The organism is Micromonospora violae (assembly GCF_004217135.1).
Classification (GTDB): domain Bacteria; phylum Actinomycetota; class Actinomycetes; order Mycobacteriales; family Micromonosporaceae; genus Micromonospora; species Micromonospora violae.
In genome coordinates this window covers 804,572-1,033,439 of sequence record NZ_SHKK01000001.1, presented here as the reverse complement: position 1 = coordinate 1,033,439, position 228,868 = coordinate 804,572, and the positions used below count along the sequence as shown (strand labels likewise).

214 protein-coding genes, 2 rRNA genes and 1 riboswitch (2 of these 217 cut by a window edge) are annotated in these 228,868 nt (G+C 72.0%); of the genes, 66 read left to right on the top strand and 150 right to left on the bottom strand.

The annotated features are described in order from the left end of the window. The 3 genes from EV382_RS04615 to tyrS form a co-directional block, all read right to left on the bottom strand. Positions 1-2,832, bottom strand: a 23S ribosomal RNA gene (locus tag EV382_RS04615); it reaches 278 nt to the left of the window's first position. A gap of 382 nt (positions 2,833-3,214) precedes the next feature. Continuing rightward, positions 3,215-4,729, bottom strand: a 16S ribosomal RNA gene (locus tag EV382_RS04610). The 16S and 23S rRNA genes sit together here, the layout of an rRNA operon. A gap of 645 nt (positions 4,730-5,374) precedes the next feature. Beyond that, positions 5,375-6,667 (bottom strand): tyrosine--tRNA ligase, encoded by a 1,293-nt coding sequence (gene tyrS, locus EV382_RS04605; protein WP_130408444.1) that lies wholly within the window; start codon positions 6,665-6,667, stop codon positions 5,375-5,377. A gap of 106 nt (positions 6,668-6,773) precedes the next feature. Between tyrS and EV382_RS04600 the strand changes: the two genes are divergently transcribed. Then, entirely contained in the window at positions 6,774-7,157 is a 384-nt protein-coding gene (locus EV382_RS04600; RefSeq protein ID WP_208758561.1) for a PaaI family thioesterase, read from the top strand. A gap of 12 nt (positions 7,158-7,169) precedes the next feature. On the opposite strand, the gene EV382_RS04595 is transcribed toward EV382_RS04600, so the two are convergent. The 3 genes from EV382_RS04595 to EV382_RS04585 form a co-directional block, all read right to left on the bottom strand. Continuing rightward, a complete protein-coding gene (locus EV382_RS04595) occupies positions 7,170-8,507 on the bottom strand; it encodes a hemolysin family protein (RefSeq protein ID WP_130400386.1) in 1,338 nt (445 codons plus the stop codon). 154 nt (positions 8,508-8,661) lie between these two features. Continuing rightward, complete coding sequence (locus tag EV382_RS04590) at positions 8,662-9,303, bottom strand: hypothetical protein (protein ID WP_130400385.1); 642 nt, start codon at positions 9,301-9,303, stop codon at positions 8,662-8,664. A gap of 9 nt (positions 9,304-9,312) precedes the next feature. After that, positions 9,313-9,813 (bottom strand): GNAT family N-acetyltransferase, encoded by a 501-nt coding sequence (locus EV382_RS04585; protein WP_130400384.1) that lies wholly within the window; start codon positions 9,811-9,813, stop codon positions 9,313-9,315. A gap of 167 nt (positions 9,814-9,980) precedes the next feature. Between EV382_RS04585 and EV382_RS04580 the strand changes: the two genes are divergently transcribed. The 3 genes from EV382_RS04580 to EV382_RS04570 all read left to right on the top strand — a co-directional run bounded on the left by EV382_RS04580 (position 9,981) and on the right by EV382_RS04570 (position 14,552). Continuing rightward, positions 9,981-12,587: a cation-translocating P-type ATPase gene (locus tag EV382_RS04580; protein ID WP_425271969.1), complete on the top strand. Its 2,607-nt coding sequence runs from the start codon at positions 9,981-9,983 to the stop codon at positions 12,585-12,587. Positions 12,588-12,640: 53 nt separating this feature from the next. Further along, positions 12,641-13,531, top strand: a complete 891-nt coding sequence (locus EV382_RS04575; protein ID WP_130400382.1) for a universal stress protein — start codon at positions 12,641-12,643, stop codon at positions 13,529-13,531. A gap of 148 nt (positions 13,532-13,679) precedes the next feature. Then, complete coding sequence (locus EV382_RS04570; RefSeq protein ID WP_130400381.1) at positions 13,680-14,552, top strand: universal stress protein; 873 nt, start codon at positions 13,680-13,682, stop codon at positions 14,550-14,552. Here the strand turns inward: EV382_RS04570 and EV382_RS04565 are convergent. The 3 genes from EV382_RS04565 to EV382_RS04555 form a co-directional block, all read right to left on the bottom strand. Beyond that, positions 14,545-15,180: an FMN reductase gene (locus EV382_RS04565; RefSeq protein ID WP_130400380.1), complete on the bottom strand. Its 636-nt coding sequence runs from the start codon at positions 15,178-15,180 to the stop codon at positions 14,545-14,547. The genes EV382_RS04570 and EV382_RS04565 overlap by 8 nt on opposite strands. Beyond that, the gene (locus tag EV382_RS04560; RefSeq protein ID WP_130400379.1) at positions 15,177-16,319 is read right to left on the bottom strand and encodes an LLM class flavin-dependent oxidoreductase; all 1,143 of its coding nucleotides are present in this window, start codon (positions 16,317-16,319) and stop codon (positions 15,177-15,179) included. The genes EV382_RS04565 and EV382_RS04560 overlap by 4 nt, the downstream gene beginning before the upstream one ends. A gap of 143 nt (positions 16,320-16,462) precedes the next feature. Beyond that, positions 16,463-16,783 (bottom strand): dihydrofolate reductase family protein, encoded by a 321-nt coding sequence (locus tag EV382_RS04555; RefSeq protein WP_130400378.1) that lies wholly within the window; start codon positions 16,781-16,783, stop codon positions 16,463-16,465. On the opposite strand from EV382_RS04555, the gene EV382_RS04550 reads away from it, so the two are divergent. Continuing rightward, positions 16,775-17,371: a TetR/AcrR family transcriptional regulator gene (locus EV382_RS04550; RefSeq protein WP_130400377.1), complete on the top strand. Its 597-nt coding sequence runs from the start codon at positions 16,775-16,777 to the stop codon at positions 17,369-17,371. The genes EV382_RS04555 and EV382_RS04550 overlap by 9 nt on opposite strands. A 99-nt stretch (positions 17,372-17,470) precedes the next feature. Here the strand turns inward: EV382_RS04550 and EV382_RS04545 are convergent, their stop codons facing one another. The 3 genes from EV382_RS04545 to EV382_RS04535 form a co-directional block, all read right to left on the bottom strand. Next, positions 17,471-17,746 (bottom strand): ubiquitin-like small modifier protein 1, encoded by a 276-nt coding sequence (locus EV382_RS04545; RefSeq protein WP_130400376.1) that lies wholly within the window; start codon positions 17,744-17,746, stop codon positions 17,471-17,473. Positions 17,747-17,748: 2 nt separating this feature from the next. Next, positions 17,749-18,834 carry a WD40/YVTN/BNR-like repeat-containing protein gene (locus EV382_RS04540; RefSeq protein ID WP_130400375.1) on the bottom strand — a complete coding sequence of 362 codons (1,086 nt, stop codon included), beginning with the start codon at positions 18,832-18,834 and terminating at the stop codon, positions 17,749-17,751. An 88-nt stretch (positions 18,835-18,922) separates the two neighbouring features. After that, entirely contained in the window at positions 18,923-19,564 is a 642-nt protein-coding gene (locus tag EV382_RS04535; protein WP_130400374.1) for a DNA-3-methyladenine glycosylase, read from the bottom strand. 133 nt (positions 19,565-19,697) lie between these two features. On the opposite strand from EV382_RS04535, the gene EV382_RS04530 reads away from it, so the two are divergent. Both EV382_RS04530 and EV382_RS04525 read left to right on the top strand, forming a co-directional pair. Then, on the top strand, positions 19,698-20,123 hold the full coding sequence (locus tag EV382_RS04530; RefSeq protein ID WP_130400373.1) for a DNA-binding protein: 426 nt from the start codon (positions 19,698-19,700) through the stop codon (positions 20,121-20,123). Between the two features lie 92 nt (positions 20,124-20,215). Continuing rightward, positions 20,216-20,569, top strand: coding sequence for an MmcQ/YjbR family DNA-binding protein (locus EV382_RS04525; RefSeq protein WP_130400372.1), 354 nt, complete (start codon positions 20,216-20,218; stop codon positions 20,567-20,569). A gap of 43 nt (positions 20,570-20,612) precedes the next feature. On the opposite strand, the gene argH is transcribed toward EV382_RS04525, so the two are convergent. From argH to EV382_RS04445, 17 genes are all read right to left on the bottom strand, one after another. Further along, positions 20,613-22,076: an argininosuccinate lyase gene (gene argH / locus EV382_RS04520; protein ID WP_130400371.1), complete on the bottom strand. Its 1,464-nt coding sequence runs from the start codon at positions 22,074-22,076 to the stop codon at positions 20,613-20,615. Positions 22,077-22,152: 76 nt separating this feature from the next. Further along, positions 22,153-22,668 carry an arginine repressor gene (locus tag EV382_RS04515; protein WP_130400370.1) on the bottom strand — a complete coding sequence of 172 codons (516 nt, stop codon included), beginning with the start codon at positions 22,666-22,668 and terminating at the stop codon, positions 22,153-22,155. Continuing rightward, positions 22,665-23,663: an ornithine carbamoyltransferase gene (argF, locus tag EV382_RS04510; RefSeq protein ID WP_130400369.1), complete on the bottom strand. Its 999-nt coding sequence runs from the start codon at positions 23,661-23,663 to the stop codon at positions 22,665-22,667. The genes EV382_RS04515 and argF overlap by 4 nt, the downstream gene beginning before the upstream one ends. Beyond that, the gene (locus EV382_RS04505) at positions 23,660-24,937 is read right to left on the bottom strand and encodes an acetylornithine transaminase (RefSeq protein WP_130400368.1); all 1,278 of its coding nucleotides are present in this window, start codon (positions 24,935-24,937) and stop codon (positions 23,660-23,662) included. The genes argF and EV382_RS04505 overlap by 4 nt, the downstream gene beginning before the upstream one ends. Further along, the gene (gene argB / locus EV382_RS04500; protein ID WP_130400367.1) at positions 24,934-25,839 is read right to left on the bottom strand and encodes an acetylglutamate kinase; all 906 of its coding nucleotides are present in this window, start codon (positions 25,837-25,839) and stop codon (positions 24,934-24,936) included. The genes EV382_RS04505 and argB overlap by 4 nt, the downstream gene beginning before the upstream one ends. After that, positions 25,836-27,008, bottom strand: coding sequence for a bifunctional glutamate N-acetyltransferase/amino-acid acetyltransferase ArgJ (gene argJ, locus EV382_RS04495; RefSeq protein ID WP_130400366.1), 1,173 nt, complete (start codon positions 27,006-27,008; stop codon positions 25,836-25,838). Before argJ ends, argB begins: the two co-directional genes overlap by 4 nt. Further along, positions 27,005-28,006, bottom strand: coding sequence for an N-acetyl-gamma-glutamyl-phosphate reductase (gene argC / locus EV382_RS04490; RefSeq protein WP_130400365.1), 1,002 nt, complete (start codon positions 28,004-28,006; stop codon positions 27,005-27,007). The genes argJ and argC overlap by 4 nt, the downstream gene beginning before the upstream one ends. 193 nt (positions 28,007-28,199) lie before the next feature. After that, entirely contained in the window at positions 28,200-30,746 is a 2,547-nt protein-coding gene (gene pheT, locus EV382_RS04485) for a phenylalanine--tRNA ligase subunit beta (RefSeq protein WP_130400364.1), read from the bottom strand. A 40-nt stretch (positions 30,747-30,786) separates the two neighbouring features. Continuing rightward, positions 30,787-31,854: a phenylalanine--tRNA ligase subunit alpha gene (gene pheS / locus EV382_RS04480; protein WP_030335722.1), complete on the bottom strand. Its 1,068-nt coding sequence runs from the start codon at positions 31,852-31,854 to the stop codon at positions 30,787-30,789. A 218-nt stretch (positions 31,855-32,072) separates the two neighbouring features. Continuing rightward, positions 32,073-32,870, bottom strand: a complete 798-nt coding sequence (locus EV382_RS04475; protein ID WP_130400363.1) for a TrmH family RNA methyltransferase — start codon at positions 32,868-32,870, stop codon at positions 32,073-32,075. Between the two features lie 83 nt (positions 32,871-32,953). After that, a complete protein-coding gene (gene rplT, locus EV382_RS04470) occupies positions 32,954-33,346 on the bottom strand; it encodes a 50S ribosomal protein L20 (RefSeq protein ID WP_130400362.1) in 393 nt (130 codons plus the stop codon). 32 nt (positions 33,347-33,378) lie between these two features. Beyond that, positions 33,379-33,573, bottom strand: a complete 195-nt coding sequence (gene rpmI / locus EV382_RS04465; RefSeq protein WP_007458415.1) for a 50S ribosomal protein L35 — start codon at positions 33,571-33,573, stop codon at positions 33,379-33,381. 20 nt (positions 33,574-33,593) lie between these two features. Then, positions 33,594-34,241 carry a translation initiation factor IF-3 gene (gene infC / locus EV382_RS04460; protein ID WP_030335715.1) on the bottom strand — a complete coding sequence of 216 codons (648 nt, stop codon included), beginning with the start codon at positions 34,239-34,241 and terminating at the stop codon, positions 33,594-33,596. A 405-nt stretch (positions 34,242-34,646) separates the two neighbouring features. Then, a complete protein-coding gene (locus tag EV382_RS04455; protein WP_165435709.1) occupies positions 34,647-35,120 on the bottom strand; it encodes a PH domain-containing protein in 474 nt (157 codons plus the stop codon). Positions 35,121-35,188: 68 nt separating this feature from the next. After that, a complete protein-coding gene (locus tag EV382_RS32560; RefSeq protein ID WP_165435708.1) occupies positions 35,189-35,377 on the bottom strand; it encodes a hypothetical protein in 189 nt (62 codons plus the stop codon). Between the two features lie 133 nt (positions 35,378-35,510). Beyond that, positions 35,511-36,356: an ATP phosphoribosyltransferase gene (hisG, locus tag EV382_RS04450; protein WP_130400361.1), complete on the bottom strand. Its 846-nt coding sequence runs from the start codon at positions 36,354-36,356 to the stop codon at positions 35,511-35,513. A gap of 48 nt (positions 36,357-36,404) precedes the next feature. Then, the gene (locus EV382_RS04445) at positions 36,405-36,668 is read right to left on the bottom strand and encodes a phosphoribosyl-ATP diphosphatase (RefSeq protein ID WP_030335709.1); all 264 of its coding nucleotides are present in this window, start codon (positions 36,666-36,668) and stop codon (positions 36,405-36,407) included. A gap of 133 nt (positions 36,669-36,801) precedes the next feature. Between EV382_RS04445 and EV382_RS04440 the strand changes: the two genes are divergently transcribed. From EV382_RS04440 to EV382_RS04430, 3 genes are read left to right on the top strand one after another with little or no spacing between them, the layout of a single operon-like run. Continuing rightward, entirely contained in the window at positions 36,802-37,665 is an 864-nt protein-coding gene (locus EV382_RS04440; protein ID WP_130400360.1) for an ABC transporter substrate-binding protein, read from the top strand. Further along, positions 37,662-38,507, top strand: coding sequence for an amino acid ABC transporter permease (locus tag EV382_RS04435; RefSeq protein ID WP_130400359.1), 846 nt, complete (start codon positions 37,662-37,664; stop codon positions 38,505-38,507). The genes EV382_RS04440 and EV382_RS04435 overlap by 4 nt, the downstream gene beginning before the upstream one ends. 2 nt (positions 38,508-38,509) lie before the next feature. After that, positions 38,510-39,253 (top strand): amino acid ABC transporter ATP-binding protein, encoded by a 744-nt coding sequence (locus EV382_RS04430; protein ID WP_130400358.1) that lies wholly within the window; start codon positions 38,510-38,512, stop codon positions 39,251-39,253. A gap of 57 nt (positions 39,254-39,310) precedes the next feature. Here the strand turns inward: EV382_RS04430 and ribH are convergent, their stop codons facing one another. The 7 genes from ribH to rpe all read right to left on the bottom strand — a co-directional run bounded on the left by ribH (position 39,311) and on the right by rpe (position 45,515). Next, a complete protein-coding gene (gene ribH / locus EV382_RS04425) occupies positions 39,311-39,811 on the bottom strand; it encodes a 6,7-dimethyl-8-ribityllumazine synthase (protein ID WP_130408438.1) in 501 nt (166 codons plus the stop codon). A 2-nt stretch (positions 39,812-39,813) separates the two neighbouring features. Then, positions 39,814-41,079 carry a bifunctional 3,4-dihydroxy-2-butanone-4-phosphate synthase/GTP cyclohydrolase II gene (locus EV382_RS04420; protein WP_130400357.1) on the bottom strand — a complete coding sequence of 422 codons (1,266 nt, stop codon included), beginning with the start codon at positions 41,077-41,079 and terminating at the stop codon, positions 39,814-39,816. Further along, positions 41,076-41,759 (bottom strand): nicotinamide riboside transporter PnuC, encoded by a 684-nt coding sequence (gene pnuC / locus EV382_RS04415; RefSeq protein ID WP_130400356.1) that lies wholly within the window; start codon positions 41,757-41,759, stop codon positions 41,076-41,078. Before pnuC ends, EV382_RS04420 begins: the two co-directional genes overlap by 4 nt. Next, entirely contained in the window at positions 41,759-42,397 is a 639-nt protein-coding gene (locus EV382_RS04410) for a riboflavin synthase (RefSeq protein ID WP_130400355.1), read from the bottom strand. Before EV382_RS04410 ends, pnuC begins: the two co-directional genes overlap by 1 nt. 1 nt (position 42,398) lies before the next feature. Beyond that, the gene (gene ribD, locus EV382_RS04405; protein ID WP_130400354.1) at positions 42,399-43,460 is read right to left on the bottom strand and encodes a bifunctional diaminohydroxyphosphoribosylaminopyrimidine deaminase/5-amino-6-(5-phosphoribosylamino)uracil reductase RibD; all 1,062 of its coding nucleotides are present in this window, start codon (positions 43,458-43,460) and stop codon (positions 42,399-42,401) included. A gap of 167 nt (positions 43,461-43,627) precedes the next feature. Next, a riboswitch (FMN riboswitch) is annotated at positions 43,628-43,798 on the bottom strand. A 78-nt stretch (positions 43,799-43,876) separates the two neighbouring features. Then, on the bottom strand, positions 43,877-44,833 hold the full coding sequence (locus EV382_RS04400; RefSeq protein ID WP_130400353.1) for a response regulator: 957 nt from the start codon (positions 44,831-44,833) through the stop codon (positions 43,877-43,879). Between the two features lies 1 nt (position 44,834). Beyond that, a complete protein-coding gene (gene rpe / locus EV382_RS04395; protein ID WP_130400352.1) occupies positions 44,835-45,515 on the bottom strand; it encodes a ribulose-phosphate 3-epimerase in 681 nt (226 codons plus the stop codon). 254 nt (positions 45,516-45,769) lie between these two features. Between rpe and EV382_RS04390 the strand changes: the two genes are divergently transcribed. Next, entirely contained in the window at positions 45,770-46,660 is an 891-nt protein-coding gene (locus tag EV382_RS04390) for a septum formation family protein (RefSeq protein ID WP_130400351.1), read from the top strand. A gap of 82 nt (positions 46,661-46,742) precedes the next feature. Continuing rightward, positions 46,743-47,633: a septum formation family protein gene (locus EV382_RS04385; protein WP_130400350.1), complete on the top strand. Its 891-nt coding sequence runs from the start codon at positions 46,743-46,745 to the stop codon at positions 47,631-47,633. Between the two features lie 43 nt (positions 47,634-47,676). Here EV382_RS04385 and EV382_RS04380 read toward each other — a convergent pair whose 3' ends face one another. From EV382_RS04380 to pyrR, 18 genes are all read right to left on the bottom strand, one after another. Beyond that, positions 47,677-49,155, bottom strand: coding sequence for an RsmB/NOP family class I SAM-dependent RNA methyltransferase (locus EV382_RS04380; RefSeq protein WP_244236904.1), 1,479 nt, complete (start codon positions 49,153-49,155; stop codon positions 47,677-47,679). After that, on the bottom strand, positions 49,110-50,036 hold the full coding sequence (gene fmt / locus EV382_RS04375) for a methionyl-tRNA formyltransferase (RefSeq protein WP_130400348.1): 927 nt from the start codon (positions 50,034-50,036) through the stop codon (positions 49,110-49,112). The genes EV382_RS04380 and fmt overlap by 46 nt, the downstream gene beginning before the upstream one ends. A gap of 5 nt (positions 50,037-50,041) precedes the next feature. Continuing rightward, positions 50,042-50,599 (bottom strand): peptide deformylase, encoded by a 558-nt coding sequence (gene def, locus EV382_RS04370; protein WP_130400347.1) that lies wholly within the window; start codon positions 50,597-50,599, stop codon positions 50,042-50,044. A 297-nt stretch (positions 50,600-50,896) separates the two neighbouring features. Beyond that, entirely contained in the window at positions 50,897-51,880 is a 984-nt protein-coding gene (locus EV382_RS04365; protein WP_130400346.1) for an AAA family ATPase, read from the bottom strand. Positions 51,881-52,136: 256 nt separating this feature from the next. After that, positions 52,137-54,119: a primosomal protein N' gene (locus EV382_RS04360; RefSeq protein ID WP_130408436.1), complete on the bottom strand. Its 1,983-nt coding sequence runs from the start codon at positions 54,117-54,119 to the stop codon at positions 52,137-52,139. Then, entirely contained in the window at positions 54,116-55,309 is a 1,194-nt protein-coding gene (metK, locus tag EV382_RS04355) for a methionine adenosyltransferase (protein ID WP_130400345.1), read from the bottom strand. Before metK ends, EV382_RS04360 begins: the two co-directional genes overlap by 4 nt. A gap of 87 nt (positions 55,310-55,396) precedes the next feature. Further along, positions 55,397-56,605: a bifunctional phosphopantothenoylcysteine decarboxylase/phosphopantothenate--cysteine ligase CoaBC gene (coaBC, locus tag EV382_RS04350; protein ID WP_130400344.1), complete on the bottom strand. Its 1,209-nt coding sequence runs from the start codon at positions 56,603-56,605 to the stop codon at positions 55,397-55,399. Between the two features lie 14 nt (positions 56,606-56,619). Next, entirely contained in the window at positions 56,620-56,883 is a 264-nt protein-coding gene (gene rpoZ / locus EV382_RS04345; RefSeq protein ID WP_030335666.1) for a DNA-directed RNA polymerase subunit omega, read from the bottom strand. Between the two features lie 64 nt (positions 56,884-56,947). Beyond that, on the bottom strand, positions 56,948-57,481 hold the full coding sequence (locus tag EV382_RS04340) for a nucleoside/nucleotide kinase family protein (RefSeq protein ID WP_130400343.1): 534 nt from the start codon (positions 57,479-57,481) through the stop codon (positions 56,948-56,950). Positions 57,482-57,506: 25 nt separating this feature from the next. After that, positions 57,507-57,824 (bottom strand): integration host factor, actinobacterial type, encoded by a 318-nt coding sequence (mihF, locus tag EV382_RS04335; RefSeq protein ID WP_030335662.1) that lies wholly within the window; start codon positions 57,822-57,824, stop codon positions 57,507-57,509. A 178-nt stretch (positions 57,825-58,002) separates the two neighbouring features. Then, entirely contained in the window at positions 58,003-58,839 is an 837-nt protein-coding gene (gene pyrF, locus EV382_RS04330; RefSeq protein ID WP_130400342.1) for an orotidine-5'-phosphate decarboxylase, read from the bottom strand. 74 nt (positions 58,840-58,913) lie between these two features. Next, positions 58,914-60,188 (bottom strand): adenosylmethionine--8-amino-7-oxononanoate transaminase, encoded by a 1,275-nt coding sequence (locus EV382_RS04325; protein WP_130400341.1) that lies wholly within the window; start codon positions 60,186-60,188, stop codon positions 58,914-58,916. Between the two features lie 539 nt (positions 60,189-60,727). Continuing rightward, a complete protein-coding gene (locus EV382_RS04320) occupies positions 60,728-61,774 on the bottom strand; it encodes a quinone-dependent dihydroorotate dehydrogenase (RefSeq protein WP_130400340.1) in 1,047 nt (348 codons plus the stop codon). Then, on the bottom strand, positions 61,771-65,118 hold the full coding sequence (gene carB / locus EV382_RS04315; protein WP_130400339.1) for a carbamoyl-phosphate synthase large subunit: 3,348 nt from the start codon (positions 65,116-65,118) through the stop codon (positions 61,771-61,773). Before carB ends, EV382_RS04320 begins: the two co-directional genes overlap by 4 nt. Then, positions 65,111-66,274, bottom strand: coding sequence for a glutamine-hydrolyzing carbamoyl-phosphate synthase small subunit (carA, locus tag EV382_RS04310; RefSeq protein WP_130400338.1), 1,164 nt, complete (start codon positions 66,272-66,274; stop codon positions 65,111-65,113). Before carA ends, carB begins: the two co-directional genes overlap by 8 nt. A gap of 58 nt (positions 66,275-66,332) precedes the next feature. Further along, positions 66,333-67,610: a dihydroorotase gene (locus EV382_RS04305; RefSeq protein WP_130400337.1), complete on the bottom strand. Its 1,278-nt coding sequence runs from the start codon at positions 67,608-67,610 to the stop codon at positions 66,333-66,335. Further along, positions 67,607-68,533, bottom strand: coding sequence for an aspartate carbamoyltransferase catalytic subunit (locus EV382_RS04300; protein ID WP_030335650.1), 927 nt, complete (start codon positions 68,531-68,533; stop codon positions 67,607-67,609). Before EV382_RS04300 ends, EV382_RS04305 begins: the two co-directional genes overlap by 4 nt. Beyond that, positions 68,530-69,114 (bottom strand): bifunctional pyr operon transcriptional regulator/uracil phosphoribosyltransferase PyrR, encoded by a 585-nt coding sequence (gene pyrR, locus EV382_RS04295; RefSeq protein ID WP_130400336.1) that lies wholly within the window; start codon positions 69,112-69,114, stop codon positions 68,530-68,532. The genes EV382_RS04300 and pyrR overlap by 4 nt, the downstream gene beginning before the upstream one ends. Before the next feature lie 288 nt (positions 69,115-69,402). On the opposite strand from pyrR, the gene bldD reads away from it, so the two are divergent. Further along, entirely contained in the window at positions 69,403-69,891 is a 489-nt protein-coding gene (gene bldD, locus EV382_RS04290) for a transcriptional regulator BldD (protein WP_007458348.1), read from the top strand. A 91-nt stretch (positions 69,892-69,982) separates the two neighbouring features. On the opposite strand, the gene nusB is transcribed toward bldD, so the two are convergent. The 5 genes from nusB to EV382_RS04265 form a co-directional block, all read right to left on the bottom strand. Next, the gene (gene nusB, locus EV382_RS04285) at positions 69,983-70,393 is read right to left on the bottom strand and encodes a transcription antitermination factor NusB (protein WP_208641306.1); all 411 of its coding nucleotides are present in this window, start codon (positions 70,391-70,393) and stop codon (positions 69,983-69,985) included. 23 nt (positions 70,394-70,416) lie between these two features. After that, positions 70,417-70,974, bottom strand: coding sequence for an elongation factor P (gene efp / locus EV382_RS04280; protein WP_130400335.1), 558 nt, complete (start codon positions 70,972-70,974; stop codon positions 70,417-70,419). 86 nt (positions 70,975-71,060) lie between these two features. After that, positions 71,061-71,486: a type II 3-dehydroquinate dehydratase gene (gene aroQ / locus EV382_RS04275; RefSeq protein WP_130400334.1), complete on the bottom strand. Its 426-nt coding sequence runs from the start codon at positions 71,484-71,486 to the stop codon at positions 71,061-71,063. 56 nt (positions 71,487-71,542) lie between these two features. Then, positions 71,543-72,622, bottom strand: a complete 1,080-nt coding sequence (aroB, locus tag EV382_RS04270) for a 3-dehydroquinate synthase (protein WP_130400333.1) — start codon at positions 72,620-72,622, stop codon at positions 71,543-71,545. 10 nt (positions 72,623-72,632) lie between these two features. Continuing rightward, the gene (locus EV382_RS04265; RefSeq protein WP_130400332.1) at positions 72,633-73,631 is read right to left on the bottom strand and encodes a helix-turn-helix transcriptional regulator; all 999 of its coding nucleotides are present in this window, start codon (positions 73,629-73,631) and stop codon (positions 72,633-72,635) included. Positions 73,632-73,710: 79 nt separating this feature from the next. Here EV382_RS04265 and EV382_RS04260 point away from each other — a divergent pair, with 79 nt between their 5' ends. After that, positions 73,711-74,439 (top strand): alpha/beta fold hydrolase, encoded by a 729-nt coding sequence (locus EV382_RS04260; RefSeq protein WP_130400331.1) that lies wholly within the window; start codon positions 73,711-73,713, stop codon positions 74,437-74,439. Positions 74,440-74,614: 175 nt separating this feature from the next. On the opposite strand, the gene EV382_RS04255 is transcribed toward EV382_RS04260, so the two are convergent. The 22 genes from EV382_RS04255 to EV382_RS04150 form a co-directional block, all read right to left on the bottom strand. Next, entirely contained in the window at positions 74,615-75,118 is a 504-nt protein-coding gene (locus tag EV382_RS04255) for a shikimate kinase (RefSeq protein ID WP_130400330.1), read from the bottom strand. Next, the gene (aroC, locus tag EV382_RS04250) at positions 75,118-76,296 is read right to left on the bottom strand and encodes a chorismate synthase (protein WP_130400329.1); all 1,179 of its coding nucleotides are present in this window, start codon (positions 76,294-76,296) and stop codon (positions 75,118-75,120) included. The genes EV382_RS04255 and aroC overlap by 1 nt, the downstream gene beginning before the upstream one ends. Before the next feature lie 94 nt (positions 76,297-76,390). Continuing rightward, on the bottom strand, positions 76,391-77,314 hold the full coding sequence (locus EV382_RS04245) for a glycosyltransferase family 2 protein (RefSeq protein WP_130400328.1): 924 nt from the start codon (positions 77,312-77,314) through the stop codon (positions 76,391-76,393). Next, on the bottom strand, positions 77,311-77,985 hold the full coding sequence (locus tag EV382_RS04240) for a glycosyltransferase (protein ID WP_130400327.1): 675 nt from the start codon (positions 77,983-77,985) through the stop codon (positions 77,311-77,313). The genes EV382_RS04245 and EV382_RS04240 overlap by 4 nt, the downstream gene beginning before the upstream one ends. Beyond that, a complete protein-coding gene (locus tag EV382_RS04235; RefSeq protein WP_130400326.1) occupies positions 77,982-78,461 on the bottom strand; it encodes a glycosyltransferase family 28 protein in 480 nt (159 codons plus the stop codon). The genes EV382_RS04240 and EV382_RS04235 overlap by 4 nt, the downstream gene beginning before the upstream one ends. A gap of 215 nt (positions 78,462-78,676) precedes the next feature. Beyond that, complete coding sequence (locus EV382_RS04230; RefSeq protein ID WP_130400325.1) at positions 78,677-79,939, bottom strand: hypothetical protein; 1,263 nt, start codon at positions 79,937-79,939, stop codon at positions 78,677-78,679. After that, on the bottom strand, positions 79,936-80,838 hold the full coding sequence (locus tag EV382_RS04225) for a sulfotransferase domain-containing protein (protein WP_130408433.1): 903 nt from the start codon (positions 80,836-80,838) through the stop codon (positions 79,936-79,938). The genes EV382_RS04230 and EV382_RS04225 overlap by 4 nt, the downstream gene beginning before the upstream one ends. Positions 80,839-80,846: 8 nt before the next feature. Beyond that, positions 80,847-82,481 (bottom strand): lipopolysaccharide biosynthesis protein, encoded by a 1,635-nt coding sequence (locus tag EV382_RS04220; RefSeq protein WP_130400324.1) that lies wholly within the window; start codon positions 82,479-82,481, stop codon positions 80,847-80,849. Then, positions 82,478-83,770, bottom strand: a complete 1,293-nt coding sequence (locus tag EV382_RS04215; RefSeq protein WP_425271968.1) for an O-antigen ligase family protein — start codon at positions 83,768-83,770, stop codon at positions 82,478-82,480. The genes EV382_RS04220 and EV382_RS04215 overlap by 4 nt, the downstream gene beginning before the upstream one ends. A gap of 68 nt (positions 83,771-83,838) precedes the next feature. Further along, positions 83,839-85,437: a lipopolysaccharide biosynthesis protein gene (locus tag EV382_RS04210; protein WP_130400323.1), complete on the bottom strand. Its 1,599-nt coding sequence runs from the start codon at positions 85,435-85,437 to the stop codon at positions 83,839-83,841. Next, on the bottom strand, positions 85,430-85,948 hold the full coding sequence (locus EV382_RS04205) for an acyltransferase (RefSeq protein WP_208758559.1): 519 nt from the start codon (positions 85,946-85,948) through the stop codon (positions 85,430-85,432). The genes EV382_RS04210 and EV382_RS04205 overlap by 8 nt, the downstream gene beginning before the upstream one ends. A 128-nt stretch (positions 85,949-86,076) precedes the next feature. Beyond that, a complete protein-coding gene (locus EV382_RS04200; RefSeq protein ID WP_130400322.1) occupies positions 86,077-88,014 on the bottom strand; it encodes a delta-60 repeat domain-containing protein in 1,938 nt (645 codons plus the stop codon). Between the two features lie 219 nt (positions 88,015-88,233). Continuing rightward, the gene (locus EV382_RS04195; protein ID WP_130400321.1) at positions 88,234-89,940 is read right to left on the bottom strand and encodes a glycoside hydrolase; all 1,707 of its coding nucleotides are present in this window, start codon (positions 89,938-89,940) and stop codon (positions 88,234-88,236) included. A gap of 117 nt (positions 89,941-90,057) precedes the next feature. Continuing rightward, positions 90,058-90,885: a shikimate dehydrogenase gene (locus EV382_RS04190; protein ID WP_130408427.1), complete on the bottom strand. Its 828-nt coding sequence runs from the start codon at positions 90,883-90,885 to the stop codon at positions 90,058-90,060. Between the two features lie 127 nt (positions 90,886-91,012). Next, positions 91,013-92,209, bottom strand: coding sequence for an endolytic transglycosylase MltG (mltG, locus tag EV382_RS04185; RefSeq protein ID WP_130400320.1), 1,197 nt, complete (start codon positions 92,207-92,209; stop codon positions 91,013-91,015). Further along, positions 92,209-92,667, bottom strand: coding sequence for a Holliday junction resolvase RuvX (gene ruvX / locus EV382_RS04180; protein WP_124857577.1), 459 nt, complete (start codon positions 92,665-92,667; stop codon positions 92,209-92,211). Before ruvX ends, mltG begins: the two co-directional genes overlap by 1 nt. Before the next feature lie 72 nt (positions 92,668-92,739). Continuing rightward, positions 92,740-95,418, bottom strand: coding sequence for an alanine--tRNA ligase (gene alaS / locus EV382_RS04175; protein ID WP_130400319.1), 2,679 nt, complete (start codon positions 95,416-95,418; stop codon positions 92,740-92,742). Then, positions 95,415-95,720 (bottom strand): hypothetical protein, encoded by a 306-nt coding sequence (locus tag EV382_RS04170; protein ID WP_130400318.1) that lies wholly within the window; start codon positions 95,718-95,720, stop codon positions 95,415-95,417. Before EV382_RS04170 ends, alaS begins: the two co-directional genes overlap by 4 nt. A gap of 29 nt (positions 95,721-95,749) precedes the next feature. Continuing rightward, positions 95,750-96,214, bottom strand: coding sequence for a DUF948 domain-containing protein (locus tag EV382_RS04165; protein ID WP_130400317.1), 465 nt, complete (start codon positions 96,212-96,214; stop codon positions 95,750-95,752). Between the two features lie 149 nt (positions 96,215-96,363). Continuing rightward, positions 96,364-97,059: a hypothetical protein gene (locus EV382_RS04160; protein WP_130408425.1), complete on the bottom strand. Its 696-nt coding sequence runs from the start codon at positions 97,057-97,059 to the stop codon at positions 96,364-96,366. A 2,339-nt stretch (positions 97,060-99,398) separates the two neighbouring features. Then, positions 99,399-100,937 (bottom strand): replication-associated recombination protein A, encoded by a 1,539-nt coding sequence (locus tag EV382_RS04155; protein ID WP_130400316.1) that lies wholly within the window; start codon positions 100,935-100,937, stop codon positions 99,399-99,401. 74 nt (positions 100,938-101,011) lie between these two features. Then, positions 101,012-101,224 carry a hypothetical protein gene (locus EV382_RS04150; protein WP_124855015.1) on the bottom strand — a complete coding sequence of 71 codons (213 nt, stop codon included), beginning with the start codon at positions 101,222-101,224 and terminating at the stop codon, positions 101,012-101,014. 140 nt (positions 101,225-101,364) lie between these two features. Between EV382_RS04150 and EV382_RS04145 the strand changes: the two genes are divergently transcribed. Further along, entirely contained in the window at positions 101,365-102,105 is a 741-nt protein-coding gene (locus EV382_RS04145) for a GNAT family N-acetyltransferase (RefSeq protein ID WP_130400315.1), read from the top strand. A gap of 34 nt (positions 102,106-102,139) precedes the next feature. On the opposite strand, the gene EV382_RS04140 is transcribed toward EV382_RS04145, so the two are convergent. The 5 genes from EV382_RS04140 to EV382_RS33750 form a co-directional block, all read right to left on the bottom strand. Beyond that, a complete protein-coding gene (locus tag EV382_RS04140) occupies positions 102,140-103,426 on the bottom strand; it encodes an MFS transporter (protein WP_130400314.1) in 1,287 nt (428 codons plus the stop codon). Further along, positions 103,423-104,028, bottom strand: a complete 606-nt coding sequence (locus EV382_RS04135; protein WP_130400313.1) for an ArsR/SmtB family transcription factor — start codon at positions 104,026-104,028, stop codon at positions 103,423-103,425. The genes EV382_RS04140 and EV382_RS04135 overlap by 4 nt, the downstream gene beginning before the upstream one ends. Before the next feature lie 64 nt (positions 104,029-104,092). Beyond that, the gene (locus EV382_RS04130) at positions 104,093-104,764 is read right to left on the bottom strand and encodes a sugar nucleotide-binding protein (protein WP_425271863.1); all 672 of its coding nucleotides are present in this window, start codon (positions 104,762-104,764) and stop codon (positions 104,093-104,095) included. 94 nt (positions 104,765-104,858) lie between these two features. Beyond that, entirely contained in the window at positions 104,859-106,664 is a 1,806-nt protein-coding gene (aspS, locus tag EV382_RS04125) for an aspartate--tRNA ligase (protein WP_130400312.1), read from the bottom strand. A gap of 124 nt (positions 106,665-106,788) precedes the next feature. Next, positions 106,789-107,460: a hypothetical protein gene (locus tag EV382_RS33750; RefSeq protein WP_130400311.1), complete on the bottom strand. Its 672-nt coding sequence runs from the start codon at positions 107,458-107,460 to the stop codon at positions 106,789-106,791. Positions 107,461-107,833: 373 nt separating this feature from the next. On the opposite strand from EV382_RS33750, the gene EV382_RS04115 reads away from it, so the two are divergent. After that, positions 107,834-108,520, top strand: coding sequence for a hypothetical protein (locus tag EV382_RS04115; RefSeq protein ID WP_130400310.1), 687 nt, complete (start codon positions 107,834-107,836; stop codon positions 108,518-108,520). 67 nt (positions 108,521-108,587) lie between these two features. Beyond that, entirely contained in the window at positions 108,588-109,301 is a 714-nt protein-coding gene (locus EV382_RS04110) for a DUF998 domain-containing protein (RefSeq protein WP_130400309.1), read from the top strand. Positions 109,302-109,364: 63 nt separating this feature from the next. Here the strand turns inward: EV382_RS04110 and EV382_RS04105 are convergent, their stop codons facing one another. Further along, the gene (locus EV382_RS04105) at positions 109,365-110,411 is read right to left on the bottom strand and encodes a S1 family peptidase (protein ID WP_130400308.1); all 1,047 of its coding nucleotides are present in this window, start codon (positions 110,409-110,411) and stop codon (positions 109,365-109,367) included. Positions 110,412-110,732: 321 nt separating this feature from the next. Further along, positions 110,733-111,209, bottom strand: coding sequence for a winged helix-turn-helix transcriptional regulator (locus tag EV382_RS04100; RefSeq protein ID WP_130400307.1), 477 nt, complete (start codon positions 111,207-111,209; stop codon positions 110,733-110,735). Between the two features lie 55 nt (positions 111,210-111,264). Between EV382_RS04100 and EV382_RS04095 the strand changes: the two genes are divergently transcribed. Further along, complete coding sequence (locus EV382_RS04095) at positions 111,265-111,771, top strand: PaaI family thioesterase (protein WP_130400306.1); 507 nt, start codon at positions 111,265-111,267, stop codon at positions 111,769-111,771. 178 nt (positions 111,772-111,949) lie between these two features. Here the strand turns inward: EV382_RS04095 and EV382_RS04090 are convergent, their stop codons facing one another. The 3 genes from EV382_RS04090 to EV382_RS04080 all read right to left on the bottom strand — a co-directional run bounded on the left by EV382_RS04090 (position 111,950) and on the right by EV382_RS04080 (position 115,074). Next, positions 111,950-112,891 (bottom strand): acyl-ACP desaturase, encoded by a 942-nt coding sequence (locus tag EV382_RS04090; protein WP_208758304.1) that lies wholly within the window; start codon positions 112,889-112,891, stop codon positions 111,950-111,952. A gap of 71 nt (positions 112,892-112,962) precedes the next feature. After that, positions 112,963-114,291 carry a histidine--tRNA ligase gene (gene hisS, locus EV382_RS04085; RefSeq protein ID WP_130400305.1) on the bottom strand — a complete coding sequence of 443 codons (1,329 nt, stop codon included), beginning with the start codon at positions 114,289-114,291 and terminating at the stop codon, positions 112,963-112,965. Between the two features lie 72 nt (positions 114,292-114,363). After that, complete coding sequence (locus EV382_RS04080) at positions 114,364-115,074, bottom strand: MBL fold metallo-hydrolase (RefSeq protein ID WP_130400304.1); 711 nt, start codon at positions 115,072-115,074, stop codon at positions 114,364-114,366. Positions 115,075-115,344: 270 nt separating this feature from the next. Between EV382_RS04080 and EV382_RS04075 the strand changes: the two genes are divergently transcribed. Further along, positions 115,345-116,229 (top strand): peptidylprolyl isomerase, encoded by an 885-nt coding sequence (locus EV382_RS04075; protein WP_130400303.1) that lies wholly within the window; start codon positions 115,345-115,347, stop codon positions 116,227-116,229. A 59-nt stretch (positions 116,230-116,288) separates the two neighbouring features. Then, the gene (locus EV382_RS04070) at positions 116,289-117,128 is read left to right on the top strand and encodes a peptidylprolyl isomerase (RefSeq protein ID WP_130400302.1); all 840 of its coding nucleotides are present in this window, start codon (positions 116,289-116,291) and stop codon (positions 117,126-117,128) included. Positions 117,129-117,197: 69 nt separating this feature from the next. On the opposite strand, the gene EV382_RS04065 is transcribed toward EV382_RS04070, so the two are convergent. From EV382_RS04065 to ruvC, 8 genes are all read right to left on the bottom strand, one after another. After that, entirely contained in the window at positions 117,198-119,714 is a 2,517-nt protein-coding gene (locus EV382_RS04065) for a RelA/SpoT family protein (RefSeq protein WP_130400301.1), read from the bottom strand. A gap of 196 nt (positions 119,715-119,910) precedes the next feature. Further along, positions 119,911-120,477 (bottom strand): adenine phosphoribosyltransferase, encoded by a 567-nt coding sequence (locus tag EV382_RS04060; RefSeq protein ID WP_130400300.1) that lies wholly within the window; start codon positions 120,475-120,477, stop codon positions 119,911-119,913. A gap of 78 nt (positions 120,478-120,555) precedes the next feature. Then, a complete protein-coding gene (gene secF / locus EV382_RS04055) occupies positions 120,556-121,740 on the bottom strand; it encodes a protein translocase subunit SecF (RefSeq protein ID WP_130400299.1) in 1,185 nt (394 codons plus the stop codon). Between the two features lies 1 nt (position 121,741). Then, on the bottom strand, positions 121,742-123,652 hold the full coding sequence (secD, locus tag EV382_RS04050; protein ID WP_208758303.1) for a protein translocase subunit SecD: 1,911 nt from the start codon (positions 123,650-123,652) through the stop codon (positions 121,742-121,744). Between the two features lie 277 nt (positions 123,653-123,929). Then, complete coding sequence (yajC, locus tag EV382_RS04045; protein ID WP_130400298.1) at positions 123,930-124,286, bottom strand: preprotein translocase subunit YajC; 357 nt, start codon at positions 124,284-124,286, stop codon at positions 123,930-123,932. 122 nt (positions 124,287-124,408) lie between these two features. Continuing rightward, positions 124,409-125,476 carry a Holliday junction branch migration DNA helicase RuvB gene (gene ruvB, locus EV382_RS04040; protein ID WP_130400297.1) on the bottom strand — a complete coding sequence of 356 codons (1,068 nt, stop codon included), beginning with the start codon at positions 125,474-125,476 and terminating at the stop codon, positions 124,409-124,411. Positions 125,477-125,534: 58 nt separating this feature from the next. Then, positions 125,535-126,137: a Holliday junction branch migration protein RuvA gene (gene ruvA, locus EV382_RS04035; protein WP_130400296.1), complete on the bottom strand. Its 603-nt coding sequence runs from the start codon at positions 126,135-126,137 to the stop codon at positions 125,535-125,537. Further along, complete coding sequence (gene ruvC, locus EV382_RS04030; RefSeq protein WP_053657691.1) at positions 126,134-126,661, bottom strand: crossover junction endodeoxyribonuclease RuvC; 528 nt, start codon at positions 126,659-126,661, stop codon at positions 126,134-126,136. The genes ruvA and ruvC overlap by 4 nt, the downstream gene beginning before the upstream one ends. 272 nt (positions 126,662-126,933) lie before the next feature. On the opposite strand from ruvC, the gene EV382_RS04025 reads away from it, so the two are divergent. Next, positions 126,934-127,716, top strand: coding sequence for a 3-hydroxybutyrate dehydrogenase (locus EV382_RS04025; protein WP_130400295.1), 783 nt, complete (start codon positions 126,934-126,936; stop codon positions 127,714-127,716). A gap of 14 nt (positions 127,717-127,730) precedes the next feature. Beyond that, positions 127,731-129,650, top strand: a complete 1,920-nt coding sequence (locus EV382_RS04020; RefSeq protein ID WP_130400294.1) for a helix-turn-helix domain-containing protein — start codon at positions 127,731-127,733, stop codon at positions 129,648-129,650. Between the two features lie 52 nt (positions 129,651-129,702). On the opposite strand, the gene EV382_RS04015 is transcribed toward EV382_RS04020, so the two are convergent. After that, complete coding sequence (locus EV382_RS04015; RefSeq protein ID WP_130400293.1) at positions 129,703-130,311, bottom strand: TetR/AcrR family transcriptional regulator; 609 nt, start codon at positions 130,309-130,311, stop codon at positions 129,703-129,705. 11 nt (positions 130,312-130,322) lie between these two features. Beyond that, positions 130,323-131,891 (bottom strand): MFS transporter, encoded by a 1,569-nt coding sequence (locus EV382_RS04010; protein ID WP_130400292.1) that lies wholly within the window; start codon positions 131,889-131,891, stop codon positions 130,323-130,325. A gap of 345 nt (positions 131,892-132,236) precedes the next feature. Between EV382_RS04010 and EV382_RS04005 the strand changes: the two genes are divergently transcribed. After that, entirely contained in the window at positions 132,237-133,094 is an 858-nt protein-coding gene (locus EV382_RS04005) for an SPFH domain-containing protein (protein ID WP_130400291.1), read from the top strand. Positions 133,095-133,177: 83 nt separating this feature from the next. Here EV382_RS04005 and EV382_RS04000 read toward each other — a convergent pair whose 3' ends face one another. The 6 genes from EV382_RS04000 to EV382_RS03975 form a co-directional block, all read right to left on the bottom strand. Further along, the gene (locus tag EV382_RS04000; protein ID WP_130400290.1) at positions 133,178-134,554 is read right to left on the bottom strand and encodes a permease prefix domain 1-containing protein; all 1,377 of its coding nucleotides are present in this window, start codon (positions 134,552-134,554) and stop codon (positions 133,178-133,180) included. Further along, on the bottom strand, positions 134,551-134,916 hold the full coding sequence (locus EV382_RS03995; protein ID WP_130400289.1) for a PadR family transcriptional regulator: 366 nt from the start codon (positions 134,914-134,916) through the stop codon (positions 134,551-134,553). The genes EV382_RS04000 and EV382_RS03995 overlap by 4 nt, the downstream gene beginning before the upstream one ends. A gap of 268 nt (positions 134,917-135,184) precedes the next feature. Then, positions 135,185-135,424 carry a hypothetical protein gene (locus EV382_RS32555; RefSeq protein ID WP_165435682.1) on the bottom strand — a complete coding sequence of 80 codons (240 nt, stop codon included), beginning with the start codon at positions 135,422-135,424 and terminating at the stop codon, positions 135,185-135,187. Between the two features lie 5 nt (positions 135,425-135,429). Then, complete coding sequence (locus EV382_RS03985; protein WP_244236529.1) at positions 135,430-136,572, bottom strand: alcohol dehydrogenase catalytic domain-containing protein; 1,143 nt, start codon at positions 136,570-136,572, stop codon at positions 135,430-135,432. Next, on the bottom strand, positions 136,569-138,023 hold the full coding sequence (locus tag EV382_RS03980) for an aldehyde dehydrogenase family protein (protein WP_130400287.1): 1,455 nt from the start codon (positions 138,021-138,023) through the stop codon (positions 136,569-136,571). Before EV382_RS03980 ends, EV382_RS03985 begins: the two co-directional genes overlap by 4 nt. A gap of 73 nt (positions 138,024-138,096) precedes the next feature. After that, positions 138,097-138,753 (bottom strand): TetR/AcrR family transcriptional regulator, encoded by a 657-nt coding sequence (locus tag EV382_RS03975; protein ID WP_130400286.1) that lies wholly within the window; start codon positions 138,751-138,753, stop codon positions 138,097-138,099. A 199-nt stretch (positions 138,754-138,952) separates the two neighbouring features. Here EV382_RS03975 and EV382_RS03970 point away from each other — a divergent pair, with 199 nt between their 5' ends. Next, entirely contained in the window at positions 138,953-140,125 is a 1,173-nt protein-coding gene (locus EV382_RS03970; RefSeq protein ID WP_130400285.1) for an acyl-CoA dehydrogenase family protein, read from the top strand. Positions 140,126-140,131: 6 nt separating this feature from the next. On the opposite strand, the gene EV382_RS03965 is transcribed toward EV382_RS03970, so the two are convergent. The 5 genes from EV382_RS03965 to EV382_RS03945 all read right to left on the bottom strand — a co-directional run bounded on the left by EV382_RS03965 (position 140,132) and on the right by EV382_RS03945 (position 147,577). Beyond that, positions 140,132-141,169, bottom strand: a complete 1,038-nt coding sequence (locus EV382_RS03965; RefSeq protein ID WP_130400284.1) for an aminotransferase class V-fold PLP-dependent enzyme — start codon at positions 141,167-141,169, stop codon at positions 140,132-140,134. A 61-nt stretch (positions 141,170-141,230) separates the two neighbouring features. Next, positions 141,231-141,476, bottom strand: coding sequence for a sigma factor-like helix-turn-helix DNA-binding protein (locus EV382_RS03960; protein ID WP_130400283.1), 246 nt, complete (start codon positions 141,474-141,476; stop codon positions 141,231-141,233). Between the two features lie 61 nt (positions 141,477-141,537). Continuing rightward, complete coding sequence (locus EV382_RS03955) at positions 141,538-143,700, bottom strand: FUSC family protein (RefSeq protein ID WP_130400282.1); 2,163 nt, start codon at positions 143,698-143,700, stop codon at positions 141,538-141,540. Positions 143,701-143,787: 87 nt separating this feature from the next. Then, a complete protein-coding gene (locus tag EV382_RS03950; protein ID WP_208758302.1) occupies positions 143,788-145,200 on the bottom strand; it encodes an FAD-dependent oxidoreductase in 1,413 nt (470 codons plus the stop codon). 73 nt (positions 145,201-145,273) lie between these two features. Next, positions 145,274-147,577, bottom strand: coding sequence for a protein kinase domain-containing protein (locus EV382_RS03945; protein ID WP_165435707.1), 2,304 nt, complete (start codon positions 147,575-147,577; stop codon positions 145,274-145,276). Between the two features lie 256 nt (positions 147,578-147,833). Here EV382_RS03945 and EV382_RS03940 point away from each other — a divergent pair, with 256 nt between their 5' ends. Both EV382_RS03940 and abc-f read left to right on the top strand, forming a co-directional pair. Then, positions 147,834-148,367: a hypothetical protein gene (locus tag EV382_RS03940; RefSeq protein WP_130400281.1), complete on the top strand. Its 534-nt coding sequence runs from the start codon at positions 147,834-147,836 to the stop codon at positions 148,365-148,367. Between the two features lie 431 nt (positions 148,368-148,798). Further along, entirely contained in the window at positions 148,799-150,436 is a 1,638-nt protein-coding gene (abc-f, locus tag EV382_RS03930; protein WP_130400279.1) for a ribosomal protection-like ABC-F family protein, read from the top strand. Positions 150,437-150,587: 151 nt separating this feature from the next. Here the strand turns inward: abc-f and dnaE are convergent, their stop codons facing one another. Then, entirely contained in the window at positions 150,588-154,118 is a 3,531-nt protein-coding gene (dnaE, locus tag EV382_RS03925) for a DNA polymerase III subunit alpha (RefSeq protein ID WP_130400278.1), read from the bottom strand. A 132-nt stretch (positions 154,119-154,250) separates the two neighbouring features. On the opposite strand from dnaE, the gene EV382_RS03920 reads away from it, so the two are divergent. From EV382_RS03920 to EV382_RS03910, 3 genes are all read left to right on the top strand, one after another. Then, on the top strand, positions 154,251-154,871 hold the full coding sequence (locus EV382_RS03920) for an L-threonylcarbamoyladenylate synthase (RefSeq protein ID WP_130400277.1): 621 nt from the start codon (positions 154,251-154,253) through the stop codon (positions 154,869-154,871). An 85-nt stretch (positions 154,872-154,956) separates the two neighbouring features. Further along, entirely contained in the window at positions 154,957-155,496 is a 540-nt protein-coding gene (locus EV382_RS03915; protein WP_130400276.1) for an RNA polymerase sigma factor, read from the top strand. After that, positions 155,493-156,032, top strand: coding sequence for a hypothetical protein (locus EV382_RS03910; protein WP_130400275.1), 540 nt, complete (start codon positions 155,493-155,495; stop codon positions 156,030-156,032). The genes EV382_RS03915 and EV382_RS03910 overlap by 4 nt, the downstream gene beginning before the upstream one ends. Positions 156,033-156,077: 45 nt before the next feature. Here EV382_RS03910 and EV382_RS03905 read toward each other — a convergent pair whose 3' ends face one another. Next, complete coding sequence (locus EV382_RS03905; RefSeq protein ID WP_130400274.1) at positions 156,078-157,487, bottom strand: serine/threonine-protein kinase; 1,410 nt, start codon at positions 157,485-157,487, stop codon at positions 156,078-156,080. A gap of 121 nt (positions 157,488-157,608) precedes the next feature. On the opposite strand from EV382_RS03905, the gene EV382_RS03900 reads away from it, so the two are divergent. The 8 genes from EV382_RS03900 (at position 157,609) to EV382_RS03865 (ending at position 165,788) form a co-directional block, all read left to right on the top strand. Further along, a complete protein-coding gene (locus tag EV382_RS03900; RefSeq protein ID WP_130400273.1) occupies positions 157,609-158,205 on the top strand; it encodes a hypothetical protein in 597 nt (198 codons plus the stop codon). A 129-nt stretch (positions 158,206-158,334) separates the two neighbouring features. Beyond that, positions 158,335-158,676, top strand: a complete 342-nt coding sequence (locus tag EV382_RS03895; RefSeq protein ID WP_130400272.1) for a PadR family transcriptional regulator — start codon at positions 158,335-158,337, stop codon at positions 158,674-158,676. Further along, complete coding sequence (locus tag EV382_RS03890) at positions 158,673-159,620, top strand: permease prefix domain 1-containing protein (protein WP_130400271.1); 948 nt, start codon at positions 158,673-158,675, stop codon at positions 159,618-159,620. Before EV382_RS03895 ends, EV382_RS03890 begins: the two co-directional genes overlap by 4 nt. A gap of 116 nt (positions 159,621-159,736) precedes the next feature. Then, a complete protein-coding gene (locus EV382_RS03885) occupies positions 159,737-161,074 on the top strand; it encodes a sensor histidine kinase (RefSeq protein WP_130408412.1) in 1,338 nt (445 codons plus the stop codon). Continuing rightward, complete coding sequence (locus EV382_RS03880) at positions 161,071-161,787, top strand: response regulator (protein ID WP_244236528.1); 717 nt, start codon at positions 161,071-161,073, stop codon at positions 161,785-161,787. Before EV382_RS03885 ends, EV382_RS03880 begins: the two co-directional genes overlap by 4 nt. 81 nt (positions 161,788-161,868) lie before the next feature. Continuing rightward, entirely contained in the window at positions 161,869-162,762 is an 894-nt protein-coding gene (locus EV382_RS03875) for an ABC transporter ATP-binding protein (protein WP_130400270.1), read from the top strand. Next, entirely contained in the window at positions 162,759-163,820 is a 1,062-nt protein-coding gene (locus EV382_RS03870; protein WP_130400269.1) for an ABC transporter permease, read from the top strand. The genes EV382_RS03875 and EV382_RS03870 overlap by 4 nt, the downstream gene beginning before the upstream one ends. Before the next feature lie 177 nt (positions 163,821-163,997). Then, positions 163,998-165,788, top strand: coding sequence for a carbohydrate binding domain-containing protein (locus tag EV382_RS03865; protein ID WP_130400268.1), 1,791 nt, complete (start codon positions 163,998-164,000; stop codon positions 165,786-165,788). A 60-nt stretch (positions 165,789-165,848) separates the two neighbouring features. Here EV382_RS03865 and EV382_RS03860 read toward each other — a convergent pair whose 3' ends face one another. After that, positions 165,849-166,880 carry a helix-turn-helix domain-containing protein gene (locus EV382_RS03860; RefSeq protein ID WP_130400267.1) on the bottom strand — a complete coding sequence of 344 codons (1,032 nt, stop codon included), beginning with the start codon at positions 166,878-166,880 and terminating at the stop codon, positions 165,849-165,851. Between the two features lie 253 nt (positions 166,881-167,133). Between EV382_RS03860 and EV382_RS03855 the strand changes: the two genes are divergently transcribed. After that, positions 167,134-168,138 (top strand): helix-turn-helix domain-containing protein, encoded by a 1,005-nt coding sequence (locus EV382_RS03855; RefSeq protein ID WP_130400266.1) that lies wholly within the window; start codon positions 167,134-167,136, stop codon positions 168,136-168,138. A gap of 198 nt (positions 168,139-168,336) precedes the next feature. On the opposite strand, the gene EV382_RS03850 is transcribed toward EV382_RS03855, so the two are convergent. The 7 genes from EV382_RS03850 to pgsA form a co-directional block, all read right to left on the bottom strand. Further along, complete coding sequence (locus EV382_RS03850; RefSeq protein WP_130400265.1) at positions 168,337-169,089, bottom strand: YebC/PmpR family DNA-binding transcriptional regulator; 753 nt, start codon at positions 169,087-169,089, stop codon at positions 168,337-168,339. 266 nt (positions 169,090-169,355) lie between these two features. Next, positions 169,356-169,961 (bottom strand): pyridoxal 5'-phosphate synthase glutaminase subunit PdxT, encoded by a 606-nt coding sequence (pdxT, locus tag EV382_RS03845; RefSeq protein WP_130400264.1) that lies wholly within the window; start codon positions 169,959-169,961, stop codon positions 169,356-169,358. Positions 169,962-170,008: 47 nt separating this feature from the next. After that, on the bottom strand, positions 170,009-170,926 hold the full coding sequence (gene pdxS, locus EV382_RS03840; RefSeq protein ID WP_124771630.1) for a pyridoxal 5'-phosphate synthase lyase subunit PdxS: 918 nt from the start codon (positions 170,924-170,926) through the stop codon (positions 170,009-170,011). A gap of 161 nt (positions 170,927-171,087) precedes the next feature. Next, positions 171,088-171,591 (bottom strand): hypothetical protein, encoded by a 504-nt coding sequence (locus tag EV382_RS03835; RefSeq protein ID WP_130400263.1) that lies wholly within the window; start codon positions 171,589-171,591, stop codon positions 171,088-171,090. An 82-nt stretch (positions 171,592-171,673) separates the two neighbouring features. After that, entirely contained in the window at positions 171,674-172,834 is a 1,161-nt protein-coding gene (locus EV382_RS03830; protein ID WP_130400262.1) for a glycosyltransferase family 4 protein, read from the bottom strand. Between the two features lie 16 nt (positions 172,835-172,850). Further along, on the bottom strand, positions 172,851-173,783 hold the full coding sequence (locus tag EV382_RS03825; RefSeq protein ID WP_130408408.1) for a phosphatidylinositol mannoside acyltransferase: 933 nt from the start codon (positions 173,781-173,783) through the stop codon (positions 172,851-172,853). A gap of 31 nt (positions 173,784-173,814) precedes the next feature. Next, entirely contained in the window at positions 173,815-174,444 is a 630-nt protein-coding gene (pgsA, locus tag EV382_RS03820; RefSeq protein ID WP_130400261.1) for a phosphatidylinositol phosphate synthase, read from the bottom strand. Between the two features lie 249 nt (positions 174,445-174,693). Here pgsA and EV382_RS03815 point away from each other — a divergent pair, with 249 nt between their 5' ends. Continuing rightward, positions 174,694-176,850, top strand: coding sequence for an elongation factor G-like protein EF-G2 (locus EV382_RS03815; RefSeq protein WP_130400260.1), 2,157 nt, complete (start codon positions 174,694-174,696; stop codon positions 176,848-176,850). A 201-nt stretch (positions 176,851-177,051) separates the two neighbouring features. Here the strand turns inward: EV382_RS03815 and EV382_RS03810 are convergent, their stop codons facing one another. Beyond that, on the bottom strand, positions 177,052-178,110 hold the full coding sequence (locus tag EV382_RS03810; RefSeq protein ID WP_130400259.1) for an aldo/keto reductase: 1,059 nt from the start codon (positions 178,108-178,110) through the stop codon (positions 177,052-177,054). A gap of 98 nt (positions 178,111-178,208) precedes the next feature. Here EV382_RS03810 and EV382_RS03805 point away from each other — a divergent pair, with 98 nt between their 5' ends. Beyond that, entirely contained in the window at positions 178,209-178,691 is a 483-nt protein-coding gene (locus EV382_RS03805) for a hypothetical protein (RefSeq protein ID WP_244236527.1), read from the top strand. A gap of 81 nt (positions 178,692-178,772) precedes the next feature. Here EV382_RS03805 and EV382_RS03800 read toward each other — a convergent pair whose 3' ends face one another. Both EV382_RS03800 and thrS read right to left on the bottom strand, forming a co-directional pair. Beyond that, a complete protein-coding gene (locus EV382_RS03800) occupies positions 178,773-179,285 on the bottom strand; it encodes an HIT family protein (protein ID WP_208758557.1) in 513 nt (170 codons plus the stop codon). 164 nt (positions 179,286-179,449) lie between these two features. Further along, positions 179,450-181,456, bottom strand: a complete 2,007-nt coding sequence (gene thrS / locus EV382_RS03795; protein ID WP_130400256.1) for a threonine--tRNA ligase — start codon at positions 181,454-181,456, stop codon at positions 179,450-179,452. A 189-nt stretch (positions 181,457-181,645) separates the two neighbouring features. On the opposite strand from thrS, the gene EV382_RS33745 reads away from it, so the two are divergent. Continuing rightward, on the top strand, positions 181,646-182,743 hold the full coding sequence (locus EV382_RS33745) for a DUF1775 domain-containing protein (protein WP_130400255.1): 1,098 nt from the start codon (positions 181,646-181,648) through the stop codon (positions 182,741-182,743). Between the two features lie 322 nt (positions 182,744-183,065). Here the strand turns inward: EV382_RS33745 and EV382_RS03785 are convergent, their stop codons facing one another. Continuing rightward, positions 183,066-183,986, bottom strand: coding sequence for an ADP-ribosylglycohydrolase family protein (locus EV382_RS03785; RefSeq protein ID WP_130400254.1), 921 nt, complete (start codon positions 183,984-183,986; stop codon positions 183,066-183,068). Between the two features lie 73 nt (positions 183,987-184,059). Here EV382_RS03785 and EV382_RS03780 point away from each other — a divergent pair, with 73 nt between their 5' ends. Together EV382_RS03780 and EV382_RS03775 are read left to right on the top strand one after the other, a co-directional pair. Then, positions 184,060-184,749, top strand: coding sequence for a response regulator transcription factor (locus EV382_RS03780; protein ID WP_130400253.1), 690 nt, complete (start codon positions 184,060-184,062; stop codon positions 184,747-184,749). A gap of 29 nt (positions 184,750-184,778) precedes the next feature. After that, positions 184,779-186,182, top strand: a complete 1,404-nt coding sequence (locus tag EV382_RS03775; protein WP_208758301.1) for a HAMP domain-containing sensor histidine kinase — start codon at positions 184,779-184,781, stop codon at positions 186,180-186,182. 247 nt (positions 186,183-186,429) lie between these two features. Here EV382_RS03775 and EV382_RS03770 read toward each other — a convergent pair whose 3' ends face one another. Together EV382_RS03770 and EV382_RS03765 are read right to left on the bottom strand one after the other, a co-directional pair. Further along, positions 186,430-187,452, bottom strand: a complete 1,023-nt coding sequence (locus EV382_RS03770) for an adenosine deaminase (RefSeq protein ID WP_130400252.1) — start codon at positions 187,450-187,452, stop codon at positions 186,430-186,432. After that, on the bottom strand, positions 187,449-188,243 hold the full coding sequence (locus EV382_RS03765; protein ID WP_130400251.1) for a trans-aconitate 2-methyltransferase: 795 nt from the start codon (positions 188,241-188,243) through the stop codon (positions 187,449-187,451). Before EV382_RS03765 ends, EV382_RS03770 begins: the two co-directional genes overlap by 4 nt. A gap of 82 nt (positions 188,244-188,325) precedes the next feature. On the opposite strand from EV382_RS03765, the gene EV382_RS03760 reads away from it, so the two are divergent. After that, positions 188,326-189,309 carry an aldo/keto reductase gene (locus EV382_RS03760; RefSeq protein WP_130400250.1) on the top strand — a complete coding sequence of 328 codons (984 nt, stop codon included), beginning with the start codon at positions 188,326-188,328 and terminating at the stop codon, positions 189,307-189,309. 88 nt (positions 189,310-189,397) lie between these two features. Then, positions 189,398-189,589 (top strand): hypothetical protein, encoded by a 192-nt coding sequence (locus EV382_RS03755; protein WP_030338231.1) that lies wholly within the window; start codon positions 189,398-189,400, stop codon positions 189,587-189,589. Between the two features lie 134 nt (positions 189,590-189,723). On the opposite strand, the gene EV382_RS03750 is transcribed toward EV382_RS03755, so the two are convergent. The 7 genes from EV382_RS03750 to EV382_RS03720 all read right to left on the bottom strand — a co-directional run bounded on the left by EV382_RS03750 (position 189,724) and on the right by EV382_RS03720 (position 194,209). Beyond that, entirely contained in the window at positions 189,724-189,927 is a 204-nt protein-coding gene (locus tag EV382_RS03750) for a cold-shock protein (RefSeq protein WP_030338233.1), read from the bottom strand. A gap of 288 nt (positions 189,928-190,215) precedes the next feature. Then, positions 190,216-190,488, bottom strand: a complete 273-nt coding sequence (locus tag EV382_RS03745) for a DUF4235 domain-containing protein (RefSeq protein WP_130400249.1) — start codon at positions 190,486-190,488, stop codon at positions 190,216-190,218. Continuing rightward, positions 190,485-190,859: a DUF3618 domain-containing protein gene (locus EV382_RS03740; RefSeq protein ID WP_130400248.1), complete on the bottom strand. Its 375-nt coding sequence runs from the start codon at positions 190,857-190,859 to the stop codon at positions 190,485-190,487. Before EV382_RS03740 ends, EV382_RS03745 begins: the two co-directional genes overlap by 4 nt. Further along, positions 190,856-191,290, bottom strand: a complete 435-nt coding sequence (locus EV382_RS03735) for a phage holin family protein (protein WP_030338239.1) — start codon at positions 191,288-191,290, stop codon at positions 190,856-190,858. Before EV382_RS03735 ends, EV382_RS03740 begins: the two co-directional genes overlap by 4 nt. 395 nt (positions 191,291-191,685) lie before the next feature. Beyond that, complete coding sequence (locus EV382_RS03730) at positions 191,686-192,876, bottom strand: mechanosensitive ion channel family protein (protein ID WP_130400247.1); 1,191 nt, start codon at positions 192,874-192,876, stop codon at positions 191,686-191,688. Between the two features lie 86 nt (positions 192,877-192,962). Then, the gene (locus EV382_RS03725; protein ID WP_130400246.1) at positions 192,963-193,784 is read right to left on the bottom strand and encodes a DUF1206 domain-containing protein; all 822 of its coding nucleotides are present in this window, start codon (positions 193,782-193,784) and stop codon (positions 192,963-192,965) included. Between the two features lie 59 nt (positions 193,785-193,843). Beyond that, positions 193,844-194,209, bottom strand: coding sequence for a hypothetical protein (locus EV382_RS03720; RefSeq protein WP_130400245.1), 366 nt, complete (start codon positions 194,207-194,209; stop codon positions 193,844-193,846). A gap of 82 nt (positions 194,210-194,291) precedes the next feature. On the opposite strand from EV382_RS03720, the gene EV382_RS03715 reads away from it, so the two are divergent. Continuing rightward, positions 194,292-195,518 carry a cysteine desulfurase-like protein gene (locus tag EV382_RS03715; protein ID WP_130400244.1) on the top strand — a complete coding sequence of 409 codons (1,227 nt, stop codon included), beginning with the start codon at positions 194,292-194,294 and terminating at the stop codon, positions 195,516-195,518. Next, positions 195,515-195,802: a GNAT family N-acetyltransferase gene (locus tag EV382_RS03710; protein WP_130400243.1), complete on the top strand. Its 288-nt coding sequence runs from the start codon at positions 195,515-195,517 to the stop codon at positions 195,800-195,802. The genes EV382_RS03715 and EV382_RS03710 overlap by 4 nt, the downstream gene beginning before the upstream one ends. 10 nt (positions 195,803-195,812) lie before the next feature. On the opposite strand, the gene EV382_RS03705 is transcribed toward EV382_RS03710, so the two are convergent. Continuing rightward, a complete protein-coding gene (locus tag EV382_RS03705) occupies positions 195,813-197,300 on the bottom strand; it encodes a glycoside hydrolase family 3 protein (protein WP_130400242.1) in 1,488 nt (495 codons plus the stop codon). A 218-nt stretch (positions 197,301-197,518) separates the two neighbouring features. Between EV382_RS03705 and EV382_RS33740 the strand changes: the two genes are divergently transcribed. The 4 genes from EV382_RS33740 to EV382_RS03690 all read left to right on the top strand — a co-directional run bounded on the left by EV382_RS33740 (position 197,519) and on the right by EV382_RS03690 (position 200,978). Further along, a complete protein-coding gene (locus EV382_RS33740) occupies positions 197,519-197,644 on the top strand; it encodes a hypothetical protein (RefSeq protein WP_279636438.1) in 126 nt (41 codons plus the stop codon). 86 nt (positions 197,645-197,730) lie between these two features. Continuing rightward, positions 197,731-198,681 (top strand): TIGR03557 family F420-dependent LLM class oxidoreductase, encoded by a 951-nt coding sequence (locus tag EV382_RS03700; protein ID WP_130400241.1) that lies wholly within the window; start codon positions 197,731-197,733, stop codon positions 198,679-198,681. 73 nt (positions 198,682-198,754) lie between these two features. Further along, the gene (locus tag EV382_RS03695; protein ID WP_130400240.1) at positions 198,755-200,386 is read left to right on the top strand and encodes a RecQ family ATP-dependent DNA helicase; all 1,632 of its coding nucleotides are present in this window, start codon (positions 198,755-198,757) and stop codon (positions 200,384-200,386) included. Positions 200,387-200,474: 88 nt separating this feature from the next. Further along, positions 200,475-200,978 (top strand): hypothetical protein, encoded by a 504-nt coding sequence (locus tag EV382_RS03690; protein ID WP_130400239.1) that lies wholly within the window; start codon positions 200,475-200,477, stop codon positions 200,976-200,978. On the opposite strand, the gene EV382_RS03685 is transcribed toward EV382_RS03690, so the two are convergent. Beyond that, positions 200,968-202,557, bottom strand: a complete 1,590-nt coding sequence (locus EV382_RS03685; RefSeq protein WP_130400238.1) for an MFS transporter — start codon at positions 202,555-202,557, stop codon at positions 200,968-200,970. The genes EV382_RS03690 and EV382_RS03685 overlap by 11 nt on opposite strands. 82 nt (positions 202,558-202,639) lie before the next feature. Here EV382_RS03685 and EV382_RS03680 point away from each other — a divergent pair, with 82 nt between their 5' ends. Then, positions 202,640-203,401, top strand: a complete 762-nt coding sequence (locus EV382_RS03680; protein WP_130400237.1) for a TetR/AcrR family transcriptional regulator — start codon at positions 202,640-202,642, stop codon at positions 203,399-203,401. A gap of 9 nt (positions 203,402-203,410) precedes the next feature. After that, positions 203,411-204,445 (top strand): AraC-like ligand-binding domain-containing protein, encoded by a 1,035-nt coding sequence (locus EV382_RS03675; protein WP_130400236.1) that lies wholly within the window; start codon positions 203,411-203,413, stop codon positions 204,443-204,445. 155 nt (positions 204,446-204,600) lie between these two features. On the opposite strand, the gene EV382_RS03670 is transcribed toward EV382_RS03675, so the two are convergent. From EV382_RS03670 to EV382_RS03635, 8 genes are read right to left on the bottom strand one after another with little or no spacing between them, the layout of a single operon-like run. Continuing rightward, positions 204,601-205,584, bottom strand: coding sequence for a DNA topoisomerase IB (locus tag EV382_RS03670; RefSeq protein WP_130400235.1), 984 nt, complete (start codon positions 205,582-205,584; stop codon positions 204,601-204,603). Further along, positions 205,568-206,521 (bottom strand): glycosyltransferase family 9 protein, encoded by a 954-nt coding sequence (locus tag EV382_RS03665; protein ID WP_130400234.1) that lies wholly within the window; start codon positions 206,519-206,521, stop codon positions 205,568-205,570. The genes EV382_RS03670 and EV382_RS03665 overlap by 17 nt, the downstream gene beginning before the upstream one ends. After that, positions 206,518-207,219: an SDR family oxidoreductase gene (locus tag EV382_RS03660; protein ID WP_130400233.1), complete on the bottom strand. Its 702-nt coding sequence runs from the start codon at positions 207,217-207,219 to the stop codon at positions 206,518-206,520. Before EV382_RS03660 ends, EV382_RS03665 begins: the two co-directional genes overlap by 4 nt. Continuing rightward, positions 207,216-208,667: a PfkB family carbohydrate kinase gene (locus EV382_RS03655; RefSeq protein WP_130400232.1), complete on the bottom strand. Its 1,452-nt coding sequence runs from the start codon at positions 208,665-208,667 to the stop codon at positions 207,216-207,218. The genes EV382_RS03660 and EV382_RS03655 overlap by 4 nt, the downstream gene beginning before the upstream one ends. 16 nt (positions 208,668-208,683) lie before the next feature. Then, positions 208,684-209,391 (bottom strand): D-sedoheptulose-7-phosphate isomerase, encoded by a 708-nt coding sequence (locus EV382_RS03650; RefSeq protein ID WP_130408404.1) that lies wholly within the window; start codon positions 209,389-209,391, stop codon positions 208,684-208,686. Continuing rightward, positions 209,388-210,605: a glycosyltransferase gene (locus EV382_RS03645; RefSeq protein WP_130400231.1), complete on the bottom strand. Its 1,218-nt coding sequence runs from the start codon at positions 210,603-210,605 to the stop codon at positions 209,388-209,390. Before EV382_RS03645 ends, EV382_RS03650 begins: the two co-directional genes overlap by 4 nt. Beyond that, entirely contained in the window at positions 210,590-211,564 is a 975-nt protein-coding gene (locus EV382_RS03640) for a glycosyltransferase (RefSeq protein WP_130400230.1), read from the bottom strand. The genes EV382_RS03645 and EV382_RS03640 overlap by 16 nt, the downstream gene beginning before the upstream one ends. Continuing rightward, positions 211,561-213,237, bottom strand: coding sequence for an HAD-IIIA family hydrolase (locus EV382_RS03635; RefSeq protein ID WP_130400229.1), 1,677 nt, complete (start codon positions 213,235-213,237; stop codon positions 211,561-211,563). The genes EV382_RS03640 and EV382_RS03635 overlap by 4 nt, the downstream gene beginning before the upstream one ends. A 156-nt stretch (positions 213,238-213,393) precedes the next feature. Between EV382_RS03635 and EV382_RS03630 the strand changes: the two genes are divergently transcribed. The 3 genes from EV382_RS03630 to EV382_RS03620 all read left to right on the top strand — a co-directional run bounded on the left by EV382_RS03630 (position 213,394) and on the right by EV382_RS03620 (position 215,755). Further along, a complete protein-coding gene (locus EV382_RS03630) occupies positions 213,394-213,834 on the top strand; it encodes an SRPBCC family protein (RefSeq protein WP_130400228.1) in 441 nt (146 codons plus the stop codon). Positions 213,835-213,836: 2 nt separating this feature from the next. Then, complete coding sequence (locus EV382_RS03625) at positions 213,837-214,838, top strand: SDR family oxidoreductase (RefSeq protein ID WP_130400227.1); 1,002 nt, start codon at positions 213,837-213,839, stop codon at positions 214,836-214,838. 149 nt (positions 214,839-214,987) lie between these two features. Next, positions 214,988-215,755 carry a polyprenol monophosphomannose synthase gene (locus tag EV382_RS03620; RefSeq protein WP_130400226.1) on the top strand — a complete coding sequence of 256 codons (768 nt, stop codon included), beginning with the start codon at positions 214,988-214,990 and terminating at the stop codon, positions 215,753-215,755. Positions 215,756-215,969: 214 nt separating this feature from the next. Here EV382_RS03620 and EV382_RS03615 read toward each other — a convergent pair whose 3' ends face one another. Further along, the gene (locus EV382_RS03615) at positions 215,970-217,577 is read right to left on the bottom strand and encodes a phytoene desaturase family protein (RefSeq protein ID WP_130400225.1); all 1,608 of its coding nucleotides are present in this window, start codon (positions 217,575-217,577) and stop codon (positions 215,970-215,972) included. A gap of 72 nt (positions 217,578-217,649) precedes the next feature. Here EV382_RS03615 and EV382_RS03610 point away from each other — a divergent pair, with 72 nt between their 5' ends. Further along, positions 217,650-219,083, top strand: coding sequence for an aldehyde dehydrogenase family protein (locus tag EV382_RS03610; RefSeq protein WP_130400224.1), 1,434 nt, complete (start codon positions 217,650-217,652; stop codon positions 219,081-219,083). A gap of 71 nt (positions 219,084-219,154) precedes the next feature. On the opposite strand, the gene EV382_RS03605 is transcribed toward EV382_RS03610, so the two are convergent. Then, the gene (locus EV382_RS03605) at positions 219,155-219,556 is read right to left on the bottom strand and encodes a ChaB family protein (RefSeq protein ID WP_130400223.1); all 402 of its coding nucleotides are present in this window, start codon (positions 219,554-219,556) and stop codon (positions 219,155-219,157) included. 176 nt (positions 219,557-219,732) lie between these two features. Between EV382_RS03605 and EV382_RS03600 the strand changes: the two genes are divergently transcribed. From EV382_RS03600 to EV382_RS03585, 4 genes are all read left to right on the top strand, one after another. Beyond that, on the top strand, positions 219,733-220,722 hold the full coding sequence (locus tag EV382_RS03600; protein WP_130400222.1) for a YihY/virulence factor BrkB family protein: 990 nt from the start codon (positions 219,733-219,735) through the stop codon (positions 220,720-220,722). A 102-nt stretch (positions 220,723-220,824) separates the two neighbouring features. Beyond that, on the top strand, positions 220,825-221,241 hold the full coding sequence (locus tag EV382_RS03595; protein ID WP_130400221.1) for a DUF2795 domain-containing protein: 417 nt from the start codon (positions 220,825-220,827) through the stop codon (positions 221,239-221,241). 52 nt (positions 221,242-221,293) lie between these two features. After that, positions 221,294-221,761 carry an SRPBCC family protein gene (locus EV382_RS03590; RefSeq protein ID WP_130400220.1) on the top strand — a complete coding sequence of 156 codons (468 nt, stop codon included), beginning with the start codon at positions 221,294-221,296 and terminating at the stop codon, positions 221,759-221,761. Between the two features lie 91 nt (positions 221,762-221,852). Then, complete coding sequence (locus EV382_RS03585; RefSeq protein ID WP_130400219.1) at positions 221,853-222,113, top strand: hypothetical protein; 261 nt, start codon at positions 221,853-221,855, stop codon at positions 222,111-222,113. Here the strand turns inward: EV382_RS03585 and EV382_RS03580 are convergent. After that, positions 222,071-223,390, bottom strand: coding sequence for an MFS transporter (locus EV382_RS03580; RefSeq protein WP_130400218.1), 1,320 nt, complete (start codon positions 223,388-223,390; stop codon positions 222,071-222,073). The two genes, EV382_RS03585 and EV382_RS03580, sit on opposite strands and share 43 nt — an antisense overlap. 157 nt (positions 223,391-223,547) lie before the next feature. Between EV382_RS03580 and EV382_RS03575 the strand changes: the two genes are divergently transcribed. After that, complete coding sequence (locus EV382_RS03575) at positions 223,548-223,757, top strand: hypothetical protein (RefSeq protein WP_130400217.1); 210 nt, start codon at positions 223,548-223,550, stop codon at positions 223,755-223,757. Here the strand turns inward: EV382_RS03575 and EV382_RS03570 are convergent. Next, positions 223,754-224,203: a hypothetical protein gene (locus EV382_RS03570; protein WP_130400216.1), complete on the bottom strand. Its 450-nt coding sequence runs from the start codon at positions 224,201-224,203 to the stop codon at positions 223,754-223,756. The genes EV382_RS03575 and EV382_RS03570 overlap by 4 nt on opposite strands. A 163-nt stretch (positions 224,204-224,366) precedes the next feature. Here EV382_RS03570 and EV382_RS03565 point away from each other — a divergent pair, with 163 nt between their 5' ends. Next, a complete protein-coding gene (locus EV382_RS03565) occupies positions 224,367-224,720 on the top strand; it encodes a DUF6401 family natural product biosynthesis protein (protein WP_130400215.1) in 354 nt (117 codons plus the stop codon). A gap of 68 nt (positions 224,721-224,788) precedes the next feature. Here the strand turns inward: EV382_RS03565 and EV382_RS03560 are convergent, their stop codons facing one another. Next, positions 224,789-225,598, bottom strand: a complete 810-nt coding sequence (locus EV382_RS03560; RefSeq protein WP_130400214.1) for a mechanosensitive ion channel family protein — start codon at positions 225,596-225,598, stop codon at positions 224,789-224,791. Between the two features lie 198 nt (positions 225,599-225,796). On the opposite strand from EV382_RS03560, the gene EV382_RS03555 reads away from it, so the two are divergent. The 3 genes from EV382_RS03555 to EV382_RS03545 all read left to right on the top strand — a co-directional run. Further along, positions 225,797-227,929, top strand: a complete 2,133-nt coding sequence (locus tag EV382_RS03555) for an ATP-binding SpoIIE family protein phosphatase (RefSeq protein WP_130400213.1) — start codon at positions 225,797-225,799, stop codon at positions 227,927-227,929. A 26-nt stretch (positions 227,930-227,955) separates the two neighbouring features. Next, positions 227,956-228,633: an HAD family hydrolase gene (locus tag EV382_RS03550; protein ID WP_130400212.1), complete on the top strand. Its 678-nt coding sequence runs from the start codon at positions 227,956-227,958 to the stop codon at positions 228,631-228,633. Between the two features lie 106 nt (positions 228,634-228,739). Beyond that, positions 228,740-228,868, top strand: the 5' portion of a protein-coding gene (locus tag EV382_RS03545; protein WP_130400211.1) for a cation:proton antiporter. 1,167 nt of this gene lie beyond the right edge of the window; the window shows 129 of its 1,296 coding nt (coding positions 1-129); the start codon lies at positions 228,740-228,742; its stop codon lies beyond the right edge, outside the window.

The following is a 228,868-nucleotide window of genomic DNA, read 5'->3' as shown; positions in this document are numbered from 1 at the left end:
GCACGGCGGATAGGGACCGAACTGTCTCACGACGTTCTAAACCCAGCTCGCGTACCGCTTTAATGGGCGAACAGCCCAACCCTTGGGACCTGCTACAGCCCCAGGATGCGACGAGCCGACATCGAGGTGCCAAACCATCCCGTCGATATGGACTCTTGGGGAAGATCAGCCTGTTATCCCCGGGGTACCTTTTATCCGTTGAGCGACACCGCTTCCACTCGCAAGTGCCGGATCACTAGTCCCGACTTTCGTCCCTGCTCGACCTGTCAGTCTCACAGTCAAGCTCCCTTGTGTACTTGCACTCAACACCTGATTGCCAACCAGGCTGAGGGAACCTTTGGGCGCCTCCGTTACCTTTTAGGAGGCAACCGCCCCAGTTAAACTACCCACCAGACACTGTCCCTGAACCGGATAACGGTCCGAAGTTAGATACCCAAATCAACCAGAGTGGTATTTCAAGATTGCCTCCACCCATACTGGCGTATGGACTTCACCGGCTCCCACCTATCCTACACAAGCTAATTCGAGTACCAATGTCAAGCTATAGTAAAGGTCCCGGGGTCTTTCCGTCCTGCCGCGCGTAACGAGCATCTTTACTCGTACTGCAATTTCGCCGGGCCTGTGGTTGAGACAGTGGGGAAGTCGTTACGCCATTCGTGCAGGTCGGAACTTACCCGACAAGGAATTTCGCTACCTTAGGATGGTTATAGTTACCACCGCCGTTTACTGGCGCTTAAGTTCTCCGCTTCGCCCCGAAGAGCTAACAGGTCCCCTTAACGTTCCAGCACCGGGCAGGCGTCAGTCCATATACATCGAATTACTTCTTCGCATGGACCTGTGTTTTTAGTAAACAGTCGCTTCCCCCTGCTCTCTGCGGCCATACAACGCTCCACCCGCGCGGGGCTTCACGTCTCCGGCCCCCCTTCTCCCTAAGTTACGGGGGCAATTTGCCGAGTTCCTTAACCACAGTTCGCCCGATCGCCTCGGTATTCTCTACCTGACCACCTGTGTCGGTTTGGGGTACGGGCCGCTAAGAACTCGCTAGAGGCTTTTCTCGGCAGCATAGGATCACTGACTTCACCTGAATCGGCTCGGCATCACGTCTCAGCCTTCATGTGGTGCGGATTTGCCTACACCACGGCCTACACGCTTACCCCGGCACAACCACCGGCCGGGCTCAGCTACCTTCCTGCGTCACCCCATCGCTTGACTACTACCCGCCAGGTTCCCACGCTCCCCACCCTCAACCCGAAGGTCTTGGATGGTTTGGGTGGTTAGCACAACGAGGTTCATCAGGGACGCTCTTTCGCGGGTACGGGAATATCAACCCGTTGTCCATCGACTACGCCTCTCGGCCTCGCCTTAGGTCCCGACTCACCCAGGGCGGATTAGCCTGGCCCTGGAACCCTTGGTCATCCGGCGGAAGGGTTTCTCACCCTTCTTTCGCTACTCATGCCTGCATTCTCACTCGTGCCGCGTCCACAACTGGGTCACCCCGCTGCTTCACTCGCGGCACGACGCTCCCCTACCCATCCACACACCTGCACAAGGAATCACGTCCAAGCGAGGATAAAATGTGAATGCCACAGCTTCGGCGGTGTGCTTGAGCCCCGCTACATTGTCGGCGCGGAACCACTTGACCAGTGAGCTATTACGCACTCTTTAAAGGGTGGCTGCTTCTAAGCCAACCTCCTGGTTGTCTATGCGACCCCACATCCTTTTCCACTTAGCACACGCTTAGGGGCCTTAGCTGGTGATCTGGGCTGTTTCCCTCTCGACTACGAAGCTTATCCCCCGCAGTCTCACTGCCGCGCTCTCACTTACCGGCATTCGGAGTTTGGCTGATTTCGGTAAGCTTGTGGGCCCCCTAGACCATCCAGTGCTCTACCTCCGGCAAGAAACACGCGACGCTGCACCTAAATGCATTTCGGGGAGAACCAGCTATCACGGAGTTTGATTGGCCTTTCACCCCTAACCACAGGTCATCCCCCAATTTTTCAACATTGGTGGGTTCGGCCCTCCACGCGGTCTTACCCGCGCTTCAGCCTGCCCATGGCTAGATCACTCCGCTTCGGGTCTAGGACACGCGACTGAATCGCCCTATTCAGACTCGCTTTCGCTACGGCTCCCCCACACGGGTTAACCTCGCCACATGCCACTAACTCGCAGGCTCATTCTTCAAAAGGCACGCCGTCACCCCGCAAGGCTCCGACGGATTGTAGGCGAACGGTTTCAGGTACTATTTCACTCCCCTCCCGGGGTACTTTTCACCATTCCCTCACGGTACTCGTCCGCTATCGGTCACCAGGAAGTATTTAGGCTTACCAGGTGGTCCTGGCAGATTCACGGCAGATTTCAGGGGTCCGCCGCTACTCGGGAACACCCACAGAAGGTCAGCAACTTTCACCTACCGGACTCTCACCGTCTACGGTCAGCCATTCCAGACTGTTCGACTAGCCACTGACTTTGTAACTTCTCGAGTGCATGTCAGTACACTCAGCAGGGTCCCACAACCCCGACCACGCAACCCCTGACAGGTATCACACGCAGCCGGTTTAGCCTCAATCCGCTTTCGCTCGCCACTACTCACGGAATCACTAAATTGTTTTCTCTTCCTACGGGTACTGAGATGTTTCACTTCCCCGCGTTCCCTCCACACACCCTATGTGTTCAGGTGTGGGTGACACCACATGACTGGTGCCAGGTTTCCCCATTCGGACACCCTGGGATCACAGCTTGGTTGACAGCTCCCCCAGGCCTATCGCGGCCTCCCACGTCCTTCATCGGCTCCTGGTGCCAAGGCATCCACCGTTCGCCCTTGACAACTTGACCACAAAGATGCTCGCGTCCACTGTGCAATTCTCAACAAACGACCAACCCACAACCCCAACAGCCCCACACCAAAACCCGGCCCTCTCAGACCAGCGGTATGTGGAGCCAGGCCATGCCTGGCAACCTCACGAACCCACAGGCTCGCTACGGCTCCGAAAGAAACAACCACTGGTTGTTCTTTCAGGACCCAACAGGGTGCTTACATTCTTTCTCAGCCGCACCAGAACCGATCCGTTCCCACCACCCCAAGGGGCGGCTGTACTAAGCGATCCCGGCCGTTGCCGAGGAAAAACTTGCCAGTGTCTCCGCCATCTGAGCACCCCACCACCACATTCGGGCAGCGCGGGCTCCTTACCGACTTTCGTCGGAAGGTGCTCCTTAGAAAGGAGGTGATCCAGCCGCACCTTCCGGTACGGCTACCTTGTTACGACTTCGTCCCAATCGCCAGCCCCACCTTCGACGGCTCCCTCCACAAGGGTTGGGCCACCGGCTTCGGGTGTTGCCGACTTTCGTGACGTGACGGGCGGTGTGTACAAGGCCCGGGAACGTATTCACCGCAGCGTTGCTGATCTGCGATTACTAGCGACTCCGACTTCACGGGGTCGAGTTGCAGACCCCGATCCGAACTGAGACCGGCTTTTTGGGATTCGCTCCACCTCACGGTATCGCAGCCCATTGTACCGGCCATTGTAGCATGCGTGAAGCCCTGGACATAAGGGGCATGATGACTTGACGTCATCCCCACCTTCCTCCGAGTTGACCCCGGCAGTCTTCGATGAGTCCCCGCCATAACGCGCTGGCAACATCGAACGAGGGTTGCGCTCGTTGCGGGACTTAACCCAACATCTCACGACACGAGCTGACGACAGCCATGCACCACCTGTGACCGCCCCCGAAGGACCCCCCATCTCTGGAGGTTTTGCGGCCATGTCAAACCCAGGTAAGGTTCTTCGCGTTGCATCGAATTAATCCGCATGCTCCGCCGCTTGTGCGGGCCCCCGTCAATTCCTTTGAGTTTTAGCCTTGCGGCCGTACTCCCCAGGCGGGGCGCTTAATGCGTTAGCTGCGGCACAGGGAACCGGAGAGGCCCCCCACACCTAGCGCCCAACGTTTACAGCGTGGACTACCAGGGTATCTAATCCTGTTCGCTCCCCACGCTTTCGCTCCTCAGCGTCAGTATCGGCCCAGAGACCCGCCTTCGCCACCGGTGTTCCTCCTGATATCTGCGCATTTCACCGCTACACCAGGAATTCCAGTCTCCCCTACCGAACTCTAGCCTGCCCGTATCGACCGCAGGCTTGGGGTTGAGCCCCAAGTTTTCACGGTCGACGCGACAAGCCGCCTACGAGCTCTTTACGCCCAATAAATCCGGACAACGCTCGCACCCTACGTCTTACCGCGGCTGCTGGCACGTAGTTGGCCGGTGCTTCTTCTGCAGGTACCGTCACTCTCGCTTCGTCCCTGCTGAAAGAGGTTTACAACCCGAAGGCCGTCATCCCTCACGCGGCGTCGCTGCATCAGGCTTCCGCCCATTGTGCAATATTCCCCACTGCTGCCTCCCGTAGGAGTCTGGGCCGTGTCTCAGTCCCAGTGTGGCCGGTCGCCCTCTCAGGCCGGCTACCCGTCGTCGCCTTGGTAGGCCATCACCCCACCAACAAGCTGATAGGCCGCGAGCCCATCCCAAGCCGAAAAACTTTCCACCACCAGCCATGCGACCAGCAGTAATATTCGGTATTAGCCCCCGTTTCCGAGGGTTATCCCAAAGCTTGGGGCAGGTTGCTCACGTGTTACTCACCCGTTCGCCGCTCGAGTACCCCGAAGGGCCTTTCCGCTCGACTTGCATGTGTTAAGCACGCCGCCAGCGTTCGTCCTGAGCCAGGATCAAACTCTCCAACAAAAAATTGGAAAACAATCCTGACAACAAACAAATTGTTGCCAAAGGAATCCCAACCAGCCAAACCGAAGCCTGACCAGTCCGGGGTATAAATCATAATTGGCACTGGCTTTACAAGCACCCTGTTGAGTTCTCAAAGAACAACCACACACCGATCAAAGCACCACACACAGCGGCACCCATCCCGGGGCTTTTCCGAACCGCGCCCCCGGCGCTTTCAGCGCCAGGCACTTTTACTACGTTACCCGCTCGTTTCCGCCGTGTCAAACCGGTATTTCGCGGTTCGCCATGCTTCACCCGATTAATGCGGGCACCATGTCTCGACCGGCTTGCGCCGCAGTCGTCATGGGTTCCAGCAGGCCGGCCGTCGCGATTTCCCGCGACCCGCCCGGTGCCCTGCCGGCTCGTAACCATACCCGGTCGGTTTCGCCGCGCCAAATCCGCCTCGCGGCGTTTCTGGTGGCACCTCCCGGTTGGGGCTCCGGTGGGCATGCCCACCCGACCCCCAGGCCGTTGGGCCGGCGCTCCGGCCGTTTCAGGCTTTCGCCTGTTTCGTCCGTTCCGCGCTGGCAGAGAGAAAGTTACGCGTCCGGCGGGATGATCGTCAAATCCGCCGGACGCGTCGCCCGTCACACCGTCGACAGACGGCTATTCGCCCAGCTCAACGCCCGCGAACGACCGCTTGCCCCGACGTAGCACCAGGTATCGCCCATGCAGCAGATCGGCCGGCGACACCTTGGCGTCCACCTCGGTCACCCGGTTGTTGTTGACGTAGGCGCCACCCTCGGCGATGACTCGCCGGGCCTCCTTGAGGCCGTTCACCAGCCCGGAGTCCCGCAGCAGACCTGCCACATCCGGCAATTCGCCGGTGAGGCGTACGAGGCCGGCCTCGGTCAGGGCCGCGCGCAGGGTCTCCGGTGCCAACTCGTCCAGTGAACCGCGACCGAAGAGCGCCTGGCTGGCGGCGATCGCCTGTCGGGTCTCGTCGGCGCCGTGCACGAGGGTGGTCAACTCCTCGGCGAGCGCCCGCTGCGCCAACCGGGCCGCCGGCCGTTCGGCGGTCGCCTTCGCCAGCTCCTCCAACTCGTCGCGGGTGCGGAAGCTGAAGTACCGCAGGTAGCGGTCCACCTCGCCGTCCTCGACGTTGAGCCAGAACTGGTAGAACGCGTACGGGCTGGTCATCGTGGGGTCGAGCCAGACCGCGCCGCCCTCGGTCTTGCCGAACTTCGTGCCGTCGGACTTGGTGACCAGCGGCGTGGTGAACGCCTGCACCGGCCCGGCCCCCCGTCGGCGGACGTAGTCGACGCCGGCGGTGATGTTGCCCCACTGGTCGGAACCGCCGAACTGGAGCTGACAGCCGTGGCGGCGGTGCAGCTCGAAGAAGTCGTTCGACTGCAACAGCTGGTAGCTGAACTCGGTGAAGCTGATGCCGGTCTCCAAGCGGGCCCGCACCACCTCCCGCGCCAGCATCTTGTTCACCGGGAAGTGCTTGCCCACGTCGCGCAGGAACTCGACCACCGACATCTCGCCGGTCCAGTCCAGGTTGTTGACCAGCTGCGCCGCGTTCTCACCCGTGTACGACACGAAGGGCGCGAGCTGGTCGCGGATCCCCTCGACCCAGCCGGCGATCACCTCAGGTGGGTTGAGCGTGCGCTCGGCGGTCTCCTTCGGGTCGCCGATCTGGCCGGTCGCCCCGCCGACGAGCAGCAACGGGCGGTGGCCGGCGAGTTGCAGCCGGCGGGCCATGGTGACCTGCATGAGGTGGCCGACGTGCAGGCTCGGCGCGGTCGGGTCGAAGCCCACGTAATAGGTGGCGGCGCTCCCGCCGTCGAGCAGCTCGCGCAGCTCATCGAGGCCGGTCGAGTCCTGGATGAGGCCACGCCAGAGCAGGTCATCGGTCAGGGAGGCCCGCCCGGTGGGCGGGAGGCTGCTGTCGGTCACGGTCACCGATTCTCCCCCATCGCCCACGTCGACCCGTACCGGGTTTCGTCCAACCCGCCACGGTTAGGCTTGCGCCCTGTTGATCGAGGAGGAGTTCTCCGTGGAGATGCCGGACGTGACGGGTGGGCTCGTCGCCCTGCTCGGTCTGAAGTTCGAGGAGGCGAGCGCCGATCGGGTGGTCGTCAGTTGGCAGGTCCGGCCGGAGCTGCACCAGCCGTACGGCATCCAGCACGGCGGCGTGTACTGCGCGGCCGTGGAGACCGCCGCCAGCATCGGCGGCGCGCTGTGGCTGGCCGACCGGGGCAGGGTCGTGGGGGTGTCGAACCAGACCGACTTCCTGCGGGCCGTCCGCGAGGGCGAGTTGCGGGCGGTGGGCACTCCTGTGCACCGGGGCCGTAGCCAGCAGCTCTGGCAGGTGGAGATCACCGACGCCGACGAGCGGTTGGTCGCCCGTGGGCAGGTCCGTCTGCAGAACCTCGCCAACGACTGAGCGCCCCGGCCCTCAGCTGCGCGCCTCGTCCAGCACCGGCTCGGCGTCGGTGGCAGCGTCGGTGTCGGTGTCAGCCTCGTCGGGCACGCGGCTCAGGCGTACCTCGGTGATGGCCCGGTGGTCGATGCCGGCCACGACCAGCACCCAGCCGTCCAGCGTGACGTCCTCGCCGGCGACGGTGGGGATGTGCCCGAGCCGGGCCAGCACCAGCCCGGCGACGGTGGTGTAGTCGCCCGCCGGGCGCGACGGCAGCTCCACGCCGACGTCGGGGAGGTCGTGCACCGGGAAGGTGCCCGGCAGCAGCAGCGCGCCGTCCGGGTCGCGGCGCACCGAATAGCCGTCCCGGTCGGTCTCGTCGTAGATCTCGCCGACGATCTCCTCCAGGATGTCCTCCAGCGTCACGATGCCGTCGACGGCGCCGCGCTCGTCCACGACGAGCGCGATGTGCTGACGCTCGGCCTTGAACTGACGCAGCGCGTCCACGACCGGTAGCGAGTCGGGCAGCAGCATCGGCGGTCGGGCGATCTCGTCCACCGGGCGGTCGTCGGGCACGCCCACCAGGTCACGAAGGTGGATCACTCCGGCCGTGTCGTCCAGGCCCCCGTGGCGCACCACCGGCGCACGGGAGTGCCCGGTGGCGGCCAGCACGAGCCGCGCGGCCTCCGCGGTGGTCCCGCTGTCGAGCGTGAAGACCTGCAAGCGGGGTACGAGGACAGCCCGCAACCGCCGGTCGGCGATCTCCACGGCACCCGCGATGATGGTGCGCTGCTCCTTGGTGAAGCCGTGGTTACCGGCGACGATGTCGCGCAGCTCGTCCGGGCCGATCTCCTCCGGCTCGTGCTTCGGGTTGAGCCCGACCAGGCGCACGACCAGGTCGCTGGTGGCGCCGAGCGCCCAGACGGCCGGGCGGGTGAGGCTGGCGAGCAGGTCGAGCGGGCGGGCCACCAGCAGCGCCCACCGCTCGGCGGCCTGCATGGCGATTCGCTTGGGCGCCAGCTCGCCGAAGACCAGGGTGACGAAGGTCAGCGCGAGGGTGACCGCCACGATCGCCACCGTCTCGGCGGCGCCGCCGAACACCCCGAGCAGCGGCACGAGGGGTTTGGCCAGCGAGACCGCCGCGGCGGCGGAGGCCAGGAAACCGGCGAGGGTGATGCCGATCTGGATGGTGGCCAGGAAGCGGTTCGGGTCCTTGGCGAGTCGGGCCAGCACCCGCCCGCCTCGACTGGTGCGTTCCAACCGTTGGATCTGGCTGTCCCGCAGTGACACCAGCGCCATCTCGCTGCCGGCGAAGAGCGCGTTGATCACGACCAGGATTCCGACCAGGGCCAGTTGGCTCCCGTAGCTCTGCACGCCCGGTTCGCTCCCTCTCCGGTGGTGACGCCGGTCGGTCCGCGCGGCGCCCGCCGGTCGGTGAACCGCCCGGCGTAGGCGTTGTCTGTGCCCCGTCCGGCCCTGGCCGAATCCTGCCCGGGTGACGCAAACGCCGAGTGGGCGTCGAGGTTGGCTAGGCCGTGGCGCTGGTCGGTGACGCCGGCAGGTCGAGGACGTACGAGTCGCCCTCGGGGCGGAAGCCGAGCCGGTGGTAGTAGGGGGCGACCATCCGGGGCGGGCTGACCACCCGGTGGAAGCCGCGTTCGGTGAACAGGTGGCTGCGCCGGTAGACGAACTCGCCAGGGGTGAAGTCACGGAACTTCGGGGTCACGTAGTCCAGGTCGATCTGGGCGACGCCGGGTGTCTCGGCGTGCGACAGCACCACCCCCACCACCTCGTCGGCCGTGACCACGAGGAACGCCGAGCACCCGGACGCGTCCGGGTCCCAGCGGAAGCCAGGGTTGAACCGGTTGATGTCGGCGGCGTGCACCCGCAGCGTGTGCGCGAGGAACTGGTCGCCGACGCCGACCTCCACCACCTGGTACGTCTTCTCGTCGTGTCGGGTGGCGAGCATCCCGCGCAGGTACCAGATGTTGATCGCCGCGAGCACGACGTTGAGCCCGACCCCGGGCCAGACCTCGATCGCGGCGTTGTAGCCGATCAGCACGAAGCAGCCGATGAGGTTGAGCGCGCGCAGCCGCAGGATGCGCGACTGCAGCAGCGACCAGACCAGCACCGCGGAGCCGGCCCAGCCGACGAGATCCAACCAGTTCACTCCGCGAGACTAGTGCCCGCCCAGGTCAGAGGCATCGGCGGGCAGCTCCAGCAGCCACTCCTCGACGTCTTCGCCGCGACCGTTGGCGTACCCCGAGTCGTCGCCGACCACCACGAAGCCGCACTTGCGCAGCACCGCGAGGGAGGCGGCGTTGTCCTTGGCGGCGCGGGCGTGCACCGGCCGGGGCAGCTCGCGCAGCAGGGCGGTCAGGGCCGCCGTGGCGTGACCGCGGCCCCAGCGCGTCGGGTCGATCCAGTAACTGACCTCGGTCTGGTCGCCGACCGGGAAGGCGCTCACGTAGCCGACCACGTCGCCGTCGACCTCGATGGTGCGGACCAGGTTCGCCGGGTTGGTCAGCACCCGGATCCAGTGCTGGGCGAACTCACGGCGGTCGGTCGGGTCCTTGGGGCCGAACGCGGCCATCCGGTTGGCCTCCGGGTCCTGCTGGTGCCGGAAGAACTCGACGAGGTCATCCTCACGGACCGGGCGCAGCCACAGCTCAGAAGTCACCGGACGAGGGTACGCAACCGCGGGCCGCCGCGGCTCGCTGACGGGTCTTTGGTCCCGGGCCCCACAGGTGCAACGCCTCTGTCCGCTGTGATCGGGCAGCGGGATGGTGGGACGCGACGGCGGCCAGTGGCGCGCCGCGCGGGACGGGGAGGTCACTGGTGACAACGATCGGCGGACGAGACGGGATCCTGGTGGACCCCGTTGATGTGGACGTGTCGGTGGGGCTCGACGCGGCCGAGGCAGCCGCCCGTCTGCGCGCCACCGGCCCCAACACTGTCGCTCCGCCACCACGCCAGCCGGTGACCGCACGGATCCTGCACCAGCTCACCGACCCGTTGGTGGCATTGCTGCTCGCCGCGGCGGCCGTCACCGCGGCGCTCGGCGACTACCCGGACACCGCGGTGATCTTCCTGGTCGTCCTGGTGAACACCGTGATTGGCGTGGTGCAGGAGGTACGCGCCGACCGCGCCATCGCCGCGCTGGACCAACTCGCCGCGCCCACCGCACGGGTGGTCCGCGAGGGACGGGAACTGGTGGTGCCCGCCGCCGACCTCGTACGGGGTGACCTGGTCCGGGTCGAGGCGGGCGACGTCGTCCCGGCCGACCTGTCAGTGATCGAGGCGAGCCGGCTGCACCTGGACGAGTCCGCACTGACCGGCGAGTCGGTGACGGTCGCACGTACCGCCGGTGAGGAGGCGTTGGCCGGGACGGTCGTCACCATCGGCCGGGCGACCGGCACCGTGGTGCGCACGGGAGCCGCGAGCGCTCTCGGTCGGATCAGCGCCCTGGTCGCGGGCACCCGGCCGACCAGCACTCCGCTGCAACGCCGACTCTCCGCCCTGGGTCGGGTGCTCGGGCTGGTCGCGGTGGCCCTGTCCGGATTGGTCTTCGTCATCGGGGTGGTCGGCGGGCGGCCCGTTGTCGACATGGCGATCACAGCGGTGAGCCTGGTGGTCGCCGCGGTGCCCGAGTCGCTCCCGGCCGTGGTGACGCTGGCCCTGGCACTGGGCGCGCGTCGGATGGCTGCCGCGCACGCCATCCCCCGTCAACTGCACGCGGTCGAGACTCTCGGCTCGGTCACGGTGATCGCTTCCGACAAGACCGGCACCCTCACCGAGGGGCGGATGGCGGTGCAGCAGGCCGTCACGGGCGACGGCACCCGCTTCGGCGTCACCGGCAGCGGGTACGCCCCGACCGGCACCGTGCACCGGGACGGGGAGGCGGTGGCCGTACCGGACGGGCTGCGCCAACTGGCGCGGGCCGGGCTGCTCTGCAACGACGCCGCGCTGTCGCCGCCGGACGACGAGCGACCCGAGTGGGGCGCCGTGGGTGACCCGCTCGAAGCGGCGCTCGTCGCCTTCGCCGCCCGCTGTGGCCTCGACCCGCAGGCCACCCGCACGGCCTGGCCCCGGGTCGCCGATCACCCCTTTGACCAGGCGCAACGCCGGATGGTCACCGTGCACCGCTCCTACGACCAGCGCTACCTGGTGGTCTGCAAGGGCGCCCCGGAGAGTCTCCTCGGCGCACCGCTGCTCGACGCCACCGAGGAGGAGATCGCCGAATTGACGAGCACCGCCCACCGGTTGGCCACCGAAGGGTTGCGGGTGCTCGCCGTCGCCGCCGCCCTGGTGGAGACCGTGCCCGACCCCGCCTCCCCCACCGGGTTGCGGCCGATGGGACTGGTCGCCGTGGGCGACCCGCTGCGCGAGGGCGCCCTGCGGGTCGCGGACAGCTTCGACCTCGCCGGGGTACGGCTGCTGCTGATCACCGGGGACCACCCGGCCACGGCCACCGCGATCGGTGGTCGTCTCGGCCTCTGGCGCGCCGGCGACCCCCTCGCCAACGGCGACGACGACCAGACGCCGCACCCGGACACCCGGATCTTCGCCCGGACCCAGCCGGAGCAGAAGCTCGACATCATCGCCGGTCTGCAGGCCCGCGGCGAGGTGGTGGCGATGACCGGCGACGGGGTCAACGACGCGCCAGCGCTGCGCCGCGCCGACATCGGGGTGGCCATGGGAGGCGGCACCGAGGTCGCTCGGCAGGCCGCCGACCTGGTGCTCGTCGACGACGACCTGAGCACCGTGGCCAACGCGATCGGCGAGGGCCGGCGCATCTACGACAACATCCGCAGGTTCCTGCGGTACGCCCTCTCCGGTGGGGTGGCGGAGATCCTGGTGATGCTGATCGGTCCGCTGTTCGGTCTGCCCGTACCGCTGCTGCCCGCCCAGATCCTCTGGATCAACCTGCTGACCCACGGGGTCCCCGGGGTGGCACTCGGCGCGGAGCCGGCCGAACCCGGGACGCTGCGCCGAGCACCTCGCTCACCGCAGGAATCGGTGCTCGGCGCCGGGCTCGGTCGCGACGTCCTGCTCACCGGCGCGCTGATCGCCGCCGTCGTGCTCGGCGCCGGGGTGTTCGCCGCTTACCGGGACCTGCCCTGGCAGTCGGTGGTCTTCGTGGTGCTCGGGCTCGCCCAACTCGGTGTGGCACTGGCCGTCCGGGCACCCCGGCCGGCGGGCACCCGAAGCGGAAACCCCGGCCTGCTCGTCGCGGTCGCGGTGTCGGCGCTGCTGCAGGTCGGTGGGGTACTACTCGCTCCGCTGCGGGACCTGCTCGGCACCGAACCGCTGGCACCGAGCGTGCTGCTGGCCTGCGCGGCGGTCAGCGTACTGCCGGGGCTGGTGCTGCGGCTGACCCGATCGTCGGCCACCGACGCCGACCGAGGCGATGACGGGACCAACGGCCCCCGCCCCCTTGCCGTCCGCCCCTGACCGTCGGGCCGGCACCCGACGAGGATGAAGACGGACGAACGAAGGAGGACGTGATGACCAGCAGATCCGGTGCCCCCGTGGTGGTGGCCGTGGACGGTTCGACATCCGCACTGGAGGCGGTGCGGGTCGCCGCCCGGGAAGCCGTGACGCGAGCCCGCCCGCTGCGGGTGGTGCACGCGTTCATCTGGCCGCTCTACGACGTGTCGCTCGCGCCGGCACCGGGCGCTCCCCTGCACGCCGGGCTTCGCCAACAGGCCGAGCAGGTGGTCGCCGAGGCCGTGACCGAGGCCGGCAAGGTCACGCCGGACGTCGCCGTCACCGGCGCGGTGGTCGACGGTGCGGCCACGCCGGTGCTCCTGGCCGAGGCCCGGGACGCGGCGCTGCTGGTGCTCGGAAGCCGGGGCCTGGGCGGTTTCGGCGGACTGCTGATGGGTTCGGTCGCGGTGCAGGTCTCCGCCCACGCCGACTGCCCGGTGCTCGTCGTCAAGGGTGAGGCCCGTGCCGACGGGCCGGTCCTGGTCGGGGTGGACGGCTCGCCCCGGTCCGACCAGGCGCTGGGTTTCGCCTTCGACGAGGCCTCGTTGCGGGGCACCGAGCTGCTCGCCGTGCACGCCTGGATCATCCCGGTCCCGCCGAGCGACCTCCTGCCGGTGGCGTACGACGTGGAAGCGCTCGCCGCCGAGGAGGAGCGGATGCTCGCCGAGGCCCTCGCCGGCTGGTGCGAGCGGTACCCGGACGTGCCGGTGCGGCGCCGCGTCACGTACGGCGGGCCGGCGAAGGTCCTCGTCGAGGAGTCGGCCGCCGCGCAGCTCACCGTGGTCGGGGCACGCGGTCGGGGCGCGCTGGCCGGCATGCTGCTCGGCTCGGTGAGCCACGCGGTGCTGCATCACGCACACAGCCCGGTGGTGGTCGTCCGGCGTCGCCGCGAGACTCAGCAGGGCTGACACCCGGTGGCCCGGCGGCGCGCACCAGTGCTCCGGCCCGGCTCAGAGTGCTCCGACGCCGGCGGCGGCGGTCGGCCCGGGCCGGCGCGTTCGACGCCACGGCGGCCGGGCAACGCCGACAATGACCTGACCGACCCAGGGAGCGCCGATGAACCGACCTGTCGTGGTGGGCGTGGACGGATCGCCGTCCAGCCTCGTCGCCGCCGAACACGCGGCGCGCGCCGCGCTGCTGCGGTCCCGACCGCTGCTCCTGGTGCACGGTTACCTGCATCCGCTCGGGTACGGCGTGCCGATCAACCCGTACGACGTCGGGGTGCCGGTGCCCTCCGACGAGGCGCAGAAGATGTTGGAGCATACGGCGGCCGAGCTGACCGGGCGGTGGCCGGGCCTCGCCGTCGAGGTGCGTCAGGTCGCCGGCGGCCCGGGCGCCACCCTGGTCGAGGAGTCCCGTCGGGCGGAGTTGGTCGTGGTGGGCAGCCGTGGTCGGGGCGGGTTCGCCGGGCTGCTCCTCGGCTCGGTCGGGGCGCAGGTGGCCGCGCACGCGCACTGCCCCGTGCTGGTGGTCCGCCCGGAAGAGCAGCCGATCCCGGTGGACGGGCCGGTGCTGGTCGGCGTCGACGGGTCCGAGTCGTCCCGGGTCGCCGTGGGCCTCGGCGCTGACGAGGCGGCGCGGCGGGACGTACCGCTGGTGCTGGTGCACGTCGGCCCGGCGGACGGGGCCCGGGCGGTGCCGGAGGAGATCGAGGAGTCGCAGGCCGCGTACCAGGCCGAGGCGGTGCGGCTCCTGGCCGACGCCTCGACCGTGGTGCGCGCCGCGCATCCCGACCTGGTGGTGCGGGAGCATCCGGTCCGGGCGGCCGGCGCGGCCGAGGGGCTCATCGAGGCCAGCGGCACGGCGTCGCTGCTGGTCGTGGGCACCCGGGGCCGGGCCGGGTTCGCCGGTCTGCTGCTCGGGTCGGTCAGCCAGGCGGCGATCCAGCACGCACCCTGTCCGGTGCTGGTCGCCCACCCGGTCAGCTGACCGGCGTGTCGTCACCTCGGTCGAGCAGTTGCAGGAAATCGGTGGTGAGGGCGAACGGGTCGGCCGGGCCGGTGGCCGGTGGCCGGTGCTCGATCTGGTCGGCCAGCTCACCGGCGGCGCGCCGGATCCGGCCGCGCAACGCGCCGTCGGCGGTGCCGTCGGACCAGTCCTCCGGTGCGGCGAAGACCGCGGTCGGGACCACCACCGACCGAAGGTAGGCGAACATCGGGCGGACGGCGTGCTCCAGAGCGAGGGAGTGCCGGGCGGTGCCGCCGGTGGCACCGATCAGCACCGGCCGGTCGATCAGCGACTCGGAATCCAACACGTCGAAGAAGGACTTGAACAGCCCGTTGTACGAGGCGCTGAAGATCGGGGTGACGGCGATGATCCCGTCCGCCCCGGTCACCGTGTCGATGACCTCGCGCAGCGCTGCCGGCGCGAACCCGGTGAGCATGTTGTTGACCACGTCGTGGGCGTACTCCCGCAGGTCGACGACGTGCAGCTCCACCTCGTGGCCGCGCCGGACCAACTCGTCGCGGGTGGCCGCGGCGAGTTGGTCGGCGAGCAGCCGGGTCGACGAGGGCTGGCTCAGCCCCGCCGAGACCACGGCCAGGGTGCGCCGGGTCATCGGGTCGCCCCCTCCGGTGCCTTGCCCGTCACGTCGTCGACGGCGTGCACGGTGCTGTCCTTCGCGCCGCCCGCCGCGGCGACCAGCGAGGTGTGCGTCGGCGCTGCCGGCACGTGCGCCGGACGCAGCGCGGCGAACTCCTTGCGCAGCACCGGCACGACCTCCTCGCCGAGCAGGTCGAGCTGCTCCAGCACGGTCTTCAGCGGCAACCCCGCGTGGTCCATCAGGAACAGCTGCCGCTGGTAGTCACCGACGTACTCCCGGAAGCCGAGCGTGCGGTCGATGACCTGCTGCGGGCTGCCCACGGTCAGCGGGGTCTCCCGGGTGAACTCCTCCAGCGACGGCCCGTGCCCGTAGACCGGGGCGTTGTCGAAGTAGGGCCGGAACTCCCGGACCGCGTCCTGCGAGTTGCGGCGCATGAACACCTGCCCACCGAGGCCGACGATGGCCTGGTCGGCCGAGCCGTGGCCGTAGTGCGCGTACCGCTGGCGGTAGAGCCCGATCATCCGCTGGGTGTGCTCCTTGGGCCAGAAGATGTGGTTGGCGAAGAAGCCGTCGCCGTAGTAGGCGGCCTGCTCGGCGATCTCCGGGCTGCGGATCGAGCCGTGCCAGACGAACGGGGGCACTCCGTCGAGCGGGCGCGGTGTCGAGGTGAACGACTGCAACGGGGTGCGGTACTTGCCCTTCCAGTCGACCACGTCCTCGCGCCACAGCCGGCGCAGCAGGTCGTAGTTCTCGATGGCCAGGGGGATGCCGGCGCGGATGTCCTTGCCGAACCACGGGTAGACCGGGCCGGTGTTGCCGCGACCCATCATGAGGTCCACCCGGCCGCCGGACAGGTGCTGGAGCATCGCGTAGTCCTCGGCGATCTTCACCGGGTCGTTGGTGGTGATCAGCGTGGTGGCGGTGGACAGCAGCAGCCGCTCGGTGCGGGCCGCGATGTAGCCGAGCATCGTGGTCGGCGACGACGGCACGAACGGCGGGTTGTGGTGCTCGCCGGTGGCGAAGACGTCCAGGCCGACCTCCTCGGCCTTCAACGCGATCGCGACCATCGCCTTGATCCGCTCATGCTCGGTCGGCTCCCGACCGGTGGTCGGGTCGACCGTGACATCGCCGACGGTGAAGATTCCGAACTGCATGACCAGCTCCCTGCGGCTAGAACCGGGTCATTCCTGTCGCCCGGACGCACCTCACAACTTATTTGACGACGCAACTATTCCGCCAGTGGCGGGCCCGCCGGTGGCCCCGGTCACTCGCGGCCGAGCCGGGGAGACACCCCGGCTCACGTCCGGATGTACGTGCTGATGGCAACGCCGGACTCGAAGGTCCGAGTGCTGGCGACGGTGAAGCGGGCCGGATTGAAGGGCCCGTCGAACATCGAGATGCCGGCACCGACAACCAGCGGGTACCGCTTGACCACCAGCTCGTCGATCTCCGGCAGCAACTGGCGGGCCAGGTGCCCACCACCGCAGAGCCAGATGTCCTGCCCGTCCTCCTGCTTGAGCTTCCGGACGATTAAAGCACTTCGCATGAAGTGGTCTGAACGTAGTACTACACTTGGAGTAGTGTCAACCTGAGCATGCCTGGAGGTCTCATGCGTCAGAACCCGGCCCGGCGTACGGCGCTGCTCGACGCCGCCATCGAGGTGCTCGCCCGCGAGGGGTCACGGGGGCTGACCTTCCGGGCCGTCGACGCGGCGGCGTCGGTGCCCACCGGCACGACGTCGAACTACTTCACCAACCGGGACGATCTGCTCGGCCAGGTGACCCAGCGGACCCGGGAACGCCTGGCCCCGGTGGACGCGGAGGTGAGCGTGACCATGCAGGCGCCGCCGACCCGCGCCCTGGTCACCCAGTTGATGCGGGAGCTGTACGGCCGGCTTCAGCGGGATCGGAGCAGCTACCTGGCCATGCTGGAGCTGCGCCTGGAGGCCACTCGACGCCCAGAGCTCCAGACGGCGCTCACCGAGGTGTTCAGCGCGAACCTCCAGGACAGCATCCGGTTCCACCTCGACGCCGCGCTGCCCGGCGACCAGACCACAGTGCTGCTGCTCTATCTCGCCATGAGCGGCCTGCTCATCGACGACCTCACCCTGCCCGAGGTGCTCGCGCCGTTTCCGCGCGACGAAATGATCGCCGACCTGGTCGACCGGATCCTCCCACCCGAGACGCCGACCACCGGCAGGTCGTAGGACGACGACCACCGCCCGGCGCGGCCCGGCACCCGACCGTCGGCCGCAAGCCTGCCGAACCCGGTTGGGCAGCCGACGTCCTCGACGCGGCGGATCGGCTCAGCCGCCCGCCACCGACGGCAACACCTGCACCTCCGCACCGTCGGTGACCGGGGTGGCCAGCCCGCCGGAGTGCCGGCAGTCTTCCCCGTCGACGAACACGTTGACGTAGCGGCGCAGTTCGCCGCGCTCGTCGCGGATGCGCCGGGCCAGCCGGGGATGCGCGACGGCCATCTCGTCGAGGACCGCCCGCAGCGTCCCGGTGGCGGTGACGCTCACGCGACTCGCACCCCCGGCCTCGCCGCGCAGCGGGCCGGGCAGCAGCACGGTGACCATGCTCAGACCTGCGCGGCGCGAACGCAGAGCACGTCGGGCAGGTGCGCCGCGACCGACGACCAGGAGTCACCCTCGTCGCGGCTGGCGAAGACCGAGCCGGAACGCGTGCCGAAGTAGACCCCGCCGGGGCTGGCGTCATCGGCGCACATCGCGTCGCGCAGCACCGCCGGATAGAACGGCCCCTCGGGCAGGCCGACCGAGAGCGGCTCCCACTTGCCGCCGGCGTCGGCGGAACGGAACACCCGGCAGCGGTGGTCGGTCGGGAACCGCTCGCCGTCGGCCACCAACGGGAAGGTCCACACCATGCCGCCGCGCCCCGGGTGGGCGACCATCGGGAAGCCGAAGTCGCTGGGCAGCCCGTCGGCGATCGAGGACCAGGTGCGGCCGTCGTCGTCGGAGCGGTAGACACCGTGGTGGTTCTGCGCGTAGAGCCGCTCGGGGTTGGCGGCGTCCCGGGCGACCTTGTGCACGCACTGGCCGAACTCCGGCCACTCGTCGGGCATGAAGTAGGCGCGGATGCCGGTGTTGCCCGGCGCCCAACTCGCCCCCGCGTCCTCCGAGCGGTAGACCCCACCGGTGGACATGGCGACCAGCAGCCGAGCCGGGTCACGCGGGTGGGGCAGCACGGTGTGCACGGCCTGACCACCGAAGCCGGCCTCCCACTGCGGGCGGTGCGGGTGGTCCCAGAGGGAACGGACCAGCTCGAAGCTGCGACCGCCGTCGGTCGACTTGAACAACGCGGAGGGCTCGGTGCCGGCCCAGACCACGTCCGGCTCGTCGGGGCCCGCCGGCATCAGCTGCCAGACCCGCCCGAGGGAGACGCCGGTGTCGGCCGGGAACGCCACCGGCGCCTGGTCGGGCTCGTCCCAGGAAGCGCCGAGGTCGTCGCTGGTGGCGACGCTGGGACCGAAGTGTGAGCTGGTCATGCCGGCCAGCAGCCGCGGGGTCGAGCGACGGGTGTCGACCGCGACCGCGTAGACACCGGTCATCGGAAAGTGCGGACCGGTGATCTCCCAACTGCGCCGGTCGTCGGTGCTGGTGGCGAGAAACAGGCCCTTGGCTGTGCCGATCGCGAGCAGTGTTGCCATGATGTCCTCCGAACCGTCGGTGAGCAGGTCCGGTGATTATGGCCACACCCTCCGACAGTCTCCGCCGCCCACACGCCGGACGGCGGCCTCAGCGCCGGACGCGGGGCACGTGCCGGCGGTACGCGCTGACCGTGGGATCGCCGTCGAGCCAGAACCGCCAGGGCAGATCGTGCGCGCCGGTCACGCCGACCCGGGGACCGGCCAGCACCGTCTCCGGCGGCACCGGACGGGCCGGCGGTCGCAGGCGGACCGGACCATCGCCGAGCAGGTACGCCCCGTACGCCTCGCGGTCGATGCCGAGCGCGGAGCAGAGCCGGGCGGGCCCGCGGGCGAGGTCCACGTCCCGCCGGACGGCCGGCCGGCGCTCCCGTGCCGTGGCCAGCCCATCGACCACCTCACCGGCGCGCAGCAGCACGGCGGCGGCCTCACCGTCCACCCCGGTGACCACGTTCATGCACCAGTGCATCCCGTAGGTGAAGTAGACGTAGGCGTGGCCGGCGGGGCCGAACATCACGGCGTTGCGCGGCGTACGGCCGCGATGGGCGTGCGAGGCGGAATCGCCGCCGCTGCCCGCGTACGCCTCGACCTCGGTGATCCGGGCGGTGACCCCGCCGGCGTGCAGTCGGCAGCCCAGCAACCCGCGCGCCGCCGGCAGCAGTGGACCGGCGAGCAGGTCCGCCAGCGCCGTCAGGTCGGCGTCGGTGGTGCGGTCACCGGAGGTCAGAGCCATGTCCCCGACGGTACCCACCCCGCGAATCGATCGTGTGGGCGCCGGCTCGCCCGAGCACACCGGACCGCCGACCGGACCGCCGGGACTTAAACAATCTGTTGACAACGACACGTTGATGGGGTGTGCTCGGGGTATGACGACCGAGGACATCTTCACCGCGCCGGACCCGGGCCGGGCGCGATCCCACCGGACGTACGAGGCGTTGCAGCGCATCAGCGAGCGGCACGCCGGCACCGACACCCAGCGGAGCCGGTGGGCCCACCCGTACGTGCTGGACCCGTGGGAGGCGGTCGCCCTGGTCACCGCCCTGGCCGCCGGCGGAGCCGAGCGCGAACCCGCGGAGGAGCCGATCGACGCCGCCGACCTCACCGCCGCGCTGACCCTGCTGCCCCACGTGCGCGCCGAGCTGGACGCCCTGGAGGCGGGCCTGTTGACGCTGGCCCGCGACCGGGGGCTGACCTGGCAGGCGATCGCGTACGGGCTGGGCCTGGGCAGCGCCCAGGCGGCCCGACAGCGCTACGAGCGGGTCGCCGCCCGCTCGTCCGAGCAGACCACCTGAGCCGACCCAGGCGGAATCGACGCCCGGATCGGCACGCCGTGCCCGCGACGGCGGTCGGGCGGGCACACTGTGCGCACGACGAGGAGGCACCCATGGAACGCACCGAGATGCGGGCGTACTGCCTGGCGAAACCGGGAGCGTGGCTGGACCAGCCTTGGGAGGGCGACGAGGTGGTGAAGGTGGGCAGCCGGATCTTCGCGTTCCTCGGCCGCGACGGCGGCAAGCCGACGGTCGGCATCAAGTGCGGGCCCACCCGGGAGGTGGCCGACGAATGGCTGCACCGGCACCCCGACGACGCCAGCGTGATGGCCTACATCGGCCGGTCCGGATGGAACACCCTGCGTCTGGACGGCGGAATCGACGACGAGGAGCTGACCGAGGCGGTCGACTCGTCGTACGACATGGTGGTGGCCAAGCTCCCCAAGCGGGAGCGCCCGACGGCCTGAACCAACCGTGGCGTCGGCGGCAGCCACCGACGCCACGGCACGGTCAGCGCGGGACGACCCGTTCGGTGGCCCACTCCCGCCAGGTCGCCAGCCGGTCCGCCGCGTCGGCGAGCTGGTCGGCGACCGGGCCGGGGCCGGTGGAGCCGGGGGTGGTCCGGGCCGCGAGAGCCGAACGGACCGAGAGCACGTCGCGCACCGACGGGTCGAGGTGCTTGCTGACGGCGGCCAGGTCCTCGTCGGAGACGTCCTCCAACTCGCACTCCCGGGCCGCGCAGAGCGCCACCAGCTGACCGGTGATCTCGTGCGCGTCGCGGAACGGCACGTTGCGGCGGACCAGCCAGTCCGCGACCTCGGTGGCGAGGGAGAAGCCGACCGGGGTGGCGGCGACGAGGCGGTCCACCCGGACCGTCATCGTGGAGATCATTCCCGCCAGGGCCGGAAGCAGCAGCTCCAGGGTGTCGACCGCGTCGAAGGCCGGCTCCTTGTCCTCCTGCATGTCCCGGTCGTAGGTCATCGGCAGACCCTTGAGCATGGTCAGCACGGTCATCAGGCCACCGACCAGCCGCCCGGACTTGCCCCGGGCCAACTCGGCGATGTCCGCGTTCTTCTTCTGCGGCATGATCGACGAGCCGGTGGCGAACGAGTCGTCCAGCTCCACCCAGCCGAACTCGTGCGAGGTCCAGAGCACGACCTCCTCACCGAGCCGGGACAGGTGCACCCCGATCATGGCGGTGGTGAAGAGGAACTCGGCCACGAAGTCCCGGTCGGCCACGGCGTCCATCGAGTTGGCGAACGACGTACGGAAGCCCAGCTCCTTGGCCACGGCCACCGGGTCCAGCGGCAACCCGGAGCCGGCCAGGGCACCCGCGCCGAGCGGGCTGATCGCCGCCCGGTGGTCCCAGTCGCGCAGCCGCTCCAGATCCCGCAGCAGCGGCTGCACGTGGGCGAGCAGCCAGTGCCCGAAGGTGACCGGCTGGGCGTGCTGAAGGTGCGTCATGCCCGGCGCGGCGGTGTCGATGTGCCGCTCGGCCTGCTCGACCAGCGCCTCCGCCAACTCCACCAGGCGACTGGCCACACCTCGGGCGTGGTCGCGCAGGTAGAGCCGCAGGTCGGTGGCGACCTGGTCGTTGCGGGACCGGCCGGCGCGCAGCTTGCCACCGAGGCTGCCGAGGCGCTCCAGCAGACCACGCTCCAGCGCGGTGTGCACGTCCTCGTCGTCGATGGTGGGGCGGAACGACCCGGAGGCGCAGGCAGCCTCCAGGTCGTCCAGCGCGGCCAGCATCCGACCCAGCTCCTCCGGGTCGAGCAGACCGGCGCCGGCCAGGACCCGGGCGTGCGCCCGGGAACCGGCGATGTCGTACGGGGCCAGGCGCCAGTCGAACTGCACGCTCACCGACAGTCGGGCGAGCGCCTCGGCGGGGCCGCCCGCGAACCGGCCACCCCAGAGGCTCGTCCGGTTGGTGGCGGCGCTGTTCTCGGTCAGGCTCTTGTCGTCCACGTCGCCCATCATTGCTCTGGTTGCCTTTCGCCCGCGACTGCGGGGCTCACTCGCCGTGCCCGGTCACTCTTCACACTCCGCCGCGTCATGACGCGGCACTCCCGTCGACGGTGTCCTCCCGGCGGGCCCAGCCGGCGAGCTTGTCGCCGAGCGCGGCCCCGCCGACGGCCTCACGGGCCACGACGAGGATGGTGTCGTCACCGGCGATGGTGCCGACGACCTCGGGCAGGCCCGCCCGGTCCAACGCGCTGGCCAGATACTGGGCCGCCCCCGGCGGGGTCCGCAGCACCGCGATGTTGCCGCTGGAGTCGACCCCGTTGAGCAGTTCGCGCAGCAGCCGCACCAGCCGGGCCGGCGCGGCCTCCGCGTCGCGCAACGGTCGCTGGCCGTCCTCGGGGATCAGGTAGACGGCCGGACCATCGCCGCCGCGCACCTTCACCGCGCCCAACTCCTCCAGGTCCCGCGAGAGGGTGGCCTGGGTGACGCCCACGCCGTCGGCGGCGAGCAGGTCGGCCAACTCGGTCTGCGACCGGATCGCCCGGTCGCGGATCAGCTCCACGATCCGGGCGTGCCGGGCCGCGCGAGTCAGCGGCGCGGTCATCGTCGCAGCCCGATGGCGGTGTCGTCGGTCGCGGTGTCGTCGGTCGCTGGCTCGTCGGTCGCGGCCCCCGCCGTCGTGGGGTCCAGCAGGAACGTCAGCAACGCCTTCTGGGCGTGCAGCCGGTTCTCCGCCTGGTCGAAGACCGCGCTCTGCGGGCCGTCGAGCACCTCGTCGGTGATCTCCTCGCCGCGGTGGGCGGGCAGGCAGTGCAGCACGATCGCATCCGGTGCGGCCTGGCCGAGCAACTCCTTGTTGACCTGGTACGGCAGGAACGGGGTGATCCGGTCCAACCCGTCGGACTCCTGCCCCATCGACGTCCAGGTGTCGGTGGCCAGCACGTCGGCGTCGCGGACCGCCTGGGCCGGATCGATCACCACCCGCACCGACCCGCCGGTGTCCGCCGCGATCTGCGCCGCCCGTTGCACCACCGCCGCGTCCGGTGCGAACCCGGCCGGGCCGCCGATGCGGACATGCATCCCGGCCATCGCCCCGGCCAGCAGGTACGACTGCGCCATGTTGTTCGCGCCATCTCCCACGTACGCCAGGGTACGGCCGGCCGTGCCACCGCACCGCTCCCGGATGGTGAGCAGATCGGCCAGCAGCTGACACGGGTGGAAACCGTCGGTGAGCGCGTTGATCACCGGCACGCTGGCACCCGCCGCCACCTCGGCGATCCGCTCGTCCCCGTGGGTCCGCAGCACGATCGCCGCGACGTAACGGGACAGCACGCGCCCGGCGTCCGCGAGGGACTCACCCCGACCGAAGTGGGTGACCTGGGTGTCCACCACGAGAGGGTGCCCGCCCAACTCGGCGATCCCGGCGTCGAACGAGATCCTGGTCCGCAGGCTCTGCTTGTCGAAGAGCACCGCCACCGAGCGGGGGCCGACCAGCGGCCGGTGGCCGAACCGGTCCGCCTTCATCCGCGCAGCCAGGTCGAGAACCGCGGACTGTTCTGCGGGCGAGAGGTCGTCGTCGCGGAGGAAGTGCCGAGTCATCGAGTCGTCCCCGTCGTGGTCGTGGGTGTCGGCGTCGAGATCTTGGAAGATTTCGGCCCCTGGAGGGGCGCTTTCCCTCCAAGATCTGCGTCGGTTCCGGCGGCGGCCGGGGCGGTCGCGTCCAGTGCGGCAGGCAGCGCCGCCAGGAAGGTGTCCGCCTGGGCGGCGGTGAGGATCAGCGGCGGAGCCAGCCGCACCAAGCCCGGCTGCACCGGGTTGACCAGGAAGCCGGCTTCCCGCAGCGCCTCGGCCAGCACCGACGAAACCGGCGCGGTGAGCGCCACGCCCAGCAGCAGACCGGTGCCGCGCACCTCGGCGACCAGCGGGTGACCCAGCGCCTCGATGCCGCGACGCAGCCGCTCACCGACCCGCTTGACGTTGTCAAGCAGGCCTTCGTTCGCGATGGTCGCCACCACGGCGAGCGCCGCCGCGCAGCTGATCGGGTTGCCGCCGAAGGTGGTGCCGTGCGAGCCGGGGGTGAGCAGGTCGGCGGCGGGACCGAAAGCCAGCGTGGCGCCGATGGGCAGCCCACCGCCCAGCCCCTTGGCCAGGGTGACCACGTCCGGCTCCACACCCTCGGCCTGGTGCGCGAACCAGTGCCCGGTACGCCCGACGCCGGTCTGCACCTCGTCGAGGACCAGCAACGCGCCGTGCCGGGCGGTGATCCGCCGGGCCGCCGCGAGGTAGCCGGCCGGCGGGACGACGACGCCGTTCTCGCCCTGCACGGGTTCCAGGATCACCATGGCGGTGGCGTCGGAGACCGCCTCCTCCAGGGCAGCCACGTCGCCGTAGTCGACGTGGGTCACCTCACCCGGCAGTGGCCGGAACGGATCGGCCTTCGCCGGTTGGCCGGTCAACGCGAGAGCGCCCATGGTGCGGCCGTGGAAACCACCCCGGGTGGCCACCACGTGGGTGCGCCCGGTGCGCCGGGAAAGTTTGAACGCCGCCTCGTTCGCCTCCGCACCCGAGTTGGCGAAGAAGACCCGACCGGGACGGCCAGCGAGCGCCAACAACAGCTCGGCGAGGGCGACCGGCGGCTCGGCCACATAGAGGTTGGAGACGTGCCCCAGGGTCGCGACCTGCTTCGACACCGCCGCCACCACCGCCGGATGGGCGTGCCCGAGGGCGTTGACCGCGATGCCGCCCACCAGGTCCAGGTATTCCCGGCCGGCGTCGTCGACCACCACGGCACCCGCGCCGGAGACCAACGCCAACGGCGGCGTGCCGTAGTTGTCCATCATGGACTGCTTCCACCGCTGCGCCAACGTGCTCATGTCGCGTCCGTCCCGTCTCCCGGCACCACCATCGTTCCGAACCCTTCCGAGGTGAACACCTCAAGCAACGTCGAGTGCGCCACCCGGCCGTCGACGACGTGCGCGGCCGGCACTCCCCCACGCACCGCCCGCAGGCAGGCCTCCATCTTCGGCACCATCCCCGACTCCAGGCTGGGCAGCAGCTTGGCCAGATCGTCCGCGTCGATCTCCGAGACCAGGCTGCTCGTGTCCGGCCAGTCGGCGTACAGACCGGCCACGTCGGTGAGCACCACGAGCTTGCGGGCCCGCAACGCGATGGCCAACGCCGCGGCGGCGGTGTCCGCGTTGAGGTTGTGCAACACCCCCTCCACGTCCGGCGCCACCGTCGAGATCACCGGAATCCGACCGGCCTCGATCAGGTCGGTCACCGCGGACACATCCACCGACTCCACGTCCCCGACCTGACCGACATCGACCGGCGCCCCGTCCACGTACGCCGGACGACGCACCGCGGTGAACAACCGGGCATCCTCACCGGAGAGACCGACAGCGTACGGACCATGCGAGTTGATCAGCCCGACCAACTCCCGGCCCACCTGACCGACCAGCACCATCCGGACCACGTCCATCGCCTCGGCGGTGGTCACCCGCAGGCCACCCCGGAACTCGCTGGCGATGCCGAGACGACCCAGCATGGCGGAGATCTGCGGACCGCCCCCGTGCACCACCACCGGCTTCAGACCGGCATAGCGCAGGAAGACCATGTCGGCCGCGAACGCCCGCTGCAACTGCGGATCGGTCATCGCGTTACCGCCGTACTTGACCACCACCGTCGAGCCGGAGAAACGTGCCAGCCAGGGCAGCGCCTCGATCAGCGTCTCCGCCTTGACCTGGGCGCGAGCCAAGTCGCTACTGAGACTCATGTTGAATACGCCGAATTCTCGTGGACGTACGCATGGGACAGATCGTTGGTCCAGATCGTGGCGGCCGACGTGCCCGCGTGCAGGTCGATCCGGATGGTCACGTCCCGACCGGTCAGGTCGACCTTCGAGCGGTCCTCGGCGGCGGCGCCGCCCCGGCACACCCACACCCCGTTGACCGCCACGTCCACCTCGTCCGGCTCGAACGCGGCGGCGGTCGTGCCGACGGCGGCGAGGATCCGACCCCAGTTGGGGTCGTTGCCGAACAGCGCCGTCTTGACCAGGTTGTTGCGGGCCACCGTACGACCCACCTCGACCGCCTCGTCCTCGTCCGCCGCGCCCACCACGTCGATGGCGACCTGCTTGGTGGCGCCCTCCGCGTCGGCGACCAACTGCTGGGCCAGGTCGTGACAGGCCGCCGTCACGGCAGCGGCCAGCTCGGCCAGCGTCGGCTCGATGCCGCTCGCCCCGCTGGCCAGCAGCAGCACGGTGTCATTCGTGGACATGCAACCGTCGGAGTCGACCCGGTCGAAGGTCACCCGGGTGGCCGCCCGCAACGCCTCGTCCAGCATCGCTGGCCCGGCCACCGCGTCGGTGGTCAGCACGCAGAGCATGGTGGCCATCCCCGGCGCGAGCATCCCCGCACCCTTGGCCATGCCACCGACCGTCCAGCCACTCCCCCGGGCCACCGTGGTCTTCGGCCGGGTGTCCGTGGTCATGATCGCCTCAGCGGCGGCCGGGCCACCGTCGCGGGAGAGCCCGCGCACCGCCGCGCCGACGCCCGGCAGCAGCTTCGGCATCGGCAACCGCTCACCGATCAGGCCGGTCGAGCAGACCGCGACCTCACCAGCACCCACGATCAACCGTGGGCTGACCGAGGTCAGCGCGGCGGCGGTGTGCTCAGCGGTGGCATGCGTGTCCTGGAAACCGGCCGGGCCGGTGCAGGCGTTCGCGCCACCGGAGTTGAGCACCACAGCACGCACCACACCGCCCTGCACGACCTGCTGGGTCCAGAGCACCGGCGCGGCCTTGACCCGGTTGGTGGTGAAGACACCGGCCACCCCGGCGTCCGGGCCGTCGTTGACCACCAGGGCGACGTCCGCGCCGCCACTGGCCTTGAGGCCGGCGACCACCCCGGCCGCCCGGAACCCCCGAGGGGTGGTGACGCTCACGGCGCCACCCCCCACACCGACAGGCCCGTCGTCTCCGGCAGGCCAACCATCAGGTTCGCGTTCTGTACGGCCTGACCGGCAGCGCCCTTGCCCAGGTTGTCCAACGCGCTGAGCACGATCAGACGACCCGAGTCGACATCGACAGTGGCCTGGAGGTGACACGAGTTGGAGCCCAGGGTGGCGGCGGTGTGCGGCCAGCGCCCCTCCGGCAGCACGTGCACGAACGGCGCGTCGGCGTACGCCCGCGCCAGCACGTCCTGCGGGTCGACGCCGCGCGCCGGCACCGCGGTGACGGTGGCCAGGATGCCGCGCGGCATCGGCGCCAGGACCGGGGTGAGCGACAGGCCGGTCGCCCCAGTGGCCTGCTTGATCTCCGGGACGTGCTGGTGGGTGCCCACCCGGTACGGCGACAGGTCGCCCATCACCTCGCTGGCCAGCAGGTGCGGCTTGGCCGCCCGGCCCGCGCCGGAGGTGCCGGAGGCGGCGACCACCACCACGTCGGCGGGGCTGGCCGCGCCGTCGGCGATCAGCGGCGCGAGCGCCAGGGTGATCGCGGCGGCGTAGCAGCCGGTGTTCGCCACGCGGGTGGAGCCGGCGATCAACTCCCGCTGACCGGGCAGCTCGGGTAGGCCGTAGGCCCACTGCCCGGCGTGCGTGCCGCCGTAGTATTGCGCCCAGGCGTACGGGTCGGCGAGCCGGTGGTCGGCACCCAGGTCGACGATCCGCACCTCGGCCGGGAGTTGGGCCGCGAGGGCCGCCGACTCGCCGTGCGGCAGGGCCAGGAAGACCAGGTCCGCGTCGGCCAGGCTGGCCGGATCGGTCGTGCCGAACACCAGGTCGAGCCCGGTGAGCTGCGGGTGCACCACGTCGACGCGGTGCCCGGCCTGGCTGTGCGCGGTGGCGGCGACCAGGTCGAACTCCGGGTGCCCGGCGATCAGGCGCAGCAACTCACCTCCGGCGTACCCGCTCGCTCCGGCGACCGCGACTCGGATCCCCATACTCACCTCCGCATGACTATGCAGCGAAGGCTAACAAGGGCGACCTGTTTCTTGCAAGTTAATACAGCCCTCTGCATGATGATGTAGAGCCCCCGCCCCGCCCTCGCGATCGTGCACTCACTGTGCCCGGGTAGCCGACCAAAGGCGCTGATCGGCAACACAAACTGCAAGATCGCGAGGGTGGGAACGGGGGTTAGGCGCCGCGCAGGGTCGCGCCGAGTCGCTCCGCCGCGACGGCCACCGCCGCGTCCCGTGCGGCGACCGCCTCCTCGACGGTGAGCGTCCGATCCGGTGCCCGGAAGGTCAGCTTGTACGCCAGTGACCGCCGACCCTCGCCGAGCTGCGCACCGGAGTAGACGTCGAACAGCCGCACGTCCTCCAGCAGCTCACCGGCGCCCGCCTCCAGCGCCCGGCGCACCTGCTCCGCCGGCACCGACTCGTCCACCACCAGGGCCACGTCGATCAGCGCCGGCGGGAAGCCGGACACCGTCGGCGCGGGCAGCACCGGGGTAGGCGGCAGCGCGTCGAGGTTCAGCTCCATCGCGCTGGTGCGGCGGGGCAGCTCCAGCGCCGCGACCACCACCGGGTGCAGCTCACCGGCGTGTCCGACCACCGAGCCGTTGACCCGCAGCTCGGCGCAGCGACCCGGGTGCCACGGGGCGTACTCGGCGGCACGCACCTCGACCCACTCGTCCGGGATCCCGGCGGCGGCCAGCACGTCACGGCCCGCCTCGATCGCGTCGGCCCAGCCGGCCGGTCGACCCGGCCCCCACCAGCCGGCCGGGTCCAGGTCGCCGGTGAGCACCACCGCGACGTGCACCGGCTGCGCCGGCACCACCGCGTCGGCGGCCGCGAACTCCGCGTCGGTGGGGCGCCGGTCCACGCCCATCGCCGGCGGGCTGCCGGCGCCGACACGCGGGTGGAAGACCGCGCCGATCTCGGACAGGGCGAGGTCACGGTGACCCCGGCCGAGGTTGCGCTTGAGGACGCCGAGCAGCGGACCGAGCAGCGTGGTACGCAGCAGCGGCTCCTCCTCGGACAGCGGGTTGGCCAGTCGCACCGCGGGCCGCCGCGGGTCGTCGGCCGGCAGGCCGAGCTGGTCGGCCAGCTCCGGCGACACGAACGGGTGCGCGAGCACGGCCACGTACCCGCGCTCGGCCAGCGAGTCGGCGACGGCCCGGCGGCGACGCTGCCGCGGGGTCAGACCGCGGCCCGGCGGCGCGGTCGGCAGCACCGACGGCACTTTGTCGTACCCGTCGAGGCGGACCACCTCCTCGACCAGGTCGGCCGGGTCGGTCAGGTCGGGCCGCCAGGTCGGCGGGGTGACGCTCAGCACCACCCCGACGCCGCTGGCGACACCGACCGCACCCGGGTCCTCGGACAACCGGTCCGCGCCCTGCGCCACCGTGCAGCCGACCCGCTCCAGCAGGTCGACCACCCGCGCCGGCGGGTACTCGACGCCGACCCGCCGGGTCGGCAGGTCCGCCGGGAGGCTGATCGGGGTACGCGGGCGGACGTGGTCGATGTCCAGGATCTCCGCGCTCGGCGTACCCCCGCCGTGCTCGGTGAGCAGCCGCACGGCACGCTCCAGCGCGACCAGCGCCACGGCCGGGTCGACGCCCCGCTCCCAGCGCTTCGCGGCCTCGCTGAACAGCTTGTGCCGGCGGGCCGTGCGCCCGACCATCGCCGGGTCCCAGTGCGCCGCCTCGAAGAGCACGGTGGTGGTGCCGGCGACGACCTCGCTGGTCTCGCCGCCCATCACGGCGGCGAGGGAGATCGGCCCAGTGTCGTCGCAGATGACCATGTCGTCGGCGGTGAGCACCCGGCTGACCCCGTCGAGGGTGGTCAGCTTCTCCCCCGCCTCGGCGCGACGGACCACCAGCGGCCCGGCGATCCGGTCGGCGTCGAAGGCGTGCATCGGCTGACCCAGCTCCAGCATCACGTAGTTGGTGATGTCGACCGGCAGCGAGATGCTGCGGATGCCGGCGGTGACGAGCCGCTGCTGCATCCAGGACGGCGTGGGCGCGGTCGGGTCGACGCCACGGACCAGGCGGGCGGTGAACCGGTCGCAGCCGACCGGGTCACGGACCTCCACCGGGTACGCCGGCGTCTCGGTGCCGCCCGGCGCCGGCACCAGGGCCGGGTCGCGCAGCGGCACGTCGAACGCGTGTGACAGCTCCCGGGCCAGGCCGCGCATGCTCAGCGCGTACCCCCGGTCGGGGGTGATCTCCAGGTCGAGCACGACGTCGTCGAGGCCGACCACCGGGCGTGCGTCGTCGCCCGGCTTCGCGGTCACGTCCGACCCCAGCACGATGATGCCGGAGTGGTCGTCGCCCAGGCCCAGCTCCTTCGCCGAGCAGATCATGCCCGCCGAGTTGTGCCCGTACGTCTTGCGCGCGCCGATGGCGAAGCCGCCGGGCAGGACGCCACCGGGCAGGATCACCACCACCCGGTCACCGACGGCGAAGTTGCGCGCCCCGCAGACGATCTCCTGCGGTTCGCCGGTGCCGTTGGCGGCACCCACGTCGACCCGGCAGAACCGGATCGGCTTCTTGAAGCCGGTGAGCTCCTCGATCTCACGGACCTCACCGACGACCAGCTGGCCGGTGACCGTCTCGGCCAGGTCCACCACGGACTCGACCTCGATGCCGAGGTCGACCAGTGCCTGCTCCAGGTCACCCGTGGGCAGGTCGGCGGGGAGGTCGACGTACTCCCGCAGCCAACTGACAGAAACTCGCATGACGTCAGACCACCGTTCCCGTGTCTCGTACCCGCATCGCCTACGCCCCGGTCCCGAGCGCGCGGCTGAACCGCACGTCGCCCTCGAAGAGATGGCGGATGTCACTGACCCCGTGTCGGACCATCAGGGTCCGGTCGATGCCCATGCCGAAGGCGAATCCGGAGTAGACCTCCGGGTCGACGCCGCAGGCCCGCAGCACCCGCGGGTTGACCATGCCGCAACCACCCCACTCGACCCACTGCGGGCCGTCCCGGTGCTCCGGGAACCACACGTCGAACTCCGCCGACGGCTCGGTGAACGGGAAGTAGTGCGGCCGCCACCGGGTCTTCGCCTCCGGGCCGAACATCGCCCGGGCGAAGTGGTCCAGCGTGCCCCGCAGGTGCGCCATCGTGATGCCCTTGTCGACGACCAGGCCCTCGGCCTGGTGGAACACCGGGCTGTGGGTGGCGTCGATCTCGTCGGTGCGGTAGACCCGGCCCGGCACGATCACATAGATCGGCGGCTTGCGGCTGAGCATCGTGCGGGTCTGCACCGTCGAGGTGTGCGTGCGCAGCACCAGGCCCGACCCCTCCGGTGCGATGTGGAAGGTGTCCATCAACCCGCGGGCCGGGTGGTCGGCGGGGATGTTCAGCGCGTCGAAGTTGACCCACTCCAGGTCGACCTCGGGCCCCTCGGCCACCTCGTAGCCCATCCCGACGAAGAGGTCACTGATCGACTCCATCAGGGTGCTCAACGGGTGCCGGGCGCCCCGCGGACGCCGGTCGTAGGGCAGGGTGACGTCCACCCGCTCCTCCACCAGCACCCGCTCGGCCTGCTCGCGCTCCACCACCTCGGCGCGCTCGGCGTAGGCGGACTCGATGGCCCGGCGGGCCTCGTTGACCCGCTTACCGGCGTCGGACTTCGCGGCCGGCGGCAGCGCGCCGATCTCCCGGCGCGCGAGGGAGACCGGTGACCGGTCACCCAGGTGCACCGAGCGCAGCGCGGTCAACGCGTCCGGGTCGGCGGCGGCCTCGAACGCCTTCGTGGCGTCCGCGACGGCCTCGGCCAGGGCGGCGGGGTCGAGCAGGGCGACCTGCTTCGGGTCGTACGGATCGTTGCGGTAGCTCATGGCGTACGGGCACTCCCTCACGGCGGCGCCAGCCCTCACCGGGGCGGCTAGGCGAGTCTACGGACGCGCGGCTGTGCCGCAGCCCGCCGGTAGGAGTTGCGCAGGGAGCAGGTCAGGCCCGCCGCCCGCCGACACCGGCGGGCTGGCTAAACGAACGCCGTGTCGCGTTCATGGACGGACGCTCTCCCCTGCTGTCAGTCGCACCGAGACGGTCACCCTCAGCGCTGCGCTCTCGCTGAAGCGTACAGGCAGACCGCGGCGGCGGCAGCCAGGTTGAGGCTCTCCGCGCGCCCGTACAACGGCACCCGTACCCGGGCGTCGGCGGCGGCGGTCAACTCTTCGGGCAGGCCGTGCGCCTCGGAGCCGAACAGCCACGCGGTGGGCCCGACGAGCCGACCGTAGTCGGTCAGGTCGTCCAGGTCGCTGTCGCCGTACCCCGTGGTGGCGAAGATCGACAGGCCGGCGGCGCGCAGCGCGTCGACCACCGCGACCGGGTCGGTGGCGCGCACCACGTCGACGTGGAAGAGACTGCCGGCCGAGGCCCGCACGCACTTGCCGTTGTACGGATCGACGGCGTCCCCGGCGAAGATCACCGCACCCGCGCCGGCCGCGTCGGCGGTGCGCAGCACCGTGCCGGCGTTGCCCGGATCGCGAATCTCAGCGAGGACCGCCACCAGCCGAGGCCCACCCGCGAGGGCCTGCTCCAGCGACACGTCCAGGTGCCGGCAGACCGCCACCAGCCCCTGCGGGGCGACGGTCTCGGCCAGCGCCGCGAGGGCGTCGTCGGTCACCTCGGAGACCGGCACGTCGGCGTGGGCCGCCTCGGCGGCCAACTCCGGATACCGGTCGAGCGCGGTGGTCGTACCGAACAGTTCGGTGACCACCCCCGGCCGTGCGAGGGCCTCGCGGACCGCCTGCGGCCCCTCGGCCAGGAACCGGCCGGTGGCGTCGCGGTCCCGGCGGCGGTGCAGCCGGCGGGCGGCGACGATCCTGGGGGTACGCGGGGTGAAAGCCATGGTGTGCGTTCCTCCGGCACGATTGAGGCGCCCCCCGGACGGCGGTGCCGACACGGGAGACGCCTCGCTCTGGTGCGTGGGGATCAGGCGGCCTGAGCCGCCGCGCCGCCGGTGCCCTCGGCCGCGACCGCGGCCCGGGCCAGCTCGACGATCGCCGCGAAGGCGGCGGCGTCGTTGACAGCCAGGTCGGCCAGGATCTTGCGGTCGACCTCGATGCCGGCCAGACGCAGGCCCTGGATCAGACGGTTGTAGGTCATCCCGTTGGCCCGGGCGCCCGCGTTGATCCGCTGAATCCACAGCTGCCGGAAGTCGCCCTTGCGGTCGCGACGGTCCCGGTAGGAGTACTGCATCGAGTGCAGCACCTGCTCCTTGGCCTTGCGGTACAGGCGAGAGCGCTGACCGCGGTAACCGCTCGCGGTCTCCAGCAGGGTACGACGCTTCTTCTGGGCGTTTACAGCCCGCTTGACGCGTGCCATCTCAACTCCTTCTTACGTAAAGGTGGCGCGCGTCAGCGGCCGAGCAGCTTCTTGATGCGCTTGACGTCGGCCTTGGCCAGCACGACCGTGCCGGTCAGCCGGCGGGTCTGGGTGGAGGGCTTCTTCTCCAGGTTGTGGCGGAGGCCGGCCTGCTGGGCAACGATCTTGCCCTTGCCGGTCACCTTGACCCGCTTACCCATACCCGTGTGGCTCTTCATCTTCGGCATGTGGAACGTCTTCTCCCCTGTTACTCGCCGCTGGTGGCGGCGGTGCCGGTGTCGCCGGCTGCTGCGGTCTCGCCGACCGCCGCGGTCTCATCGGCTGCCGGAGCGGCGGACTCGTCCCCAGCCCGGTCCCGTGGGCCACCGCGAGACGCCGTGGCGGCGACCGCGGAGGCCTTGACGGCCCGATGCGGAGCGAGAACCATGATCATGTTTCGGCCGTCCTGCTTCGGAGCGGCCTCGACGTATCCCAGGTCCGTGATCTCGGACTCGAGCCGGCGCAGGAGCCGGTAACCCAGCTCCGGGCGGCTCTGCTCGCGACCGCGGAACATGATCGTCACCTTGACCTTGTCGCCCGCCTTGAGGAACCGCACCACGTGACCCTTCTTGGTCTCGTAGTCGTGCGGGTCGATCTTCGGCCGAAGCTTCATTTCCTTGATGACGGTCTGCTGCTGGTTACGCCGCGCTTCGCGCGCCTTGAGTGCGCTCTCGTACTTGAACTTGCCGAAGTCCATGAGCTTGCACACCGGCGGGCGCGCCATCGGCGCAACCTCGACCAGGTCCAGATCGACGTCCGCGGCCAGCTGAAGAGCGCGCTCCAGCGGGACGATGCCCACCTGCTCACCCTCTGGGCCGACCAGTCGGACCTCACGTGCCCGGATCTGCTCGTTCACGCGTGGTTCGACGCTGATGGGGCCTCCTCGAGTCGTTTCTGCTCTGTCGCCGACCCCTGCGGCTCCCAGGAGGGAACCGACCCGAAAAGCAGAAGGCCCCGGCGTATGCCAGGGCCCGCTCGACCGGTCAGCACGATCACAAGGATCGCGCATCCAGCACCGGGACATGCCCGGAACCGGTGACCGGACCCGGCCACCGTAGCGGCGACTCGGGTGGGAGCAGGCGCTCCGCTTTCAAGGCTGCCTGCTCGCACGCGGAGACAGCCTGGTCGACTCGACAACACTACACCGGCGCCCCGGCCAGCCCCAAACCGGGCACGACCTGCGGTCAGGCGGCCGGGCTGTCGGGCGGCCGGCTGGGTCAGCGGCCGACGGCGCGGTCGGGCCTTCGGGCGGTCGGCTGGGTCAGCGGCCGACGGCGCGGTCGGCGAGCCGGGCCTGGTGGGCCTCGTGCAGCCGGCGCAGCGCGCGGACCCCGTCGACGGCCAACTCCTTGTCGGCGGCCTGCAACGCGACCAACGGCAGCAGGTCGTCGTCGTGCAGCTCCAGGCTGGCCCACGGCGCGCCCCGGTCGAAGCGCACGCCCCGGACGACCTCCCAGGGCAACTCGTAGGAGCTGATGACGTTACGCACCCGGATGCCGCGCGCGTCCGCCTCCACCCGGGGCCGGGTGAACAGCAGGAAGCCCAGCGCGCCGAAGACGCCCAGGCCGATCATGGCGATCTGATCGCCGCGCTGGAAGCTGCCGTAACCATCACCGGTCGGGCCACTGAGCGACGTGGCGACCAGACCGAAGACCACCACCAGGGCAGCCGCCGCCGACCAGCAGACCACCCGGATGCGGCGGGGCTTGAGGCGGACCAGCTCGGTTTCACTCACCCCACCAGTCTGCCACCCGCCCCCGCCCGGCAGACGCACCACCCGCCGAGCCACCACCCCAAAGCCGGTCAACCGCCCGCCACCCGCCGCCCGCCACCCACCATCCGCCGCCCGCCGCCCGCCGCCCGCCGCCCGCCGCCCGCCGCCCGCCATCCGCCGCCCGCCGCCCGCCGCCCGCCGTCCACCGCCCGCCGTCCACCGCCCGCCGTCCACCGCCCGCCGTCGATCATGGAGTTGTGGTGGGGGACGTAAGGCACGAAAGCGCCTGAACCGGCCACCATAACTCCATGATCGACGCGAGCGGGGCGGGGCGGGGCTGGGCGGGCGTGGGCGGGGCGGGGCTGGCGTGGGTGGGGTGGGGGTGCGGCGGGTGGCGGGAGGGGTTGGGGGTTACAGGCGGCAGGCGTGGATGTTGGTGACGAGGATGGCGCGGGCGCCCAGCTCGTACAGCTCGTCCATGATGCGGTGCACGTCGTCGCGGAGCACCATCGCCTGCACCGCCACCCAGCCCTCGCGGTGCAGCGGCGACACGGTGGGCGACTCGATGCCCGGGGTGAGCCCACTGGCCCGGTCCAGCAGACCGGCCGGCACGTCGTAGGCGAGCATCACGTAGCGGCGGGCCACCAGCACCCCGTGCAGGCGGCGCAGCAACTGCTCGGCCTGCGCGTGCGCGGGCGCGCCGGCCCGCCGGACCAGCACCGCCGACGAACGCAGCAGCGGCTCGCCGAAGACCACCAGGCCCGCCTGACGCAGGGTCGCGCCGGTCTCCACCACGTCCGCGATCACGTCGGCGACACCGAGGCGTACGGCGTTCTCGACGGCACCGTCGAGGCGGATCACGTCGGCCTTGACCCCCACCTCGCCGAGGTGCCGCTCGACCAACCCCGGGTACGCGGTGGCGATCCGGTGACCGCCCAGATCCTGGACGGAGGCGATGTCGTCGGGGCGGGCGGCGAAGCGGAAGGTGGCCCGGCCGAAGGCGAGGTCGACGACCTCCTCGGCCGGCGCAGCCGAGTCGATCAGCAGGTCCCGGCCGGTGATGCCGAGGTCGAGGTCACCGGAGCCGACGTAGGTGGCGATGTCCTTCGGGCGCAGGTAGAAGAATTCGACGTCGTTGGCCTCGTCGCGGCAGACCAGGTCCTTGGGGTCGGTGCGCTGGCGGTAGCCCGCCTCGCGCAGCATCTGGGCGGCCGGTTCGGCCAGGGTGCCCTTGTTGGGAATGGCGACACGCAGCATGACGGAGTGCTCCTTCGATCCGGTTGACAATCAACGGGGTGGGGGCACTCACAGATGTCGGTAGACGTCCTTGAGTTCGAGACCACTGGCGAGCATCAGCACCTGGACCTGGTAGAGCAGCTGGGAGATCTCCTCGGCGGTGCGCTCCGGCCCCTCGTGCTCGGCGGCCATCCACGACTCGGCCGCCTCCTCGACGACCTTCTTGCCGATGAAGTGCACGCCCTTGTCCAGCGCGGCGACGGTGCCCGAGCCCGGGGTGCCGGCAGCGGCCTTGGCCTGCAGCTCGGCGAACAACTCCTCGAACGTCTTCACGGGGAACGATTCTTCCAGCCACCCGGGCGGCACCCCGCGTCCGGGTCCGCCGGAATCCAGCAAGCGGACAATTTCCTACCAAGGTGGTGGGACAATTGTCGATCGACGCCCATGGAGCTCTACGCTGTCCGCCATGGCCAGCAGCTCACGTCTCCTCGCGCTCACCCTCGCCGGTGCCGCCGTCGTAGCGACCGCCGGATGCGCCCCACAGGACGAGAACCCCACCCCCGTCGTCACCGCCCCGCCCTCCTGCGCCAAGGACAGCCTGCCCACCCGTACGCCCGGCAAGCTGACCATCGCCACCGACCAGCCCGCGTACGAGCCGTGGTTCTCCGACGACAAACCGGACAACGGCGAGGGCTTCGAATCCGCGGTCGCGTACGCGGTGGCCGAGAAGCTCGGTTACGCCCGCGCCGACGTCACCTGGGTCCGGGTCAAGTTCGACACCGCGATCGCGCCCGGGCCGAAGGACTTCGACTTCGACATCAACCAGTTCTCCATCACCGAGGAGCGCAAGCAGGCGGTGGACTTCTCGGCGCCGTACTACCTGGTGCGGCAGACCGTCATCGCGTTGAAGTCCTCGAAGATCGCCGGCCGGACGTCGCTGGCCGACCTGCGTGACGCTCGGCTCGGCGCGCAGGTCGGCACCACCAGCTACCAGGCGATCACCGACGTGATCAAGCCAGCCGCCAAGCCGCAGGTCTACAACAGCAACGACGACGCCAAGAAGGCGCTGCAGAACGGGCAGCTGGACGGTCTCGTGGTGGACCTTCCGACCGCCTTCTACATCACCGGTGCGGAGATCACCGACGCGGAGATCGTCGGGCAGGTGCCGCAGGTCGGTACGCCCGAGGCGTTCGGGTTGCTGCTGGACAAGAACTCGCCACTGACCTCCTGCGTGACCGGCGCGGTCGGTCAGCTCACCTCGGCCGGCACCTTGAAGGAGTTGGAGCAGAAGTGGCTGGCGCAGGTGGCGGGGGCGGCCGAGCTGCGGTGACGCTTCTGGATCACGTGCCGTCCGAGGCGCAACTGCGGCGGTCGGCGTACCGGCGTCGGCAGACCGTCTACAGCGTGCTCGTGGCGGCGTCGTCGACGGCGGCGCTCGGCACGCTGCTGGTGATCGCGGTGACCGGGGCACCCGGTTGGGACCGGGTCCGGCGGTCGTTCCTGGATCCGGAGATCGCCCGCGACGCGCTGCCCACGGTGCTGAGCGGGCTCTGGCTCAACGTACGGCTGCTGGTCTGCTGCGCGGCCGGCGCGCTGCTGCTCGGTCTGGTGATCGCCGTCCTGCGGACACTGCGCGGACCGGTCTTCTTCCCGGTCCGCGCGCTGGCCGCCGGCTACACCTACACCTTCCGCGGCCTACCGCTGATCATCGTGCTCTACCTGCTCACCCTCGGTGTGCCGGGCCTGCGGTTGCAGGGCATGCCGCCGGTGCTGGTGCTGGGTGGGATCGCGTTGGTCCTCACCTACGGCGGCTACCTCGCCGAGGTCTTCCGCGCCGGCATCGAGTCGGTGCACTCCAGCCAGCTCGCGGCGGCCCGCTCGTTGGGCCTGACCCACCGGCAGACGATGCGGCACGTGGTCCTGCCGCAGGCCGTCCGTCGGGTGGCGCCACCCCTGCTCAACGACGTGGTGGCGTTGCAGAAGGACGTCGGGCTGGTCTCCCTCGCCGGGCCGATCGACGCGGTCCGGGCCGCCCAGATCGCCACCGCCCAGACCTTCAACTACACGCCGTACATCGTGGCCGGGGTGCTCTTCGTGCTGCTCGCGATCCCGCTGATCGCGGTCACCGACTGGGTCACGCTCCGTGCGGCCCGCCGACAGTCGGGAGGCTGACCATGGCATTGCTGCGCTGCCGGGGCCTGCGCAAGGAGTACGGCGGGCACGTCGTCCTCGACCACCTCGATCTGACCGTCGCCGAGCACCAGGTGGTGGCCCTGATCGGCGCGTCCGGGTCCGGCAAGTCGACCCTGCTGCGCTGCGTCAACCTGCTGGACGACCTCGACGACGGCACCATCGAGTTGGACGGGGCGGACATCTCCGATCCACGGGTGGACCCGGACCAGGTCCGGCGGCGGATCGGGATGGTGTTCCAGGCGTACAACCTGTTTCCGCACCTGAGCGTGTTGGACAACATCACCCTCGCGCCGCGCCGCGTACACCGGCGGGGCCGGGCGGAGGCCGAGGCGCACGCCCGGGAGTTGCTCGACCGGGTGGGGCTCGGCGCCAAGGCGGACGCCTACCCGGACCGGCTCTCCGGTGGGCAGCAGCAGCGGGTGGCGATCGTCCGGGCGCTGGCCAACTCACCTCGACTGATGCTGCTCGACGAGGTCACCTCGGCGCTGGACCCGGAACTGGTCGGCGAGGTGCTGGCGATGATCCGCGACCTGAAGGCCGACGGCATGACGATGGTGCTGGCCACCCACGAGATGGGCTTCGCCCGGGAGGTCGCCGACGAGGTGTGCTTCCTCGACGCCGGTCGGGTCGTGGAGAGCGGCCCGCCCGAGCAGGTGCTCGGCGAGCCGACCCAGCCTCGGACCCGGCAGTTCCTGCGCCGGATCATCGAGGCCGGTCGGCTCTGACCACGAACGGCTCGGCCCGCGAACCGTGCACGGGGCAGCCCGCGAACCGTGAACGGCTCAGCCCGCGAAGCCGACCCGCTGGGCGTTGCCCGCCGCCACGGTCCGCACGGCCAGCGCCGCGTCCAGCGCCGCGACGGTGGCCGCCCAGCCCTTGTCCTCGGCCGAGCCGGGCAGACCGGCGCGGTCCCGGGCCTGCTCGATGGTCTCCACGGTCAACACCCCGTGCGCCACCGGCTTGCCCTCGTCGAGCGCCACCCGGGTCAGCCCGTCAGTGACCGAGCGGCAGACGTAGTCGAAGTGGGCGGTGGCGCCACGGACCACCACGCCGAGCGCGACCACCACGTCGCAGCGGCGGGCGAGGGCCTGCGCGACCACCGGCAGCTCGACCGATCCGGCGACCCGGGCCACCACGGAACGAGCCCCGCACGCCTCGGCGGCGGCCACCGCCCGCTCCAGCATGTGGTCGGTCAACTCGCCGTGCCAGCGGGCGGCCACCACCCCGACGGTCAGCCCCGCGGCGTCGACCGCCTCGACTCCCGGCTCACCGAAACCCGCCATCGTCATGCTCCGATCTCGTCGTTGGCGACCGGACGCCCCAGCGGCGCCTCGGCCCCCTCGTCCAACTCGTCCAGCAGGTGACCCATCCGGTCCCGCTTGGTGCGCAGGTAGCGCATGTTCTCCGGATGCGCGCCGACCGGCAGGCTCTCGCGGCCGGTGATGGCCAACCCGTACCCCTCCAGCCCGGCCCGCTTGGCCGGGTTGTTGGTCAGCAGCCGCATCGACCGCACGCCCAGGTCGTAGAGGATCTGCGCGCCGGTGCCGTAGTCGCGGGCGTCGGCCGGCAGGCCCAGGTCGAGGTTGGCGTCGACGGTGTCGCGGCCCAGGTCCTGCAACTGGTACGCCTGCAGCTTGTGCAGCAGCCCGATACCGCGACCCTCGTGCCCACGCATGTAGAGCACCACGCCCCGGCCTTCCTGCCCGACCCGGGCCAGTGCGGCGTCCAGCTGCGGCCCACAGTCGCAGCGCAGCGAGCCGAACACGTCCCCGGTCAGGCACTCGGAGTGCACCCGGACCAGCACGTCCTGGCCGTCACCGAGGTCACCCAGCACCATCGCGACATGTTCGGCCGGGTCGTGCTCGGCGCGGTAGCCGAGCGCCCGGAACACCCCGTGCTTCGTCGGCATCCGGGCGTCGGCGACCAGCTCGACCTGCTTCTCGGTCCGCCGCCGGTAGGCGATCAGGTCGGCGATGGTGATCAGCGTGAGGCCGTGCTCGGCGGAGAACTTCTCCAGGTCCGGCACGCGCATCATGGTGCCGTCGTCGTTGACCAGCTCGCAGAGCACGCCGGCCGGACGCAGCCCGGCCAGCCGGGTCAGATCGATCCCCGCCTCGGTGTGTCCCGGGCGACGCAGCACGCCGCCCTCGCGAGCGCGCAGCGGCACCACGTGCCCGGGGCGGGCCAGATCGGTCGGGCCGGTCGCCGCGTCGGCGAGCAGCCGGGTGGTGTACGCCCGGTCGGCCGCCGAGATGCCGGTGCTGACCCCTTCGCGGGCGTCCACGGTCACCGTGTACGCGGTGCCGCGCCGGTCCTGGTTGGTGTGGTGCATCGGCGGCAGGTCGAGCCGGTCGGCCTCGCTCTCGGTCAACGCCACGCAGACGTACCCGGAGGTGTACCGCACCATGAACGCCATCAGCTCCGGCGTGGCCAGCTCGGCCGCGAAGATCAGGTCGCCTTCGTTCTCCCGGTCCGCGTCGTCGACCACCACGACCGGACGGCCGGCCGCGATGTCCGCGATCGCCTGCTCGATATCCCCAAAGCTGGTCACGCGGTTGCCTCCCGGTAGATCGGCGTGCGGACGGTGGTCGTCGCCCGCGAGGTGCGCCACCAGGCGGCGAAGCCCCAGACGCAGAGGGCGCCGTAGATCAGGTACATGACGGCCGACGGGTAGAACCCGCCGCGCAGCAGCAGCGGCACGCCGACCGCGTCCACCGCGATCCAGAGCAGCCAGAACTCCACCCAGCCGCGGGCCATGCCGTAGGTGGCCAGCAGGCTGCCGGTGAGAATCCAGGCGTCGGGCAGCGGGCCCCACGAGCCCAGCGCCTTCAGCACCGGGTACGCCGCGACGGTGCCGATCACGGCGGCCGCCAGCAGCATCAGCCGTTCCCGTCCGGTGGCCCAGCGCGGGACGACCGCCGCCCGCCCGGCGTCGGCGCGACGGTTGCGCTGCCAGCGCCACCAGCCGTACACGCTGACCGTGAAGAAGAACACCTGTCGGCCGGCCTGCCCGTACAGGTCGTGCTCCTGCGGGGTGGCGAACACCCCGCCGAGGAAGACGGTGAGGAGCAGCGCGTTACCGATCATGCCGACCGGCCAGGCCCAGACCAGCCGACGCAGCCCGAGCAGCGCCGAGATCAGCCCGAACGCGTTGCCGACGATCTCCCGGGCCAGCACCGGCGAGCCGGCGACCTGCACCTGGGCGTCCAGGAGCCAACCGAGCGGGCCCATCAGGCCACCCCGCCCGGGTTCGCCGCCGATTCGCGGGTGTCGGTGAGCCGGTCGCCGAGCAGCCGCTCGACGTACTTGGCCAGCACGTCGACCTCCAGGTTGACCGGGTCGCCGACGCCCTTCGCGCCGAGCGTGGTCAGCTTGAGCGTGGTCGGGATCAGCCCGACGGAGAACTCGTCCGCGCCGACGGCCGCCACGGTCAACGAGACACCGTCGATGGTGATCGAGCCCTTCTCCACCACGTACCGGGACAGGGCGGCGGGCAGTCGGAACCGGACGGTCTCCCACTGTTCGGCCGGCTCCCGGGAGATCAGTTCGCCGACGCCGTCGACGTGGCCCTGCACCAGGTGCCCGCCCAGTCGACTGCCGAGCGCGGCGGCCCGCTCCAGGTTGACCGGGTCGCCGGGGCGCAGCGCGCCCAGGGCGGAGCGGCGCAGCGTCTCCCCCATCACGTCGGCGGTGAAGACGCCGTCGGCCACCTCCACGACGGTCAGGCAGACACCGTTCACGGCGATCGAGTCGCCGTGCCGGGCGTCGGACGTGACCAACGGGCCACGTACGCCGAGCAACGCCGAATCGCCCGCCGTCGGCGCGACCCGGACGATCTCGCCCAGTTCCTCGATAATGCCGGTGAACATGTCAGCCCTCCCTTTTGCGGGGCAAAGCGGTAATCCGGAGATCCGGACCGATCTGCGTAACGTCGACGAACTCCAGATCGATGGCCTCAGCGATGGTGGTCACTCCCGCGTCGACCAGAGCGGTCGGACCGGCACCGAGCAACCGCGGCGCGACGTACCCGACGATCTTGTCGACCAGGCCGGCCTTCAGGAACGCGCCGGCCAGCCGGGGACCGCCCTCCAACAGCACCGCGCGGACCCCGCGCTGGTGCAGCGCCGCGAGCAGCGCCGGCAGGTCGACCCGGCCGTCCGGGTCGGCGCCGACCTCGTCGGCGGTCGCGATCCACGTCCGCGCGGCGCCGTCGCGGACCCGGGCGTCAGCCGGGGTACGCCCCGAGGAGTCCACCACCACGCGCAGCGGCTGCCGGATGGCCAAACTGCCGTCGCGCAGGTTGCGGGCGGTCAACCGGGGGTCGTCGGCGAGCACGGTGCCCACTCCGGCGATAACCGCGTCGACAGTGCCGCGCAGCGCGTGCACGTCGATCCGGGCCGCCTCCGAGGTGATCCACATGCTGGTGCCGTCGACCGCGGCGGAGCGCCCGTCGAGCGTGGCGGCGTACTTCCAGATCACGTACGGCCAGCCCCGGCGCATCGAGGTCAGCCACGCGACGTTGCCGGCCTCGGCCTCCTCGCCGCGTACCCCCAGATCGACCCGGACCCCGGCGGCGCGCAGGGTGGCGGCACCGCCGGAAGCGACCGGGTTGGGGTCCGGTACGGCGATGACCACCCGGCCCACCCCCGCCTGGACGAGCGCGGAACTACAGGGGCCGGTGCGGCCGGTGTGATCGCATGGTTCGAGAGTGACGACGGCGGTGCCGCCCTTGGCCCGCCGGCCGGCCTGCGCGAGGGCGACGATCTCGGCGTGCGGCCCGCCGGCGTACGCGTGGAAGCCCTCGCCCACGACCTCGCCGTCTTCGTCGAGCAGGACACACCCGACCACCGGGTTGGGGCTGGTGGTGCCGAGCCCGCGCGCCGCCAACTCGATCGCACGCCGCATCGCCTCATCAACGGAGACGCTGGCCATCGCCTTGCCCCTGCCCTCTCACTCGCCGGTCCGCGCGCGGGCGGTCAGGGAGGCGGTGGCCATGGGGCCACGGGCAGGCGGTGGCGGATTCCGGGAACGGCACAGCCGCCCCGGGAGGGTCGGCACGGCACGCTGAAGCCAGCGGCCGGCTCGGACCCGTCCGTCCCGCGCGCTGTCTCCCATCCGGACTGTCTGGGCGCGGACGAACCGCCCCCAACCGTCGGCCCCGGATTTTCACCAGGTCCACCGGACGGCAGAGCCGTCCGGGTCGCGGGCTGACCACGGTTGGACCGTGGATCACCGCCGGTTCGGAATTTCACCGAGTCCCGCCAGCGCGTGGTGGGTACACCGGAAGTCTTACACGCTGATCCGGCTCCGCCGCCACCTAGGCGAGCTACTTCACAGCGTTATCACGTTCAGGTGACGCCGCGACGCCGGTCCACCGCCACGTACGAGCCCGGTTGGCTCTTGGCCACGGTCTTCATCTCCGAGGCCATCGCGATCGCCTCGAGGGGGTCGGAGAACCGCTTGCCGGCGTCGGAGAGGGACACCCCGATGGAGAGCGTGACCAGGGCCGCGCGCCGGATGTTGCCGCGCCGGTCCTTCAACTCGACGAAGCCGCGCTCCCGGTCGGTCGGGTCGTAGAGGGCGTCGGCGGCGGTCTCGAAGTCGACCACCGCCTGGGAGGTCAACGGACGGACCTGGTCCGGTGCGCAGACGATGACGAAGTCGTCGCCGCCGACGTGACCGAGGAAGGCCGGGGGCAGGCCGACGCCCACCACCGCCCGGTGCAGACTGCGGGCCAGCGCGGAGATGAAGTCGTCGCCACGGACGAAGCCGTACCGGTCGTTGACGCTCTTGAACCGGTCGATGTCGACGTAGCCGACCGCGTAGTCCACGCCGTTGCGGACCCGGTCGCTGATCTCCCGACGGATCCGGCTGTTGCCGGGCAGCCCGGTCAGCGGGGAGACCTCCCGGAACTCCTTGTTGCGGCGCAGCGTGGACGAAACCCGGGCCACCAGCTCGGCCGTGTCGAACGGTTTGACCAGGTAGTCGTCCGCGCCCGCGCTGAGTCCGTGCACCTTGTCGACGGTCATCCCCTTGGCCGTCAGCATGATCACCGGAAGGGCGGAGGTCATCGGGTCGGCGCGCAGCCGCCGGGTCAGCTCCAGCCCGTCGATCCGGGGCATCATGAGGTCGACCACCGCGAGGTCCGGCCGTTGGCGCTCGATGACCTCCAGGGCCTCCTGGCCGTCGCTGGCGTGGATCACCTCGAAGCCGTGCAGTCGCAGGTTGAACTCGACGAAACGCGCGATGTCCTCGTCGTCGTCGACGACCAGGATGACGTCCTTGCGGTCGGCCTCGGGCTCCACCTCAGGCCCCGGGTGCCGCGCGTTCCGCCAGGGCCCGCAGGTGCCGTACCGCCTCCGCCGGATCGGCCGCCCCGTACACGGCGGTGCCGGCCACGAACGCGTCGGCGCCGGCGGCGGCCGCCTGCTCGATGGTGTCGGCGGCGATTCCGCCGTCCACCTCGATGCGCAGCTCCAGGTGCCCGCTCGACACGTGCCGTCGGGCGGTCCGCACCTTCTCCAGCAGCTGCGGAATGAACCGCTGCCCACCGAAGCCCGCCTTGATCGTCATGATCAGCAGGGTGTCGAAGCTGGGCAGCAGGTCCAGGTAGGGCTCGATCGGGGTGTCCCGGTCGATGGCCAGGCCCGCCTTCGCACCCGCCGAGCGCAGGTCCTTGGCCAACGCCACCGGGTCGTCGGACGCCTCCGCGTGGAAGGTGACGTTGTACGCCCCGGCGTCGGCGTACCCGGGCGCCCACCGGCGCGGGTCCTCGATCATCAGATGCACGTCGAAGGGCATCGCCGTGACCGCCCGCAGGCTCTGCACCACGGGCAACCCAATGGTCAGGTTCGGCACGAAGTGGTTGTCCATCACGTCGACGTGCAACCAGTCCGCGGCGTCCTCGACGGCACGGACCTCTTCGGCGAGGCGGGAGAAATCGGCGGCCAGGATGCTCGGCGCGACGATCGGCGGCGGTACGGTCACCGGGCCAGTGTACGAACGTGGCCACCCGCCACCCGCATCGCGCCACCCTCGGGGACGCGCTGTGACCCAGTAGTGACCAGTGGTGCAGAATTGAGCGCTCCGGACCCCCGAATCCGGACGAACAGACATCAGTGGCTGGCCGATCGACGGAAACGCGACGACACTCCAACCGGGACGGTGCCGTAGGCTGCACGCCCGCCGGGGTTTCGCTGCGGGGCGCGGCGACCGGCCGCCAGCTCCCGGGAGGGCGGACGATGCGACGGTGGCTTCCAGCGCTGGTGCTGGCCGGCGTCACGACGATGCTGCTGGCCGGTTGCGGGCCAGCGCGGGGCGCGGACGGTGATCTGACCGACGACTGGCCGACGCTGCGGGTGCCGAAGCCGTTCACCCCCGCCACCGACACCTGTCTGCCGCGCATCACCACGATCGTGCAGGCCAGCACGTACGAGACGGTGGACTGCGCGCGTAACCACCTGGCCGAGACCATCCACGTCGGCACCTTCGTCGGGCCGGACGCGCTGACCGAGACCCGACCTGCACCCGGATCGTCGGCGCTGCGGACGGCCCGCGCCGAATGCGACCAGCGGGCCCGGCAGGTGCTCGGCGGTGACTGGCACACGGCCCGGCTCGCGCTCTCCCTCGCGCTGCCGTCCGGGCCCGCCTGGGCCGGGGGTGCCCGGTGGTTCCGCTGCGATCTCAGCGAGACCGGCAGCATCGACAACACCCGCCCGGTGAACCGCACCGGCAGCCTGCGCGGCGCGTTGATCGGCGACACGCCCCTGACGCACCGCTGCTTCGACCCCAAGCTGATCGGTGACAACCTCAACTACATGGCGCCGGTGCTCTGCAGCGAGCCGCACCGCGCCGAGTTCGTGGGTGTCTACGAGGAACGGGACATGAGCTGGGCGGAGTTCGCCAAGTCCGCCGAGCAGGCGCACCGGCGCTGCATGGCGCTGATCGCCGACTACGCGAAGGTGCCCAACAACAGCGAGCTGCCGTACCGGGCCGGGTCCATCTACTACCCGCCGTCGCAGCGGGAGTGGGAGGAGGGCGACCGTGGAGTGCGCTGTTTCCTGTGGAGCGACGACCGCAAACTCACCCGCTCGATGCGCGACGCCGGCCCCGAGGGACTGCCCGCGATCTGAGCAGCGGTGCCGTATGCTGCTGCGCCGTGGCGCTACCGACCGGCGGGGTCCGGTCGGGGGTCACCGGCGGCGGGAGGTCGGGATGCGACGGTGGTTGGCGGCGTTCGCCGGGGGTGCGGCCCTGGCCCTGGCGTTGGCCGGGTGCGGCGCACCCGCCGGACTCGACCGTGACCTCATCGACGACTGGCCGGCGCCCGTCGCGGCGCAGCAGTTCGTTCCCGCCGCCGACGTCTGCCACCACAGCTCCCAGCAGGTCGGCTTCCTGACCGGCTACAACCCGACGGCGTGCACCGAGGCGCACCGGGTGGAGACCATGCACGTCGGCACCCTCACCGGCCCGGGCGCCACGGGCGCGACGCCCCCGCAGACCGGTTCGCCCGGCATGCGGGCCGCGCAGGCGGGGTGCGACACCGCGGTCAACAAGGCGGTGGGCGCCGACTGGCGGTCCGGGCGGCTCGGCCTGACCGTGGTGCTGCCGTCACCGCCGGCCTGGTCGGGCGGCGCCCGCTGGTACCGCTGCGATGTCACCGAGATCGCCAGCATCGACGACACCGCTGTCGACCTGCGCACCGGCAGCCTCCGGGGCGCGCTGTCCGGCGCGGCCCCGCTGGCGTACCGCTGCTTCAACCCGAAGCTGGTCAAGGACGACATCGACGAGATGGTGCCGGTCTCCTGCACCGCCAAGCACCACGCCGAGTTCGTCGGCGTCTGGCAGGCGCCGGACGTCAGCTACGCCGATTTCACCCGCAGCACCAAGCGGACCCACCGGGCCTGCCAGACGATGATCGCCAAGTACGCCAAGGTTCCGGACAACTCCCAGCTCGACTTCCGGGCCGGAACGATCTACTACCAGCCGTACGAGGAGGAGTGGCGCAACGGCAACCGGGGCGTGCAGTGCTTCCTCTGGATCTCCGACCGGAACCTGACCCGCTCGATGAAGAACGCCGGCACCAAGGGTCTTCCGGTCACCTGAGTCCGGCCGGTCGGCGCACCGACCGGCCGGACTCAGGGTCGACTCAGCCGCGGCGCAGAACCGCGAGGAACATCGCGTCGGTGCCGTGGCGGTGGGGCCAGAGCTGCACGGTCGGCCCGTCGCCGAGACCGGGCATCCCGGCCGGCAGCAGCGGTCGGGCGTCCACGAAGTCCACCGGGACCCCACTACGGCGGGCCGCCTCGGTCACCGTCACGTGCGTCTCGACCGTGTGCGGCGAGCAGGTCACGTAGGCGACCAGGCCACCCGGGCGGACCGCCCGCAGGGCCGCGCCGAGCAGTTCCCGTTGCAGCCGGGTCAGCGGCGGCAGGTCCGACGGCTGGCGACGCCACCGCGACTCCGGCCGACGCCGCAGCGAGCCCAGCCCCGTGCACGGGGCGTCCACCAGCACCCGGTCGAAGTGCTGCTCCGGCAGCTTCGGGTCGCCGCCGACATCCCGGCCGTCCATGGTCAGCACGGCCACCGGCAGGCCCCGGGTCGCCTGGGCGACCAACCGGGCGCGGTGCTCGGCCACCTCCACCGCGGTCACCCGGGCACCGCGCTGCGCGGCCAACGCGCCGAGCAGCCCGGCCTTGCCACCCGGGCCGGCGCACAGGTCCAGCCACCGCCCATCCGGGCCGTCCAACGGCGCGCCGGCGAGTGCGGCCGCCACCAACTGGGAGCCTTCGTCCTGCACGTGCGCACGGCCGTCGGCCACCGCCGGGATGTCACCGGGCGCGCCGCCGGGCAGATAGACGGCGTACGGCGAGAAGGCGCCGGGCGCACCGCCGGCCTGGTCGGCCAGCTCGACCGGGTCGATCAAGCCAGGTCGGGCGCACAGGTGCACCGGCGGCCGCTCATTGTCCTCGATCAGGAGGCGGGCCGTCTCACCCAGGTCGCCGCCCAGCGCCTCGGAGAAGGCCCGCACGATCCACTGCGGGTGGCTGTACGCCAACGCGAGGTGCCCGACCGCGTCGGTCTCCATCGGTGGGGCCAGCTTCGCCACCCACGCGTCCACGTCACGGGAGGACACCTCGCGCAGCACCGCGTTGGCGAAGCCGGTGGCACCCGGTGCGACCGACCGGACCAGGTCCACCGTCGAGGAGACCGCGGCGTGCGCCGGCACCCGGGTGTGCAGCAACTGGTACGCCCCGAGCCGCAGCGCGTCGCGGACCGGCGGGTCGATCCGGGCCACGTCCCGGCCGGCCGCGTCGGTCAGGATCGCGTCCAACGTGCCGAGGTGGCGCAGGGTGCCGTAGGTCAACTCGGTGGCGAAGGCCGCGTCCCGACCGACCAGCGCCTCCTCCCGCAGGATGGTGGGCAGCACCAGGTTGGCGAACGCGTCGTCACGGTGCACCGCCGCCACCGCCTCGTACGCGGCGCGGCGCGGTCGGTCCAACGGTGGTCGGACGGGGCGGCGCTCCCCGCCACGGCCGGTCGACGGGCCGGAGCGCGTCGGTCGGGTTCCCTCCGGTGCTGTCACGCGAAATCCTCTCCGGTGCCGACCCGGACGCCGCGCGCCCAGTCGGTCGCACCCATGGCCCGCTTGCCCGCGGCGCGGACCTCGCCGAGACGCACCGGCACGGTCGCCGTGCCGACCAGCACCCGGGACTTCTCGACCAGCAACTCCCCCGGCTTCAGCTCGGGGCCGTCGGGCACCGGGACGACCGGGCCGAGCTTCACCCGCTCGTCGCGGAAGGTGGTCCAGGCGCCCGGCGCGGGCGTACCGGCGCGGATCCGCCGGTCCACGGCGAAGGCCGGGTCGGCCCAGCGCACCCGCGCGTCGTCCACGGTCAGCTTCGGTGCCAGCGACACCCCGTCGGCCGGCTGCGGCTCGGCGCGGGCGGTGCCGTCGGCGATCGCGTCCAGCACCGCCACCAGCAGCCCGGCACCGGAATCGGCGAGCCGCTCCAGCAGGTCGCCCGAGGTGTCGGTGGCGCGGATCTCGTCGGTCAGCGTGCCGTAGACCGGGCCGGTGTCCAGGCCCTCCTCCAGCTGGAACACGCTGGCCCCGGTCAGCTCGTCACCGTGCAGCACCGCGTGCTGCACCGGCGCGGCGCCACGCCACGCGGGCAGCAGGGAGAAGTGCAGGTTGATCCAGCCGTACCGGGGGATCTCCAGGGCCGCCGGCGGCACCAACGCGCCGTAGGCGACCACCGGCACGCAGGCCGGCTCCAGCTCGCGGAGCCGGTCGAGGAAGTCCGGGTCGCGGGGACGGGCCGGCGTGAGCACCTCGACGCCGTGCTCGTCGGCCCACGCGCCGACCGCGGAGCGGGACAGACCCCGGCCACGCCCGGCGGGCGCGTCCGGCCGGGTGATCACGGCTACCAGCTCGTGTCGGGAGGCGGCGACGGCGGCCAGGGCGGGAACGGCGACGGCCGGCGTACCGGCGAAGATCACGCGCATCCGGGTCAGCGCCCCAGACCGAAGGGGTCGCCGGTGTGCGGGCTGAGCTTGACCGTGGGCGGGGCCGCCGCGTCGTACCACTCGGCCTGGCGGATCGCCTTCATGGCCTCCTTGCGCCCCTCGGCGTCCAGTCGGTCCAGGAAGAGCACGCCGTCGAGGTGGTCGGTCTCGTGCTGCACGCAGCGCGCCATCAGACCGGTGCCGACGATCTGCATCGGATCACCGAACGAGTTGAAGCCCTTGGCGACGACGTTCTGCCGCCGCTTGGTGTCGAAGTAGAGCCCGGGGATCGACAGGCAGCCCTCCGGGCCGTCCTGCTCCTCCTCGTCGGGGAACTCCAGCACCGGGTTGATCAGGTGCCCGAGAACGTCGTCGACGTCGAAGGTGAACACCCGCAGGCTCACACCGAGCTGCGGCGCGGCCAGGCCGGCGCCGTTCTGCTCACGCATCGTGTCGGTGAGGTCGGCGACGAGCCGACGGAGCTCGGCGTCGAAGTCGACCACCGGATCGGCCGGCGTGCGCAGCACCGGATCCCCAAACAGACGGATGGGCTGGACGGTCACGCGGGACGACTCCTTCTTCGGATGGGACGAGCGGTGCCGTACCAGTCTACGGAGTGCCCGGCTGGGCGCCGGGCGGCGCACCTCGATCAGCCAGCACCGGTGTGCCCAGCGTCACCGGCCGGCAGCCCGGGCCAACAGACCGCGCACCCGTTCGACGTCCGGGTGATCGAGATCGTCGAGAATGCCCCGGGCAGGCCGCCAGGTGCGTACCGCACCGACGGTGTCCCCCACCGCCGTACGACTCGGTGGCCGGGCCGGTGCGCGTACCCCGCGCGTCGGCCCGGCCTCGCGCTCGGGTCAGACGCTGGCGCCCGGGTCCCCCGCGAGCACCGCGTCGCCACGGAGCAGCGCGGGCTCGGGCAACGGCAGTTGGATCTTGTGAGCGGCTTCCCAGTCGTAGATCAGGCCGGGGCGCACCTGGGCGGCGAAGTAGTCGATCGCGGTCATCCCACCCACGACCGGCTCGTCGACCTCGGCGACCAACTGGGCCGGAACCAGGGAGAACCCGTTCTGCAGGGCGGCGCTGAGGCGGCGGTGACCGTCGACGACGAAGAAGTACTCGCCGGTGAACCCGATCTTCAACGGTTCGAGGGCCTCGTCGCCCCCCTCGGCCACGTCACCGACGAAGTCGGTGTCCCACAGATCCCGCAGGGTGGCGATGTCCTCGGTCGGGTAGACCCGGGCCGGGTCCAGCAACAGCAGCGGCGGCGCGTCGCGCAGCACCTCGGCGCCGAGGGTGCCCTCGTACGCGGCCACGATGTGCTCGATCACCTCGGCGGCGGACGCCCGGGTCGTGTCGCAGATCAGGTCATAGTTGCGCAGCCGGGCCTTGTCCACCCCGTAACGGATGATGAACCGGCTGCGCTCGCTCGCGCTGCGCTCCCGCAGCTTGGCCTTCGCCTCCTCCAGGGAGGAGTAGCTCTCCGCCGGCCCGGACGGGCGGGCGAGCACCCGGCGGGCCGCCTCACCCGGCTCGGTGATCATGTGCACCTTGAGCGCGTCGGTGAAGAAGTGCCAGGCCAGCCGGGAATCCATGATCAGGCGCTCACCGGAGGCGGCGATGTCCCGCTGGAGCTGGTCGACGTAGCCGTCGACGGCCTGGTCGAGCTCGGCGTGCAGGTTGAGCTGCAGGGCGGTCATCTGCCGCTGCTGCGCCATCTCCCGGTAGAGGTCCCCCACGCTGACCCGGCGCATGCCGAGCCGCTTGGCGATCTCGACCGACACGGTGCTCTTACCACTGCCGAGGTCGCCGTTGAAGACGATCGATTGTCCAACGGTCACGACTGGTCCACCCCTGATCACCGGCTCATTGACATATCGACCCCCGCGCCCGACCGACGCGTTCCTGCCATCCCCGCGTCATCCCGCGGCGGCTCCAGCTCGGCGCCTCTGACGCTCTCCCGTGATCGGGAGCCCGTCGTACGCCTCGGCATGACGGGCGATGCTACCACTCGGATGCCACCGCTTTACCGGACGCGGTGTGCGGTGGCCACTGCGGTTGGCGAGGTTTGTCACCCCCGGCACCGGCCGAAACTCCTCAGAACAGGCTCAGCGGATCGACCTGGAGACGAACCGGATCGGCGGCCTTGCGGGCAGCCCGAGCGCCAGCCGCCGAGTGCAACGCGTCGGCGAGCGCGGCAGCCCGGGCCCGGGGCACCCGGACCAGCATCCGCTCCCGGCCCTCCTCGGCCGGCACCGGCCCGAGCACCTCGGCGTCCTCCGGCAGCCGGGCCGCGGCCAGCAGGTCCGCCACCGCCTCGGCCGCGCCGGTGACGCTCGCCATCCGCACGGCCGGTGGGAAACCCAACTCGCGGCGCTCGGCCAACTCCCGGCCGGCGAACCAGCCGGCGTCCCAGCGCAGCAGCGCCTGCACGGGGGCGAGCGCGCCGTCGGCGACCACCACCACCCGACCGCTCGGCGCCGGGCGGGCCAGGGCCGCCGCCGCCAGCCAGCGACGCAGCGCCTCCTCGCCGGCGCGCAGGTCGGCGCGGGTCAGCAGAGCCCACGAGTCGAGCAGCAGCACCGCGCCGTACCCGCCCTCGGCGACCGGCTCGGCGCCCGGGGTGGCCACCACCAGGGCCGCGCCGCCGGGCACGTCGGTCAGCACCTCCTCGCGCCCCGACGTGCGCACCGCGACACCGGGGAAGGCCCGGCCCAACTCCTCGGCGGTCCGCCGGGCACCGGTCACCGCGGCCCGCAGCCGCCGCCCACCGCACTCCGGGCAGGCGTACGCGGCCGCCACCCGGGCGCACCACCGGCAGGCCGGGGTGCCGCCGGCCGAGGGCAGCGCGAGCGGGCCGGCGCAGTGCACGCAGCGGGCCGGGGTGCGGCAGTCGGCGCAGGAGATCGACGGCAGGTAGCCGCGCCGGGGCACCTGCACCAGCACCGGCAGGTCCTGCCGAAGGGCGTCCCGGGCGGTCGTCCAGGCCAGGCTGGGCAGCCGGGCGGTGGCGGCCCCCGGGTCACGGGCCAGTTGCGGGTCGTCGCCGGTCGGCGCGATGGCCGGGATCCGCGCCCGCACGGTGCTCCGGTCGGCGACCACCTCCCGCGCCCAGCCGGTCTCCACCAGCAACTGCGCCTCCGCCGTCCGGGCGTACCCGCCGACCAGCGCGCCGGCCTCGGCGAGGTGGACCCGGGTGAGCAGCACGTCGCGGGCGTGCGGGTAGGGCGCCCGGGGCTCGGAGTGCAGGTCGTCACCGTCGTCCCAGATGGCGACCAGGCCGAGTCGGGCCACCGGGGCGAACATCGCCGCCCGGGTGCCGATCACCACCGGCACCTGGCCACGGCGAGCGGCGAGGAACGCCCGGTAACGCCGGGCCGGGCCGAGCGCGGCGGAGAGGCTGACGTGCCTTCCCGGGCCGAGCACGCCGGTCAGCGCGGCGTCGAGGCGGTCCAGGTCCCGTGCGTCGGGCACCACGACCACCGCGCCGCGCCCGCCGGCGACGGTGGCCGCCACCGCGTCGGCGTAGCGGGCCGCCCAGTCCTCACCGGGCAGCGCCGACCAGACCGCGCGGGGCGCCCGGCCGTCGGCGAGCGCGCGCAGCAGGGCCGGGCCGGTCGGGTAGTCGCGCCACCCGCGCGGGTCGACCGCCTCGGCCGGGGCCGTCGGGGCCGCCGGGGCGGGTTGGTCGTCGCGGGGCTCCTTCTCCACCCGGGCGTGCCGGGGTGGAACGGCGAGCCGGAGCACGTCGGCGAGGCTGCCCGCGTACCGGTCGGCGACCGCCCGGGCCAGCCGGGCGATCTCGGGGGCCAGCACCGGCTCCGGCGAGACCACCTTCTCCAGGTACGCGAGGCGCCCGGTGTGCCCGGAGTCGTCGGCGCGCGACAGCAACCACCCGTCGACGAGTTGCCCGGCGAAGCGCACCTTCACCCGGGTACCGGGCACCGCCACCTCGTCCAACTCCGCCGGCACCAGGTAGTCGAACGGCCGGTCCAGGTGCGCCAGCCCGACATCCACGCAGACACGCGCGACCGGCGACCCATCCGCGGGTCGCCGGTCGCTGCGCTTGGTGGCGGTCAGGCTCCCGCGGCCGACTTGAGGTCGGCGGCCCGGTCGGTGCTCTCCCAGGTCAGGTCCGGCAGCTCCCGGCCGAAGTGGCCGTACGCGGCGGTCTGCTGGTAGATCGGGCGGAGCAGGTTGAGGTCCCGGATGATCGCGGCCGGGCGCAGGTCGAACACCTCGGAGACGGCCTTCTCGATCGAGGAGACGGGCACGGTCTCGGTGCCGAACGTCTCGATGAACAGGCTCACCGGGTGCGCCTTGCCGATGGCGTAGGCGACCTGCGCCTCGCACCGCTCGGCCAGACCGGCGGCGACCACGTTCTTGGCCACCCAGCGCATCGCGTACGCGGCCGAGCGGTCGACCTTGGACGGGTCCTTGCCGGAGAACGCGCCGCCGCCGTGGCGGGCGTACCCGCCGTAGGTGTCGACGATGATCTTGCGGCCGGTCAGCCCGGCGTCACCCATCGGGCCGCCGATCTCGAACCGGCCGGTCGGGTTGACCAGCAGCCGGTAGCCGTCGGTGTCCAGGCCGAGGCTCTCCAGCTCCGGAGCGATCACGTGGTCGCGGACGTCCGGGGTGAGCAGCGAGTCCAGCGAGATGTCGGCGGCGTGCTGGCTGGACACGACCACGGTGTTCAGCCGGACCGGGCGCAGCCCCTCGTACTCGATGGTGACCTGGGTCTTGCCGTCCGGCCGCAGGTACGGAATCGTGCCGTCCTTGCGCACCGCCGAGAGGCGGCGGGCCAGCCGGTGGGCCAGCGCGATCGGCAGCGGCATCAGCTCGGGCGTCTCCGAGCAGGCGAAGCCGAACATCATGCCCTGGTCGCCGGCGCCCTGCGCGTCCAGCGCGCTCTCCGACGCGCCGGTCCGCAGCTCGAAGGCGTTGTCCACCCCCTGGGCGATGTCCTCGGACTGGGCGCCGATGGAGACGCTGACCCCGCAGGAAGCGCCGTCGAAGCCCTTCTTCGACGAGTCGTAGCCGATGTCGAGGATGGTCCGGCGGACGATCGTCGGGATGTCGGCGTACGCCTTGGTGGTCACCTCACCGGCGATGTGCACCTGACCGGTGGTGATCATGGTCTCCACTGCGACGCGGCTGTGGGGGTCCTCGGTCAGCAGCGCGTCGAGGATGCCATCGCTGATCTGGTCAGCGATCTTGTCCGGGTGGCCTTCCGTGACCGATTCGGACGTGAAGAGACGGCGTGTCACGGCACTCCTAAGCGTGTGGGGTCGTTCCGCGGCAGTCTAATCACCACTGCGGCCGGTGTCGGGATCGGTCGCGCTCTGTTCCACCCGTCAGGAGCGGTTGGCCAGCCGCGCCACGACGAGATCCCAGACGGCGTCGGCCACCGCGTCCTTGGCCTGCTCGGGCAGCCGGCTCACCGAACCGTCCGCGCCGATCACCGTCACGGTGTTGGTGTCGGCGCCGAAGACCAGGTCCGGGCCGACCTCGTTGACCACGATCAGGTCGGCCCGCTTCCGGGCGAGTTTCGCCCGGCCGTTGGCCTCGGCGTCGCCGGTCTCGGCGGCGAACACCACCAACACCTGATCTGGTCGTTTGCGCTGGCCGAGCTCCGCCGCGATGTCCGGGTTGGTGACGAGCTCGATGGTGGGTGCGACGCCGTCGTCCGACTTCTTGATTTTGCCAGTCGCGTACGTCGCGGGCCGGAAATCGGCCGGAGCCGCCGCCATCACCACCGCGTCGGCGTCGACGGCGGCCTTGACGGTCGCCTCCCGCAGCTCGGCGGTGGTGCCCACCCGGATCAGGTCGACGCCGGCCGGGTCGGCGAGGTCGACGTTGGCCGCGATCAGGGTGACCCGGGCGCCCCGGGCGACCGCCGCACGGGCGAACGCGTACCCCTGCTTGCCCGACGAGCGGTTGCCCAGGAAACGGACCGGGTCCAGGGGCTCACGGGTGCCACCGGCGGTGACGACCACCCGACGACCGGCCAGGTCGGCGGGGGCGGAGGCACCGCGGGCCAGGAGCCGACCGGCGACGGCGAAGATCTCCGCCGGGTCGGGCAGCCGACCCTTGCCGGTGTCGGCGCCGGTGAGCCGGCCGACGGCGGGCTCGATGACCCGCACACCCCGGGACCGCAGCGTGGCGACGTTGGCCACGGTGGCGGGGTGCTCCCACATCTCGGTGTGCATGGCCGGGGCCAGCAGGACCGGGCAGCGGGCGGTCAGCAGGGTGTTGGTGAGCAGGTCGTCGGCGAGGCCGTGCGCGGCCTTGGCGAGCAGGTCGGTGGTGGTCGGCGCGACCACCACGAGGTCGGCCTGCTTACCGAGCCGGACGTGCGGCACCTCGTGCACGTCGGTCCAGACGTCGTCGGCGACGGGTTGACCGGAGAGCGCGGCCCAGGTCGGCGCTCCGACGAAGCGGAGCGCCGACGCGGTTGGCACAACCCGAACCCGGTGACCCGATTCGGTGAAGAGTCTCAGCAGCTCGCACGCCTTGTAGGCGGCGATGCCGCCACCGACCCCGAGAACGATCGAGGCGGACATCGGCCAGCGAGGGCTTACGGCTGGTCGGTCGGCTCTGCGGTGAGCAGGCCCGAGTTGATCTCGCGCATGGCGATCGAGAGCGGCTTCTCCTGCGGAGTGGTCTCGACGAGCGGACCGACGTACTCCAGCAGACCCTCACCGAGCTGGCTGTAGTAGGCGTTGACCTGGCGCGCGCGCTTGGCGGCGAAGATGACCAGCGCGTACTTCGACGTCGTCTTCTCGAGGAGCTCGTCGATCGGCGGGTTGGTGATGCCTTCGGGGTTGGCGATGGATCCCACGAATTAACCTCTGCGTCTTTCGAGCCGCGCGGACGCGGTGCTGAGTCTCAACGGCGGCCGGCCGTCAGCCACGCACGCGCGACCAGGCCGGATCCGGATAAGAAGAACCGAGTAAGCCTACCAGCTCCTCTACCACCCGTTCGGTGTGGTCGTGGGTCAGCGTGTGCTCGACGGCGACGGCCACGGTGGCGTCCGGCGCGTACCCGGGTGGGCTCAGCAGCACCAGCCGGGCATCGGGCAGGCGGGCACGGACCAGGGTGGCGCCGCGCAGGTCGAGCGGGAGCAGCACCGGCTGGCCGGCGTCGAGCCGGGCGCGCAGCGGCGGGAACGGGGTGCCCCGGCGGTACGAACCGATCCGGGACCACTCCAACAGCTCGCCGTCGACGACCCGGCGATCGAACTCGGCGGGGGCGAGGAAGACGCGGTCGACCCCGTCGACCTCCGACTCCCGGCGCGGCCTGGTGGTCGCCGCGACCGGGATCCACACGGACGGAGAACGCGCCCGGACGAGCTCGACGACACTCTCCCTGCCGGAACCCGAAGGTCCAGCCAGGACAGTGAGCCGAGCCGCCGGGCGCGCCTCGTCATCCGTGCTCACTGCTTGTTTCTACACGCTGCCAGGTTCAGTTGGCGGCGAACTCTCCAAGCAGTGCCTTGCGCTGCTGCTCGCCGAGGCCACGCAGGCGACGGCTGTCGGCGATCTTGAGCTTCTCCATGATCTGGGTAGCCCGGATCTTGCCGATGCCCGGCATGGCCTGCAGGACGGCGGACACCTTGAGCTTGCCGACGACGTCGTCGCTCTCGGCCCGCTCGAGGACAGCACCGAGGGTGGTCTTGCCCTGCTTGAGCTGCTCCTTCAGCTGAGCACGGGCCTTGCGGATCTCCGCGGCCTTCTCGAGCGCGGCAGCGCGTTGTTCGGGGGTCAGTGACGGGAGCGGCACCAGTTCTCCTCAGGTCCCTATCGCGGCGGGCGGGGCGCACCGCCGCATCTGTGAAACGTGGTGTCGCTGTGAACCAAGGGGTCCATGGTTCCCAGCGCGGGGAAAACTAGCGGCCAACGGAGCTTTCGGCAACGTGGGGGCCGCATGATCACCGTAGAGTGACCGACCCGTCAGTCAGTCACCGGGCAGGCAGGACGGCCCGGCAGTCGACCAACACGCGCTCCGCTGCGGCCCGCAGCGCGGCCACATCAGGGCCGGCCGAGAGCACTTCCCGGGAGTACGACGGGAGCACCGAGGCGAGGCTCGAACCGAAGACGGTACGCAGATCGGCCGCGCCGGCACCCTGCGCGCCGAGCCCCGGGGCGAGCAGCGGGCCGCCCACTCCGGAGAGGTCGTGACCGGTGTCACCGATGGTCGCGCCGACCACCAGCCCGAAGCTCCCGAGCGGGCTCGCACCCCTGTTGAGCTGGGAAATCTCGTCGATCACGGTCTGCGCGACGGTGCGACCGTCGGCCGTGACGGCGCGCTGCACGGCCGCGCCCTCGGGGTTGGAGGTGAGGGCCAGCACGAACACGCCGCCGCCGTGCTCGGCGGCCAGCTCGAACATCGGCGCCAGCGAGCCGACCCCGAGAAAGGGGCTCGCGGTGACCGCGTCGACATACACCGGGCTGGATGGATCGAGGTACGCGGCGGCGTACGCGCTCACCGTCGAGCCGATGTCGCCGCGCTTGACGTCGAGCAGAACGAGCGAGCCGGCATCTCGCAACTGTCGGATAGTTGACTCAAGAATCGCCACACCTCGGGACCCGAACCGCTCGAAAAAGGCCGACTGAGGCTTGACTACCGCAACCCGGTCACCGAGTGCTTCCACGACGGTGCGGCTGAACCGGTCGAGCCCCTCGACGTCGTCCGGGAGGCCCCACTGGGCCAGCAGACCGGGATGCGGATCGATGCCCACACAGAGTGGGCCCCGCTCGGTGATCGCCCGGTGCAGCCGGGTACCGAAGCTCTCCATGGCCAGTGTTCCCCTCTCCTCGTCCGGGCGGCTGCCCCGCCCGGGTAACCCGTCGACCCGGTGGCCGGGCCGACTCAGCCGGCCGCCACCGCCGCCGCCACCCCGGTCGCGATCCGGGCCAGGTCGGCGTCGTCGGTGACGTACGGCGGCATCGTGTAGATCAGGTCGCGGAACGGACGCAGCCACACCCCCTGGGCGACCGCGGCCGCGGTCGCCGCGCCGAGGTCGACCTCGTGGTCGAGCTGGACCACGCCGATCGCGCCGAGCACCCGTACATCGGCCACCCCCGGCGCGCCACGCAGGGGCTCCAGGCCGGCACGCAGGCCGGCGGAGACCCTGGCGACCTGTCCGGCCCAGTCTCCGGCCCGCAGCAGCCCGATGGAGGCGTTCGCCACCGCACAGGCCAGGGGGTTGCCCATGAACGTGGGCCCGTGCGCCAGCACGCCGGCCGCCGAGATGCCCTGGGCCACCTCCGGGGTGCACAGGGTCGCCGCGAGGGTCAGGTACCCGCCGGTCAGCGCCTTGCCCACGCACAGCACGTCCGGCGTCACCCCGGCGTGTTCGGCGGCGAACATCGCACCGGTACGGCCGAACCCGGTGGCGATCTCGTCGAAGATCAGCAGAATCCCGTGCGCGCGGGTCACCTCACGCAACACGCGCAGGTAACCCGGGTGGTGGAAGCGCATCCCGCCGGCACCCTGGACGACGGGCTCGACGATCACGGCGGCCAGTTCGTCGGCGTGCCGCTCGACCGTCTCCACCAGCGCCGCCAGGTACGCGTCGTCGGGCGGGTCGGTGAAGCCGCCCGGCGGGACCGGGGCGAACACCTGCCGGGGCAGCACGTCGCCCCAGAGGTGGTGCATCCCGCCCTCGGGGTCGCAGACGCTCATCGGGTGGAACGTGTCGCCGTGGTAGCCACCCCGCCAGGTCGCCAGCCGGCGACGCTGGGGTCGCCCGATGGCCCGCTGGTACTGCAGGCACATCTTCACGGCCACCTCGACGCTGACCGAGCCGGAGTCGGCCAGGAACACGTGCTCCAACCCGTCCGGGGCCAGCTCGACCAGGGTCTGGGCGAGCCGCACCGCCGGCTCGTGGGTGAGCCCGCCGAACATCACGTGGCTCATCCGGCCGAGCTGGTCGGTCACCGCCGCGTCCAGGACCGGGTGTCGGTAGCCGTGGATCGCCGCCCACCAGGACGACATCCCGTCCACCACCTCACGTCCGTCGGCCAGGGTCAGCCGTACCCCCTCGGCGCTGCGCACCACGTACGGCCGGCTCGCCGGCGGCAACGCGGCGTACGGATGCCAGACATGCGCCCGGTCGGCGGTCAGGATCTCCTCGGGTGTCACGCGTACTCCTCTGCGCCTTGAACGGTCCGGACGGCGGACGTCCGACGGCCGGGTCGAATCCCAGCACCGCCGCCGCCTCCGCCGCCGCCGCTTCCATTACCGCCGCCTTTGCTCTGCACCCGCAGCCGACGCCACTCCCGCCGCCTTTGCAGCCGCAGCCGACGCCACTCCCGCCGCCTTTGCAGCCGCAGCCGACGCCACTCCCACCCCCGACGCCTTTGCTCTGCACCCGCGGACGCGCCGCCCGGGGGCCGGGTGGCACGCTGCGGGCCGGGTGGCACGCTGCGGGCCGGGTGGCACGCTGCGGGCCGGGTGGCACGCTGCGGGCCGGGTGGCACGCTGCGGGCCGGGTGGCGCGCTGCGGGTGGCGCATCCACGGGTGCAGAGCAAAGGGACAACAGCGGACGCGGGCTCCTCAGCCCGGAGCGGACTCGGCACCCGGCGGCGCCGGGCCCAGAGCGGACTCGGCACCCGGCGGCGCCGGGCCTGGAGCGGACTCGGCACCCGGTTACGCCGAGCCCGCACCAGGCCGGAGGCGGTCACCGGCCCGCGACGGGATCCGGTGCCGTCGACGTGGCAGCCGCGCGAGCGGCGGCGCGGACCAGGGCCGGGCCTCGGTAGATGAAGCCGGTGTAGAGCTGCACCAGGGCGGCGCCGGCATCGACCATCCGGGTCGCGTCGTCCGGATCCAGGACACCGCCGACGCCGATGATCGGCAGCCGACCGCCGGTCTCCCGGTGGACGAAGGCGACCACGTCGCGGGCCCGCGCGGTGAGCGGCCGACCGGAGAGGCCACCGGCCTGCGCGCCACGCTCGACGTCGACGCTGGCCAGCCCGTCCCGAGACAGGGTGGTGTTGGTGGCGATCACCCCGGCAGCACCACGGGCCAGGCAGACCTCCAACAGTTCGGCGATCGCCGCCTCGGTCAGATCTGGTGCGATCTTGACCAGCACCGGCTTCTCCCCCACCAGCGCGCCGAGCAGCGCGTCCAGGTGGGCGCGGTCCTGCAACGAGCGCAGGCCCGGGGTGTTCGGGGAGGACACGTTCACCGCGAAGTAGTCACCGTGCCCGCGCAGCGCCCGGTACGAGGCCAGGTAATCCTCGACCGCGGCGTCGAGCGCTGTCACCTTGGACTTGCCCAGCGAGATGCCCAGCGGCACCCCGAGCGGGCGCGGCAACGCCGTGAGCCGGGCGGCCAGCGCGGCGGCCCCGGCGTTGTTGAAGCCCATCCGGTTGACCACGGCCTCACTCGCCGGCAACCGGAACAGCCTCGGCCGGGGGTTGCCCGGCTGGGCGTGCGCGGTGACCGTGCCGACCTCCACGAAACCGAAGCCGAGCGCCGGCCAGGCCGGCAGCGCCGCGCCGTCCTTGTCCATCCCGGCGGCCAACCCGATCGGGTTGGGGAACCGCACCCCGAACACCGTGCGCGGCGCGTCGACCGCGTACCGGGCTCGGAGCGCGCCGAGTGCGGCCGGCCGCCGGGACAGCGCCGCCAACCGCCGCAGTGTCCACTCGTGCGCCGCCTCGGCGTCCCCGCCACCAAGCCGGAACAACCCCGGCCGCACCACCCGCTCGAACACTGTCACTGGGCCGCCCGGAGGATCGCGTGCAGGTCCTGCAGGGGGCGTACCTGCATGTCGCCGCGGATCCGCGCCTCAATGCCCATCACGGCCGCGGCGGCGCCGGGGACCGTGGTGATGCAGGGGATGTCCGCGGTGACGGCCGCGCTGCGGATCTCGTACCCGTCGGAGCGGGCGCTGGCACCCGAACCCTGCGGCGTGTTGATCACCAGCGCCACGTGGCCGCCGCCGATCAGCGACACCGCGTCGTCGCCCGCACCGGCCTGGTAGTGCTTGCGGATCTGCTCGCAGGCGATGCCGTGCCGGCGCAGCACCTCCGCCGTACCGGCGGTGGCGACGATCTCGAAGCCCAGGTCGGCCAGCCGCTTGATCGGGAAGATCATGCCGCGCTTGTCCCGGTTCGCCACCGAGACGAAGATCTTCCCAGCGGTCGGCAGCGACCCGTACGCGGCGGACTGGCTCTTGGCGAAGGCGTGCCCGAAGTTGGTGTCGATGCCCATCACCTCGCCGGTCGACTTCATCTCCGGCCCGAGCAACGAGTCGATCCCCTTGCCCGCGCGGGTCCGGAACCGCTTGAACGGCAGCACCGCCTCCTTGACCGCGACCGGCGCGTCCGCGGGCATCGTGCCCCCGTCCCCGGTCGCCGGCAGCAGCCCCTCGGCGCGCAGCTCGGCGATGCTCGCCCCGAGCGCGATCCGGGCCGCCGCCTTCGCCAGCGGCACCGCCGTGGCCTTGGAGACGAACGGCACGGTCCGCGACGCCCGAGGGTTGGCCTCCAGTACGTAGAGCACGTCGTCCTTGAGGGCGTACTGCACGTTGAGCAGGCCGCGGACGCCGACGCCACGGGCGATGGCCTCGGTGTAGCGGCGAACGTCGGCCAGGTGCGAGCCCGCGAGGGTGATCGGCGGGAGCGCGCAGGAGGAGTCGCCGGAGTGGATACCCGCCTCCTCGATGTGCTCCATCACGCCGCCGATGTAGACCTCACCGTCGGCGTCGCACAGCGCGTCCACGTCGATTTCGATGGCGTCGTCGAGGAAGCGGTCCACCAGCACCGGGTGGTCCGGGGAGATGTCGGTGGCCCGACCGATGTAGTCGCGCAGCGTCGGGTCGTCGTAGACGATCTCCATGCCCCGACCGCCCAGCACGTACGACGGCCGGACCAGCACCGGGTAGCCGATCTCGTCGGCGATCGTCTTGGCCTCGTCGTACGAGGTGGCCATGCCGTGCGCCGGCGCGCGCAGCCCGGCCCGGGCCAGCACCGCGCCGAACGCGCCCCGCTCCTCGGCCAGGTGGATCGACTCCGGGGAGGTGCCGACGATCGGCACACCCGCGTTCTTGAGCCGCTGCGCCAGCCCCAGCGGGGTCTGCCCGCCGAGCTGCACGACCACCCCGACCACGCCCGGTCCGCCGGCCGCCCGGCCGGACGAGTCCTCGGCGTGCCAGACCTCCAGGACGTCCTCGAAGGTCAGCGGCTCGAAGTAGAGCCGGTCGGCGGTGTCGTAGTCGGTGGAGACCGTCTCCGGGTTGCAGTTGACCATGACGGTCTCGTAACCGGCCGCCCGCAACGCCTGGACCGCGTGCACGCAGGAGTAGTCGAACTCGATGCCCTGCCCGATCCGGTTCGGGCCGGAGCCCAGGATCAGCACCTTCGGCCGGTCCGACGGCGCGACCTCGGTCTCCAGGTCGTACGTCGAGTAGTGGTAGGGCGTGGTCGCCTCGAACTCGGCCGCGCAGGTGTCCACGGTCTTGTAGACCGGGCGCACGTCGAGCCGGTGCCGCAGGGTCCGTACGCCGTCCTCGGCCGCCAACTCCGGGCGCAGCGCGGCGAGCTGCCGGTCGGACAGACCCGCCCGCTTGGCGCGGCGCAACAGGTCGGCGTCGAGCACCGGCGCGTCGACGATCTCGGCGCGCAGCTCGATCAACGCGGCGATCTGGTCCAGGAACCACGGGTCGATCCCGCCGGACGCCTCGGCGACCTCGGCGATCGACGCCCCGAGGCGCAGCGCCCGCTCGACGGTGTACAACCGGCCGTCGTGCGGGACGCGCAGCGCGGCGAGAGTGTCCGCCAGGGTGACGCCCGCCGGGTCCGGCACGCTCCAGAAACCGGCCGACTTGGTTTCCATCGAGCGCATCGCCTTGTTCAGCGCCTCGGTGAAGTTGCGACCGAGACTCATCGCCTCGCCCACCGACTTCATCGTGGTGGTCAGCTCCGGGTCCGCGCCGGGGAACTTCTCGAACGCGAACCGGGGGATCTTCACCACCACGTAGTCGAGGGACGGCTCGAACGCCGCCGGCGTCTTCAGGGTGATGTCGTTGGGGATCTCGTCGAGGGTGTAGCCGATGGCCAGCTTCGCGGCGATCTTCGCGATCGGGAAGCCGGTCGCCTTGGAGGCCAGCGCCGAGGAGCGCGACACCCGCGGGTTCATCTCGATCACGACGATCCGGCCGTCGGCCGGGTTGATCGCGAACTGGATGTTGCAGCCGCCGGTGTCCACCCCGACCTCGCGCAGCACGGCGATGCCCAGGTCGCGCAGGCGCTGGTACTCCCGGTCGGTGAGCGTCATGGCCGGGGCCACGGTGACGCTGTCGCCGGTGTGCACGCCCATCGGGTCGATGTTCTCGATCGAGCAGACCACCACCACGTTGTCGTGGCGGTCCCGCATCAGCTCAAGCTCGTACTCCTTCCAGCCGAGCACGCTCTCCTCGATGAGGACCTCGTGCACCGGGCTGGCGGTGAGGCCGTCACCGGCGATGCGGGCCAGGTCCTCCGGGGTGTGCGCCATCCCGGAGCCCAGGCCACCCATGGTGAACGACGGCCGGATCACCACCGGGAGACCCAGCTCGGCGACGGTCGCCTCGACCTCCTCCATCGAGTGGCAGACCCGCGAGCGGGGCACCAGCGCGCTCGGGTCGTCGACACCCAGCCGGACGCCGGCCTTCGCCACGATCTCCTTGAACAGCTGCCGGTCCTCGCCCCGGTTGATGGCGTCGATGTTCGCGCCGATCAGCTCCACGCCGTACTTCTCCAGCACGCCGCCCTCGTGCAGGGCGACGGCGGTGTTCAGCGCGGTCTGCCCGCCGAGGGTCGCGAGGATCGCGTCCGGGCGCTCCTTGGCGATGACCAGCTCCACGAACTCCGGGGTGATCGGCTCGACGTAGGTCGCGTCGGCGAACTCCGGATCCGTCATGATCGTTGCCGGGTTGGAGTTGACCAGGCTGACCCGGATCCCCTCACTGCGCAGGACCCGGCACGCCTGGGTGCCGGAGTAGTCGAACTCGCAGGCCTGCCCGATGACGATCGGCCCGGAGCCGATCACGAGGATGTGCTTGAGATCGGTCCGCTTAGGCATTGCTGCGCCCCTTGCTGTGGGTACGACCCTCGATCAAATCGGCGAATCGGTCGAAAAGGTAGTCCGCGTCGTGCGGGCCGGCCGCGGCCTCCGGGTGGTACTGGACGGTGAACGCGGGCAGGTCCACGGCCCGCAGCCCCTCGACCACGTTGTCATTGAGGCAGACGTGCGACACCCGTACGCCACCGAAGTCGGTGTCGATCACCTGGTCGGGGACGACCGTGCCGACGCCGGCACCCGGCACCTGCACGGCGAAGCCATGGTTGTGGCTGGTCACCTCGACCTTGCCGGTGACCCGGTCGAGCACCGGCTGGTTGATCCCCCGGTGGCCGTAGCCCAGCTTGTAGGTGCCGAAGCCGAGCGCCCGACCGAGGATCTGGCTGCCGAAGCAGATGCCGAAGAGCGGAATCTGCCGGCGCAGCGCCTCCCGGGCCAGCTCCACCGGGGCGTCGGCGGTGGCCGGGTCGCCCGGGCCGGGCGACAGGAAGATCGCGTCCGCGCCGGTGGCGAGCATCTGCTCGATGCTCGACGACGCCGGCAGCACGTGGGTGGTCACACCCCGGGTGGCGAGCCGGCGCGGCACGTTGCGCTTGATGCCCAGGTCCAGCGCGGCCACCGTGAACCGGTGCTCGCCCAGGGCCTCGACGACGTACGGCTCAGCGGTGCTCACCTCGGCGGACAGGTCCGCGCCGACCATCTGCGGTGCCTGGCGGACCCGGGCCAGCAGGCTCTGCGGGTCGGTGTCGACGCTGGAGATGCCCACCCGCATGGCGCCCCGCTCGCGCAGGTGCCGGGTCAGCGCCCGGGTGTCCACCCCGCTGATGCCCACCACACCCTCGGTGGCGAGGCGATCCTCCAGGCCACCGGTGGCCCGCCAGTTCGAGCCGATCCGGGCCGGGTCACGCACGACGTACCCGGCCACCCAGATCCGGGCGGACTCGTCGTCCTCGCCGTTGACGCCGGTGTTGCCGATGTGCGGCGCGGTCTGCACCACCACCTGACGGTGGTAGGACGGGTCGGTCAGGGTCTCCTGGTAACCGGTCATGCCGGTGTTGAAGACCGCCTCGCCGAAGGTCTCCCCGACGCTGCCGTACGCCTCACCGGGGAAGGTGCGTCCGTCCTCCAGCACCAGGATTGCGGGTCTGCGCTTGCTCATTACCGAGCCCGCCTTTCGTTCGCGACTGCGGGACTCCGCTTCGCTGCGTTCCTCGCGCTCACTTGACAGCCTTTCCGTCCAGGACCGTCGGCTCGCCACGCAGGAAGGTCGCCACGATGCGACCCGGCAGCGTCATGCGGGCGTACGGGGTGTTGCGACTGCGACTGGCCAACTCCGTCGGCTCGATGGTGCGGCGGGCGGCCGGGTCGATCAGGGTCAGGTTCGCCGGGACACCCGGCGCGGGGTCGACGCCGTGCCCGGTGAGCCCGGCGATCCGTGCGGGGGTGCGCGACATGCGCTCGGCGATCAGGTCCCACTCGGGGCCGAGCACGTCCAGCGCGATGGAGAGGGCCGTCTCCAGACCGAGCATCCCCGGTCGGGCGTACGCCCACTCGCACTCCTTGTCCTCCACCGCGTGCGGGGCGTGGTCGGTGGCGATCACGTCGATCACCCCGTCGGCCAGCGCGGCGCGCAGGGCGGCGACGTCGGTCGCGGTGCGCAGCGGCGGGTTGACCTTGTAAACCGGGTCGTAGGTCTCGGCCTTGACGTCGGTGAGCAGCAGGTGGTGCGGGGTCACCTCGGCGGTCACCCGCACCCCGCGCGCCTTGGCCTGGCGCAGCACCTCGACGCTGCCGGCGGTGGAGACGTGGCAGACGTGCAGTCGGCTGCCCACGTGCTCGGCGAGCAACACGTCCCGGGCGATGATCGCCTCCTCGGCGACCGCCGGCCAGCCGATCAGGCCGAGCCGGGTGGAGACCTCACCCTCGTGCATCTGGGCGCCCTCGGTGAGCCGGGGCTCCTCGGCGTGCTGGGCGATGATCCCGTCGAACGCCTTGACGTACTCCAGGGCCCGGCGCATCAACTTCGGGTCGGCGACGCAGTGCCCGTCGTCGGAGAAGATCCGCACCCGGGCGGCCGAGTCGGCCATCGCGCCCAGCTCGGCCAGCTGCTCGCCGGCCAGCCCGACGGTGACCGCGCCGATCGGCTGCACGTCGACCAGGTTGGCCTCCCGGCCGAGCCGCCAGACCTGCTCGACCACGCCGGCGGTGTCGGCCACCGGGGAGGTGTTGGCCATCGCACAGACCGCCGTGTAGCCGCCGAGCGCCGCCGCCCGGGACCCGGACTCGACGGTTTCGGCGTCCTCCCGACCGGGCTCGCGCAGGTGGGTGTGCAGGTCGACGAGACCGGGCAGGGCGACCAGGCCGGTGCCGTCGACGACGGTGGCGTCCGGCGCGGTCAGGCCGGAACCGACAGCGGCGACCACGCCGTCGCGGATCAGCAGGTCGGTCGGCTCGGCGCCGACGACACTCACGTTGGTGATCAGGTACGCGGTCACCGGTTGTTCCCTCCGAGCAGCAGGTAAAGGACAGCCATCCGCACGGAGACCCCGTTGGTGACCTGTTCGACGATGGTGGAGCGGGGTGAGTCGGCGACCTCGGGGGTGATCTCCATCCCCCGGTTCATCGGCCCGGGGTGCATGACGATCGCGTGTTCGGGCAGCCGGCGCATCCGCGGCCCGTCCAGCCCGTAGCGGCGGGCGTACTCGCGCGCGGAGGGGAAGTAGGAGTCGTTCATCCGCTCCCGCTGCACCCGCAGCATCATCACCACGTCCACGTTGGGAAGAACCGAGTCGAGGTCGTAGGAGACGTCGGTGCCGGGCGCGAGGGCACCCGCGATGTCGACCGGGATGAGGGTCGGCGGGCCGACCAGGGTGACCTTGGCGCCGAGGGTGGAGAGCAACAGCACGTTGGAGCGGGCGACCCGGGAGTGCAGCACGTCCCCGACCACCGCGACCGACAGGCCGGCGAGCCGGCCCAGCCGGGCCCGCATGGTGTACGCGTCCAGCAGCGCCTGGGTGGGGTGCTCGTGGGTGCCGTCGCCGGCGTTGACCACCGACCCGTCCACCCAGTTGGCCAGGCGGTGCGGCGCGCCGGAGGCGGGGTGTCGGACGACCACGGCGTCGGCGCCCATGGCCTGCAGGGTCAACGCGGTGTCCTTCAGGCTCTCGCCCTTGGTGACGCTGGACCCCTTCGCGGAAAAGTTGATCACGTCGGCGCTGAGCCGCTTCGCCGCCGCCTCGAACGAGATCCGGGTACGCGTGGAGTCCTCGTAGAAGAGGTTCACCACGGTCCGGCCCCGCAACGCGGGAAGCTTCTTGATCTCCCGGCCGGCGACGGTGGCCATCTCGGCGGCGGTGTCCAGGATCTCGGTGGCCGTGTCGGCGTCCAGGTCCCCGCCGGAGAGCAGGTGCTTGATCATGAGACGGTTCCCCCGTACAACTTGACCTCGTCGGTCCCGTCGACCTCGGCGAGCGTCACCTTGACGCTCTCGGCGAGCGAGGTCGGGATGTTCTTGCCGACGTAGTCGGCGCGGATCGGCAGCTCCCGGTGACCCCGGTCGACCAGGACGGCGAGCTGCACCGACGCCGGGCGTCCCACATCGTTGAGCGCGTCGAGCGCGGCCCGGACGGTGCGGCCGGAGAAGAGCACGTCGTCGACGAGGATGACCCGCTTGCCGTCGATCCCGCCGGACGGCAGCTCGGTCGGCCCCACCGCGCGGGTGGCGTGCCGGCGGAGGTCGTCGCGGTACAGGGTGATGTCGAGCACACCGACCGGGACGGCGACGTCCTCGAAGGTGCTGATCCGGTCGGCGAGCCGCCGGGCGAGGGGGGTGCCCCGGGTGGGAATCCCCAGCAGCACCGTGTTCGCGGCACCCTGGGTCTTCTCCAGGATCTGGTGGGCGATGCGGTCGACCACGCGTTGCACGTCGGCGCTGGCGAGGATCACCTTCACCGAGGGTTGTCGCGGTGGTGACGAGCGGGCAGCCGGTGGGTAGGCCACGGCGGACCTCCTTCCCCGCCTCACGGGACGGGTCGTTAAAGGATGTCGGGCACCTCCGGCCGGACCGGTCAGCAGACCTGGGCCGGGGCTTCCGCCACGTTACCAGTGGTCACCGGGCCGATGGACGGCGGCTGCTGACCACCGGGTCAGGCACCGGAAAAGGGGAAAACTTCCCGGACGCTCCCCAACGGTAGGGTCACGACCACTTGACCACGTGTCGCATTCCCCGTACCGTCACGCTCCGTAGCGATCGACGGGAGAACCCCGAGCAGCACTGGGAGTGTCCGAATGCCCTCTGAATACGCCAAGTCGCTGGGCGCCCGCCTGCGCTCCATCCGCCAGCAGCAGGGTCTCTCCCTGCAGGGTGTGGAGGAGAAGTCGAACGGGCGGTGGAAGGCCGTGGTGGTCGGCTCGTACGAGCGTGGCGACCGGGCCGTGACGGTGTCCCGTCTGGCCGAGTTGGCCGAGTTCTACCGCGTACCCGTCTCGGAGCTGCTGCCTGACGGCAGTGGCGTCCGTCACGAGCCCACCAGCAAGATTGTCCTGGACCTGGAGCGGCTCTACGACGAGGCCTCCGAGGACCTGGCCTACGTGGCCCGCTACGCCCGCGCCATCCAGCAACAGCGCGGTGACTACAACGGCCGGGTGCTCTCCATCCGCGCCGACGACCTGCGGGCGCTCGCGATCGTCTACGACGCCTCACCGTCGGGCCTGATCGAGCGGCTCACCGAGCACGGCGTGCTGGTGGCCGACCCGCGGGCGTTCTTCGCATCCTGATCTGCCGCTTCACCTGATCTGCCGCTTCACCGAAAGGGCCCGTGCCGGCTGGCACGGGCCCTTTCGCGTACGGCGCTCGCTGGGGAGACGCTCAGCGGGTGGCGTACTCGGCGATCCGGCCGAGCACCCCGTTGAGGAATCGCGGCGAATCGTCGGTCGACATCTGCCGGGCCAGCTCCACGGCCTCGCTGATCGCCACCGCGTCGTCGATCTCGTCGACGTAGAGCAACTCGTAGACGGCGATCCGGGCCAGATTGCGGTCGACGACCGGCATCCGCTCCAGCGTCCAACCCTCGGCGTAGCTGGCGATCAGCTCGTCGATCCGGTCGAGGTGCTCGGCAACCCCCTCGACCAGGCCCACCGCGTAACCCAGGTGCTCCGGTCGGGGCTGCTCGATCCGCTGCACGTAGCCGGCGAGCACCTCCACCGGAGGCTTGTCCCGTAGGTCGGCCTCGTAGAGGACATCCAGCGCCCGCTTACGCGCCTTGCGGCGCGCCGGCATCTGCTGCTTGGAACCCTCAGCCATCAGGCGCGGCCGAGGTAACGGCCGTCGCGGGTGTCGACCTTGATCTTCTCGCCGGTGGTGATGAACAGCGGCACCGGCACGGTGGCGCCGGTCTCCACGGTCGCCGGCTTGGTGCCGCCGGTCGAGCGGTCGCCCTGCAGGCCCGGCTCGGTGTAGGTGACCTCCAGCACGACGCTGGTGGGCAGCTCGATGTAGAGCGGCACACCCTCGTGCTGGGCGACGGTCGCCTCCGCCTCGGGCAGCAGGTAGTTGGCTGCCTCACCGACGGTGCCACCGGGCACGGTGATCTGGTCGAAGGTCTCCAGATCCATGAAGACGAAGTCCTCGCCGTCGGCGTACAGGTACTGCATCGTGCGCTTGTCAACGGTCGCGGTCTCGACCTTGGTGCCCGCGTTGAAGGTCTTGTCGACCACCTTCCCGGACAGCACGTTCTTCAGCGTGGTGCGCACGAAGGCGCCACCCTTACCGGGCTTGACGTGCTGGAACTCGACGACGGACCAGAGCTCGCCGTCCAGGTTGAGTACCAGGCCGTTTTTGAGGTCGTTGGTGGAGGCCATTTCCTGCCTTGATCATCAATTGGCGGACAGACCCTACGAGTCTACTAGCTGCGTCGAATCGCCCGGCCCCCGCTCGGGGCGGCCGCTCAGCGGGTGGCCAGATGGTGCAGAGCGAGACGATAGCCGTCAATGCCCAGACCGCAGATCACCCCGGTCGCCACCGCCGACACCACCGAATGGTGCCGGAACTCCTCGCGGGTGTGGATGTTGGAGATGTGCACCTCCACCAGCGGCCCCCGCAGCATGGCGCAGGCGTCGCGCACCGCGACCGAGTAGTGCGACCAGGCGGCCGGGTTGAGCACCACCGCGGCACCCTCGTCGGCCGCCGCGTGCAGCCAGCCGAGCAGCTCGTGCTCCGCGTCGGTCTGCCGGACCGTCACCGCCAGCCCCAACTCCCGACCGGTGCTCTCACAGAGCGCCACCAGATCGGCGTACGTGGTCGCGCCGTACACGTCGGGCTCGCGGGTGCCCAGCCGACCCAGGTTCGGCCCGTTGAGGACGTACACCTTCACGGGACCTTCCTTCGTTCGCGACTGCGGGGCTCGCAGACCCGGCTCACTCCTCGCGCTCACGGGGCCGCCAGCTCCTGGTAGGCGGCCTCCAGCAACGCGTCGTCCGGGCCCTCCAGGATCGCCGGGCGGGCCAGCCCGTCGAGCACCACGAAGCGCAACCGGCTGCCCCGGGTCTTCTTGTCCACCCGCATCGCGGCCAACAGCTGCGGCCAGGCGTCGGCCGGGTAGCTCACCGGCAGGCCCAGCGCGGTCACCGCGGCCCGGTGCCGGTCGGCGGTCGGCGCGTCCAGCCGCCCGGCGAGCCGGGCCAGCGTGGCCGCGTACACCAGACCGACGGCGACGGCGTGGCCGTGCCGCCAGCGGTAGCCCTCGTTCTGCTCGATCGCGTGGGCCAGGGTGTGACCGTAGTTGAGCACCTCCCGCACGCCCGACTCGCGCAGGTCGCCGGAGACCACGTCGGCCTTGACCCGGATCGCCCGCTCGATCAGCTCCCGGCTCACCGGCCCACGGGGGTCGGTGGCGGCCGCCGGGTCATCCTCGATGAGATCCAGGATGGCCGGGTCGGCGATGAATCCGCACTTGACGACCTCGGCCAGCCCGGCCGCCAGGTCGACCGCGGGCAGGCTGTCCAGCGTGGCCAGGTCGGCCAGGACCCCGACCGGCGGGTGGAACGCGCCCACCAGGTTCTTGCCGGCGGCCGTGTTGATGCCCGTCTTGCCGCCCACCGCGGCGTCGACCATGCCCAGCAGCGAGGTCGCCACCGGCACCCAGCGCACCCCCCGCAGCCAGCAGGCCGCGACGAAGCCGGCCAGGTCGGTCACCGCGCCGCCACCCACCCCGACGACCGCGTCGGTACGGGTGAAACCCGCCGCGCCGAGTCGGTCCCAGCAGGCGGAGGCGACGTCGATGTGCTTGCCCGACTCGGCGTCGGGCACCTCGATCGGCAGTGGCGTGACGCCGGCGGCGCGCAGGCGCTCACCGACCGCGTCCGCGAGGGCCTTGAGCGGAGGCGCGTGCAGCACCGCCACCCGGGTCGCGCCGGGCAGCAGGCCGGGCAGCGCGCCCAGCAGGTCACGTCCCACCAAGACGTCGTACGGCCGCTCGCCGCCGACCGGAATCCGGGTCACCTCGTCCATCGCCGGCAGCCTAGTCCAGCGGGCGGCGCGGCGACGGCGGCTGTCCACCTGCTGGCCGGGCGGCCCACTCCGCCAGCCGGCGGGCGTGCTCGGCCACCGCGACGCGCAGCGCGTCCGGGTATCGCACCGTGAACGGACAGCCCAGCCCGGCGAGCAGTGCCGCCAGGCCGGGCAGGCTCTCCGCCCGGGCCCGCAGCACCACCCCGTCGGTGGTGGCGGTCAACTCGGCCACGCTGGGTGGGATGCGGCGTTGGGCGGCGACCAGGTCGGTCTCCAGCACGACCTCCACCTCATGCCGGTAGGGCACCCCGGCCAGCGACCGGGTCACCCAGGCCACCGCGTCGAAGCCGGCCGGCACGGTGAACGTCGCCACGCCGGGCGTCACCGTGCCGATCCGGTCCAGTCGGAAGGTGCGGACCTCCCCGCGCCGGTGGTCGTGGCCGGTGACATACCAACGGCCGGAGTGGAAGACCAGCCCGTACGGGTCGAGTTCGCGCCGCGACTGCTCGCCCCGCCAGGAGCGGTAGTCCAGCGCGACCCGTTGCCGGTGCCGGGTGGCCGAGGCCAGCGCGAGCAGGGTGGCCGACGCTGGTCCGCGTTCCGGCTCGGCCCGACGCAGGGTGAAGCCGAGATGTTCCTGCACGGCGGCGAGCCGGTCGGCGAGCGCCACCGGCAGCACCCGGCGGATCTTCGCCAGCGCGGTGGCGGTGGCGGGCTGCTCGGTGGCGAGCCCGACCCGTTCGGCGACGACGAGGCCCAGCAGCACGGCCACCGCCTCGTCGTCGGTGAGCATCAGCGGCGGCAGCTTGTAACCGGCGTGCAGCCGGTAGCCACCGTGACGGCCCCGGTCGGCGGTGACGGGTAGACCCAGCTCGACCAGTGTGGCCACGTACCGGCGGACGGTCCGCTCGTCCACCCCGAGCTGGCCGGCGAGCTCGGGGGCCGTCGACCGGTGCCGGGTCTGCAGCAGTTCGAGCAGGGCCAGCACCCGGCCTGCGGGATGTGACACGGACCACTCCTTGAAACCGGGCGGATCCTTTCCGGATTCGATCGTACGGTCTGTCGGTAACCGAGAAAAGGAGCGACAGATGGCGACATTCGTACTGGTGCCGGGGTTCTGGCTGGGCGCCTGGGCGTGGCGGGAGGTGACCGTCGCACTGCGGTCGCAGGGGCACGAGGTCCACCCGATGACCCTGACCGGGCTGGCCGAGCGCGACCACCTCGCCGGGCCGACGGTCACCCTGGACACGCACACCACCGACATCGTCCGGCTGATCGAGGTCGAGGACCTGCGCGACGTGCTGCTGGTCGGGCACTCCGGCGGTGGCATGCCGGTCGCCCAGGCCGCCGACCGCGTCCCGGACCGGGTCGCCCGGGTGGTCTACGTGGAGAGTGGGCCGCTGCCGGACGGCACCGCGCAGTTCGACACCGTGCCACCGGCGGAGCAGGAGCGGCTGCGGGCCGCGATCGGCGACGGTCACCTGCTGCCGCCGCCGGCCTGGGACCCGGCCGCCGACCCGACCAACCTGGCCGGCCTGGACGAGCCGACGTTGGCGCTGCTGCGCGCCCGGGCCACCCCGCAGCCGCTGCGGACCGCCACCGACCCGGTCCGACGCACCGGTAATCACCCGGTGCCGACCGCGCTGGTCGCCAGCACCTTCCCGCTCAGCGTGGTGCAGCAGATGATCAGAGAGGAGCATCCGTTCTTCACCGGCCTGGCCGCGGGTCAGCTGCACGAGCTGCCCACCGGGCACTGGCCGATGCTCAGCGAGCCGAAGGCCCTCGCCGACGTCCTCGACCTGATCGCCCGCAGCTGACCGATGCGCCGATCTCGCGTCGATCTCGCGCCGGCCGAGCCCACCCTCGTCGATCATGGACTTGTGGTGCCGGGTTTGCGGGTCCACAGGCAGTTCGTCCCCCACCACAACTCCATGATCGACGGGGTTGGGGCGGGGGCGGGGGCGGGGTGGGGTGGGGCGGGTGGGGGTGGGGTCAGCGGGGCAGCAGCGCGGCGATCTCGGCGACCACCGCTGCCGGGGTCTGGCCGTCGGTGACCACGGTCTCGGTGGCCACCTCGGCGTAGAGCGGTCGGCGCTGGTCCAGCAGGTGCTTGAGGGTGGCCCGGGGGTTGATCGCCAGCAACGGCCGACCGGCGCCGAGCCCGACCCGCTTGACCGCGTCGGGCAGCTCGACCGACAGGTGCACCACCCGGTGCCCGACCAGCGCCGCCCGGGTCTCCTCGGCCAGCACCGCGCCGCCGCCGAGGGCGAGCACGCCCGTGCCGGCCGCCAGCGCCGCGGCCACGGCGGCCCGTTCCAGGGTACGGAAGTGCGCCTCACCCTCGTCGATGAAGATCTCCGGGATCGGCTTGCCGGCCATCTGCTCGATGTCGGTGTCGGTGTCGCGGAACTCCACGCCGAGGGTGGCCGCGAGCGCCCGGCCGACGGTGGTCTTGCCGCAGCCGGGCGCGCCGACCAGCACGACGACCGGCGCCATCAGCGGATGACCAGCGCGTCGAGGTATCCGGCCAGGTTGCGGCGGATCTCGGCGATCGAGTCTCCGCCGAACTTCTCGGTCGCCGCCTCGGCGAGCACCAGCGCCACCATCGCCTCGGCGACCACCGCCGCGGCGGGCACCGCGCAGACGTCGGAGCGCTGGTTGATCGCGGTGGCCGGCTCGCCGGTGGCGACGTCCACGGTGGAGAGGGCACGGTTCAGCGAGGAGATCGGCTTCATCGCGGCACGGACCCGCAGCGGCTCACCGGTGGTGATGCCACCCTCCAGCCCGCCGGCCCGGTCGGTGACCCGACGGACGCCGGTGGCCGACGGGATGATCTCGTCGTGCGCCGACGAGCCGCGGGACCGGGCCTGCTGCCAGCCGTCGCCGATCTCCACGCCCTTGATCGCCTGGATGGACATCAGCGCGGTGGCGAGCCGGGCGTCGAGCTTGCGGTCCCACTGCACGTGGCTGCCCAGCCCCGGCGGCACCCCGTACGCCAGCACCTCGACGACGCCGCCGAGGGTGTCGGCGGCCTTCTTCGCGGCATCGACCTCGGCGACCATCAGGGCGCTGGCCTCCGGGTCGAGGCAGCGCAGCGGGTCGGCGTCGATCCGGGCGGCGTCGGACGGCGTGGGGCGTAGGCCGGGCTTCGCGGCCACCGGGCCCAACTCGACGACGTGCGAGACGATCTCGATGCCGAGCGCCTGCCGGATCAGCGCCTTGGCGACCGTGCCGACGGCCACCCGGGCGGCGGTCTCCCGGGCGCTGGCGCGTTCCAGGATCGGACGGGCGTCGGTGTGGCCGTACTTCTGCATGCCGGCCAGGTCGGCGTGGCCCGGCCGGGGGCGGGTCAGCGGGGCGTTGCGGGCCTGCCGGGCCAGCTCGTCCGGGTCGACCGGGTCGGCGGCCATCACGGTCTGCCACTTCGGCCACTCGGAGTTGCCCACCCGGATGGCCACCGGGCTGCCCAGGGTGACGCCGTGCCGCAGGCCGCCGAGCAGCTCGACCTCGTCCCGCTCGAACGACATCCGGGCACCCCGGCCATAGCCGAGCCGCCGACGGGCCAGCTCGTCGGCGATCTCGGTGGTGGTCACCTCGATGCCGGCCGGCACCCCCTCCAGCATCGCGATGAGGGCGGGACCGTGCGATTCACCTGCAGTCAACCAGCGCAACACAGCGGTCAGTCTGTCACGACGGGCCACCGGCGCGGCGCGCTCCCCGGGGCGTCCCGCCCTGCGGACGCCGCCACCCGCTCGCGCGGGCGGCGGCTCAGATCCCCCGACCGCGCTTGTGCAGGGTGCGCAGCACCGCGTCGGCCCGGACCACCCGACCGGCGACGGCGAGCGCCAGATAGGCGCGCGGCTCCCGGGGGTTGCTGCGCAGGGTGCGCCGGGCCCACCGCACCGCGCCCCGACGGTCGCCGGCGGCGGCCTGGGCGAACGCGATCTGCCCGGCCACCCGTGCCTCGCCGGCCGGTTGGCTGGCGAACTCCGGGTAACGCTGGAGCAACCACTGCAACGCCTCGGAGATGGTGTCCCAGCGCTGCGCGAAGTACGAGCGCTTGTGCCAGCGCACCAGCACCGACGGGGTCCGCAGGTTGATCAGCGGCGCGCTGCGCGCGGCCCGGAGCAGGAACTCGTAGTCCTCCGCGTAGCTGCCCGGGATCTCCTCGTCGACCAACCCGAACCCGTCGCGCAGCGCGCTGGCGCGGATCAGGAACGTCGACGGGTGCAGCTCCGTCATCCGGTCGCGGAGCAGGTCGTCCAGGGTGATCCGGTCCTTGTCGAGCACCCGGTCGACGGTGTGCCCGTCATAGCTGACCCGGATGCCGCAGCAGACGAACTCGGCGGCCGGCTCGCCGGCCAGCGCGACGACCTGGGCCGCCAGCTTGCCGGGCAGCCACTCGTCGTCGTCGTCGCAGAACGCGACCAGCTCACCCTCGGCCGCGAGGGTTCCGCTGTTGCGCGCACCCGCCAACCCGGGGGTACGGACGTTGCGGATCACCCGTACCGCACGGGCCGGGGCGCTCCCCAGCTCGGTCAGCGACTCGTCCGGCGCGGACTGGTCGAACACCACCACGACCTCGATCGGGCCCGGGTAGTCCTGGGCCAGGATCGCGCGCACCGCGGCCCGCAGCAGCTCGGGGCGGTCCCGGGTGGGCACCACGACGCTGACGCTCGGCTGCTGGGTCATCGAATCTCCTCCGTACCCGGGCGGGGCCGGGACCAGACCCGCCACCGGGGTGGGCGCGGGGTCGAGCGGGTCACCAGGTCGTCGACGATCTGCCCGACCCGGGCCACCGCCGCCCGTCGCGCCTCGTGCGCGTCCGGGTCGGCGGCCACCGCGTACCGGGACGGGTCGGCCGCCCCGGCGGTCAACGCCTCGTGCAGCGCCTCCCGGGTCTCGCAGAGCGCCACCAGCCCGGCCGCGCCGAGCCGGCGGGCGAAGAGGAGCTGGTGGTTGTCGACGTGCTCGCCGCGGGCCGGATCGCGGGGCACCACGATCGGCAGGTGGCCGTGTCGGCGGGCCTCCAGGATGGTCGCCGGACCACCGTGGCAGACCACCAGGTCCGCGTCGATCATCGCCTGTTGCAACGCGTCGTGGCCCAGGAACGGCACCGCCCCGGGCAGCTGGGGCGCGTTCGTGTGCCCGTGCTGCACGGTCAGCGTGATCGGGCCGGTGGCCTGCGCGTGCCACTGCGCCAACCAGTCGACGAGCCGGTCGAAGCGGTGCTTGTCGGTGCCCACCGCGGCCAGCAGTCGGAGCTGGGCGACCGCCGAGCTGTCGCGTTGGCGCGGCAGGCGGGCCGCGTCGGCGCTCGGCCGGGGCTGCGGACGCCGGGCGGTGCCCGTCTCGCCGGTCACAGCAGCGTCCCGACGACTGTCGCCTCGGGGTACTGCCGGCGCTGTTCGTCCCACTGCACGAGCATCGCGGACAGGAACGGCCGGCAGAGCCGAGCGGTCAACGTCGGGGTGTCGATCCGGTCGTACACCTCGATGTAGACGGTCGGGATGCGCCGCAACCGGGCCAGGACCACGAACGGCACCGCCACCCCGGCGCCGGTGGTGACCACGGCGGCGACCCGCCGGGCCCGCAGCACCCGCCAGGCCAGCAGCGCGTTGCGCAGCAGGTTCGGCACGTTGCGGGTGGTCGGGTGGTGCGCCGGCACCAGGTCCTCGCCGGCCAGCAGCGACACCGCCTCCGGGGTGTCGAAGGTGACCCAGCAGCGCCGCCGCTCTTCGTACCAGGGTCGCAGAGCCAGCAGCTGGGCCAGATGGCCGCCGCTGGAGCCGACCAGCAGCACCACCGGCGCCGCGCTGTCGTCGTTGTTCGTGTCCACGCGACTCCCCACAAGTTCGCTTGGAATTTCAGTTCACGCCAGGCAGAAGCAGATCACACGACGCCCGGTCGTTGAATAGCGCGACCGGCCGAGCTGACCATCTCCGCAGCGGGCGGTTCGGCGCACCGAACGTCCGAGGTCCCATCGACGGTCATCACCACCTGCGATTTTGTCGTCACTCTGCGGCGCGCCTCCGACGCCGCGATTCCTCCCGATCAGCCGCTATGTCTTTTCTCGATGACGTCCAAGAGTGCGGGATGCAGCGCGGCGTTCCAGCCCGCGCCCGCGTCGGCCAGGCGCCAGGTCCGCAACCACATCTCCACCAGGTACGCGTCGGCGACGAGCCGCCGCTGCGCGGCGTCGAGGCCGAGCCGCTCACCGTGCCGGCTCAGATACGCGTCGACCGCCGACGCGGCGACGTCCGCCGGCTCCCCCCGCAGCACGAGTGCCCGCTGGAACGCGTCGTGCGCCAGGTCGAAACCGACCGGCACGTCCGGCCCACTGTGCTCCCAGTCCCAGGCGACCAGCCGGCCGGCGTGCCAGCCCAGGTTCCACGGCACCCAGTCACCATGCCAGTGACCGAACTCGACGCTGGTGTCGCCATGCCGGCGGGCCAACGCGGAGACCGCGGCGACCGCCCGCGCACCGGCGGGCTCGGTCGCGGCGGCCCGGCCGGCCTGATCGGCCAGCCGGTGCAGGAAGGTCGAGCCGGCCAGCGGTCGAGGCGCGCCCGCCGGGCCGCCCCGTCGGGCGACCGCGAGCAGCGCCGAGATCCGCGGCGGGTCGTCCACCGGCACCCCGCGTACCGCCGGGGGCAACGGCTCGATCACCGCGACCACCTGGCCCGCCCACGCCGTCTCAGTGAGCAGCCTCGGCGGCGTCGGGTGGTCGGCGACACCGACCACCGCGCGCAACGCCCGCAGCGCCGCCGCCTCCGCGCTGACCAGCGCCCGGGTCGCGTCGTTCCAGCCGATCTTCGCGTAACCCCGGGGCCGTCCGTCGCTGCTGAACAGTTGCAGGGTCGGTTTGCCGTTCGGGTCGGGTGGGCGGACCCCGAACGCGGCCAGCAGCGGCGCGTCACCCAGATCGGCGGAGAGCCGCTCGCTCAGCAGCAGCTCCACGGCCGGCACCCCGGCCGGCACCGAGACGGTCAACGTCGGAAAGGGTGCGAGCCCCACCCGGCCGAACCGGGCCAACCCGCCGAGCACCGCCCGCAGCGCGCGTACCTTCGGTGGCCGCAGGGCGTTGTACGCCAGCAGCGAGGCCGCACCGGCGCGGGGCGCGCCCAACGGCACCAGGAACCGGGCCCGGGCGACCGACGGCACCACCGCGTACCGGGCCACCGCCTGGTGGCCGGCCGGCGGGGGGCCGGCCACGGTCAGGCCGACCCGGTCGTCCGGGAACACCGCGCGGCTCACCCAACCCAGACCGTCCACCCGCGACCGCGGGTCGGTCACCGGCCCCACCCGCGACGTCACGCCGCCCGGTCCGCCCAGTCGAGGTCCAGCCCGAGCCGCGCACGCAACGCGTCGTTGTACGGTCGGTAGTAGTCGGTCAGCTCGGCGCGCACCGTGGGCTCCAACGGTGCCGAGCGCCGGTCGTTGTAGACCTTGAAGTTGGGCAGGTCGTACGCCGGCAGGCCGAGGAAGTCCAGGGTGCGCCGGTAGGTCGCGCGCGAGTCGCGGTACAGGTCCTCGCTGGGCAGGAAGAGGATCTGCTCCCGGGCGAAGCGCTCCAGCCACGGCTCCAGGTGCTCCAGATAACGCCCCCGGGCCCGGTACGTGTACCAGTCGTACGGCTCGCTGAACGATTCCGGCTCGGCGATCAACCGCTCGCGCTCCCCCGCCGTACGCTCCGGCTCGGCGGCGAGGGCGGCGGCGAAGTCCAGTGGTTCGATGCCGTGGGTGCGGCGTTCCTTCCAGTGCGAGTACGCCCGCTCCACCGGGTCGCGCAGCAGCACGATGAGTTTCACCGTCGGCATCAGCGCGGCGACCCGCTGCGCGGCGAGCGGGTGGAACATGTACAGCGGGGCGGCCTCACCGACCCGGGCCGGCCCGCCGTGCCGCTTGGACAGGGCCTCGCGCTGCCGTTCGGTCGGGAAGTGCGAACGGTACCAGGCCTCGCCGCGACCCCAGTGCTCCTCGAAGTAGTGCGCGGACTTGGTGTTCCACGCCGGGAAGAGCCGGGGCACCAACGGGTGCTGGATGAGGTAGTTCCACAGGGAGGTGGTGCCGCCCCGTTTCGTTCCGATGATCAGGAAGTCCGGCAGCGGCCGGCGATCGCTGGTGCGAACGCCGTAGTCGACCAGCGACTCCTTCACCCGGGTGGTCACCTGGGTCGGAACCAGCTGCTTGACCCGGTCACGGATGGACACCACGACGAACCTCACCTGCCTCTCGTCGATGCCGAGGTGGGCCTGGCGGCCGCGGCCGCGTTGTCCCCTCCACGGATCTGCCTCATGGTCCCCCGGATGCCGGCTCGTACCCGGGGCAACGTCAACATGCCGACGCAGCCGGCCAGCAGCACCGCCAGCGCCACCGCGAGGCCGGGCAGGCCGCGACCGCCCACCAGCACGCCGACACCGGCGGCCAGGCCCACACCGGCGATGGTGGCCACCGCGGCCCGCACCATCGCGGCGTCGAACAGCGGCTCCCGCACCACCGACCGGGCGAACCCGGCGACGGTGAGGTTCTCGGTGGCGATGCCGGCCGCCCAGGCCACCGCCGCGCCCGTCGCGCCGTGGTCGGGGATCAGCCAGAGACCCAGCGAGACGGTCATCGTCAACCCGGCCACGGTGGCGACCAGGTGCAGCCCGCTGCGCCCGCCCATCAGGAGCAGGCTCTGCACGTTGCCCACTCCGGTGTTGACCAACATCGCCACCGCGAGCACCGTCATGGCCGGCACCCCGGCGGTGAACTCCGGCCCGAACAGCTGGAGGAAGGCCAACGCGAAGACCGCCAGCAGCAGGTACACCGGCCAGGACAGCACCAGCCCCCAGGTGGTCAACTGCCGGTGCACGGCCGCCGCCGCGCCCCGCTCGCCCCGCCCGAGCAGCCGGGACAGTTGCGGAGACACCGCCACCCGCAACCCCTGCATGGCCAGCTGACCAGCCAGCACGTACCGGCCGACGGCACCGAACACGCCAGCGTCCGCCGGCCCCGCCAGCACCGAGGTGAGCAGCACACCCACCCACATGCTGCCGGCGTCGATCGCCGCCGAGGCGGCCCGGGGCAGCGCGAAACGCCAGAACGTCGACCAGTCGCCGCGGCGCGGACGCAGCGCCGCGCCCCGGCCCAGCCCGAGCGGGCCGGCGACCAGGATGAGGCACGCCAGCAGCGCCAACGCCGCCGGCACCAACCAGCCGCTCATGCCGGCCAGCAGCCCACCACCGGCCAGCGCGGCGGCGCCGACCAGCACCGGTCGGGCGACCGGCAGCAGCAGGAACTGCACCCCGACGTACGCCCGGATGGGCCGCACGCAGCGCAGCGCGGCCAGCAGCAGGGTCATCGCGACGACCACCGGCACCGCGGCGAACGTGACGGTGAGCAGCGCGTGGCCGCTCGCGCCGGAGCCGCGCAGCAGTCGGGGCGCGAGCGCGTCGGCGGCCAGCACACCCACGCCGGCGACCAGCAGCCCGGTCAGCAGCGGCGGGATCAGCGCCACCGGGAGGACCCGGGCCGCGTCACCGCGTACGCCGGCGCTGCGGCGGGGCAGCGCCCACATCAGACCGGTCTCCGCGCCGAGCGTGCAGATCGCGGTGGCCACGGTGACCACCCCGATCGCGGCGAAGAACGCGCCCGCGCCGGCCGTGCCGTACGCCCGGGTGATCACGACGGCCAGCACGAACCCGAACAACCCGCTGGTGGCCGCGCCGAGCAGGCCGGCCACGCCGCTGCGCGCGCTGCGGCGGGTCTCGGCCGACCCGGAGTCACCGGCGGGCGACGGGGTGGCCTGCTCCGACGCGACGGCGGGCGGCTGGCTCTCGTCGGCCCCGGCCGGCGGCCGGGTGGCGGCGGTCATGCCGGCACCGGCGCGGTCGGCGCCACCGTCGGAGGCGACCCGGCCAACCGGGTCAGCCGTTCGCGTTCTGCCAGCGCCATCGCGAAGGCGACCGCGAAGAACGCGACCGCCAGGTTCTGGTTCGCCATGCCGTAGAACGGGATCTGCACGAGACAGACCACCGGCACCACCGCCAGCCACTGCCCGGCCGCCGAGGTCGCCCGGGCGCAGATCACCGCGGCGGCGACGAACCAGGCCAGGAAACAGATGAGCGCCGGTACGCCGTGGCTGAACAGCACCATCCACAACTGCCCCTGGGTGCCGATCGGCGCGGCCGCCGAGACGGTGTCGACGTTGACCGGAGCGCCGTAGCCCAACCACGGCGACTCCTGCACCCGGCGGATCACCTCGGTGTAGAGCGAGAGCCGGTCGGTGTTGGTGTCGCTGGAGTCGACCCGCTTGTTGATCAGCTCGGTGATCGGGATGAAGAACGTGGCCAGCCCGCCGATCACCACCACCCCGACGATGGACGCGGCCACCCGGACGTTGCCGCGCAGGCTGGCCCGCACCCCGAGCACCGCCAGGCCGGCGCCGAGGCTGAGGAACATCGCCCGGTTGAGGGTGAGGAACGCCGGCGCCAGCGACAGCGGCAGCGACGCCAGCAACGCCCAGCGCAGCACCCCCTGCCGGCGCAGCATCGCGAAGGCCACCACACAGGGCAGGGTCATGGCGTACGCGCTGCCGTAGTTGTTGGTGTACGCGAACGGCGCGGCCGGCCGGAAGATCGGGTTGAGCGAACGGGCGCTGTATTCGGCGGTGGTCAGGTGCACCATGTCCTGGATGAACGGGGTGCTGGCCACCCCGCCGGGCAGCAGCACCTCCATCGGCGTCGTCATGGCCAGCCGGGGCACCAGCACCCCGAGCCAGCCCAGCGCCACCAGCCCGAACCAGAACGCGCAGAGCGGGGTGAGCACGGCCACCAGGCTGGCGCGTTCCCGGGCGGCGGCGTAGACGTAGACGCCGACCACCAGCGCGGTCAGGTAGAAGGCCAGCCGCAGGGCGAAGGTGAGCAGCGAGGCGGGCGACGACAGCTGGGTGGCGCTGACCACCACGATGGCGAGGAAGAGCAGCCAGATGCCGACCGCCGGCGGCAGCGGCACCCGCCCCCGGGTGAGCAGCAACGCGAGCAGCAGCGCACCCAGCAGTGGCCAGCCGAGGTAGAACGCACCGAGCAGCCACCAGAGCGGCACCAGGCCGAACATCATCGACAGCGGCCAGAGCGGCAGCTGTGGCGGCGCGGACGGCGGCAGCGGCGCGACCTCCGCCGAAGCGCCCCCGGGCGGTGGTTCGGTCGCCGGGGCGCGGGTCACCGACACGCTCAGGCCCGACCGTTGCGGGTGAGCACGAAGCCCAGCGGGGTGACCCCGGCGGCGCGCAGCCGCTCCACCAGGCGTCGCAGGTCGCTCTGCCGGGTGCGGTCGCGCTCCACGACCACCACCGCGCTGCCCTGCCGGGCCACGGCCACACCGCGCTCGTCGGACTCCGCCGGCGGGGCGTTGAACAGGACCAGCCCGTGGTCCGCGCCCTGCCGCCAGGTGCCGAACCGGACACTGCCCATCCCCACGGCGACCTCGTCCGGGCCGATGACGCGACCGTTGTCGGGGCGGGCGGACGACACCCGGGGCAGCGTCAGCGTGGCGTCCGGGTCGGTGGACGGGCGAGCGCCGGGCGGGTGCGGGGAGGGTCGGCGGGCGGGCGGGGTGTCCGCGGCGGCACCGGCGGCCGGTGTGCTGCCGGCGGGTCGCGGTTTGGGCACCAGCGGCCGGGACGGGTCGATGGGCAGCCGCCCCCGGTCGGCGAGCACACTGGCCCGCAGCCGCTCGACCCGTCCGCTGTCGTCGGCGACGAAGACCTCCCGGCCGTCCACGGCGAGCGCCACCGCGAGGCCGGCGGTGAGCGCGGTGGCGTCCTCCCGGGCGGTGACCAGCGCCACCCGGGCGGGTTGCCGGACCCGCTCGGCGACCGCCATCGCCACGTACCGGACGTCGGCGTCGACCGCCCGAGGGCTGCCCCGGAACGCCGGTCGGCGTACCGTGCCGAGCAGCGGGAGACCGGAGGCGTCCCGGCCGTCGGCGACCGAACGGACCCGCCGGTCGGTCGACTCCCAGAGGTACGCCAGCACGATGCCGACCAGCGCCCCGCCGAGCAGGCCGGCGACGAGATAGAGCGGCCGGTGCCCGGCGGAGGTGACCAGCGCCTTCTCGGCGGTCTGGGTGACCCAGCCGGGGTTGACGTCGACCGCCGCGATCTCGGTACGCGCGGCGTTGAGCTGGGTGAGCTGGTTGTTGATCCCGGACAGCTCGGCCACCAGCGCGTCGCCGGCCGCGGTGTCCTTGGCGGTGTTCGCCCGCTTCTGCAACGCGGTCTGCTGGGCGACGACCTTCGTGATGCTCTCGTCGTAGGAGCGCAGCATCTCGGCGCGCTGCTGCTCGTACATGGCCCGGCGCACGCTCAGGTAGGCCTCGGCGGCCAGGTTGGCGCTCTGCACGGCCTGGTGCGCGTCGCGCGCCTGGTAACTGAAGCGCAGGATCTGCCCACCGGTGGGCACCTCGACCTCGAGCGCGTTGCGGATGTCGCGGGGATCGCCGCCGGCCGAGTTGGCGAGCCGCTGCACCACCTCGGTGCCGGTGGCGATGCCGCTCTCCACGTTCATGTTGACCGCGCGGTCGGCACCCGCGCCGCTGGGGGTGAAGGCGTCGGTCACCACCGGCCGGACCGCGACCACGGCGCTCGCGGTCATCGCCGCCGGCACCAGCAGCACGTAGCCGAGCGCGGCGAGCAGACCGACCATGGCGACCGCCACCACCAACCGCAACCGGTGCATCGGCACCCGCAGCAGGTCGGTCAGTGTCACGGCACGCGAGGTGCCGGCGGACGGTCCGTCCGTGGGCCAGGGGCCGGGCGCTGCATCAGTCATGGAACTTCTTCACCGTCTGTTGAGGATTGCCGACGACCACGACGCCGGGTGCTACGTCCGTGCGGACCACCGTGGCCGCTCCGACGACGCTGTCCCGGCCGACCCGCACACCCTTGAGGACCAGGGCGTGCGCACCGACCCAGACGTTGTCCTCCAGGACGATCGGGGCACGGGTGAGCGGGCCGGGCGGTTCGTGCCGCTGCTCGGGGGGCAGGTTGTGGAAGTCGTTGTCGAGCAGCTCGCAGTCCGACAGGAGGCATCGGTCTCCCACTGTCACTGACGTCCAGGTGCCGATCCAGGTGGCGTTGAGCAGGCAGTCCGCGCCGACGCGTACCTCGCCGGGGCCGGCGAAGCGGACGAGTTTGTTCAAGCGGGTGCGGTCACCGATGGTGACCCGCACGCCGCGCCGCAACCGGATCCGGCCGCGGATCTCCACGTCCCGGCCGAGTGTCAACCGCCGGTAACGGAGCTTGTACCAGCCGCGTTTGACCGCGAAGACCAGACGCACCAGACGTCTCGTTCGGATGCCAGCGGCGCCGTGCAACGACCCTCCCCCACATCGCGGGGCCGGCGGCGGTGGTACCCGCCACCGGCCCAACGTGAACAATCTACCGATGCTCCGTTACGAACCGTTGACCGTTACTGTACGGAGAAGAACGTCGATGGGGTAGACCAGGACAACTCGGGCGTCGCACTGCTGATGACGGTCGCCGCGGTGCCGTTGACCACCGCGCTCGGCGCGGCCGTCGGGTCGAACGGCACACTCCGCAGCGCACCGTCGGTGGAGCCGTAGACGATGTTGCCACCCACCCAGGCCATGCCCCGCACCGCCGACCAGGTCACTCCGGTGCTCGGCAGGGTGAACTCGGTGGCACCGAGGTAGTTGCCGTCGATCTCGAAGTAGCGGTAGTAGAGGTTGTTGGCCCCGGTACGGGTGTAGTAGAGCCGGCCGTCGAGGAAGAAGGCACCGGTCAGCAGCGCCGGGTTGTACCAGTCGTTGTAGCCGGACGCCTCCCACGGCGAGCCGATCGCGCCCCCGTTGAAGAGCGAGACGTCGATCCGGCTACCGGTGGGCGTGCCAGCCACCGTGTGCGACCAGTAGATCCGGTCGTCCACCCGCCAGGTCGCACCGGCCGCCGTGTACGCGGGCTGGCTGACCGTGGTCGCGGTGCCCAGCGCGGTGCCGTCGAACGGCACCTTCGCCAGGGTGCCCGAGCCGGTGCCCAGGTAGAGGTTGCCGGTGGTGGCCGACGGCGGGTTCTTCGGGGCGATGGTGCGTCCGCCGGCAGCCGGGAACATGCCGAGCCGACCGTGGTACTCCTCGCCCATACCGTCGGAGTTGTGCCCGAAGTAGAGGCCGTCCGAGCCGCGCCAGAGCACCGGCACCGACGAACCCCAGTTGCTGGTGCCCGAGGGCATCGAGGCACTGCCGCTACGGCGCGGGTTCCAGTTCACCGGCAGACCGGTCGCCGGGGTGACGGCGGCGATGCCGAGCCGGTCGATCGCGCCCGTGCCGGCCTTGTCGCTGGCGTTCGGGTTGTTCAGCCAGCGGAAGTGCCCGCCCAGGTAGATCACGTTGTCCGCCACCTCGACCGAGGTGATGGTGTCGTTGCCGGTGAAGTCGACCCAGGTGGCGAGCTGGCCGCTGCCCCGCGCCGCGGTCTCGAACCGAACCAGGGCGTCGCAGTACGCGGCCGGCCAGCCACCGCCGCCGTTGGTGCCGACCACGAACCAACTGCCGTCGCCACCGAACCGCACGTCCTGCACGTAGTGCACGAAGGTCGCCGGCGACGCGCACGGCGGAACGAACTTGTCGGTGCTCCAGTCGAGCACCGTGGGGGTCCCGGAGACGTCCACCAACGCCATCTGGTTGCGCGACAGGCCGTTGACGAGGGTGAAGTTGCCGCCGACGACCAGCGTGTCGCCGTCCGGCGTGACGTCGATGGCCCAGACGTACGACGCGGTGCCGTGCCGCCCGACGGTGGCGTCGATGGTGAAGCTCGGGTCGATCGCGCCGGTGGTCGCGTTGAGCCGGGCGAGACCGGCGTGCGCGGTGCCGTTGAGCCAGTTGAACGCACCGGCCACGTACAACCAGTTGCCGTTGAGCACCAGGTCACGGACGTTGCCGCCGTCGGAGCGCCCGACCCAGCTGTCGATGATCGCACCGGTCGACGGGTCGAGCGCCACCAGGTTCTTGCGCGAGACGCCGTTGACGTTCTTGAAGGCGCCACCCACGATCAGCGTGCCGCCGGGGCCGGCGATGAGGGTGTTGACCGCGCCGTCGAGCACCGGCAGGAAGGTGGTCGACATGGTGCCGGTGGTCCGGTCGTACGCGAAGAGGTAGCGCTGCGTGATCCACGCGGAGCTGGCGGTCTGCCGGAGCTGGGTGAAGCTGCCGCCGACGAAGACCGTGTTGCCCACCTGCGCGAAGGCACGGGTCTCACCGTCTCGCGCGTGCGGGGTCGCGTCGGCGGGGTTCGCCGACACCAGAGTCGCCGTCGTCGGGACCGGAACCACAGCGGCCGACGCGGTGGTGGGCACGCCCAGAGCTGCGGCGGTGATCGCCAACGCGACCATCCCCGCCCGAGTACGACGTCCTGCAAAACGCCATGAGTGCGGAAGTTTGGGCACGCTACGCCTCCAGATTGGATGAGAACCCGAGGTAGCGTGCCTCGTCCAGCCTGGTTAACAAAATCCGCCGATTGGGCGGTGCATGAATCCGCAAGCCGACAGAACGCCGGAGGATCGGATGCCCGACCCCCGGCGAACCGCCGTGCCGTCAGTGCGTTTCGACCGTCAGCGGCTACCTCCGGTGGGCTGCCGCAGATAAGGGTCCTGCCCGGCCTTGGCGAAGCCGGCGACCGCCGAGGCGTCGTGGTTCATCGTCATGTCGCAGGTCGACGTACGGCTGGTCATGCCGGCCGAGTTGAAGTAGATGGCCGCCTTGATCTTCGGGTGCGCCTTCAGGGCCGCCGGGAAATCCTGGAACCAGCGCTGCTTGGCGCCCAGGTCGGCGGAGTTGAAATTGGTGCCGAACTCGGCGAGCATCCGAGGCTTGCCGGCACCGATGCCATTCTCGTCCAACCACCGGTAGAAGCCCCCGACCGTCGTGCTCGGGCTCTTCCACACCGTGCTGCCGTTGCAGACGTGGAAGTTGTACGGGTCGTAGGCCACCCAGTCCACGTACCGGTCACCGGGGTACAGGCCGGCGTACCGGGAGTAGTGCCCGGACCAGCCCATCATCGTCCAGACCCAGACCGCGTTGGACGCGCCGGCGTTGGCGAACCGCTCGTGGACGTAGCGCCAGGCACGCACGAAGTCGGCGTCGCTGCCCTTGTTCGGCTCATCCTCCGGCTCGTGGTCGAAGCCGATGAACACCGGCACGCCGGTGGCGCGGATCCGGCCGGCGACCGCGTCGATGGTCTGGTCGTGCCGTCCGCTGTAGACATCGGACCACTTGAGGGTGGTGCCGGCGGAGAAGTCGCGGGACTCCCAGGCGAAGAACATCAGCCGACCTTCCCGCATCTGCTGCTGTTCGTACACGTCGGGGAAGGCGCCGTTGCTACCCGCGTTGGAGAAGTCGTGGTAGCGGTGCACGATGTCGAACTTGCGCCCGACCTGCGCTTCCACGTCGGCGACGGCCTTGCCGTGGTCCCAACCGCCGGACGCCCCGGCGGGCGAGTACATGCCCCACCAGGCGCCGCAGGACGGGACGAGCTTGTCCGAGACCGACCCGCACTTGCCGGCCGGCAGGGTGCCGCTGGGGCTCGGGGTCGCCGTCCGGGTCGGGGCGGTGGTCGGCGACGGCTTCGGTGCGGCGGTGGTCGGCGACGGGCTCGGTGACGGCGGCGGTGCCGGCCGGGTGGTCGTCACCGGCGACGGCCGGGCCCCCAGGTCGTAGCTGATTACCAGGCTGGGCCGCAGGTCCGGGTTGCGGTTCTCGACCGACGCCCAGTAGATCCGGCTCTCCAGGCCGCTCTGCGCCAACGAGACCGTCCAGGTGCCGTTGCCGGTGACAAGTTTGGAGATGTCCCACTCGTTGAAGCCCTTGGACACACTGGTCACGCTGTCCAGCGCGGCACCGGCCGGCGTCAGGGGCGGCCGCGACTCGCGGGCGCTCAGCGGCGAGGCGTGCGCCGTCACCGTGGCGGCGAACTGCTGCCAGGCGTGCACCCGCAGCGTCGCCCGGATGTTGACCGCAGCGGCCGGCAGCGTGGTCACCGCGAACTCGATGACTGCCTCGCGGCCACCGCGCGGGTTGCCGTCGCAGCGCGTCGCGCAGGTAGCCAGGGTCGTCTTGGCCGCGTTGTCACCGTCCTGCGTCACCGTGGTCGCGGTGGTGTCGGCCGCCGCCCGGATCGACAGGTCGTCGCTGGCCAGCAACGGCATCATGGTCGCCACGATGCCGGCCACCACCGAACCGCCGACCACGCCGATGGCAATCGCCTTACGCCGGGGTCCGGAACGGAACCGGGTGATGCGGTGCAGTCCGTGCCTGGTCAAGGAAACTCCCTGTGTCTGCGTCCATAACGGTGAGCAGCGTATCGATGACCAGGGCATGTCGGGGGTAGGACAGTTTTCCGTAAGCGCGTCTTAACCGTCAGCTAAGGTGCGGCTGCTTCAGGCGGCGCGAGCGGCAGCCAACGCGGCGGCCATCGCCGCCCTGGGCGCGGCCACCCCGGTGAACTGCTCGAACTGCCCGACCGCCTGGGCCAGCAGCAGATCCAGCCCGGAAACGATCCGGCAACCGGCCGCGTCGGCGGCGGTCGCCAGCGGTGTCGGCCACGGGTCGTACAGTGCATCGAAGAACACCGCGCCCGGCCGCCAGGCCACCACGGCGGCCAACGGGTCGGCGACCCCCTTCGGCACCGTGGAGACGACCACGTCGGCGGTGGAGAACCGCCCGGGCGCATCGGCCCACCGGGCGGGCGTCAGCACGACACCCAGCGCGTCCGCCACCGGACGCAACTCCTCGACGGCCTCCGGCCGACGGGCCACCACCGTCACCGACGAGCAGGCCAGTTGTGCGGCGGCCGCGAGCGCGGCGCGCGCCGTCCCGCCGGCGCCGAGCACCGTCACGGCGGCACCGGCGGTCACGCCGGCGTCGGTCAGGACCTGCACCATGCCGGCGACGTCGGTGTTGTCCGCATACCAGGAGCCGTCGGGACGGCGTACCAACGTGTTGGCCGCACCGACGGCGGCGGCGACCGGCGAGACGGCGTCGGCCACGGCGAGCGCCGCCTCCTTGCCCGGCATGGTCACCGACAACCCGGCCCACTCCGGGCCCAAACCGGCGACCAGATCCGGCAGCTCCGCAGCCGCGCACTCGATCCGGGTGTACGACCACCCGGTCAGCCCGGCGGCGGCGTAGCCGGCGGTGTGGATCACCGGGGAGAGGGAGTGCGCGATCGGCTTGCCCAGCACGGCGGCCCTACGGGTCGACACGATCACCGCCGGTCGGGGCCGGCGGCCCGGTCACTGTCGACATCACTTCCCACTCCCCCATACGGCTCTCCCTTCCCGATGCGACCGCAGTTATGGTCGCCACCAGGAAGGGAACCGTCAGCCCTGCCCGCTATTTGATGACCCCGGCCGCCCTCGCCTTGGCCTCGTTGCGCAACTGCTGCTCGTACGTCTCGGCGAAAGCCGAGTGGCCCTGCTTGTCGATCGCCACGAAGTAGAGCCACTTGCCCGGCGGCGTGTTCATCGCCCCGTCCAGGGCTTCCTTGCCGGGGTTGTTGATCGGGGTGGGGATCATGCCGCGCAGCTTGCGGTTGTACGGGTTCTTCTCGTCGTCCAGCTCGGCCGCCGTCATCTGCCCGGACGTCTTGGTCGGCTTGCCGATCGACTCCAGGTAGTAGTTGACAGTGACGTCCATCTCCAGGCAGTTGCAGTTGAACTCGCCGTACACCCGGTTGTAGGCCACCCGGGCGACCTTGCCCAGGTCGTCCTTGTTGCCCGCCTCGGCCTGAGCGAGGGACGCCACGATGAGCGCCTCGTACGGGCTGACCTTGCGTTCCTCCTGCACCCGGTCGGCGAACTTCATCTCCCCGGTCACCGAGAGGAATCGGGTCACCATCAGCTTGAGGATGCTCTCGGCGGTGGCCTTCGGCGGGATCTCGTAGGTGTCCGGGAAGAGGAAGCCCTCGATGGACTTGACGACCTTCTTGCCGTCGTCGCGCTTGAACCACCAGTCCGGGACGCCGAGCGCCTCCGGGTCCTTCGCGGCGGTCTCGAAGTCCTTGACCGGGATCTTGGTCTTCTGGGAGAGCAACTTGTAGATGTTCTTGGCGGTGCGACCCTCGGGGATGGTCAGCCCGTTGACGATCTTGTTCTTCAGGTCGAGCATCGCGGTGATGGCGCTCGCGCCGCTCATCTGCTTGCGCAGCTTGTACGTGCCCGGCTGGATGTTCTTGCTGCGCGAGTTGGCCTCGGCCGCCTCGATGAAGGCCTTCTGGCTCTTCACCACGTCGGCCGCGACGAGCGCGTCGGCCATGTCGGCGAGCAGCGCGCCGTTCTTGATCTCGACGGTGACCTCGCCCTTCCCGCTGCCGTCATAGTCGGGGGTGACGAAGTAGTTCTGGATGCGGTCGAAGCCGTAGAACGCGCCGCCGCCGATGGTGCCCAACAGGAGCAGAGCCATCAGCAGCGCCAGGAATGTCTTGCCCCGGCCGCCGCCGGACCCGCTCTTGCGCTTGCGGAAGCCCCGCCGGTGCCGGCCCTTCTCCCCCCGCTCCGGCTCGTCGAACCCAAGGTCCAGATCGTCGATCATTACGTCCGCCTCCGCTGCGCATCCAGCCAGCTCTGCAGGATCTCCACCGCGGCCGCCTGATCGACAACCGCACGTTGACGTTTACCTCGGACGCCACGTTCGGCAAGCCTACGAGAGGCGACCACGGTCGACATCCTCTCGTCAGTGAGCGTTACCGGGACAGGCGCTATCACATCGACCAGTCGGTCAGCGTACGCCTTCACGTGGGCGGCCGCAGGGCCGTGCTTGCCGGCGAGATTGACCGGAAGGCCGACGACAACCCCGACCGCCTCGTGCTCGGCCACCAACGCGGCCAGCTCGGCGAGGTCGCTCGGCACCGCGTCCGGCGCCGCCGTGAGATCGCGGGCCAGGGTGACCAGCGGCGTCGCCAGGATCCCGTCCGGGTCCGAGCGGGAGACACCCACCCGCACCTGACCGACATCCACGCCGATCCGCACCCCACGCGTCAGCTCAGCCACCGACGGTCACCACCGGCCGGGTACGAACCAGGGCGGACCAGATGGCCCGCCCTGACCCACAGTAATGATTGATCACGCCTCGGTGATCGCCTTCTCGACGGTGAGCAGCAGGTTCGGTGCCTCGGCCGCGGGCAGACCGCCGCCCTGGGCCAGGTCGGGGCTTCCCCCACCGCGCCCGGAGAACGCCGCCTTCACCAGATCCGACGCGGCCAGGCCGCGGCTGCGCGCCGCCGCGTTGACCGCCACCACCAGGGACGCCTTGCCGTTCGATCGAGCCGCCACCGCCACGACCGCCGGCCGCGCCGGGTCGATCTTGCCGCGGATCTCCTGGGCCAGGGTGCGCACGTCGTTGCCGGCCGCGCCCTCCGGCGCCTCGGTGCCCACATACGCGACCCCGCGCACGTCCTTGGCCTGCGCCGCCAGCGCCGCCGCGCCACCCAGCACCAGCTGGGCGCGCAGCTTCTCCAGCTCCTTCTCGGCGTCACGAAGCTGGGTGACGGTCTGCTCCACCCGGTCGGCGACCTGATCGTTGGGCACCCGGTACAGCTCGGCCAGCCGGGAGACCAGCAGGTGCTCCTTGGCCAGGAAGCCGAACGCGTCCATGCCGACCAGCGCCTCGACCCGGCGCACACCGGAACCGATCGACGACTCGGAGAGGATCTTCACGAGGCCGAGCTGGGCCGAACGCGCCACGTGCGTGCCGCCGCACAGCTCCCGGGCGTAGTCACCCACCTCGACGACCCGCACCTCCTCGCCGTACTTCTCGCCGAAGAGCGCCATCGCGCCGATCCGCCGCGCCTCGTCCAACGAGGTGATGAAGGCGTGCACCTCCAGGTCAGCCAGGAGCACCTCGTTGACCTGCTGCTCCACGTCCCGCAGGACGCTGGGCGACACCCCGGTCGGGGTGTTGAAGTCGAACCGGAGCCGACCGGGCGCGTTCAACGACCCGGCCTGCGTGGCCGACTCGCCGAGGAAGTTACGCATGGTCTGGTGCACCAGGTGGGTGGCGGTGTGCGACCGGGAGATCGCCCGACGCCGGGTCGTGTCGATCTCGGCGAAGCCGGCCTCACCGGCGCGTACCTCACCCCGGATCACCCGGGCGCGGTGCACGATCAGGCCGGGCACCGGCTGCTGCACGTCGAGCACCTCGACCTGCCCGCCACCAACCGTGATCATGCCCTGGTCGGGCTGCTGGCCACCGCCCTCGGCGTAGAACGGGGTCGTGTCCAGCACCAACTCGATGGTGTCGCCCTCGGTCGCCGCCTGACGCGGGCCGTCGACGCCGAGCAGCGCCCGCACCGTCGACTCACGGGACACCTCGCTGTACCCGGTGAACGTCACCGGCCCACCCGCGTCGAGCACCGACCGGTACGCCGACAGGTCGACGTGCCCCGTCTTGCGGGCCTGCGCGTCCGCCTTCGCCCGGGTCCGCTGGTCGGCCATCAGCCGCCGGAACCCCTCATCGTCGACCGTGAGGCCCTGCTCCGCCGCGATCTCCAGGGTCAGGTCGATCGGGAAGCCGTACGTGTCGTGCAGCTGGAACGCCTTCGCCCCGGACAACGCCGAGCCCCCCGCGGTGCGGGTCTCCGCGATCGCGGTGTCCAGGATCGTCGTGCCGGCAAGCAGGGTGGACAGGAACGCCTCCTCCTCCGCGTACGCGTAATCCGCGATCCGGTCGAAGTCGGTCGCCAGCTCCGGGTACGACGGGGACATGCAGTCCCGCGCCACCGGCAGCAACTCGGGCAGTGCCCGCTCCTGCCAGCCGAGCAGCCGGATCGAACGGATCGCCCGGCGCATGATCCGGCGCAGCACGTAACCGCGACCCTCGTTCGACGGGGTCACGCCGTCGCCGATCAGCATCAGCGCGGTCCGCACGTGATCCGCGATCACCCGCAGCCGGACGTCGTCCGGGTGCGACTCGCTGGCCACGTGCCCGGAGTGCGCGCCGTACCGCTTGCCGGTCAGCTCGGCCGCCCGGGCCAGGATCGGCCGGACCTCGTCGATCTCGTACAGGTTGTCGACACCCTGCAGGATCGAGGCCATCCGCTCCAGGCCCATGCCGGTGTCGATGTTCTTCGCCGGCAGGTCACCCAGGATCGGGTAATCCTCCTTGGTCGTACCCGGACCCCGCTCGAACTGCATGAACACGAGGTTCCAGTACTCCATGTAGCGGTCCTCGTCGACCGCCGGACCACCCTCACGCCCGTACTCCGGACCCCGGTCGTAGAACAGCTCCGACGACGGACCACACGGCCCCGGAATGCCCATCGACCAGAAGTTGTCCGCCTTACCCCGACGCACGATCCGCTCCGCCGGCACCCCCACCGACCGCCAGATCTCGAACGCCTCGTCGTCGTCGAGGTAGATCGTCGGCCAGATCCGCTCCGGATCCAACCCGTAACCACCCTCGGCGACCGGCTTCGTGGACAACTCCCAGGCCAGCGGAATCGCGCCCGCCTTGAAGTAGTCACCGAAGGAGAAGTTGCCGTTCATCTGGAAGAACGTGCCGTGCCGGCTGGTCTTGCCGACCTCGTCGATGTCCGGGGTACGGATGCACTTCTGCACGCTGACCGCCCGCTGGTACGCGGGGGTCTGCTGACCCAGGAAGTACGGGACGAACTGCACCATGCCGGCGTTGACGAACAACAGGTTCGGATCGCTGATGGCGGGCAGCGGAGCGGACGGCACCACGGTGTGCCCATTCGCCTCGAAGTGCGCGAGGTACCGCCGCTTGATCTCCGCCGTCTTCATCGCTGGTGTTCCTCCGGAAAGATGTTTCGATCGCCGATTCGCGGGTCTTCCCGCAGGTCGGCGAACTGATCGTCGAACGCCTCGCCCTGGGCGAACGCGTGGTGGATCTCCTGCTCGCGTTCGGCCATCCCGACCCGGACGTCCTCCACGAAGCTACGCAACGACTCGACGAGCCCGCCAGCGGATTGTGTCACCGTGCTGGCGATGCCGGCCGGCGTGTACGCCTGCGCGGTCCGGGTCGCCTTGCGGACCACGATCACACCGACGGCCACCCCGATACCGAGCCAGAACAAGCGCCTCATGTCTCGCTACCTCCTGGTGGGCCGGCCGGTCAGCTGTTGCCGCGGCGCGCGGCCCGGCGCTGCTGCTTGATGGTGTCGCGCACCTCGCGCTCGGTCTCGGCGTGCCGGCGGCCGGCGGCGGCCTTGCGCACCCCGTAGCCGAACGCGGCCACCTTGACCAGCGGGTTGGCGGCCGCGGCGGAGACGACGGCGGTCAGGTTGGCGATGTTGGCGGTGACGTTCTGCGCGTGGCTGGTCATGGTGTCGACCTTCGCCAGTTGCAGGTTCACACCGTCGAGCGAGGTCTGCACCTGCTCCAGCGCGGTGTTGACGTTCTTCACCGTGGCGTTCACGTCGTCGAGCAGCGGTGCGGTCCGGTCGTTGAGCTCGTTGATCATGCGAGTGGTGGCGTCAACCGTGTGTCGCAACCGCAGGATGGGCAGCGTCAGGATGAGCACCAGCACCGCGAACGCGCATGCCGCGATCAGCGCCGCGATCGCTCCAATGTCGCCCACGCCTGTCCTCCTCAAGCAGGGTTCCGCAGGACCCGACGTCCCCGGAACGCACAACCATGGCACCCGTACCGGCCGCCGAGCCGTCGACGATCACCGGTAGCGGGCGTGCCCGCCAGCCCCAGACCCTACCGTCCGTGATGGAGACCGGCTCAGGACGGTGAGGGTGTCAGCTCACCCAGCGGATCCCCACTGACCGTGGGGAACGGATCCTCACCGGTCAGTGACGGGTCGTTCGTCGGCTGCGGCCTGGTCCGCTCGTCGTCGATCGCATTGCGCACCTTCACCGACACCAACGAGCCGGTGCACTCGGTCGCAGCGGCCGACGAATCGTCGGACGGCACGACTGCCGGCTCGCCGTCGACCGGCGGTGGCACACAGGTCGGCTCACGTACCCACAGGTCGAGGGTCAGCTCGTCGCGACGCCAGCAGGTGTAGCTGCCCTTCGTCTGCTGCTCCGGGCAGCGGCTCACCTTCCACGGCCGCCACCCGTCCTGGCGCAGCGCGTCCTCGTAGACCTTCGCCGTCTCCTCGGGCGACTTCTCCGAGGTCACGGTGCGCTCACGGAGCCGGCAGTCGAGCAGGCACCACCGGCTGCCGCTGACGTCGTCGACGGTCTTCGCGGCCGCCCAACCGGGCACGCCGAGCTGGTCCAGGTTGTCGAAGACCGGGTCACGGCTCAGTGTCCGGATGCCGAAGAAGAGCGGCACCGCACCGAGCAGCACGACGCTGACCAGCACCAACGCCGCCGCACGCAGGCGGCGTCGTTCCCGGGTCTGCCGGCGTTCCTCGGAACGGGCGCCCGGTGCGGCGTCGTCGTCCGGAGCGCCCTGGCCGGCCGCGCGCAACGCCGGCCCGTCGGAGAGATCCGGAGCTGGCCGCTCGATCGGGCCGGTCGCCGAGGGCACCACGGCCGCGGCCCGGGCCACACCGACCGGCTCGCCAGCGCGTCCGGGTGGTGGCACGGGTGCGACACCGCTCGGCTCGGCACGACCGGGCTCCCGGTGCGGAGGCAGGGCACGTCCGGCGGCACGGTCGGCCGGCGCGGGCCGGCCGACCGGCGCACCGGCACGGGCCGGGCCGGTCGGCCCCGGCTCACCGGTCGGCCGCTCGTCGATGGGCGGCGGCGCGCCGGGTGGGCGGACAGCGGCGCGGGCCGGACCGTCCGGGCGCGAACGTGGCGGACCGTCCACACCCGGCGGCACCGCCGCACGAGCCGGACCGTCCGGACGGGTCACGTCCCGGGGTGCCGCCTCGACACCCGGGCCGGGGCGCAGTGGGCCGTCAGCGCCGCGACGCCCGGCACCGGGTGCCGGCGCGTCGCCGGGGATGGGTCGGGCGCGGCCGGGTGGAGCGGAGCGGGCGGCGCCCCGAATCGCAGGACCGGAACCGGGCCGCCCGCCGGTGTAGGTGTCGTCGCCGTGGTCGCTCGCGGGCCCGGGTCGACCGGGGCCGGACGTTGCGTCGGGGCCGGGCTCGGCTGGTGGACGACGTCGCCGGCCGGTCGGGTCCGGGGTGGCCGGTGCGTCCGGGCCAGGCTGCGCCGCCGCCCGGCCACGACGACCGGTCGGGTCCGGGGTGGGCGGTGCGTCCGGGCCAGGCTGCCCGGCCACGGCACGGCCACGACGACCGGTGGCGTCCGGCGTGGGTGGCACCGCTGCGCCCCGCCCACGGGCGGGCCGTTCAGCGGCCGGTGGATAGGGTGCCGCCCCCTGCTCCCCGGCGGATCCCGACGCGTCGGGTCGGACGGCGCGACGACCGGGCGTCGCGTCCGCGCCCGGGTCGACCGGTGGGCCGGCGGGCCGGCGGGCGGCGGTGCGGTCCGCGGCCGGGTCCGGCGCAGCGAGCCGACCGGACGCCTGGTCGGCGAGGTCCCCCGCCCCGGTGGGCGGTGCCGCGCGATGACCCCCGGCCGGCGGGTTGCCGTCGCGGCGGTTGACCACCGGTAGGCCGGGGTCGGTGTGTGGCAGGCGGCCGGCCTGGCGGAGCCAGTCCGCGGGCCGCTCCGGGCGGTCCAGGCGGGGTTCGCCGCCGGGTGGCGTTCGGCGTTCCGGTTCATCGGAGACGACCCGGCGGCGACCGGTGCCGTCGGCGGGGCCGGTGGTGGGCAGGGCGCCGCTGTGCGTGCCGGTGGTGGGCAGGGCGCCGCTGTGCGTGCCGGTCGCCTCGGGCATCGACGGTGTGTTGCCCGGACGGGGAACCGGTGATGTGTCGCCCGGGCGGGGCACGGGTGGCGCGTTGCCCGAGCGGGGCACCACCGGCTCGTCGGGTTCGGCGGCGCGGCGACGCCCGCCGGCTGCCGGGCGGGGACGCTCGGCGGCGCGCCGCCCGGTGGGCTCGGCGGCGGCGGGGTCGGCCGGACCCGGCCGACGGCGGGCGGTACGCGGGTCACGATCGGCGGCGGGGTCGGGCCGTGGGCCGTCGGCGACCGGTGGCACCACGCCAGCCGGCGCGGCGGCGTCCTGATGACGGCCCGGCGGAACAGCGGTCTCCGGGCGACGGCCCGGCGAAGCGGCGGTGTCCGGGCGACGACCCGCCGGGGTGGTTGAGGACGGTGGGCCGACGGGCGGGCCGGCCGGGGCCGCCGCACCGCGAGAACGGGCCGGGCCGCCGGGGGCGTCGGGTGCCGGGCGAGGCCCCTGCGGGCCGGTCGGGTCACCCCCGCCCGGGCGAGCGGTGGGTGGCGACGGCGGTACGGCAGCCCGGGCGCCGGGCGGCGGCTGCACGCCGCGACGCGGGGGTTGCCCCGCCGCGCCGGGGCCTGCGGCAGGTGGCCGGTCATCCGGGCGGCGGCCGGCTGGCGGCGTCTCGCCCGGCCAGGGGCCGTCGACGGGCCGACGGGCGGCCGGGTCGTTCTGGCGCGGGGGCGGCGGCGTCGAGGGCTCCGGCCCGCTGCCGCGCGCGCCGATTGGCTCGGCTGGCGTGCGGGGGCCGGGCTGTGCCGCCGGGTCGGCCGGTGGCATGCCCGCGCGGGCTCGGTTCGGCTGCGCCGGCGCGCCGTCCGGGCCCAGCTCGGTGCGTTGCTGCTTGGCCGAGCGCAGGTCGTCGATCCAGCCGAACTCCTCGCCGGCGACCGGCTCCTCCGGCTCGGGCTCCGCCGCCCGGCCGCGACCCCAACGGCGGGTCTTGGCGCGGGGATCGCGCCGTTCGTCCGGGCCCTCGTCCGGGCGGTCCCCACCACGCGATCTCACTGTTGACCCTCTCCTGCGGCGTCGGTGCCGCTGTCCTGCATCGTGCCGGGGGCACCCGTGGCCGTCGTCGGACGGACGGCCCCCAGGGATAGCGCTGGCGCGGTCTGCGCCGTTACGGACGCCTCGGATGTCGGCGTCTCCGGGCGGGCGGCCGGGGCCGGCAGACCACGCACGATCCGGCGCAGCAGCGGCAGTCGGCTGGCCACCGACCGCTCCGCGCCGTGCGGGCTGGGCTGGTAGTAGTCGGTGCCCACCAGATCGTCCGGGACGTACTGCTGGGTGACCACGCCGCGCTGGTCGTCGTGCGGGTAGCGGTAACCGGTCCCGTGGCCCAACCCTCGGGCACCGGCGTAGTGCGCGTCGCGCAGCCCGCGCGGCACCGGGCCACCGCGACCGGCCCGGACGTCGGCGATCGCCGCGCCGATGGCGGTGGTGGCCGAGTTGGATTTGGGCGCGGTGGCCAGGTGGATCACCGCCTGGGCCAGGTTGAGCTGCGCTTCGGGCAGCCCGACGTACTCGACCGCGTGCGCGGCGGCGGTCGCGACGCTCAACGCCGTCGGGTCGGCCATGCCCACGTCCTCGCTGGCGAAGATGACCAGGCGACGGGCGATGAACCGGGCGTCCTCACCGGCGACCAGCATGCGAGCCAGCCAGTGCACCGCCGCGTCCACGTCCGAGCCGCGCATGCTCTTGATGAAGGCGCTGACCACGTCGTAGTGGGCGTCACCGTCGCGGTCGTAGCGCACCGCCGCCACGTCGACCGCCTGCTCGGCGGTGGCGAGGTCGATCCGCGCGCTGCCCAGGGCCGTGGCGGAGGCCGCCGCCGCCTCCAGTGCGGTGAGCGCCTTGCGGACGTCACCGGCGGCCAGCCGGACCAGATGGTCCTCGGCCTCGGTGGTCAGCGTGAGCGCGCCGTCCAGGCCACGCTTGTCGGCGACCGCGCGGCGCAGGAGGCCCCGCACCGCCTCGTCGTCCAACGGTTGCAGGGTGAGCAGCACGCACCGCGAGAGCAGCGGCGAGATGACCGAGAAGTACGGGTTCTCGGTGGTCGCCGCCAGCAGGGTGACCGTACGGTCCTCGACCGCGGCGAGCAGCGAATCCTGTTGGGTCTTGCTGAACCGGTGCACCTCGTCGATGAAGAGCACGGTCTGCGGGCCGCCGGAACGGCGCTGGCGGCGCGCCGCCTCGATCACCGCCCGGACGTCCTTCACCCCGGCGGAGAGCGCCGACATGGCGACGAAGCGGCGCTCGGTCGCCCCGGCCACCAGGTGCGCGATGGTGGTCTTGCCACTGCCCGGCGGGCCCCAGAGGATCACCGACATCGGAGCACCGCCGGAGACCAGTTGCCGCAGGGGTGCGCCGGGAGCGAGCAGGTGCTCCTGCCCGACCAACTCGTCGAGGGTCACCGGGCGCATCCGTACGGGCAGGGGCGAATCGTCGGCCACCGCGGTGAAGCCGTCGACACCGGCGGGGCCGGCGGGCGCGCTGCGCGACCCGGCGGGTTCACCGAGGGAGAAGAGGGCGTCGGACTCCATCACGAAGACAGTACCGGGCCGGGCCCACGACGCCGGAATCGCGCCGCGGACCCGCCACCGGTGATCGGTTCCGGTCAGCCACGACCGGGGCGCCGGCCCCGGTACCAGCGGCCGCCGCCACCGCCGCGCGGGCCGCTGCCCACGCCGGCCAGGTAGAGCGAGAGCAGGAGAAGCCCGATGAGCACGAGGGTGTTCCAGTTGAACAGGTCCGGCGCTCCGAAGTCGGTGCCGAGCAGGTCGAGCAGCAGGGCGAAGCCAAAGACGATGGCCGCGAGAATGGCGAGCATGTCGGTCCTCCGGTGGGGGTTCCCAGTAGGTCGGCGCGTGATGTACCCAATCGGTCGACTCGCCAATCTCCACGGTGGAGGTGGCCGTGCCGAGACGGCCCGGCGCGGGCGTCCCACCACGGGCTCCTAGGCTGGGCAGCATGATCATCGACGACCAGGTGCTCGAGGACCGGAGCGCCGTTCTGGCCGCCGTCGGCCGTCACCCGTTCGCCCGGCACGCGCTCGGACGGGCCACGCCGGCGCGTGGGTACCGGCGCGACGGCGCCGTGCTGTGGCTGGTCCCACCCGAGTACGGACCGGCCGGCTGCGCGATCGGCCCGGCCGAACCAGCGCTGGAGATCGCTGTCGCGCTCGCCGCCGACGGGGTGCTCCAGCCCGGGCAACGGCTGCACCTGCCTCGACACGAGCGCGGTCAGCTGGCCGGCCGGCTGGCGGTGGCCGAGCACAGCGACTGGGACTTCCACTGGACCGACACGTCACCACCACCCCAGCCGGACGAGCAGCCGGTGGTCCGCCTCACCGACACCGACCAGCCGGCGCTGGCGGCGCTGGTCGACGAGTCGTTCCCCAGCAGCACCTCGCGGCCGGGCGACCCACGGGTGATCGACTGGTACGGCATCCGGGCCGGCGACCGGTTGGTGGCGTGCGGGGCGGACCGCAGCCAGGGTGACATCGGCTTCCTCGCCGGCCTGACCGTCGCCCCCGACCGCCGAGGGCGAGGGCTGGGCGCGTCGCTGACCGCGGGGATGACCCGGGCGTTGCTGGCGCGCCACGACCTGGTGGGGCTCGGCGTCTACACGCACAACGTCGGCGCGGCCCGACTGTACCGTCGCCTCGGCTACACGAACACCCTCCCGCTCAGCTCGATCCGCCTCGCCTGACCGGCGATCCGGCCGGTCAGGCGAGGCGTCTTCGCTAACGATCGGCGGCGGGAACCGGGACCGCTGTCTGGTCGACGGCGGGTGCGGCCCGACGGCCGGCCAGCCAGGCGGGCAGGTAGAGCGGGGCGGCGACGGCCAGCACCACCGCGCCGACCACCATCGCGGTGCTGATGCTGGTGGCGGCGGCCAGCGCGGTGAGCGCCACCCCGCCGAGCGCACCGGCCGGCTGCCCCATCATCGAGTTCAGCGAGAGCACGCTGGTCCGGTACGGGCCGTCGACCTGCCGGTGCAGCAGCCCACTGTGCAGCGGGTTGGACGCTCCGTGCACGGCATAGCAGGCCAGGTAGGCCACCAGCACGCCGACCGGCCCGGCGAACAACCCCATCCCGGCCACCGTCACACCCTGCAGGATGCGCAGCAGCGCCGCGCCCGGAGCAGCGCCGAACCAGCGCAGCAGCAGTGGGGTCAGGGCCGCGCCGGCGGCCGAGGCGAGCCAGGCGGCCGAGTTCGCCGGCCCGAGCAGCGCCGCGGCGCGTTCCGGGTTACCGATCACCTCGGCGAGCCGTACCGGCAGCAGCGACTCGAAGGTGACCATGCCGAAACCCCAGAACAGCTCGACGGCCACCAACGCCAGCAGCACCCGGGAGCGCCGCAGCAACCCGACCGCCTGGCCGATCATCCGGGGCGCCTGGACCACCGAGGCCCGCATCGCCGCGACCCCGGTGGCCGGCCGCTCCTCGACCAACAGCACCACCAGCGCGACGAGCGCCGCCACCTGCGCGACGATGGCGGCCAGCACGGGCACCGTGAGCGCGGTGACCGGCCCGATCGGGCCGAGCGCGATCAGGCCGCCGCTGAGCAACGCGCCAGCGCCGATGGCCGCACCAACGACGGTCCCGCCGTAGCCGAGGCCGCGCTCGTACTCGGCCTCCGGGTCGGCGGCCAGGGTGGCGTCGACATACCAGGACTCCAACGGGCCGCTGTCCAGCGCTCGATAGATGCCCTGCAAGGCCCAGACCATGAAGAACAGCACGAACGAGTCGGCCACCGCGAACAGCGCCAGCGAGGCGAGGTTGAGCACTCCGGCGGCGAGCAGCACGGGCCGACGCCCCAGGGCGTCGGCGACCCCGGCGGTGGGCAGTTCCAGCGCCAGGACCAGCAGGCCCTGCGCCGTGTAGACCAGGCCGATCTGCGGCAGCGACAGGCCCCGCTCCTGCATCAGCAGGACCATCACCGGAATCATCAGACCGGTCGGCAGCCACCGCAGGCCGTAGAGCGTGAGGTAACGACGCCGAACCTGGCGTACGGTCAGCGCGCTCACTGGAGGCCCTCGCGCAGCGGATAGGCGGCCAGGAAGACCTGCACCGGGCGGGCCTCGGGGTCGGTGGCGGCGGGCTCGGCCTCGCGGTGGTAGCGCTCCAGCACCTGCCACACCTCCGCCTTGAGTTCCTCCAGCCGGTCGGGCGGGATGGTCATGAAGATGTCGCCCATGCCGAAGCCGTCCCGCCAGGCGGGTGACCACTCGTGCTGGCGGGCGAACCAGCGCTCGGCGGTCTCCACGAGGAGACGCACCTGGTCACCCTGGATCCACTCGATCGCGGCCCGCGCGTCAGGGTCGTCGTCGAAGTCGCTCGGCTCCCAATTGGTGACGTCGTGCGCCGCCCGCCACCACCGTTGCCGCCCGCTGCCCCGGTCGTGATCCTCGACGACGAGCCCGACCTCGGCGAGTTGGCGCAGGTGGTAGCTGGTCGCGCCGGTGTTGGTGCCGAGTAGTTCGGCGAGGGTGGTGGCGGTGGCAGGCCCCTTCACACGCAGAGCGCCAACCAGCCGCATTCGTAGCGGGTGCGCCAGGACCCGGACCTGCCGCTTGTCGATGCGGACCTCACGTAGTGCCGCCCGTGGAACGTCTTCATCGTTCGCCATGACTGCACACTATCTCTGCACACTTTCTATGCACAAGTGTTGTGCATAGAAAGTGTGCACGCAGTCAGCGGGCGAGAACCTCACGCACTCCACGCAGTCGCGTCCGCAGCAGGCCAGCGGCGCGCGTGGAGTCGAGGCGTACGTCAAGGGGGCGGATCAGGCCGGTGGCCGCGCTGGTGGTGGTCTTCAGCCCGGCCGGGTCGATGCCGTACCGCTCGGCGACCAGCAGGCCCAGCTCCGCCCGGCTGACCGGGTCCGGGCCGGCCACGTTGAGCAGCCCGGCGTACGACGAGCAGGCCAGCTCCAGCACGGCGTCGGCCAGGTCGGTGACGTCGATCGGGCAGCGCAGTTCGTCGCTGAACAGGGTGGCCCGGCCGGCGAGAGCGTCCCGGCAGAGCTGGATCTGCTTGCTGCCCTCCCCCACGATCAGGGAGGTCCGCACCAGGGCCGCACCCGGGTCGATCGCCCGCACAGCGGTCTCGGCCGCGGCCTTCGCGGCACCGTACGCGTGCACCGGCGTGGGGGGTTCGTCGTCGCCGTACGGCACAGGTCGTCCGGCGTGCAGCGCGTCGCTGGACACGTGCACCAGCCGCGCCCCCACCTCGACGGCGGCGACGGCCACGTACGCGGCCCCGTCGGCGGTGACCGCCCAGTCGTCGTACCGATAGGGGGTCGCGACCACGGTGTCCGGCCGCACCTCGGCGACCAGCACCCGCATGCCAGCCCACTCCCCCACCTAGGTCGATCATGAGGTTAACGAGCGACACGCCGACGCGTGGGCCCGCCAACCCCATGATCAACGAGGCGAGAGGGGGAGATACCCGGGGGGGTTAGACCGGGTCGGCTACCGGGGCTGCTGGGCCGGCGGTGCCGGTGTGGGCCGTCGCTGCCGGCTTGGGCTTGGCGTCGATGCCCGCCTCGGTGCGCTGCTGGGCGGTGATCGGGGTGGGGGCGCTGGTCAGCGGGTCGAAGCCACCCCGGGTCTTCGGGAACGCGATGACCTCACGGATGGAGTCCGCGCCGGCGAGCAGCATGCAGACCCGGTCCCAGCCGAACGCGATGCCGCCGTGCGGCGGCGCGCCGTACTTGAACGCCTCCAACAGGAAGCCGAACTTGTCCTGCGCCTCCTCGGCGGTGATGCCGAGCAGGTCGAAGACCCGCTTCTGCACGTCACCGCGGTGGATACGGATCGACCCGCCGCCGATCTCGTTGCCGTTGCAGACGATGTCGTACGCGTACGCCAGGGCCCGGTCCGGAGCCTCCTCGAACCGGTCGACCCACTCGGCGTTCGGCGAGGTGAACGGGTGGTGCACGGCCGTCCAGCCACCCTCGTCCGTGCGCTCGAACATCGGCGCGTCGACCACCCAGCAGAACGCCCAGGCGCTCTCGTCGATCAGACCCGACCGCTTGGCGATCTCGACCCGGGCCGCCCCGAGCAGCTCCTGCGCCTCGCGGGTAGTGGCGCTCGCGGCGAAGAAGACCGCGTCACCCGGCTTGGCCCCGACCGCGTCGGCGAGCCCGCCCAGGTGCTCGGCGGAGAGGTTCTTCGCCACCGGCCCGCGCGCCTCGCCGGTCTCCGCGTCCAGCACCACGTACGCCAGGCCGCGCGCGCCGCGCGCCTTCGCCCAGTCCTGCCAGCCGTCCAGCTCCTTGCGGCTCTGCGCCGCGCCGCCCGGCATCACCACCGCGCCGACGTAGCCGCCCGCGTCGATCGCCCCGGCGAAGACCCGGAACTCGGTGCCGCGCAGGTAGTCGGTCAGCTCGGTCAGCTCGACGCCGTAGCGCAGGTCCGGCTTGTCGGAGCCGTACCGGGCCATCGCGTCGTGCCAGGTGATCCGCGGGATCGGTCGGGTGATCTCGTGCCCGGCCAGGTCCTTCCACAGCGCCGAGACGATCGCCTCGCCGAGGTCGATCACGTCGTCCTCGGTGACGAACGACATCTCGATGTCGAGCTGGGTGAACTCCGGCTGCCGGTCGGCGCGGAAGTCCTCGTCGCGGTAGCAGCGGGCGATCTGGTAGTACCGCTCCATGCCGCCGACCATCAACAGCTGCTTGAACAGCTGCGGCGACTGCGGCAACGCGTACCAGCTGCCAGGCTGCAGGCGCACCGGCACCAGGAAGTCGCGGGCGCCCTCCGGCGTCGAACGGGTCAGCGTCGGGGTCTCGATCTCCAGGAAGTCCCGCTCGTGCAGCACACCCCGGGCGAGCTGGCTGGCGCGCGAGCGCAGCCGCAGCGCGTTCGCCGGGCCACTGCGGCGCAGGTCCAGGTAGCGGTACCGCAGCCGGATGTCGTCGCCGGCCTCGATCTGGTCGTCCACCGGCAACGGCAGCGGCGCCGCCTCGGAGAGCACCTCCAGCTCGACGGCGGTCACCTCGACCTCACCGGTGGGCAGGTCCGGGTTCTCGTTGCCGGCCGGCCGGCGGGTCACCTCGCCGACGACCTTCACGCAGAACTCGTTGCGCAGCGCGTGCGCGTCCTCCTCGCGGAACACCACCTGGACAACCCCGGAGCCGTCGCGCAGGTCGACGAAGATGACCCCGCCATGGTCGCGGCGGCGGGCCACCCAGCCGGCGAGCGTCACCGTCGAGCCGGCGTCCGCGGCGCGCAGGCTTCCGGCATCATGGGTACGGATCACGACGTACGTCTCCTCATCTGCGGTGCGGTCTGCCTCCGCATTCTGTCAGGAGCGTCGGAAACCATCCGCGCCACCCGCCGACCCCGCCACCCGAGCGGGGCGGGTCGACGAGTGGCCGAACGGTTCAGTCCGTCGGAATGTCCCAGGCCGTGGCCCGGATGACGACCGCGCCGTCATTACCGATAGACACGATCTCCACCAGGATCATCCGCCACTCGTCCCGTTGTGCCGACGCGGTCTGGAAATTGGTCGTGACGCAGAGCCAGGAGCCCTTACGCAGCGGCACCCGGGTCTGCGCCGCGATCGGAGCCGACCGGATGGCGTCCCCGCACTCGCCCGGTTTCATGCCGGCCTTCGCGGCCTCGCTGCCCTCCACGCCGGGTGCCAACTCGAACCACGGGGTGTTGTTTCGACAGCCGAGCTCCACGTCTGCCTTGCCCGACCCCACGTTGGCCCGCGGCTCGTCGAGATCGACCTGCATCTTCGCGAAGCAATCCGCCGTCTTCAGGGTGAGGCTCTGGTTCTCGTACTTGGGCTTGTAGACGGTCTCCGCGGTGATCTCGGGCGGCGTTCCCGGCGATCGCGGCGGCTCCTCAGGTGATGCGGCCGTCTGCTCCGGGTCGGCAGACACAGCTGGGCCGGAGGGGATCGGTTCGGCTGCGGGGGCGGAAGGGGCCGCCGGCCCGCGGGCGGAGGCGATGTCCCGGGCGGTCTGCGCCTGGTCCAGCGCCCGCCAGGAGACGGCGGCGGAGCCGAGGGCGAGCAGCAGCGCCAGGACGGCAACGCCGATCACCACCACACCCAGTCTGCTGCTGCCTCTGGGCGCGGCCGGTGGCGGCGCACCGAGGCCGACGCCGCTCGCGAAGGGCGCCGGCCCGGCCTGCCCCGGGGGCGCGGGCGGGGCACCCGCAGGCGGTGCCAACGGAGGAACGGGGGTGGGGTCGCGCTTTTCTGGCTGCGGACCTGGGTGGCTCACCGCAAAACCTCCTGCATCGCCAGAAGTCAACGTCGGATGGGGGAAATTCGTTATTCAGGCTGGGGTCGGCACCGTATCAGGCGCTCGCCACCGCCCGGGAGAGAGTATTCTTCGCCGACGCGAGTTGACGGAAAGTTGTCAGTCGCCGGCGATCCACGTGCCACGTTGCCTGGCGGAAAGGTAGATGCCGGATATGCAGGACTCCACTGAGACGTCGGCGTCGTCCCGCCGCGGCGCGGCGTGGGCGGCGGGCCTCGCCGCCGCCGGGGTGCTCGTCGCGACGGTCGCGCTGGCGCGGGACGTCTTCGACTGGCGGGCGGGGTCGGGCACGCCGGCGGCCACCTCGCCGGCGGCGGGTGCCGGGCCCGCCAACCCCTCACCTGCCGGTCCGGAAAGCGTCGGCCCCGAGACGGGCACACCGCCGCCGACAAATGCGTCGGGGTCCGTCCGGTTGGACACCTTGGCTGTCGAGGCTGGCGCGGCGAATCTCGTAAAGCTCCCCCGACAATTGGCCGGTCAGCCTCAGTACGACCGACCGATCGTCATTGGTTGTCCGTCGAATTCGGGCGCGGACAAGCAGCGGGACGTCACCTTTCGCCTGCACCGCCGATACCTCGATCTGACGTCGACCGTACGGCCGTTCTTTCCCTCTCCGGACGAGCGTGCGGGTGTTGTCCACGTCTATGCGCAGGTGGCGACCCGCCAGACCGACGGGACGATCACCCGGGTGACGCGCGGGCAGCAGTTCGACGCCAGGATGGACACTCCACGGGACCTCGTGGCGGACGTCGAGGGTGCCGACGAGTTGACGCTTCGCGTCCAGTGCCAGTACCCGGGCGGGTCGGTCGTCTTCACCGCTGCCGCCGTCAGCGAGGGCTGACCGCCGGGCCAACCCGGGTCCGGGCGAACCCGGCTCCCCCGGCCGTCTCGCCGGTTAACGTGACGAAATGCGCGCCGTACCGAACTGGGCCGTCGCCACGGCGGCGGCCGCGCCCGTAGTGCTGGTGGCCGGTTGGACGGTGGCGCAGGTGCGGCAGCCCACCGGCTATGACCCGGTCCGGGACACCATCAGCGAGCTGGCGGGCCAGGACGCCACCGACGCCTGGATCATGGTGGTGGCCCTGGTGCTGCTCGGCTGTTGCTACCTGTCGGTCGCCGCCGTGTTGCACGCGGCCGGGCTGCCGAGCCGGTTCCTGCTCGCGGTCGGTGGGGTGGCCACGATCGCGCTGGTCGCCTTCCCCCGCCCGCCGGTCGGGGGGTCACTCAGCCACGGCATCGCCGCGACGGTGGCGGTCCTCGCCCTGGCGCTGTGGCCGGCGGGTTCGGCGCTGCGGTTGCCACGCGGCCGGGACTGGGCACACCCAGGGGTCGCGCAACCGCCGTGGGCGTTCCGTCGGAGCGTGGGACTGAGCGCCACGCTCGTGCTGCTCGCCCTCTTCGGCTGGTGCGCCTTCGAGGTGACCAGCGGATCCCGCACCGGGTTGGCGGAGCGGGTCACGGCGGTTGCGGTGTCGCTGTGGCCGCTGCTGGCGGTCCTTTCCGCACGGCGGGCACACCTCGCGTGGGCGACCGGTGGCACCACCTCAGTCGGTCCGGCGCTGCCTGGCGTCGTACCCCCGGATCCCCTGCGACCAGCGGAAGGTCCGGATCAGCTGGCCTGAGACGGGCCGCACACGCGACGCGGGCCGCCGGAGTGTTCCGGCGGCCCGCGAGCGGTGCGGGGATCAGAAGACGCTGACGCCGTAGCGGCTGAGCGCCTCGGTGACCGGCTGGAAGAAGGTCGTGCCACCGGTGCGGCAGTTGCCGCTACCGCCGGAGGTCAAACCCAGGGCGGTGCTGCCGGAGAAGAGCGAGCCGCCGCTGTCGCCCGGCTCGGCGCAGACGTTGGTGCGGATCAGGCCGGAGACCGAACCCTCGGCGTAGTTCACCGTGGCGTTGGTCGCGGTCACCGAGCCGCTGCGCAGGCCGGTGGTGCTGCCCGAGCGCTGCACCGACAGGCCGACGGAGGCGTTGCCGGCACCGGTGATGTCGCGGTAACTGCCGTTGTAGAGGTAGACGTTGCCGGCGGCGTTGGCCGAGTTGCTGTGCCGCACGATGCCGTAGTCGTTGCCCGGGAAGCTGGTGCCGGCACGGGTGCCGAGCAGCGCGGTCTGGCCGGAGTTCGAGTACCAGCTCGACGAGATGTTGGTGCAGTGCCCGGCCGTCACGAAGTAGTAGGTGCTGCCGCTGCGCACGTTGAAGCCGAGCGAACAACGCCCGCCGCCGCCGGCGTAGATGGCCTGACCGCCGGAGATCCGGGTGCTCAGCACGCCCGCCTCGGCCTCGACCCGGACGGCGCCGTTGGCCCGCGCGGCGGCGGCCTTGACCCGCTCCAGCTTGGCCCCGGTGACGGTGCTGTCGACGGAGACGACGACCTGGTTGGTGACCGGGTCGCTCCACCAGGCGGTGCCCGGGATCTTCGCGGAGCGCTCCAGGTCGGCGGTGGCCCGGTTGAGCTCGGCGGCACCGCGGGTGACGTAGCGGACGACGGCGCCGGCCTTGCTCGCCTTGCTGGCGGCGGCCGCGTCGGTCACCGTGACGACGGATTTGCCGCTGGCGTCGATGTACGAGCCGGCGGAGCGGTCGCCGAGTTCCGCGGAGATCGCGGCGGCGGCGTCGGGCGACGCGGCGGGAGCGGCCTGGGCGGGCGCGCCGATGAGCGAGCCGACGACCAGGGTTCCGGAAACGGCGACTGTAGCCGCAACACGGAATGATGACCTCGTGGGTCGCATGTAACAACCTCCTGGGCGGGGGAGCGGGTCTTACCGGGGGCGGCTGACCCGAGGGCAACCCGGCCGATCTGGGGAAACCGGCCGGCTGAGACTGAAGTATTCACATACTTAAGATCATTAACAAGGTTTGAATTCGCCCGGATTTCCCGATCTTGGCCGGCCACACGGCCGCAACACTTCAGACCCACCGGTGAACAGTCGGCGTCACACCCGATCGACGCCCGATCCACTCTCGGCGCGCACGATCATCGATGCCTTTGGTGTTGCCTGGCGCGCCGCCGACGGCGGTGCGGCCGGACGGGCGCTGCGGCGGGTGGGGAATCAGGGGGTACGCCGACGGGCGCCGGGCCCCGGACTGGGCACCACGTCGCGTGACCGACTGACGTCATGCCCGTCGGCGCAGCGCAGTTCAGCGCGCACCTCGGCACCGCAGTCGCGGTGCCGGACACTGAGCGGCGGGCCCTCCGCGTCGGCGAGATACCGGTCGCCCCAGCCGAGGACGGCGACCAGCACCGGCCACAGATCCAGACCCTTCTCCGTCAGCCGGTACTCGTGGCGCAGCCGACTGCCGGGCTCCCGGTACGGCTCACGGCTCAACAGGCCCTGCTCCACCAGGCTGGCGAGCCGGTTGGTCAGGACCTGGCGCGGAATGCCGGTGCGCACCCGCATGTCGTCGAAGCGGCGTACGCCGGTGAACACCTCGCGGAGGACCACCAGCGTCCACCGCTCACCGAGGATCTCCATCGCCCGGGCGATGGTGCAGTTCTCCACTGACCAGTCCAGAGCCGCGGGTCGCATGCGACCAGGCTAGATCTCGTTGACAGACTCAGCAACCTGCTGCCAGGCTGCGTCCATGACGCAGACGCAGGAACCAGCGCGCAGCCGTACCTTCACCTGGGCGGACCCGTCCGTCAACGCCGCCCAGGTCGGTCAACGCACCGGCCTCGACATGCTCCGGGCGATGATCGCCGGTGACCTGGCCGCGCCGCCGGTGATGCACCTTCTCGACATGGCTCGGATGGAAGCCGACGAGGGTCGCGTCGTCGTCGAACTGACCCCGCAGGAGTTCCACTACAACCCGCTCGGCAGCGTCCACGGTGGCGTCCTCTCGACCCTGCTGGACACCGCCGCCGCCTGCGCCGTACACACCACCCTGCCCGCCGGCGTCGGCTACACCTCGCTGGACCTCAACGTGAAGTTCCTCCGCCCGGTCACCGTCGACAGTGGCGCCCTGCGCTGCGAGGGCACGGTGCTGCAACGCGGTCGCCGCACGGCTCTGGCGGAGGCCCGCATCACCGACGCCGCCGGCCGCCTGATCGCCCACGCCACCAGCACCTGCCTCCTCCTCCCCCTCCCCTAACCCAACCCCAAACCCCACCCCCGGCCCCCGGCCCCCGGGCCCCCGCCCAAGCCGGGTTGATCAAGAGGTTTGCGTCAGAAAACCGGCTTCCGGTGACCGAAACCTCTTGATCAACACGAGCAGAGGGGGCGGGGAGGGGGGGTGGGTGGGGGTGGGGGTGGGTGGGTGGGGGTGGGGGTTAGCGGGGGGCTAGGCGGGCGGCTCGCGCGTCGCGCTTTTCCTCGAAGCGGCTGGCGGCGCGGTCGAGGGTCTCCATCTGGGCGGCCAGCTGCTCGCGGGCGGCTTCGCCGTCGGCGTCGAGGCCGGTCACGTTGAAGACGTCCCACTGACGCAGGACCGGCTGCAACACCTCGTCGCGGTGCTGACGCAGGTCGTAGATGCCGGCCAGGGCGATCGCCACCGACTTACGGGCGAAGCCCTCGATGCCGTTGCCCGGCATCTGGAAGTCGGCCACCACGTCGGCGACGGCCCGCATGGCCTGGCTCGGCGCCAACTCGAACGCCGCGGCGAGCAGATTGCGGTAGAAGACCATGTGCAGGTTCTCGTCGGCAGCCACCCGGGCCAGCAGCGCCTCGCAGGCCGGGTCGCCGGTGGCCTTGCCGGTGTTGCGGTGCGAGATCCGGGTGGCCAGCTCCTGGAACGAGACGTACGCCAGCGAGTGCAGCACCTCGTCGCCGTGGGCGTTGGTGTACCCCTCCGACATGTGCGTCATCCGGGCCCGCTCCAGCGCCACCGGGTCGACCGCCCGGGTGACGGTCAGGTAGTCGCGGATCGCCACCCCGTGCCGGCCCTCCTCGGCCGTCCAGCGGTGCACCCAGGTGCCCCACGCGCCGTCGCGGCCGAACAGGGTGGCGATCTCGTGGTGGTACGAGGGCAGGTTGTCCTCGGTCAGCAGGTTCACGATCAGCGCGGTGCGGGCCACGTCCGGGATGGTGGAGTCGGTCGCTGACCACGCCTCGCCGCCGAGCGGCCCGTCGAAGGTCCGCCCCTCGCTCCACGGCACGTACTCGTGCGGGAACCACTCCTTGGCGAGCGAGAGATGGCGGTCCAGGTTGCGCGCGACCACCGGCTCCAACTCGACGAGCAGCGCGGTCTGACTCAATGTGGTGCTGACGGTCACGAGAAACTCCCTACGGTGGCGTAACTTACGCTACCGTAGGTCCCCGCGGCCGTTAGCGCCAGTGGGGCCGCTCAACCAACCGCCGGCTTGAGGTCCGCCAGGGGTGGCATCCACTCCTGGGCACCCGCCGTGACCTGCTCACCGGAGCGGATGTCCTTCACCTCGTCCGGCGCCCCCTCGGCACCCGGGAACCAGACGTACGGGATGCCGCGCCGCTCCGCGTAACGGATCTGCTTGCCGAACTTCGCCGCGCTCGGCGACACCTCGGTCGGCACCCCGCGCCGCCGCAGCGCCTCGGCCACCCGGTTGCTGGCCGTACGCTGCTCCTCGCTGGTCACCGCGACGAGCACGGCGGTCGGCACCTCCCGGGACACCGACAGCTCCCCCGCGCCGAAGAGCAGCCCGAGCAGGCGGGTCACCCCGATCGAGATCCCCACCCCCGGGTACGAGACGGCGCCGGCGCTGGCCAGGTTGTCGTACCGGCCGCCGGAGCAGATCGAGCCGAAGCGCTCGTAGCCGCGCAGCTGGGTCTCGTAGACGGTGCCGGTGTAGTAATCCAGACCACGGGCGATGCGCAGGTCCGCCACACAGAGGCCGGGCGAGTGCTCGGCGGCGGTCTCCACCACCCGGGCCAACTCCTCGATGCCCTCGTCGAGCAGCGGGTCGCTCACCCCGAGGGCCCGGACGGCGTCGGCGAACGAGGCGTCCGGGGCGGAGATCTCGGCCAGCGCCAGGCACGCCTTGGCCTGCGCCTCGCTCGCCCCGGCGGTCTGGGCCAGCAGCTCGGTCACCTTCGCCGGCCCGATCTTGTCGAGCTTGTCCACGGCACGCAGCGTCGCCTCCGGGTCGGTCAGCCCGATGCCCCGGTAGAAGCCCTCACAGATCTTGCGGTTGTTCACCTGGATGGTCACCGGCGGGATCGGCAACGAGCGCAGCGCGTCCCCGATCACCAGCGGCATCTCCGCCTCGTGGTGTGACGCCAGGGTGTCCCGGTCGACGATGTCGATGTCGGCCTGGACGAACTCCCGGTAGCGGCCCTCCTGCGGCCGCTCACCCCGCCACACCTTCTGGATCTGGTAGCGGCGGAACGGGAAGCTCAGCTTGCCGGCGTTCTCCAGCACGTACCGGGCGAACGGCACGGTCAGGTCGAAGTGCAGGCCGAGCTGATCGTCCGAACCGGCACCCTCGGCGTCGGCGTGCAACCGCCGGATCACGTAGACCTCCTTCGAGGTCTCGCCCTTGCGCAGCAGCTGGTCCAGCGGCTCCACGGCCCGGGTCTCCAGCGGTGCGAAGCCGTACAGCTCGAAGGTCGCCCGGATCTTGTCGAGCACGAACTGCTCGATCATCCGCTGACCGGGGGTCCACTCCGGGAAACCGGAGATGGGCGTGGGCTTGCTCATCGGCGTACTCCTTGCGGTTCCGCGCCCGCGGCGCGGTGGTGTCGTGGGTCCGCGCGCGGCGCGGACGAAGATCTAGAGGCCCCGGGTGGGAGCGGCCGGCGACGTGCCGGCCACCTCGATGAGGTACGGGTTACTGGCGCGCTCGTGGCCGATGGTGGTGCTCGGGCCGTGGCCGGGCAGCACGACGGTGTCGTCGGCCAGCGGAAGAATCTTGTCGCGCAGGCTGGTGAGCATGGCCGGCATGCTCCCGCCCGGCAGGTCGGTGCGGCCGATCGACCCGGCGAAGAGGACGTCCCCGGAGAGGCACAACTCGTCGGCCTCCCACCTCGACCCCGTGCCGGGCAGTCGGAACAGCACCGACCCGCCGGTATGGCCCGGGGCGTGGTCGACGGCGATCTCCAGGCCGGCGAGCGTGAGGGTGGCGCCGTCGGTCAGCTCCGCCACGTCCTCCGGCTCGGTGTAGCTGAGCCGGCCGCCGAAGAGCGACGTCAGGTCGGCCGAGAGGCCCTTGGACGGGTCGGCCACCATCTCCCGGTCGCCGGGGTGCACGTACGCGGTGATGCCGCGCGCACCGCAGACCGGCGCCACCGAGAAGGTGTGGTCGAGGTGGCCGTGGGTGAGCAGCACGGCGGCCGGATGCAGGCGGTGCTCGGCGAGCAGCGCGTCGAGCTGGTCGAGCACCCCGATGCCGGGGTCGACCACCACGCACTGCTCCCCCGGCGCGGTGGCAACCACGTAGCAGTTGGTGCCGAAGGCGTCCGCGGGAAAGCCGGCCACGAGCACGGGCGCTGTCCTTTCCGTCGAGCAGCTGTCGTCCTGCCCAGCAGCCTATCGGGCCGGCCGAGCGAGTTCGCCGCGTCCCGTCCCAGGCGTCCCGTGGGGCACAGTGACAACCTCCGATAAGCGCTGCTCGGGACGGGGTGGACCTCGTACACCACATTCCCAGTCACTAGCCGTACACTCTGGCGGGCGTGTGGCGCGGCACACGTGACGCTCGGACGGCCGGAGCGACCGGCCGCCGACGACGACCAGGCAGAGGAAAGGGGAGCACGGGTGGCTTCCAGCAGGGACCGGCAGCGCAAACTGGCGCGGGCCAAGCTCGACCGGCAGATGGCTCGCCGGGCCGCCGCTACGCGGCGCCGACGGCAGATCCAGGCCGGCGTCGGCGCGGCTCTGATCCTCGTGCTGGTCGTGGCCGGCTCGGCCTGGGCGCTCGGAGCGTTCGACTCCGACCCGGAGCAGAACACGGCCGCGCAGGACACCTGCCTCTGGACTCCGCAGGACGCCACGGCCAACACCAACCTCAAGGACGTGGGCACGCCGGCCACCAAGGACCTGCCCACCGACGGCACCCGGGCCATGACGGTGACCACGAACCAGGGCGGGCCGATCACCGCGGAGCTGAACCTGACCAACTCCCCGTGCGCGGCGGCGAGCATCGCCCACCTGGCCAGCCGGTCGTTCTACGACAACACCAAGTGCCACGAGATCACCGCCGAGGGCGCGCTGCACTGCGGCGACCCCAGCGGCACCGGTCTCGGTGGGCCGACCTACTCGTTCTACGACGAGGAACTGCCGACCGTGCCGTCGGCGTCACCGTCGGCCACCCCGGCCCCCGGCCAGCCGCCGACGTACCCGAAGGGCACGGTGGCGATGGTCTCCAACCCGCCGGGCAGCAACGGCAGCCAGTTCCTGATCTTCTTCAAGGACTTCACCACCGCCGACCCGAAGTACCCGGTCATCGGCCGGGTGACCGGCGGGCTGGACGTGGTGGAGAAGATCGGTGCCCTCCCGACCGTGGACAATGGGACCGGGGCGAAGGTCAAGCCCAGCACCGATGTGACGATCCAGAGCCTCACGGTCGGTGAGCCGGTCACCGGTGCGGCACCGGCGCCGTCGGCCTCTGGCACCCCGGCCAGCAGCCCGAGCGCCGGCTGACCGGGCGCCACCACCCACTCAAGCGGCACTCAGCAGCAGACAGCCAGGAGGATCCAGGCGTGACGTCCACCAGAGAGCGGCAGCGCGCGGCGGCCCGCGCCCGGCTCGAGAAGGAGATGGCCGAGCGCGCGGCCAAGGCCCGCAAGCGCCGCCAGACGACGGCGATCGTCAGCGCGGCCGCCGCGCTGGTGCTCGTGGTCGCCGGCACCGTCTGGCTGGCGGTGAGCCTCGGCGGCGACGACGACAAGAGCGACACCGCCGCGCCGGCGGCCGGCATGGCGGAGTGCGCGTACAACGCGCTGCCCACCGAGCAGCGGCCCCCGCAGATCAAGGACGTGGGGGTGCCGGGCAGTCAGCAGTCCTCCACGGGCGTGCAGACCATGACGATCGACACGAACCTCGGCCCGATCACCGCCAAGGTCGACCGGTCGCTGGTGCCGTGCACGGCGGGCAGCTTCACCTACCTCGCGGAGAAGAACTTCTTCGACAACACCAAGTGCCACCGGCTGGTGACCGAGGGCATCAAGGTGTTGCAGTGCGGTGACCCCAGCGCCACCGGCAACGGCTGGCGGGACACCGACGGCCAGGGCGGCCCGAGCTACCGCATGGCCGAGGAGAACCTGCCCACCGACAAGCGCCCGCCGTACCCGGAGGGTGTCATCGCGATGGCCAAGTCCCAGGACCCGGGGAGCACCGGCAGCCAGTTCTTCATCGTGTTCGGCGACTCCCCGCTGGACCCGGCGTACACCGTGCTGGGCACCATCACCGGCGGCATGGATCTCGTCCAGGACGTGGCGAAGGCCGGCGACGACGGGGCGTTCGCCCAGCAGGCCGGCGGCGGCCACCCGAAGAAGGAGGTCATCATCAAGGACCTCACGATGAGCCCGCCGCAGAGCTGACACCCGCGCAGACGACCAAGCGCCCGCCGGCTGAGCCGGCGGGCGCTGTCGTGTTCGGGGTACGGGTGGTCAGGCCCCGGAGGTGACCCGGTAGGCGTCGAAGACGCCGTCGACCTTGCGGACCGTGGCCAGCAGGTGGCCCAGGTGCTTCGGGTCGGCCATCTCGAAGCTGAACCGGCTCACCGCCACCCGGTCGCGGGTGGTGGTGACGGTGGCGGAGAGGATGTTGACCCGTTCGTCCGAGAGCACCCGGGTGACGTCGGCCAGCAGCTTGTGCCGGTCCAACGCCTCCACCTGGATGGCGACCAGGAACGTCGAGGCGGAGGTGAGCTTCCAACTCACCTCGACCACCCGCTCGCTCTGCGCGCGCAGGTCCTCGGCGTTGGCGCAGTCGTCGCGGTGCACGCTCACCCCGCCGGAGCGGGTGACGAAACCGAACACCGAGTCCGGTGGGACCGGGGTGCAGCAGCGGGCCAGCTTGATCCAGACGTCGCTGACGCCCCGGACCACCACGCCCGGGTCGCTGCTGCTCTGCCGGCTGCGCGGCGGCCGGGTGGCGACGGCGGTCTCGGCGATGTCCTCCGCCGCGCCCTCCTCGCCGCCGTACGCGGCCATCAGCTTCTGCACCACCGACTGCGCGGAGACCTGGCTGTCGCCGACCGCCGCGTAGAGCGAGGCCACGTCGGCCAGGTGCAGGTCCCGGGCGATCGACATCAAGGCGTCGGAGGTGAGCATCCGCTGCAACGGCATGCCCTGCTTGCGCATCGCCTTGACGATCGCGTCCTTGCCGGCCTCGATCGCCTCCTCGCGGCGCTCCTTGTTGAAGTACTGCCGGATCTTCGTACGGGCGCGCGGGCTCTTGACGAAGCCCAGCCAGTCCTGTGTGGGGCCGGCCGTCTCGGACTTCGACGTGAAGATCTCGATCACGTCGCCGTTGGAGAGCGTCGACTCGAGGGGCACCAGCTTGCCGTTGACCCGCGCCCCGATGCACTTGTGCCCCACCTCGGTGTGCACCGCGTACGCGAAATCCACCGGCGTCGACCCGGTCGGCAGCGGGATGACGTCACCCTTCGGGGTGAAGACGTACACCTCCTGGCTGGACAGGTCGAAGCGCAGCGCGTCGAGGAACTCGCTCGGGTCGGCCGCCTCACGCTGCCAGTCGAGCAGCTGCCGCAGCCAGGTCATCTCGTCGATGTGTGCCGGCGGGCCGACGATCTGGGTGCCCTTGTGCTCCTTGTACTTCCAGTGCGCGGCGATGCCGAACTCGGCGGTGCGGTGCATCGCGTACGTGCGGATCTGCATCTCCACCGGCTTGCCGGTGGGCCCGATGACAGTCGTGTGCAACGACTGGTACATGTTGAACTTGGGCATGGCGATGTAGTCCTTGAACCGGCCCGGCACCGGCTGCCAGTTGGCGTGGATCACGCCCAGCGCCGCGTAGCAGTCGCGAACCGTGTCGACCAGGATGCGCACGCCGACCAGGTCGTAGATGTCGTTGAAGTCGCGACCCCGCACGATCATCTTCTGGTAGATCGAGTAGAGGTGCTTCGGCCGCCCGGTGGTCTCCGCCTTGATCTTGGCGGCCTTCAGGTCGGTCTGCACCTTCTGCGTCACCTGCCGCAGCAGCGCCTCGCGCTGCGGCTGGTGCTCCCCGATCAGCCGGTTGATCTCCTCGTAGCGCTTCGGGAACAGCGTGCCGAAGGACAGGTCCTCCAGCTCCCACTTGATCGTGTTCATACCGAGCCGGTGCGCCAGCGGCGCCAGGATCTCCAGCGTCTCCTTGGCCTTCTGCTCCTGCTTGGGGCGGGGCAGGAATGTCAGGGTGCGCATGTTGTGCAGCCGGTCGGCCAGCTTGATCACCAGCACCCGCGGGTCCTTGGCCATGGCGACGACCATCTTGCGGATCGTCTCGGCCTTGGCCGCGTCACCGAGCTTGACCTTGTCGAGCTTGGTGACGCCGTCGACCAGCAGGGCGACCTCGCCACCGAAGTCGGCCCGCATCTGGTCGAGGGTGTACTCCGTGTCCTCGATGGTGTCGTGCAGCAGCGCGGCGACCAGGGTGGTGGTGTCCATGCCCAGGTTGCCGAGGATCGTCGCCACGGCGAGGGGGTGGGTGATGTAGGGGTCACCGGACTTGCGGTACTGCCCGGAGTGCCACCGCGCGGCCGTGTCGAAGGCGCGCTGGAGCAGCCGGGCGTCCGCCTTGGGATGGTTGTCCCGGTGGCTCGCGATGAGCGGCTCCAGCACCTCGCTGACCTGGGAGGTCTGCCAGGGCGCGTTGAACCGGGCCAGCCGGGCCCGGACCCGTCGGCCCGTGGGCGCGTTGGAGAACCCGAAGCCACCGCTGGGCGACGGGTCGAGGCCGGCATCGGTCGGGAACGGCACCACGACACCGTCGGCGCCGGGTGACGCCTCGGCGCTCGACGGGCCACTGGTCGGACGCACCGTGCTCGCGTCGGAAACCCTGCCGGAGCCGTTGCCCGTCACCCGGGACGGCGCGTCGCCTGTCCGGTCTGTCACCGAGCCGTCAGCGTCGCCTGTGGGGTGCACCGTGCCCTCCGCCGGAGGGACGACATCGTGGGACACCGGCCTCCTCACCGCTCGCCGGAAACACGCCGGCCGAAGATCGGCCGACCTGGTCTCGCCCGCCGGACGGGTTACCGCCGGCGTCAGCAAAGGGCAATGCTACCCGCACAGACGGTCCAGTGCCGCTCCGCCGGACGGTCGGCGCGGGTCCATCCGACGGGTCCGGGATCAAACGGTCAGTAGAGGATCGACGGGCTCAAACGGTCAGCAGGGCGTGGACGGGACGCGGCGCCAGTCGCTCACGCCCACCCAGGAAACCGAGCTCCAGCAGCACGGTGAAGCCGGAGACGGTGCCACCGGCCCGCTCGACCAGGTCCAGCGTCGCCTCGGCGGTGCCGCCGGTGGCCAGCACGTCGTCGACCACCAACACCCGGTGCCCGGCGGTGAAGGCGTCCTCGTGCACTTCGAGGGTGGCCTCGCCGTACTCCAGCGCGTAGGAGACCGAGTGCGCCGGTCGGGGCAGCTTGCCGGCCTTGCGCACCGGCACCACGCCCACCCCGGTCGCGTACGCGATGGCCGCCGCGACGACGAACCCGCGCGCCTCGATGCCGACCACCACGTCGAAGGTGTCCCGTCCGTGGTACGCGACGATCCCGTCGATCACCTCACGGAAGACCTTGCCGTCGGCGAACAGCGGCATCAGGTCCTTGAACAGGACGCCGGGCTTGGGAAAGTCGGGCACGTCCAGCACGCGACTGGCAACCAGTCGGGCGGCCTCCGGACCACTGTCCCCGCGCGCTGCGGCGCTGTGGGTCTCCGTCACGGCTGTTTCGCTCTCCTTCGACGACGAACGGCGTCCGGCAACAGCATGCCGGACGCCGTTCAGGTGTGCTCTGGTGGGTCAGCGCCGCTTGGCGCCACCCGGCCGGTTGCCGCCGCCACCCGGGCGACCGCCCCGGGCGCCGGTCGGCCGCTTGCCCGCCGGCCGAGCGCCCACCTTGGGGGCGGCGCCCGCCAGCGCGGCGGCGTCCGGGTCGACCGGCTCGTCGGTCGCGTCGGCCCGGGCTGCCGGACTCGCGGCACCCTTACCGGTGACCTCGCCGCGGCTGACCGCGCCCCGCCGGGTCAGGACGCGCTTGTTGTGCGCCTGGATCCGCGGGTCGTAGTTCTTCAGCAGCGCCAGCAGCGGGGTGGCCACCAGGATGGAGGTCAGGAACGCCACCGCCATACCGACGAACAGCACCAGACCGAGGTCCTTCAGCGTGCCGGCGCCGAGCAGGCCGGCACCGATGAAGAGCAGACCGCCGACCGGCAGCAGGGCGACCACGGAGGTGTTCAGCGACCGCATCAGGCTCTGGTTGATGGCCAGGTTGGCCGCCTCACCGTACGTCTGGTTGTTGTTGGCGGTGATGCCCCGGGTGTTCTCCTGGACCTTGTCGAAGACCACCACCACGTCGTAGAGCGCGAAGCCCAGGATGGTGAGGAAACCGATGATCGTCGACGGGGTGACCTCGAAGCCGACCAGCGAGTAGATGCCGGCGGTGAGGATCAGGTTCGTGATCAGCGAGACGACCGCGGCGACCGCCATCCGCCACTCGAAGCGCAGGATCAGGTAGACCATCACCAGTGCGATGAAGATGACCAGACCGAGCACGGCCCGCTCGGTGACCTGACTGCCCCACGCCTCACTGACCTGGTTGCTGCTGATGTCGTTGACGTTGATGCCGAGGTCCTCGGCGATCTGGGCCGTGACCGCGGTGGCCTGTTCGGCGTCGAGCTGCGACGTACGCAGCTCGTAGGCGTCGCCGACCTTCTGCGTGGTGGCCACCTCGACGCCGGTGTTCTGCGCGGCGAGGGCCGAGTTGACCTCCCGCTCGGCGTCGTCCAGCGTGCCGACGCTGGCCGGCACCTGGAACGAGTTGCCGCCGGCGAACTCGATGCCCAGGCTGAACCCGCGGATCGAGAAGCTGAGGATCGCAATCAGGATCAGGAGCCCGGCGACGCCGAACCAGACCTTGCGCCGACCGACGATGTTGAGACCGGCCTCGCCGTTGTAGAGGCGGCTCGCCAGACCGTTTTCAGCCATCTCAGGCCTCCTTGGCGCGCGGGTTGCGGGGCTGAGTCGGCTGGTTGCGGGCCGGAAGTGCCCGGCCCAGACCGCTGACCCGCGGGGACAGGAACGCCCGGGTCCGGGCGAACATCGTCATGATCGGGTGCCGGAAGAGGAACACGACCACCAGGTCCAGCACGGTGGCCAGACCGAGGGCGAACGCGAAGCCCTTGACCGTGCCGACCGAGACCACGTAGAGCACCACCGCGGAGAGAAGGGTGATCGCGTTGGCCGAGATGATCGTGCGGCGGGCCCGGATCCAGGCGCGGGGCACCGCGCTGCGCGGGCTGCGCCCCTCCCGGATCTCGTCCTTCAACCGTTCGAAGTAGATGACGAACGAGTCCGCCGCCACACCGAGCGAGACGATCATGCCGGCGATGCCGGCGAGGGTGAGCGTGAAGCCGATCTGCCGGCCGAGCACCACCAGCGCGCCGAAGACCAGCAACGCGGAGAGGATCAGGCTCAGGAAGATCACCGAGCCGAGCAGCCGGTAGTAGAAGAACGCGTAGATGATGACCAGCAGCATGCCGATACCGGCCGCGAGCAGACCGGCGCGCAGGTGGCTGGCACCGAGCGTGGCGGTGACGTTCTGCGCCTCCTGCTGCTCGAAGGTCACCGGCAGCGCGCCGTAGCGGAGCTGACCGGCGAGCGTGCTGGCGTCCTTCTGGTTGAAGTTGCCGGTGATCTGGGAGTTGCCGGTCAGCACGCCCTGGATCTCCGGGGAGGAGACGATCTTGTTGTCCAGCACGACGGCGACCCGGCACTTGCCGTCCTGGCCCAGCGCGGTGGCGTCGCAGGCCTGGCCCTCGTTGTTGAACGCCTCACGGGTCAGGGAGGTCCACTTGCCCTGGCCGTCGCCGGTGAAGTCCAGGCTGACCACCCAGGCGTTGGTCTGGTCGAGCACCGCGTCGGCGTCGGACACGTCGGTGCCCAGCACCTTGGCCTGGTCGAGCAGGTACTTCGTAGCGCCGTCCTCGCAGGAGACCACCTGCTGCTTCGGGTCGGAGATCGACGCCGGGGGGCGCTGGTCGAGCTGCGCGCAGCCGATCGTCGGCACGTTGAACTGCATCTGCGCCGGCAGCACCGCGACCTCCTGCGGAGACAGCGTGCCGAACGGCTTGAGCTTGTCGGCCAGCGACGGGTCAGCGCTCAGGTCGGCCGGGGCCTGCAGCCCGTTGGCGGCCTGCCACGCGGCGGCGCCGACCTTCTGCTCGACGGCCTTGCGCTGCTCCTCAACACTGGCCGGCACCGGCTCGGAGCTGGCGCTCGGCGAAGCCGTGGCGGACGCGGAGGGGGTCGGCGTCGGCGTGGCGCTGGGCGACGCCGGGGCCATGCCGCCCTGACCACCGCTGGGCGACGAGGTCACCTTCGGCGAGGCGCTGCCCGTCGGGGTCGGGGTCGCGGCGCCGGACGGGGTCGGGCTGCCGGACGGGGCGACGCTCCCGGACGGGGTCGGCGTGGCGGCGGGCGGAGCCTCGGCCACACCGCTGCCGGAGGCCGCCTTGAGCACCTTACGGAAGCGCAGCTCAGCCGCTTCGCCCACGTCGTCGAGGTTGCGGTTCTCACCGGGCAGGGAGATGACGATGTTGCGGTTGCCCTCGGTGACCACCTCGGCCTCGGCCACGCCGAACGCGTTGACCCGGCTCTCGATGATCTCGCGGGCCTCCTCGAGGTTCTCCGCCGTCGGAGGCTTGCCGTCGACGCTGTTGGTCGCCTCCAGTGTCACCCGCGTGCCGCCGATGAGGTCCAGGCCGAGCTTGGGCTCGAGCCGGTCCTTCCAACTGCCGCTGGCGCCGGCGAAGAACACCAAAAGATAGAGGACCACGAAGATGAACCCGAGCACGGCGAGCTGCCGCCCGGGGCGCATCTGTCCCTGAGGTGGTGCCACGGCTGTCCTGTCTCCCTGTACGGTCGCGCCGCTGTCGCAGCGGCGGCGGTGTCGGGCCGGGGGTCCCGCCCGACGGGTCTGCCTTGAGTCGACGAGATGCCGACACGAGGACCGGGCACCCCGGCGCGGAACGCCGACGATCGCGGGAACGTGCCGACGCCCGGCGTCGACCCAACTATCCAGTTTTCACGTCTCGTCCGCTGCCCCGTGGGGGCGCCACGACCCGGAAGCCGATCGACCGGCCGTACGCCGAAATCGCCGCTCCCGGGAGGAGGGGTCAGTCCTTGACGGTGTCCGCGTCCTCGGTGACCGGCTCGGCCGGCAGCTCCGCACGGGTGACGACCCGCGCGATGGCCGGGCGGGCGTAGCGGGTCTGCACGCCCGGTGCGACCTCGATCAGGACGGTGTCGTCCTCGATGCCGGTGACCGTGCCGTAGAGCCCGCCGATGGTCACGACCTCGTCGCCAGGGCCGAGGTTGGACTGCATCGCCTCCGCCTCACGGCGGCGCTTCTGCTGGGGCCGGATCATCATGAAATACATGACACCGAAGAGCAGGGCGATCATCAGGATCGGCGTGAAACTGCCGGCCCCGCCGCCCGCTGCTGCGTAATGCACGGTTACTGACCTTCCCATTGGCCACCTGCCCGGCACCGTGGGTGCCGGAGCGGAGGCGGATTCTCACGTCCTGTACAGACCGCGGCGAAGTCTAAACCCTGCACCTGGGAACGCCGAATGCGGCACAGATCACGTTCACATCACGGCTGATCGACATCCAAGGAGAACAGATCGGGCACAGGTGGACTATCCGCACCAAATGTACCATTCGGCGGTGTGCGTCCCAGATGCCGCCAGGCCGCCTCGGTCGCCACCCGACCCCGGGGCGTACGTGCCAACAGCCCAGCTCGCACCAGGAACGGCTCGCAGACCTCCTCGACCGTGTCCGGCTGCTCCCCCACCGCGACGGCGAGAGTGGACAGCCCGACCGGCCCGCCCCGGAACGAGTCGACCAACGCGGTCAGCACCGCCCGGTCCAGCCGGTCCAGGCCCAGCGGGTCCACGTCGTACACGATCAGGGCGGCACGGGCGGTATCGAGATCGACCACCCCGTCACCACGCACCTCGGCGTAGTCGCGGACTCGGCGCAACAGCCGGTTGGCGATCCGCGGGGTGCCCCGGGACCGACCGGCGATCTCGGTCGCGCCCTCGGGGGTGATCGGCACCCCCAGGATCCGCGCCGAGCGGTGCAACAATGTCTCCAGATCCGCCGGGGCGTAGAAGTCGAGGTGCGCGACGAAGCCGAACCGGTCCCGCATCGGCCCGGTCAACAACCCCGAACGGGTCGTCGCGCCGACCAGGGTGAACGGCTCGACGTCCAGCGGAATCGCCGTCGCCCCCGGACCCTTGCCCACCACCACGTCGACCCGGAAGTCCTCCATCGCGCTGTACAGCAGCTCTTCCGCCGGTCGCGCGATCCGATGAATCTCGTCGATGAAGAGCACGTCACCCTCGGCGAGACTGGTCAGGATCGCCGCCAGGTCACCGGAACGCTCGATCGCCGGGCCACTGGTCACCCGGATGCCCGCGCCCAGCTCGGCGGCGACGATGTTGGCCAGGCTCGTCTTCCCCAACCCGGGTGGGCCGGAGAGCAGGATGTGGTCCGGCGGCGCCCCCCGCCGCATGGCGCCCTGCAACAACAGGTCGAGCTGGTCGCGGACCCGGTCCTGGGCGATGAACTCGGCCAGCCGCCTCGGCCGGACGGTGGCCTCCGCGTCCCGCTCGGCGTCGCTGACGTACGCCGAGACGAGCCCTTCGGTCTCGCTCACCGGGCCACCCCCTTACCCGGCACGACCGTGCGTCGGCGCGGCGCCCACCTGCCCGCGCTCATCGGGTGCGACCGAGCAGCCGGATGGCCTGCTTGAGCAGGACCGGCACCGGCGGGGTCTCGCCCTCGATCGACTCCGCCACCGCGGCCACCGCCTGATCGGCCTGACCGGCCGTCCAGCCCAGCCCGACCAGCGCCTGCCGGACCTGGTCGGGCCAGCTGCCGCGGGTCACCCCGGCGGCACCGTCGGCCCCGACCGGCACCGGGCCGACCCGGTCGCGCAGCTCCAACACCAGGCGTTCGGCACCCTTCTTGCCGATCCCGGGCACCCGGGTCAGGGCGGCCGTGTCGGCGTTGGCGATCGCCTTGCGGACCGCGTCCGGGGTGTGCACCGCCAGCACCGCCTGGGCCAGTCGCGGGCCGACCCCGCTGGCGGTCTGGAGCAGCTCGAACAGCGACTTGGCGTCGTCGTCGGCGAAGCCGTAGAGGGTCAGCGAGTCTTCCCGCACGATCAGACTGGTGGCGAGCCGGGCGACCTGGCCGACCCGCAGCTCCGCGAGGGTCCCCGGGGCGCAGTGCACGGCGAGCCCGACACCGCCGACCTCGATCACGGCCTGGTCCGGACCCGTCGCGGTCACCGTGCCGCGCACGCTGGCGATCATCGTGCTCCTCCTCGTCGTGCCCGGTCGGCCGCGGCGGCCAGCTTGGAGCGGGTCCCGCCGCGCCACACATGGCAGATGGCCAGGGCCAGCGCGTCGGCGGCGTCGGCCGGCTTCGGCGGCTCGGCCAGCCGCAACAACCGGGTGACCATCGCCGTCATCTGCGCCTTGTCGGCCTGACCGGACCCGGTCACGGCCGCCTTCACCTCGCTCGGGGTGTACGTCTGCACCGGCAGCCCGGCCCGCGCTCCGGCCAGCACGGCGATGCCACTGGCCTGCGCGGTGCCCATCACGGTGCGGACGTTGTGCTGGCTGAACACCCGCTCGACCGCGACGCTCTCCGGTTGGTGCTCGGCGACCAGCTTGGTCAGCGACCGGTCCAGGTGCAGCAGGCGCAGCGCCAGGTCGTCGGCCGGGTCGGTGTAGACCACGTAGTAGGCGACCAGCGTGCAGGGCCGCCCGGGCACGCCCTCGACCACACCAACCCCGCACCGGGTCAGCCCCGGGTCAACCCCGAGAACCCGCACGCCGCCCCCCTCCACCACCGCCAGCAGTACGTGTGTTCGACACCCTACTGCCCCGTCCCCAAGCCCAGGGAAGAGACACGCCCACCCTTGTCGATCATGGAGTTGTGGTGGGTCACGAAGGCCGCGAAGGCTCACCGATCGGGCACCACAACTCCATGATCGACGAGAGCGGCCGGGGACGTGCCGCGCGTGGGGGGCCACACAGAACTGGTGTGGGATATGTGGTGGTGGCCCATGTGCCTTGGGGCATGCAGCTCGTAACTTCTTGCGCCATGACGGCAGAACCCGTGGTGGTCCCCCACGTCGTACAGGTCGACCTCGCCGGTCGGACCGCCCTGGTCACCGGGGGCGGCGGCGGCATCGGGCGGGCCTGTGCCCTGCGGCTGGGCGCGGCCGGCGCCACGGTGCTCGTGGTGGACCGCAACCTGGAGGCCGCCGAGGCGGTCGCCGCCGAGGTCGGTGGCCGGGCCGAGGGCGTCGACCTGTCCGACGCCGCGGCGGTGGACTCACTCGACCTGGACGTGGACATCGTGGTGAACAACGCCGGGCTCCAGCACGTCGCGCCGTTGCCGGACTTCCCCGTCGAACGCTTCGAGTACATCCAGCGGGTGATGGTGGAGGCGCCGTTCCGGCTGATCCGCCGGGCGCTGCCACACATGTACGCCCAGGGCTGGGGGCGGATCATCAACATCTCCTCGGTGCACGGGTTGCGTGCCTCGCCGTACAAGGCGGCGTACGTCTCGGCGAAGCACGCGCTGGAGGGGCTGTCGAAGGTGGTCGCGCTGGAGGGTGCCTCGCACGGGGTCACCGCGAACTGCATCAACCCGGCGTACGTGCGGACCGCCCTGGTGGAGAGCCAGATCGCCGACCAGGCGGCCAGCCACGGCATCGACGAGGTCGAGGTGATCGAGAAGATCATGCTGGCCCGGGCCGCGATCAAACGGTTGATCGAGCCGGAGGAGGTCGCCGAGCTGCTGGCGTACCTCTGCTCGCCGCCGGCGGCGTTCATCACCGGCGCGTCGATCGCCCTCGACGGGGGCTGGACGGCCAACTAGTGGGGCTGCGCACAATGTCGACCATGTCATCGCCGGTGGAGTTCCTGGAGCTGCTCGCCCGAGAGGCCGCGCCGGTCGAGTTCGAGGGGCCGCTGGTGGCCGCGCGGGCCGCCGGGCTGCCGCCGGACCGGCTGGCCGAGCTGGAGCAGGCCAAGTCGGTGGCGTTGCGGGTCCGCGCGCTGCTGGAGCGTCGCCGCCGCCGGGAGAGCGAGCTGTCCGGCCTGTACGACACCGTCAGCGACCTGGCCGGTCTGCGCGACCTGGACGACGTGTTGCGGGCGATCGTGCACCGGGCCCGCCACCTGCTCGGCGCGGACGTGGCGTACATGACGCTCAACGACGACGAACGCGGCGACACCTACATGCGGGTGACCGACGGGTCGGTCTCGGCCCGTTTCCAGCGGCTGCGCCTGCCGATGGGGGCCGGCCTCGGTGGCCTGGTGGCCCAGTCCGGCGCCCCGTACGTCACCGCGAACTACGGCGAGGACGCGCGCTTCCACCACACCGGTGAGATCGACGCCGGCGTGGGCGAGGAGGGTCTGGTGGCCATCCTCGGGGTGCCGCTGCGGCTCGGTTCCACCTCGATCGGGGTGCTCTACGCGGCCAACCGTTCGGCCCGGCCGTTCGTCCGGGAGGAGGTGGCGCTGCTGGTGTCGCTGGCCGCGCACGCGGCGGTGGCGATCGACACCGCCCGGCTGCTGACCGAGACCCGCTCGGCGTTGGCCGAGTTGTCGGCGGCGAACACCACCATCCGGGCGCACAGCAGCTCGGTGGAGCGGGCCGCGGCGGCACACGACCGGATGACCGCGCTGGTGCTGCGCGGCGGCGGGGTGGAGGACGTGGCTGCCGCGGTGACCGAGGTGCTGGGCGGCGCGCTGCTGGCGTTGGACGCCGAGGGCCGCCTGCTGGCCCGGGTGGGTGAGATCGAGGAGCCGGACCGCGCGGACATCGTGGAGGCGGTGGCCGCGTCCCGGACCGAGGGGCGCAGCGTACGCCGGGGTCCCCTCTGGTACGCGGCGGTGGTGGCCGGCGCGGAGAACCTGGGCGCCCTGGTGCTGCGCCCGGACGACGAGTTGGTCGACGCCGACCAGCGCATCCTGGAGCGGGCCGCGTTGGTGACCGCGCTGCTGCTGCTGTTCCGCCGGACGGTGGCGGAGGCGGAGGGCCGGGTGCGGGGCGAGTTGTTGGACGACCTGATCGCCCGCCCGTTGCGCGACACCGACGCGTTGCGCAGCCGGGCCCGGCGGCTGGGCGTGGACCTGGACGCGCCGCACGTGCTGGTGGCGGTGGGCGACGACGCGATCGCCGCGACCGGCTCGGCGCGGCAGCGGGTGCTCTCCTGGGCCACCACGTACGCCTCGGCGCGCGGCGGACTGGCCGCCGCGCGCGACGGTCGGGTGGTGCTGATGCTGCCGGGGCTGGACGCGGGCGGCAGTGCCCGCGCGGTGGCCCGGGACCTGTCCCGGGTGACCGGCCGACCGGTGACCGCCGGGGCGAGTGGCCCGTCGAACACGCCGGCGGCGCTGGCCGGGACGTTCCAGGAGGCGGACCGGTGCCTGACGGCGCTGGGCGCGCTGGGCAGGGCCGGGCAGGGCGCGAGCACGGTGGAGTTGGGCTTCGTCGGGCTGTTGCTGGGCACGGTCGGTGACCGGGGCGAGAAGGACGTGACCGAGTTTCTCAGCGCCACCGTCGGGCCGGTGCTCGACTACGACGCCCGGCGCGGCACGGCCCTGGTGAAGACGCTGGAGGCGTACTTCGGGGTGGGTGGCAGCCTGGCCCGGGCCGCCGAGCAACTGCACGTGCACGTCAACACGGTGACCCAGCGGTTGGAGCGGGTCGGGCAGTTGCTCGGCGTCGACTGGCAGCGGCCCGAGCGGGCGCTGGAGGTGCAGCTCGCGCTGCGCCTGCACCGGCTGCGCACGCCGGCCGGCTGACGCCGGAACACCAGCGTCAGCGGGCCCGGAGCCGTTGACCGGGCACCTGCCGTCAGCGGGCCCGGATGCCCTCCAGCACGGCGTCGACGACCTGTTCGGGCAGGGTCTGCTCGTTCAGGTCCGGGTTCCACTGGAGCACCCGCTGGATCAGCATCGGCCCGGTGAGCAGCGCCATCGTCACTTCGACGTCGATGTCGGCGCGGAGCGTCCCCTCGTCGATGCCGCGCCGCAGCACCTCGCGCATCAGCTGCCGCCGGGGCGCGATGATGTTCTGGTAGAGCTGGAACTGGTCGTCGCTGCGGTTCACCGCGGGCACCAGACAGGGCATGATCTTCGCCGCGCGCGGGTCGACGTTCTTGCCGATCGCGCCGACCAGCAGCACCAGGTCGTCGCGGACGGAGTGGCCGGCCGGCTTGGCCAGGACACCCTTGAGTCGCCGCAACGCGTCCAGCAGCAGCGCGTCCTTGCCGGCCCAGCGGCGGTAGATGGTGGCCTTGCCGACCCCGGCGCGAGCGGCGATCGCCTCGATCGAGAGCGCTTCGACGGTGCTGCCCTCGGCGAGCAGGTCGAGGGTCGCCTCAATGATCGCCTCGTCGGCGCGGATGCTCCGCGGTCGCCCGGGCGACCGCGGAGCATCGGCAGTGGACGTCATGTCCGACATTCTTCCCGCACCTACGCCGTGCCGGCCAACTCGGGCTCGGCGACCGGCGCCACCGGGGCGACGCTCGTCTCCTCCTTGCCCGGCATCCAGCGCAGCACCACGATGATGCCGAGCGCGGCGATCACCGCGGAGAGCCCGGCCGCCCAGTGCATGGCGGTGACGAAGGCGTCGTTGGCGGCCGAGATCAGCCCCGGTGCCGCCGGGCCAAGCTGGCCCGCCGCGGCGTACGCCCCGGAGATCGACTCGTTCGCGGCGTCGCGGGCCTGGCCGGGCAGGCCGGTCAGTGCGTCACTGATGTCGCTGCGGTAGACCGCGGAGAGCACCGAGCCGAGGACGGCCACACCGAGCGCGCCGGCCACCTGGCGGATGGTGTTGCTGACCGCGGAGCCCACGCCGGCCTTCTCCCGGGGCAGCGCCGACATGATCGACTCGGTGGCCGGCGGCATGATGTTGGCCATTCCGGCGCCCTGGATGAGGAAGACGAGCAGCACGATCCAGATCGGGGTGGACGCGCCGATGAAGACGAAGGCGCCGAGGGACACCACGGTCAGCGCCAACCCGACGGCGGCGACGGCCCGACCGCCGTAGCGGCGGACCATCGCGGCGCTGCGCGGCGCGAAGACCAGCTGGGCGCCGGCGAAGGGCAGGAAGAGCAGACCGGTCTGCAAGGGGCTGTAGTCGCGCACCAGTTGCAGGTAGAACGAGCCGAAGAACATCGAGCCCATCGCGGCGAAGAACACCAGGCCGACGATGGCGACCGGCGCGGCGAAGCGGGGCACCTTGAACAGGCGCACGTCCAGCGACGGGTGGTCGCTGCGCCGCTCGTGCTGCACGAACCAGGCCAGCACCGCGACGCCGACCAGGATCGAGCCCCAGGCCACCGGGCGGCCGAAGCCGTGCTCGCCGCCGTCGATGATGCCGTAGGAGAGGGCGACCAGGCCGATCACCGAGAGCAGGACGCCGAGCACGTCGACCCGGCCCGGCCGGGGGTCACGCGACTCGGGGACCAGCAGCGCCACCAGCACCACGCCGACGACGATCACCGGCACGTTGATCAGGAAGACCGAGCCCCACCAGAAGTGCTCCAGCAGCGCACCGCCGAGGATCGGGCCGATCGCCACGGCGAGACCGACCGCGCCGGCCCAGACGCCGATGGCCCGACCACGCTCGCGCGGGTCGAAGACGTTGGAGATGATCGACAGCGTCACCGGCATGATGGCCGCGCCGCCGACCCCCATCAGGGCGCGGGCCGCGATGAGCTGTCCGGGGCTCTGGGCGTACGCGGAGAGCAGCGACGCCAGGCCGAACAGCACCAGACCGATCATCAGGAAGCGCTTGCGGCCGGCGCGGTCGCCGAGCACCCCGAAGGTGAACAGCAGCCCGGCGAAGACGAGGGTGTAGGAGTTGATGGACCACTCCAGCTCGCCCTGGCTGGCGCCGAGGCCGTGCACCGGGTCGGCCAGGGTGCGCAGGGCGACGTTGAGGATCGTGTTGTCGAGGACGACCACGAGGAGGCTGATCACCAGCACCCCCAGGATCGCCCACCGCCTCGGGTGTCCCGTGTTGTTGTGCAGTTCCATGCCTGGCTTTCCCCCCACGCTGATCACCCGCGACGAAATACGATACGGGTCAGACTCGTAACGCGAATCAGCCTACGACGCGTATTAACGATACGGCACCGATCCGTATCGTATGTGGTGGGCGTCACCCGCAGGCGCGACCGGTGCGCGGCGTCTGCAACCCGCCCCACGCCTCGACGCACTCCAGCCGGCACCCCACCCCAGAGGGGAGGGAGTCGAACCATGTCGATGGACTTCACGTTCCACCCACGATTGACGTGCGCGAACGCCACTCCCGCGGGCCGTCGACTTGACCGGACCCCCTAGGTTGATGATCCACACAGCCCAGCGGAAGGTCTCCACCCCATGCCCGTCGGCTTCACCATGGCGATCCTCTTCGCCGTCGCCCTGGCGGTCAGCGCCGTCGTCGCCCTCGTCGCTCCCGCCCGGCCGCTGAAGCGGATGGCCGCGCTCGCGTCGCTCGGCTTCCTCGCCCTCACCCTGGTGATCGGCATCGCCTCCAGCGCCCACTCGGTGCCGATCCGCTCGGTCGGCATCGTCACCAGCTTCGGCAAGCCCACCGGCGAGGTCACCGGCTCCGGCCTGAAGTGGGTGGCACCGTGGCAGAAGGTCGGGGAGTGGGACGCGGGCCGCCAGAAGTACGACCACATCGGCGGCAACAACTGCGTCCGCGTACGCACCGGCACCCTCGCCGACGCGTGCGTCGAGGTGCTCGTCGAATGGCAGGTCAAGCCGGAGGACGCGCCGAAGCAGTTCATGGACTACAAGGGCGACTTCGACAGCTTCCGGGGTCAGCGGGTGGGCGTGCAGCTCGACAGCGCGGTCAACGACGCCTTCGCCGCGTACAACCCGCTGGAGAAGATCGACGACAAGACCGGTGACCTCAACGTCGACCTGAAGCCGTTCGCCGCGAGCATCAAGACCAGCGCGGAGACCCGACTCGCCACCGATGTGGACATCCTCTCGGTGACCATCACCCGGGTGAACCACGACGACAAGACCGAGGGCAACATCAAGGCGTTCCAGGACAAGCTGGCGCAGACCCGCAACCTGGAGCAGGACCGCAAGAACGCCGAGATCTCCAAGCAGATCACCGAGACCAACGCGAAGGTCGACAAGGTGACCCGCTGTCTGGAGATCGCGGAGAAGAACGGCGCCAACCCGGGGCTCTGCATCAACCCGGGCATCGTCACGGGCAAGTGACCGGCAGCCGGCCCACCCGTGGCGGGTGGGCCGGCTGCCGCGTCACCGTCAAGCCGACCCGCGCCGACGGTCGATCGCGCCGATCAGGCGTAGCTGAACAGCGGCGGGAAGACCAGGACCACGATCCAGGCCCACGCGGCGTACACCGGCAGGTAGCCGGTCTGCCACCGTTCGAGCGTCGTGAACGGCGTGCGCCGGCGGATGAAGGTCAGCAGGAGCCACGCCGACCAGGCGAGGTTGACCAGGAGGATCACGTTCTCGCCGAGCGCGGCCGCCCGGTTGGGCGTGCTGCCGTACGCGTCGGTGATGCGCCCGGTGATCTCCAGCAGCACCAGCACGTCGATGGCCAACGCACTGACCACGAGCGCGAGTTGGAGCTTGTCGAACGGGCCGGGCGGGGCCAGCGGTTCACGGGCCGAGAGTGAGTAGAGCAGCAGCCCCAGCACCACGACCAGGAGAAGGTCGAACAGAAGCAGCGCCTCACGCTCCACGTCGATGCCGTGGCTGGTCCAGACGACAGCGACGAGGAAGGCGAGCAGCGCAGCCGTGAAGAGCGGGGTGAACAGCCGGGTGAGGACCGGCGCAATGTTCTCGACGACGCTCTGCTTGGCCTCGACGAGCCACCCGGCCACCACGACCGCCGCCGCGGCACCGCAGGGCAGGAGCCACTGCGAGATGAACTCCTCCGGGACGATTCCGATGGCCGCGAAGGTGTTGAACAGGAACGCGGCGAGCACGCCGCCGCCGAGGGCCATCAGCACCAGGTAGATGAACCACTCACCGGTGAACCGGATGAAGTCCATGCGCCGACGGGAGGAGCGCCAGTCGTCGGCGACGTACGCCAGACCGACCACGAGCCACAGGGCGATGGGAAGGTGGACGCCGGTGACGACCACGGACTGCGAATCGTCAGCCAGGGGGTAGGCGTTGGCCGCCACCGCGCCGAGGACGAAGAGCGCCGCCAGCACGGCGACCATCGACCTCCGGGCTCCCCGACGCCAGGCCAGGAAACCCGCCAGCCAGGGCAGCGCGAACAGGGTGAAGTTCCGCGCGTAGAACGAGCCGTCGTCGGCGAAGCTCAGCCCGAACAGCGCCGGCACCTTGACCGACGCCAGCGCGCCCGCCGCACAGCCGAGCATGACCCACAGGTCCCGCCGGGAGCGGGTGCCGCCGACCGGGCTGTCGTGGTCGCCGGTCAGCACCAACTGCTTCCACAGCCGCTCCGAATGCTCCCGGGCGAACTCGCGGGAGAGGTCGTCGAGGCTGCCCATTCGTTTCACCGCGACCAGGAACGCCTCGTCCGGGCTCAGGCCAGCGGCGACGAGCTCGTCCACCGAGCCGCGAAGGTGGTCTTCCAGCTCGTCGGCGTCCACCGCCTGCAACTCCCTGCGGCGAAGCACGTACCGGCGCCACTGCTCGAACTGGGCTTCCAGTTCCTCCGGCCCGTCGGGCGGCGTCATGCGAGGCCCTCCAACGGCTGCGCCGTCAGCGGCGCGCAGTCGTGCCAGATCTCCTTGAGCGCACCCACGACGGTGTCCCACTGCCGGCGCTGCTCGGCCAGCTCGGCCAGGCCCCGGTCGGTGATGCGGTAGTACTTGCGCTTCCGCTCGCCGGCCACCGACTGCCAGCTCGACTCCAGATAGGCGAGGCGCTCCAGCCGGTGCAGCAACGGGTACAGCAGCCCTTCGGTCCACTCCAGCTCGCCTCCGGACAGCTCGTTGATCCGCCGGATGATGGCGTACCCGTAGCTCTCCCCCTCGGCCAGGATGCCGAGCACCATCGGTGTCGCCGAGGCGGCGACCAGATCCTTGGCGACCTTCACGAAGCCTCCCAGCTCCAAACCTAGAGGTATGATGCATAGTACTGCTAGGTATAGTCTCGGGCGCAACGCCCCCGGGATGAGAGGTAGGTGGAATCGCCGTTCCGGCGGCTGTGGTGCCGCGAACCCTGGAGCTGCCCGCCGGCAGCACCGGCAAGGTCGTGGTCCAGGGCCTCAAGAGTGGCAAGGGTGGCGTCATGCTGGCGCTGATGGGCGAGGACGCCCGGCGGTCGATGCCGCGGTCGGCCATGTGCTGCCGGGCCGGTTCTGGTCATTCCGGCGTCGCCACCAGGACATCCAGCTGGTCGGTGCGGCGAACGCCCAGCACGACGATCGCCGGAGCCACATCCGCTGCTGAGCGTGATGTCTGTGAGTCATCGTGATGACTCACAGACATCACGCTCATTGAAGTGAGGCCCTCCAAGTCCTGCGCCCGGCGATTTTCGGGGACGCCCTCGCGGCCTGGTTCGACCGGCAGCATCCGCCCCGACGTGCAGGCCCGCGACGTCATAGTGCTCAGCTCAGCGTGACCACCCAGCGCGCACCCTCGCCCCGGGCCAGCCGGTCGAACGCCGCCGGCGCCTCGTCCAACGGAACCGTTCCGCTGACCAGCACCCGCAGGTCCAGTGCGCCGTCGGCGAGTTCGGCGGCCAGCGCCGGCACCTCCCGGTCCGGATCGGACGATCCGTACACCGAGGAGCGCAGCGTACGCGCGGAGTGGAAGATGTCCAGCGCGCCGAGGCTGACCATGTCGTCCTTCGCGCCCATGCCGACCACGGTCACCGCTCCCCCACGCCGAGTGAGCCGCCACGCGGCGCGGATGGTGGCGGCCCGACCGACGCACTCGAAGGCGTGGTCGACGCCGCGGCTCTCGGTGCGCGCCCGTACCTCCTTGGACAGCCGGTCGTCGGAGAGCAGGAAGTCGGTCGCCCCGGCGGCAAGCGCCAGGCCCCGCTTCGCCTCGGCGACGTCGACGGCCAGGATCGTCGTGGCGCCGGCCCGACGGGCCGCGCTCAACACGGCGAGCCCGACCCCACCGAGCCCGACGACCGCGACCGACTCGCCGGGCGCCACCCGGGCGGTGTTCCGGACCGCGCCGACGCCGGTGAGCACCGCGCAGCCGAGCAGCGCTGCCTGCTCGGGCGGCAGCCCGGCGGGGATCGGAATGACGGCACGCTCGGGTACCACCACCGCCTCGGCGAGCGCGCCGAGGCCGAGGGTCAGGTGCAGGGGGACCCCGTCGTCGGTCTCGCCGCGCGGCACCGTCGGGGCCGTGGTGGCGGCGCAGAGCCACGGCTCCCCGCGCTGGCACCACCAGCAGGCCCGGCAGGCCGGTGCCCAGTTGAGCACCACCGGGGTGCCGACCGTCAGCTGGCTGCCCGGCCCGGTCGCAGCCACCACCCCGGTCGCCTCGTGCCCGAGGACCAGCGGAAACCGCGCGGCGAGGGTGCCGTTGACCATGGACAGGTCGGAGTGGCAGACACCGGCCGCCCGGATCGCCACCCGCACCTCGCCGGGGCCGGGCGCGGGCAGCCGTACCGGCTCGACCCTGAGCTCCGCACCGGACCCGCGCGCGACCAGCGCGCGAACGATGACCGGCTCGGACACCGGCTCGGTGCCGCCGCCCGGCGCGGCCGGGGACAGCTCGGGGTCGGTCATCGCTGGATCGCCTTCAGCTCGCAGAACTCGGCCAGCCCGTGCACGCCCAACTCCCGGCCCAGGCCGGACTGCTTGTAGCCACCGAACGGGGCGAGCGGGTTGAACGGGGCGCCGTTGATGTCGACCGCGCCGGTACGCAGCCGCCGGGCCACCGCCAGCGCCGCGTCGGTGTCGGCGGACCAGACCGCGCCGGCCAACCCGTACTTCGAGTTGTTGGCGATGGCGACGGCCTCGTCGGTGTCGGCGAACGGGATGACGGCGAGCACCGGGCCGAAGACCTCCTCCTGGGCGAGCGCGCTGTCGGGGTGCACGTCGGCGAAGACGGTCGGGGCGACGAAGTGCCCCCGGGTCGGCACCGGGGCGTCGGGCCCGCCGGCGACCAGCCGGGCGCCGTCGGCGAGAGCCCGGTCGATGTGGCCGCGCACCCGTTCGGCCTGGTGAGCGGAGACCAGCGGGCCGAGCCGGGTCGCCGGGTCGAATGGGTCGCCGAGCCGGTAGCCGGCCACCGCCGTGGTGATCAGGTGCAGCGCTTCGTCGTAGCGGTCGCGGTGCACCAGCATCCGGGTCCACGCGGTGCAGGTCTGCCCGGAGTTGAGCAACGCGTTGCCGACGCCCACCTTGACGGCGGTGGCCAGGTCGGCGTCGGGGAGGATCACGTTGGCGGACTTGCCGCCCAGCTCCAGCGCCACCCGGGCGATCCGGTCGGCGGCGAGCCGCATGATCCGCGCGCCGGTGGCGGTGGAGCCGGTGAACGAGACCAGGTCGACGTCGGGGTGCCCGGCGAGGGCTTCGCCGACCACCGGCCCGGTGCCGGGGACCAGGTTGAGCACGCCCGGCGGCAACCCGGCTTCGGTGACCGCGTCGAAGAGCAGGTAAGCGGTCAACGGGGTCAACTCGCTGGGCTTGAGCACCACCGTGCAACCGGCGGCGAGGGCGGGTGCGAGCTTCGCCATCACCTGGTGCAGCGGGTAGTTCCACGGGGTGATCGCGCCGACCACGCCGACCGGCTCGCGGACGACCAGGGAGTTGCCGATGCTCTCCTCGACCGGCGCGCGGGCGGCGAGCGCGACGTGGTCACGCAGCACGGTCAACGGGAGCCCGACCTGCACCCGGGTGGCGAGCTTGAGCGGCGAGCCCAGCTCCACGGCGACGGCGCGGGCCAGGTCGTCGGCGCGGGCACTGAGCGCCGCGTGCAGCCGGTCGAGGTGCGCGGAACGCTCGGCGGGGGTGGCGGACGACCAGCCGGGGAACGCGGCCCGGGCTGCGGCCACGGCGCGGTCGACGTCGGCCGGGGTGCCAGCCGGAACCTGCCCGACCAGTTCCCCGGTGCTCGGGTTCTCCACGTCGATCAGATCAGCGTCGGCGGGAGGCGTCCACTCCCCGCCGATGTACAGGTGGTGCCGCAGGCGCAGGGAGTCGGGCAACTGCGACGGCGGGGCGGCGAGATCCATGTCGTCCCTTCGGGGGTGGGCGATGGCGACGGGGTCGCGACGGACGATGAAACTAGCGCTGGGAGTTTGGACGCTACCCGTTGGGCCGGCCGGACTCCACCGCGTCGACGGTGCGGGCGTACTCGGCGGCCAGACCGTGCAGCAACGCGTCCAGGCCGAGGGCGAAGGCGCCCTCGTCCACGCTCTGCTGGTGCTCGGCGAGCCGGTGCGCCTGGCGCAGATGCGGGTAGTGCGCCGCGTACAGCTCCGGGTCCTCGACGAAACCGCGGGCGAACGAACCGAGCGCCGAGCCGGCCACGAAGTAGCGCAGTGCCGCGCCGATGTGGGTGGCGCGGGCCGGCGGCCAGCCGGCCCGGACCAGGCCGCCGTAGACCGCGTCGGCCATCGCCAGGGCGGCCGGTCGACGCCCCGGGCCCTGTGCCAGGTACGGCACGATGTTCGGGTGCGCGGTGAGCGCCCGCCGGTACGACCAGGCCCACTCCCGCAGCGCGGCGACCCAGTCCCGGCTGGCGAAGCCGCTGGTGTCGACGCCGCCGGTGACCTCGTCGGCGACCGCATCGAGGATGTCGTCCTTGGTGGCGAAGTGGTTGTAGAGCGAGGGGCCCTGCACGCCGAGCGCGGCGGCGAGCCGGCGGGTGGAGAGCGCGCCGAGCCCGTCGGCGTCGATCAGCGCGAGCGCCGTCTCGACGATCCGGTCGCGGGTGAGCAGAGGCCGTCGAGGTCGGGGCACGTCAGAACTCCTCGGGGTGTGGGGCTGTCCCTCCCCGTGGGAACCACCTGTTCACGCACCCTATCCGGGACCGCCTGCGCGCAGGTGCCACCACGTCGGCCAGAGATGGGGTCTGGACGAATGAAAACTTACACCGCTAGTTTATGGGGAACCGCTGCGGCCCGTAGCGGCGCACCGCCACGCCGACCGAGGGGGAACCGTGGACTTCGCACTGTCCGAAGAGGAACGCGCCGTCCGAGACACCGTGCGCGCGTTCATCACCCGCGAGGTGATGCCCCTGGAAGCCGAGGTGCTCCGCCGGGAACGAGCGCACCAGCCGGGTCTGGACCACTCCGAGGTGCGCGAGCTGCAACTCAAGGCGCGCAAGTTCGGCTTCTGGGGCCTGGCCACCCCGGAGGAGTACGGCGGGATGAACCTGCCGGCCGTCCTCCAGTCCCTGATCTGGACCGAGCTGGGCCGCACGTTCGTGCCGTTCCGCTTCGGCGGCGAGGCGGACAACATCCTGTTCCACGCCACCGAGGAGCAGAAGCGGGAATTCCTCATCCCGACCATCGAGGGCGAGCGGCGCTCCTGCTTCGCGATCACCGAGCCGGGCGCCGGCTCGGACGCGGCCAACATCCGGCTCTCCGCGCGCCGCGACGGCGACGACTGGATCCTCGACGGCGAGAAGACCTTCATCACCGGCGGTCACGACGCCGACTTCGCCATCGTGGTCGCGGTGACCGACCGGGAGAAGGGCGCCCGCAACGGCGGCGCCACCGCCTTCCTGGTGGACCGGTCAATGGGCTGGCGCTCCGAGTTCATCCAGACGATGGGCGAGGGCGGGCCCGCGTCGCTCATCTTCGACGGTGTACGCGTGCCACACCGCAACATCCTCGGCGAGATCGGGCAGGGCTTCACGCTCGGCATGGAGTGGATCGGCAAGGGTCGCTACACCATCCCCTCGCACGCCATCGGCATCGCCGAACGGGTGCTGCAAATGGCCATCGACCACGCCAACACCCGGGAGACCTTCGGCGCGAAGATCGGCACCAACCAGGCCATCCAGTGGATGATCGCCGACTCGGAGACCGAGTTGGAGGCGGCCCGCTGGCTGGTGCTGCGCTCGGCCTGGACGGTCGATGCGGGCCTGGACCCCCGGCACGCCTCGTCGATGGGCAAGCTCTACGGCGCCGGCATGGTCAACCGGGTGGTCGACCGGGTGCTCCAGATCCACGGCGGCATGGGCTACACCCGGGAGCTGCCCATCGAACGCTGGTACCGGCAGGTCCGGCTCTACCGGATCTTCGAGGGCACCGACGAGATGCAGCGCCTGATCATCTCCCGGGACCTGCTGCGCGGGTACACCAAGATCGGTGGGCACCTCGCCTGAACGGAGTCATCCCGTCAACGCCTCCAACGCGGCGTCCACATCGGCCTCCGTGGAGTAGACGTGGAAGGAGGCGCGGACCCGTCCGGCGCGCACCGCCGCCCGGATGCCGGCCGCCGCGAGGCGCTGCTGCGCGTCGGGCACGTCCACGCTGACGATGGCGCTCTCCCCCGGTGGCCGACCCAGCCCGGCCAGGAACCGGTTCGCCAACGCCACATTGTGCGCACCGATCGCCGACACGCCGATCTCGGCGATCACCTCCAGGGCGGGGACCGCCCCGACCCAACTGAACCAGGCCGGTGAGATGTCGAACCGGCGGGCGTCGTCGGCCAGCCGCAACGGCGGGCCGTAGTAGGAGGCGTGCGGGTCGCGGCCCGCGTACCAGCCGGCGGCGTCGGGACGCAACCGCTCGCGCAACTCCGGCGCCAGATAGGCGTACGCGGTCCCGCGCGGATTCATCAACCACTTGTAGCCGCCCACCGCCACCACGTCGGCCCGGCTCCCGTCGAACGGCAGCCAGCCACACGCCTGGGTCGCGTCCACCACCACCAACGCGTCGTGCGCGCGGGCCGCGGCCACGATCTCGTCGTACGCCGCCACCGCCCCGTCGGAGGACTGCACCAGACTGAACGCGACCAGGTCGGTGTCGGCGTCGATGGCGTCGACCAACGACTCCAACGGCACCGTGCGGACCGTGACGCCACGCTCCTCCTGCACCAACCAGGGGAAGAGATTCGAGGTGAACTCCACCTCGGGAACCACCACCGTGGCACCGGCCGGCAGCGCCGCCGCGACCGGCGCGAAAAGCTGGGACACGGTCGCACCGACCGCCACGTCACCGACCGGCACCCCGACGAGGCCGGCGAAGGCGACACGGGCCCGGTGCGTCGACTCACCCCAGCCCTCCCACGACGTACGACCGATCCGCCAGTCGGCCAGCGCGTCCTGCAACGCCGTCCACGCCGGCTCCGGCGGCAACCCGTAACTGGCGGTGTTCAACCAGCCCGGCTCCGGCTGCCACAGCTTCTGCGCCTGTTCGATCTCCATGCCGTCGACGCTAGGCCGAACGGCGCCCGACGGGCACGGCCAATCGGCGACCGGCGGCCTGTCAGATCCGTACGAAGTCCTGGCCTAGCAGTGTCCTCAGCTTTGTCAGCGCGCGAGCGTTCTGCATCTTGACCACCGACACGGAGATGTCGAGGGTGCTGGCGACCGCCTCGACGCTCTGATCCTCCCAGTGCCGGAGCACCACGATGGCCTGGTCGCGGACCGGCAGGGTGGCCAATGCCTGGAGCAGGGCGACGTGCAGCTCTGTGGTGTCGTCGGGCCGTAGCACGCGCAGGTTCTGATCCATGTTTCCTCCCGTGGCCCCGATGGCTTTCCACAGGTGTTGACTGGTTGGCACACCGGATCGGTCACATCGACGAGCGCGGGTGGACCTGGGCGAGGCTGTCGGCGAGGCCGGCGAGCCACCGGTCGACCTCCACCAGGTGCCGGACCGACCGGGGGTCGGCTTCGCCGAGCAGCGGACGGATCCGGTCCAACTGGTCCGCGCAGGTGGTCGCGGGCGGCGTCGGGTGCGGTGTCTGGCCGTGCGCGACCTCGTCGGCGACGGCGCGGTACGTCGACCGCAGGCGCCCGACGGAGTCCCGCAGTAGCGCCTCCGCTTCGGGCCAGCCGGCGAGGCAGCCCGGCGGGTTGCGCCGCAGCAACGCCTCCGCGCCGGGCACCACGTGGTGCCCGGCGCTCAGCACCGCGTCCCAGTTCACCTGCTCGTGGCGCGGATCGTGGCGTTCCGAGTGGTATTGGCAGTACGACGAGTCGATCAGGACCATCCGGCGACGTACCCGGTTGAGGGCGTCGTCGGGTGGCGGCGCAGCGCCGAGCACCGCGTGGACGGTCTGTTCGACCGCGTCCGCGTTGGCCGACAGGTAGCGGGTGGCGTTCGCCCGCAGGTCGTAACCCGCGCCGCGCGGCCACATCGCCACGCCGGCCAACACGCCGATCACCGCGCCGAGCACAACGTCGACGAGGCGGGCCTCGGCGAGTCGCCACCCTTCCGTGCTGAGCTGGGCGAAGACAACCGTCAGCAGCAGGGTGAACAGCGCCTGTTGCCACACCGGACCGAGCAGGCGGCCGAGGCCGAAGGCCAGCAGCAGCGTGACCGGCAGGACGATGGCGTACGCGATCGGCTCATCGACGACGAGCATCACCCCGCCGCTGACGGCCGCACCGACGATCGTGCCCAGCACGGCCGGCCGCAGCGCGGTGCGGGTGTCGGCGGCCGAGGTCCGCAGGACGGTGAGGGTGGCCAGCAGCACCCAGAAGCCGTGGGTCAGCTGCAACAGCCCGGCGGCCACCCGGGCGATGGCGAGCGCCACGGCCAGCCGCAGCGAGTTCTGCAGGTGGGCCGAGCGCGGCGCCAGGTGGGAGCGGAACTGCCACCGGTACAGCGTCCACGGGCCGCGCCGGGCGTACTCGAACAAGCCCACGGAGGCGTCCTCAGCGTCGAGCCGCGCCCCGGTGGCCACCCGGCATCCGACCGCGAAGACCCGCACCTGGCCGGCGAGGGCCAGCGCGGTCGCGTCCCGGCACAACCGGGGTACGTCGACCGCCTCGCGGACACCACTCGTTCCCACCGGGTACTCCGCGTCGGCGCGTTCGACAGCGACGTCCAGGTCGGCGGGGTTCACCGCCGGGGCACCCGGCGACAGGCTCCGGCCGGCGGCGCGGGTCGTGTCCGCGCAGGAGCGCAGCAGACGCGCCGCCGCCAGGTCCGGGATCGGCTCCGGCGGGGCGTCCGCCGCCAGTCGATCCGCCTCGGCGAGCACCTCCCGTAACGCGACCTTGCAAATACGCAACGCCCGGTCCTGAGCACCCGCCGCGGTGGGCGCCCACCCCGGGGGGTCGCGGTCCAACTCGGTCGCCGCCACCACGTCGTACGCCCGCTGGCGCTGCCTGTCCTGGGCACCGGCGGCGGCGTGCGGGTCGGTCAACCTCTCGGCGGCGGCGTGGAGGAAGGCGGCGACGCCGTCCGCCGCGTCGGCGAGGCGCTGCCGGTAGGAGACCGGCACCGGGTCGGGCCAGAGGAGCACCTCGGCCGCGGCGAGCAGCACGATGGCGACTGTCACCCCGGCGAGTCGTTCCGGCAGGGTGCCCGGCTGGTACGGCGGGAACGACGCCAGGATGTAGAAGAGCTGAAAGGCGCTCCCCAACCCCACCAGGCGCGGGTTGCCGACCCCGGCGAACGCCACGACGAACCCGACGACCAGCATGCCGGCGGCGGCCGCCCACGTGCTCCACGCCAGCAGCGAACCCACCGCGATCAGCACCCACACCGCCGGCAGCGACAGCACGAGGATCCGTGCCCGTTGCGGTGCCGGACCCGGCAGCTGCGCGAACGACCCGGCGGCGATCGTGCCGAACAACCCGTACGTGGCGAGCGTCGAGCTGCCCGCGCCGTACCGACAGCCGTAGAAGACGAGGGACGCGACGAGGGTCAGGCGTGTCGCGCGTCGCAGGACGGCGCCACCAGGGTCACGGCGCCGAAGCCGACCCAGGAGGCTGGTTCCGAACACGGCTGCTCCCCCGGTTCGTCGCAGCGTCCCTCCCCGGCCCACCATTCTCCACCGGGCCCGGGGGTGGGCGGCGGCTTTGGCGACGAATCACCGCCGGGAGCGGCCGAGCAGGCCGAGCCGGAGGGCCCGGAACAGGGTGCCGGGCCGGCTCAGCGCGGCCGGGTGATCGAGCATGGTGGTGACCCGGCCCAGCCGGGCGTTGAGCACTGGATCGGTCAGCGACGCCCGGAAGAGCAGGTCTCCGAACCACTTGGTGATCTTGTAGCCGGGCGGGTACGGCCCGTCGACGTGCGGCAGCTCGATGTCGGCGGTGGTGGAGACCTGCCAGGCGGCGTCGACCACCACGCGGACCTGGTCGAAGTACGCCCGCGCCGGCTCGTCGTGTGGCTTCGGACCGGAGCGCAGGTACGTCGACAGGCAGGAGGCGTGCAGCGTCGCGGAGGTCATGCCCTGGCCGTACACCGGGTTGAAGGACGCGACCGCGTCACCGGCGGCGACCAACCCGGCGGGCAGGCGGTCGAGCTTGTGGAAGTCGCGACGTCGGCTGTCCGCCTGGTGGTAAGTGATCACCCCGCCGAGCATCTCCCCGTGTTCGGCGATGTCGCCGAACATCTGCGGGTAGTGCTCCCGACAGCGGGCGGTGAAGTCGGCGACGTCGCGGCTGGGCCGGTCCTCGTCGTAGCCGGCGACCAGCATGATCCAGCGGTCTCCCTCGACCGAGTTGATCCCACCGATCCGGGCGGTGCGCCCCTTGCCCGCCATCGTGTGGAAGACGGCCACCCAGGCGTCACTGACCGCCTCGTCGCGTCGGAAGAGCGCCGTGGCGTAGTTCAGCTTGATCGGCATGCGGTGCATCGGCGGGCGCGGCCACCCCTGCTCGGCCAGCCAGTCGCTCAACCGGCTGGACCGCCCCATCGCGTCGACCACCAGGTCCGCCGCCTCGACGATCGGCTCGGTGCCACCCTCGGGCACGTACCGGGCGCCGGTGACCCGCCGCTCGTCGAGGAGCAGGCCGTCCGCCCGCCCGTACACCATCTGGATGTTGTCGACGGCGAGAGTGCGTCGCCGGACCAGCGCCTCCAGGAACGGACGCGTGGTGATCAACGCCGGCCCGGTGCCGGTCGGCGCGGGCGGCAGGCCCACCATGCCGTTCACGAAGATCTTCGCCGTGCTGGGGTCGCGCGGTGGGGGCGGGGCACCGAGCGCGAGTGCCTCCTCGGCGATGCCGGGAAACCAGCGCTCCAACTGGACCTGACCGGCGGGCAGCAGCGCGTGCACCTGACTGCCCTGGGGCACACCCGGCCGGGGCCCGGCGTCGACATCGGACGGGTCCCGTTCGATGATCAGCACTTCCTCGGCGTGGTCGCTCAACACCCGGGCGGCCAGCAGCCCGGCCATGCTGCCACCGAGCACCACCGCCCGTCGCATGACCACTCTGGTCTCGGCCGGCGGTTCGGCCGTCGCTATCTCGGCGAAGAGCCGGGACGGAGAGGCGGGCATGCGATCACTCCTCGAACGGTCGGGAAACCTCGGCATCCACGACCGTAACCACCGCAGCGCCCGCCGTCAGCGCTCACGTTGCCCGCCACTTCTGGTTGGCGTTGCCGGTGCACTGCCAGATCTGCAACCGGGTGCCGTTGTTCGTGTTCCCGTCGAGCACGTCGACGCACCGGTCCGCCTTGATGTTCACCAGGTCGTGCGCCTTGTTGAGGGTGAACCTCTGCGAGGACGCTCCGGAGCAGTCGGCGAGTTGGACGGCGGCCCCGTCCTGGGTGGAGTGGCCGGCGACATCCAGGCACTTGCCCATCGATCGGACCGTGCCGTCCGCCGGGAAGGTCCACAGCTGCTTCGCGGTCCGACGGCAGTCCCAGATCTGCAGCCGCGCGCCGGCGACGGCGTTGCCGTCCGGGATGTCGATGCAGCGGTCGCTGGCGAAACTGGAGATCTGCTTGCCGGCGGGGGTGCTGCTCTGGGTCGGAGGCGGCGGGGCGACCGGCTGTTGGGTCGGATTCCCCGGACCGGTCGTCGTCCCGCTGCCCGTTCCGGGCGACGGGGGGCCCGCGCTCGTCGACGGCGGCGCGCTGGCGGGGCCGGACGGCGGGGCACCCACCACCGGTAGGCCCTGGAAACCGTCCGTAATCAGCGCGAAGACCGGCTTGCTCGCGGACCATTCGGCGGCGGACGTGGTCCAGCCGATCGAGTACGCGTGCCCGTTGTGGCCGACGAACGCACGGTTCAGTGTGCGCATCCGCGTGCCGGTCTGGTCGGTGTACGTCCACTCCCACTCGGCGGCCCGCAGTTGGTAGCGCACCGCGTCGAGCCGAACCTGCCGGTAGTCGGTGTACCGCCCGCGTCGGGTCCCTTCCCACTCCCGCAGCTCGGCGACCAGGTTCGCTGGGGTGGACCGGAGTTCGTCGACGATGAGCACGCGGCTGCCGTCCGGCTCCCGGAACTCGGCGCGCTCACCGTCGCGTCGCGCCTGCCAGCCGTCCGGCACCGGTACGAGGAAGCGGGGATCGTCGCGGTAGTACCGCCAGCCTGCGGGCGGCGGTGACAACGTCCTGGACACCGGCGACTCGGCGAGCACCGACTGGCTCACCGCCGGCGCCGCCGCTTCACCGTCACCCGACCCGCCGAACAGCCCGCCGTTCAGCAGGGACGCGGTCACCAGCAGGACGACGAGCAGCGCGGCGGCCCCGATCGACCCGATCAGCCGAGCCCGACCCGGGCGGCTCGTCTTGGCCCCCGGCCCAACGGGGACAACCGGGGACGCGGGGACAGCTGGCGACGCGGGGACAACCGGCGCCGCGGGGGCCGCCGACGCGGCGGGGGCCGCCGACGCGGCCGGGGCCGCCGACGCGGCCGGGGCCGCCGACGCGGCCGGGGCAGTCGACGCGGCCGGGGCAGTCGACGCGGCCGGGGCAGCCGGCGACGCGGGCGGGCCGGACTCTGCGGTGACGAACTCGGGCACGATCGCCGGACGGAGCTTGTCGCCAGCGACAGGGGTCCGGGCGGCCGGGCGGCCGCCGGCGGTGCTCACCTCGACGGCTGGCACGTCCGGGGTGGCGGCCTGGCGCAGGAGCAGGTCCGCCTCCTCGGCGGTGATCCGCTGACCCGGCTCCCGGCGCAGCAGTCCTTGCAGGAGTGGGGTCAGTCGGCCGGCTCGTTGCGCCGGCGGTGGCGGCTCGGTGGCGAGGGCGGCCAGCGTGGCGAGCGGAGACGACCGGTGGTACGGGGTGCGTCCCTCGACCGCCGCGTAGAGGGTGGCGCCCAGCGACCACAGGTCCGCCGCCGGCCCCACGTCGCCGTCGGTGGCCCGCTCGGGCGCGAGGAACGCCGGCGAGCCGAGCACCATCCCGGTCTGGGTCATCCGTGGGTCGCCGGGGAGGGTGGCCAGACCGAAGTCGGTCAGCACCACCCGGCCGTCGTGGGCGAGCAGCACATTGGCCGGCTTGACGTCCCGGTGCAGCACGCCGGCCCGGTGCGCGGCTCGCAGCGCGCTCAGAATGCCCAGCCCGATCCGCGCGGCACGGTCGGCCGGCATCGTCCCCTCGGCTTCGAGAACCTGCTGCAGGGACCGGGACGGCACGAGCTCCATCACGATCCAGGGATCATCGCCGGCGTGCAGTACGTCGAAGACGCGTACCACGTTGGGGTGGCCCAGTCGGGCGACGGCCCGCGCCTCGCGCATGGACCGTTCGCGCATCTCCCGGCGTTCGTCGTCGCGCAGGCCGGGCGGCGCCACCAACTCCTTGATGGCGACGTCCCGCTGGAGCATCTCGTCGCGGGCCTGCCACACCCGGCCCATCCCGCCCTGGCCGAGGGGACGGACCAGCCGATAGCGATCGGCAATCAACTGTTGAGAGGCGTCTGGCACGCCAGGAAGGTACCTGGCGAAGTTTACGTACCCAATTCTTGCGACCGGTGGAAAAGCGACAGTTGGATTTGTCACATGCAAGATCGACTGCTGACCGATCGTTCATTTAGACATAACTCCATTATCGGCGCGAGCGCTGTCGCCCACCGCAATGTTACCAACGCGTATATCGGTAATGTGTTATGAATATCGAGTGAATTCGAATTGCACGGAGCGCCACAGCGCGTGGGCCTCGCTCGGGTGTGGACTCCTGTGCGTGACGGTGCTCCTGTCCGCCTGCACGCCGAGCGGCGACGCACGCCAGCGCACCACGCCGCCCACCAACCGGGCGGCACCGTCCACGAACGCCAGCGCCGGTGGGCCGCCGTGTACGACAGCGGTCGATGCGCTCGCGGCGCCGCCGGCCGGCTACCGCCTGGTGGGAAAGGACGTGGCGGTGCCCGACGCCCCCGTGATGTCGGTGGAAAGCTCCGGGGAGGCTGATCCGGCGGCGCGACTGTTCGCCAAATGGGGGCTCGTCGTCCGCGCCGGCAGAGTCGTCGATCTGCGGGTGGCACCCGGCTGGCAGGACAAGGCCCGACTCGGATGGGGCGGCACCGGCACGCCCGCGGCGACCGCCACCGTGCACGCCTGCCCGCCCGAGGATGAGCAGGCTCAGTGGATGGCCTTCGTCGGCGGCACCTGGGTCGCGCGAGCCGCGTGCGTACCGCTCACCGTGACGTCGGGCGGCCGGGACTACCGCGTCGACCTCGGCATCGGCGTCGCCTGCGACAAGAACACCACGCCGTAGCGCGGCGCGCTCAGCCGATCCAGCCGCAGATCACCTCGATTTTCAGGAAGTCGCGGTGTCGGGGCCGTTCGGATGCCCCGAATTGCAGGAAATGGAGTGGATCACGGCCCGGTGGGCCCGGTGGGCCGGGTGGGCCGGGTGGGCCGGGTGGGCCGGGTGGGCCGGGATCGCGGCGGCAGTCGGTCGCGCTGCGCGCTATTGCGGTGGCGGATCGAAGATCCGTTGTTAGACTGGGCGGCGTTGGGTCAGCGGTACGACCAGGGAGACCAGACATGGCGGGTGACGACGACATCTCCGGGTGAGACCGGATGTGTTCGGCCATCGGTTCGGCGCGCTTTGCGCAGCCGCGGTGGCCATGACGTCGTTCCACCGGTCCCGTTTGTCGTCGGGCGCGCTCGAACGCGCCCAGCCCACCCTTTGAGGTCATTCGCATGTCTGATGCGTTCATTGTCTGCTCCAACCTGTCCTTCTCCTGGCCGGACGACACCCCGGTCTTCTCCGAGTTGTCCTTCACCGTCCCGGGCGGTCGCACCGGCCTGGTCGCGCCCAACGGCGCCGGCAAGAGCACCCTCCTGCGGCTGATCGCCGGGGAGCTGCGGCCCAGCGGCGGCAGCGTCACCGTCGACGGACTGCTCGGCTACCTCCCGCAGACGCTGCCACTGGCCGGTGACCTGAGCGTGGCGCAAGTGCTGGGCGTGGCCGAGCGGATCGCCGCGCTGCACGCCATCGAGGCTGGCGACGCCAGCGAGGAGCACTTCGCCACGATCGGCGACGACTGGGACATCGAGGAACGCACCCGCTCCGAGTTGGACCGGCTCGGCCTCGACGAGCTGTCGCTCGACCGCCGGCTGCACACCCTCAGCGGCGGTCAGGTGGTCTCCCTCGGCCTGGCGGCACAACTGCTGCGCCGCCCGGACGTCCTGCTGCTCGACGAGCCGACCAACAACCTGGACCTGGCCGCCCGGCACAAGCTCTACGACGTCCTCAGCGACTGGTCCGGGTGTCTGCTGCTGGTCAGCCACGACCGGGAGTTGCTGGACCGGATGGACCGCATCGCCGAACTGGACCGGGGCGAGATCCGCTGGTACGGGGGCAACTTCACCGCGTACACCGAGGCGGTGCAGGCGGCGCGGGAGGTCGCCGAGAGTAACCTGCGCAACGCCGAACAGGAGGTCAAGCGGGAGAAGCGGGAGATGCAGCAGGCCCGGGAACGCGCCGACCGGCGGGCCAGCAACGCCTCGAAGAACCTGAAGAACGCCGGCCTGGCCCGGATCGTGGCCGGCGGTCTCAAGCGCAGCGCGCAGGAGTCGGCGGGCAAGGCACAGGAGACGCACTCCGCCCGGCTCGGTCAGGCCAAGGCCCGACTCGACGAGGCGGGGCGGGCGGTACGCGACGAGGACCGGATCACCGTCGACCTGCCGGACACCAGCGTCCCGGGCGGACGCACGGTCTTCTCCGGTCAGGGGATGCGGGCCCGCTTCGACGACCGGGACCTGTTCGGCGGCGACGGCGCGGACCTGGTGATCCGGGGGCCGGAACGGATCGCGTTGACCGGGGCGAACGGCGTCGGCAAGTCGACCCTGCTGCGCCTGGTCAACGGCGACCTGGACCCGGCCGGCGGCGAGATCCGGCGGGCCGACGGGCGGATCGCGTACCTGTCGCAGCGGCTGGACCTGCTGGACCTCGACCGTACGGTGGCGGAGAACTTCGCCGCGTACGCGCCGAACCTGCCGGACGCCAAGCGGATGAATCTGCTCGCCCGGTTCCTGTTCCGGGGTGCCCGGGTGAACCTGCCGGTCGGGGTGCTCTCCGGCGGTGAACGGCTGCGCGCCACCCTCGCCTGTGTGCTCTGCGCCGAACCGGCACCGCAACTGCTGCTACTCGACGAGCCGACCAACAACCTGGACCTGGTCAGCGTCGGCCAGTTGGAGAGCGCGCTCGCCGCGTACCAGGGGGCGTTCGTGGTGGTCAGCCACGACGAGCGGTTCCTCGCCGAGATCGGCGTGCAGCGCTGGTTGCGGTTGGCCGACGGCCAGCTGCGCGAGATCAGCGCCCCCGACCGGGCCTAACCGCAACGCCGCTCACTCCTTACCCCACCAGCCCTCGTCGATCATGGAGTTGTGGTGCCCATTAAGCGCATTTCTGGGCGCTTTGTCACCCACCATAACTCCTTGATCGACGGGCGGGGCGGGTGGGTGGGGTGGGGGTGGGTGGGGTGGGTCAGCTCACGTTGGCCGGGCCGAGGACGCTCTTGAGGTCGCCCATCAGCGCGGTCGTCGCCGCCACCCGGAACGGACCCAGCCGCAGGGTGGTGGTGCGCCCGCCGTTGAGCAGCTTGACGTGCACCTCGGTGTCGCCCGGGTGCAGCACCAGGGTTTCCTTGAGTCGCTCGACCAGCGGTGGCGTGCACCGGTGCACCGGGATGGTGAGGGTGACCGGCTTGTTGGTGGCGCTGGTGCTGACGTCCGGCATGGACATGTCCATCGCCATGATCCGTGGGGTGTCGTCGCGGCGGTCCACCCGACCCTTGACCACCACGATGGCGTCCTCGGCGATGTACTGCCCGATCACCTCGTAGGTGTTCGGGAAGAACAGCGCCTCCACCCCACCGGCCAGGTCCTCCAGGGTGGCCGACGCCCAGGCCCGGCCCTGCTTGGTAACCCGGCGCTGCACCCCGGAGAGAATGCCGGCGAGGGTGACGACCGCCCCGTCAAGCACCGCGCCCTCCTCGGCCAGGGAGGCGATGGTGGTGTCAGCCGCCGCGTTGAGAATGTGCTCCAGGCCGAACAGCGGGTGGTCGGAGACGTACAGGCCGAGCATCTCCCGTTCGAAGGCGAGCTTGTCGCGCTTGTCCCACTCGCTGTCGCCGATGGTCGGCATCACCGTGGTGCTGCCCGTGTCGGCGTCACCGAAGCCGGCGCCGAACAGGTCGTACTGGCCGACGGCCTCCTTGCGCTTGACGTCGGCGTACGCGTCGATCGCGTCGGCGTGCACCGCGAGCAGGCCCTTGCGGGGGTGATCCATCGAGTCGAACGCGCCCGCCTTGATCAGCGATTCGATCGTCTTCTTGTTGCAGACCACCGCGTCCACCTTGGACAGGAAGTCGTAGAAGTCGGTGTAGTCGCCCTTCTCCTCCCGGCAGCGCATGATCGACGCGACCACGTTCGCCCCGACGTTGCGCACGGCCGCCAGGCCGAAGCGGATGTCCTTGCCGACCGGGGTGAACGGCCCGGCCGAGGTGTTCACGTCCGGTGGCAGCACCTGGATGCGCATCCGGCGACACTCGGACAGGTAGAGCGCCATCTTGTCCTTGTCGTCGCCGACGGACGTGAGCAGCCCGGCCATGTACTCGGCGGGGTAGTGCGCCTTCAGGTACGCCGTCCAGTAGGAGACCAGGCCGTACGCGGCGGAGTGCGCCTTGTTGAAGGCGTACCCGGCGAACGGCACCAGGACGTCCCACACCGCCTGGATCGCCTCATCGGAGTAGCCGCGTTCGCGGCAGCCGTCCCGGAACGGGATGAACTCCTTGTCGAGGATCTCCTTCTTCTTCTTACCCATGGCCCGGCGCAGCAGGTCCGCCTGACCGAGGGTGTAGCCGGCGAGGATCTGCGCGGCGCGCTGCACCTGCTCCTGGTAGACGATCAGGCCGTGGGTGGGCGCCAGGATCTCCCGCAGCGGCTCCTCCAACTCCGGGTGGATCGGCGTGATCTCCTGGAGGCCGTTCTTGCGCAGCGCGTAGTTGGTGTGCGAGTCGACGCCCATCGGGCCGGGCCGGTACAGGGCCAGGACCGCCGAGATGTCCTCGAAGTTGTCCGGCTTCATCAACCGCAGCAGTGACCGCATCGGCCCACCGTCGAGCTGGAACACGCCCAGGGTGTCACCGCGGGCCAGCAACTCGTACGCGGCCTTGTCGTCCAGCGGCAGGGCCAGCAGGTCGAGCTTCTCACCGTGGTTCAGCTCGATGTTCTTGACCGCGTCGTCGATGATCGTCAGGTTGCGCAGGCCGAGGAAGTCCATCTTCAGCAGCCCGAGCGACTCGCAGGTCGGGTAGTCGAACTGCGTGATGATCGCCCCGTCGGCGTCCCGGCGCATCAACGGGATGTGCTCGATGATCGGCTCGGCGGACATGATGACGCCGGCGGCGTGCACACCGGTCTGCCGGATCAGCCCCTCGATGCCCTTGGCGGTGTCGATCACCTTGCGGACGTCGGGGTCGGAGTCGTACAGGCCGCGGATCTCGCCCGCCTCGGCGTAGCGGGGGTGCTTGTTGTCGAAGATGCCGGTGAGCGGGATGTCCTTACCCATCACCGCCGGTGGCATCGCCTTGGTGATCCGGTCGCCGACCGCGTACGGGAAACCGAGGACCCGGGCCGAGTCCTTGATCGCGGCCTTCGCCTTGATCGTGCCGAAGGTGGCGATCTGCGCGACCTTGTCGTCGCCCCACTTGTCGGTGACGTACTTGATCACTTCGCCGCGCCGACGCTCGTCGAAGTCGATGTCGACATCGGGCATCGAGACCCGCTCGGGGTTGAGGAACCGCTCGAAGATCAGGCCGTGCTGGATCGGGTCGAGGTCGGTGATGCCCAGCGCGTACGCGACGAGCGACCCGGCGGCCGAACCACGGCCCGGGCCCACCGCGATGCCCTGGTTCTTCGCCCACTGGATGAAGTCGGCGACCACCAGGAAGTAGGACGGGAAGCCCATCTGGTTGATCACGCCCAGCTCGTACTCCGCCTGGACGACGTGCCCCTCGGGGATGCCGTTCGGGTAGCGGCGGGCCAGGCCGGCGAAGGTCTCCTTGCGGAACCAGGACTCCTCGGTCTCCCCCTCGGGCACCGGGAAGCGCGGCATCAGGTTGTGGAACTCGAACATGCCCTTCGGGTCGACCTTCTCGGCGACCAGCAGGGTGTTGCGGCAGCCCTCCTGCCACAGCTCGGACGAGTCCACCGCGCGCATCTGGTCGGCGCTCTTGATGAAGTAGCCGCCACCCTCGAACCGGAACCGGTTGGGGTCGTCGATGTTGCTGCCGGTCTGCACGCAGAGCAGCACGTCGTGGGCGGTGGCCTGCGCCTCGTGGGTGTAGTGGGAGTCGTTCGTGACCACCGGCGGGATGTCCAGCTTGCGGGCGATCTCGGTGAGCCCCTCGCGGACCCGGCTCTCGATGGAGAGACCGTGATCCATGATCTCCAGGAAGTAGTTGTCCTTGCCGAAGATGTCCTGGTAGCTGGCGGCGACCTTGAGCGCCTCGTCGAACTGGCCCAGCCGCAACCGGGTCTGCACCGCGCCGGACGGGCAGCCGGTGGTGGCCATGATCCCCTCGGCGTGCTCGGCGATCAGCTCCATGTCCATCCGGGGCCACTTGACGTAGTGCCCCTCCATCGAGGCGCGCGAGTTGAGGGTGAAGAGGTTCTTCAGGCCCTGCGCGTTCCTGGCCCACATGGTCTTGTGGGTGATCGCTCCGTTACCGGAGATGTCGTCGCTCTTCTGCTCCGGGCGACCCCACTTGACCCGTGCTTTGTGATAGCGCGACTCCGGCGCCACGTACGCCTCGACGCCCAGGATCGGGGTGATCCCGGCGGCCATCGCCTGGTTGTAGAAGTCGTTCGCGCCGTGCATGTTGCCGTGGTCGGTGATCGCCACAGCGGGCATGCCCAGCCGCTTGGCCTCGGCGAACAGGTCCTTCAGTCGGGCCGCTCCGTCGAGCATCGAGTACTCGGTGTGCACGTGCAGATGCGCGAACGAATCAGCCATGCGTGGCGCCCCCCGGCGGTGTGGATCTTGTTGGTCGGAGCCGACCGGCACCTACCCTACCGAGGTGATCTCGGCGGCTCCACCGTCCGCGCCGAGGGTGGCCCTCGTCTCCCCCACGACTAGTCTCGGAGCATGGCGAGGTACTACGACGTGCACCCGGAGAACCCCCAGCCCCGGGTCATCGGCCAGGTCGCCGACCTGATCCGCGGTGGTGGGCTGGTCGCCTACCCGACCGACTCCTGCTACGCGCTCGGCATCCAGCTGGGCAACCAGGACGGGCTGGACCGGATCCGGCAGATCCGGCACCTCGATGATCGACACCACTTCACGCTGGTCTGCCACGACTTCGCCCAGCTCGGTCAGTTCGTCCAGATCAGCAACTCGGTCTTCCGCCTGGTGAAGGCGTCCATCCCGGGCAGCTACACCTTCATCCTGCCGGCCACCCGGGAGGTGCCCCGCCGGATGCTGCACCCGAAGAAGCGCACCGTCGGCGTACGGGTGCCCCGGCACACCGTCACCCAGGCGCTGCTGGCCGAACTGGCCGAACCACTGGTGTCCAGCACGCTGGTCCTGCCCGGCGACGAGGAGCCGATGACGCAGGGCTGGGAGATCAAGGAACGGCTCGACCACCAGCTCGACGCGGTGCTCGACGCCGGTGACTGCGGCATGGAGCCGACGAGCGTGATCGACCTGTCCGGGCCCGAGCCGGAGATCCTGCGCCGGGGCGCCGGAGACGTGTCCCGCTTCGAGTAGCGCGTCGGGTCCCGGACCGAAGGGGTCCGCGCCGCCGTCGCCGGCCGTACGCTCGATCCGCACCGGCGAGCATTGGACATCCGGCATGCCCGACGCGGACGACATCGACGCGCTGGCCCGGTCCGCCGCGCGCGGCGACCCGGCGGCGCTGGATGCCCTGCTGGTCGCGGTCCGCCCGCAGGTGCTGCGGCTGTGCGCCCGGTTCCTGCCCAACCGGGAGGACGCCGAGGAGGCCTGCCAGGACACGCTGCTGGCGCTCGCCCAGGGCATCGGTCGGTTCGAGGGGCGCTCCTCGTTCCGCACCTGGCTGCACCGGTTGACCGCCAACCGGGCCCGCTCCACGTACCGGACGCTGCGCCGCCGCTGCCGGCTGGAGGCCGAGGGGGTGCCGGTGCCCGACCAGGCCGACCCGCGTCGCACGAGCGTGGTCGCGGGCACCCGCCTCGACCTGCTCGACGCCTTCGACGCGGTGCACCCCGACCTCGCCGAGGTGGTGGCCCTGCGCGACGTCCTCGGGCTGAGCTACCCCGAGATCGCCGCCCTGCTCGACGTACCGGTGGGCACGGTGAAGTCCCGGCTGCACCTGGCCCGACGGCAGGTCCGGCAACGGCTCGCCGCCGAATGAGCCCGACGTCGTTGCGCCGGGTCGTCGTCGTCCTCGCGGCCACCGTGGGGGTCGCCGCCTGCGGCGCCGACGCCGTCTCGCCGCTGCCGGTGCAACCGCCCGACCCGACCCGGTCGACGCCGGCCCCCTCCGCGACCTCCCCGATCCCCCCACCCGCCGGGTCGCCGTCCCGACCGCCGCCGAGCGGCGCGCGCCCGTCCGCCGCCGCACCGCCCGCACCCACCAGAACCCGGGGTACGCCCCGAACGACTCCCCCGCCGACCGACGCGACGCCGGCCTGCCAGGGCGCGGTCCGCTACGACCTGCCGCTCGCCGAGACCGAGATCGAGCTGCTGACATCGCTCTGCTTCGGCACCGGCGCGGTCCTGCGTATCCAGGGCATCGGGCCAGGGCTCGTCACCGTGGACCGTCCGGATCTGGTCGCCCAGCAGTACGAGGCGGGCGTGGTGGACATCCGCTTCGTCCGCACCGGCACCGTCGCCGTGACCATCCCCAAGGAGGGCCGGGAGCACACCATCACCGTGGTGGTCCGCTAGCGCGCGGTGGTCCGCGCTGGTCCGCTGGAGCGCGGGCGTCCGCGCCTACCGCAGGCGTACGCCGGCGAGCAGGGTGTCCACGAAGGCGGGTGGGCTGTCGGCTGGCGGGGCGATCTGCACGTACACCAGGGCGGGCCGGTCGGGGTGCAGAGCGGCCGATTCGACGATCCTCGGCCGACCCCGGTCGCAGCGGTACGCCACCACCGTCCAATCGACGCCCGCCTGCCGGATGGTGCGGGCCGGCGCGGGGGTGCAGTCGCCGTGCGTCCGCTCAGCCAGGAACCCGGCCGGCGTGGTCCGCGCCGCCGTGGCGGCGGAGAGGCCGACGAACGCGCCGGGCAGTCGGGGGTCGGCGGCCCACCGGCGGGGTTGCGGCGACATCACCAGGGCCGGTTCGGGTTCGCCGTCGGCGTCGTACTGACCGGCCCAGGTGGTGCCCGTGGCGGACCAGCCGGGTGGCAACACCACGGTCAACGGCCCGGCCGTGTACGTGCCGTCGACCGGCCGAGCCGACCGGGTGTCACCCGGCTCGGCGCCCATCGCACCCACCGCGGCGACGACCACGACCGCGGCCCCGGCCAGTCGCAGCCGACGGCCGACCCGCGGCCGGGGTGACGGCTGCCGCGGGGGGACGGTCGCCGCAGCCGGGCCGCTGGCGCGGGTCAACGCGGCGTGCAGGGTCGCGGCGTCGGGGTAGCGGTCAGCCGGACGGTGGGCGGTGGCCCGCAGCAGCACCGCGCCGACCGCCGGCGGCACGTCGTCCCGCAGTCGGATCTGCGGGGCGCGCCGAGGCGGATCGGGCCTGGTCGGGTTCCCGGCCGGCGGGTCGGCGGCCAGCAGTCGGATGCCGAGTCGGCCGAGCCCGTACACGTCGGCGCGGGTGTCCACCACCGCGCCGGGATCGTCCTGCTCGGGGGCCATGTAGCCCGGGGTGCCGGCTCGGGCGGTCAGCCCGGAGGCCGCGGCGAGCGCCTTGGCCAGGCCGAGGTCGGCGATCAGCACCTGTTCCACGCCGCCGGGGTCGGCGGAGCGGAACAGGATGTTGCCGGGGGTGAGGTCGCGGTGCACGACGCCGTGGCGGTGCAGCACGGCCACCCCGGCGCAGACCTCGCCGAGCAGCCGCAGCGCCGTCGGCGTGGGGATCTCGTCGGCGACCAGCCGGTCCCGCAGGCTGCCCCCGTCCGCCCAGGCCAGGACCGCGTACGGTCGGCCGTCGGGCAACTCGCCGACGCTGTGCACCCGGATCAGCCGCTGGTGATCCAGCCGGCGCAGCAACCTGGCCTCGTCGAGGAAGCGTTCCCGCACCCGTAGGTCGTGGCTCCAGTTCTCGGCCAGCACCTTGATCGCCACGTACGCGTCGAGCACCTCGTCGTGGCCGAGCCAGACCGTCGCGAACGAACCGACGCCGAGCAGCCGCTCGACGGCGTAGGGCCCGATCCGCTGTGGAGCCGTCACCGTGATCACCCCCGGCCGGCGCTTCTCTGCACAGTAGACCGGACGGGGCGCGAACCTGGCGAACCGTTGGCCCCGGCGCGGTGACTAACAGGGCAGGAGACCCATCACCGAAGGAGCCACCATGAACCGTCAGTCGATCCTCCTCACCACCGCCGCGTTGGCGCTCGGCACGCTCGTCCCGGCCACCGTCGCCGGCCCGGCGGCGGCGGCACCCCCGGCCGGCGGCGTGGCGTCCGCCTCGGCGCGCGGCCCCGCCGTCGCCGTCGGGCACAGCCACCCGCAGGTGCTCAGTGTCGGCGGTGCCGGCGTGTACCGCATCGGCGCCAGCCTGGCGGCGCTCACCACGAACGGGCACATCGACTGGACCGCGCCGGGCTGCGACGGTGTGGTGCACGCCGGCGCGACCGGCGCCTGGGCCGGCGTAATCCTGCTGGCCTTCCGGGACGGGCGGCTGGTGGAGGTCGGTACGGCCACCGCGCCGCCGCGATCTCCGGCCGGCGCGGCGGTCGGCATGTCCTTCGCCGAGTTGGAGGCGACCTACGGCTGGCGGGGGTCGCTGATCCGCAACGACGCGGGGGACGCCGAGGCGTACCTGGTTCGGATCGGGTCGCGGGTGGAGCTGTTCACCGGGCACCCGATCCGGCCCGGGGTGGGCTATTTCCAGGTCGGCCCGGCCAGCTTCGTCGAGCGGAACTTCCGGCAGGGCGTGGCCTGCTGATCGGCCCAGGTGCGGGGCGTCCGGTGTCGACCGGGCGCCCCGCACGTCGTACCGGCCGCAGCGAAGGTTGGGCGGACACGATGATGTCGGTCTAGACAACAGTGTGTGCCACACAGTATGGTGTGACACATGGTTAGCGAGGACGTTCTACGGACGCACCTACAGGAGTTGCGTCGAGGCACCGTCGTGGTGGCCAGCCTGGTCGCGCTCCGCCGACCGGATTACGGCTACGCACTGCTGCAACGGCTCACCGGCCACGGCTTCCCGGTCGACGCCAACACGCTCTACCCACTGCTGCGCCGCCTGGAGGACCAGGGCCTGCTGACCAGCGAGTGGAACACCGAGGAGAGCCGACCGCGCAAGTTCTACCGGACCAGCGACGAGGGCGAGTCGATGCTGAGCCGCCTGCTCGACGACCTCGCCGCCGTGCAGACCTCCATCACCGGGCTGATCCAAGGAGTGGACCGATGAACACCCTGACCGAGCGTTACCTCGCCGCCACCCTGCGATCGGTGCCCACCCAGCGCCGCGACGAGATCGCCAGCGAGCTGCGCGCCTCCATCGACGACATGATCGAGGCTCGGACCGACGGCGGCCAGGACACCGCCACCGCCGAGCGCGAGGTGCTCACCGAGTTGGGCAACCCCGACGTGCTGGCCGCCCGGTACGCCGACCGCCGGCTGCAACTCATCGGCCCGACCTACTACCTGATCTGGCTGCGGCTGCTGAAGCTGCTGCTCAGCTTCATCCCGGCGCTCGTCGGCACGATCTTCACAATCGTCGAGGCCGCCGCAGGAAAGGGCTTCGGTGCCATCGGGCCCGGCATCGTCGTGGCCATGCAGGTGGCCGTGCAGATCACCTTCTGGCTCACCCTGACCTTCGCCATCATCGAACGCTCCCAGGCGACCGTGGACCTGCCGGAGTGGACAGTCGACCAACTGCCTGACGCACCGGTGCGACGGGGCATCCCCCTCGCCGACACCATCGCATCCGTGATCATGCTGGCGCTGACCATCGCGTACCTGCCGTTCCAGCACTACCAGTCCTGGGTACGCGGCACCGACGGCGAGAACATTCCGATCCTCGACCCGGCGCTGTGGTCGTTCTGGCTGCCGGCGCTGATCGTCGTGCTCGCCACCACCATGGTGTTCGAGATCGTCAAGTACCGGATCGGGCGCTGGACCTGGCCGCTGTTCGGCATCAGGGCGCTGCTCAACCTGGCGTTCGCGGTGCCGCTGGCGTGGCTGGCGCTCTCCGACCGCCTGCTCAACCCGGCCCTGGGCGAGCGCCTGAGCTGGGTGGCGGAGGCGGACAACCGGGACGTCCTCGGCCTGGCCATCGCGGTGGGCGCGGCTGTGGTCGCGGTCTGGGACCTGATCGACACCGCGATCAAGACTCGACGCCAGACGGCGTGAGCGACACCCGAGGCGGCGGCCCGGCGCGTACCCCGCGCCGGGCCGCCGCCCGTCCACCGGACCGACACTGGCCCGCCCGGTCGACGGCCCTGGTGGCGGCGTGGCATCGTTCCGGGATGACTGTGGCACCGCGAGAGGAATGGCGCCGCCCGGGTCCGACGGCGCAACAGCGCCGAAACGACCTGTGGATCGGGCTGGCGGTGACCGGGCTGGCGGTGGTCAGCCTCACCCTGACCCGCAGCGCCGGATTGTTCCTGCTGGGATCCCCGCCGTCCGGGCTGGAACAGCTGTTCTGGACCGTCGCCGTGACCCTGCCGCTGGTCGGGCGGCGGCGCTGGCCGACCGCCACCCTGCTGATCGTCGCGGTGGCGTTCATCGCCGCGCAGGCACGCTCGGCCCCGGAGACCCAACTCTCCTCGGGCGCGCTGTTCGGCGCCCTCTACACGGTCGGCGCCTGGGGCAGGCACCGTCAGCTCGCCCGGCGCCTCCGGATCGGCGTGATCGTCACGATGTTCGCCTGGCTGGGCATCTCCTACACGGCGTCGATCGAGCACATCCCGCCCGACGCCTTCGCCGACGCGGCCGGGCCGGTGCCGCCGGTGCTCGCCGCGATGGTCACCGGCGTGCTGCTCAACGGGTTGTTCTTCGGGTTCGCGTACTTCTTCGGAGAGACGGCCTGGGTGGCCGCACGGCGCGAACACGAGCTACGCGAGCAGGCTGAGGAGCTGCGCCGGTCACAGACCGAGGCCCGGGAACGGGCGGTGCTCGGCGAACGGGTCCGGATCGCCCGGGAGCTGCACGACGTGGTCGCCCACCACGTGTCGGTGATGGGCGTGCAGGCGTCCGCCTGCCGCCGGGTGTTCGACCGCGACCAGGGCAAGGCCCGCACGGCCCTCACCGCCATCGAACAGAGCGCCCGCACCGCCGTCGACGAGCTGCGTCGGATGCTCGGCGTGCTGCGGGCCTCCGCCAGCGCCGACGCCGAACCGCCGGCGACCGGCGGCGTCGAACGCATTGGCGAGCTGGTCGAGCGGGCCCGAGCCGCGGGCCTGACGGCAACCCTCGGCGTGTACGGCGACGCTGTCGCGTTGCCCGAGTCGGTCTCGCAGGCGGCCTACCGGGTGACCCAGGAGGCGGTCACCAACACCCTGAAGCACGCCGGAGCAAACCTGTTGGACGTGCGGGTCCGTTACCTGGCCCACGACGTGGAGGTCGACGTGACCGACGACGGACGCGGCGGTGGCCGGGCGAACGCCGCCGGGTTGGGCCTGATCGGGATGCGCGAACGGGTCACCGCCCACGACGGCGACCTGGAGGCCGGGCCGCGCGCCGGCGGTGGCTGGCGGGTACGCGCCCGATTCCCGCTGGCGGCCCCGGCGGACCCGCCGGTCGAGCCGCAGCGGGAGCCGGTCGACGGGCGAGCGGTGGCAGCCGGCGCGGAGCTGTCGGCATGAGCGCGTCAGCCCCGCACGTGTCGGACGCGGGCCCGATGGTCCGGGTGCTGCTCGCCGACGACCAGCACCTCGTCCGTACCGGCTTCCGGGTCATCCTGGAGGTGGAGGACGACATCGAGGTGGTCGGTGAGGCCGCCGACGGCGAGCGGGCCGTCACCATGACCCGGGCCACCCGGCCCGACGTCGTACTCATGGATGTGGAGATGCCCGGGATGAACGGCCTGGAGGCCACCCGGCAGATCGTCGCCGACGGCCCCGGCGCGCCCGCGGTGCTGATCCTCACGACCTTCGACCGCGACGACTACCTCTTCGCCGCGCTGCGGGCCGGAGCCAGTGGCTTCCTGCTCAAGAACGGCACGCCGGAGGAGCTGGTCGAGGCGATCCGGGTGCTGGCCAGGGGCGACGGTCTCCTCGCCCCGGAGATCACCCGCCGGGTGATCTCCACGTTCGCCCGTCCCGGCGACCCGACCGGCACCGCACACCGGGGTCCGGACGCCGAGGCCGCGCTGGCCGAGCTGACCCCGCGCGAACGGGAGGTGCTGATGCTGCTCGCCGCCGGCGCGAGCAACGCGGAGATCGCCACAGCCATCCACCTCGGCGAGGCGACCGTGAAGACGCACGTGAGTCGCGTACTGGCCAAACTCGACCTGCGCGACCGGGTGCAGGCCGTGGTGTTCGCGTACGAGAACGGGGTGGTCCGCCCCGGCGGGTGACCGGCGTCCGTCGCGCGGTGGACCCACCCGTTCAACCGTCGGACGGACGGCGTGCCACCGCATTCGATCTAGCGTGGATGCGTGACCAGAACGCTTCGCCTCGACGGCGTCGACCGCAGCTTCGGCGACCGTCAGGTGCTCAGGAACGTGTCCTTCGAGGTGTCCGCGGGTCGGATGACCGGTTTCGTCGGCGCCAACGGCGCCGGCAAGACCACCACCATGCGGATCATCCTGGGTGTCCTCGCCCCCGATGCCGGCGAGGTGAGCTGGGGCGGCACGGCGCTGACCCGGCAGGACCGTCGGCGCTTCGGCTACATGCCGGAGGAGCGGGGCCTCTACCCCAAGATGACCACCCGCGAGCAGGTGACCTACCTGGGCCGGTTGCACGGGTTGGACGCCGCCGCCGCCCGGCGCTCCACCGACGCGCTGCTGGACCGGGTCGGGCTCGGTGAGCGCGGCGACGACCTGCTGGAGACGCTGTCGCTGGGCAACCAGCAGCGCGCCCAGATCGCCGCCGCGCTGGTGCACGACCCCGAGGTGCTGGTGCTCGACGAACCGTTCTCCGGCCTCGACCCGCTGGCCGTGGAGACCGTCGTGGCCGTGCTGCGGGAACGGGCCGCGGCCGGCGTACCGGTCCTCTTCTCCAGTCACCAGCTCGACGTCGTGGAACGCCTCTGCGACGACCTGGTGATCATCGGCGACGGGGTGATCCGGGCCGCCGGCAGCCGGCAGCAGCTACGCGACTCGTACACCATGCCCCGCTTCGAGCTGGTCGTGGAGCACGACGCCGGTTGGGTCCGCGACCACCCCGGGGTGACAGTGGTCGAACTGGACGGCGCGCGGGTCGTCTTCGACCTGCCGGCCGGCGCCGACGAACAGCCCGTGTTGCAGGCGGCCCTCGCGCGCGGCCCGGTCCGCGCCTTCCGCCCGATCAGCCCCTCGCTCACCGAGATCTTTCGAGAGGTCACCCAGTGAACGTCACCCAGGCCACCCAGCTGGTCGCCGAACGCGAGATCCGGGTCAAGCTCCGCGACCGCACCTTCCTGTTCGGCACGCTGTTCTTCCTGTTGATCGCCGCGGCCGGCACCATCCTGCCCCCGCTGTTCGCCGGCGGGCCGTCCACTGTGGCGGTCACCGAGAGCTTGGCCGCGCCGCTGCGCGACGCCGGGCTGGAGGTCCGGGTCGTCCCCGACGACCGGGCCGCCGAGCAGGCCGTCCGCGACGACGACGTGGACGCCGCGGTGGTCACCGGTCCGGCCGTCCTGGCCATGGATGACGCCCCCGACGACGTGGTGAACGCGTTGAGCAGCCAGCCGACGGTACGCCTGCTCGACCCGGACGCGGTCGATCCGGTGGTGGCGTTCCTGGTGCCGTTCGTCTTCGCGTTCGTCTTCTTCCTCACCTCGCAGACGTTCGGCGTGCAGATCGCGCAGAGCGTCATCGAGGAGAAGCAGACCCGCATCGTGGAGATCCTGGTCGCCGCCGTACCGGTCCGGGCCCTGCTGGCCGGGAAGGTGGTGGCCGGGGCCATCCTGGCGTTCGCGCAGATCGCCCTGATCGCGGTGGTGGCGGTGGTCGGGTTGCAGATCGGCGACAGTGGAGGTCTGCTCACCCTGCTCGCCCCGGCGATCGGCTGGTTCGTGCCGTTCTTCCTGATCGGCTTCGTGCTGCTCGCCGCGATGTGGGCGGCGGCCGGTGCGCTGGCCAACCGGCAGGAGGACATCGCCGCCGTCTCGACGCCGGTGCAGCTCGCCGTCATGATCCCGTTCTTCGCGGTGATCTTCCTGAACGACAACGCCACCGCGATGCGAGTGCTGTCCTACCTGCCGTTCTCGTCGCCCACGGCCATGCCGCTGCGGCTGTTCACCGGCGACGCGGCCGGATGGGAGCCGATCGTCTCGCTGGTCGTCCTGGTGCTCACCGCCGGCGCGTTCGTCCTCGCCGGGGCCCGGGTGTACGAGGGGTCGCTCCTGCGCACCAACGGCCGGACCTCGCTGCGGACCGCCTGGCGGGAGCGGGAGACGATCGGCTGAGCACGACGATCCGCCCGCGCGGGCGTCGGTGTCCGGACGGACGCCGACGCCCGCTGCCGTACGGCACCGTTCCGAGCATTGTTCGGAGGCCGTGAACAGCGCGAACGCTCCTACGGTGAGCCGATCCTCACGGCGGCGACCTGGTCGTCGCCGGTTTCCGGACCGGAAAGGCTCTCAATGTCCCCACCGATCAACGCACGGCAACTCCGCGGTCTGCTCAGCATGCTGCTCGCGGTCGCCCTCGCCAGCACCCTCGCCGCCCTCGTCCGCCCATCGCCGGCCGCCGCCGCCGCGGGCAACCTCATCCTCAACGGCACGTTCGACAGCGGCAGCACCCAGCCCTGGTGGACCCGGCTCGCCTCGACCAGCACCACGGTCAACACCGGTCAACTGCGCGTCCGCACCAGCTCCACGGTCGGCAAACCGGTCTGGGAAGACCTGGTCGGTCACTTCGAGTTCGGGGTGACGGCCGCACAGCCGTACCGGTTGCAGTTCGACGCCTCCGCCGACGTCAACCGTTCCGTGCGCGTCTCGGTCTCCCAGGTGGACACGCCCTTCACCTCGGCCGTCGACCAGAGCGTCGCGCTGACGCCCACGACGCGTCGGTTCACCTTCGACTTCGTGTCCCCGTTCGGTGACCCGAAGGCGGTGCTGCTGTTCCACTTCGGGGGCCAGGCCGCCTCGACGGTCCGGTTGGACAACATCTCGCTGACCCCGCTGGCCGTGGACCCGGCCACCGACCCGATCCTGTACTGGAACGGTGTCCTGCTGGCCACCTACCGGGCGCTGGACCTGCCACCCACGACCTCGTCGCGGGAGGCGGCCATCCTGCACGCGGCGATGCACGACGCCGCCGTCTCGGTCACCGGAGTGGGCAACCCCTATCGGGTACGGGTGCCGGTCAGTTACCCGGGCACCATGGACAACGTCGTGGCACCGTCCCTGCACGCGGCCATCGACCGTGCCGCGTACGACGTGCTGACCGCCCTGTACGGCGGCCAGGGTCAGTCCTACTCTCAGGCTCTCGCCGGCGCTGTCGCCCTGCGGCCGTCCGGGGTGAACGCCGCCGAGGTCGCCCGTGGTGACACCGTGGGCGCGGCGGCGGCCACCGCCAACCTCCAGGCCCGCGCCAACGACGGCTCCGGCAACAACACGCCGTACCAACTGGACGGTGTGCCCGGTTCGTGGCGGCCCACCAACGGTAAGGCGGCGGTCAGCCCGAACTGGGGGCTGGTCACCCCGTTCGCACTCACCTCGGGCCGGCAGTTCCGGCCCGGTCCACCGGCCGCCGCCACCGGGTACGCCGACCTGCTCACCGAGACGGAGTACCGCGCCCAGGTGCAGGAGGTCCGCGACTACGGCGGTCGGACGTCGGCGCTACGGACCGCCGACCAGACGCAGATCGCGTTCTTCTGGGCCAACGACCTGGGCGGCACGTACAAACCGCCGGGCCAACTCTTCGCGCACACCCGGATCGTGGCAGAGCAGCGCAAGCTCGGCATCCTGTCCAACGCCCGGCTCTTCGGCCTGGTCGCCCTCTCCCTCGCCGACGCCGCCATCGCCGCCTGGGACGCCAAGTACCAGACGTCGATCGACCTGTGGCGGCCGGTGAGCGCCATCGAGGCGGCGGAGGGCCCCGGTTGGCAGCCGCTGTCGCAGACCCGCGAGGGGGTGCCGTACACGCCGGCGTTCCCGGCCTACGTCTCCGGGCACGCCACCTTCGCGGGGGCCTGGTCGGCGGTGATGAAGGGATTCTTCGGCACCGACGCGATCGCCTTCGACGCCACCACCGACGATCCGCACGCCGTGGACGTGATCCGGCACATGACCGGCTTCGACCACGCCGCCGAGGAGAACGCGCTGAGCCGGCTCTACCTCGGCGTGCACTATCGGTTCGACGCCGAGGCCGGGCTCGCCACCGGACGTTCCGTGGGCGCGTACGTGGTCGCCAACCGCCTGCGCCCGTGAGTCGTCAGTCGGGGTGACGGGGGATGCTCCCCGTCCGGTTCGTGGACCGGGCGGGGAGCATCACGCGCGAGCGCAGTTCCAGTGGCCGAAGTCGCCGGTACGAGACCAGATCTCCCGTGCCGCCCGGATGTTCCAGCCCGGGTCCAGCGCCGTCCGGTGGTCGACACCGAACCGGGACACCTCCACGTCGCTGAACTGGAACAACCCCCACCACCGCGACCCGTCCTCGCCGACCTCCACCCGGTACGGGTCCAACCCGGACAGGCAACGCGCCACCTGCACCGCCCCGGCCGGATCCTCCGGGAACGTCCGCCGCAGGTGCTTGCCGATCCGGTCCTCGGACCAGGCGGCGGGTACCTTCCGATCACCGGCCAACTCGTCGAACAACCGCTCGTCCGCGACGCCACTGACCGGCAGGCCGCCGAACGCCTGGAACACCATCACCCGACCGGTGGTGTCCAGGCCGAACCAGCCGTCGACCGGCACGGTGAGGCCGTCGGCCACCAGGTGCTCCTGAAGGTTCAGCACGCAGGGGCCGTACATGCCCTGGCGCAGCACGGCCGGGCAGCCGTCGGTCGGCGAACTGTCCACGGCAGGGGTGGCGAGAGGTCGTAGTGCCCCGGACGCCCCGACCGTCAGGACGCCGAACACCGTCAGCAGCGCCAGCCGAAGCCAGCGACGGGTGGGCCCGGGCGGCCCGGGTCGCGGCGGGACCGGGCCGACGCTCGGGCGGATGTTCGCCGGGACAGTCGTGGACGGGTCGGCGGGGGTCCGCGCCGCGTCGTGCTCCCCCCGGCCCCGCTCGGCGATGCGGCCCTCGAGGTCCCGTCGCGTCTCCAGCAACCTGTCGACCTCGACGGCCGGGGTGCCACAGGCGGCCAGCAGCGCGACGACGGTGCGCTCCCGGGGCAGTGTGGTGCGCCCCAGCATCGTCGCGAGGGTGCTCGGTGGCAGCCAGTGACCAGCCGCCGAGGCGCGCCGGGCCAGCTCCCGATAGGTCAGACCGGATTGGCGCCGCACCTCCCTGAGCGACGCCACGTACTCCCCCGCCGTGGTCGGCTGCGGCACCGGATTCCGGGCAGCGTCATCCATCGGATCTCCCCGTGTGGTTGATGTGGTCGGGCCCGCACCAGTGCCGGTGCGGGCCCGTCGGCCGTACGCCGGTCAGCGGCGCGGCCATCGAGAAGAGACGCTAGGTAAGCCGGTGAGCGAGGACAATGCCCTGGTCGCGCCGCCGCGCTGTCCGGGCAGCTCAGGGCGGCATGTCCGGATGTTGTCCGACCATCTCGGACAGTCACTGGGACCCGACTTGCTCCCGCGTTCGCGGCATCTGGAGAATCGGGCGATGATCACGGGGGAGTTCCACCCGGACGACGCGTCCGACCCGGCCGGGTTCGTCGAGATGCTGCGTCAGCTCAAGGACCGGTCCGGGCTCACCTACCGGCAGTTGGAGCAGCGTGCCGCGTCGGCGGGTGACGTGCTGGCCCGTAGCACCGCGGCCGACATCCTGCGCCGGTCCACACTGCCACGCCCCGAGGTGGTGGCCGCGTTCGTTCGGGCCTGCGGCGCGGAGGATCAGGTCGAGACGTGGCTACGGGCGCGACACCGCCTCGCCGCAGGTCGGTTCGCCCCGCCACCGCCGGCATCGGACCAGCCGCCGGTCGACGCAGTCACGACCGTGGCCGCCCCGGAGCGTACCGAGACACCCCGCCCACGCTGGTTCGCCCGGCCCGCACCGCTGGTGCTACTCGTGGTCACCGTGGTGGCCGCGCTCGGCGTGGGCTTCTGGATCGAGCGGCGCGACGACGAGCAACGAACGGCAACGCGACTTCCCGATCCGACCGCCTCGGCGGGTGGCGGTGCCCCGTCGTCGAGCACGCCGAGGGCGGGGCGCAGCCAGATCCGCCCCGCCCGCACCCCGCACCTCTGCCTGACCGAGGGCCGCGATGACACCGGTCGGTACACCAAGGAGATAGCGGTCCAGCGGCCCTGCGCGGAGGCCACCCCACCCGACACCTCGCTGGAACCGGTGGCCGACGGGCGGTACTTCATCAAGTGGTTCCATCCGGTGTTCGGCAAGGGCTGTCTCACCGTCCGCGAGGAGGATCCCGGCCGGAACCTGCTCGAGCCCTGGAACGAGGACGACTGCAGCACGAGCAGGCCGCAGCAGGTGTTCCGTTTCGAGTCAACCGGAACGACGCCCGACACGTACCGCATCCGACCCGACCGTAGCGACCTGTGTGTCGGCCTGCGCGACGACGACCGAGGCGTGTCGGCCGCGGCCCTGGTCGAGCCGTGCACCGGCGGCCCGGATCAGGTGTTCCTGGTCACCGCGCTGCCGGATGACTGACAGCACCGCCGCTCAGCGGGCGTGCGGCACCAGGTCCCAGTCGGCGGGCAGCGGGGGCGCCGCCCAGGCGGGGTCGGGCTGCCGGGCCGCCCCTCCCCCTGCCGCGATCTTGCACTTGGTGTTGACGCTATGCCGCGCTTGACCCGTTATGTCGGGGCAGAAAGTGCAAGATCGCGGCGGAGAGGCATCGGAGCGTACTCAGGCGTCGACCGCCGCCATCACGTCGTCGCTGACGTCGAAGTTGGCGTAGACGTTCTGGACGTCGTCGCAATCCTCCAGAACGTCGATCAGCTTGAAGATCTTGCGCGCGCCCTCTTCGTCCAGCGGCACGTTGACGCTGGGGATCAGGGAGGACTCGGCCGACTCGTACTCGATGCCGGCGTCCTGAAGCGCCGTCCGCACCGGGATCAGGTCAGTCGGCTCGGAGACGACCTCGAACGCCTCACCGATGTCGTTGACCTCCTCGGCGCCGGCGTCCAGGACGGCGAGCATCACGTCGTCCTCGCTGGTGCCCTCCTTGGGGACGATCACCACGCCCTTGCGGGAGAACATGTACGACACCGAGCCGGCGTCGGCGAGCGAGCCGCCGTTGCGGGTCAGCGCGGTGCGTACCTCGGTCGCCGCCCGGTTGCGGTTGTCGGTGAGGCACTCGATGAGCATGGCCACGCCGTTCGGGCCGTACCCCTCATACATGATCGTCTGCCAGTCGGCGCCGCCGGCCTCCAGGCCGGAGCCGCGCTTGACGGCGCGATCGATGTTGTCGTTCGGCACCGAGCTCTTCTTCGCCTTCTGGATGGCGTCGAAGAGCGTCGGGTTGCCGGAGGGGTCACCACCGCCGGTCCGCGCGGCCACCTCGACGTTCTTGATCAGCTTGGCGAACATCTTGCCGCGCTTGGCGTCGATGACGGCCTTCTTGTGCTTGGTCGTCGCCCACTTTGAGTGGCCGGACATCTTCTACCTCCGTTGCTACCCGCCGTCTGCATCGACCGCACCGCTCACGCCCCGCTCCCGCCGGCGCACGCGGAGGTGCCGGTCAGCTCTGGTGGAAGCCGGGCGGGCAGATGGCCCTGCCGAATCTCCGCAATCCTACCGACGTCCCCCGGGGCGCTGTCATGCACCGCGCGCGCCCAGACCACCCGAACCCACGGAGCAGGGCAGACGGGACATAAAACCCCGGCCACGGCGGGCCGCACGGACCCCGCCGTGGCCGTCGGCGTTCAGGAGGCGGCGCGGACCAGGTCCACGAAGTACGCGTGCACCCGCAGGTCACCGGTCAACTCCGGGTGGAACGACGTGGCCACCAGGTTGCCCTGTCGGACCGCCACGATCCGGTCGGCGGCCGGACCGCCGGTCACCACACCGATGACCTGGACCCCGGCACCGACCCGCTCGACCCAGGGCGCGCGGATGAACACCGCGTGGAACGGCTCGCCCGGGACCCCGGCGACCTGCACCGGCGCCTCGAACGAGTCGACCTGCCGGCCGAACGCGTTGCGCCGGACGGTCATGTCGATGCCGGAGAACCCCCGCTGATCGGGTCGGCCGTCGAGCACCTCGGTCGCCAGCATGATCATGCCGGCGCAGGAGCCGTAGACCGGCATGCCGTCGGCGATCCGCTTGTCGATCGGCTCGCGCATCTCGAAGATGTCGGCGAGCTTGCTGATCGTGGTGGACTCGCCGCCCGGGATGACCAGGCCGTCGACCGCGTCCAGCTCTCCCGGGCGGCGGACCGGGCGGGCGTCCGCGCCCGCCGCGGCCAGCGCCGCCACATGTTCGCGAACGTCGCCCTGGAGCGCGAGCACACCGATCACGGGTGCCGTCACGTGCACACCAATCCTCTCCGCGTCAGCATCGACCGTCGACGTGCTGCTCACCAACCGCGCTCGGCCAGGCGGTGCGGCTGCGGGATCTCGTCGACGTTGATGCCGACCATCGCCTCGCCGAGGCCCCGGGAGACCTTCGCCAGCACGTCCGGGTCGTCGTGGAAGGTGGTCGCCTTGACGATCGCGGCGGCCCGCTGAGCCGGGTTGCCCGCCTTGAAGATCCCGGAACCCACGAAGACACCCTCCGCGCCGAGCTGCATCATCATCGCCGCGTCGGCCGGCGTGGCGATCCCGCCCGCGGTGAACAGCACCACCGGCAGCTTGCCGCTCTCGGCGACCTCCTTGACCAGCTCGTACGGGGCCTGCAACTCCTTGGCCGCGACGTACAACTCGTCGGCCGGCAGCGAGGAGAGCCGACGGATCTCCTGGCGGATCTTGCGCATGTGGGTGGTGGCGTTGGAGACGTCACCGGTGCCCGCCTCGCCCTTGGAGCGGATCATGGCCGCGCCCTCGGTGATCCGGCGCAGCGCCTCGCCCAGGTTCGTCGCGCCGCAGACGAAGGGGACGGTGAACGCCCACTTGTCGATGTGGTTCGCGTAGTCGGCCGGGGTGAGCACCTCGGACTCGTCCACGTAGTCCACGCCGAGCGACTGGAGGATCTGCGCCTCCACGAAGTGGCCGATGCGGGCCTTGGCCATCACCGGGATGGAGACCGCCTCGATGATCCCGTCGATCATGTCGGGGTCGCTCATCCGGGACACCCCGCCCTGCGCGCGGATGTCGGCGGGCACCCGCTCCAGGGCCATCACCGCGACGGCGCCGGCATCCTCAGCGATCTTGGCTTGCTCGGCGTTGACGACATCCATGATCACGCCGCCCTTGAGCATCTCGGCCATGCCACGCTTCACGCGGGCAGTGCCGACGACGGGGGCGGTACCGGTGTTCGAGACGGTGTTTTCGGGCACGGGTCATCGCTCCTTGGACGTGCTGAGGGGGTTGCCGCGAAAATGCTACGCGGGGTGCAACGCCGTACCGACAGCCAATCAGACCCCCGGTGGCCTGCACTGTGGCAGTGGTCACCGGCCGCCCCGGGCCCGTTCCGGGAGCAGGCGGTAGCCGTCGAAGCTCAGGCGGCGGGGACGTCCGCCGGGACGGCCAGGGTCGGGTCGTCGATGTCGAAGTAGCGTGGCCACTCCCGGCCCCGCCCCATCCGTAACAGGCGCACCAGCGGCCGGCTGCGCGCCGAGCGGGCGTCGCGGACCAGGTCGGTGTGTACCTGCCGGGACAGCGCGAGCCGGCGACTCGCGGCGATGACCGCCGCGCAGTCCGGGTCGGTCGCGTCCAACTGGACGCCGCGCAGCTGCCGGGTGAGGTCGTTCTCCGCCGCCTCCCGCTCGTCCGGGCCGGCGTCCAGGGCGATCCGGGCCGCCGCGTACAGCTCGACGCCGAACCGCCGCTCGGCCAGGACCGCGGCCGCCGCCGCGCGGCGCAGCAGGTGGGCGTCGAGGGCCCGCGCCGCCAGCTCCGCGCGGCCCTGCAACCGCTCGACCCGGCCGGCGGTCCAGATGAGGTACGCCGCGATCAGCCCCACGACCACGCTCGCGGCCACCACCCACCACATGTGCGGCATCGTAGTGCTGCTCCGTTTCGTCCGATTGGGCGCGGCCGGACCGGTCCCGCCGGTCACCACCGCACCATCCGTCACACCCGGCTCAGCCCAGACCCACCCATTCCTGGTCGATGACCCGCCCGTCGGTTGCCTCGATCGCCGCTGCGTATACCTCCAGAACGCGGCGAGCAACCACCGGCCAGTCGAAATTCGCGACCACCTGATCGCCGCAGGCACTCAGCGTGGCCCGCCCGTCCGGGTCGTCCAGCAGATCGCTCAGCACGTCACGCAGCCCCACCGCGTCACCGGTGGGGAAGAGTCGACCGGCCCGCCCACCGTCGAGCACCCGCCGGAACGCGTCCAGGTCACTGGCGACCACCGTCGTACCCGCGGCGAGGGCCTCGGTGAGGATCATGCCGAACGACTCGCCACCGGTGTTCGGTGCGACGTAGAGGTGCACACTGCACAACATGCGTGCCTTGTCCGCTTCGCTGACCAGGCCGAGGAACGTGATCCGCTCATGCAGTTCGGCGGGGAACTGGTCGTACAGGTCGTCGGGGTCACCCGGGCCGGCGACGAGCAACCGCAGACCGGGTCGGGTGGGAGCCAACGCCACGAACGCGTCGCGCAGCACCGGGAAGCCCTTGCGCGCCTCGGTGAACCGGCCCAGGAAGCCGAGCGTGCCGCCGGTGCCGGCCGCGCACTCCCCCGGCCAGCCCGGCAACGGCTCGGCGTCGGCGAACTTGGCCACCGCCACCCCGTTGGGGATCTCCACCGCACCGCCGTCCATGTGCTCGACCTGCACCTTGCGGGCCAGCGCGCTGACCGCGATCCGGGCGGTGATCCGCTCCAACACGATCTGGAGCACACCCTGCGCGGCGGCGAGGACCCGCGACCGGGTCATCGCGGTGTGGAACGTGGCCACCACCGGGCCCCGGGCGGAGAGCACCGCCAGCAGCGACAGGCTCAGCGTGAGCGGCTCGTGCACGTGCAGCACGTCGAAGTCGCCGTTGGTGATCCACCGCCGCACCCGGGCGGTCGAGACCGGGCCGAACGCGATCCGGGCCACCGAACCGTTGTACGGCAGCGGAACGGCGCGACCGGCGGACACCACGTACTCCGGCAGCGGCGAATCCTCGTCGGCCGGCGCGAGCACGCTGACCTCGTGGCCCAGCGCGATCAGCGCCTCGGCGAGGTCCACCACGTGGTTCTGCACCCCACCGGGCACGTCGAAGGAGTACGGGCACACGATGCCGATCCGCATGCGTCAGCCCACCTCCTCAGGCCTGGCCGGGGGCCGACGAGGGCAGCGCCGCGCCCTCCCCCGCCTTTCCCTGGTCCAACCACATCCGCTGCAACATGTGCCAGTCTTCCGGATGCCGCGCGATACCCGCCGCCAGACGGTCGGCGATCAGCTGGGTCAGCGACCGGACCCGCTGGTCCAACGGCCCCACCTCGGGCCCCGGCACCGGCAGCGGACCGACCAGCGACGCGCAGGCGGCGTCCGCCTCGTACCACAGCGACGCCACGTAGAGCGGCGCGCCGGTGTGCAGCGCGAGCAACGCCGGCCCGGCGGGCATCCGGGTCTTCCCACCGAAGAAGTCCACCTCCACCCCTCGGGCGGAGAGGTCCCGATCGGCCAGCAGCGGCACCACCGCACCGGCACGGACCCGGTCCAGCAGCACGTCGAACGCCGGACGTGGCCCACCGTGGGTCGGCAGGATCTCCATCCCGAGGACCTCTCGGAAGGCCAGGAAACGCTTGTACACGCCCTCCGGCTTGAGCCGCTCCATCACCGTGGTGATCGGCCAACCGGTGGCCGCCACCCAGGCGCCCGCGGCGTCCCAGTTGCCGGCGTGCGGCAGCGCCACCACCGCGCCCCGGCCCGCGGCCACGTCCGCGGCCAGCAGCTCGGCACCGTCGAGCCGGAACCCGGACAGGATCTGCGACCGGCTCAGGGCCGGCAGCCGGAACGCCTCCATCCAGTAGCGGGCGTACGAGCGCAGGCCGCGCTTGACGAGATCGTCCAACTCGGCGTCGGGCAGCTCCGGGCCGACCACCCGGCGCAGGTTCGCGCGCAGTCGGGCCGTACCCCCGCCGCCGCGACGGTGGGCGCGGTCCGCGCCCGCCCGGAACGCAGCCGCCACCAACGGCCGGGGTAGCGCGCGGACCACCCGCCACCCGGCGATGTAGCCCAGCTCGGTGAGGTTCACGCGACTCGGCCGCCGGTCGCCGGCACGCCACTCACGCCTGACCATCCGGCTGAAGCTGCTGGGCCTGGCGGTAGACGTGGGTCATCCGCTGCCCCACCGTGAAGATCGACACGGCGGCGAGCAGCCAGAGCGCGATCTCCAGGGCCGGCTTCACGTTCAGGCCGGTGAGGATTCCGCCGACCCCGACGATGAGCAGCCGCTCGGTGCGCTCGGCGATGCCCACGTTGCAGGTCATTCCGAGCCCTTCGGCGCGGGCCTTCACGTAGGAGACCAGGCTGCCGGCGGCCAGGCAGACCAACGCGGCGGCCACGCCGGAGTGGTTGCCCTGGGTGGCCAGCCAGTACGCCACCGCGCCGAAGACGGCGCTGTCGGCGACCCGGTCCATGCTCGAGTCGAGGAACGCCCCGAACCTGGTGGAGCCGCCGCTCATCCGGGCCATCGTCCCGTCGAGCAGGTCGGTGAGCGCGAACAGGGTGACGATCAACGCGCCCGCGACCAGGTGGCCGCGGGCACCGAAGCCGAGCGCGCCGACGAGCACACCAACGGTGCCCGCGACGGTGACGGCATTGGGGGTGACGCCCGCGCGCAGGAGGGCACGGGCAATCGGCTCGACGACGCGGGTCATCCCCGCGCGGGCCGACACTTGGAAGATCTTCGCCATGGCGGTCCCCACGATAACGGTCCGCCCAGGTCCGGCGATACGGACGGTCCCGCCGACCCGCCCGGGGGAGGCTTGTGCCTACCCGGCAACGGGTGTGAGATCGAGCCGGGAGGTGAGCCAGCTCACCCGTCCGCCCGTCCCGTTCCCGCTGTGCAGCAGACCACCGGAGGATGACGCCGCGCACTCGCCCCGGGCCGCTACCCGTCGCGCGGCGGTCGCCACCACCACCGGCTGAGGGAGGTGCGCCCCATGGCGCAGAAGAGTCACGACAAGGGTTCCACCGGCGGCACGCCGGTGGTGACCGAGCCCGAGCAGGTTCGCAACGTGGTGCTCGTCGGGCACTCCGGGGCGGGCAAGACCACCCTGGTCGAGGCCCTGCTCGCGGCGACCGGCACGATCGGCCGCGCCGGCACCGTGGTCGACGGCACCACGGTCGGCGACCACGACCCCGCCGCCGTACGCCAGCAGCGCTCGGTCAGCCTGTCCTGCGCGCCGCTGCTCCACAACGGCATCAAGGTCAACCTGCTGGACACCCCCGGGTACGCCGACTTCGTCGGCGAGCTGCGCGCCGGGCTGCGCGCCGCCGACGCCGCCCTCTTCGTGGTCTCCGCCGCGGGCGGCATGGACGCGGCCACCGTCGCGCTGTGGGAGGAGTGCGCCGCCGTCGACATGCCCCGCGCGGTCGCGGTGGCCCGTCTGGACCAGCCCCGCGCCGACGTCGACGAGACGGTGGCGCTCTGCCAACGCCTCTTCGGCGACAACGTGATGCCGCTCTACCTGCCGATGCTCGGCGACGACGGGGTCTCCACCGAGGGTCTGCTCGGCCTGATCACCCGTCGCGTCTTCGACTACAGCGCCGGGCTCCCCGCCGACGTCCGCGACCCGGACCCGGAGCACCAGCCGGCCATCGACGAGTCCCGCAACGAGCTGATCGAGGGGATCATCGCCGAGAGCGAGGACGAGACCCTCATGGACCGCTACCTCGACGGCGAGGAGATCAGCACCGAGGTGCTCATCGACGACCTGGAGAAGGCCGTCGCCCGGGGCCACTTCTACCCGGTGGTGCCGGTCTGCGCCCAGACCGGCGTCGGGCTGGACGTGCTGCTGGAGGTACTGACCGCCGCGTTCCCGTCACCGCTGGAGCACGAGCTGCCGGCGGTGACCGGCGTGGACGGCTCACCGCGTCCGCCGCTGAGCTGCGACCCGAACGGACCGCTCGTCGCCGAGGTCGTCAAGACCACCGTCGACCGCCACGTCGGTCGGGTCTCACTGGTCCGGGTCTTCTCCGGCACGTTGCGCCCCGACCAGACCGTGCACGTCTCCGGTCACGGAATGGCCGACCGCGGGCACCCCGACCACGACGCCGACGAGCGGGTCGGGCACATCTACACCCCGCTGGGCGCCACCCTGCGGGAGGTGTCGCTCTGCGTGGCCGGCGACATCTGCGCGATCACCAAGTCGGGTAGCGCCGAGACCGGCGACACCATCTCGACCAGGGACGACCCGCTGCTGATCGCCCCCTGGGAGATGCCCGAGCCGCTGCTGCCGGTGGCGATCGTCGCCCGTAGCCGCGCCGACGAGGACGCATTGGCCCGCAACCTCGCCCGGCTGGTCGCCGGCGACCCCACGCTGCGGCTGGAGCGCAACCCGGAAACCCACCAGATGGTGCTCTGGTGCATGGGCGAGGCGCACGCGGACGTGGTGCTCGACCGGCTGCGCGCCGGCGGCGTCGAGCTGGACACCGAGCCGGTCAAGGTGTCGCTGCGCGAGACGCTGACCGTGCCCGCGAAGGGGCACGGCCGCCACGTCAAGCAGTCCGGCGGCCACGGCCAGTACGCGGTCTGCGACATCGAGGTCGAGCCGCTCCCCCGCGGCAGTGGCTTCGAGTTCGTCGACCGGGTCGTCGGTGGCGCGGTGCCGCACAACTACATCCCGTCGGTGGAGAAGGGCGTCCGCGCCCAACTCGAACGCGGCCTGGTCGCCGGCCACCCGGTGGTGGACCTGCGGGTGACCCTGGTCGACGGCAAGTCGCACAGCGTCGACTCCTCCGACGCGGCCTTCCAGACCGCAGGCGCGCTGGCGCTGCGCGACGCCGCCGAGCGTGGCCAGCCGGCCCTCCTGGAGCCCATCGACGAGGTCACCATCCGGATTCCGGACGGCTCGGTGGGCACCGTCCTGGGCGACCTGTCGGGCCGACGCGGCCGGGTGCTCGGCACCGAACCGGACCCGGACACCGAGGGCCGCACCCTCGTCCGGGCCGAAGTGCCCGCCACCGAACTCCTCCGGTACGCCGTCGAGCTGCGCTCCATGACGGCCGGCATCGGCACCTTCCGCCGCCACTTCGTCCGCCACGACCCGATGCCCGCTCACCTGGCCGACCAGGCCCGCAAGGAACAACTCCCCTGACCCGGCCCCCTGCCCCGCTCCACCCCCGCTCCGGTCAGTAAGCGCAGGACCAGGAAGAGCTGGAGCGGCCAGCGCGGGCCGATCATGGAGTTGTGGTGGGCGAAACATGACCTCATGCCCTTTTTGTGAGGCACCACAACTGCATGATCGACGGGCGAGGTCGGCGAGGCCGGGCGGGGCGGGATGGGGCGGGGCGGGTGGTTACGGGTGGACTGTGGGGTGGGCGGGGCGGGGCCAGTGGGGGCGGTCGGCGTCGCGTAGGGCGGCGGTGCGGACGGCGGCGAGCTGACGCTCCACCTCGACGAACTGGTCCGCTGGCAGCGGGCCCCGGCGCAGAGCGGCGGCGTTCTCCACGACCTGGGCGACCGTGCGGCAGCCCGGAATGGGGATGGTGCGACCGCTGCGCGCCCAGATCCAGCCCAACGCGCCCTGGGCGAGGGTGCGCCCGTCGGCGGTGAGCGCGGCCCGGACCGCGCTGACCCGGCGCAGCCACTCCGGTGCCGGTCGGCCGCCCCGGAACCACTCCAACCAGCCCGGCGCCAACCCGCGTACGTCATCGCGGGGCAGTGTCGACCCGGCCGAGTACTTGCCGGTGAGCAGCCCCATCCCGAGTGGACCCCGGTTGATGCTGGCCAGGTCGTACTTGTCGCAGACGGCGAGCAGTCCGGGGGCGTCGCGCAGCACCGACAGCGCGTGCTGCACGGCGGTGGCCCCGGCGGCGGCGTGCCCGAACGCGGCGGCCCGGTCGGGGCGGTCGGTGCTCCACCCGTACGCGCGGATCAGGCCCTCGGCCACCAGGTCCTCGCAGGTGCCGATCAGCGCCTGCGCCCTCGGCACCGGCAGGTCGGCCAGGTGCAGCTGATAGAGGTCGATCCAGTCGGTGCCCAGTCGGCGCAGCGAGGCGATCACGGCACTGCGCAGGTACGCGGGCGACGCGTCCTCTCCGGTGGCCTGTCGGCTCGCCTCGTCGAACGTGTAGCCCCACTTGGTGGCGATCACGGCCTCGTCGCGGCGACCGGCGAGCGCGCGGCCGAGCACCCGCTCACTGTGCCCGGCCCCGTACGTGTCGGCGGTGTCGAAGAGGGTGATGCCCTCGTCGAGCGCCCGGCGTACGGCGCGCACCGACTCGTCGTCGTCGACCGCGCCCCAGCCCAGCGGTTGGGTGCCCTCCGACCAGGGCCCGCCGATCGCCCAGCACCCCATGCCGAGGGCGCTGACCTCGATGCCGCTGCGCCCCAACATCCGTGTCGTGACTGCCATCGGCCGATCGTGCCACCTCGGGGAGGCCCCGGCGTAGCAGATCCACCGGCGGACCCGCGGATGTACGGCGACGGTCACTGTGCGGAATGATCACCGCTATGCGACGGCTCGGGGTGGACATCGGCGGAGTGATCATCGAACCGGCCGACGGGGACGCGGACACCTCCTTCTTCGGCGCGCACTACCTGCGTACCCCGATGGTCGACGGGGCGTTCGACGCGCTCGCGGCGCTCGGCCCGGCGTTCGATGAGGTGCACCTGGTGTCCAAGTGCGGGGAGCCCACCGAGCGGCGTACCCGGGAGTGGTTGGCCCACCATGACTTTCCGGCGCGCACCGGCATCCCCGTCGAGCGGGTGCACTTCTGCCGCACCCGGCCGGACAAGGCGCCGATCGCCCGTCGCCTCGGCCTGACCCACTTCGTGGACGACAAGTTGGAGGTGCTCGGCTACCTCGAATCGGTGCCGCAGCGCTTCCTGTTCCGGCCCCGCAGGGCCGAGGTCGCCGCACACGCCGCGCTGCTGCCGTACGTACACCGGGTGGAGAGCTGGCCTGAGCTGACCCCGCTGCTGCGCGCCGACTAGCCGGACCGGCGCGGACGCCGGGCGAGCGACCCGGCGCGCCCGGCGGTCAGAGCGGCCAGGAGATCAGGCACGGCGGAGAAGTCAGGACGGCCAGGCGCGGGCGAGCAGGTCGCGGGTGTCGCCGAGCAGCTGCGGCAGGACCTTGGTACGGCCGATCACCGGCATGAAGTTCGCGTCGCCACCCCAGCGCGGCACCACGTGCTGGTGCAGGTGCGCGGCGATGCCGGCGCCGGCCACCCCGCCCTGGTTCATGCCCAGGTTGAAGCCGTGGGCGTTGCTGACCTTACGGATCACCCGCATGGCGGTCTGGGTGTACGACGCCAGCTCGGTGGTCTCCGGCACGTCCAGGTCGGTGTAGTCGGCGACGTGCCGGTAGGGGCAGACCAGCAGGTGCCCCGGGTTGTACGGGTAGAGGTTGAGCACCGCGAAGACGTGTTCGCCACGGGCCACCACCAGACTCTCGTCCGGGGGGAGCTGCGGCCCCCGGCAGAACGGACAGCCGGTGGGCTTCTCGTAACCCTCGGCCGGACGGTCCTCGCCGGAGATGTAGGTCATCCGGTGCGGCGTCCAGAGCCGCTCCAGGCCGTCCGCCATGCCGCTGGTGTCCGTGTGCCGTTCCGCCCCTGTCACGAGCCGATCCTACGGAGCCCCGTGGGCACGCCGCGACACCCCGTCGCCGGGAAAGACCGCCGCCGCGCCGAACGGTGGCCGGTGACCCGCGGCGCGGCCTTCGGACGAAGACCGCGCCACGGTCCGCGTTACTCGGCGGCGGCGGACGGGCCGATGTTGGTCCGCGAGCTGACCACGTCCAGTACGTGGGTCACCGCCTCGGCGACCGGCACCCCGTTGCGCTGGGAGCCGTCCCGGTAGCGGAACGACACCGTGCCGGCGGCCACGTCGTCGTCACCGGCGATGACCATGAACGGGATCTTCTGCTGCTGTGCCGTCCGGATCTTCTTCTGCATCCGGTCGTCACCCGCGTCCACCTGGGCCCGGATGCCCTCGGCGCGCAGCGCGGCGACGAAGCCGTGCAGGTAGTCGGTGTGGTCCTCGCGGATCGGGATGCCCACCACCTGCACCGGTGCCAGCCAGGCCGGGAAGGCGCCCGCGTAGTGCTCGGTGAGCACCCCGAAGAACCGCTCGATCGACCCGAACAACGCACGGTGGATCATGACGGGCCGCTGCCGGCTGCCGTCGGCGGCCTGGTACTCCAACGCGAACCGCTCCGGCTGGTTGAAGTCGACCTGGATGGTGGACATCTGCCAGGTCCGGCCGATCGCGTCGCGGGCCTGCACGGAGATCTTCGGCCCGTAGAACGCCGCGCCGCCCGGGTCGGGCACCAGCTCCAGGCCGGAGGTCGCGGCGGCGGTCCGCAGCGCCTCGGTGGCCTCCGCCCAGTCCTCGTCGGCGCCGATGAACTTGGGCGAGTCGTCCCGGGTCGACAGCTCCAGGTAGAAGTCGTCCAGGCCGTAGTCGCGCAGCAGGTCGAGCACGAAGCTGAGCAGCGTGGACAACTCACCGGCCATCTGCTCACGGGTGCAGTAGATGTGCGAGTCGTCCTGGGTCAGGCCACGGACCCGGGTCAGGCCGTGCACGACGCCGGACTTCTCGTACCGGTAGACCGTGCCGAACTCGAACATCCGCAGCGGCAGCTCCCGGTACGACCGCCCGCGCGACCTGAAGATCAGGTTGTGCATCGGGCAGTTCATCGCCTTGAGGTAGTAGTCCGCGCCCTCCAGCTGCATGGGCGGGAACATGGTGTCCGCGTAGTACGGCAGGTGACCGGAGGTCTGGAACAGCTGCGCCTTGGTGATGTGCGGGGTGTTGACGAACTCGTACCCCGCCTCCTCGTGCCGCCGCCGCGAGTAGTGCTCCATCTCGCGGCGGATGATGCCCCCCTTGGGGTGGAAGACCGCCAGGCCGGAGCCGATCTCGTCGGGGAAGCTGAACAGGTCGAGGTCCGCGCCGAGCTTGCGGTGGTCGCGCCGGGCGGCCTCCTCCAACAGCTTCAGGTACGCCTTGAGCTCGTCGCGGGTCGGCCACGCGGTGCCGTACACCCGCTGGAGTTGGGGGTTCCTCTCCGACCCGCGCCAGTACGCGGCGGCAGAGCGCATCAGCTTGAACGCGCCGATCAGTCGGGTGGTCGGCAGGTGCGGGCCCCGGCACAGGTCCGACCAGCAGACCTTGTCCTCCTTGTCGAGGTTGTCGTAGATGGTCAGCTCGCCGCCGCCCACCTCCATCACCTCGTCGGTGTCCAGGCCCTCGCCCTTGACCTCGATCAACTCCAGCTTGAACGGCTCGTCGGCCAGCTCGGAGCGCGCCTCGTCCAGGCTGCCGAACCGGCGGCGACGGAACCGCTGCCCGGACTTGATGATCTCCTGCATGCGCTTCTCGAGCTTGCTGAGGTCATCGGGCTGGAACGGCTTGTCGACGTCGAAGTCGTAGTAGAAGCCGTTCTCGATGGGCGGGCCGATGCCCAGCTTGGCCTCGGGGAAGACGTCCTGCACGGCCTGGGCGAGAACGTGCGCGGTGGAGTGGCGCAGCACGTTGAGCCCGTCGGGCGAGTCCAGGCTGACCGGCTCGACGACGGTCTCCTCGGCCGGCGTCCAGTCCAGGTCGCGCAGCTGGCCCTGCGGGTCGCGGACCACGACGATCGCCTTGGGGCCGTTCGCGGGCAGTCCGGCCGCGGCCACCGCGTCGGCCGCCGTCGTCCCGGCGGCGACGACGACGGGGTCGGCCACGGCGGGGGTACGGGGTGCGGACACGGTGACTCCTCCAAGCGGTACGAAACGGTGCCGATCCTCGGCTCCTGCCGATGCTATCGGTCGCCCCGCCCCCGACCGGGAAGGGCACCTTCCTTAGCGACGCCGTTGAACCTTTCGCGCCGCCCAGCCGAACTAGAAGGTGTGGCCGGAAACCAGTGCCGGCCGCGTCGACACGGATGGGGGCACGAGATGGCGAGCACGTACGGCGGTGGCCGGCGGCGGCGGATCGTGGTGGCGACCGCGGTGACCGCCGCTGGGCTGCTGCTCTGGCCCGGCGCGGCGTACGCGGCGGACGTGACGACCACCCCGACCGAGGCCCGCCAGGGCGACGCGGTACGCCTGGAGTTCAGCGTGCCGGAGGAACGCGCCGGCACGAAGACCACCCAGATCGAGGTCCGGCTGCCGGCCGACACGCCCATCGCCGAGGTCTACCCCATGTCGGTGAACGGCTGGGCGCCCCGGATCAGCTCCCGCACCCTGGACCAGCCGGTGGCCGGTATCCACTCGTCCGGGGTGAGCACGGTGACCACCGCGGTGACCTGGGTCCGCGTCGGTGCGAGCGACCCCGGGCCGGCCCGGTTGGCGCTCTCCATGGGGCCGATGCCGCAGACCGACCGGCTCACCTTCGAGGTCGTACAGACCTACGCCGACGGCACGGTGGTCCGGTGGGCGGACGCCACCGGAGCGCACCGGGCCCCGGCGCTCACCCTGCTGCCGCCGGCCGCCGGCGGGGCTGGACCGGTCGGGCACGGCGGCCACGGCGCACCGGCGGGAGGCGCACCAGCGGGAGGCGCACCGGTGGGAGGCGCGCCGGTGGCTCCGGCGGGTTCGGACAGTGGCGGGGACGCCGCGCCGGCGGCCGGGGCGGGCGGTGCTGACGAGGGTTCCGGCAACGCCGACGGGATGCTGGCCGCCGGCCTGCTGGCCGGGCTGGGCGGTGGCGCGGCAATCGGCTGGCTGGTCAGCTGGTGGCGTCGACGCGACCCGGCCCAGGACGCGGCGCTCGCCGAGGTGACCGGCGCGCCGGCCGAGGCCGCGACGGCGGATGGGGCCGCGACGGCGGCCGGGCCGAGCGCTGAGGCCGCGACCCTGGCCGAGATCACCGGCCGCGCAGCCAAGAGGACAGAGCCGGCCGGCCCGACGCCCGCCTCCTTCACACCCGCCTCCTCCACACCCGCCGCCCCCGCGGCCCTCACGCCCGCCGCCACCACACCCGCCGACTCCGCGTCCTCCACACCCGCTGCCTCCGCGTCCTCCACGCCCGCTGCCTCCGCGGCCTCGCGGTGATCGATTCGGGTTTCGGTGATCGACTCGGGTTGTTTATCGGCTCGGGGTTGGTGATCCACTCGGGTTTCTGAAAACCGGGGCATCCCGAGCGCACGGACACCCCGATTTACAGAAAGCCGAGTTGATCTCAGCCCGACCAGCCGGACCAGGCCACGCCGGACCAGGCCACGCCGGGCCGGACCACGCCGGGAGGGGCCAGGCCACGCCGGATCAGGCCGCGCCGGGCCGGACCCGGCCACGCCGGACCCAGCCACGCGGGACCCGGCCACGCCGGACCGGGCCGGGACACGCGGCCGGCGCACGGCCGGCCCGGGCGGGGCGGTCAGGGCGCCCAGGTCGGCAGCGGCTCGCGAGCGGCCAGCCAGGGCTCGGGCACCCCGCCCGGGGTGCCGACGCCGGTGTGCGCGGCCACCACCGCTCCCGCGATGGCGGCCGTGGTGTCCACGTCCCCACCGGCCCGTACGCACGTCTCGATGGCCGCCGGATAGTCGTCGAGGTGGGTGGCGGCCACCCAGAGGGCGAAGCCGACGGTGTCCTGGGCGGTCACCCGGGAGCCGTTGCCGAGCGCCGCCACCACCCGGGGCAACGGCCGACCGAGCAGCCCAGCCGCCCGGTGTACGCCCCGGTGTACCTCGGTGCCCGGGTCGAGCGCGGCGGCGATCCCGGCGAGCAGCCGTTCCGGGGCGGGCCGGTGCCCGTCGAGGCGGGCTCGGGCGGCCAGCGCGGCGGCGACGGCCACCGCGACCGCTCCGGCGATCCCCTCCGGGTGCGCGTGCGTCACCTCGGCGGAGGCGCGGGCCTGCGCCGCGGCGCGCGCGGTCGAGTCGGCGAAGTACGCGCCCAGCGGGCCGACCCGCATCGCCGCGCCGTTGCCGCAGGAGCCCTGCCCGTCGAAGGCGGAGGCGGCGGCCAACGGCCACGGGGTGCCGGTGCGGATCAGCCCCAGGATCAGCATCGCGCCCGCGCCGTAGCCCCGGCGGGGAGCGCACCGCTCGGCGAAGGAGAGGGCCAGCCGGTCGGGGTCAATGCCGCCGGACTCGGCCAACTCGGCGAGGACCGAGCAGGCCATCTCGGTGTCGTCGGTCCACTCCCAGGGTGCTGGCGGCAGGGCGTCCGCGGCAAGATCCACCGGTGCCGGGTCGGGCAGGAAGTACCGCGCGCCGAGCGCGTCACCGGTGGAGAGACCGGCGAGGCTGTCCCGGGCGAGCGCCAGACGGGCGTCGACGAACAGGGTGAACGACATCGTCGTACCAGCTTGCCCGGTCGTCAGGCACGTCGCAACGCGATCAACTTGCCAGGCCAAGTACCGTCTTGTCGTGGCCTCCGTGCTCCTGGTCGAAGACGATCACGTCGTACGCGGCGCGATGCTGCGGTCCCTCACCGACCGGGGGCACGCCGTGCACGCCGTGGGTACGGCGTTGGACGCGTTGCGTCGGGTGGCCGCGGAGACACCCGACCTGGTGGTGCTCGATCTCGGCCTGCCTGATCTGGACGGCTCGGACGCGCTGCGGATGCTGCGCGGCATCACCGACGTTCCGATCATCATCGCCACCGCTCGCGACGACGAGCAGTCGGTGGTCAAGCTACTGCGCGCCGGTGCCGACGACTACATGGTCAAGCCGTTCACCGGGGCGCACCTGGACGCGCGGATCACCACCGTGCTGCGCCGGGCCGGCCGGGCCAGTCGGTCGGTGCAGCCCGCGGTGCACAGCGTCGGTGGGCTGCGGGTGGACGTGGGCGAGCGCAGCGCCCAGCTCGACGGGGTGCCGCTGGCGCTGACCCGCAAGGAATTCGACCTGTTGGCGTATCTCGCCGCACGACCTGGGCGGGTAGTGTCCCGCCGGGAGCTCTTGGAGGAGGTATGGCGGCAGCCATCGGTCGGCGAGGATCAGACCATCGACGTTCACCTGTACTGGCTCCGCAGAAAGATGGGCGAGTCCGCGGCGAAGCCGCGCTACCTGCGCACCGTGCGGGGGGTCGGGTTCCGGTTGGTGGCGCCGGACTGAGGACGGCGCTGGCCCTCCTCACGGCCGGCATGTGCAGTCTGGTGGCGCTCGCGTTCCTGATCCCGCTCGGGCTCAGCCTGCGGGAGCAGAGCCGCGACGAGGCGATCGCCGACGCGGCGCGGCGCAGCGCGCTGGTGACCGGCGCGTTGGCGGTGAGCACCGACCCGACGGTCGTCGAGCGGGCCGTGGTGGCCAGCGCCGAGGGTGCCCCCACCCGAGCCGTGGTGCACGGGTTGGGGTTGGACGAGTCCGCCGGTCGGGCCCGCGGCAGCGACCTGGACCGGGCCCGCGCCGAGCGCCAGTCGTTGGTCGTCGACGTCGACGGCGGGGTGGCCCGGCTCGACCCGGTCGTGCTCGGTGACCGCACGGCCGTGGTCGAGGTGTTCCTGCCGGCCTCGACGCTGGGCGAGGGCGCCGGCGGCACCTGGCTGCTGCTGTTCGCGGTCGGTGCGGCGCTGGTCGGCGCGGCGGTGCTGGTGGTCGACCGGGTCGCTGCCCGGGCGGTGGACTCGACCCGGGGTCTGGTCAAGGCCGCGCTCTCCATCGGCGACGGCGACCTCGGTGTCCGTGTGGAACCGACCGGTCCGCGTGAGCTGGCCGAGGCCGGGTACGCCTTCAACCGGATGGCGGACCGGCTGGACGCCGCCCGCACCGACGAGCGGGAGTTGGTGGCCGATCTGTCGCACCGGCTGCGTACCCCGTTGACGGTGCTGCGGTTGGACGCGGAGGCGTTGGAGTCCGACGACACCAGCGTGGGTTCGTTCAGCCAGGCGGAGCTGGACCGGCTCCGCGGGATCCGGCGGATCCGGCAGGCGATCGTCACCCTGGAGGGTGAGATCGACGTGCTGATCAAGACCACCCGCAAGGCGGTGGCGCACGAGGCCGGGCCGGCGATGTGCGACGTCAGCGAGGTGGTCCGGGACCGGATGGTGTTCTGGGCGGCCCTCGCTGGCGACCAGAACCGGCCGCACCGGGTCAACGGGGCGCAGCTGCGCATCCCGGCGCCGGTGCCGCGGGCCGAGTTGGCCGCCGCGCTGGACGCGGTGATCGGCAACGTCTTCCGCTACACCCCGCAGGGCACCGCGTTCGAGGTGGCGGTGTCCCGGCGCGACGGTTACGTGGCGATCCGGATCGATGACGCCGGCCCCGGCATCGCCAACCCGGACCGGGCGCTGCGCCGGGGTGCCAGTGATCAGGGCTCGACCGGGCTCGGCCTGGACATCGCCAAGCGGGTGGCGTTGCAGGCCAACGGCTCGGTGAGCATCGACCGCGCCCGCCTGGGCGGGGCCAGCGTGGTGATGCTGCTCGCCGACCCGGAGGCGACGCCCCGGCAGGTCAGCCGCTTCGGTCTGGTCGGTCGGATGGCCCGCGACGCCCGGGACACGAAGGCCAGCGGGCGTCGCTGGCCCCGGCAGCGCCCGACCGACGACTGACCCGGCCGAGCCCGGGGCTGTGCGGCGGCGCAAGTCTTCCTTAGATCGCGGTTAACGAGCACGGTGCAACGGCCGCGGGCTGACAGGATCAGAGCACGAACCCACCAGTTCCCCCGGCCGAGCGCACCCGCACCACGGCCGGTGGAGCCGCGCGCGCGGCGGGAGCCACAGGTCCCCCCACACCCCACGCTCCCGCCGCGCGCCCTGCTCGACCGACCAGCCCTCACCGGCCGACAGGCTGACCAGCTCAGCCGGCGGTGGCGAGGTACGTGTCGATCTCGGCGAGGATCCGCTGCTGGCCGGCGGGGTCGAGGAAGGACGAGGTCACCGCGTTGCGGGCCAGCCCGGCCAGACCCTCGGTGCCGACACCCAGCAGGCGGGCGGCCACCGCGTACTCGTCGTTGAGGGTGGTGCCGAACATCGGCGGGTCGTCGGAGTTGATGGTGACCAGCAACCCGGCCTCGACCAGCCGGGGCAGCGGGTGCTCGTCGAGGGTGGCCACCGCCCGGGTGCGGACGTTGGACGTCGGGCAGATCTCCATCCCGATCTGCCGCTCCGCCAGGTACGCGAGCAGCTGCGGGTCCTGCGCGGCGGAGATGCCGTGGCCGATCCGTTCGGCGCCCAGCTCGTTCAGCGCGTCCCAGACGGTCTGCGGCCCGGTGGTCTCCCCGGCGTGCGGCACCGAACGCAGACCGGCGGCGCGGGCCTGGTCGAAGTAGGGCCGGAACTGCGGTCGGGGTACGCCGATCTCCGGGCCGCCCAGGCCGAAACTGACCAGCCCGTCCGGGCGCTCGTCCAGCGCGATGCGCAGCGTCTCCTCGGCCGCCGGCAGGCCGGCCTCGCCGGGGATGTCGAAGCACCAGCGCAGCTCGATGCCGAAGTCGGCCAGGGCACGTTTGCGGGCGTCCTCAATGGCCTCGCAGAACGCCGGCGCGGGAATGCCCCGTCGGACGTGCGAGTAGGGGGTGATGGTCAGCTCCGCGTAGCGGACCTGTTGGCGGGCCAGCTCCCGGGCCACTTCGTGGGTGAGGATCCAGACGTCCTCCGGGTCGCGGATGAGGTCCACGACGCTCAGGTAGACCTCGATGAAGTGCGCGAAGTCGCGAAACTCGAAGTAGTTGGCGAGCGCGTCCGGGTCGGCCGGCACGGGGGTACGCCCCTCGTGGCGGGCGGCCAACTCGGCGACGATCCGGGGCGAGGCGGAGCCGACGTGGTGCACGTGCAGCTCCACCTTGGGCAGGCCGGCGATGAAGGTGGGCAGGTCGGTCACAGGTTCTCCTGAGCATGGTCGCCGGTGCGGGCGACGACGAAGACGCGGCGGAACGGGAAGTACACCTGACCTTGCCGCACCGGGTACGCCGTGGTGAGCCGTACCCCCAGCTCGGCCCGGAAGGCGGCCCAGCCGGCGGCGTCCAGCGCGGCCCGGACCGGACGCAGCGCGGTCCCCTCCATCCAGGCCAGCACCGGGTGCGCGGCGGCGGGTCGAGCCGGCAGCAGGTGCACGTAGGTAGTCTCCCAGGCGTCCACCGCGCAGCCGGCGGCGGTCAGCAGCGCCGCGTAGTCGGCCGGGTCGTCGACCGGGTCCGCGCGCAGCAGCGGGGCCAGGTCGGCCCGCCACGCCGGACGGTTGGCGACCTCCCGCAGGGCGCGATGTGAGTCGGCGGCGAAGTTGCCGGGGACCTGCATGGCGAGCCACGCGCCGGCGGGCAGCTCGGCGGCCCAGCGGCGCAGCAGCTCCTGATGGCCGGGCACCCACTGCAACGCCGCGTTGCTGACCACCACGTCCTCGTCGCCGGACGGACGCCAGTCGCGCAGGTCGCCGACCGCGAAGTCGACCGGCGCGCCGAGGGCCACCGCCCGCTCGATCATGTCGGGTGAGGAGTCGAGGCCGCGCACCCGGCTCGTCGGCCAGCGCTCGGCGAGGGTGGCGGTGAGCTGGCCGGGGCCGCAGCCGAGGTCGACCACGGTGCGGGGTTCTTCGGCCGGGATCCGGGCGACCAGGTCGTGGAACGGCCGGGACCGCTCGTCGCCGTAGCGCAGGTAGGTGGTGGGATCCCACATCATCGCCTCCCAAACCGTACGTCCGTCTTGTTAGCGTACGACTCGCCTGGCAGGCCGGCAACCCGATCACTAGGCTCAGGGCATGGAACAGCGCAGCTTCAACCGGCTCGGCCGGACCGTTGGCGCGGTCGGCCTGGGCGCCTGGCAACTCGGCGCCGACTGGGGCACCGTCAGCGAGGACGACGCGATGGCGGTGCTCGCCACCGCCGTGGACGCCGGCGTCACCTTCCTCGACACCGCCGACGTGTACGGCGACGGCCGCAGCGAGCAGCTGATCGGCCGTTTCCTGCGCACCCGACCCGACGCGGGGCTGACCGTCGCCACCAAGATGGGCCGCCGCGTCGAGCAGCGGCCGGAGGCGTACACCCTGGCCAACTTCCGGCAGTGGACCGACCGCTCCCGGGCCAACTTGGGAATGGACACCCTGGACCTGGTCCAGTTGCACTGCCCGCCCACCGAGGTCTTCGCCTCCGACGAGGTCTTCGACGGCCTGGACACCCTCGTCGCCGAGAAGGCGATCGCCGGGTACGGCGTCAGCGTCGAGACCTGCGACCAGGCCCTCACCGCGATCGCCCGACCGGGGGTGGCGAGCGTCCAGATCATCCTCAACGCGGTACGCCACAAGCCCCTGGAGCAGGTGCTGCCGGCCGCCGCGGCAGCCGGCGTCGGCATCATCGCCCGCGTGCCACTCGCCAGCGGGCTGCTCTCCGGCCGCTACGACGAGCACACCCAGTTCCCCGCCGACGACCACCGCAACTACAACCGGCACGGCGCGGCCTTCGACGTCGGCGAGACGTTCTCCGGCGTCGACTTCGATCGAGGTCTGGCCGCCGTACACCGACTGGCCCCGCTGGTCGACGCGGACCGCACGATGGCGCAGTTCGCGCTGCGCTGGGTGCTGGACCAACCGGGCGTCACCGTGGTCATCCCCGGCGCCCGCGACGCCGACCAGGCCCGACGCAACGCCGCCGCGGCCGCCCTGTCCCCGCTCACCGACGAGCAGTTGGCAGCCGTACGCGAAATTTACGACGAGCTGATCCGCCCGCAGGTGCACGACCGGTGGTGACCCGCGCACCCGGGGTGCCCGCGTCGCGCCGCCCGGCCGGTGATGCTGGACGGCCGCGCGCCGCCCCGGGCGGCGGAGAGGGGACGCGATGAGGGGCTGGCTTCCGCTCACCCTCGGCCTGCTGGCTGTGGTGATCGGCGCGGTGTGGACGGTCCAGGGCCTCGGCTACGTCGATGGCAGCGTGATGACCGACCAGAAGATCTGGGCGGTTGTCGGTCCGCTCGTGGCGTTGGCCGGGCTGGTGGTGCTCTGGCTCGGTCTGCGCTCGCGTCGACGCTGAGCGGCTGCTTGACCGCGCAATCCGAACGGCAGTCCGCGTACGCGTAAAGCCCCGCATCCCGGTTGGGATGCGGGGCTTTACAGCGACCCTTGGGCCGGATCGTCCCAATGACCGGCGGGGGCCGGCCGTCTTACTCAGATGGGACGGACCTGCTCGGCCTGCGGGCCCTTCTGACCCTGAGCGATCTCGAACTCCACCCGCTGGTTCTCCTCCAGCGAGCGGTAGCCGCTGGTCTGGATGGCCGAGAAGTGGACGAACACGTCAGCACCCCCACCATCGACGGTGATGAAGCCGAAGCCCTTGTCAGCGTTGAACCACTTCACGGTTCCCTGAGCCATGTGTATCTCCCTCTAAAAACTGGCGGCCGTGCACGCCGTCCGGCCGATTGGCCGTTTTTGAGCAGCGGTGCCTGAGGCGGCCCCACGAAGGAGACTTCTCTCAACCCACGCCATCTCGCAACAGCGGGGACCAGCAAATCACGTACGCAAAAAGTCTGTCACGACCTCTCCGACGAATTTCTCCGACATGTGACCTGACGGATGCCTCAGGCGCGCTGGGCGGCGTCCGATGCCATGCGAAAGCCCTCTTCCCATCGATGCGGGAAGAGGGCTGACATCGCTGCCTGGTCAGTCCGGCCAACTGCCGGTCATCCGGCGTACGCCGACCGCGCCGCCCCGGTCCACAGCGGCCCGGACGACCGCGAAGATGGCGCCCTGCAACGCCGCGGCGGCCAGGATCTCGCCCCAGCCGCGATCCTCGTCGGTCGCGTTGGGCGCCTCACCGTCGCCGGCGGTGACCTTCCAGACCTGCCGGAAGATCGCCCCGGCGACCGTGCCCGCGGCGATACCCAACAACACGCCGACCGGCCGGTACGCGACCCTGCCGATGCTCTTGCTCACCTACGCCTCCCCCGCACGATCATCAGCACCACCACGGTGGCCACCGCACCGGCCGCGATGGCCGCCCACGGCACCGGATTGCGGCGCACCAACTCACTCTTGTCGTACGCCTGTGCGCGAACCAACTCGCCCTTCTCGTACGCCTGCGCCCGCGCCATCCCGGCGCCGCGCGCGGCCTGGCCGCGGACCCGGGCCACGGCGTTCGCCGCCTGCTCCCGCATCCGTTCCCTGGCCTGGTCGGCGGACTCCCGCAGACGCGCCTTGACGTCGGCCTTGGCGGCCAACGCCTCCATCGTCTCGCCCAGCTCGACCCGGGTGCGGCGGATCTCCTCGCGGAGGGCCTCCGTGTCGCCGGTCCCGTTACCGGTCATTGCCGCCCCCTGTCCTTCACCGCGGCGGTGACGGTGTCCATGTCTGCCCGGAGGCTGCGGACCGTGGCCGCGGGCACCGGCGGGACGGCACGGCTGACCTGCTTCTTGCCCACCAGGGCGAGGATGCCGGCCACCAGGAAACAGGCCACCGCCACGATCAGCGCCGCGGCCCAGGCGGGCAGCACCAGGTCGAGCAGCAGGATGGCCGTGGCGACCAGCGCGCCGAGGCCGAAGAACGCGAGCGCGCCACCGCCGCCGAACAGGCCGATCCCGATGCCGGCGTGCTTACCCTTCTGGGTCAACTCCGCTCGGGCCAGCGTCAGTTCGTCCCGCACGAGGCGGGAGATCTGCTCGGTGGCCCGTTGCACCAGCTCGGCGGTGGAGGGCTCGCTCCCGTTCTGGGATGTGCGGGCTTTCGCCACGTCAGCCATGCTGTCCTCCTCTCGTTATCACCGCGCTGTATGCCCGAAGTCGCCGCTGGTCAATCCTAAAGCGCGCCAAGCAGCTCACCGTCGGTGTTGTCCGGACGCCGCGCCGCCGATCCGCGGCCAGTCGCCGCGATCACGCCAGAGACGTCCGGCAGCACATCCCCCACCCACCCCCAACCAAACCTCCCAGAACCGACCGCCCCCAACCCCCAACCCCCCCCGGCCCGTCCCCACCCCACCCCACCCCACCCCGGCCCCCCGCAGCGGCGATCATGAGGTTGGCGGGGACAAAGCAGGCGTACTCACCCGTCAAGTCCATGATCGTCGGGGTTGGCCGCGCACGATCGCGCTCGATCCTGGCTGTCGTGGCCTGGACGGCGGTGGAGGCCACTACAGGGCTATTGGGGGCGGGATTCGTCGGGGCCCACGAAGGCTTCGCTGCGGGCGTCGCCGTCGTCGCTGCCGCCGAAGACGCGGGCGTCGTCGGGCGCCTCGGTGTCGGACCGGCGGCGGGCTGGCCGCCTCGGCTGCACCCACTGCCAGGACAGGTTGCTGGTCGAGTCACCCAGCTCGGTGCGCAGCCGGGGCATCGCGGTCGGACGGTTGTCCCGGATCCAGCCGACCAGGTGCTCGCGGACGAGGCAGCGCAGGTCCCAGAGGCTGCCCGCGTCGGCGGCGCTGACCAACGCGCGCAACCGCACCATCGCGCCGGTGGCGTCGGTGACCTGGAGGACGCAGACCCGCCCGTCCCACAACTCGGTGCCCTCGACCAGGCGGCGCAGCTCCTCGCGCATGGTCTGCACCGGGACCGCCCAGTCCACGTCGAACTCGGCGGTGCCGAGCACCGCCGCCTCGGTCCGGGTCCAGTTCTGGAAGGGCTTACTGGTGAAGTACGAGGTGGGCAGGATCAACCGGCGGTCGTCCCAGATCTGCACCACGACGTAGCTGAGGGTCAGCTCCTCGACGCGACCCCACTCCCCCTCCACAACGACCACGTCGTCGAGTCGGACGGCGTCGCTGAAGGCGAGTTGCAGGCCGGCGAAGACGTTGCCGAGCAGGCTCTGCGCGGCGAGCGCGGCCACCACACCGACCACCCCGGCCGAGGTCAGCACACCGGCGCCGATGCCCCGCACGCTGGGGAACGTCATCAGCATCACGCCGACGGTCAGGATGGCGATCACCGCGATGGTCAGTCGGCGCAGCATCACCACCTGGGTGCGCACCCGGCGGGCGTGCCGGTTGTCCGGTACGTCGACCCGGAAGCGGGCCAACGCGGTGTCCTCCACGACGACCAGCAGACCGGCGACCAACCAGGCGGTGGTGGCGATGACGCCGAGGACGAGCAGGTGCAGCAGCAGCCGTCGCCAGCTCTCGCCGACCGCGTACCCGGTGCTGAACCGGACGGCGAACTGCACCGCCAGCACCGTTGCGGCGACCTGGAACGGGCGGTGCGCGTGGTCGGTCAGCTCGGTCAACAGCAGTGACCGACGGCCGAACCGCCGGGTCACCCGGTGGACGACCTCGACCAGGAAGAGAGCGGCCGTCGCCGCGACGAGCGCGGCGACGGCCGTTTCGAGATAGTTCTGCACGGTTTCGGTGCTCCCCTTTCGACCAGGCGTCGGGCACTGGGGGCAGAAGCCCGACAGTGCCCGACATCCGCGGTGTCGACCCCAGCTCAGACCTTGCGGTACCGGGACTGGAGGAAGCAGTAGATGCCGAAGGCGGCGATGCCCAGGGCGACCAGGGTCAGTAGGAAGGTGCCGTACGACTGCTCCCGCAGGGTGTGCAGCGCGGCGTCCAGACCACGGGCCTTCTCCGGGTCGTAGTTCACCGCTGCCACGATGACCAGCAGACCGGAGATGCCGTACGCGACGCCCTTGGCGACGTACCCGGCGATGCCCAGCCGGCGGGCGAGCTGGCGGGTCTTCGGGCTCATCTCGCCGGTCTTCAGGTGCTTCTCGAACTTCTTGCGCGCACCGTAGATCACCAGGCCGACGCCGATCGCGGCGAGCACCAGCCCGGCCAGCCCGACCAGCCAGCGGCCACCGCTGGAGGTCATCAGCTTGCCGGTCAACGCCTCCTGCTGGTCGGCGCTGTTCGACCCGGCGTCGGAGAAGACCTTGAAGGCGGTCCAGGCGAAGTAGAGGTAGACGATGGTCCGGCCGACCGAGGCGAGCCGTTCCATGACCCGCTCCTTGCCGCGCTCGGCGCGGTGCCCGCCGGCCGCCTCCAGCGCCTGCCAGATCGCCATCGCGAGCAGGCCGACCGCGACGGCGATGACCAGGAACTTGCCGAGGGGCTGTGCGGAGAGGGTACGCAGCGCGCCGGACTGGTCGCCGTCGTCGGACGACGTGCCGAACGCGATCTGCAACGCCAACCAGGCGAAGAGGAGGTGGACGATGCCGTAGCCGATGAAGCCGGCCCGGGCGAGGAGTTCCAGCCACCGGTTGTCCGCCGTGCGGGAGGCGGTGGCTTCGGCGCTACGGGTGAGTGACATGGCGTCACAATCACCGATTCGGAAGATTCCCAAACGTCGGCCACCGCCGCCCGCCCGGATCAGCTACCCGGGTTGCGCGACACGCGAATCTTGATCTGCTGGTCGGTCACGCTGTCCAGGGTGACCGCGAAGCCTCCGGCCTCGGCGGCCTGCTGGCCCATGGTGAGGGTGAGCTGCTCACCGGCGACCTCGACGGTCACCTGGTCATTCTCGGCGCCGACCAGCTTGGCCTCGACGCCGAACAGACTGGCGCTCGCCTCGACACCCCGGTCGAAGGTGACCGTGCAGGCGTCCAGCCCGCAGTCGGTGGAGGCGCCCTCGGAGCTGCACCCGGCGAGCACGGCGAGGCCGAGCGCCAGAGCGGCGGCGAGGCCGGCGGCGCGACGGACGGAAGGAATGGGCATGGTGGCGGGTCGGTTCGTCACCTCGCCAAGGGTACGAGACGCCCGCGACAGCACCGACGAGGCGACGGCGAGCGTGGAAGCCGCCCCGGCTAGGGTCCGGGACATGCCGTTCGACATCGCCCGCACCCGGGCCGCCTACCCCGCCCTGGCCGAGGGTTTCGTCCACTTCGATGGTGCCGGGGGCACCCAGACCGCGGCCGGTGTGATCGACGCGGTCACCGACGCCATGCGGTCGGCGGTCGGCAACCGCAGCGCCGCCAACGTGGCGGGTCGCCGGTCGTTGGAGTTGGTGGCCGGGGCCCGCTCGGCGGTGGCCGACCTGCTCGGCGCCGACCCGGCAGGGGTGGTGCTCGGCCCGAGCGCGACCGCGCTGACGTACAAACTGGCCCGTACGCTCGGGGCGGCCTGGCGCCCGGGGGACGAGGTGGTCGTCTCCCGGCTCGACCACGACGCGAACGTGCGGCCGTGGGTGCAGGCCGCCGAGGCGGCCGGGGCGACGGTGCGCTGGGCGGAGGTCGACCGGCACACCGGTGAGCTTCCCGCGGCCCAGTACGCCGACCTGGTCGGTGAGCGGACCCGGCTGGTCGCGGTGACCGCCGGCAGCAACGCCATCGGCACCATGCCGGACGTGTCGGCGATCGCCAGAACCGCGCACGCGGTCGGCGCGCTGGTCCACGTCGACGGGGTGCACTCGGTTCCGCACGGGCCGACCGATCTGACCTCGCTCGGCGCCGACGTGCTGGTCACCAGCGCGTACAAGTGGTCCGGGCCGCACCTGGCGGCGATGGTGGCGGACCCGGCCCTGTGGGCGCGGCTGCGCCCGGCGAAGCTGGTGCCGTCCTCCGACGCCGTGCCGGACCGGTTCGAGTACGGCACGCCGAGCTTCCCGCTGCTGGCTGGCATGGCCGCCGCGGTGGATCACCTGGCGGGGCTGGACCCGGACGCGGTCGGCGACCGGCGGGCGCGGCTGCGGGCCGGGCTGGCCGCCGCCCAGGCACACGAGGAGGCGCTGCTGGACCGGCTGCTCGCCGGGCTGGCGCAGCGGCCGGCGGTCACCGTCTACGGCTCGCCGGCACGGCGCTGCCCGACGGTGTCGTTCCGGGTCGCCGGGCTGTCGCCGGCGGCCACCCAGGAGGCGTTGGGCGCCGCCGGGTTCTGCCTCTCCGTCGGTGACTACTACGCCTACGAGTACTTCCAGCTGATGGGGCTGCGGGACAGCGGCGGCGCGGTGCGGGCCAGCATCTACCACTACAACACCGCCGACGAGGTGGACCGGTTGCTCGCCGAACTCGACGCGCTGGCCGAACGGGCGGGGAGAATGGCCGGATGAGCACCCTGGTCGAGGACAACCCGGCGAAGCGCCGCTTCGAGATCCTGGTCGACGACGCGCTGGCCGGCTTCACCGCGTACCTGCCGCGCGGGGAGGCCCTGGTCTTCACCCACACCGAGGTGGACCGGGGGTTTCAGGGCAAGGGGGTGGGCGGCGCGCTGATCCGCGGCACCCTCGACCAGCTGCGCGCCCGGGGCACGAAGGTGGTGCCGCAGTGCCCGTTCATGGCCGCGTTCATCGACAAGCACCCCGAGTACGCCGACCTGGTCGCCGACCTCACGTAGCGCGGGCCGGTCAGCGGTCGCCGGTGAGCACCTCGGCGGCGGCTTGTCCACTGGCCCGGGTGGCGCCGTGGGTGGCCAGGTGCACCGCCCCGGTGACCAGCTCGGGCACGCCCAGCTCGACCACGACCGCGTCCGGCCGGGCGGCCAACGCGCGGTGCACGGCGGCGCGCATCCAGTCGTGCCGGTGCAGGTCGCGCACGACCAGGACCAGGGGGCGACTGCCCGCCCCGGCGCCCGGGTCGGCCGGCACGTCGGGTTCGGCGTAGCGGACGGTGCTGGTGCCGGGCAGCAGCTCGCCCAGCGGCCGGCCGATCCCCCAGGGGGTCTCGGCGCCGATGGCGATGTTGCGCGGCGGCGCGAACTCGACGACGTGCGCCGCTCGGGTCAGGGGCAGCGTCACCGTCGTGTCCGGGGCGGCGGTGACCCGGACGGCCCGGCGGGCGGCGGCCAGCCCGACGTCGGTGGCGTCGCGCCCGCTCGAGCCGCCGCTGCGGGCGGCGACCGTCCACGCGGCGAGTTGACCGACCCGCTTGGCGGCCTCGGCGAGACGTTCCTCGGGCAGCTCACCGGAGACGACGGCGGCCACGATGGCGTCGCGCAGCTCGCGGGCGGACTCTTCGTCGGCCCGTTCGCCGCCGATGCAGATCGCGTCGGCCCCGGCGGCGAGGGCGCGGACCGTGGCACCGGCGAAGCCGTACCGGTCGGCGACCGCGCGCATCTCCACCGCGTCGGTGACCACCACGCCGGAGAAGCCCATCTCGTCGCGGAGCAACCCGCTCAGGATGCGCTGGCTCAGCGTCGCCGGCAGGTGCGGGTCGAGCGCGGGCACCAGCAGGTGGCCGGTCATCACCGCCTGCACCCCGGCGGCCACGGCGGCGCGGAACGGGGCCAGTTCGCAGGCGTCGAGCCGGGCCCGGTCGGCGGTGATCCGGGGCAGGTCGTGGTGGGAGTCGACCCGGGTGTCGCCGTGCCCGGGGAAGTGTTTGGCGCAGGCCGCGACGCCGCCGGCCTGGAGCCCGCGGACCCAGGCCGCGGTGTGCCGGGCGACCAGCACCGGGTCGGCACCGAAGGAGCGGACGCCGATCACCGGGTTGGCCGGGTTGGAGTTGACGTCGGCGTCCGGGGCGTAGTTGAGGGTGACGCCCGCCGCGGCCAGTTCGGTGCCGAGGTCCCGGGCGACCGCCTCGGTCAGCTCGGGGTCGTCCACCGCGCCGAGGGCGAAGTTGCCCGGCCGGGAGCTGCCGTGCACCGACTCCAGCCGGGTGACGTCGCCGGCCTCCTCGTCGATCGCCACGATGACGTCCGGCCGCTGCGCGCGCAGCGTCGCGGTGAGCGCGGCCACCTGCTCGGTGTCGACGACGTTGCGGGCGAAGAGCACCACCGAGCCGAGACCCTCGTCGAGCCAGCGGCACACCCACGGCGGTGGGGTGGTGCCGACGAAGCCGGGTTGCAGGACGGCGGCGGCGAGCGCCGGGAGGTGCCCGGTGGTCGTGGTCACGCCGCCCCCTCGCGGTGATCGATGTCGATCACCGGCGACGGTGCGAACCCGTCGACCCGCTGGTTGCGCTCGCTCATGCGGCCCCCGTACCCCGTCTCTCGCGCGCCCTCGGCGCACCGCCACCGGCAGGCGGTCCTGCCATGGTCACACTGAGCCAATCAATAGTCAATAAACCTTACAGTTGCCTGGCGGCCCGCTCCCCGGGGAGAGTGCGGGGCATGGATCCCGTTCCGCTGGCCGACGCGACGAGCGCGGCCGACATCCCCGGCGTACGCCTGCTCGGCCTGGTGGTCGGCGCCCTTCTCCTGCTCGCCGCGATCCGGGCGATGTTCGGTCGACGCTGACCCGGCCGACGGCGAGAACCGGTGTGACAGCTCGCCGCCGGGGTACGGCTCTCCCATCAGCAGGTCCGCGCGCCGAAGGGGAAGCCATGAAGATCGGATACTTTCTGTCCAGTGAGGAGTTCACCCCAGCCGAGCTGCTGGAGCAGGCGCGCGGTGCCGAACGGGCCGGCTTCGAGGCGCTGTGGATCTCCGACCACTACCACCCCTGGGTGGACGCGCAGGGCCAGAGCCCGTTCGTCTGGTCGATGATCGGCGCGCTCAGCCAGGTCTGCTCGCTGCCGGTGACCACGGCGGTGACCTGCCCGACCCTGCGGATCCACCCGGCGGTGATCGCACAGGCGGCGGCGACCAGCGCGGTGCTGCACGGTGGGCGGTTCGTGCTCGGCGTCGGCACCGGCGAGGCGCTCAACGAACACATCTTCGGCGACGCCTGGCCGCAGGCCGACGTGCGGCTGGAGATGCTGGAGGAGGCCGTCGAGGTGCTGCGCGCGCTGTGGGGCGGCGACTTCGTCAACCACCACGGCAAGCACTACACCGTGGAGCACGCCCGGATCTACACGCTGCCCGACACTCCCCCGCCGATCTACGTCTCCGGCTTCGGACCGAAGGCCATCGACCTCGCCGCGCGCATCGGCGACGGCTACGTGAGCACCATGCCCGACGGCGAGATGGTCCGACGCTTCCGGGAGAACGGCGGCGGCGACAAGCCGTGCCAGGCCGGTTTCAAGGCGGCGTACGCGGACAGCGAGGACGAGGGGATGCGGATCGCGTACGAGCGCTGGCCGAACGCGGGGGTGCCGGGCGAGCTGTCTCAGGTGCTCCCCTCACCACGGCACTTCGAGCAGGCCGCCGAGCTGGTCAAGCCGGAGATGCTGAAGGAGGCGTTCGTCTGCGGCAACAGCGCGGACGCGCACCTGGAGATGATCGACCAGTACGCCAAGGCCGGCTTCGACGAGCTCTACGTGGCCAACACCGGCCCGCACTACCAGGGCCTGTTCGATCTCTACCAACGCGAGGTCCTGCCCCGGCTGCGCTGAGTCGGCGATCCCCGAGCTGGTGATCGTCCGAACGCGTTTCGGCGGTCATGGGCTCGGGTACCTCCGGCCCTCGATGAAACTGTCCACGCACTCGATGACGTTGCGCCGCGCGGCCCGCAGCCTGTTCGGCTGGAAGGCCCTACGGCCCAACCAACTGGCCGCCATGCGCGCGGTGATGAAGCGACGCGACGCGCTGGTGGTGTTGCCCACCGGTGCCGGCAAGTCGGCGATCTACCAGATCCCGGCCAGCCTGATACCCGGCCCCACCGTGGTGATCTCCCCCCTGCTGGCCCTCCAGCAGGACCAGATCGCCTCCCTCAACGAACGGCAACGGCCGGAGCTGCGGGCGGTGCGGATCAGCTCGAACGAGTCGCCCACCCAGCAGGCCGAGGCGATCACCGAGGTCCGCGAGGGCCGGGCGGAGTTCCTCTTCATCACCCCGGAACAGCTCAGCAACCCCGAACGGATGGCCGAGGTCGCCGCGCTGAAGCCGGCCCTGGTGGCGATCGACGAGGCGCACTGCATCTCCGCGTGGGGGCACGACTTCCGCCCCGACTACCTCGCGCTGGGGCACCTCATCGACGGCATCGGCCGACCGCCGGTGGTCGCGCTGACCGCCACCGCCTCCCCTCCGGTACGCGACGACATCATCGCCCGGCTGCGGCTACGCGAGCCGGAGGTGGTGGTCTCCGGGTTGGACCGGCCGAACCTCTTCGTCGAGGTGGCGCACTGCCCCACCGAGGACTACCGGTGGCGGCGTCTGATCGCGCTGCTGCGCGACGACGAGCGGCCCGGGATCATCTACGTGCCGACCCGTCGCGCCGCCGAGGAGTTGGCCACCCGGTTGACCGACGCCGGCTTCCCGGCGCAGTTCTACCACGGTGGGATGGCGGCCGGCGCGCGCGCCGACCTGCACGAGGCGTTCCTCGCCGACCAGGTCCCCATCATGGTGGCGACCTCGGCGTTCGGCATGGGCATCGACAAGCCGAACATCGCCTGGGTGGTGCACATGGCACTGCCCGACTCGCCGGACAGCTACTTCCAGGAGATCGGCCGGGCCGGCCGCGACGGGCAACCGGCCCGGGTGCTGCTGCTGTGGCAGGCCGAGGATGTGGGCCTGCAACGGTTCTTCACCGGCGGTCTGCCCGACGTGGACGAGCTGCGCGACCTCGCCGCGCTGCTGCGCCGCAAGCCGGCCACCAAGACCGAGCTGCGCGAGAGCACCGGCCTCGGGCCGCGCAAGCTGGGCCAGTACCTCTCCCTGCTGGAGCAGGTCGGCGCGGCCGAGCCGCGCGCCCGCCAGCGCATCGGCGCTCCCCGCTACTCCCCCACCCCGGTCGACGCCGGCGCGGCGGCGCTGGCCGAGGCGGAGCGCCAGCAGACCGTGACCCGGTCCCGCACCGACATGATGCGGGCCTTCGCCGAGACCACCGCCTGCCGGGGGCAGACCCTGCTGGCCTACTTCGGCGAGCAGATGACGCAGGTCTGCGGCCACTGCGACAACTGCCACAACGGCACCAGCGTGGCCGACGAGGGGGCGGTCGGCCCGTTCCCGGTGCACAGCCAGGTGCGTCACCCGGAGTGGGGGCAGGGCCTGGTGCTCTCGTACGAGGAGGACAAGATGACGGTTCTCTTCGAAGAGGTCGGGTACAAGACGTTGTCGGTGCGCGTGGTGTCCGAACAGGGCCTGTTGACCCTGGACTAGCCTGACCCGGGCACCGGTGTCCAGCCCGGTGGATCGACCAAGCAGAGCACCGATTGACCAAGCAGAGCAGGGCGGAAGGGGCGTTGCCGTGATCGAGCAGCCGGCGTACACCGGGTTCGGGTTCTCTGACGAGGAGTGGGGGCTGCTGGTCGGCCTGCCGCAGTCGGTGCTGACCGCGGCGAGCGCCGCCGAGTCCGACGGCACCCGCCGGACCATGGCGGAGACCGCGGCCGGGCTGGAGACCATCGCCGCCGGCCGGGAGTCGGCCAGCCCGCTGGTCGCCGCCGTGGCCGGCGAGATCATCACCCGGGTCGGTGACCCGGAGAGCGGTGCGGAGTTGCCGGTCATCGCGCCCGACGACCCGCGCGAGCTGATCGACGACGTGCTGCTGCGGGCCGGCCAGGCCGCCGGGCTGCTGGCCGGCCGCGTCGACGAGGGCGCGGCCGGCGCGTACAAGCACTGGCTGGTGACGATCGCCGAGCAGGTGGTGGGCGCCGCGTCCAGCGGTGGGCTGCTGGGCATCGGCGGCGAGACGGTCAGCGACTCCGAGCGGCGGTTCCGCGACCGGCTCGCGCACGTGCTCACCGACTGATCGACGACAACGAGGTATCGGCCGGACCGGTCGGCTCAGCGGCCAGCGCCGCCGAGTCGGCCGGTCGGACGCCGCGCAGCGCGGCCAGCGCGGTGACCGCACCCAGCAGCATCACCACCATGGCGGCGTACGCGGCCAGGTGCAGCCCGTCGGTGAACGCGACCCCGGCGGCGTGGCGCACCGCGTCGGCCAGATCCGCCGGCAGCCCCTGGGCGACCGCGAGCGCACCGCCCAGGGTCTCCTGGGCCACGCCGTCGGCGTCGGCGGGCAGCCCGGCCGGCAGGCCGTCGACGATCTCCCGGCGGTAGACCGCCGCGCCCACGCTGCCGAGGATCGCCATGCCCAGCGCACCGCCCAGCTCGCTGCTGGACTCGGTCAGCGCCGACGCGACACCGGCCTGCTCGGGCGGCGCCGCGCCGAGGACCAGCTCGGTGACGAGGGACATCACCATCACCAGGCCGCCCGCGTAGACGCTGGCGCCGACGAGCAGCAGCCACAGCGGGGTCGCCGGCGTGACCCGGGTCAACACCGCGAAGCCGACCACGGCGATACCGAACCCCGCGCCGATCAGGTACGCCCGTTCGACGCGCTGGGCGAGGGCGGCGGCGGCCGGTGCGACTCCGCCGACGGCCAGCGACGGCACGAGACTCCACAGGGCCGCCCGCAGCGGGCTGAGGCCGAGCACCAGTTGGAGGTGCTGGGTGGTGAAGATGGCGAAGCCGACGATGGCGAACATCGCCAGCAGGTTGACCGCGAGCGACCCGCCGAAGCCGTGCCGGCGGAACAGGGTGAGATCGACCATCGGGTACGCCCCGGTCCGCTGCCGGTGCAGGAAGAGCGCGCCCACCAGCAGGCCACCGACGATGGCGAGCACCCGCACCGGACTGACGCCGTCGCGCGCCATCTCCTTGACGCCGTAGATCACCGGCAGCAGCGCGCCGAGCGACAGCGCCGCGCTGATCAGGTCGAAACGCCCGGTCGCCGCGTTCCGGAACTCCGGCACCAGGAGCGGGGCGAGCAGGAGCAGCAGCAGCATCGCCGGGATGTTGATCAGGAAGATCGAGCCCCACCAGAAGTGCTCCAGCAGGATGCCACTGAGCACCGGGCCGATCGCGATGCCGCCGGTGAGGGTGGCGGTCCAGACGGCGATGGCGGTGCCGCGCTGCTTGGCGTCGGGGAACATGTTGCGCACCAGGGCGAGCGTCGAGGGCATCAGGGTGGCCCCGCCGACGCCGAGCACGGCGCGCGCGGCGATCAGCGTCGCGGTGCTGTCGGCGTACGCGGCCAGCAGTGACGCCGCCCCGAACGCGCTGGCGCCGATCAACAGGAGCCGGCGTCGGCCGATCCGGTCGCCCAGGGCGCCCATGGTGATGAGCAGCCCGGCCAGCACGAAGCCGTAGATGTCGAAGATCCAGAGCTGCTCGGTTGCGGTCGGCCGCAGCTCCGCGCTGATGAACGGGACGGCGAAGTAGAGCACCGACACGTCCATCGAGACCAGGAGCAACGGCAGCATCAGCACCGTGAACCCGATCCACTCCCGTCGGCCGGCTCGCGCTGCCGGTGTGGTGGTGGCCTTCATGATCATGACTCCTTCTGCGTATGCCGTACGCTGTTCTGCGTAGACCATACGCAGAACTACGATGGCGAGGCAAGGAGGACATGTGACGGCGAAGACAGACGACAGCGGGCCGGTACTTCCGCCGGCCATCGAGAGCGCGTGGGGCCTGCGGGAACGACCACCCAAGGGCCCCCGGCCGGGAATGAGCGTGCCCACCATCGTGGACGCCGCCGTCCGGGTGGCCGACGCCGACGGCCTGGCGGCCGTCTCGATGAGCCGGGTGGCCAAGGAGCTGGGCGCCGCGACCATGGCCCTCTACCGGTACGTCGGCTCGAAGGACGAGCTGCTGACCCTCATGGTGGACACCGGTTACGGCCCGTCCCCCGGCCCGCCCGGGTCCGAGGACGGCTGGCGCGCCGGCCTCACCCGATGGGCCTGGGCCGAGCACGAGGTGCTGCGACGACGGTCCTGGCTGCTGCACGTCCCGATCAGCGGCCCACCGATCACGCCGCAGCAACTCGGCTGGCTGGAGGACGGGCTGCGCTGCCTTGACGGCACCACCCTCGGCGAGGGCGAGAAGATGTCGGTGCTCCTGCTGATCACCGGGTACGTCCGCAACGAGGCCACCCTCACCTCGCAGGTCGCCGAGGGCAGCCGGGCGGCCGGCGTGGACCCCGGCGAGGTGATGCCGGCGTACGGCCAACTGGTGGCCCGGCTCATCGACCCGGCCCGCTTCCCCGCGCTGCACCGGGTGCTCGCCGCCGGCGTGCTCCACCAGGCCGACGACCCCGACGACGAGTTCGTCTTCGGCCTAAACCGGATCCTCGACGGCGTCGAGGCGCTGATCCAGCGCCGGGCGGGCTGAGGGCGCCGGATGCTGCCGAGAGAAACCCTCGACACCACCGTCCTGCCACCCGGTGAACGATTCGGGATGTGGCTGGAACTGGTCGCACGCACCTCGGCGCCGATGCGGGTCCGGTCCGAGCACGACGAGGACTTCATCGCCCGGGCCGACTTCGTCGACCTCGGGCCGATTCAGCTGATCAGCTACGACTACCCGTCACTGGACGCCTTCCGGACCCCGAAGCTGATTCGCCAATCGGACCCGGAGCTGTACATTCTCGCCCTCACCACCGGCGGCGTCGGCACGTCCAGCCAGGACGGCCGCCGCAGCGAGATCCAGGCCGGTGAGTTCACCTTCTACAACGCGTCTCGTCCGCACGACCTCGGCCACCACGCGACGGAGCCGGAGCGGGACCAGGCCAGCTCGATCATCACGATGATCCCGCACGCCGCGCTGCCCCTGCCACCGCAGCGGATGGCCGCGCTCTACGGCGGCCGGATGTCCGGCAGCGAGGGGATCGGGGCGCTGCTGGCCCAGTTCCTGCTCCAGGTGACCGGGCACCCCGAGCAGTACCATGCCGCCGACGCCAGCCGGCTCGGCGCGGTGGGGCTCGACCTGGCCACCACCATGCTCGGCCGGCACCTCGTCGCCGAGGACGCCGTACCCACCGAGGTCCGCCGCCGGGCGCTGCTCACCCAGGTGCAGGCGTACATCCACCGCCACCTCGGCGAGGCGACACTCAGCCCGCAGGTCGTCGCCGACGCCCACCACATCTCGGTACGGTCCCTGCACCGGCTGTTCGAGGCCGAGGACGCCACGGTGGCGTCGTACATCCGGGATCTGCGGCTGGCCCGGTGCCGGCGCGACCTGACCGACCCGGCGTTGCGCAGCCAGCCCGTGCAGATGATCGCGGCGCGGTGGGGGTTTTCCGACAAAGCCCACTTCAGCCGGGCGTTCCGGGCCGCCTACGGAACGCCCCCGCAGGATCACCGCGAGAGTGGCTCGGATCTGGCGCGGATGGTCAACCGCCGGGCGTCCACGGTCAACTCGCTGCCGGCAGACTGACACCAGCGCGGCCGACCATCGCCAGGTGGGCCGCGAACGGGGGCCGTGGCGAGGCGCCCGCCGCGCGAGCGGCGGGCGGCCGCCCGGTGGTATCCCGGTCCCGCCTGAGGCTCCGGCTCCGCCGTGCTTTCCCCCAGAATCGCTGGCGGGGCCGGTCAGGACTTCTCCAGCAGCTCCAGGACGACCCGCTCCGCCTCCTCGCGTGACGCCCGCGGGTCCACCGACGCCACCACCCCGTCGTGATAGAGATCGACCACCCGGGGGTCCACGTACGACGCACGAGCCACCGTCGGCGTGTTGCCCAGCAGATCCGCCACCTCCCGCATCACGGCCACCACCGCCTTGCGGCGGGCCGTCACCGAACGGGCCGGCCCGGTGGTGGCCAACTCGGTGGCCGCGAGCACGGTGGCGTGCCAGGTGCGGAAGTCCTTCGCGGTCATCTCCCCACCGCTGGCGTCCCGCAGGTAGCCGTTGACCTCGTCGCTACGCACGTCGCGCCACTCCCGGCCGTCCCAGTAGCCGAACAACCGCTCGGCCCGTCGCCGACGACGGCGCAGATTGACCAGCACCTGGCACAGCTCCGGGTCCTCGATCCGGCGGACCTGCTCGATGCCGCCCTTCGCGGGAAACACGAACACCACGCAGCCGCCCCGGGACCGGGCATGCTCGGGGCGCAGGGTCGACACCCCGTACGTCGGGTCGTCGCCGGCCGCGTACTGGTCGCTGCCGACCCGGAACATCCCCATGTCCAGCAGCCGGGCCACCGTGGCCAGTACCCGGTCCCGGCCCAGTCCACGGCCGTCCAGGTCGCGGCCCACCCGCTCGCGCAGCGCCGGCAGCCGCCGGGCCACCTCCAGCATGTGGTCGAACTTCGCCTCGTCCTGCTTCTCCCGCCACCGGGGGTGGTAGACGTACTGCTTACGACCGGCCGCGTCGATGCCGATCGCCTGGATGTGGCCGTTCGGGTGCGGCGCGATCCAGACGTCCTGCCAGGCCGGTGGGATGACCAGGTCCCGCAGCCGGGCCAGGACGTCGGAATCGCGCACCGGCGCCCCGGACGGGTCGACGAAAGCCCAGCCCCGTCCGCGCCGCCGCCGCCCGTACCCCGGTCGACCCGGGTCGCTACGCCGCAACCGCACCGGAGACCCGCACCACCCTCTCCACCTCGGCCACGGCGGCCAACACCTCATCGAGACGCAGAGCCGTCATCGTGGGGTGGCTTCCTACCCCGTCCCACCTGGCCCAATCCTCCCCGCCGGCCCACAGCGCCCGGTGCCGTGGCCGGTCCGGCGGCGGCCCCCAGTGCGCCGGTGGCACCGGCCCGAAGAGGACCACCGACGGGGTGCCGTACCCGGTGGCCAGGTGCGCGACGCCGGTGTCGCCGCTGACCACCAGCCGGGCGTCGGCGACCAGCGCGGCGAGCGCGCCGAGACCGGTCCGGCCGGCCAGAACGGCGTCCGAGGTCAGACCCGCGGCGTCGGCGACCCGGGCCGCCAACGCCCGCTCGTCGGTCGAACCGGTGAGCAGCACCCGGTGCCCCTGGTCGGTCAACGACCGGGCCAGCGCGGCGAACCGCTCGGCGGGCCACCGCTTGGCCGGGATCTTGCTGCCCGGGTGCAGCAGCGTGGCACCGCTGGGCAGCCCCGCCGACCCGGGCCGACGCAGGCTGAGGTCGGCGCGGTCGGCCGGGATGTCGTACCAGGACAGCAGCCGGCACCACCGGTCCACCTCGTGCTCGTCGACGGCCCATCGCGGCCCGTCGACCCACCCCGCCTCCGGGTTGGCGAAGGCGAGCAGCCGGCCGGGCCGGGTGGCCGCCAGCAACCGGTGTGACTGCGGGCCACGCCCGTGCAGGTTGACCGCGAGCAACGGGGCCGACCCGACCCGCAGGGGCCGGTCCAGCCCGGCGGTGTCCACCAACCGGTCGACGCCGCCGACCAGGTCGACCAGCGGGCCCAGCCAGCCGGGCGCGGCGAGCGCCAGCTCCCGCGAAGGGTACGCGGCCCGCAGCGCCCGCAGCGCGGGCACCGCGGTCGCCAGATCGCCGACGCCGAGGGCGCGCAGCACGAGGATCACGGGTACGAGGTCTCCTGCTCGGCGCAGACCACCATCTCGCGCACCGCGCAACCGGCCGGCTGGTTGAGCGCGAACATGATCGCGGCGGCGGTGTCGGCGGGCTCGTTGAGGATGGCGTCCGGCCCCGGCTTGTACTGCGGGTCACGCTCGTCGAAGAACGCGGTGCGCATCCCACCCGGAATGAGCAGGGTGACGCCGACCTGACCGGCCAGCTCGGCGGCGAGGGCCCGGGTGAACCCCACCACGCCGAACTTCGCCGCGCAGTACGCGGTGGCGTCGCTGACCGCCTTGACACCCAGGGTGGAGGCGACCGTGACGATGCGACCCCGGGAGGTCAGCAGAAACGGCAGCGCGGCCCGGATCACCGCCGCGGTGGCCAGCAGGTCGACGGCGACGATCCGGTCCCAGGTCTCCCCCGGCACGTCGGCGAGCCGGCCCGGCACGTCCGTGCCGGCGGCGGTGACCACCGCGTCCAGGCCGCCGGCCTGCTCGGCGAGGTGCCGGGTGGCCACCTCGGCGGCACGCGTGTCGGCCAGGTCGCACTCGGTCCAGGACACCCCGTCGACCGGCGGCTGCCGGTCCAGCACCAGCGGTCGGCCACCGGAGGCGGCCACCGCCGCGACCACCGCCGCGCCGAGCCCGCTGGCCCCACCGGTGACCAGGACGGTCGGCCCGGCGCCGGGCCGCGTGGCGGTCATCGGGTCCGCTCCGCGAGCGTACGGACGATCAGGTCGGTGGTGGAACGACCGTCCAGATAGGGCACCACCACGGTGTTCCCACCCCACCGGCGTACGACAGCCGCCTCCGGCAGGGTGGCGCTCGCGTCCCCACCGCCGGTGGCGTAGTCGCCGCCCTTGACCCAGACGTCGGGGCGTATCCAGGACAGCGCCGCGTCCGGGGTCGGCTCGTCGAAGATGAGGACCGCGTCGACGCAGCTCAGGGCGGCCAGCAGCCGGCTGCGGTCGGCTTCGGACAACACCGGCCGATCCGGCCCCTTCAACCCGGCCACGCTGGCATCGGAGTTCAGGCAGACGATGAGGCAGTCGCCGAGCTGCCGGGCGGCCTCCAGGGTGGCGACGTGCCCGGCGTGCAGCAGGTCGAAGCAGCCGCCGGTCGCCACCACGGTCCCGCCCGCGGCCCGTACCTCACCCAGCAGGGCGGCGACGGCGGCGACCCCCACCCGGTCGGTCGCCGCGGCGCCGGGCGTTCCCGAGCGCGGCGCTCGTACCCCCGGCGCGCTCCCCGCCCGCGCCGACGCGGCCAGCGCCGCCGCCACTCCCCCACCCGCCACGTACGCGGACGCCTCGGCGACCGCCGCCTGCACCGCCTCGGAGACCAACGCGCCCTCGGACAGCGCGAGGCTGGCGGCCGCCGCGAAGCGGTCACCGGCACCGCAGGTGTCCCCCTCAGCGCTGCCCGGCGTCGGCACCACCAGCGGTGTCGACCCGGCGTGGCAGAGCAACGCGCCGTCGCCGCCCAGCGTCACCGCGACCGCGCCGGCCCGCCAGCGCCGCCGTAGCCCCTGGGCACCGCGGGAGGCGGCAGCCAGCCGGGAGGCACCCGGCAGCGCGGGGACCAACTCACGCACCTCGGACTCGTTCGGGGTGACCAGGTGCACGCCGGGCACCGCCGCCGGGCCTCGCGGATGCGGATCCCACACCACCGGTGCGCGGGTGGCGGCCAGCGCCTCGCGCAGCGCGGGCTGCTGGGCCACCCCGCGACCGTAGTCGCTGACCAGCACCGCCGACGCCGCGCCGATCACCCGGAGCACCTCGTCGGAGGGCTGACCCGGCTCCCCGGACGTGCCGCCACGGTCGTGGCGCAGCAGCACCCTGCCCCGGGCCCGCAGGCGGATCTTCTCCGGCGTCGCTCCGGCGAGGGCCAGCGGGTACACCTGCACGCCAGCAGCGGTGAGCAACGTGCTCAGCCGGGCCCCACCGGCGTCGTCGGCGAGCGCGGTCACCAGCACCACCTCGGCGCCCTGCGCGGCGGCGAAGACCGCCGCCAGCCCGGCGCCCCCCGGCCGGTCGGTGGCCGCGGTCTCGTCGAGCACCGGCACCGGGGAATCCGGGCAGAGCCGGTTCACCACGCCTTCCACATCCCGGTCGAGCAGGGTGTCCCCGAGCACCACCACCGGTCCCCTCACGCTTGCCTCCTCATCCTCACGCGTCGACCTGCTGTCCGGGCCCGCCGTCGAGCACCACCTCGACCCCGGTGCGCACCGGTGGCGGTTCCCCCGCCACCGGGTGGACGACCGTCGGCTCGGCGACCGCCGGCTCGGCGACCGCCGCCAGCGCGGCGGGCAACTCCTGTTCGAGGTACTCGCAGAGCAGATGACTGGTCACGAGGTGCAGCTCCTGGACGACCTGGCTGTCCGGGGACGCGACGGCCAGCACGTCGTCGCAGACGTCGGCGAGCGGATTGGGGGCGGTGCCGGTGAGCGCCCAGGTGGTCACCCCGACGTCGCGGGCGGCCTGCGCGGCGGCGAGCAGGTTGGCGCTGGTTCCGCTGGTGCTCAACAGCAGCAGGATGTCGCCGGGGCGACCGTGGGCGCGCACCTGACGGGCGTACACGTCGCCGTAGCCGTAGTCGTTGGCGATGGCGGTGAGCGCGCTCGTCTCGGCGTGCAGCGCGATCGCGGAGAGCGGCTGACGGTCGTCGCGCAGCTTGCCGACCAGTTCGGCGGTGAGGTGCTGGGCTTCGGCGGCGCTGCCGCCGTTACCGGCCACCAACAGGCGAGCGCCGGCGGCCAGCCGGTGGGCCAGGTCCGCGCCCCAGCGCGCCAACTGTCGCTCACACCGTCGGTACGGCACCAGCGCCGCCGCGAGATTCGTCAGGTGGGTGTCGAGCGGACTGCCCGTCGGCATCAGGCCACCACCCGGGTCGGCCGGCGCACGGCGGCCACCTCGCTGTAGACCTCGACCAGCCGTTCGGCGGTGGCCGCCCACGAGTAGCGCGTCCGGGCCCGCTCCCGCGCCGCCGTCGCGTACGCGAAGCGCCTGATCCGGTCGTCGAGCAACCCCTGGATCGCGGTGGCCAGCGCGTGCGGGTCCCGGGCCGGTACGAGGTCACCGGTCGTCCCGTCGACCACGGTGTCCCGGATGCCACCCACGGCCGTGCCGACGACCGGCACCCCACAGGCCATCGCCTCCAACGGGGTCAGCCCGAACGGCTCGTACCACGGTGCGGCGACCAGCAGGTCCGCCGAGCGGTACCAGCGGCCCATCTCCTCCCGGGGCACCGCCCCGACCAGGTGCACCCGGTCGGCCACCCCGCACGACTCGGCGAGGGCCCGCAGCCGGCGGGCGTACGGGTCGGTCTCCAACAGCCCCTCGGGTGGGCCGCCGACGACCACGCACTCGGCGTCCGGGACCAACTCCATCGCGCGGATCACGGTCTGGAAACCCTTGCGCTCGACCAGCCGACCCACGGTGAGGATCCGGGCCCGGCCCGGTTCCCGGTCAGCGGCCGGCCCGAGCGGGGCGAAGGTGGTCAGGTTGACCCCGGAGGGCACCACTGTCATCCGGGACCGGGGCACACCCATCCGGACCAGCTCGCCCACCTCGTCGCGGCACTGCGCCACGACCCGGTCCACCGAGCGGCCCAGCTCCCGTTCGTAGGAGACCCGGCGGGCCGGGCTGGTGTCCTGCACACCCTGGTAGCGGCGCTTCACCGTGCCCAGCGCGTGGTACGTCTGCACCACCGGCACCCCGGTCTGCCGGCCGGCGGTCAGCCCGGCCAGACCACTCATCCAGAAGTGCGCGTGGATCACCTCGGGCACCCAGTCGCCGCCGCGCCAGCGCTCGATCAGCCAGGTGCTGAACTCCCGCATGTGCGGCAGCAGCGCGTCCTTCACCACCGGCTCGGCCGGGCCGGCCGGCACGTGCACCACGTCGTAGCCGTCCGGGCTGCGCACGGTCACCGGCAGATCGGGCGCGTCGCGGCGGGTGTAGACCCGCACCTCGTGCCCGGCGGCCGCGAGCGCGGCGGACAGCTCCGCGACGTGCGTGTTCTGACCGCCGGCATCCTCCCCTCCGAGGACGGCGAGCGGGCTGGCGTGCTCCGAGATCATCGCGATCCGCATACTTCCTCCTCCAGCAGCCGGTCCCAGTCAGCGAGGAAACGGTCGAGGCCGTACCTGTCGCACGCGGCGGTTCGCGCCGCCGCTCCGGCCTGACGCGCGGTGGCCGGTTCGGCGATGAACCGGCGGGCGGCGTCGAGCAGGGTGTCGGTCCGGGTGGCGAGCGCCCCCGCCTCCGGGGGCACCGCCATCACCGCCTCGGTGGTGGCGAGCGCGACGACCGGCATACCGATCGCCATCGCCTCGATGAGGCTGAGCCCGAGAGAGGTCCACCGGCACAGGTGCAGGTACGCCCGCCGCCGGGCCAGTTCGGCGTGCATCCGGTCCTGGGGCACGTCGTCGTGGCTGGTGAGCCGGTCCGCCGGCAGCCCCAGGTGGTCGGCCAGGCCGGCGACGCCCATGCCGAACACGTCCAGCGGCGCGATCTCGGCGAACTGGGGCAGCAGGTCGGTGCCGGTGACCCGCCCACGCCGTACCGGCTCGTTGATCACCACGGCGAGCCGCTCCAGCTCGCCGGTGTAGGACGCGGAGGGGGCGACGATGCCGTGGTCGACCACCGTGGTGCGGGTGGCGCCGGTGTCCCAGAAGATCTGGTTGAACCCGGTGACGTGGGCGATGAGCAGGTCGTCGCGATCGGCCATCGGGTGGCGGGTGTTCGGCACGTCGCCCTTGGGGGTGTTGTGTTCGACGTAGATCGCGGGGACGTCGCGGCCGGGCCGACGGCGCAGCCACTCCTCGGCCCGGTCGATCTCCTCGGGGCGTTGCAGGATGACCAGGTCGACATCGGTGTCCGGCAACTCCTGCGGGGTGACCTCGACCGCGCTGTCCGGCCACGGGTAGGTGCGGGCCCGGCCGAGGCCGTACGGGCCGCGGTCGGGTGTGGTGGGAATCAGATAGCGGTGGCTGCCGTGCACGAACGACGTGGTCCAGGAGCCGTGCACGTGCCAGAGCAGGATGTTCATCGGCCGCCACCACCACTGACGGCGAACGTCCGCAGCGCGTCGACCACCTCGTCCGGGTCGACGTCACTGAGGCAGGGGTGCCCGGGGACCGGGCAGCTGGCCGCCCGGGTGTCCCGGCAGGGCGCGGTGGAGTCGCCGAGGCGGACGGTGGGCACCCGGTAGGGCCCCCACTGGCCGAAGGGGACGGTCGGCGCGAAGAGACTCACCACGGGCACTCCGGCGGCGGCCGCCAGGTGCGCGGGCCCGGTGTTGCCGACCACGACCGCGCTGGCGTCCGCGACGATCGCCGCCAGCCCGGCCAGGTCGGTGCGGCCACCCAGGTCGATGCCGCCGGCCGCCGCGACCCGGGCGGTGACCGCCCTCTCGTCCGCGCCGCCCGTGACGAGCACCCGGTGCCCGGCCCTGGTCAGCGCCCCGGCGATCCGGGTCGCCAGCTCGGGCGGGCAGGCCCGGCTCGACGCGGCCGATCCGGGGTGCAGCACCACGTACCCCGGGTCGCCGAGGTTGGCCGGGCGCGGTGGCACGGCGTCTCGGCGCAGCCGCAGGACGGGTTCGTCGCCGTCGGGCAGCCGGTGCCCGGCGGCGGCGGCCAGGGAGAGGGCGCGTTCGGGTTCGGGGACGCCGACCGGCACCCGGTGCCGGATGTCCAGCAGCGCGCCCGGGTAGTCGTCGCTGATGGCCGCGATCCGGTCGATCTCGGCCATCCGCAACAGCAGCGCCAGCGGCAGGGCGGACTGGTGGAACGAGGTGAACACCACCGCCTGGTCCGCGCCGACGGCGGCCAGCCGGGCGGTCAGGCCCCGGATGGCCCCCGGATCGACCGGCCCCGGCGTGGGGTCGATCCACGGCAGTGGATGCTCGATGATCTCGTCGACGCCGGGCAGCAGGTCGGCGGCGGCGCGACCGCGCGGCCCGCAGAGCAGTACCACCCGCTGCGCTCCGGCCGCGACCGCGCGGATCGCCGGGCCGGTGACCAGCACATCACCCGCGGAGTCCGAGCGGACCACCAGCGCCGTCCGTACCGGTTCGGCGGGTGGGACCGCGGGCTGCACGGCCTGTTGGCGGCGCAGGATCTCCGCCACCGCCGCCGGCAGATCGGTGGCCACCCACCCGGCGGCGGCGATCTCCTCCGGCCGGGTCACCGGGGTGGGCACCAGCACCCCCGCCGCCCCGGCGGCCAGCGCGGCGGCGACGTCCCGGCCGATGTCGCCCACCAGCACGCACCGGGACGCGGTCGTGCCCAGCTCGCGGGCGGCGGCGTGCACCAGACCGGGGGCCGGCTTGCGGCAGGCACAGCCGTCGGCGTCGTCGTGCGGGCAGACCAGCCACGCGTCGAACCGGCCCAGCAACTCCTCGACCCGGGCGTGCACCGCCCGCATCTGCGCACCGGTGAAGTAACCCCGGGCCAGGCCCGACTGGTTCGTGACGACCGCGAGCCGCAGCCCGGCCGCACGCAGCCGGTCCAGCGCCGCCCGGGCGCCCGGCACCGGCCGCACCTTCTCCGGGTCACCGTTGTACGGAACGTCCTCGATCAGGGTGCCGTCGCGGTCCAGCAGCACCGCGTCGTACAGCACCGGTCGAGGGCTTGCGACAGACCCGGAACCGGCGCGGTCAGCAACGGCGTACACCTGGGCTGACCTGCGCTGATACGGATCCTCCTGGTCCTGTCGCACAGCCGGCGGGTTCCCTGCGCCCCGAGGAGTAAACGTCGTCGTCGAGGCGGTGGACCAGCGCCGCCAGCGATGCCCCGCGTCGGCCTTACCCGCCGCCCCGCAGAAGCTAACCCCGCCGACTGTTAGCCCCGGCCGCGTTGGGGGTATCGGATCCCGGTGGCGATTGTGGAGAAAGTGATCGACGCCTCCCCGCGGCAGGTGTTCGACGTGCTCGCGGACGGCTGGACGTACAGCGACTGGGTGGTCGGCACGGCGCACATGCGCGACGTGGACGACACCTGGCCCCGGGTGGGCAGTCAGCTGCACCACCGTGCCGGGCCCTGGCCGCTCTCCTTGCAGGACGCCTCGACGGTGCTGGTCTGCGAACCACCGCACCGGCTGGTGCTCAAGGCGGGGCTCTGGCCGGCGGGTGAGGCGATCGTGGCCTTCACCCTGGAGCCGGTGGGAGAGGGGGCAACCCGGGTCCGCCTCGGGGAGGACTTCGCCGCCGGACCGCTGCGCTGGGTCCACAACAAAATCAACGATCTGGTGTTGCACCGGCGCAACCGGGAGACGCTGGCCCGGCTCTCCGACATCGCCACCCGGCAGAAGGGGTGACCGTGACCCCGACCGTGGTGGTGACCGGCGCGAGCGCCGGCGTCGGCCGGGCCGTCGCCCACGCGTACGCGGCCCGTGGCGCCCGGCTGGCGCTGCTGGCCCGGGGTGAGGCGGGTCTGGCCGCCGCCGAGCGGGAGTGCCGGCTGCGCGGCGCGACCGACGTACGCGGGTACCGGGTCGACGTGGCCGACGCGGGCGCGGTGCAGCAGGCCGCCGACGACGTGGTGCACCGCTGGGGCGGCGTCGACGTGTGGATCAACAACGCGATGGCGTCGGTCTTCGCGCCGGCCTGGGAGATTCCGGCGCGGGAGTTCCGGCGGGTCACCGAGGTCACCTACCTGGGCACCGTGCACGGCACCCTCGCCGCGCTGCGCCACATGCGGGCGCACGGGCGGGGCACGATCGTGCAGGTGGGCTCGGCGTTGGCCTACCGGGGCATCCCGCTGCAGTCGGCGTACTGCGCGAGCAAGCACGCCGTCCAGGGGTTCAACGACTCGCTGCGCGCCGAACTGCTGCACGACTGCCCGGGGGTGAAGCTGTCCATGGTGCAGTTGCCCGCCGTCAACACACCGCAGTTCAGCTGGGTCCGCACCCGGCTGCCCCGGCATCCGCAGCCGGTGCCACCGATCTTCACTCCGGAGCTGGCCGCCCGGGCCGTCGTCTGGGCCGCCGACCGTGGCGTCCGGGAGCTGAACGTGGGCGGCCCGACCTGGCAGGCCCGGCTGGCCGACGTACTCTTCCCCGGCCTGCTCGAACGGAAGCTGGCCCGCGACGGCTACGACAGCCAACAGACCGCCACGGAGATCGACAAGGCGACCTGGCGGGACAATCTCGATCACCCCGTGGACGCGGACACGGACCGGGGCACCGCGGGCGTCTTCCTCGACCAGTCGCGGGACCGTTCCGCCGCGCTCTGGGTCGGCACACACAAGCCGGCCCTCTCCGGTGTCGCGCTCGCCGTCGCGGCGCTCGCCCTCACCGCGGTCGCTCGCCGACGACGCTGACCAGCGCAAGCCCCTCACCAGGGCTTCTGCCTCCGAACCCGGCGCAGGGCGCGGGCCCGCAACGCCCGGGAGGGGTGCCTGCCTCGGAGCGAAAGCGGGAACTGGATACCCTTTCCATGACCCTTGTCCGCAAAATGAGGATGACCGACATGATCAAGCCGGTGCAGTTGCCGTCGCCGTGGGGGGACGCACGCCTGACCGTCGTCGTGCCCACGTACAACGAGGCGGGCAACCTGCCGGCGCTGGTCGAGCGGCTGCTCGCGCTGCCACTGCCGGGGCTGCGCATCCTCGTGGCCGACGACAACTCCCCCGACGGCACCGGGGAGGTGGCGGACAAGCTGGCCATCGAGAACCCTGACCGGGTCGAGGTCGTGCACCGCGCCGGCAAGGAGGGTCTCGGCCGGGCGTACGTGGACGGGATGAGCCGGGCGATCGAGGGCGGCGCCGAATACGTGGCGCAGATGGACGCCGACCTCTCGCACCCGCCGGAGGCGCTGCCGGGGATGCTGGGCGCGCTGCTCTCCACCCAGGCCAGCGTGGTGATCGGTTCCCGGTACGTGCCCGGCGGCGAGCTGGACGAGAACTGGCCGCTCTACCGCCGGGCGCTCAGCGGCTGGGCCAACCTCTACGTGCACACGCTGCTGCGCGTACGGATCCGGGACCTCACCGCCGGCTTCAAGATCTGGCGGGCCGACGCGCTGCGCGACATCAACCTGGAGCGGGTGCAGTCCAACGGCTACAGCTTCCAGGTGGAGATGCACTACCTCGCCACCAAGCTGGGGCACACCATCCTGGAGGTGCCGATCCGCTTCGAGGAGCGGCGCGACGGTGTCTCCAAGATGACCACCGCAACCAAGGTCGAGAGCGCCCTGATGCCCTTCCGCCTCCGCAGCAAACACCGCAACATAACCCGCTAACCCAAGCCCCACCCCACCCCACCCCACCCCACCCGAGCCCCAAGCCCCACCCCACGCCCCGGTCGATCATGGAGTTGTGGTGCCCGTTTAGCACCCGGATAAGTGCTTTGTCACCCACCACAACTCCATGATCGACGGCGGCGGGGGTGCGCGGGGCGGGCGGGCCGGGGGCCAGGGGCGGGCCAGGGGCGGGCCGGGGGCACGGATGCCAGGGCTAGGCGGGGTAGATGGCTTTGTTTGCGGTGGTGATGGCTGTGGCGTAGGCGCGGCCGGTTAGCGTGCAGTCGCGGGCCAGCGCCGCGCGGGCCGCGTTCGCGCCCGGTGCGCCGTGCACCCCGCCGCCGGGGTGCGCCGACGCGCTGGCCAGGAAGAGCCGGTCCACCGGGGTGTCCGCCCGGCCCAGGCCCGGGATCGGGCGCAGGAAGAGCTGCTGGTAGGCGGCGGCCGTCCCGCCGCCGAGCGTGCCACCGACGAGGCTCGGGTTGCCCTTCTCCAGGTCGGCCGGCCCGGCCACGTGTCGACCCACGATCAGGTTCCGGAAACCCGGGGCGGCCGCCTCCAGCACGTCCTCCATCCGCTGCACGTGCCCGGCGACGTCCTCGGCCCGCCAGTTCCGCCGGAACGGCAGATGGGTGTACGACCAGAGCGACTCGGTGCCCGGCGGGGAGTGCCTCGGGTCGGCCACCGACATCTGCCCGACCAGCAGGAACGGGTCGCGGGGCAGCTCACCACGGGCCAGCTCGCTGGCGTAGTGGGTGAGCCCGTTCAGGTCCGCGCCGAGGTGCACGGTGCCGGCGCCGGCCACCTGCCGGTTCGTCCACGGCACCGGCGCGGAGAGCGCCCAGTCCACCTTCAGCGTGGAGCCGTCCCACCGGAAGTGGGCCAGGTCCTCCACCAGCCGGGACGGCAGTGCCGCCGCGCCGACCAGGTCGAGGTAGAGCGCCGGCGCCGGCACGTCGGCGAGCACGGCCCGGCGGGCCCGCCACAGCGCACCACCGACGGTCCGGACCCCCATCGCCCGACCCCGGGCGGTGAGCACCCGGTCGGCCCGGGCGCCGTAGATGATCGTCCCGCCGCGCCCCTGTAGCCGATCCACCAGCGCGTTGGTGATCTGCTGCGCGCCGCCGTCGGGCACCGGCCAGCCGACCTGCTGGCCGAGCATGGCCAACAACCAGCCGTACACCCCGGAGCCGGCCTCCTCCGGGGAGAGGTCGGTGTGCAGGGCGCAGCCGGCCAGCAGGGCCGGCCCGCCGGGACCGTCGAAGAGTTCGTCGCCGAGTTTGCGGACCGGCACGACGAGCCGGCGGGCGAGCCGCAGCGCGCCGGCGACGCGCAACCGACGCAGCAGACCCAGCCCGCCGTGTACCGGCGGGAACGGCGAGGTGATCGTCGCCAGCATCGGTTCGGCCACGTCGAGCCAGTCGGTGTACGCGGTGAGCCACCGCTTGCCGTCGCCGGGCGCGAACTGCTCCAGCGACGCGGCCGTGACGTCCGGGTCCCGGTTGATCACCGCGGCTCGGCCGTCCGGCATCAGGTGCGCGAGCACGTCCGGCGCGTGTCGCCAGGACAACCCGTGCCGACCCAGGTCGAGGCCGCCCAGCACCGGTGAGGCGTACCCGAGGGGGTAGAACGAGCTGTAGAGGTCGCTCAGGTAGCCGGGCGCGGTGACCTCGGCGGAGCGGACCGCGCCGCCGGGCACCGCGGTCGCCTCCAGCACCACCACGTCCCAGCCGGCGTCCGCCAGCAGGTTCGCCGCCACCAGGCCGTTGTGACCGGCACCGATGATGACGGCGTCCGCGCTCTGCGCGGCGGTGGTTGTCATCGGATCCGCCTACCCGGCGCGCAACCGGGCGAAACGTGTTTGCCTCGCCGGGGCCGGGGCATCCAGCGCCGCATGTACACGGTTGCGCAGCTGGTGGGCGGGGTGTGGGGTGCGGGCGGCGACGGCGGCGAACTGGTCGTGCGTGACCCGGCGGACGACACGCCGGTGAGCACGGTGCCGGTGGCCACCGCCGACGAGGTGGGCAAGGCGACCCAGGCGGCCCGCAACGTGGCGGCCCAGTGGGCGGCGACCGCGCCGGCCGAACGGGCGGCCGCGCTGCACCGGGCCGCGGACGCGGTGGCGGCGGTCACCGAGGAGTTGGCGGCGGCTGTCACCGCGGAGATGGGCAAGCCGTTGGCGGACGCTCGGGGCGGCGTCGAGGCGGGGATCGGCACCCTGCGACAGTATGCGGAGCTGGCGCCGCTGCGCGGTGGGCGCACGCTGAACGGCGACACCGACGCGCTGGACTTCCTGACCCCACAGCCGCGCGGGGTGGTCGCGGCGATCACCCCCTGGAACGACCCGGTGGCGGTCTCCTGCGGACTGCTGGGCGCGGCCCTGGTGACCGGGAACGTGGTGCTCTACAAGCCGAGCGAACGGACACCGGCGACGGGGTGGCTGCTGGCCCGGGCACTGGATCAGGCCCTGCCGGCCGGGGTGCTGTCGCTGCTCACCGGCGGCCCGGAGGTCGGTGCGGCGCTGGCCGCGCAGGAGGTCGACGTGGTCGCGCACGTGGGCTCAACCGCGGCCGGGCGGGCGATCGCCGCCGCGGCGGCCCGCACCGGCGCGAAGGTGCTCCTGGAGAACGGCGGCAGTGACCCGTTGATCGTGGACGCGGGCGTCGACCCGCAGTGGGCGGCGGAGCAGGCCGCGCTCGGCGCGTTCGCCAACGCCGGGCAGATCTGCGTGGCGGTGGAGCGGCTCTACGTGCACCGGGAGGTGGCCGACGACTTCGTTTCCGCGCTGGTACGACGTGCCGAAGCGCTGCGGGTCGGGCCGGGCCGGGACCCGGGCACCGAGCTGGGCCCGCTGGTCGACCGGCGGCACCGGGACCACGTGCACGGGCAGGTGGCGGCCGCGGTGGCCGACGGCGCCCGGGTCCTGGTGGGCGGCGAGGTGCCGGACGGGCCGGGGGCGTTCTACCCGGCCACCGTCGTCACGGACTGCCGCCACGACACGCCGCTGGTTCGGGAGGAGACGTTCGGGCCGGTCGCCCCGGTGGTGGTCGTCGACTCGTTCGACGAGGCGCTGCGCTGTGCGGCGGACTCCCCGTACGGGCTGGCCGCCACTGTGTTGACCACGTCGATGAGCCACGCGCAGCGGGCCTGGCGGGAGCTGCCGGTGGGCACGGTCAAGGTCAACGCGGTGTTCGGGGGCGCGCCGGGCGGTGCCGCGCATCCGCGCCGGGCCAGCGGCCAGGGCTTCGGGTACGGCCCGGAGCTGCTGGACGAGTTCACCGCCACGAAGGCGGTGCACATCGAGGCGCCGGGCGGCGGGCACTGGTGAGACGGTACGGGCGGACGCAGGGGTGGCGCGTCCGCCCGTACCGCGTCGGTTGTGTTCCGGTGCGGCGGCGGTCAGTCGCCGCGCGCCTTGCGGGTGGCGCGGTTGTTGGCCTTCTCGATGGCGGTGACCAGCTCCGGTTTGGTCATGCCGGACCGGCCGGGTACGTCGAGTTTGCGGGCCACCGACATCAGGTGGTCCTTGGTGGCGTTGGCGTCCACGCCACCGGCGGTGGGGGCCCGTCGTTCCGGCCCGCCCCCGGCGGCCTGCTGGTCGCTGGGGCCCTTGCGGCCCTTCGGCTCCCAGTGGTCGCCCACCTTCTCGAACTGGTGCTTCACCGCGGCGAAGGCGGTGCGGTGCGACCGCTCCCCCTCGCCGTAGGTCTCGACCGCCGAGTCGTGCGTCTTCTCCCAGGTGCGCTGCGCCTTCTCCGGGGAGCGCCGCAGCGTGCTGGGCAGGTCCTCGCGCCCGGGCATCTCGTCCTCCTCCGTGTCGACAGGGTCACTGTGACCGTTCCCCGGTGACGCGGCGGCAAACCCTAGCGGCACCGCCCGGGAGCTGGGCGGGTTTGTCGATTTCCCCATCCGGGTACCGCCGGCCCAGGCCAGACCGGACGACCGGTCATCCGGTGGCCGGGGCGCAGGGAGCGGGCATGACGACCACGGACCCCGGTACGACGCTCGGCGGCGGCACCCGGCCCGCCCGGGTGCCCCGGCGGATGCGGCAGCTGAGCTGGCGGACCTGGCGTGGGGTGCTGGTGCGCAGCGTGCGGAACTTCGTCACCGACAACTGCTCCGACTGGGCTGCCGCGCTGACCTATTACGGCGTGCTCGCGCTCTTCCCGTCCGCCATCGTGGTGGTGGCGCTTGTCGGCCTGGTCTCCTCGGGTGAGCAGACCGTCGACACCGTCGTCGACCTGGCCAACCAGGTGGGTGCCGGGTCGGTGCTGACCGACGACGAGGGCGGCGTGGTCGGGGTGATCCGGTCGGTGGTGCTGGAGCAGAGCAACCCGAAGCTGCTGCTGAGCTTCGGCCTGCTCGGCGCGCTGTGGTCCGCGTCGGGTTTCATCGGCGCGTTCACCCGGGCCTCGAACGCCGTGTACGGGGTGACCGAGGGCCGCCCGGTCTGGAAGCTTCGGCCGCTGCAGATCGGCCTGGCGGCGATCACGCTGGTGCTGCTCGCGGTGGTCGCGCTCGGCCTGATCGTCAGTGGGCCGGTCACCGATGCGGTCGGCGACCTGATCAACGCCGGTGGTCTGGCCCGTACGACGTGGAGCGTGGCGAAGTGGCCGGCCCTCGCCATGATCATGATGGTGCTGCTGTCCCTGCTGTTCTGGATCGCGCCGAACGTACGCCAGCCCCGGTTCCGCTGGCTCACCCCCGGCGGTGCGGTGGCCCTGGTCTCCTGGGCGGCGGCCTCCTTCGGATTCGGCCTCTACGTGGCCAACTTCGGCTCGTACGACACCACCTACGGCAGCCTGGGCGCGGCCATCGCGTTCCTGGTCTGGCTCTACCTGTCCAACTCGGCGTTGATGCTGGGCGTGCAGATCAACGCCGAGGTGCAGCGTGGGCGGCAGTTGCAGGCCGGCGACCCGGACCCGGAGGAGCCGGTGCTGCCGCCGCGCCGCCCCGCCGACGACTGAGTCTCCGGTTTCGGCGCGACTGTCCGGTCCGCGCCCGGGGCGAGGGCCGGTTCGTGGCCCGGTGCCGGTTTATCGGGTGGGGTGCCGGGTAGCGCAGAAGGCATGGAGCGTGGCAACAGCAAGCACGGACCGAGGATCGACGAACAGATGAGTCAGGAGGTCAGCGGCCTGGTACAGGGGCCGGGGACCGGTGGCTCTCGGGTCGATGAGTCGCGGGTGCCGGAGCCGGCTGGCGAGGACCAGCCGGAGACGACCACCGCCCCGGCCGGTGACCTGCGCACCGGCACCCCACAGGGCATGAGCTCCACGGACGTCGAGCAGCGCAGCCGGCTCGGCCGGTTCATCTCGATGAGCGCGCTGCCGGGCGACCGTCTGGTGCTCATCGCCAGCGCCCGCGAGAACGAGGCGCCGGACGACATCGTGGCGGCGCTGGAACGGCTGCCCGACGGCACCGTCTATCAGACGGTCTCCGAGGTGTGGGCGGCGCTGGGCCACAAGAACGAGACAACTCGCTGGTGAGCCGGGTCGCCCCCGACCCGACACGCCACCGGCGGCTGAAGGAGGTTCCCCGATGAGTGGCGTTACCGAACATGTGGACGTTTCCGTGCCCGTACGCACCGCGTACGACCAGTGGACGCAGTTCGAGGAGTTCCCCGAGTTCATGGAGGGTGTGCAGGAGGTCCGGCAGCTCTCCGACACGATGACCCACTGGACGGTGGACATCGCCGGGGTGAAGCGGGAGTTCGACGCCGAGATCACCGAACAGCTCCCCGACGAGCGGGTCGCCTGGCGCTCGACCGGCGGCACCCAGCAGGCCGGCGTGGTGACCTTCCACCGACTGGACCAGGACAAGACCCGGGTCACCCTGCAACTCGAGTTCGAGCCGCACGGTGTGGTCGAGCAGGCCGGCGACAAGCTCGGCATCGTCGACCGGCGGGCCAAGGGCGACCTGGAGCGGTTCAAGACCTACATCGAGCGGCGTGGTCAGGAGACCGGCGCCTGGCGCGGGCAGGTCGACCGCCCCAGCCGTGACCCCTGAGCAGTGACCTGCGATGGCCGCCGGGATTCCCGGCGGCCATCGCCGTATCCGAGCCAGTTTGCGATCATCGGGCCCGGGTACCGCAGAAGGTATGACCGACGACAACATCAGGGTGTGGCGGGACGAGGAGCGACTTCCGTTGGAGGAGTTGGAGCGCGCCGTGTCGGGCTCCAGCCTCGACGGGCAGGCCGACGACGTGACCGGCAACGACGCCGGTGAGGAGGCCGCGTTCGGGCACGGGCCGGCCGCGTCGGACCGGGCCGGGCAGGCCCAGGGCAACAGCCGGGAGGACACCGACCCGCAGCGCGCCTACCGTCCGTCCACCACCGGCCGGACCGGGCCGGACGTCTGAGCCTCGACCGTGGGCTGGGCGGGCACCGCTGGCGCGGGGGGTCCGACGCGGGGTCGGCGGGCGCCCCACTCGTAGAGCGCGACCAGCGCCAGCGCGAGCACCAGCAGGGCCGAGCCCAGCACCTCCACCGACATGTTGCCGATCAGCACACCCAGCCCGGCCGGAACGAGCGCCGCACCGGTGCCCGCGGCGCCGATCTGGAGCCCGATGGCGCGGTCCGCGTGCGCCGCGCCGACCCGTTCCGCGGTGGTGAGGGTGAGCAGCGGGAACACCGGCGCGGCGGCGAAGCCGACCACGACCAGGCCGAGCACCGCCAGGGCGGCCGGCCCAGGCACGGCGACCAGCGCCGCGCCGACGGCCATGCCGGCCAGGCTGACGCGCAGCACCAGGCCCGCCCCCAGGCGCTCGGCCACCAGACCCTGCACGACCCGGCCAACGAAGAGGCTGCCCCAGTACGCGGAGACGCAGCCCCCGGCCAGCGCGGCGCCGAGCCCGCGACCCTCGGTCAGCAGCAGGAACGCCCACAGCCCAGCGGACACCTCGATCGCCACGTACAGCACGAAGGCGAGCGTCCCCGACCAGACCGCCGGCAGCCGCAGGGTGTCCCGAACCGGAACCCGGACGATCGGTGCCGGCCCGGCGTCCGTCGCGGCGGGCTCGTCCTGGCCGGTCGCGCCCGCTGCGGCATCCGTCCCGGCGCCGGCCGGGACGTCACGGTGCCAGGCCCGCACGGTGAGCACGAACGCGGCGGCGAGGACGAGTTGGGCGGCGGCCACGATGCCGTACCCCCAGCGCCAGGCGAGCCCGCTGCTCAGCACCCCGGTCATGATCAGCGGACCGATGGCCACGCCGAGGCCGAAGAAGGCGTGCAACCAGTTCATGTGGCGGGGCCCGAAGGCCCCGGCGGCGTACGCGTTGAGCCCGGAGTCGACAGCGCCGGAGCCGAGCCCGAGCACCAGCGCACAGCCCACCAGCACCGCCAGCACGGGGCTCACCGAGTAGCCGGTCAGCGCCAGGCTGGCCAGCGCTGTGCTGCCGGCGAGCAGGGCGCCGACGCCGATCCGGGCCAGCGTGAAGCCGGCCAGCACGCTGGAGGTGAGATAGCCGAGGGTGCCGGCGGTGAGCACCCATCCGACCGCCTCGGTCGGCACGTCGAAGTCGCCCCGGATCGAGGGCCAGCTGACGCCGAGCAGTCCGTCGGGCAGGCCGAGACTGACGAACGCGAGGTAGGACAGCAGGAGCAGTGCGGCGCGGGGGCGCGCGGACGGGGTGGACACGAGACACCATCCTGCCGCAGGGCACCTTAGCGCCGCCGGCAGCCGAGCCCTCGGCGCGCGAAGAAGTCGCGTCCGTACGGTCGGAAAAACGGACAGCTCAGCCAGAATCGGCCGATCGGAGGACGGCAATCCGGAGACTTCGCGTAAGAATTTCGGGATGCATCAAGGCCCCGGAATCCTCTCCCCGCGTCAGCGCCGGCTCGCCTGGCTCGGGTTCCTGCTCGCCGCGCTCCAGGCGCCCGTGTCCGCCTGGCTCGTCGCCGACGAGTCGTGGCTGTTCAGCCTGTGCGTCGCGCTGATGGTGGCCACCGTGATCATCGCCGACGACGCGGCCCGGCGACGCCCGGCCGACGCGACCAGCGACTAGCCTGCGCTACCCGGCTGGGCCTCGTGGCCCGGCCGACCCGGGCTTCGGCGGCGCTCCTTCATCTCCGCCTCGTAGAGGTGACGCCGCCCGCCCACCAGGTCGTCGCGGGCCTGCTGGTCCACCTCCCGAAACAACGCGTGGTAGCCGTCGTCGAAGTCCTCGACGATCTGGAACGTCCACCGTCCGGCGATGACGTTGCGGCCGCGCAGTTCCGTGGCGATCCGGTCGGCGAGGTGCGGATGCCCGGCGGCGCGGAACCGCTGCACCGCGTCGTCGAGCATCAGGTCGGCGTGGCCGATCAACTGGTGCATCGAGTAGAGGTGCCCCCGGGCCCGCTCCACACACTCCAGCGCCTCGCTGAGCTTGCCGAGCGCGGCGACCGTCGCGTCGCTGACCCCGTCCGGCCGCCGGTGCCGCTCATCCGGTCCGTCCGCCTGCTGTGCCATCCGTGCCTCCGTGCCGTGTGCCGCCATCCGTGCGTGCTTCTCCTGCTGCCCCGTCTGTGCCGGATCAACCCCCGGGGCCAGCGGCGATTGCCTCAGTGGCGCAGCCGACATCCACCGAGCGGCCGAGGTCGACCCGGTCACCGGTCGGTTAGCCTCGGTCACCATGCGTGTGCCGTTCACCCGGGTCGCCCCCCGTACCGCCGTCGACTCGGCGCGGTCCACCCTGGCCGCCCTCACCGTCTCCGTGGGCACTGTCGGGCTCACCGCCGCCGCCGCACGACCGGGGCTGCTGGCCCTCGTCGACCAGCACGCGGCCGCGATTCGGGACAGCCTCGACGGGGACCGCACGCCGCTGACCGTCGCGGCCCTGGCCGGCTACGCAGAGGGGGTGCGGGCCGCCGCCCTGGAGCACGGGTGGACGCCGCCCACCGGGCCGGTGGACTGGAGCCACCCGGACTGGCCGCTCACCCGCCTGGTCGCGGTCTGCGCCCTGGCGCGCGCCCTCGACCGGGACTGACGCGCGCGGGGAGGGCACCCCGCGTGGTCCGCGGGACACCCTCCCCACCTGTCGTGCCGTTTCGCCCGCTACGAGCGGTACTGCTGGGCTTCGTCCACCCGGGGCATGGCCTGGGTGCGGTCGCCCCCGCGGTCGGCCATCTGCCGCTCCACGTCGCTGCGACCGGCCGCCGTGGCCTGCCGCTGCTGCTGCACCGCCCGAGCCTCCTGGGCCGCCCGGTGCAGCCAGCCGTCCCAGCGGTTCTGCATCGGCTTCACCAGACCACCGCCGACGCCGACGATCAGGATGCCGGCCACCGTGGCGAGCACCGCGATCAGCACCGGAGTGGTCACCGTGGTGGCGATACCCACCTGGTTCAGGGCGGCGATCACACCGAGCGCGATGATGAAGATCGCCGTCAGGTCGGCCAGGATCTTGCCGTACGAGAGCCCGCCCAGCGCCCCGGTGACCAGATCGCGCACCGCGTTGGCGATCGCTGCCGCCACCACCACGATGACGATCGCGATGAAGGCACGCGGCAGCCAGGCCACCACGCCGCTGATCAGGTCACTGATCGCGTTGGGCCCCCAGACTCCGAAGGCGAACTGCAGCGTGAACAGCAGGACGGCGTAGTACGCCAACCTGGCCAGAATGTCGCTGGCGTCGTACTTCGTTCTCTCCAGGGCCCGTTTGATGCCACCGCGTTCGACCGCCTGGTCGAAACGCACCCGTTCCAGCACCGTATCCACGATTTTCAGGACGGCTCTGGCGATGATCCAGCCGACCACGAGGATGACGATGAAGGCCACTGCCTTCGGGATGAAGAGCAGCACCGACCTCCAGGTGTCGGCGATGGCATCGCCGATGTCGGCCTGCCGGACCGCGAGGGTTTTCAGCATGATGTCCCTCCTGTCGCATGGACTGCGCCGGGCGCATACCCGGCAACCCGTCCAGCAGTCCGCGCAGCGCGTGGCGTTTTTTGCCAGAGACCTCCGGACCGGGGTTCTGAACTGCCCGAACGGTCACCGCGACCGACGCGACGACGGCCCGCCGCCGTGATCGGACGCCTTTTCCGATCGGCCGACTAGGCTGCGAACATGCCAGGAACGGTCGGGCGGGTCCCCACGCCAGCAACTCCGGGCCCGGGCGCACCCACCGGCCCGGCCGCCGGCGTGCTCGCCCACGACTGGTCCACCACCGCGCTGGGCCCGGCCGACGACTGGGACGTCGCCCTCCGCGCCGTGGTGGAGCTGATCCTCGCCTCGCCGATGCCGATGGCCCTGGCGTACGGCGACGACCTCGTGCTGCTCTACAACGCCGGCTACGCCGACCTGTTGGGCAGCAAGCACCCGGGTGCCCTCGGCCGTCCGGCCGCCGAGGTGTTCGCGGAGATCTGGGCGCTGCCCGGCGTCGGTGCGGTGATCGAGCGCAGCTACCGGCAGGGGGTGCCCTTCCTGGAGAAGGAGTCCACCCTGCCGCTGGTGCGTGGGCACTCCGCGACGGTGGAGCAGGCGGTCTTCACCCGGGGCTACTCGCCGGTGCGCGACAGCGCCGGGCGGATCGTCGGCGTGTTGACGGTCGCGGCCGAGACCACCCACGTCACCGAGCAGTTGCAGAGCCTCAGTGAGGTGGCCGCGGCGCTCGCCGGCACCCTCACCCTCGACGACGTGGCCCGGGTGGCGCTGCGGTACGCGATCACCACGTTCGACCCCGACCAGGCCTCGTTCGCGGTCGACGAGGGCGGCGGCGGTTGGCGGATGGTGCGTCGGGTCCGTGGCGAGTTGCTGGACGAGGCCGACGAGCGGCTTCCCCCGCTCTGGCGGCGCGCGGCGGCGGACTGGCCGGCCCCCGTGGTGCAGGCGGCACGCTCCGGCGGTCCGTCGTTCACCCGGGACGGGCAACCGCTGCGGGACACCGCCGTGGACCGCCACGACCAGAAGGTCCGCTCGATGGCGGCCCTGCCGTTGGGCACCTCGGTGGTTCGCGGCGGTCTGGCGGTCGGCTACCAGGTCCCGCACACCTGGTCACCCGCCGAGCGGGCGCTGCTGGCCGCCTCGGCCGAGCTGATCGGCCAGGCGGCCGAGCGGGCCCGCCGGTTCGAGACCCAGCACGGCACCGCCCAGCTGTTGCAGCGCAGCATGTTGCCGGAGCACCTACCGGATCTGCCCCGGTTGCGGATAGCGGCCCGCTACGACCCGGGCGTGGACGGCAACGCGGCCGGCGGCGACTTCTACGACGCGTTCCTGCTGCCCAACGGCTCGCTCGGGGTGGTGCTGGGCGACGTCGCCGGGCATGACGTGCAGGCCGCCGCGCGGATGGGGCAGGTCCGGGCCGCGCTGCGCGCCCTGGCCCTGGCCGACCCGGCACCGGACGCGGTCCTGGCCGGCCTGGACCGGCTGGTGGCCAGCCTCGGCGCGGAGGCCGGCACCTACGAACTCTTCGTCACCGTGGCGTTCGGTGTGATCGACGCGGAGCGGCGGGAGCTGGCCCTGTCCAGCGCCGGTCACCCCGCGCCGCTGATCCGTCGCGCCGACCCGGATGGTCGGTTCCACGCCGAGTACGTCGACGTTCCGGCCGGGCCCCCGCTGGGGCTGGGCGGCCGGCCGGGCACCACGACCGTCGCGTTCCGGCCCGGTGACACCCTGCTGCTGTTCAGCGACGGGGTGGTGGAGCGTCGCCGGCAGAGCCTGAGCGCCGGGCTGTCCACCCTGAGCGAGGCCGTCGCCAAGGCCGGTAGCGGCGACCCGCGGGCGCTCTGCGCGGTGGCCACGGCGGCGGTCCCCGGCGGCACCGAGGACGACGTGGCCGTGTTGGCGGTAGAGCACGCACTCACACCGAGTCGTTCGGCGAGCATGGAGGTGCCGGCGGAGCCGACCGCGCCTAGCCGGGTCCGGCACTGGCTGACCGGCCAGCTCACCGAGTGGCAGGTGCCCGAGTCGGTGATCGGGGCGGCGGTGCTCTGCACCAGCGAACTGACCACCAACGCGTTGCTGCACGCCGGCACGGCGGCCCGGGTGGAGATCGACCTCAGCGCCGAGCGGTTGCTCGTCTCGGTCGCTGATTCCGGCACCCGGGGCACGGTGACCCGGGCCCGTACCGACACGCTGAGCAGCCGTGGCCGCGGCCTGGGCCTGATCGAGGAGCTCAGCGACGCCTGGGGCACCGACCCGTCGGTACGCGGCTCCACGGTCTGGTTCGAGATCCTCACGCCACCGACCGGGCGCCGCTGAGACCACGAATCGGTTTGGAGAACGCCGTGACCACCGACCGGCCCGCCGGAGTGCTCTTCGACGTCGACGGCACCCTGGTCGACACCACCTACCTGCACACGGTGAGTTGGTGGGAGGCGTTACGCCAGACCGATCAGCCGGTGCCGATGGCGACGGTGCACCGCTCGATCGGGATGGGATCGGACAAACTTTTGGACCACCTTCTCGGCCCGGAGCGGGACCGCGACGCCGACTCGAAGCTGCGCGACGCGCACGACACCCTCTACGCCGAGTACTGGGAACGACTGACCCCGTTGCCCCGGGCGGCGGATCTGTTGCGTGCGTGCGCCGACCGGGGGCTGCGGGTGGTGCTCGCCACCTCGGCCACGGAGGCCGAGGTGGGCGCGCTGCGGCGGGCGTTGGCGGCCGATGACGTGATCGACACGATCACCTCCTCCGCGGACGCCCAGCAGAGCAAGCCGGCACCGGACATCCTGGTCGCCGCGCTGGCGCAGTCCGGGTTGGCCGCCGAGCGGGTGGTCTTCGTCGGCGACTCGGTGTGGGACATCGTCGCGGCCGGGGCGTTGAACATCCCGTGTGTGGGCCTGACCTGCGGTGGTACCAGCCGTGGCGAGCTGGCCGGAGCGGGTGCCGTGGCGGTGTACGACGACCCGGGCGCGCTGTTGGCCGAGTTGGCCGACTCCCCGATCGCCCGACCACGCTGAGGGTCACTCCGATCCACCGGCACGGCCACGCATAGCCGGAGCCCTTGCGGGGCAAGGTCTCTCACCACCTGCCCGCGCCTCGCGGGTGCGGCTGGAGGGTGGTGCCGTGGAGCCGGTGGATGTGGCGTTCGCGTTGGTGGGCCTGGGCGCTCTGCTCGCGGGCATCCTGCCCCGGGTGCTGGAGCGCCGCCCGCTGTCCATGCCGATCGCCTTCCTCGCCCTCGGCATGCTGGTC

Coding starts and splice junctions, on each gene's coding strand:
- EV382_RS03760 (WP_130400250.1), top strand. CDS start 188,326: ATGGAACAGCGCAGCTTCAACCGGCTCGGCCGGACCGTTGGCGCGGTC.
- EV382_RS03885 (WP_130408412.1), top strand. CDS start 159,737: ATGACTGTGGCACCGCGAGAGGAATGGCGCCGCCCGGGTCCGACGGCG.
- pheS (WP_030335722.1), bottom strand. CDS start 31,854: ATGAGCTACCGCAACGATCCGTACGACCCGAAGCAGGTCGCCCTGCTC.
- EV382_RS33745 (WP_130400255.1), top strand. CDS start 181,646: ATGGCGAGCACGTACGGCGGTGGCCGGCGGCGGCGGATCGTGGTGGCG.
- EV382_RS33740 (WP_279636438.1), top strand. CDS start 197,519: ATGGATCCCGTTCCGCTGGCCGACGCGACGAGCGCGGCCGACATCCCC.
- EV382_RS04020 (WP_130400294.1), top strand. CDS start 127,731: ATGTCGACCATGTCATCGCCGGTGGAGTTCCTGGAGCTGCTCGCCCGA.
- EV382_RS03595 (WP_130400221.1), top strand. CDS start 220,825: ATGGAGCGTGGCAACAGCAAGCACGGACCGAGGATCGACGAACAGATG.
- argH (WP_130400371.1), bottom strand. CDS start 22,076: ATGGGCGACGTGGACGACAAGAGCCTGACCGAGAACAGCGCCGCCACC.
- pgsA (WP_130400261.1), bottom strand. CDS start 174,444: ATGGCGAAGATCTTCCAAGTGTCGGCCCGCGCGGGGATGACCCGCGTC.
- EV382_RS03685 (WP_130400238.1), bottom strand. CDS start 202,557: ATGAAGGCCACCACCACACCGGCAGCGCGAGCCGGCCGACGGGAGTGG.
- EV382_RS03700 (WP_130400241.1), top strand. CDS start 197,731: ATGAAGATCGGATACTTTCTGTCCAGTGAGGAGTTCACCCCAGCCGAG.
- EV382_RS04010 (WP_130400292.1), bottom strand. CDS start 131,891: ATGGAACTGCACAACAACACGGGACACCCGAGGCGGTGGGCGATCCTG.
- EV382_RS04560 (WP_130400379.1), bottom strand. CDS start 16,319: ATGCAGTTCGGAATCTTCACCGTCGGCGATGTCACGGTCGACCCGACC.
- EV382_RS04545 (WP_130400376.1), bottom strand. CDS start 17,746: ATGGTCACCGTGCTGCTGCCCGGCCCGCTGCGCGGCGAGGCCGGGGGT.
- abc-f (WP_130400279.1), top strand. CDS start 148,799: ATGTCTGATGCGTTCATTGTCTGCTCCAACCTGTCCTTCTCCTGGCCG.
- ribH (WP_130408438.1), bottom strand. CDS start 39,811: ATGGCGGGTTTCGGTGAGCCGGGAGTCGAGGCGGTCGACGCCGCGGGG.
- EV382_RS04475 (WP_130400363.1), bottom strand. CDS start 32,870: ATGGCTTTCACCCCGCGTACCCCCAGGATCGTCGCCGCCCGCCGGCTG.
- pyrF (WP_130400342.1), bottom strand. CDS start 58,839: ATGGAGAGCTTCGGTACCCGGCTGCACCGGGCGATCACCGAGCGGGGC.
- hisS (WP_130400305.1), bottom strand. CDS start 114,291: ATGAGCAAGCCCACGCCCATCTCCGGTTTCCCGGAGTGGACCCCCGGT.
- EV382_RS03715 (WP_130400244.1), top strand. CDS start 194,292: ATGCCGTTCGACATCGCCCGCACCCGGGCCGCCTACCCCGCCCTGGCC.
- EV382_RS04530 (WP_130400373.1), top strand. CDS start 19,698: ATGACGACCGAGGACATCTTCACCGCGCCGGACCCGGGCCGGGCGCGA.
- EV382_RS04260 (WP_130400331.1), top strand. CDS start 73,711: ATGGCGACATTCGTACTGGTGCCGGGGTTCTGGCTGGGCGCCTGGGCG.
- EV382_RS04540 (WP_130400375.1), bottom strand. CDS start 18,834: ATGGCAACACTGCTCGCGATCGGCACAGCCAAGGGCCTGTTTCTCGCC.
- EV382_RS04575 (WP_130400382.1), top strand. CDS start 12,641: ATGACCAGCAGATCCGGTGCCCCCGTGGTGGTGGCCGTGGACGGTTCG.
- EV382_RS04410 (WP_130400355.1), bottom strand. CDS start 42,397: ATGTTCACCGGCATTATCGAGGAACTGGGCGAGATCGTCCGGGTCGCG.
- EV382_RS03725 (WP_130400246.1), bottom strand. CDS start 193,784: ATGTCACTCACCCGTAGCGCCGAAGCCACCGCCTCCCGCACGGCGGAC.
- nusB (WP_208641306.1), bottom strand. CDS start 70,393: ATGCCGGCGCGCCGCAAGGCGCGTAAGCGGGCGCTGGATGTCCTCTAC.
- EV382_RS03910 (WP_130400275.1), top strand. CDS start 155,493: ATGAGCCCGACGTCGTTGCGCCGGGTCGTCGTCGTCCTCGCGGCCACC.
- EV382_RS04210 (WP_130400323.1), bottom strand. CDS start 85,437: ATGACTGATGCAGCGCCCGGCCCCTGGCCCACGGACGGACCGTCCGCC.
- EV382_RS03750 (WP_030338233.1), bottom strand. CDS start 189,927: ATGGCTCAGGGAACCGTGAAGTGGTTCAACGCTGACAAGGGCTTCGGC.
- EV382_RS04600 (WP_208758561.1), top strand. CDS start 6,774: ATGCCGGACGTGACGGGTGGGCTCGTCGCCCTGCTCGGTCTGAAGTTC.
- mltG (WP_130400320.1), bottom strand. CDS start 92,209: ATGATCGACGATCTGGACCTTGGGTTCGACGAGCCGGAGCGGGGGGAG.
- EV382_RS03835 (WP_130400263.1), bottom strand. CDS start 171,591: ATGCCGCACATGTGGTGGGTGGTGGCCGCGAGCGTGGTCGTGGGGCTG.
- secF (WP_130400299.1), bottom strand. CDS start 121,740: ATGGCTGAAAACGGTCTGGCGAGCCGCCTCTACAACGGCGAGGCCGGT.
- EV382_RS04385 (WP_130400350.1), top strand. CDS start 46,743: ATGCGACGGTGGTTGGCGGCGTTCGCCGGGGGTGCGGCCCTGGCCCTG.
- dnaE (WP_130400278.1), bottom strand. CDS start 154,118: ATGGCTGATTCGTTCGCGCATCTGCACGTGCACACCGAGTACTCGATG.
- EV382_RS04440 (WP_130400360.1), top strand. CDS start 36,802: ATGGCCAGCAGCTCACGTCTCCTCGCGCTCACCCTCGCCGGTGCCGCC.
- EV382_RS04515 (WP_130400370.1), bottom strand. CDS start 22,668: ATGACCGCGCCGCTGACTCGCGCGGCCCGGCACGCCCGGATCGTGGAG.
- EV382_RS03830 (WP_130400262.1), bottom strand. CDS start 172,834: ATGCGGATCGGCATCGTGTGCCCGTACTCCTTCGACGTGCCCGGTGGG.
- EV382_RS03950 (WP_208758302.1), bottom strand. CDS start 145,200: ATGCCCGCCTCTCCGTCCCGGCTCTTCGCCGAGATAGCGACGGCCGAA.
- EV382_RS03980 (WP_130400287.1), bottom strand. CDS start 138,023: ATGGATCTCGCCGCCCCGCCGTCGCAGTTGCCCGACTCCCTGCGCCTG.
- EV382_RS04145 (WP_130400315.1), top strand. CDS start 101,365: ATGATCATCGACGACCAGGTGCTCGAGGACCGGAGCGCCGTTCTGGCC.
- alaS (WP_130400319.1), bottom strand. CDS start 95,418: ATGAAGACGGCGGAGATCAAGCGGCGGTACCTCGCGCACTTCGAGGCG.
- bldD (WP_007458348.1), top strand. CDS start 69,403: ATGCCCTCTGAATACGCCAAGTCGCTGGGCGCCCGCCTGCGCTCCATC.
- EV382_RS03615 (WP_130400225.1), bottom strand. CDS start 217,577: ATGACAACCACCGCCGCGCAGAGCGCGGACGCCGTCATCATCGGTGCC.
- EV382_RS04570 (WP_130400381.1), top strand. CDS start 13,680: ATGAACCGACCTGTCGTGGTGGGCGTGGACGGATCGCCGTCCAGCCTC.
- EV382_RS03590 (WP_130400220.1), top strand. CDS start 221,294: ATGAGTGGCGTTACCGAACATGTGGACGTTTCCGTGCCCGTACGCACC.
- EV382_RS03900 (WP_130400273.1), top strand. CDS start 157,609: ATGAACCGTCAGTCGATCCTCCTCACCACCGCCGCGTTGGCGCTCGGC.
- EV382_RS04200 (WP_130400322.1), bottom strand. CDS start 88,014: ATGGTCGCGTTGGCGATCACCGCCGCAGCTCTGGGCGTGCCCACCACC.
- ruvA (WP_130400296.1), bottom strand. CDS start 126,137: ATGATCGCCAGCGTGCGCGGCACGGTGACCGCGACGGGTCCGGACCAG.
- EV382_RS04170 (WP_130400318.1), bottom strand. CDS start 95,720: ATGAGGCGCTTGTTCTGGCTCGGTATCGGGGTGGCCGTCGGTGTGATC.
- EV382_RS03965 (WP_130400284.1), bottom strand. CDS start 141,169: ATGGAGATCGAACAGGCGCAGAAGCTGTGGCAGCCGGAGCCGGGCTGG.
- EV382_RS04110 (WP_130400309.1), top strand. CDS start 108,588: ATGCGCGCCGTACCGAACTGGGCCGTCGCCACGGCGGCGGCCGCGCCC.
- argC (WP_130400365.1), bottom strand. CDS start 28,006: ATGGGGATCCGAGTCGCGGTCGCCGGAGCGAGCGGGTACGCCGGAGGT.
- EV382_RS04525 (WP_130400372.1), top strand. CDS start 20,216: ATGGAACGCACCGAGATGCGGGCGTACTGCCTGGCGAAACCGGGAGCG.
- EV382_RS04000 (WP_130400290.1), bottom strand. CDS start 134,554: ATGACGCCGCCCGACGGGCCGGAGGAACTGGAAGCCCAGTTCGAGCAG.
- aroB (WP_130400333.1), bottom strand. CDS start 72,622: ATGGACGAGGTGACCCGGATTCCGGTCGGCGGCGAGCGGCCGTACGAC.
- EV382_RS03915 (WP_130400276.1), top strand. CDS start 154,957: ATGCCCGACGCGGACGACATCGACGCGCTGGCCCGGTCCGCCGCGCGC.
- EV382_RS03555 (WP_130400213.1), top strand. CDS start 225,797: ATGCCAGGAACGGTCGGGCGGGTCCCCACGCCAGCAACTCCGGGCCCG.
- rplT (WP_130400362.1), bottom strand. CDS start 33,346: ATGGCACGCGTCAAGCGGGCTGTAAACGCCCAGAAGAAGCGTCGTACC.
- EV382_RS03740 (WP_130400248.1), bottom strand. CDS start 190,859: ATGACCGGTAACGGGACCGGCGACACGGAGGCCCTCCGCGAGGAGATC.
- ribD (WP_130400354.1), bottom strand. CDS start 43,460: ATGGCCAGCGTCTCCGTTGATGAGGCGATGCGGCGTGCGATCGAGTTG.
- EV382_RS03735 (WP_030338239.1), bottom strand. CDS start 191,290: ATGGCTGACGTGGCGAAAGCCCGCACATCCCAGAACGGGAGCGAGCCC.
- EV382_RS03850 (WP_130400265.1), bottom strand. CDS start 169,089: ATGTCCGGCCACTCAAAGTGGGCGACGACCAAGCACAAGAAGGCCGTC.
- EV382_RS03620 (WP_130400226.1), top strand. CDS start 214,988: ATGATCAAGCCGGTGCAGTTGCCGTCGCCGTGGGGGGACGCACGCCTG.
- EV382_RS03920 (WP_130400277.1), top strand. CDS start 154,251: ATGGCGAGGTACTACGACGTGCACCCGGAGAACCCCCAGCCCCGGGTC.
- EV382_RS32555 (WP_165435682.1), bottom strand. CDS start 135,424: ATGACGTCGCGGGCCTGCACGTCGGGGCGGATGCTGCCGGTCGAACCA.
- EV382_RS04015 (WP_130400293.1), bottom strand. CDS start 130,311: ATGTCGGACATGACGTCCACTGCCGATGCTCCGCGGTCGCCCGGGCGA.
- EV382_RS03710 (WP_130400243.1), top strand. CDS start 195,515: ATGAGCACCCTGGTCGAGGACAACCCGGCGAAGCGCCGCTTCGAGATC.
- EV382_RS03640 (WP_130400230.1), bottom strand. CDS start 211,564: ATGAACATCCTGCTCTGGCACGTGCACGGCTCCTGGACCACGTCGTTC.
- EV382_RS03570 (WP_130400216.1), bottom strand. CDS start 224,203: ATGGCACAGCAGGCGGACGGACCGGATGAGCGGCACCGGCGGCCGGAC.
- EV382_RS03865 (WP_130400268.1), top strand. CDS start 163,998: ATGTCCCCACCGATCAACGCACGGCAACTCCGCGGTCTGCTCAGCATG.
- EV382_RS03855 (WP_130400266.1), top strand. CDS start 167,134: ATGATCACGGGGGAGTTCCACCCGGACGACGCGTCCGACCCGGCCGGG.
- fmt (WP_130400348.1), bottom strand. CDS start 50,036: ATGCGCGTGATCTTCGCCGGTACGCCGGCCGTCGCCGTTCCCGCCCTG.
- EV382_RS04535 (WP_130400374.1), bottom strand. CDS start 19,564: ATGGCTCTGACCTCCGGTGACCGCACCACCGACGCCGACCTGACGGCG.
- EV382_RS04095 (WP_130400306.1), top strand. CDS start 111,265: ATGACGCAGACGCAGGAACCAGCGCGCAGCCGTACCTTCACCTGGGCG.
- EV382_RS04005 (WP_130400291.1), top strand. CDS start 132,237: ATGCCCGTCGGCTTCACCATGGCGATCCTCTTCGCCGTCGCCCTGGCG.
- EV382_RS03645 (WP_130400231.1), bottom strand. CDS start 210,605: ATGCGGATCGCGATGATCTCGGAGCACGCCAGCCCGCTCGCCGTCCTC.
- EV382_RS03815 (WP_130400260.1), top strand. CDS start 174,694: ATGGCGCAGAAGAGTCACGACAAGGGTTCCACCGGCGGCACGCCGGTG.
- EV382_RS04135 (WP_130400313.1), bottom strand. CDS start 104,028: ATGGCGAACGATGAAGACGTTCCACGGGCGGCACTACGTGAGGTCCGC.
- pheT (WP_130400364.1), bottom strand. CDS start 30,746: ATGCGAGTTTCTGTCAGTTGGCTGCGGGAGTACGTCGACCTCCCCGCC.
- EV382_RS03660 (WP_130400233.1), bottom strand. CDS start 207,219: ATGACCGCCACGCGGCCCGGCGCCGGGCCGACCGTCCTGGTCACCGGT.
- EV382_RS03610 (WP_130400224.1), top strand. CDS start 217,650: ATGTACACGGTTGCGCAGCTGGTGGGCGGGGTGTGGGGTGCGGGCGGC.
- EV382_RS04105 (WP_130400308.1), bottom strand. CDS start 110,411: ATGCGACCCACGAGGTCATCATTCCGTGTTGCGGCTACAGTCGCCGTT.
- EV382_RS04550 (WP_130400377.1), top strand. CDS start 16,775: ATGCGTCAGAACCCGGCCCGGCGTACGGCGCTGCTCGACGCCGCCATC.
- hisG (WP_130400361.1), bottom strand. CDS start 36,356: ATGCTGCGTGTCGCCATTCCCAACAAGGGCACCCTGGCCGAACCGGCC.
- EV382_RS04565 (WP_130400380.1), bottom strand. CDS start 15,180: ATGACCCGGCGCACCCTGGCCGTGGTCTCGGCGGGGCTGAGCCAGCCC.
- EV382_RS03880 (WP_244236528.1), top strand. CDS start 161,071: ATGAGCGCGTCAGCCCCGCACGTGTCGGACGCGGGCCCGATGGTCCGG.
- EV382_RS04150 (WP_124855015.1), bottom strand. CDS start 101,224: ATGCTCGCCATTCTCGCGGCCATCGTCTTTGGCTTCGCCCTGCTGCTC.
- EV382_RS03575 (WP_130400217.1), top strand. CDS start 223,548: ATGCATCAAGGCCCCGGAATCCTCTCCCCGCGTCAGCGCCGGCTCGCC.
- EV382_RS03755 (WP_030338231.1), top strand. CDS start 189,398: ATGAGGGGCTGGCTTCCGCTCACCCTCGGCCTGCTGGCTGTGGTGATC.
- EV382_RS04300 (WP_030335650.1), bottom strand. CDS start 68,533: ATGATCAAGCACCTGCTCTCCGGCGGGGACCTGGACGCCGACACGGCC.
- EV382_RS03785 (WP_130400254.1), bottom strand. CDS start 183,986: ATGTCGTTCACCCTGTTCGTCGACGCCCGTCTGGCGCTCGCCCGGGAC.
- EV382_RS04390 (WP_130400351.1), top strand. CDS start 45,770: ATGCGACGGTGGCTTCCAGCGCTGGTGCTGGCCGGCGTCACGACGATG.
- carA (WP_130400338.1), bottom strand. CDS start 66,274: ATGAGCAAGCGCAGACCCGCAATCCTGGTGCTGGAGGACGGACGCACC.
- EV382_RS03805 (WP_244236527.1), top strand. CDS start 178,209: ATGCGACGGCTCGGGGTGGACATCGGCGGAGTGATCATCGAACCGGCC.
- yajC (WP_130400298.1), bottom strand. CDS start 124,286: ATGGGAAGGTCAGTAACCGTGCATTACGCAGCAGCGGGCGGCGGGGCC.
- EV382_RS04115 (WP_130400310.1), top strand. CDS start 107,834: ATGCAGGACTCCACTGAGACGTCGGCGTCGTCCCGCCGCGGCGCGGCG.
- EV382_RS03585 (WP_130400219.1), top strand. CDS start 221,853: ATGACCGACGACAACATCAGGGTGTGGCGGGACGAGGAGCGACTTCCG.
- EV382_RS03695 (WP_130400240.1), top strand. CDS start 198,755: ATGAAACTGTCCACGCACTCGATGACGTTGCGCCGCGCGGCCCGCAGC.
- EV382_RS04100 (WP_130400307.1), bottom strand. CDS start 111,209: ATGCGACCCGCGGCTCTGGACTGGTCAGTGGAGAACTGCACCATCGCC.
- EV382_RS03890 (WP_130400271.1), top strand. CDS start 158,673: ATGAACACCCTGACCGAGCGTTACCTCGCCGCCACCCTGCGATCGGTG.
- EV382_RS04155 (WP_130400316.1), bottom strand. CDS start 100,937: ATGGAGTCCGACGCCCTCTTCTCCCTCGGTGAACCCGCCGGGTCGCGC.
- pnuC (WP_130400356.1), bottom strand. CDS start 41,759: ATGGGCCCGCTCGGTTGGCTCCTGGACGCCCAGGTGCAGGTCGCCGGC.
- EV382_RS04430 (WP_130400358.1), top strand. CDS start 38,510: ATGGCATTGCTGCGCTGCCGGGGCCTGCGCAAGGAGTACGGCGGGCAC.
- EV382_RS03810 (WP_130400259.1), bottom strand. CDS start 178,110: ATGGCAGTCACGACACGGATGTTGGGGCGCAGCGGCATCGAGGTCAGC.
- EV382_RS03775 (WP_208758301.1), top strand. CDS start 184,779: ATGTGCAGTCTGGTGGCGCTCGCGTTCCTGATCCCGCTCGGGCTCAGC.
- EV382_RS04245 (WP_130400328.1), bottom strand. CDS start 77,314: ATGACCCAGCAGCCGAGCGTCAGCGTCGTGGTGCCCACCCGGGACCGC.
- EV382_RS04505 (WP_130400368.1), bottom strand. CDS start 24,937: ATGAGCACGTTGGCGCAGCGGTGGAAGCAGTCCATGATGGACAACTAC.
- EV382_RS04220 (WP_130400324.1), bottom strand. CDS start 82,481: ATGACCGCCGCCACCCGGCCGCCGGCCGGGGCCGACGAGAGCCAGCCG.
- argF (WP_130400369.1), bottom strand. CDS start 23,663: ATGACTCGGCACTTCCTCCGCGACGACGACCTCTCGCCCGCAGAACAG.
- carB (WP_130400339.1), bottom strand. CDS start 65,118: ATGCCTAAGCGGACCGATCTCAAGCACATCCTCGTGATCGGCTCCGGG.
- EV382_RS04255 (WP_130400330.1), bottom strand. CDS start 75,118: ATGGCGCCGGTCGTCGTGCTGGTCGGCGCGCCCGGCTGCGGCAAGACC.
- coaBC (WP_130400344.1), bottom strand. CDS start 56,605: ATGTCCGCCTCGATCGTTCTCGGGGTCGGTGGCGGCATCGCCGCCTAC.
- EV382_RS03605 (WP_130400223.1), bottom strand. CDS start 219,556: ATGCCCGGGCGCGAGGACCTGCCCAGCACGCTGCGGCGCTCCCCGGAG.
- EV382_RS03565 (WP_130400215.1), top strand. CDS start 224,367: ATGCGTGTGCCGTTCACCCGGGTCGCCCCCCGTACCGCCGTCGACTCG.
- EV382_RS03960 (WP_130400283.1), bottom strand. CDS start 141,476: ATGGATCAGAACCTGCGCGTGCTACGGCCCGACGACACCACAGAGCTG.
- EV382_RS03860 (WP_130400267.1), bottom strand. CDS start 166,880: ATGGATGACGCTGCCCGGAATCCGGTGCCGCAGCCGACCACGGCGGGG.
- EV382_RS03800 (WP_208758557.1), bottom strand. CDS start 179,285: ATGGCGGACGGCCTGGAGCGGCTCTGGACGCCGCACCGGATGACCTAC.
- argB (WP_130400367.1), bottom strand. CDS start 25,839: ATGAGTCTCAGTAGCGACTTGGCTCGCGCCCAGGTCAAGGCGGAGACG.
- EV382_RS03600 (WP_130400222.1), top strand. CDS start 219,733: ATGACGACCACGGACCCCGGTACGACGCTCGGCGGCGGCACCCGGCCC.
- efp (WP_130400335.1), bottom strand. CDS start 70,974: ATGGCCTCCACCAACGACCTCAAAAACGGCCTGGTACTCAACCTGGAC.
- EV382_RS03765 (WP_130400251.1), bottom strand. CDS start 188,243: ATGTGGGATCCCACCACCTACCTGCGCTACGGCGACGAGCGGTCCCGG.
- EV382_RS03895 (WP_130400272.1), top strand. CDS start 158,335: ATGGTTAGCGAGGACGTTCTACGGACGCACCTACAGGAGTTGCGTCGA.
- rpmI (WP_007458415.1), bottom strand. CDS start 33,573: ATGCCGAAGATGAAGAGCCACACGGGTATGGGTAAGCGGGTCAAGGTG.
- EV382_RS03675 (WP_130400236.1), top strand. CDS start 203,411: ATGCTGCCGAGAGAAACCCTCGACACCACCGTCCTGCCACCCGGTGAA.
- EV382_RS04025 (WP_130400295.1), top strand. CDS start 126,934: ATGACGGCAGAACCCGTGGTGGTCCCCCACGTCGTACAGGTCGACCTC.
- EV382_RS03985 (WP_244236529.1), bottom strand. CDS start 136,572: ATGACCGACCCCGAGCTGTCCCCGGCCGCGCCGGGCGGCGGCACCGAG.
- EV382_RS03560 (WP_130400214.1), bottom strand. CDS start 225,598: ATGCTGAAAACCCTCGCGGTCCGGCAGGCCGACATCGGCGATGCCATC.